210 protein-coding genes, 3 pseudogenes and 2 riboswitches (2 of these 215 only partly in view) are annotated in these 230,686 nt (G+C 36.7%); of the genes and pseudogenes, 155 read left to right on the top strand and 58 right to left on the bottom strand.

Annotated elements, in window-relative coordinates; translation table 11 throughout:
* Positions 1 to 260, top strand: the 3' portion of a protein-coding gene (locus MKX37_RS26510; protein WP_002192230.1) for a GGDEF domain-containing protein. Its footprint begins 796 nt before the window's first position; 260 of the gene's 1,056 nt are visible here — the last part of the coding sequence; its start codon lies beyond the left edge, outside the window; its stop codon occupies positions 258 to 260.
* Positions 261 to 371: 111 nt separating this feature from the next.
* Here MKX37_RS26510 and pdxK read toward each other — a convergent pair whose 3' ends face one another.
* The gene (gene pdxK / locus MKX37_RS26505; RefSeq protein WP_002016397.1) at positions 372 to 1,196 is read right to left on the bottom strand and encodes a pyridoxine/pyridoxal/pyridoxamine kinase; all 825 of its coding nucleotides are present in this window, start codon (positions 1,194 to 1,196) and stop codon (positions 372 to 374) included.
* Between the two features lie 134 nt (positions 1,197 to 1,330).
* On the opposite strand from pdxK, the gene MKX37_RS26500 reads away from it, so the two are divergent.
* From MKX37_RS26500 to MKX37_RS26490, 3 genes are all read left to right on the top strand, one after another.
* Positions 1,331 to 2,902, top strand: a complete 1,572-nt coding sequence (locus MKX37_RS26500) for a GAF domain-containing sensor histidine kinase (protein WP_002130130.1) — start codon at positions 1,331 to 1,333, stop codon at positions 2,900 to 2,902.
* A gap of 20 nt (positions 2,903 to 2,922) precedes the next feature.
* Positions 2,923 to 3,570, top strand: a complete 648-nt coding sequence (locus tag MKX37_RS26495; RefSeq protein WP_002016393.1) for a response regulator — start codon at positions 2,923 to 2,925, stop codon at positions 3,568 to 3,570.
* Between the two features lie 190 nt (positions 3,571 to 3,760).
* Positions 3,761 to 4,387 carry an FMN-dependent NADH-azoreductase gene (locus MKX37_RS26490; protein ID WP_078421772.1) on the top strand — a complete coding sequence of 209 codons (627 nt, stop codon included), beginning with the start codon at positions 3,761 to 3,763 and terminating at the stop codon, positions 4,385 to 4,387.
* 66 nt (positions 4,388 to 4,453) lie between these two features.
* Here MKX37_RS26490 and MKX37_RS26485 read toward each other — a convergent pair whose 3' ends face one another.
* Positions 4,454 to 5,683 (bottom strand): chloride channel protein, encoded by a 1,230-nt coding sequence (locus tag MKX37_RS26485; protein ID WP_078421774.1) that lies wholly within the window; start codon positions 5,681 to 5,683, stop codon positions 4,454 to 4,456.
* Positions 5,684 to 6,002: 319 nt separating this feature from the next.
* Positions 6,003 to 6,107: riboswitch (SAM riboswitch) on the top strand.
* Between the two features lie 234 nt (positions 6,108 to 6,341).
* Between MKX37_RS26485 and MKX37_RS26480 the strand changes: the two genes are divergently transcribed.
* The 3 genes from MKX37_RS26480 to MKX37_RS26470 all read left to right on the top strand — a co-directional run bounded on the left by MKX37_RS26480 (position 6,342) and on the right by MKX37_RS26470 (position 9,966).
* A complete protein-coding gene (locus MKX37_RS26480; RefSeq protein WP_002068601.1) occupies positions 6,342 to 7,640 on the top strand; it encodes a bifunctional O-acetylhomoserine aminocarboxypropyltransferase/cysteine synthase in 1,299 nt (432 codons plus the stop codon).
* A complete protein-coding gene (gene metA / locus MKX37_RS26475; RefSeq protein ID WP_078421775.1) occupies positions 7,624 to 8,529 on the top strand; it encodes a homoserine O-acetyltransferase MetA in 906 nt (301 codons plus the stop codon). Before MKX37_RS26480 ends, metA begins: the two co-directional genes overlap by 17 nt.
* Positions 8,530 to 8,670: 141 nt before the next feature.
* Positions 8,671 to 9,966, top strand: coding sequence for a homoserine dehydrogenase (locus MKX37_RS26470; protein ID WP_002130122.1), 1,296 nt, complete (start codon positions 8,671 to 8,673; stop codon positions 9,964 to 9,966).
* Between the two features lie 29 nt (positions 9,967 to 9,995).
* Here the strand turns inward: MKX37_RS26470 and MKX37_RS26465 are convergent, their stop codons facing one another.
* Complete coding sequence (locus MKX37_RS26465) at positions 9,996 to 10,622, bottom strand: YczE/YyaS/YitT family protein (protein ID WP_002130121.1); 627 nt, start codon at positions 10,620 to 10,622, stop codon at positions 9,996 to 9,998.
* Positions 10,623 to 10,720: 98 nt separating this feature from the next.
* Here MKX37_RS26465 and MKX37_RS26460 point away from each other — a divergent pair, with 98 nt between their 5' ends.
* From MKX37_RS26460 to MKX37_RS26440, 5 genes are read left to right on the top strand one after another with little or no spacing between them, the layout of a single operon-like run.
* On the top strand, positions 10,721 to 11,698 hold the full coding sequence (locus tag MKX37_RS26460) for a LacI family DNA-binding transcriptional regulator (RefSeq protein WP_002167305.1): 978 nt from the start codon (positions 10,721 to 10,723) through the stop codon (positions 11,696 to 11,698).
* 10 nt (positions 11,699 to 11,708) lie between these two features.
* Positions 11,709 to 12,590: an SGNH/GDSL hydrolase family protein gene (locus MKX37_RS26455; RefSeq protein WP_002167306.1), complete on the top strand. Its 882-nt coding sequence runs from the start codon at positions 11,709 to 11,711 to the stop codon at positions 12,588 to 12,590.
* The gene (locus tag MKX37_RS26450) at positions 12,587 to 13,504 is read left to right on the top strand and encodes an ABC transporter ATP-binding protein (RefSeq protein WP_078421777.1); all 918 of its coding nucleotides are present in this window, start codon (positions 12,587 to 12,589) and stop codon (positions 13,502 to 13,504) included. Before MKX37_RS26455 ends, MKX37_RS26450 begins: the two co-directional genes overlap by 4 nt.
* Entirely contained in the window at positions 13,497 to 14,489 is a 993-nt protein-coding gene (locus MKX37_RS26445; protein ID WP_002089839.1) for an ABC transporter permease, read from the top strand. Before MKX37_RS26450 ends, MKX37_RS26445 begins: the two co-directional genes overlap by 8 nt.
* 19 nt (positions 14,490 to 14,508) lie before the next feature.
* Positions 14,509 to 15,186, top strand: coding sequence for a uracil-DNA glycosylase (locus tag MKX37_RS26440; protein WP_002130117.1), 678 nt, complete (start codon positions 14,509 to 14,511; stop codon positions 15,184 to 15,186).
* A 38-nt stretch (positions 15,187 to 15,224) separates the two neighbouring features.
* Here MKX37_RS26440 and MKX37_RS26435 read toward each other — a convergent pair whose 3' ends face one another.
* From MKX37_RS26435 to MKX37_RS26425, 3 genes are all read right to left on the bottom strand, one after another.
* Positions 15,225 to 15,518 (bottom strand): DUF3817 domain-containing protein, encoded by a 294-nt coding sequence (locus MKX37_RS26435; RefSeq protein ID WP_000953390.1) that lies wholly within the window; start codon positions 15,516 to 15,518, stop codon positions 15,225 to 15,227.
* Between the two features lie 209 nt (positions 15,519 to 15,727).
* Positions 15,728 to 16,549 (bottom strand): Cof-type HAD-IIB family hydrolase, encoded by an 822-nt coding sequence (locus tag MKX37_RS26430; RefSeq protein ID WP_033731127.1) that lies wholly within the window; start codon positions 16,547 to 16,549, stop codon positions 15,728 to 15,730.
* Positions 16,550 to 16,754: 205 nt separating this feature from the next.
* Positions 16,755 to 18,038 (bottom strand): purine/pyrimidine permease, encoded by a 1,284-nt coding sequence (locus MKX37_RS26425; protein WP_002167308.1) that lies wholly within the window; start codon positions 18,036 to 18,038, stop codon positions 16,755 to 16,757.
* Positions 18,039 to 18,209: 171 nt separating this feature from the next.
* On the opposite strand from MKX37_RS26425, the gene MKX37_RS27510 reads away from it, so the two are divergent.
* The 4 genes and pseudogenes from MKX37_RS27510 to MKX37_RS26410 all read left to right on the top strand — a co-directional run bounded on the left by MKX37_RS27510 (position 18,210) and on the right by MKX37_RS26410 (position 19,299).
* Complete coding sequence (locus tag MKX37_RS27510) at positions 18,210 to 18,311, top strand: ion channel (RefSeq protein WP_002130114.1); 102 nt, start codon at positions 18,210 to 18,212, stop codon at positions 18,309 to 18,311.
* Positions 18,280 to 18,573: pseudogene (locus MKX37_RS26420) on the top strand (cation:proton antiporter regulatory subunit); the annotation flags it as partial. The gene MKX37_RS27510 and the pseudogene MKX37_RS26420, both read left to right, overlap by 32 nt.
* 6 nt (positions 18,574 to 18,579) lie before the next feature.
* Entirely contained in the window at positions 18,580 to 18,867 is a 288-nt protein-coding gene (locus MKX37_RS26415) for a YwdI family protein (RefSeq protein WP_001198367.1), read from the top strand.
* 63 nt (positions 18,868 to 18,930) lie between these two features.
* Complete coding sequence (locus MKX37_RS26410; RefSeq protein WP_002130112.1) at positions 18,931 to 19,299, top strand: DUF423 domain-containing protein; 369 nt, start codon at positions 18,931 to 18,933, stop codon at positions 19,297 to 19,299.
* 31 nt (positions 19,300 to 19,330) lie between these two features.
* Here the strand turns inward: MKX37_RS26410 and gerQ are convergent, their stop codons facing one another.
* The 4 genes from gerQ to hemQ form a co-directional block, all read right to left on the bottom strand.
* Positions 19,331 to 19,768 carry a spore coat protein GerQ gene (gene gerQ / locus MKX37_RS26405; RefSeq protein ID WP_002068595.1) on the bottom strand — a complete coding sequence of 146 codons (438 nt, stop codon included), beginning with the start codon at positions 19,766 to 19,768 and terminating at the stop codon, positions 19,331 to 19,333.
* 27 nt (positions 19,769 to 19,795) lie between these two features.
* Positions 19,796 to 20,218 (bottom strand): cell wall hydrolase CwlJ, encoded by a 423-nt coding sequence (cwlJ, locus tag MKX37_RS26400; RefSeq protein WP_002068596.1) that lies wholly within the window; start codon positions 20,216 to 20,218, stop codon positions 19,796 to 19,798.
* 174 nt (positions 20,219 to 20,392) lie between these two features.
* The gene (locus MKX37_RS26395) at positions 20,393 to 21,670 is read right to left on the bottom strand and encodes a serine hydrolase (protein WP_078421779.1); all 1,278 of its coding nucleotides are present in this window, start codon (positions 21,668 to 21,670) and stop codon (positions 20,393 to 20,395) included.
* A 195-nt stretch (positions 21,671 to 21,865) separates the two neighbouring features.
* Positions 21,866 to 22,609, bottom strand: coding sequence for a hydrogen peroxide-dependent heme synthase (hemQ, locus tag MKX37_RS26390; protein WP_001287592.1), 744 nt, complete (start codon positions 22,607 to 22,609; stop codon positions 21,866 to 21,868).
* A gap of 278 nt (positions 22,610 to 22,887) precedes the next feature.
* On the opposite strand from hemQ, the gene pta reads away from it, so the two are divergent.
* Complete coding sequence (gene pta, locus MKX37_RS26385) at positions 22,888 to 23,859, top strand: phosphate acetyltransferase (protein WP_000067219.1); 972 nt, start codon at positions 22,888 to 22,890, stop codon at positions 23,857 to 23,859.
* Between the two features lie 72 nt (positions 23,860 to 23,931).
* Here the strand turns inward: pta and MKX37_RS26380 are convergent, their stop codons facing one another.
* The gene (locus tag MKX37_RS26380) at positions 23,932 to 24,774 is read right to left on the bottom strand and encodes a lipoate--protein ligase family protein (protein WP_078421781.1); all 843 of its coding nucleotides are present in this window, start codon (positions 24,772 to 24,774) and stop codon (positions 23,932 to 23,934) included.
* 127 nt (positions 24,775 to 24,901) lie between these two features.
* Positions 24,902 to 25,597, bottom strand: coding sequence for an RsfA family transcriptional regulator (locus MKX37_RS26375; protein ID WP_002016365.1), 696 nt, complete (start codon positions 25,595 to 25,597; stop codon positions 24,902 to 24,904).
* A gap of 289 nt (positions 25,598 to 25,886) precedes the next feature.
* Here MKX37_RS26375 and MKX37_RS26370 point away from each other — a divergent pair, with 289 nt between their 5' ends.
* From MKX37_RS26370 to MKX37_RS26345, 6 genes are all read left to right on the top strand, one after another.
* Entirely contained in the window at positions 25,887 to 26,111 is a 225-nt protein-coding gene (locus tag MKX37_RS26370; RefSeq protein WP_000526075.1) for a DUF1450 domain-containing protein, read from the top strand.
* 237 nt (positions 26,112 to 26,348) lie between these two features.
* On the top strand, positions 26,349 to 27,404 hold the full coding sequence (locus tag MKX37_RS26365) for a FecCD family ABC transporter permease (RefSeq protein WP_000388282.1): 1,056 nt from the start codon (positions 26,349 to 26,351) through the stop codon (positions 27,402 to 27,404).
* Complete coding sequence (locus MKX37_RS26360) at positions 27,401 to 28,417, top strand: FecCD family ABC transporter permease (RefSeq protein ID WP_050000805.1); 1,017 nt, start codon at positions 27,401 to 27,403, stop codon at positions 28,415 to 28,417. The genes MKX37_RS26365 and MKX37_RS26360 overlap by 4 nt, the downstream gene beginning before the upstream one ends.
* Positions 28,418 to 28,432: 15 nt before the next feature.
* The gene (locus MKX37_RS26355; RefSeq protein WP_000212073.1) at positions 28,433 to 29,245 is read left to right on the top strand and encodes an ABC transporter ATP-binding protein; all 813 of its coding nucleotides are present in this window, start codon (positions 28,433 to 28,435) and stop codon (positions 29,243 to 29,245) included.
* 201 nt (positions 29,246 to 29,446) lie between these two features.
* Positions 29,447 to 30,385, top strand: a complete 939-nt coding sequence (locus MKX37_RS26350) for an ABC transporter substrate-binding protein (RefSeq protein ID WP_002138981.1) — start codon at positions 29,447 to 29,449, stop codon at positions 30,383 to 30,385.
* Between the two features lie 145 nt (positions 30,386 to 30,530).
* On the top strand, positions 30,531 to 31,835 hold the full coding sequence (locus MKX37_RS26345) for an HD domain-containing protein (protein WP_002130105.1): 1,305 nt from the start codon (positions 30,531 to 30,533) through the stop codon (positions 31,833 to 31,835).
* A gap of 39 nt (positions 31,836 to 31,874) precedes the next feature.
* Here the strand turns inward: MKX37_RS26345 and MKX37_RS26340 are convergent, their stop codons facing one another.
* Positions 31,875 to 32,060 (bottom strand): 2-hydroxymuconate tautomerase, encoded by a 186-nt coding sequence (locus MKX37_RS26340; protein ID WP_001147171.1) that lies wholly within the window; start codon positions 32,058 to 32,060, stop codon positions 31,875 to 31,877.
* Positions 32,061 to 32,172: 112 nt separating this feature from the next.
* Here MKX37_RS26340 and MKX37_RS26335 point away from each other — a divergent pair, with 112 nt between their 5' ends.
* The gene (locus MKX37_RS26335) at positions 32,173 to 32,847 is read left to right on the top strand and encodes a site-2 protease family protein (protein WP_002016358.1); all 675 of its coding nucleotides are present in this window, start codon (positions 32,173 to 32,175) and stop codon (positions 32,845 to 32,847) included.
* A gap of 25 nt (positions 32,848 to 32,872) precedes the next feature.
* Complete coding sequence (locus MKX37_RS26330) at positions 32,873 to 33,382, top strand: YwhD family protein (protein ID WP_002016357.1); 510 nt, start codon at positions 32,873 to 32,875, stop codon at positions 33,380 to 33,382.
* A 32-nt stretch (positions 33,383 to 33,414) separates the two neighbouring features.
* Here MKX37_RS26330 and MKX37_RS26325 read toward each other — a convergent pair whose 3' ends face one another.
* On the bottom strand, positions 33,415 to 35,466 hold the full coding sequence (locus MKX37_RS26325) for a transglycosylase domain-containing protein (RefSeq protein ID WP_002167313.1): 2,052 nt from the start codon (positions 35,464 to 35,466) through the stop codon (positions 33,415 to 33,417).
* A 99-nt stretch (positions 35,467 to 35,565) separates the two neighbouring features.
* Positions 35,566 to 36,291 carry a glycerophosphodiester phosphodiesterase gene (locus MKX37_RS26320; protein WP_002068526.1) on the bottom strand — a complete coding sequence of 242 codons (726 nt, stop codon included), beginning with the start codon at positions 36,289 to 36,291 and terminating at the stop codon, positions 35,566 to 35,568.
* Positions 36,292 to 36,441: 150 nt separating this feature from the next.
* Here MKX37_RS26320 and MKX37_RS26315 point away from each other — a divergent pair, with 150 nt between their 5' ends.
* The 4 genes from MKX37_RS26315 to speB all read left to right on the top strand — a co-directional run bounded on the left by MKX37_RS26315 (position 36,442) and on the right by speB (position 40,123).
* Complete coding sequence (locus MKX37_RS26315; protein WP_078421782.1) at positions 36,442 to 36,849, top strand: MerR family transcriptional regulator; 408 nt, start codon at positions 36,442 to 36,444, stop codon at positions 36,847 to 36,849.
* A gap of 5 nt (positions 36,850 to 36,854) precedes the next feature.
* A complete protein-coding gene (locus tag MKX37_RS26310) occupies positions 36,855 to 38,018 on the top strand; it encodes an MFS transporter (protein WP_002016352.1) in 1,164 nt (387 codons plus the stop codon).
* Between the two features lie 186 nt (positions 38,019 to 38,204).
* A complete protein-coding gene (gene speE, locus MKX37_RS26305) occupies positions 38,205 to 39,032 on the top strand; it encodes a polyamine aminopropyltransferase (RefSeq protein WP_000424693.1) in 828 nt (275 codons plus the stop codon).
* Between the two features lie 218 nt (positions 39,033 to 39,250).
* Positions 39,251 to 40,123: an agmatinase gene (gene speB / locus MKX37_RS26300; RefSeq protein ID WP_002016350.1), complete on the top strand. Its 873-nt coding sequence runs from the start codon at positions 39,251 to 39,253 to the stop codon at positions 40,121 to 40,123.
* A 440-nt stretch (positions 40,124 to 40,563) separates the two neighbouring features.
* Here speB and MKX37_RS26295 read toward each other — a convergent pair whose 3' ends face one another.
* The gene (locus MKX37_RS26295) at positions 40,564 to 41,601 is read right to left on the bottom strand and encodes a PTS sugar transporter subunit IIC (protein WP_002130098.1); all 1,038 of its coding nucleotides are present in this window, start codon (positions 41,599 to 41,601) and stop codon (positions 40,564 to 40,566) included.
* A gap of 234 nt (positions 41,602 to 41,835) precedes the next feature.
* On the opposite strand from MKX37_RS26295, the gene MKX37_RS26290 reads away from it, so the two are divergent.
* Positions 41,836 to 42,198, top strand: coding sequence for a YxeA family protein (locus tag MKX37_RS26290; RefSeq protein WP_002130097.1), 363 nt, complete (start codon positions 41,836 to 41,838; stop codon positions 42,196 to 42,198).
* A 25-nt stretch (positions 42,199 to 42,223) separates the two neighbouring features.
* Here MKX37_RS26290 and MKX37_RS26285 read toward each other — a convergent pair whose 3' ends face one another.
* Positions 42,224 to 43,264: a S66 family peptidase gene (locus MKX37_RS26285; protein ID WP_078178089.1), complete on the bottom strand. Its 1,041-nt coding sequence runs from the start codon at positions 43,262 to 43,264 to the stop codon at positions 42,224 to 42,226.
* Positions 43,265 to 43,412: 148 nt separating this feature from the next.
* Here MKX37_RS26285 and MKX37_RS26280 point away from each other — a divergent pair, with 148 nt between their 5' ends.
* The 3 genes from MKX37_RS26280 (at position 43,413) to MKX37_RS26270 (ending at position 54,997) form a co-directional block, all read left to right on the top strand.
* A complete protein-coding gene (locus tag MKX37_RS26280; protein WP_002089794.1) occupies positions 43,413 to 43,850 on the top strand; it encodes a DUF1934 domain-containing protein in 438 nt (145 codons plus the stop codon).
* Positions 43,850 to 45,520: an arginine--tRNA ligase gene (argS, locus tag MKX37_RS26275; RefSeq protein WP_002016342.1), complete on the top strand. Its 1,671-nt coding sequence runs from the start codon at positions 43,850 to 43,852 to the stop codon at positions 45,518 to 45,520. The genes MKX37_RS26280 and argS overlap by 1 nt, the downstream gene beginning before the upstream one ends.
* Positions 45,521 to 47,095: 1,575 nt before the next feature.
* Entirely contained in the window at positions 47,096 to 54,997 is a 7,902-nt protein-coding gene (locus tag MKX37_RS26270; RefSeq protein ID WP_341089440.1) for a Cna B-type domain-containing protein, read from the top strand.
* Positions 54,998 to 55,520: 523 nt separating this feature from the next.
* Here MKX37_RS26270 and MKX37_RS26265 read toward each other — a convergent pair.
* Positions 55,521 to 56,918 carry a M28 family metallopeptidase gene (locus MKX37_RS26265; RefSeq protein ID WP_078178202.1) on the bottom strand — a complete coding sequence of 466 codons (1,398 nt, stop codon included), beginning with the start codon at positions 56,916 to 56,918 and terminating at the stop codon, positions 55,521 to 55,523.
* A 527-nt stretch (positions 56,919 to 57,445) separates the two neighbouring features.
* On the bottom strand, positions 57,446 to 58,240 hold the full coding sequence (map, locus tag MKX37_RS26260; RefSeq protein ID WP_016121123.1) for a type I methionyl aminopeptidase: 795 nt from the start codon (positions 58,238 to 58,240) through the stop codon (positions 57,446 to 57,448).
* A gap of 157 nt (positions 58,241 to 58,397) precedes the next feature.
* Here map and MKX37_RS26255 point away from each other — a divergent pair, with 157 nt between their 5' ends.
* The 4 genes from MKX37_RS26255 to MKX37_RS26240 are packed head-to-tail and all read left to right on the top strand — an operon-like array spanning position 58,398 to position 61,761.
* The gene (locus MKX37_RS26255) at positions 58,398 to 59,300 is read left to right on the top strand and encodes an ABC transporter ATP-binding protein (protein WP_002130089.1); all 903 of its coding nucleotides are present in this window, start codon (positions 58,398 to 58,400) and stop codon (positions 59,298 to 59,300) included.
* Positions 59,297 to 60,031: an ABC transporter permease gene (locus MKX37_RS26250; protein ID WP_001202437.1), complete on the top strand. Its 735-nt coding sequence runs from the start codon at positions 59,297 to 59,299 to the stop codon at positions 60,029 to 60,031. The genes MKX37_RS26255 and MKX37_RS26250 overlap by 4 nt, the downstream gene beginning before the upstream one ends.
* The gene (locus MKX37_RS26245; RefSeq protein WP_063225624.1) at positions 60,032 to 61,162 is read left to right on the top strand and encodes a sensor histidine kinase; all 1,131 of its coding nucleotides are present in this window, start codon (positions 60,032 to 60,034) and stop codon (positions 61,160 to 61,162) included.
* Complete coding sequence (locus tag MKX37_RS26240) at positions 61,159 to 61,761, top strand: response regulator transcription factor (RefSeq protein ID WP_002130086.1); 603 nt, start codon at positions 61,159 to 61,161, stop codon at positions 61,759 to 61,761. The genes MKX37_RS26245 and MKX37_RS26240 overlap by 4 nt, the downstream gene beginning before the upstream one ends.
* Before the next feature lie 39 nt (positions 61,762 to 61,800).
* On the opposite strand, the gene MKX37_RS26235 is transcribed toward MKX37_RS26240, so the two are convergent.
* Positions 61,801 to 63,561 (bottom strand): M4 family metallopeptidase, encoded by a 1,761-nt coding sequence (locus tag MKX37_RS26235; protein ID WP_078178199.1) that lies wholly within the window; start codon positions 63,559 to 63,561, stop codon positions 61,801 to 61,803.
* Positions 63,562 to 63,732: 171 nt separating this feature from the next.
* On the opposite strand from MKX37_RS26235, the gene MKX37_RS26230 reads away from it, so the two are divergent.
* Both MKX37_RS26230 and papR read left to right on the top strand, forming a co-directional pair.
* Entirely contained in the window at positions 63,733 to 64,596 is an 864-nt protein-coding gene (locus MKX37_RS26230) for a helix-turn-helix domain-containing protein (RefSeq protein WP_002130082.1), read from the top strand.
* A gap of 147 nt (positions 64,597 to 64,743) precedes the next feature.
* Positions 64,744 to 64,890: a quorum-sensing peptide PapR gene (gene papR, locus MKX37_RS26225; RefSeq protein ID WP_000734740.1), complete on the top strand. Its 147-nt coding sequence runs from the start codon at positions 64,744 to 64,746 to the stop codon at positions 64,888 to 64,890.
* Between the two features lie 17 nt (positions 64,891 to 64,907).
* Here papR and MKX37_RS26220 read toward each other — a convergent pair whose 3' ends face one another.
* From MKX37_RS26220 to cls, 3 genes are all read right to left on the bottom strand, one after another.
* Positions 64,908 to 67,586, bottom strand: a complete 2,679-nt coding sequence (locus tag MKX37_RS26220) for a DUF4084 domain-containing protein (RefSeq protein ID WP_016121121.1) — start codon at positions 67,584 to 67,586, stop codon at positions 64,908 to 64,910.
* Positions 67,587 to 67,712: 126 nt separating this feature from the next.
* Positions 67,713 to 68,666, bottom strand: coding sequence for a UV DNA damage repair endonuclease UvsE (uvsE, locus tag MKX37_RS26215; protein ID WP_078421787.1), 954 nt, complete (start codon positions 68,664 to 68,666; stop codon positions 67,713 to 67,715).
* A 33-nt stretch (positions 68,667 to 68,699) separates the two neighbouring features.
* Complete coding sequence (cls, locus tag MKX37_RS26210) at positions 68,700 to 69,893, bottom strand: cardiolipin synthase (RefSeq protein WP_078421789.1); 1,194 nt, start codon at positions 69,891 to 69,893, stop codon at positions 68,700 to 68,702.
* Positions 69,894 to 70,285: 392 nt separating this feature from the next.
* Between cls and MKX37_RS26205 the strand changes: the two genes are divergently transcribed.
* From MKX37_RS26205 to pyrG, 8 genes are all read left to right on the top strand, one after another.
* On the top strand, positions 70,286 to 72,397 hold the full coding sequence (locus tag MKX37_RS26205) for a heterodisulfide reductase-related iron-sulfur binding cluster (RefSeq protein WP_002130078.1): 2,112 nt from the start codon (positions 70,286 to 70,288) through the stop codon (positions 72,395 to 72,397).
* Between the two features lie 9 nt (positions 72,398 to 72,406).
* Entirely contained in the window at positions 72,407 to 73,690 is a 1,284-nt protein-coding gene (locus MKX37_RS26200; RefSeq protein ID WP_078421791.1) for an acetyl-CoA C-acetyltransferase, read from the top strand.
* A gap of 49 nt (positions 73,691 to 73,739) precedes the next feature.
* On the top strand, positions 73,740 to 74,591 hold the full coding sequence (locus MKX37_RS26195) for a 3-hydroxybutyryl-CoA dehydrogenase (RefSeq protein WP_002016322.1): 852 nt from the start codon (positions 73,740 to 73,742) through the stop codon (positions 74,589 to 74,591).
* Between the two features lie 72 nt (positions 74,592 to 74,663).
* Positions 74,664 to 75,794, top strand: coding sequence for an acyl-CoA dehydrogenase (locus MKX37_RS26190; RefSeq protein ID WP_078421792.1), 1,131 nt, complete (start codon positions 74,664 to 74,666; stop codon positions 75,792 to 75,794).
* Between the two features lie 22 nt (positions 75,795 to 75,816).
* Positions 75,817 to 76,956: an acyl-CoA dehydrogenase AcdA gene (gene acdA, locus MKX37_RS26185; protein WP_002016320.1), complete on the top strand. Its 1,140-nt coding sequence runs from the start codon at positions 75,817 to 75,819 to the stop codon at positions 76,954 to 76,956.
* A 64-nt stretch (positions 76,957 to 77,020) separates the two neighbouring features.
* Positions 77,021 to 77,650: a TetR/AcrR family transcriptional regulator gene (locus MKX37_RS26180; RefSeq protein ID WP_002034889.1), complete on the top strand. Its 630-nt coding sequence runs from the start codon at positions 77,021 to 77,023 to the stop codon at positions 77,648 to 77,650.
* Positions 77,651 to 77,815: 165 nt separating this feature from the next.
* Positions 77,816 to 78,346, top strand: coding sequence for a DNA-directed RNA polymerase subunit delta (rpoE, locus tag MKX37_RS26175; protein ID WP_002016316.1), 531 nt, complete (start codon positions 77,816 to 77,818; stop codon positions 78,344 to 78,346).
* Between the two features lie 257 nt (positions 78,347 to 78,603).
* Positions 78,604 to 80,211 carry a CTP synthase gene (gene pyrG, locus MKX37_RS26170; RefSeq protein WP_002016314.1) on the top strand — a complete coding sequence of 536 codons (1,608 nt, stop codon included), beginning with the start codon at positions 78,604 to 78,606 and terminating at the stop codon, positions 80,209 to 80,211.
* A gap of 32 nt (positions 80,212 to 80,243) precedes the next feature.
* Here pyrG and MKX37_RS26165 read toward each other — a convergent pair whose 3' ends face one another.
* Entirely contained in the window at positions 80,244 to 80,768 is a 525-nt protein-coding gene (locus MKX37_RS26165) for a DUF2529 domain-containing protein (protein ID WP_002143880.1), read from the bottom strand.
* 202 nt (positions 80,769 to 80,970) lie between these two features.
* Here MKX37_RS26165 and spo0F point away from each other — a divergent pair, with 202 nt between their 5' ends.
* The 15 genes from spo0F (at position 80,971) to MKX37_RS26090 (ending at position 94,772) form a co-directional block, all read left to right on the top strand.
* Positions 80,971 to 81,339, top strand: a complete 369-nt coding sequence (gene spo0F, locus MKX37_RS26160; RefSeq protein ID WP_000398592.1) for a sporulation initiation phosphotransferase Spo0F — start codon at positions 80,971 to 80,973, stop codon at positions 81,337 to 81,339.
* Between the two features lie 211 nt (positions 81,340 to 81,550).
* Positions 81,551 to 82,408: a class II fructose-bisphosphate aldolase gene (locus MKX37_RS26155; RefSeq protein ID WP_002016312.1), complete on the top strand. Its 858-nt coding sequence runs from the start codon at positions 81,551 to 81,553 to the stop codon at positions 82,406 to 82,408.
* A 347-nt stretch (positions 82,409 to 82,755) separates the two neighbouring features.
* Complete coding sequence (gene murA / locus MKX37_RS26150) at positions 82,756 to 84,045, top strand: UDP-N-acetylglucosamine 1-carboxyvinyltransferase (RefSeq protein ID WP_002034893.1); 1,290 nt, start codon at positions 82,756 to 82,758, stop codon at positions 84,043 to 84,045.
* A 183-nt stretch (positions 84,046 to 84,228) separates the two neighbouring features.
* On the top strand, positions 84,229 to 85,194 hold the full coding sequence (gene glpX / locus MKX37_RS26145; protein ID WP_002016310.1) for a class II fructose-bisphosphatase: 966 nt from the start codon (positions 84,229 to 84,231) through the stop codon (positions 85,192 to 85,194).
* 382 nt (positions 85,195 to 85,576) lie between these two features.
* Positions 85,577 to 86,848 carry a transcription termination factor Rho gene (gene rho / locus MKX37_RS26140; RefSeq protein WP_002016308.1) on the top strand — a complete coding sequence of 424 codons (1,272 nt, stop codon included), beginning with the start codon at positions 85,577 to 85,579 and terminating at the stop codon, positions 86,846 to 86,848.
* 689 nt (positions 86,849 to 87,537) lie between these two features.
* Entirely contained in the window at positions 87,538 to 87,783 is a 246-nt protein-coding gene (locus MKX37_RS26135; RefSeq protein ID WP_000643447.1) for a type B 50S ribosomal protein L31, read from the top strand.
* 110 nt (positions 87,784 to 87,893) lie between these two features.
* The gene (locus tag MKX37_RS26130; protein WP_002016305.1) at positions 87,894 to 88,478 is read left to right on the top strand and encodes a thymidine kinase; all 585 of its coding nucleotides are present in this window, start codon (positions 87,894 to 87,896) and stop codon (positions 88,476 to 88,478) included.
* 476 nt (positions 88,479 to 88,954) lie between these two features.
* Positions 88,955 to 90,022: a peptide chain release factor 1 gene (prfA, locus tag MKX37_RS26125; protein WP_002113060.1), complete on the top strand. Its 1,068-nt coding sequence runs from the start codon at positions 88,955 to 88,957 to the stop codon at positions 90,020 to 90,022.
* Positions 90,022 to 90,873 (top strand): peptide chain release factor N(5)-glutamine methyltransferase, encoded by an 852-nt coding sequence (gene prmC, locus MKX37_RS26120; protein WP_078421793.1) that lies wholly within the window; start codon positions 90,022 to 90,024, stop codon positions 90,871 to 90,873. Before prfA ends, prmC begins: the two co-directional genes overlap by 1 nt.
* 244 nt (positions 90,874 to 91,117) lie before the next feature.
* Positions 91,118 to 91,978 (top strand): stage II sporulation protein R, encoded by an 861-nt coding sequence (spoIIR, locus tag MKX37_RS26115; RefSeq protein WP_002130069.1) that lies wholly within the window; start codon positions 91,118 to 91,120, stop codon positions 91,976 to 91,978.
* Between the two features lie 49 nt (positions 91,979 to 92,027).
* Positions 92,028 to 92,486 carry a mechanosensitive ion channel protein gene (locus MKX37_RS26110; RefSeq protein ID WP_002016300.1) on the top strand — a complete coding sequence of 153 codons (459 nt, stop codon included), beginning with the start codon at positions 92,028 to 92,030 and terminating at the stop codon, positions 92,484 to 92,486.
* Positions 92,487 to 92,594: 108 nt separating this feature from the next.
* Positions 92,595 to 93,635, top strand: coding sequence for an L-threonylcarbamoyladenylate synthase (locus MKX37_RS26105; protein ID WP_078421794.1), 1,041 nt, complete (start codon positions 92,595 to 92,597; stop codon positions 93,633 to 93,635).
* Positions 93,636 to 93,712: 77 nt separating this feature from the next.
* Positions 93,713 to 94,261 (top strand): manganese efflux pump MntP, encoded by a 549-nt coding sequence (locus MKX37_RS26100; RefSeq protein WP_033731119.1) that lies wholly within the window; start codon positions 93,713 to 93,715, stop codon positions 94,259 to 94,261.
* A 19-nt stretch (positions 94,262 to 94,280) separates the two neighbouring features.
* Positions 94,281 to 94,412: a hypothetical protein gene (locus MKX37_RS26095; protein ID WP_002139014.1), complete on the top strand. Its 132-nt coding sequence runs from the start codon at positions 94,281 to 94,283 to the stop codon at positions 94,410 to 94,412.
* Positions 94,413 to 94,493: 81 nt separating this feature from the next.
* The gene (locus tag MKX37_RS26090; protein ID WP_002130068.1) at positions 94,494 to 94,772 is read left to right on the top strand and encodes a DUF3935 domain-containing protein; all 279 of its coding nucleotides are present in this window, start codon (positions 94,494 to 94,496) and stop codon (positions 94,770 to 94,772) included.
* 572 nt (positions 94,773 to 95,344) lie between these two features.
* Here the strand turns inward: MKX37_RS26090 and MKX37_RS26085 are convergent.
* On the bottom strand, positions 95,345 to 95,956 hold the full coding sequence (locus MKX37_RS26085; protein ID WP_002034901.1) for a flavin reductase family protein: 612 nt from the start codon (positions 95,954 to 95,956) through the stop codon (positions 95,345 to 95,347).
* Positions 95,957 to 96,123: 167 nt separating this feature from the next.
* On the bottom strand, positions 96,124 to 96,510 hold the full coding sequence (locus MKX37_RS26080) for a DoxX family protein (RefSeq protein WP_078421795.1): 387 nt from the start codon (positions 96,508 to 96,510) through the stop codon (positions 96,124 to 96,126).
* 387 nt (positions 96,511 to 96,897) lie between these two features.
* Here MKX37_RS26080 and MKX37_RS26075 point away from each other — a divergent pair, with 387 nt between their 5' ends.
* The 19 genes from MKX37_RS26075 (at position 96,898) to MKX37_RS25985 (ending at position 111,581) form a co-directional block, all read left to right on the top strand.
* The gene (locus MKX37_RS26075; RefSeq protein ID WP_002016294.1) at positions 96,898 to 97,395 is read left to right on the top strand and encodes a PTS sugar transporter subunit IIA; all 498 of its coding nucleotides are present in this window, start codon (positions 96,898 to 96,900) and stop codon (positions 97,393 to 97,395) included.
* Positions 97,396 to 97,706: 311 nt separating this feature from the next.
* Positions 97,707 to 98,147 carry a low molecular weight protein arginine phosphatase gene (locus MKX37_RS26070; protein ID WP_002130066.1) on the top strand — a complete coding sequence of 147 codons (441 nt, stop codon included), beginning with the start codon at positions 97,707 to 97,709 and terminating at the stop codon, positions 98,145 to 98,147.
* Between the two features lie 96 nt (positions 98,148 to 98,243).
* Positions 98,244 to 98,687, top strand: coding sequence for a ribose 5-phosphate isomerase B (gene rpiB / locus MKX37_RS26065; protein ID WP_000869917.1), 444 nt, complete (start codon positions 98,244 to 98,246; stop codon positions 98,685 to 98,687).
* Between the two features lie 66 nt (positions 98,688 to 98,753).
* Entirely contained in the window at positions 98,754 to 99,326 is a 573-nt protein-coding gene (locus tag MKX37_RS26060) for a TIGR01440 family protein (protein ID WP_002130064.1), read from the top strand.
* Positions 99,327 to 99,579: 253 nt separating this feature from the next.
* Positions 99,580 to 100,821: a serine hydroxymethyltransferase gene (gene glyA, locus MKX37_RS26055; protein WP_002016291.1), complete on the top strand. Its 1,242-nt coding sequence runs from the start codon at positions 99,580 to 99,582 to the stop codon at positions 100,819 to 100,821.
* 272 nt (positions 100,822 to 101,093) lie between these two features.
* Positions 101,094 to 101,723: a uracil phosphoribosyltransferase gene (gene upp, locus MKX37_RS26050; RefSeq protein ID WP_002034907.1), complete on the top strand. Its 630-nt coding sequence runs from the start codon at positions 101,094 to 101,096 to the stop codon at positions 101,721 to 101,723.
* Between the two features lie 376 nt (positions 101,724 to 102,099).
* Entirely contained in the window at positions 102,100 to 102,213 is a 114-nt protein-coding gene (locus tag MKX37_RS26045) for a DUF4024 domain-containing protein (RefSeq protein ID WP_000232963.1), read from the top strand.
* A 26-nt stretch (positions 102,214 to 102,239) separates the two neighbouring features.
* Entirely contained in the window at positions 102,240 to 102,464 is a 225-nt protein-coding gene (locus MKX37_RS26040; protein WP_002089742.1) for an AtpZ/AtpI family protein, read from the top strand.
* Positions 102,464 to 102,856: an ATP synthase subunit I gene (locus tag MKX37_RS26035; RefSeq protein ID WP_002016288.1), complete on the top strand. Its 393-nt coding sequence runs from the start codon at positions 102,464 to 102,466 to the stop codon at positions 102,854 to 102,856. The genes MKX37_RS26040 and MKX37_RS26035 overlap by 1 nt, the downstream gene beginning before the upstream one ends.
* Positions 102,857 to 102,863: 7 nt before the next feature.
* Positions 102,864 to 103,583: a F0F1 ATP synthase subunit A gene (atpB, locus tag MKX37_RS26030; protein ID WP_000399874.1), complete on the top strand. Its 720-nt coding sequence runs from the start codon at positions 102,864 to 102,866 to the stop codon at positions 103,581 to 103,583.
* A gap of 56 nt (positions 103,584 to 103,639) precedes the next feature.
* The gene (gene atpE / locus MKX37_RS26025) at positions 103,640 to 103,858 is read left to right on the top strand and encodes a F0F1 ATP synthase subunit C (protein ID WP_000052064.1); all 219 of its coding nucleotides are present in this window, start codon (positions 103,640 to 103,642) and stop codon (positions 103,856 to 103,858) included.
* Between the two features lie 129 nt (positions 103,859 to 103,987).
* The gene (atpF, locus tag MKX37_RS26020; protein ID WP_002016287.1) at positions 103,988 to 104,494 is read left to right on the top strand and encodes a F0F1 ATP synthase subunit B; all 507 of its coding nucleotides are present in this window, start codon (positions 103,988 to 103,990) and stop codon (positions 104,492 to 104,494) included.
* Positions 104,491 to 105,033: a F0F1 ATP synthase subunit delta gene (atpH, locus tag MKX37_RS26015; RefSeq protein WP_002130060.1), complete on the top strand. Its 543-nt coding sequence runs from the start codon at positions 104,491 to 104,493 to the stop codon at positions 105,031 to 105,033. Before atpF ends, atpH begins: the two co-directional genes overlap by 4 nt.
* Before the next feature lie 11 nt (positions 105,034 to 105,044).
* The gene (atpA, locus tag MKX37_RS26010; RefSeq protein WP_002016284.1) at positions 105,045 to 106,553 is read left to right on the top strand and encodes a F0F1 ATP synthase subunit alpha; all 1,509 of its coding nucleotides are present in this window, start codon (positions 105,045 to 105,047) and stop codon (positions 106,551 to 106,553) included.
* 289 nt (positions 106,554 to 106,842) lie between these two features.
* Positions 106,843 to 107,703: a F0F1 ATP synthase subunit gamma gene (gene atpG, locus MKX37_RS26005; RefSeq protein WP_002016283.1), complete on the top strand. Its 861-nt coding sequence runs from the start codon at positions 106,843 to 106,845 to the stop codon at positions 107,701 to 107,703.
* A 245-nt stretch (positions 107,704 to 107,948) separates the two neighbouring features.
* Positions 107,949 to 109,358 carry a F0F1 ATP synthase subunit beta gene (atpD, locus tag MKX37_RS26000; protein WP_002016281.1) on the top strand — a complete coding sequence of 470 codons (1,410 nt, stop codon included), beginning with the start codon at positions 107,949 to 107,951 and terminating at the stop codon, positions 109,356 to 109,358.
* A gap of 20 nt (positions 109,359 to 109,378) precedes the next feature.
* On the top strand, positions 109,379 to 109,780 hold the full coding sequence (gene atpC, locus MKX37_RS25995) for a F0F1 ATP synthase subunit epsilon (RefSeq protein WP_002016279.1): 402 nt from the start codon (positions 109,379 to 109,381) through the stop codon (positions 109,778 to 109,780).
* 317 nt (positions 109,781 to 110,097) lie between these two features.
* Positions 110,098 to 110,883: a DUF975 family protein gene (locus MKX37_RS25990; protein ID WP_033731118.1), complete on the top strand. Its 786-nt coding sequence runs from the start codon at positions 110,098 to 110,100 to the stop codon at positions 110,881 to 110,883.
* Between the two features lie 44 nt (positions 110,884 to 110,927).
* A complete protein-coding gene (locus tag MKX37_RS25985) occupies positions 110,928 to 111,581 on the top strand; it encodes a DUF975 family protein (RefSeq protein WP_078421796.1) in 654 nt (217 codons plus the stop codon).
* Between the two features lie 17 nt (positions 111,582 to 111,598).
* On the opposite strand, the gene MKX37_RS25980 is transcribed toward MKX37_RS25985, so the two are convergent.
* A complete protein-coding gene (locus MKX37_RS25980) occupies positions 111,599 to 114,328 on the bottom strand; it encodes an EAL domain-containing protein (RefSeq protein ID WP_078421797.1) in 2,730 nt (909 codons plus the stop codon).
* 306 nt (positions 114,329 to 114,634) lie between these two features.
* Between MKX37_RS25980 and nuoA the strand changes: the two genes are divergently transcribed.
* The 16 genes and pseudogenes from nuoA to MKX37_RS25900 form a co-directional block, all read left to right on the top strand.
* On the top strand, positions 114,635 to 115,003 hold the full coding sequence (nuoA, locus tag MKX37_RS25975) for an NADH-quinone oxidoreductase subunit NuoA (protein WP_000179270.1): 369 nt from the start codon (positions 114,635 to 114,637) through the stop codon (positions 115,001 to 115,003).
* Complete coding sequence (gene nuoB, locus MKX37_RS25970; RefSeq protein ID WP_002089729.1) at positions 114,994 to 115,512, top strand: NADH-quinone oxidoreductase subunit NuoB; 519 nt, start codon at positions 114,994 to 114,996, stop codon at positions 115,510 to 115,512. The genes nuoA and nuoB overlap by 10 nt, the downstream gene beginning before the upstream one ends.
* Positions 115,509 to 116,972, top strand: coding sequence for an NADH-quinone oxidoreductase subunit C (locus tag MKX37_RS25965; RefSeq protein ID WP_341089425.1), 1,464 nt, complete (start codon positions 115,509 to 115,511; stop codon positions 116,970 to 116,972). Before nuoB ends, MKX37_RS25965 begins: the two co-directional genes overlap by 4 nt.
* 3 nt (positions 116,973 to 116,975) lie before the next feature.
* Entirely contained in the window at positions 116,976 to 118,076 is a 1,101-nt protein-coding gene (nuoD, locus tag MKX37_RS25960; RefSeq protein ID WP_033731107.1) for an NADH-quinone oxidoreductase subunit NuoD, read from the top strand.
* Positions 118,076 to 119,077, top strand: coding sequence for an NADH-quinone oxidoreductase subunit NuoH (gene nuoH, locus MKX37_RS25955; RefSeq protein WP_002068471.1), 1,002 nt, complete (start codon positions 118,076 to 118,078; stop codon positions 119,075 to 119,077). Before nuoD ends, nuoH begins: the two co-directional genes overlap by 1 nt.
* A gap of 25 nt (positions 119,078 to 119,102) precedes the next feature.
* Entirely contained in the window at positions 119,103 to 119,522 is a 420-nt protein-coding gene (nuoI, locus tag MKX37_RS25950) for an NADH-quinone oxidoreductase subunit NuoI (protein ID WP_002016193.1), read from the top strand.
* Positions 119,519 to 120,043, top strand: a complete 525-nt coding sequence (locus tag MKX37_RS25945) for an NADH-quinone oxidoreductase subunit J (protein WP_001012819.1) — start codon at positions 119,519 to 119,521, stop codon at positions 120,041 to 120,043. The genes nuoI and MKX37_RS25945 overlap by 4 nt, the downstream gene beginning before the upstream one ends.
* The gene (nuoK, locus tag MKX37_RS25940) at positions 120,036 to 120,350 is read left to right on the top strand and encodes an NADH-quinone oxidoreductase subunit NuoK (protein WP_000100081.1); all 315 of its coding nucleotides are present in this window, start codon (positions 120,036 to 120,038) and stop codon (positions 120,348 to 120,350) included. The genes MKX37_RS25945 and nuoK overlap by 8 nt, the downstream gene beginning before the upstream one ends.
* A gap of 29 nt (positions 120,351 to 120,379) precedes the next feature.
* Positions 120,380 to 122,242 (top strand): NADH-quinone oxidoreductase subunit L, encoded by a 1,863-nt coding sequence (nuoL, locus tag MKX37_RS25935; protein ID WP_002130047.1) that lies wholly within the window; start codon positions 120,380 to 120,382, stop codon positions 122,240 to 122,242.
* Positions 122,239 to 123,741 carry an NADH-quinone oxidoreductase subunit M gene (locus MKX37_RS25930; RefSeq protein ID WP_078421798.1) on the top strand — a complete coding sequence of 501 codons (1,503 nt, stop codon included), beginning with the start codon at positions 122,239 to 122,241 and terminating at the stop codon, positions 123,739 to 123,741. The genes nuoL and MKX37_RS25930 overlap by 4 nt, the downstream gene beginning before the upstream one ends.
* Positions 123,742 to 123,748: 7 nt before the next feature.
* Positions 123,749 to 125,263, top strand: a complete 1,515-nt coding sequence (gene nuoN / locus MKX37_RS25925) for an NADH-quinone oxidoreductase subunit NuoN (protein WP_078421835.1) — start codon at positions 123,749 to 123,751, stop codon at positions 125,261 to 125,263.
* A 215-nt stretch (positions 125,264 to 125,478) separates the two neighbouring features.
* Positions 125,479 to 125,715 carry a DUF1146 family protein gene (locus tag MKX37_RS25920; protein WP_002016201.1) on the top strand — a complete coding sequence of 79 codons (237 nt, stop codon included), beginning with the start codon at positions 125,479 to 125,481 and terminating at the stop codon, positions 125,713 to 125,715.
* Positions 125,716 to 125,766: 51 nt separating this feature from the next.
* Entirely contained in the window at positions 125,767 to 126,471 is a 705-nt protein-coding gene (locus MKX37_RS25915; RefSeq protein ID WP_002139032.1) for a YwmB family TATA-box binding protein, read from the top strand.
* 39 nt (positions 126,472 to 126,510) lie between these two features.
* Positions 126,511 to 127,815: a UDP-N-acetylglucosamine 1-carboxyvinyltransferase gene (gene murA / locus MKX37_RS25910; RefSeq protein WP_002068497.1), complete on the top strand. Its 1,305-nt coding sequence runs from the start codon at positions 126,511 to 126,513 to the stop codon at positions 127,813 to 127,815.
* A gap of 254 nt (positions 127,816 to 128,069) precedes the next feature.
* Positions 128,070 to 129,089 carry a stage II sporulation protein D gene (spoIID, locus tag MKX37_RS25905; protein ID WP_078421799.1) on the top strand — a complete coding sequence of 340 codons (1,020 nt, stop codon included), beginning with the start codon at positions 128,070 to 128,072 and terminating at the stop codon, positions 129,087 to 129,089.
* Between the two features lie 138 nt (positions 129,090 to 129,227).
* Positions 129,228 to 129,781, top strand: a pseudogene (locus MKX37_RS25900) (AMP-binding enzyme); the annotation flags it as partial.
* Positions 129,782 to 129,840: 59 nt separating this feature from the next.
* On the opposite strand, the gene MKX37_RS25895 reads toward MKX37_RS25900, so the two are convergent.
* On the bottom strand, positions 129,841 to 130,305 hold the full coding sequence (locus tag MKX37_RS25895) for an IS3 family transposase (protein WP_139367908.1): 465 nt from the start codon (positions 130,303 to 130,305) through the stop codon (positions 129,841 to 129,843).
* Positions 130,188 to 130,466, bottom strand: a complete 279-nt coding sequence (locus tag MKX37_RS27505; protein WP_176126840.1) for an IS3 family transposase — start codon at positions 130,464 to 130,466, stop codon at positions 130,188 to 130,190. Before MKX37_RS27505 ends, MKX37_RS25895 begins: the two co-directional genes overlap by 118 nt.
* Before the next feature lie 103 nt (positions 130,467 to 130,569).
* On the opposite strand from MKX37_RS27505, the gene MKX37_RS25890 reads away from it, so the two are divergent.
* The 20 genes and pseudogenes from MKX37_RS25890 (at position 130,570) to MKX37_RS25795 (ending at position 155,634) form a co-directional block, all read left to right on the top strand.
* Positions 130,570 to 131,370, top strand: a complete 801-nt coding sequence (locus MKX37_RS25890) for an SGNH/GDSL hydrolase family protein (RefSeq protein ID WP_063219440.1) — start codon at positions 130,570 to 130,572, stop codon at positions 131,368 to 131,370.
* A gap of 85 nt (positions 131,371 to 131,455) precedes the next feature.
* Positions 131,456 to 131,596 (top strand): annotated as a pseudogene (locus MKX37_RS25885) (phage holin family protein); the annotation flags it as partial.
* 273 nt (positions 131,597 to 131,869) lie between these two features.
* Positions 131,870 to 132,877, top strand: a complete 1,008-nt coding sequence (locus MKX37_RS25880) for a LytTR family transcriptional regulator DNA-binding domain-containing protein (RefSeq protein ID WP_078421800.1) — start codon at positions 131,870 to 131,872, stop codon at positions 132,875 to 132,877.
* A gap of 175 nt (positions 132,878 to 133,052) precedes the next feature.
* Entirely contained in the window at positions 133,053 to 133,895 is an 843-nt protein-coding gene (locus MKX37_RS25875) for an ABC transporter ATP-binding protein (RefSeq protein WP_078421801.1), read from the top strand.
* A complete protein-coding gene (locus tag MKX37_RS25870) occupies positions 133,895 to 134,599 on the top strand; it encodes an ABC transporter permease (protein ID WP_078421802.1) in 705 nt (234 codons plus the stop codon). Before MKX37_RS25875 ends, MKX37_RS25870 begins: the two co-directional genes overlap by 1 nt.
* A gap of 161 nt (positions 134,600 to 134,760) precedes the next feature.
* A complete protein-coding gene (locus MKX37_RS25865) occupies positions 134,761 to 135,756 on the top strand; it encodes a M23 family metallopeptidase (protein ID WP_061673792.1) in 996 nt (331 codons plus the stop codon).
* Positions 135,757 to 135,897: 141 nt separating this feature from the next.
* A complete protein-coding gene (locus MKX37_RS25860) occupies positions 135,898 to 136,032 on the top strand; it encodes a hypothetical protein (RefSeq protein WP_002016211.1) in 135 nt (44 codons plus the stop codon).
* Between the two features lie 161 nt (positions 136,033 to 136,193).
* The gene (locus tag MKX37_RS25855; RefSeq protein ID WP_078421803.1) at positions 136,194 to 137,042 is read left to right on the top strand and encodes a polysaccharide deacetylase family protein; all 849 of its coding nucleotides are present in this window, start codon (positions 136,194 to 136,196) and stop codon (positions 137,040 to 137,042) included.
* 359 nt (positions 137,043 to 137,401) lie between these two features.
* Positions 137,402 to 137,674: a sporulation transcriptional regulator SpoIIID gene (gene spoIIID, locus MKX37_RS25850; protein WP_002089714.1), complete on the top strand. Its 273-nt coding sequence runs from the start codon at positions 137,402 to 137,404 to the stop codon at positions 137,672 to 137,674.
* Between the two features lie 161 nt (positions 137,675 to 137,835).
* Complete coding sequence (locus tag MKX37_RS25845) at positions 137,836 to 138,837, top strand: rod shape-determining protein (RefSeq protein WP_002089713.1); 1,002 nt, start codon at positions 137,836 to 137,838, stop codon at positions 138,835 to 138,837.
* Positions 138,838 to 139,179: 342 nt separating this feature from the next.
* Entirely contained in the window at positions 139,180 to 140,439 is a 1,260-nt protein-coding gene (locus tag MKX37_RS25840) for a glycosyltransferase family 4 protein (RefSeq protein WP_063219434.1), read from the top strand.
* The gene (locus MKX37_RS25835) at positions 140,390 to 141,688 is read left to right on the top strand and encodes a glycosyltransferase (RefSeq protein ID WP_078421804.1); all 1,299 of its coding nucleotides are present in this window, start codon (positions 140,390 to 140,392) and stop codon (positions 141,686 to 141,688) included. Before MKX37_RS25840 ends, MKX37_RS25835 begins: the two co-directional genes overlap by 50 nt.
* Positions 141,689 to 141,753: 65 nt before the next feature.
* On the top strand, positions 141,754 to 144,477 hold the full coding sequence (locus MKX37_RS25830) for a bifunctional glycosyltransferase/CDP-glycerol:glycerophosphate glycerophosphotransferase (protein WP_078421805.1): 2,724 nt from the start codon (positions 141,754 to 141,756) through the stop codon (positions 144,475 to 144,477).
* Between the two features lie 4 nt (positions 144,478 to 144,481).
* A complete protein-coding gene (locus tag MKX37_RS25825; RefSeq protein WP_078421806.1) occupies positions 144,482 to 145,669 on the top strand; it encodes a glycosyltransferase family 2 protein in 1,188 nt (395 codons plus the stop codon).
* Positions 145,632 to 147,788, top strand: a complete 2,157-nt coding sequence (locus MKX37_RS25820; protein ID WP_254865748.1) for a CDP-glycerol glycerophosphotransferase family protein — start codon at positions 145,632 to 145,634, stop codon at positions 147,786 to 147,788. The genes MKX37_RS25825 and MKX37_RS25820 overlap by 38 nt, the downstream gene beginning before the upstream one ends.
* 115 nt (positions 147,789 to 147,903) lie before the next feature.
* Entirely contained in the window at positions 147,904 to 149,553 is a 1,650-nt protein-coding gene (locus tag MKX37_RS25815; RefSeq protein WP_078421807.1) for a DUF6270 domain-containing protein, read from the top strand.
* A 39-nt stretch (positions 149,554 to 149,592) separates the two neighbouring features.
* Positions 149,593 to 150,876 (top strand): nucleotide sugar dehydrogenase, encoded by a 1,284-nt coding sequence (locus MKX37_RS25810; protein ID WP_078421808.1) that lies wholly within the window; start codon positions 149,593 to 149,595, stop codon positions 150,874 to 150,876.
* Positions 150,873 to 151,679, top strand: a complete 807-nt coding sequence (locus MKX37_RS25805; RefSeq protein ID WP_060749209.1) for an ABC transporter permease — start codon at positions 150,873 to 150,875, stop codon at positions 151,677 to 151,679. Before MKX37_RS25810 ends, MKX37_RS25805 begins: the two co-directional genes overlap by 4 nt.
* A 15-nt stretch (positions 151,680 to 151,694) precedes the next feature.
* Positions 151,695 to 153,350, top strand: coding sequence for a teichoic acids export ABC transporter ATP-binding subunit TagH (tagH, locus tag MKX37_RS25800; RefSeq protein ID WP_078421809.1), 1,656 nt, complete (start codon positions 151,695 to 151,697; stop codon positions 153,348 to 153,350).
* A 226-nt stretch (positions 153,351 to 153,576) separates the two neighbouring features.
* Positions 153,577 to 155,634, top strand: a complete 2,058-nt coding sequence (locus MKX37_RS25795; protein ID WP_078421810.1) for a DUF6270 domain-containing protein — start codon at positions 153,577 to 153,579, stop codon at positions 155,632 to 155,634.
* A gap of 125 nt (positions 155,635 to 155,759) precedes the next feature.
* Here the strand turns inward: MKX37_RS25795 and MKX37_RS25790 are convergent, their stop codons facing one another.
* Positions 155,760 to 155,885, bottom strand: coding sequence for a hypothetical protein (locus MKX37_RS25790; protein ID WP_262449349.1), 126 nt, complete (start codon positions 155,883 to 155,885; stop codon positions 155,760 to 155,762).
* A gap of 558 nt (positions 155,886 to 156,443) precedes the next feature.
* Here MKX37_RS25790 and galU point away from each other — a divergent pair.
* The gene (gene galU / locus MKX37_RS25785) at positions 156,444 to 157,325 is read left to right on the top strand and encodes a UTP--glucose-1-phosphate uridylyltransferase GalU (RefSeq protein ID WP_078421811.1); all 882 of its coding nucleotides are present in this window, start codon (positions 156,444 to 156,446) and stop codon (positions 157,323 to 157,325) included.
* 55 nt (positions 157,326 to 157,380) lie between these two features.
* Here galU and MKX37_RS25780 read toward each other — a convergent pair whose 3' ends face one another.
* Positions 157,381 to 157,824 (bottom strand): CoxG family protein, encoded by a 444-nt coding sequence (locus tag MKX37_RS25780; RefSeq protein WP_078421813.1) that lies wholly within the window; start codon positions 157,822 to 157,824, stop codon positions 157,381 to 157,383.
* Between the two features lie 508 nt (positions 157,825 to 158,332).
* Between MKX37_RS25780 and fabZ the strand changes: the two genes are divergently transcribed.
* The 12 genes from fabZ to MKX37_RS25720 all read left to right on the top strand — a co-directional run bounded on the left by fabZ (position 158,333) and on the right by MKX37_RS25720 (position 170,217).
* Positions 158,333 to 158,767 (top strand): 3-hydroxyacyl-ACP dehydratase FabZ, encoded by a 435-nt coding sequence (gene fabZ / locus MKX37_RS25775; protein WP_000884318.1) that lies wholly within the window; start codon positions 158,333 to 158,335, stop codon positions 158,765 to 158,767.
* A 170-nt stretch (positions 158,768 to 158,937) separates the two neighbouring features.
* Positions 158,938 to 159,849 (top strand): polyisoprenyl-teichoic acid--peptidoglycan teichoic acid transferase TagU, encoded by a 912-nt coding sequence (tagU, locus tag MKX37_RS25770; RefSeq protein ID WP_002089694.1) that lies wholly within the window; start codon positions 158,938 to 158,940, stop codon positions 159,847 to 159,849.
* Positions 159,850 to 160,082: 233 nt separating this feature from the next.
* The gene (locus MKX37_RS25765; RefSeq protein ID WP_002167361.1) at positions 160,083 to 160,754 is read left to right on the top strand and encodes a response regulator transcription factor; all 672 of its coding nucleotides are present in this window, start codon (positions 160,083 to 160,085) and stop codon (positions 160,752 to 160,754) included.
* Between the two features lie 11 nt (positions 160,755 to 160,765).
* A complete protein-coding gene (locus tag MKX37_RS25760) occupies positions 160,766 to 162,196 on the top strand; it encodes a HAMP domain-containing sensor histidine kinase (protein ID WP_033731113.1) in 1,431 nt (476 codons plus the stop codon).
* Between the two features lie 66 nt (positions 162,197 to 162,262).
* A complete protein-coding gene (locus MKX37_RS25755) occupies positions 162,263 to 163,045 on the top strand; it encodes a DUF3919 family protein (RefSeq protein ID WP_012262015.1) in 783 nt (260 codons plus the stop codon).
* Entirely contained in the window at positions 163,042 to 164,076 is a 1,035-nt protein-coding gene (locus MKX37_RS25750) for an ABC transporter substrate-binding protein (protein ID WP_002130009.1), read from the top strand. Before MKX37_RS25755 ends, MKX37_RS25750 begins: the two co-directional genes overlap by 4 nt.
* A 19-nt stretch (positions 164,077 to 164,095) precedes the next feature.
* Positions 164,096 to 165,430 (top strand): MFS transporter, encoded by a 1,335-nt coding sequence (locus MKX37_RS25745; protein ID WP_078421814.1) that lies wholly within the window; start codon positions 164,096 to 164,098, stop codon positions 165,428 to 165,430.
* Between the two features lie 249 nt (positions 165,431 to 165,679).
* Positions 165,680 to 166,864, top strand: a complete 1,185-nt coding sequence (locus tag MKX37_RS25740) for an efflux RND transporter periplasmic adaptor subunit (RefSeq protein ID WP_078421816.1) — start codon at positions 165,680 to 165,682, stop codon at positions 166,862 to 166,864.
* The gene (locus tag MKX37_RS25735; protein ID WP_002130002.1) at positions 166,861 to 167,541 is read left to right on the top strand and encodes an ABC transporter ATP-binding protein; all 681 of its coding nucleotides are present in this window, start codon (positions 166,861 to 166,863) and stop codon (positions 167,539 to 167,541) included. Before MKX37_RS25740 ends, MKX37_RS25735 begins: the two co-directional genes overlap by 4 nt.
* Entirely contained in the window at positions 167,538 to 168,737 is a 1,200-nt protein-coding gene (locus MKX37_RS25730) for an ABC transporter permease (protein ID WP_033731086.1), read from the top strand. Before MKX37_RS25735 ends, MKX37_RS25730 begins: the two co-directional genes overlap by 4 nt.
* A 127-nt stretch (positions 168,738 to 168,864) precedes the next feature.
* Complete coding sequence (locus MKX37_RS25725; RefSeq protein ID WP_033731085.1) at positions 168,865 to 169,533, top strand: Yip1 family protein; 669 nt, start codon at positions 168,865 to 168,867, stop codon at positions 169,531 to 169,533.
* Between the two features lie 213 nt (positions 169,534 to 169,746).
* Positions 169,747 to 170,217, top strand: coding sequence for a sigma-70 family RNA polymerase sigma factor (locus tag MKX37_RS25720; RefSeq protein WP_078421817.1), 471 nt, complete (start codon positions 169,747 to 169,749; stop codon positions 170,215 to 170,217).
* 53 nt (positions 170,218 to 170,270) lie between these two features.
* Here MKX37_RS25720 and MKX37_RS25715 read toward each other — a convergent pair whose 3' ends face one another.
* Positions 170,271 to 170,777, bottom strand: a complete 507-nt coding sequence (locus MKX37_RS25715) for a competence protein ComK (RefSeq protein WP_078421818.1) — start codon at positions 170,775 to 170,777, stop codon at positions 170,271 to 170,273.
* Between the two features lie 194 nt (positions 170,778 to 170,971).
* On the opposite strand from MKX37_RS25715, the gene MKX37_RS25710 reads away from it, so the two are divergent.
* Entirely contained in the window at positions 170,972 to 171,370 is a 399-nt protein-coding gene (locus tag MKX37_RS25710) for a DUF4359 domain-containing protein (RefSeq protein ID WP_002034805.1), read from the top strand.
* Positions 171,371 to 171,390: 20 nt separating this feature from the next.
* Here the strand turns inward: MKX37_RS25710 and MKX37_RS25705 are convergent, their stop codons facing one another.
* Positions 171,391 to 171,606: a DUF2922 domain-containing protein gene (locus tag MKX37_RS25705; protein ID WP_002034804.1), complete on the bottom strand. Its 216-nt coding sequence runs from the start codon at positions 171,604 to 171,606 to the stop codon at positions 171,391 to 171,393.
* 21 nt (positions 171,607 to 171,627) lie between these two features.
* The gene (locus MKX37_RS25700) at positions 171,628 to 171,852 is read right to left on the bottom strand and encodes a DUF1659 domain-containing protein (RefSeq protein WP_002016256.1); all 225 of its coding nucleotides are present in this window, start codon (positions 171,850 to 171,852) and stop codon (positions 171,628 to 171,630) included.
* 111 nt (positions 171,853 to 171,963) lie between these two features.
* Here MKX37_RS25700 and MKX37_RS25695 point away from each other — a divergent pair, with 111 nt between their 5' ends.
* Positions 171,964 to 172,449 carry a VanZ family protein gene (locus MKX37_RS25695; protein WP_078421819.1) on the top strand — a complete coding sequence of 162 codons (486 nt, stop codon included), beginning with the start codon at positions 171,964 to 171,966 and terminating at the stop codon, positions 172,447 to 172,449.
* A 99-nt stretch (positions 172,450 to 172,548) separates the two neighbouring features.
* Here MKX37_RS25695 and MKX37_RS25690 read toward each other — a convergent pair whose 3' ends face one another.
* Positions 172,549 to 175,305, bottom strand: a complete 2,757-nt coding sequence (locus MKX37_RS25690) for a DEAD/DEAH box helicase (RefSeq protein ID WP_002167367.1) — start codon at positions 175,303 to 175,305, stop codon at positions 172,549 to 172,551.
* Entirely contained in the window at positions 175,289 to 176,908 is a 1,620-nt protein-coding gene (locus MKX37_RS25685) for an SWIM zinc finger family protein (protein ID WP_002129991.1), read from the bottom strand. Before MKX37_RS25685 ends, MKX37_RS25690 begins: the two co-directional genes overlap by 17 nt.
* Positions 176,909 to 177,066: 158 nt before the next feature.
* On the opposite strand from MKX37_RS25685, the gene MKX37_RS25680 reads away from it, so the two are divergent.
* The 3 genes from MKX37_RS25680 to MKX37_RS25670 are packed head-to-tail and all read left to right on the top strand — an operon-like array spanning position 177,067 to position 180,507.
* On the top strand, positions 177,067 to 177,555 hold the full coding sequence (locus tag MKX37_RS25680) for a zinc ribbon domain-containing protein (protein WP_078421821.1): 489 nt from the start codon (positions 177,067 to 177,069) through the stop codon (positions 177,553 to 177,555).
* Between the two features lie 5 nt (positions 177,556 to 177,560).
* Positions 177,561 to 179,114 carry a zinc ribbon domain-containing protein gene (locus MKX37_RS25675; protein WP_078421822.1) on the top strand — a complete coding sequence of 518 codons (1,554 nt, stop codon included), beginning with the start codon at positions 177,561 to 177,563 and terminating at the stop codon, positions 179,112 to 179,114.
* A 13-nt stretch (positions 179,115 to 179,127) separates the two neighbouring features.
* Positions 179,128 to 180,507 (top strand): zinc ribbon domain-containing protein, encoded by a 1,380-nt coding sequence (locus tag MKX37_RS25670; RefSeq protein ID WP_078421823.1) that lies wholly within the window; start codon positions 179,128 to 179,130, stop codon positions 180,505 to 180,507.
* Between the two features lie 194 nt (positions 180,508 to 180,701).
* Here the strand turns inward: MKX37_RS25670 and MKX37_RS25665 are convergent, their stop codons facing one another.
* A complete protein-coding gene (locus MKX37_RS25665; RefSeq protein ID WP_002034795.1) occupies positions 180,702 to 181,004 on the bottom strand; it encodes a DUF3910 family protein in 303 nt (100 codons plus the stop codon).
* Positions 181,005 to 181,089: 85 nt separating this feature from the next.
* A complete protein-coding gene (locus tag MKX37_RS25660) occupies positions 181,090 to 181,968 on the bottom strand; it encodes a cell wall-binding protein EntA (protein WP_002129985.1) in 879 nt (292 codons plus the stop codon).
* Positions 181,969 to 182,645: 677 nt separating this feature from the next.
* Between MKX37_RS25660 and opuD the strand changes: the two genes are divergently transcribed.
* Complete coding sequence (gene opuD, locus MKX37_RS25655; RefSeq protein WP_002129983.1) at positions 182,646 to 184,160, top strand: glycine betaine transporter OpuD; 1,515 nt, start codon at positions 182,646 to 182,648, stop codon at positions 184,158 to 184,160.
* A gap of 306 nt (positions 184,161 to 184,466) precedes the next feature.
* Positions 184,467 to 184,601 carry a hypothetical protein gene (locus MKX37_RS25650; protein WP_002034792.1) on the top strand — a complete coding sequence of 45 codons (135 nt, stop codon included), beginning with the start codon at positions 184,467 to 184,469 and terminating at the stop codon, positions 184,599 to 184,601.
* A gap of 153 nt (positions 184,602 to 184,754) precedes the next feature.
* Here the strand turns inward: MKX37_RS25650 and MKX37_RS25645 are convergent, their stop codons facing one another.
* The 6 genes from MKX37_RS25645 to MKX37_RS25620 form a co-directional block, all read right to left on the bottom strand.
* Positions 184,755 to 186,056 carry a glycosyltransferase family 2 protein gene (locus tag MKX37_RS25645; protein ID WP_078203610.1) on the bottom strand — a complete coding sequence of 434 codons (1,302 nt, stop codon included), beginning with the start codon at positions 186,054 to 186,056 and terminating at the stop codon, positions 184,755 to 184,757.
* Positions 186,053 to 186,808, bottom strand: coding sequence for a diguanylate cyclase domain-containing protein (locus MKX37_RS25640; protein ID WP_078421824.1), 756 nt, complete (start codon positions 186,806 to 186,808; stop codon positions 186,053 to 186,055). Before MKX37_RS25640 ends, MKX37_RS25645 begins: the two co-directional genes overlap by 4 nt.
* A 261-nt stretch (positions 186,809 to 187,069) precedes the next feature.
* The gene (locus MKX37_RS25635) at positions 187,070 to 188,281 is read right to left on the bottom strand and encodes a NupC/NupG family nucleoside CNT transporter (protein WP_002016182.1); all 1,212 of its coding nucleotides are present in this window, start codon (positions 188,279 to 188,281) and stop codon (positions 187,070 to 187,072) included.
* A 362-nt stretch (positions 188,282 to 188,643) separates the two neighbouring features.
* Entirely contained in the window at positions 188,644 to 190,389 is a 1,746-nt protein-coding gene (locus MKX37_RS25630; protein ID WP_002167372.1) for a C40 family peptidase, read from the bottom strand.
* 211 nt (positions 190,390 to 190,600) lie between these two features.
* The gene (locus tag MKX37_RS25625; RefSeq protein ID WP_002016184.1) at positions 190,601 to 191,485 is read right to left on the bottom strand and encodes a D-amino-acid transaminase; all 885 of its coding nucleotides are present in this window, start codon (positions 191,483 to 191,485) and stop codon (positions 190,601 to 190,603) included.
* 575 nt (positions 191,486 to 192,060) lie between these two features.
* A complete protein-coding gene (locus tag MKX37_RS25620; RefSeq protein WP_002129972.1) occupies positions 192,061 to 193,989 on the bottom strand; it encodes an LTA synthase family protein in 1,929 nt (642 codons plus the stop codon).
* A gap of 550 nt (positions 193,990 to 194,539) precedes the next feature.
* Between MKX37_RS25620 and MKX37_RS25615 the strand changes: the two genes are divergently transcribed.
* Complete coding sequence (locus MKX37_RS25615) at positions 194,540 to 194,905, top strand: YkvA family protein (RefSeq protein WP_002016186.1); 366 nt, start codon at positions 194,540 to 194,542, stop codon at positions 194,903 to 194,905.
* Between the two features lie 50 nt (positions 194,906 to 194,955).
* Positions 194,956 to 195,447 (top strand): metal-binding protein, encoded by a 492-nt coding sequence (locus MKX37_RS25610; RefSeq protein WP_033731080.1) that lies wholly within the window; start codon positions 194,956 to 194,958, stop codon positions 195,445 to 195,447.
* Between the two features lie 177 nt (positions 195,448 to 195,624).
* On the opposite strand, the gene MKX37_RS25605 is transcribed toward MKX37_RS25610, so the two are convergent.
* The gene (locus MKX37_RS25605; RefSeq protein ID WP_002016181.1) at positions 195,625 to 195,942 is read right to left on the bottom strand and encodes a DUF4870 domain-containing protein; all 318 of its coding nucleotides are present in this window, start codon (positions 195,940 to 195,942) and stop codon (positions 195,625 to 195,627) included.
* A 287-nt stretch (positions 195,943 to 196,229) separates the two neighbouring features.
* Between MKX37_RS25605 and lldP the strand changes: the two genes are divergently transcribed.
* Positions 196,230 to 197,891, top strand: coding sequence for an L-lactate permease (gene lldP, locus MKX37_RS25600; protein WP_002016180.1), 1,662 nt, complete (start codon positions 196,230 to 196,232; stop codon positions 197,889 to 197,891).
* Positions 197,892 to 197,962: 71 nt separating this feature from the next.
* Positions 197,963 to 198,078: riboswitch (TPP riboswitch) on the top strand.
* Between the two features lie 112 nt (positions 198,079 to 198,190).
* Positions 198,191 to 199,951 carry a phosphomethylpyrimidine synthase ThiC gene (thiC, locus tag MKX37_RS25595; protein WP_002016178.1) on the top strand — a complete coding sequence of 587 codons (1,761 nt, stop codon included), beginning with the start codon at positions 198,191 to 198,193 and terminating at the stop codon, positions 199,949 to 199,951.
* Between the two features lie 251 nt (positions 199,952 to 200,202).
* Here the strand turns inward: thiC and MKX37_RS25590 are convergent, their stop codons facing one another.
* The 3 genes from MKX37_RS25590 to cydA all read right to left on the bottom strand — a co-directional run bounded on the left by MKX37_RS25590 (position 200,203) and on the right by cydA (position 204,154).
* A complete protein-coding gene (locus tag MKX37_RS25590; RefSeq protein WP_050000986.1) occupies positions 200,203 to 201,561 on the bottom strand; it encodes an arsenic transporter in 1,359 nt (452 codons plus the stop codon).
* 219 nt (positions 201,562 to 201,780) lie between these two features.
* A complete protein-coding gene (locus tag MKX37_RS25585; protein WP_002089640.1) occupies positions 201,781 to 202,806 on the bottom strand; it encodes a cytochrome d ubiquinol oxidase subunit II in 1,026 nt (341 codons plus the stop codon).
* A complete protein-coding gene (cydA, locus tag MKX37_RS25580) occupies positions 202,799 to 204,154 on the bottom strand; it encodes a cytochrome ubiquinol oxidase subunit I (protein WP_002034780.1) in 1,356 nt (451 codons plus the stop codon). The genes MKX37_RS25585 and cydA overlap by 8 nt, the downstream gene beginning before the upstream one ends.
* A 252-nt stretch (positions 204,155 to 204,406) precedes the next feature.
* Between cydA and MKX37_RS25575 the strand changes: the two genes are divergently transcribed.
* Together MKX37_RS25575 and MKX37_RS25570 are read left to right on the top strand one after the other, a co-directional pair.
* A complete protein-coding gene (locus tag MKX37_RS25575; protein ID WP_002129963.1) occupies positions 204,407 to 204,556 on the top strand; it encodes a hypothetical protein in 150 nt (49 codons plus the stop codon).
* A gap of 89 nt (positions 204,557 to 204,645) precedes the next feature.
* Positions 204,646 to 205,731, top strand: coding sequence for a hypothetical protein (locus MKX37_RS25570; RefSeq protein WP_002089636.1), 1,086 nt, complete (start codon positions 204,646 to 204,648; stop codon positions 205,729 to 205,731).
* A 67-nt stretch (positions 205,732 to 205,798) separates the two neighbouring features.
* Here MKX37_RS25570 and MKX37_RS25565 read toward each other — a convergent pair whose 3' ends face one another.
* Positions 205,799 to 206,683, bottom strand: coding sequence for a LysR family transcriptional regulator (locus MKX37_RS25565; RefSeq protein ID WP_002129960.1), 885 nt, complete (start codon positions 206,681 to 206,683; stop codon positions 205,799 to 205,801).
* Positions 206,684 to 206,818: 135 nt separating this feature from the next.
* On the opposite strand from MKX37_RS25565, the gene MKX37_RS25560 reads away from it, so the two are divergent.
* Positions 206,819 to 208,819 carry a YhgE/Pip family protein gene (locus MKX37_RS25560; RefSeq protein WP_078421825.1) on the top strand — a complete coding sequence of 667 codons (2,001 nt, stop codon included), beginning with the start codon at positions 206,819 to 206,821 and terminating at the stop codon, positions 208,817 to 208,819.
* Between the two features lie 56 nt (positions 208,820 to 208,875).
* On the opposite strand, the gene MKX37_RS25555 is transcribed toward MKX37_RS25560, so the two are convergent.
* The 3 genes from MKX37_RS25555 to MKX37_RS25545 form a co-directional block, all read right to left on the bottom strand.
* Positions 208,876 to 209,256: a VOC family protein gene (locus MKX37_RS25555; RefSeq protein ID WP_002034775.1), complete on the bottom strand. Its 381-nt coding sequence runs from the start codon at positions 209,254 to 209,256 to the stop codon at positions 208,876 to 208,878.
* A 195-nt stretch (positions 209,257 to 209,451) separates the two neighbouring features.
* Positions 209,452 to 210,609: an acyltransferase gene (locus tag MKX37_RS25550; protein ID WP_002167377.1), complete on the bottom strand. Its 1,158-nt coding sequence runs from the start codon at positions 210,607 to 210,609 to the stop codon at positions 209,452 to 209,454.
* Positions 210,610 to 210,776: 167 nt separating this feature from the next.
* Entirely contained in the window at positions 210,777 to 211,994 is a 1,218-nt protein-coding gene (locus MKX37_RS25545; RefSeq protein ID WP_002016167.1) for a dicarboxylate/amino acid:cation symporter, read from the bottom strand.
* 224 nt (positions 211,995 to 212,218) lie between these two features.
* On the opposite strand from MKX37_RS25545, the gene MKX37_RS25540 reads away from it, so the two are divergent.
* The 3 genes from MKX37_RS25540 to MKX37_RS25530 are packed head-to-tail and all read left to right on the top strand — an operon-like array spanning position 212,219 to position 214,164.
* Positions 212,219 to 212,521: a PTS sugar transporter subunit IIB gene (locus tag MKX37_RS25540; protein WP_002016166.1), complete on the top strand. Its 303-nt coding sequence runs from the start codon at positions 212,219 to 212,221 to the stop codon at positions 212,519 to 212,521.
* Positions 212,522 to 212,535: 14 nt separating this feature from the next.
* Positions 212,536 to 213,837, top strand: coding sequence for a PTS cellobiose transporter subunit IIC (celB, locus tag MKX37_RS25535; RefSeq protein WP_002016164.1), 1,302 nt, complete (start codon positions 212,536 to 212,538; stop codon positions 213,835 to 213,837).
* Positions 213,838 to 213,846: 9 nt separating this feature from the next.
* On the top strand, positions 213,847 to 214,164 hold the full coding sequence (locus MKX37_RS25530; RefSeq protein ID WP_002016162.1) for a PTS lactose/cellobiose transporter subunit IIA: 318 nt from the start codon (positions 213,847 to 213,849) through the stop codon (positions 214,162 to 214,164).
* Between the two features lie 352 nt (positions 214,165 to 214,516).
* Here MKX37_RS25530 and speD read toward each other — a convergent pair whose 3' ends face one another.
* Together speD and MKX37_RS25520 are read right to left on the bottom strand one after the other, a co-directional pair.
* Positions 214,517 to 214,888: an adenosylmethionine decarboxylase gene (gene speD, locus MKX37_RS25525; RefSeq protein ID WP_002129953.1), complete on the bottom strand. Its 372-nt coding sequence runs from the start codon at positions 214,886 to 214,888 to the stop codon at positions 214,517 to 214,519.
* A 29-nt stretch (positions 214,889 to 214,917) separates the two neighbouring features.
* A complete protein-coding gene (locus tag MKX37_RS25520; protein WP_078421827.1) occupies positions 214,918 to 216,507 on the bottom strand; it encodes a polyamine aminopropyltransferase in 1,590 nt (529 codons plus the stop codon).
* A 425-nt stretch (positions 216,508 to 216,932) separates the two neighbouring features.
* On the opposite strand from MKX37_RS25520, the gene MKX37_RS25515 reads away from it, so the two are divergent.
* The 5 genes from MKX37_RS25515 to chbG all read left to right on the top strand — a co-directional run bounded on the left by MKX37_RS25515 (position 216,933) and on the right by chbG (position 221,151).
* The gene (locus MKX37_RS25515) at positions 216,933 to 217,235 is read left to right on the top strand and encodes a PTS sugar transporter subunit IIB (RefSeq protein ID WP_001023565.1); all 303 of its coding nucleotides are present in this window, start codon (positions 216,933 to 216,935) and stop codon (positions 217,233 to 217,235) included.
* A gap of 16 nt (positions 217,236 to 217,251) precedes the next feature.
* Positions 217,252 to 218,559 (top strand): PTS cellobiose transporter subunit IIC, encoded by a 1,308-nt coding sequence (gene celB, locus MKX37_RS25510; protein ID WP_002129949.1) that lies wholly within the window; start codon positions 217,252 to 217,254, stop codon positions 218,557 to 218,559.
* A 183-nt stretch (positions 218,560 to 218,742) separates the two neighbouring features.
* Positions 218,743 to 219,066, top strand: coding sequence for a PTS lactose/cellobiose transporter subunit IIA (locus tag MKX37_RS25505; RefSeq protein WP_050000992.1), 324 nt, complete (start codon positions 218,743 to 218,745; stop codon positions 219,064 to 219,066).
* A 3-nt stretch (positions 219,067 to 219,069) separates the two neighbouring features.
* Entirely contained in the window at positions 219,070 to 220,395 is a 1,326-nt protein-coding gene (celF, locus tag MKX37_RS25500; protein WP_078206534.1) for a 6-phospho-beta-glucosidase, read from the top strand.
* A 51-nt stretch (positions 220,396 to 220,446) separates the two neighbouring features.
* Positions 220,447 to 221,151, top strand: coding sequence for a chitin disaccharide deacetylase (gene chbG / locus MKX37_RS25495; RefSeq protein ID WP_002034745.1), 705 nt, complete (start codon positions 220,447 to 220,449; stop codon positions 221,149 to 221,151).
* A 40-nt stretch (positions 221,152 to 221,191) separates the two neighbouring features.
* Here the strand turns inward: chbG and MKX37_RS25490 are convergent, their stop codons facing one another.
* Entirely contained in the window at positions 221,192 to 222,373 is a 1,182-nt protein-coding gene (locus tag MKX37_RS25490) for a chromate transporter (RefSeq protein ID WP_002034746.1), read from the bottom strand.
* Positions 222,374 to 222,562: 189 nt separating this feature from the next.
* On the opposite strand from MKX37_RS25490, the gene exsM reads away from it, so the two are divergent.
* Positions 222,563 to 222,976, top strand: a complete 414-nt coding sequence (gene exsM, locus MKX37_RS25485) for an exosporium regulatory protein ExsM (RefSeq protein WP_002166452.1) — start codon at positions 222,563 to 222,565, stop codon at positions 222,974 to 222,976.
* Positions 222,977 to 223,049: 73 nt separating this feature from the next.
* Here exsM and MKX37_RS25480 read toward each other — a convergent pair whose 3' ends face one another.
* The 3 genes from MKX37_RS25480 to MKX37_RS25470 all read right to left on the bottom strand — a co-directional run bounded on the left by MKX37_RS25480 (position 223,050) and on the right by MKX37_RS25470 (position 227,852).
* Complete coding sequence (locus MKX37_RS25480; RefSeq protein ID WP_002034748.1) at positions 223,050 to 225,728, bottom strand: PRD domain-containing protein; 2,679 nt, start codon at positions 225,726 to 225,728, stop codon at positions 223,050 to 223,052.
* 104 nt (positions 225,729 to 225,832) lie between these two features.
* Positions 225,833 to 226,570 carry a polysaccharide deacetylase family protein gene (locus MKX37_RS25475; RefSeq protein ID WP_002129943.1) on the bottom strand — a complete coding sequence of 246 codons (738 nt, stop codon included), beginning with the start codon at positions 226,568 to 226,570 and terminating at the stop codon, positions 225,833 to 225,835.
* A gap of 208 nt (positions 226,571 to 226,778) precedes the next feature.
* Positions 226,779 to 227,852 carry a glycosyltransferase family 4 protein gene (locus MKX37_RS25470; RefSeq protein WP_000378307.1) on the bottom strand — a complete coding sequence of 358 codons (1,074 nt, stop codon included), beginning with the start codon at positions 227,850 to 227,852 and terminating at the stop codon, positions 226,779 to 226,781.
* A gap of 451 nt (positions 227,853 to 228,303) precedes the next feature.
* On the opposite strand from MKX37_RS25470, the gene MKX37_RS25465 reads away from it, so the two are divergent.
* Both MKX37_RS25465 and wecB read left to right on the top strand, forming a co-directional pair.
* The gene (locus MKX37_RS25465; RefSeq protein WP_033709574.1) at positions 228,304 to 229,674 is read left to right on the top strand and encodes a UDP-glucose dehydrogenase family protein; all 1,371 of its coding nucleotides are present in this window, start codon (positions 228,304 to 228,306) and stop codon (positions 229,672 to 229,674) included.
* A gap of 75 nt (positions 229,675 to 229,749) precedes the next feature.
* Positions 229,750 to 230,686, top strand: the 5' portion of a protein-coding gene (gene wecB / locus MKX37_RS25460) for a non-hydrolyzing UDP-N-acetylglucosamine 2-epimerase (RefSeq protein ID WP_002034751.1). It continues 179 nt past the right edge of the window; the window shows 937 of its 1,116 coding nt (coding positions 1–937); its start codon is at positions 229,750 to 229,752; the stop codon falls past the right edge of the window.

Genomic DNA, 230,686 nt, shown 5'->3' with positions numbered 1-230,686 from the left:
TCTTTCGAAAGGGTGGCGAAGAGTTTGCTCTGTTGTTACCAAAAAAGAGAGTAGCATTTGGAACTCGTATAGGGGAACAAATTCGACTAGCAGTTGAAAAGCATTCATTTCAACTGCAAAATGGGGAAAAAATTAAAATTACAGTTTCTGTTGGGCTTTCAGAATATAAAAAATCACCTGAGCAATTTATTCAATCAGCGGATGATGCGTTATATTATTCAAAAAGAAATGGTAGAAACAAGGTTAGTTCAGCATCATAGGAATTCGGGGAGTACTTTAAAAGATTTCTGTAAAGTAATTAAAGCCCACAGAACAATAAAGGTTCTGTGGGTTTTAATCTATTTTTAAATTTATTAATAAAAAGCGTTATGTTAGACAAGTTCTTTCGGTGCAACGAATTTGCGGTATGCACCGTGATGTGTTGGTCCTACATATTCGTTAATCTTAAATGAATGACGAATTGCAGCTGTGATGAATTCTTTCGCAGTTTTTACTGCTTCTTTCACCGTTTTTCCTTTTGCAAGTTCTGCTGTAATTGCAGCAGAATATGTACAACCTGCACCGTGTGTATTTGTCGTATCAATCTTTTCTGATTCTAGAAGATCGAATGTTTCGCCGTCATATAACACATCAATAGCAGTTTCTGTGCCTAGTTTGCTACCACCTTTAATCAGTACGTATTTAGCGCCTAAAGCATGGATTTTTTTTGCAGCTTCTTTCATGTCCTCAAGAGAATTAATTTTCACACCACTTAATTGATATGCTTCAAATAAGTTTGGCGTTACGACTAATGCCTTTGGAACAAGAACGTCACGTAAGCAGTCATTTGTTTCAGGATGTAACGCTTCATCCGCTCCTTTACATACCATAACAGGATCAACTACTACATTTTCGAAATTGTGCTTTTCAATTGTTTCCGCAACCATTTCGATAATTTCTACTGATCCAAGCATACCCGTTTTTAAAGCATCTACGCCAACGCCTTCAATTGTCGTTTCTAATTGTGGTTTTAATGTAGAAGCTGGGATTGGGAATACGTTATGTGCCCAACCGTTATGTGGATCCATCGTTACGATTGTCGTAAGAGATGTCATTCCGTATACACCAAGTTCTTGGAATGTTTTTAAATCTGCTTGTATACCAGCACCGCCACTTGTGTCAGAACCAGCGATAGTAAGTGCCTTATTCAATGTCATTATGAAAGCCCCCTCAAGTGATATAATGAAAACTATGTTTTCACCATTATATCAATGTTACGAATAAGTACAAAGTGAAAAGTAGATGATTTATGTTAAGTACTATTTAAAATCTTGTATGTAGGAGACGAATTATGTTTCAAGAGAATCGTACAAATGAATTAGTTATATTAAAAGAGATTGCAGAAACGTTGAATACCTCAAATGATACATATCACGTACTTCAAGCTGTGCTGGAAAAGCTGTTGAATGTAACTGGTTTAACGACAGGGTGGATTTTCCTTGCGGATGAAAATGGTAGATATACAAAATTAATTGATTACCAATTACCAGAGGGATTGAAATTCGAAAATAAACGACCGATGTGTGAGGGGAATTGCTGGTGCTTACACCGCTTTGTGGAAGGAAAACTAGAGCGAGCAGTTAATATTATTGAATGTAAGAGAATTAATAATGCGATTGAATACAACTGGGGAGATACAGAAGGGATTGTACATCATGCGACAGTACCGCTAAAAGCGGGAGAAGATGAATTTGGCGTGTTAAATGTAGCTAGCCCAGGTAAAACGCATTTTTCGGAAGAAGAATTAGTACTATTACAATCAGTTGCCTTTCAAATTGGAACGGCATTAAAGCGTACAAAACTGTATGAAAATGAAAAGAGAAGAGCTCATTATTATGTAAAGTTAGAACGCTTTATTCAAGCTTTAAGGACAATTCATAAATTTAATGCATTACCAGAAGAGATTGTAATGCAAATAGGGAGCTTATTTCTATGGGAGCAAGTTGTATTCTTTATTAGAGAAGAAAATGAACTAGCTGTGAGAGCTTCTTATAAGAAAGGTGAACTACAAGATGATTTGAGGGCAGTAGCACAGGAAGCGTTGGAAAAAGAAGAATCTGTCTTGTCGAAGCGTCAGGTTGGTAATATAGAGCATCCCAATAGGACAGTTATCGCTATTCCGATACATATTCAAGATCATATATTTGGAGTATTAAGTGTAAGTTCTAATAATGGAGAATTTGATATAAATACGATAGATGTAGTACAAGCGTTAGCAAATCATATTTCATTAATGATAGAGAACTTAAGATTAAATGAAAAACGCCGCGAACTTGTACGAATGGAAGAGCGTAATCGTTTAGCTAGAGATTTACATGATTCTGTTTCACAAAAGTTGTTTTCATTAACGTTTATGACGAAAGGCGCTGAAGCTGTCTTAAAGGGTCAAAATGAAAAGGTAGATCAGTCTTTGTATGAGATGCGTGAATTAGCACAAGGTGCCTTAAAAGAAATGAGGACATTAATTTGGCAGCTCCGTCCGGCTGGATTAGAGAAAGGGTTATTACCAGCTTTAAAGCAATATGGTGAAAGTTTAGGATTGAAAATTCGGGAACAAGTTACAGGTGTACGTGATTTGCCGCGTGTAGTAGAAGAAGCGCTATGGCGAATTGGACAAGAAGCTTTAAATAACGTAAGTAAGCATGCGAATGTAAGAGAAGCGACGATTTATTTCAAAGTGACGGAGAAAAATGTATCATTAGAAATAGTCGATCAAGGAAATGGGTTTGTAGAAAAGGATATAAAAGAGAAGAAATCACTCGGTATGACTACGATGCGTGAAAGAGTAGAATTAGTTGGTGGAACAATTAAAATTGTAAGTAGTAAGAAACGAACGAGTATAAAAGTAAACGTACCATTATGATGTGAAAATGAGGGAAGTTTGTGAAAATAAAAGTATTGTTAGTTGATGATCATACAGTTGTTTTAAAAGGATTAGCATTTTTTCTAAGCACACAGGAAGATTTTGAATTAGTTGGTGAAGCAAATAATGGGAAAGAGGCGCTAGTGAAAGTAGGCGAAACGAGTCCAGATGTCGTATTAATGGATTTATATATGCCTGAGATGGATGGAATTGAGGCAACAGCTTGTATTAAAAAAGAATATCCAAACGTGAAAGTAATTGTATTGACTAGTTTTTCTGATCAAGCTCATGTATTGCCGGCACTAAAAGCTGGGGCGAGCGGTTATATTTTAAAAGATATCGAACCAGATCAGCTTGTTGAAGCTATTCGAAGCGCGTATAAAGGTAATATTCAATTACATCCAGATATAGCAAATGCCCTTCTTTCTCAAACATTACCACAGGAAGAGAAAGAAGAAGAACCTTCCGTTCAAGTGGATGTATTAACAGCGAGAGAAAATGAAGTATTGCAGTTATTGGCGAAAGGGATGAGTAATAAAGAAATTGCTTCTGTTTTAGTTATTACAGAAAAAACGGTAAAAGCTCATATGAGTAGTATTTTGAGTAAGTTACATTTATCCGATCGCACACAAGCAGCATTATATGCAGTGAAAAATGGAATTGTATAAGACAAAAGTCGTAAGACCTAGTTCGCCTTTAGAAGGTGGACTTTTTTTATGGAAAAATACGTCTATGTGAGGACGTAATTGTCTTGATATAAAGATAAAATGTATTTGTAAGCAACAATAATTATAAGGGAGTACCCTTTTTCGTAAGTGATATATAACAACATAAGAGTGAGTAGTAGGAGGAAAAACAATGGCAACAGTTTTATTTGTAAAAGCAAACAACCGCCCAGCGGAACAAGCAGTTAGTGTGAAATTATACGAGGCATTTTTAGCAAGCTATAAAGAAGCGCATCCAAATGATACAGTGGTAGAACTTGATTTATATAAAGAAGAATTACCATATGTAGGCGTAGATATGATTAATGGTACATTCAAAGCAGGTAGAGGATTTGATTTAACAGAAGAAGAAGCAAAAGTGGTAGCAGTTGCTGATAAGTATTTAAATCAATTTCTAGAAGCTGATAAAGTAGTTTTCGGTTTCCCATTATGGAACTTAACGATTCCAGCCGTATTACACACGTATATTGATTATTTAAACCGTGCTGGTAAAACGTTTAAATATACACCAGAAGGTCCAGTTGGGCTTATTGGAGATAAGAAGATTGCGTTATTAAATGCACGCGGCGGCGTATATTCTGAAGGACCAGCAGCTGAAATGGAAATGGCTGTAAAATATGTAGCGAGCATGATGGGCTTCTTCGGCGCAACAAATATGGAAACGGTAGTTATTGAAGGACATAACCAATTCCCAGATAAAGCAGAAGAGATCATTGCAGCAGGTCTTGAAGAAGCGGCTAAAGTAGCAAGTAAATTTTAATTAAAAATATAATCGTCACTCGAAAAAACAGCATTAACATTTACATGTTAATGCTGTTTTTTTATATTAATTTGTAGTTTCGTTATGTTTAGGAAGCGGAAATGCATTCCCAATCGCTGCTGCCCCGAGCATCGGTAATAATAAATTGAGCGGGAAAAACATGAGTAATAGTAATGTTATAGCTATTGGTTTTCTTAATGCATAGCTTGAAATAGCTGTCGTGACGATGGCTACAGAAGCTATTGGATCTATTGGGATAATAGAAGTTATAGCATATCCGATACTTGATCCAGCAAATATAATTGGGAAAATATGTCCGCCGCGCCAACCCGTATTTAAACAAACGGCAGTAATACATAATTTTAAAACTCCTGAAAGAAGTAGTACCCAAAAGGATAAATGGCTCCATTCAACGACTAAATCTTTTAATTGATGTTCCCCTGAAAATAACGTGTACGGGAGAAAAGTTCCTGTAACCCCTAATAAAATACCGCCTATAATTCCAAGTGATACCTTGTATTCCCTGAAGGGGTGGATTAATTTCTCTAATGTGAATTCTAATTTGAAGTAAAAGAAACCAACTATAGCACCAATGCTAGCAAGTGGTAGAAAGGCGATCCATTCATTAAGAGCAAGAGACCCTTCCCCAAAATCAACAATAAAGGATCCACGATTATCGAGTTTACTAAGCAATAAATAAACGGAAAAACCAGCAAAAGTGGTAGCTAAATATACGATTGCTTTTTTTCCTTTCGAAAATTCATTAATTTGCTTATCCTCATTTTCATTGGGAGCTAAATAACCGAATAATGGTGCATTAAAAATAACACTTAAAGTGGCACCAATTCCAACCTCTGTTAGTTCATTCATTCCCTTTAAAGCAAATTTAAAGCGATCTCCTACCCATGTACAAAGTCCACCGATAATTCCAACAAGTGCAGCTTCTGGTCCTAAACTAGCTCCAAATATTAAAACGATAATCGCAGTTAAAGTAGCTTTATGTACAAAACGGTATTCAATTCTACCTGTTTTTTTATATTCAGCCATCACTTCCGGCATAAGACGTGGATATGTACCGAAGTATTTTTGTGTTAAACCAACGAGGATACCACCGATGATTGTTACACAAATGGTGTAATAAGGGGGAGAAGAGAAAAGAGTAGGTAAGTATCCCCAAATAAAGTGAATTCCGATATTTATTGTGACTAAAAATGACCAGACCGTGACTCCTACTATAGAGCCTAAAAGAATGCCATATAGGACGAGTATATGGTGCATGTCTTTTTTATTTTTCATGTTCTACCTCCGTTATGTAAGTTTTCATGTAGAAAAGATTAAATATGCTAGTGTGAAATGAATTGAATATATATAGTATCTTTTTGAGAGGGTGGCTTATTCAATATATTGGGATCTCATGAAAATTTGAAACCAACGCGGTTAAACCACCTATTTAATTCTATATATGGATTGGGGTTTTTAAAAGGTCTTTTTCAAATGAATATGGAATATATTTCTTTTATTGTTTGTATTAAATTCCTTGCATTTAATTTAGAACATTCAGAAAAACTATTTGACATCAGGAAATTATTGCTATAAAATCAACGGTAATTGCATAGTCTTATCAAGAAAAGGTGGAGGGACAGGCCCGATGAAACCTTGGCAACAGCCGTATAACGGAATTGTGCCAAATCCTGCAGGTAATAATCCTGAGAGATAAGAAAGAGCCTTAGAGCGTGTTTTCAAACTGCTCCTTTCTTGTTTTCAGGGAAGGGGCAGTTTTTTATTTTGGATAAAGTGAAACTTTAATCAGTGGGGGTTTTGCCCCTCCCCCGCTAATTATTAGCCTTCATCAATCGGGCAGTTATCTCCCGCCTAACTTCCTCGCATTTGCCGAATTTGGAGGTGGGAGTCTTACTACCCGCAAATAGCGGGATAAAAGAAAGGAGAATGAGAGATGGGAGAGTCATGGGGGAAAGGAACGATTTGTGTGCAAGGTGGCTATACGCCAAAAAATGGTGAACCGCGTGTTTTGCCACTTTATCAAAGTACAACGTATAAATACGATACGTCAGATGATTTAGCGGCACTATTTAATTTAGAGGCAGAAGGATATATATATACGCGTATTGGAAATCCTACTCTAGCTGCATTTGAGCAGAAGTTATCAGATTTAGAAGGCGGTGTAGGGGCTGTTGCAACAGCTTCTGGGCAGGCAGCCATTATGCTTGCGGTTTTAAATATTTGCAGTAGTGGAGACCATTTGCTTTGTTCTTCAACTGTTTACGGAGGAACGTTTAATTTATTTGGAGTGAGTTTGCGAAAGCTGGGCATAGATGTTACGTTCTTTAATCCTAATTTAACGGCAGATGAAATTGCGGCACTTGCTAATGATAAGACAAAACTCGTTTATGCAGAGTCGTTAGGAAATCCAGCAATGAACGTTTTGAATTTCAAAGAACTTTCAGCAGCAGCAAAAGAATTAGAAGTACCTTTTATCGTTGATAATACATTAGCGACGCCTTATTTATGCCAGGCGTTTGAACATGGGGCAAATATCATTGTCCATTCTACAACGAAATATATTGATGGCCATGCAAGTTCTCTAGGCGGGATTGTAATAGATGGAGGGAACTTCGATTGGACAAATGGAAAATACCCTGAGCTTGTCGAACCTGACCCGAGTTATCATGGCGTAAGCTATGTTCAAAATTTTGGAGCAGCAGCGTATATTGTGAAAGCACGCGTTCAGTTATTAAGAGACTACGGAAACTGTATGAGCCCATTCAATGCATATATTAGCAACATTGGCCTGGAAACATTGCATTTACGAATGGAGCGTCATAGTGAAAATGCTCTCGAAGTTGCTAAGTGGCTTGCTAATCATGATCGCATTGAATGGGTGAATTATCCAGGATTAGATAGTAATGAAAATTACTCGTTAGCACAAAAGTATTTGAAAAAAGGTGCTAGTGGAGTTTTAACATTTGGTATTAAGGGCGGATTAGAAGCAGCAAAAGAATTTATCGCAAATGTAAAGCTTGCAACTCTTGTAACGCATGTAGCTGATGCAAGAACTTGTGTAATACATCCTGCTAGTACGACGCACAGACAATTAAGCGCAGAAAATCAGCGTTTAGCTGGCGTTACATCTGATTTAATCCGTTTATCGGTCGGTATAGAAGATGTTTCTGATATTATTGCAGATTTAGAAGCGGCGCTAGTCGGAGGCAAACAACATGCCGATCATAATTGATAAAGATTTACCAGCTCGCAAAGTATTGCAGAAGGAAAATATTTTTGTAATGACGAAGGAGCGAGCAGTAACACAAGATATACGTGCTTTGAAAATTGCTATATTAAATTTAATGCCCACAAAGCAAGAAACAGAGGCGCAATTACTTCGTTTAATTGGAAATACGCCGTTGCAATTAGATGTGCATTTACTTCATATGGAATCGCATCTGTCTCGCAATGTAGCGCAGGACCATTTAACGAGCTTCTATAAAACATTTCGTGATATTGAGGATGAAAAATTTGATGGACTCATTATTACAGGAGCACCAGTTGAAACTCTTTCTTTTGAAGAGGTAGATTATTGGGAAGAGCTTGGACGTATTATGGAGTATTCAAAAACGAATGTAACATCTACGCTTCATATTTGCTGGGGGGCACAAGCAGGTTTGTATTATCACTATGGTGTGCCGAAGTATCCTCTTGCGGAAAAAATGTTTGGTGTATTTGAACATGAGGTTTGCGAGCAACATGTGAAATTGTTACAAGGGTTTGATGAAGTGTTTTTTGCTCCGCATTCTCGTCATACAGAAGTAAGAGAGAGTGATATTGAAAAGGTGAAAGAATTAACGTTATTAGCCAATTCTGAAGAAGCAGGTGTTCATCTTGCTATTGGGCAAGAGGGAAGGCAAGTTTTCGCACTCGGACATAGTGAATACAGTTGTGATACGTTAAAGCAAGAATACGAACGGGACTGCCAAAGAGGGTTAAATATTGATGTGCCAAAAAATTATTTTAAACATAATAATCCAGATGAGAAGCCACTTGTTAGGTGGAGGAGTCATGGGAATTTATTATTCTCTAATTGGCTGAATTATTATGTGTATCAAGAAACCCCTTATATATTGTAAATAATGATTGTATAACACGTGGTAGCGTTTTATTTGTAAAGATTAACCTTTATTTTTCTTAATATTCAAAATACATTGTTTTTCAGATTTTTTGTCTATATAATGGCATCTAAACACAATTTTTGAGGGGTGGACAGTATTATGAAAGACATTCAAGTGGGGTTATTAGGTCTTGGGACAGTTGGTAGTGGTGTAGTTCGTATTATTACAGATCATCAAGAACGACTTATACACCAAGTAGGTTGTCCAGTGAAAGTAACGAAAGTATTGGTGCAAAACATTGAGAAAGAGAGAGAAGTAGACGTGCCTTCTACTCTATTAACACAAGATGTGAATGAAATTTTAGATAATCCTAATATTGATGTTGTCATTGAAGTAATGGGCGGCATTGATGATGCAAAAGCATATATTTTACAAGCTTTAAAAAGCGGGAAGCACGTTGTGACTGCAAATAAAGATTTAATGGCGTTACACGGAGCGGAACTCTTAGCGGTAGCAAAAGATAATAAGGCTGATTTATTTTACGAAGCAAGTGTAGCTGGAGGGATTCCAATTTTACGAAGCATCGTAGAAGGACTTTCCTCAGATCTTATTACGAAAGTAATGGGAATTGTAAATGGAACGACAAATTTTATTTTGACGAAAATGTCAGACGAAGGGAGAGCATATAACGACGTGTTAAAAGAAGCTCAGCAGCTTGGATTTGCAGAAGCAGATCCAACATCAGACGTAGAAGGTTTAGATGCAGCAAGAAAAATGACGATTTTGGCTACCCTCGGTTTCTCTACAAATGTAGAGCTTGGAGATGTGAAGGTAAAAGGAATTACTTCTATTACAGCAGAAGATATTGAATATAGTAAGAGCTTAGGCTATACAATTAAATTAATTGGTCTTGCAAAGCGAGATGGCGAGAAATTAGAGGTTACAGTTGAGCCAACTTTACTTCCAAATGCACACCCTCTTGCGGCAGTGCAAAATGAATATAATGCTGTCTATGTGTATGGTGAAGCGGTAGGAGAAACGATGTTTTATGGACCGGGAGCAGGAAGTTTACCGACAGCGACAGCTGTTGTTTCTGACCTAGTTGCTGTAATGCAAAATATTAGGCTTGGTGTAAACGGAAATAGTGCGGTAGTCCCGCAATATCAAAAGGTACTAAAAGAGCCAGATGAAATTGTTGTGAAAAAGTTTTTAAGACTTCATGTGAAAGACGAAATTGGTGTGTTTGCAAAAATCACATCATTGTTCTCTGAGCGCGGTGTTAGTTTTGAAAAGATTATTCAAATGCCACTTGAAGAGAAAGGGAAAGCAGAAATCGTAATCGTAACGCATCGTGCTTCTCTTGCGGATTATGAGTACATTCTACATACATTGCAATCGTATGAAGAAATAGATTGTGTGAAAGCAAATTATCGAATTGAAGGAGATGCTAAGTAGTATCTCTTCTAATAAAACGAAAAAACCTATTAAGCGGCTTGCTTAATAGGTTTTTTTCTATTTAAAATTTGCGTACCAACTTGAATAAAAGCTTGAATAATCCAACCTGTTGTAAAGGATAAGATAATTGTTCCAAAATAGATTGGCCCATCTAATAAGAAGCTTAATGTTAAAAATAAAAAAGCTAATGAAATTTCTGTTCTTCTAAATGTCCATTTCTTTTTCTCAGCAACAGTTAAAACGAAAGCCTCTTGAGGTGCTGCGCAAAGGTTAGTAGAGACGTAAAGACCAATTCCGGCTCCGACAAATAGATTTCCGCAAACAAGTGTTATATATTTTGGAAGAGAGCGGATAATGTCCATAATAGTCGTAATAGAACCAACCCAATCAACAAAAAGAGAAATAAGAATCATTGTGACAATTGTGCCGATTGTAATTTGTTTTTTGTCCCAAAAGAGTACGATCAGGGTAAAAACAAAGTTAATCATGAAAATCCAAAAACCAATACTTATCCCAAAATTTTGATATAGTGCAATAAAGAAGGAATCATAAGGGCTAAGTCCAAAGGAAGTAATTGTCGTCATCATATTAATACCGATGGCGAGAATGAGTAAACCGCCAATGAAAAATATATATTCTAGTTTGAATCGAAGCATAGTTGTATATCCTTTCAAAATGTATTTGCTAAGAAAGGATATACTGTGGAAAGCTTACCAGGTCAAGCGAGAATTTTTGAGGGGAAGGGGAGAATGAGATGACTAATATAAGAAAGATTGCTGAACTTGCTGGTGTATCTGTTTCAACTGTTTCACGTGTACTCAATAATCATCCGTATGTGAATGAACAGAAACGAAAAGAGATTTTAGCGATTATTGAAGAATTAAATTATACGCAAAATGTGAATGCGATTCATTTAGTGAAAGGAAAAACGAATGTAATTGGCGTGTTATTGCCGCACGTAAATGATCAATATTACAGTGCCATTATTGGGGGGATATCAAAGGAAACCGCAAAGAACAATTATAATATGATGCTTTGCCAGACAAATTATAGCGAGGAAAAAGAGCTTGAAATTTTACATATGTTAAAAATGAAAAAGCTTGATGGAGTAATTATATGTTCACGGACAAATAGTAAGGAAAAACTTGAAGAGTATACGAAGTTTGGTCCAATTGTGATGTGTGAAGAAATAGATTCAAAATTCATTTCGAGTGTACATATTGATTACTACAAAGTATTTTTGCGCGGGATGAAAAGCTTAATAGATGCTGGTCATACACGTATCGGATATTGCATTGGAAGAAGTAATAGTATTAATAGCCAGAGGCGAAAAAAGGCGTATGAAGATTCACTTCAACAGATTGTTGTAACACCGTTAGATGCCTGGAAGTTTAAGGGCTGTTTTACGGTGGAAGATGGGCGCAATGTAGTCAGGGAATGGGCTCGTATGTCTGTAAAACCGACGGCTTTTCTTGTATCTTGCAATCATATTGCTGCAGGAATGGTAACGGAGGCGAAAAAACAAGGAATTCGTATCCCAGAGGATATTACGATTATCGGATGTGATGATCAAGAGGTGGCAAATATATTAGGTATTACGACGATTTCGCATTCTAGTAAAAATGTTGGTGTAAAGGCATTTGAATTATTATATGAAAAGATTAATGATGAGGAAATAGATGTGAAACATGTAGAGTTATTACCAGGTTTGGTAGATAGGGAAACGACATAATAGAGAAGGTGTGAAAATCGCTTTTCGAAAATTCGTTTGGTATAATTATGGACAATCTATAGGGGCTAAAAGGGGTTTTGATATGAGATCAAAATTAGTAAAAGTAATTCTACTCATTACAATTGCGTCTTTCTGTTTATTTGCATACGGTTTTGTTTCGGGTGTAAATGATGTATTAAATCCGAAAGCTTCAAAATTAATTACGAAGACTGACGTATTGGAAAAAGAGAAAAAGAAAACAGGAACGTTACAAGTAGTTAGTTTAGGTGATTCGTTAACGCGCGGCGTTGGTGATAAAGAAGGAATTGGCTATATTGGACGAATGAAAGAGAATTTACAAAAAGATTATAAACAAAAAGTTGCACTAAGCAATTTGGCAGTTAGTGGTGCGAAAATGCCCGATTTATTAAAACAAATCGAAAGCAGCGGAGCTCAATATTCAATTAAGCAAGCAGATGTAATTGTTTTAACAATTGGAGGAAATGATTTGTTCCCAGGATGGGAATCGCTCGGAAAGATAGATTTAGAGACGTATCGTCCTGATACGGAAACGTTTCAAAATGAAGCGAAGAAAATTATAGAAGAAATTCGTAAATTAAACACAGATAGTCCTATTTTTTGGCTAGGTTTATACAATCCTTTTGAGGATGTAGAAGATTTAAGAGGTTCATCAAATATTGTTGTTGATTGGAATGCTTCTTTAGAGAAGTTAGCATTAAATGATAAAAATGTATATATTACACCGACATTTGATTTATTCCAAAATCGTGGGAAAGATTTATTATACTCCGATCATTTTCATCCGAATGAAGTAGGCTACACATATATGGCAGAGCGATTAGTCCAAAACGTCGTAAGTAAATTAAAACTAGAGCAAGGAGGGATAAAATGACGACGATACTTTCTGTACGAGACTTGAAGAAGGTAATTGGAAAGAAGACGCTTGTAGAGAACATTTCATTTGATGTAAAACAAGGAGAAGTGTTTGGCTTTTTAGGACCGAACGGAGCCGGGAAAACGACAACAATTCGAATGTTAGTCGGACTGATTAAAGCGACAGAAGGTACTATTTCTATCGGTGGTTATTCTATTAAGGAAAATTTCAGAGAAGCGATGCGTCAAATTGGAAGTATAGTTGAAAACCCAGAGCTTTATACATATTTAACGGGATGGGAAAACTTAAAGCAATTTGCGCGCATGCTTGGTGATATATCAGATGAACGTATTATTGAAATTGCAAAAATGGTTCATTTAGATGAGCGTATTCACGATAAGGTAAAAACATATTCCCTTGGTATGAAGCAGCGTCTTGGAATTGCACAGGCGCTGCTTGGAAACCCGAAATTGCTCATATTAGATGAACCGACGAATGGTTTAGATCCAGCTGGGATTAGAGAACTTAGGGAATTTATACATAAGCTTGTAAAAGAAGAAAATATGAGTGTATTTATTTCGAGTCACTTGCTAAGTGAAGTGCAACTGATATGCGACCGTGTTGCTATTATTCATAAAGGAAAAATGATAACAGTTGCACCTATTGAAGAGTTGATCAAAACAGCGAGTGATCGTGTGGAATGGGTCGTTACACCGATTTCCAAAGCGAAAGACATGTTAGACGCTGCTGAAGAGATAGAGGAAGTTAGTGTAGAAGATGAGCGTTTATTATGTCGTATGGATGTTGCGTCTATTAATGTTTGGAATAAGCATTTTGTAGAAAACGGGATAGATGTACATAGCGTCAAAGAGCTTGTATTTACGCTAGAAGATTTATTTATTGAACTCACAAGGGGTGAGCAACATGCGTGAATTTGCGAATCTAGTTTTAAATGAATCAGAAAAGATTTATCGTAAGAAACGAATTGTTGTTGTCATGCTTATTTTAGCAATCTTGATTCCACTTTTTGTGTATGCTCAGTATCGTGAAATAGAAACGACGCAAAAAAGGCTTGGTACGACCGATTGGAAAGTATCATTACAGCAACAAATTGTTGATTCACAAAACCGCTTGAACAATTCTAGATTGCCAGAAGAATGGCGGGATTGGTTAAAAGTAAGAGTGGAACAACAACAATATTATTTAGATCATAATATTAATCCGACTGCGCCAGGAGCACCGACATTTGTGAGGGCGTTTATTGAACAAGGAATAACGTTATTTATTCCATTGCTCGTTATGATTGTCGCCATTGATATTGTTTCAGGAGAACGAAGCGATGGTACGATGAAAATGCTTCTGACGAGGCCAATTCGGCGCTGGAAAATACTCCTTAGTAAATATGTGACGATGTTATTTTTCATTTCGCTCATATTGCTTCTTGTCGGTTTGTTTGCTTACGCATTATCAGGGCTTGTATTTGGATACTCTGGATGGAATTTACCTGTGTTAACAGGATTCGTCATTGATAAGGAAACGTTAAATACGAACTTTGTCCACCTTATTCCGCAGTGGCAATACATTTTAATGGCGTACGGACTAGCTTGGTTTGTTGCTATCGTTGTTGGAACTATATCATTTATGGTCTCTGTTTTAATTCGTAATACACCAGCTGGTATGGGCGTTATGTTAGCTGCGTTAATTGCAGGCGGCATTTTAAGTTCATTCGCAACGTCTTGGGAAGGTGCGAAATACATTTTTAGTGTCAACTTATCGCTAACGGATTATTTATCAGGAAAACTGCCTGCATTACAAGGATTATCAATGGGATTTTCTTTAATAAATTTAACGGTTTGGGCAGTAGTATCTCTTATCATTTCGTTTGTAGTATTTACAAGGCAGGATATGGTGAATTAATTGGATAGGAAGTGAAGGCATGGAAAACATTTTGCAGAATGATTGGGGACCATTACTGGGGCCAGAATTTGAGAAAGAATACTATCAAAATTTAGCTAACTTTTTAAAAGAAGAGTATGAGGAGCATGTGATTTATCCAAAGGTAGAAGATATTTTTAACGCTCTAGAGTATACAAGTTATGAAAATACAAAGGTCGTTATTTTAGGACAAGACCCATATCATGGACCGAATCAAGCGCATGGTTTAAGCTTTTCGGTACAACCTGATATTAAAACGCCGCCATCATTGCTAAATATGTATAAAGAACTTCGAGATGAATATGGTTATGAAATTCCGAATAACGGTTATTTAGTAAAGTGGGCGGAGCAAGGAGTTTTATTATTAAATACTGTGTTAACGGTTCGTCAAGGTGAAGCAAATTCTCATAAAGGAAAAGGATGGGAACATTTCACAGATCGCGTAATCGAGTTATTAAATGATCGTAAAAAACCAGTTATTTTCATATTATGGGGACGTCATGCACAGGCGAAGAAAAAGTTAATTACGAATACGAATCATTATATTATCGAGTCCGTACATCCAAGTCCATTATCAGCAAGACGAGGTTTCTTTGGAAGTAAGCCGTACTCTAAAGTAAATACGATTTTAGTTAATATGGGCGAAAGAGAAATTGATTGGGAAATTCCAAATTTATAAATAGAAAAGGTAGTTAACAGTTGTTAACTACCTTTTTATTATTGTTGTTCGTTCTTTAGTTTTGCATCTAGTACAAAAGTACCAAATGGGATAACTGATGAAACGAATGCCCCAAGTGCCCATAAAATTGATTTACGGTGTACGATTGTTACTTGAATTACCGCAAAGATGAATAGAATAAATAAAACGCCATGAGCCATGCCTGTAATTTTAACAGCTGTTGCAAAACCTGCAAAATATTTTAATGGCATTGCTACAAATAATAGTAATAGGAAAGAAATCCCCTCAATTAAGCCGATTGCTCTTAATCTTCCGATTGGTGTAGATAACATGAAGTAGCCTCCTTTAATGTATGCTTGTATATAGTAAATTTGTATTCTTTTTCAAAATGAAATAGTCTATTTTGTTTAATTATATACAAAAAGAAAGTTTACACTACGAGAATAGTGCAAAGTTCAAAATATAGTCACAAAAGCATTGCAATTTAAATAAAAACCTATTTGAAGTATTTGACTTCAAATAGGTTTTATGAATGAAAATATTAAACAAGCGCTTCGCTTTTTAGTACAAATTTCTCTACAACTTTAGCAACACCATCGTTCATATTTGTATCTGTCACATAGTTTGCGATTTCTTTAATATCATCGGGTGCATTGCCCATCGCAACGCCAAGACCAGCAAATTCAATCATCGCTTGATCGTTATAGCTATCGCCCATTGCGATAACTTCTTCGCGTTTAATACCAAGTTTTTGGATTAGTTGGTTTAGGCTTGTTCCTTTTGTAACACCATGTTCAGTAAATTCTAAGAAGAATGGTTTAGAACGCATAACGCTTAATTGGCCTTCTAGTTGTTTTTGTAGTTTCTTTTCTACTTCAACAAGACGTTTAGCTTCTTTGTTCATTAATACTTTTACTACAGGCTCTGTTACAGCGGCTTTAAAATCATCTACTACAACGATTGGCATACCAGTAATGTCGCCCTCAATTTCAGTATACGGATTATTTTCTTCCGTTACGATATCATCGCCAATATAAGTATGAATCCATACGTCTTCAGTTTTACTAATTTCAAATAGGTTGTGAACGATTTCAGGAGATAGCGTACTACTGAAGATTTCTTCATTTGTTTTACAATTAATAATTTTTGCGCCGTTAAAAGATAGAATGAAGCTACCGTATTCCTCTAAACGAAGTTCTTTTGCAACATTGCGCATACCAAACGTTGGGCGCCCAGAAGCAAGTACAACTTTAACTCCTTGCTCTTGTGCTGTCATTAAAGCCTCTTTCGTACGAGGTGAAATTGTATGGTCGTCGCGTAATAAAGTATCATCTAAATCTAAAACAATCATTTTATAAGTCATATAGAAAATTCCTTTCTTTGTTGAAATAGAAATAAATTTTTATGAAGATAGTGGGGAATATATAGTAAGACATCGAACTTCTTTGCATGAAACTAGGAGAAGTTCTGCATTGTTAGTATAAATTATCATGAGCGTGTTGCCCATGATAATTTATCATTATCGTAACAACTCTAAAGATAGAGTGCAATAATGGAAGTTTTCCAATTTACGATGGTTGTTTTTCGTGCGAACGAGAAAATAATATTTCCAGCAAGATAGCCATTACAGATCCAAGAACAAGACCGTTACTTAAAAATGATGCTAAAAATGGTGGTAGCGTAGAAAACGCTCCAGCTGGAACGAACATAACGCCGACTCCTGTAAAGATTGAAAGACCTGCTACTTTAAATAATTGTTCTTTATTTTGTACAGTGTCATATTCGCGGAAAGCGAGACCAATCATGCTTGCAAATACAGGATAAATCGCAGCATACCCAACTGCAACGGGGATGGCTGCAAAGAATGAAGTAATCTTTGGGAATATACTAACAAGAATGATAAAGCTTGATCCTAACATAAATGGAAGGCGCTTATAAATATTTGTCGTTGCAATAAATCCTGCGGATCCAGAAATGGCAACAGGACCAATGGCTGAAAATAGACCGCCTAGCAATTGATTTATTCCTGTTATAATGCCAGCTTGTTTGAAGCGATTCTCCGCAGCATCTTCTTCATACTTAGAAACAACCTTTTGTACAACGCGAATACTTGCTAACATATTTGTTAGAAGTAGTAGTGTGACGAAAACTACCGTAATTGCCATGTTCCATTCAATGCGAGGCATTCCGAAAACAAACAGAGATGGAAGACGAATTATATCTGTCACAGGTGTTACTGGATTAGATAATCCGAAGCACGCAAATAATATCCAGCCGCAGACGATACTGAAAAGAACGGAATATTGTCCAATAATAGGTAGCTTCATAATGAAAAAAGATAGTAAAATAACAATGAGTGAAAGAATAAATACCTTTGGCTGTACTTCTGTATGTTGTCCATCAAGGCCAAACATGCCTTTTAAGAAGGAGCCACTAAGTTGTGCGACCAAAAGGAATAAATACGTTCCAATTACTGTCGGTGTAAAGTAACGAACTAGTTTATCAATAAGTCCAAAAACACTAAGAATAATACAAATGATGCCACTTAATAGGAAAGCGTACTGAAGGACCTTAAGTGTTTCATTGCTTGATCCAAATAATACGACGCCTAAACTTGCATACAAGGAGAAAATTCCCCACCAAAGGCCTGCAGGACCTTCTTGGATAGGAAGTTTATGACCAAATATAGCTTGCAAGAGACCGGCAAAACCGAGAACAAATAATGTTCTTTGTACAAACGCGATAGCTTCAGCGCCATCAAGGCCGTAACTAGTTGCGACACTAATTGGTACAATAAGACTTCCAGCTAAAATAAATAGTGCCCATTGTAAGGCAGAAAGAAATAGCTTCATTATATCAACCTCTTTCATAGATTCCGTTTTCTAGTATATACGTATTTCATTTCCTCTGGCAAAGATTGTAGATAGAGAAAAGAGTTGAAACATAATATGAATGTACGGAAGCAATTATGGATAGCGATTATATGTATGACTTTTGTTGTAATTCTAGGAATGCTATGATTTATGACAATTGAAGAGATTAGCCTGTTTCAAGCATTTTGGATGACGATGATTACTGTATTAACGGTTGGATATTGCGAATCCGTTAACAGTGCATTATATTGATACAGTATTGTATGGAATAGAGCAATCATTTGTAATTGAAGAAATTCAAGTTGGTAAAGGTTCTAACTTAGCTAGTAAATCGTTATTAGAGAGTAATGTGAGAAATCAATTTGGTGTAACAATTTTAGCGATTTTAAGAGATGGGTATATTATCCATAATCCAACGGGGCAGGAAAAGCTGCAAGAACATGATATGATAATAGTATTTGGTTCAGTGGAGAAACTGAGGCAATTTGAGAAAGAACTACAAAGTAAGAGGTGACAAGGAATGCAAGTATCTAGCGATAAGGTTTTAAATAAAATGGCGAGTGAAATTGCAAAGGCAAAAAGTAGTGAAGGACAAAAATCAAAAGAGCATTTATTAGTTGTGCGTGCACTATGTGATTTATTATTAGATGAACAAGTTGAGCCTTCTACGTATAGAGAACCACAAGTTCAATCACAAATAATCGGATCTCAGCCTATAACAACAGTTCAACCGGTTATGCCAGTTTCTGGAGAACCTGTGTATATAAAAGAAGAAGGTGCAAATGGTAATTCTTTATTTGATTTTTAGGGATTAAATCGTTTGGATTATATGTGAAAATTGCTTATGATAAAAATAAAAAGGGGAATTAAGATGAAAATTTTCTTTTTACTAGGTTGTATTGCAGCGGGGCTATCTGTTGCATTAGGGGCTTTTGGAGCACATGGTTTAGAAAATAAAATTTCTGCAAAAATGTTAGAAGTGTGGAAGACGGGCGTTACATATCAAATGTTTCATGCAGGTGGCTTATTCGTAATTGCTCTATTAATGGACAAAATGCAATCATCACTTTTAAACACTGCAGGTTGGCTTATGGTAGCTGGGATTATTATGTTCTCAGGCAGTCTTTATGCATTAAGTACAACAGGTATTAAATTCTTTGGCCCAATTACACCCCTTGGTGGTGTAGCGTTTATTGTGGCGTGGATTTTAGTCGGAACTGCAGTTGTAAAAGGGTTATAAAAAACAAAAGCTGGCATTCGCCAGCTTTTTTTTATGGTCTTGGAGCATAAGTTGCTTGTTGACCAGGTAAATACGTAATTTCTCCTGGGAATTCTACATAATCTAAATAAATCATTAGTAGTAAAAAGCGTTTTCCAGATTTCGGCTCACTAATTACGATATGATCACGGCCAGCTGCCTCGATGATCCCTGTATAAGATTGTGTACCAAGCGAACTACCGCGTTCATAAGTCATTACAACTGTAGCTGGCTTACCCTTATTTAAACGAAGGATGTTTTCAATATACGATTGCTCTAGTGGTAACATACCTTGAGAAACTGCAAGTTGAGCCTGAGCAGCTTGTTGTTGCATCGCTTGCTGTTGTTGCTGTTGCTGCTGTTGCTGTGGGGTCATTTGTTGTGGTTGCACATAAGTTCCGGATGGTTGATAAAAACCTGTTCCATAGTATGGGTTTTGTTGCTGTGCCATTCAAAAATCCCTCCTCATTTTCATTCCTTAATATACGCCAGGACAATCTTCACCAGATGGTTGGAAGAAGCAGTGCTTTTTAAAACGTCCTGAATTTTGTTGGTTATACCAAGTTGGCGGGCAAGGACCTTCAGGCCTAAAGAACCATAAGGAAAAGTTGGCGGGCCAAAAACGTTGTCCCTGAATTGTCCGGCGGGCTAAGGCGATATCTTGTTCTCTCGCTCGTTGATAAAAATACCCTTTTTGAGTTGCTTCAAAACCACCAGGATTTTGATAAACCATCTGACGTAAATTTCGGACTTTTTTAAAGTCTAAGCAATCTCCGCGGACACGATTTACGCCGACATTTCCAACCATTAACATGCCTTGTTGTCCTTCTCCTTCAGCTTCGGCACGCATGAGTCTAGCTAATAACTTTACATCTTCTTCTGTATGCGCGATAACACCCATTATGTGTCACCTCTCTTTTTGGAATACCCTTCGGAAAGAGGTTTTTTCTAGATGAAGTGTGGAACAATTACTAGTTCATACGTATGAGAAAAAGGACGCAGATATGACAACCAAACGAAGTTTTACATCTAGAGGGGAAAATAAAAAAAGCTAGCGTGAGCTAGCTTTTCATCATTAAAATACTTTAGACCATAAATTTGAGAAGAAATCGCCAATTGAACGCATTGTTAATACGAACCAATTTGCTTTTTCTACTTCTTCAGTCGTTTTTGCAATAACTTTTATACTTTTATTTCCGTCTAAGAAACCATATTTATCAGATGGTTCTAAGACGATTGAACCTACCTTTGCATCTTTCTTAATAGGAGCAACTAAATGCTCATCTTCAGCAAGTGATTTATCTGCTTCAGTAGAAATTTTGTAAGGGGATTTGCTACCTTTTGCAGTAACTACTGTCACTTCTTTTTCTGGTGCAACTGTTACGTAGTCTTCTTTTCCTTTTATTACAGAAATTTTGTTGTTTTTATCTATTTTTAATTTCTGTTTTTCGAAGTTATTAAATCCATATTCAATTAATGCGCGAGATTCTGTGAAACGTTCGTCCATTGATTTCGTTTTAATAATAACAGATATAAGACGTAAATCACCGCGTTTTGCTGTAATGGTAAAACCATACCCAGCTGTATCGGAACTTCCTGTTTTTAAACCATCTGCTCCTTCATAAGAGAAAGCAGCACCTGGTAACATCCAGTTCCAATTTTCCATACGAATTGGTTTTGGATGATTATCTGGGAAGTTTCTAAATCTTTGTTTTGTATCCTCTAGCATTTCTGGATACTTTGTAATAATTGTTTTTGAGAGAATACCCATATCGCGAGCTGACATGGAGTTTTCTCCATTCGGATCAGTTCCTTCAGGATGTTTTCCTTTTAAATCAGCGTTATTTAACCCAGTAGCGTTTACAAATTTATATTTCTTTAACCCTAGTTTTTTCGCATGTTCATTTGCGAGATTTAAGAAGTTCTTTTCACTTCCTGCAAGTAATTCTGCTAAAGCAATACTAGATCCATTCGCAGAGAAGATAACGATAGAATGGTATAATTCTCTTACAGTATATTGACGTCCTTTTTCGAACGGCACGTTAGAGAATTCATTATTACGTGAAACTTCATAAGCGTAATCAGAAATAGTTACTTTCGTATCCCAAGTGATTTTTCCTTCTTTAATTGCTTCTAATACGGCATAAATAACAATTAATTTTGACATACTAGCGATAGCTAGTAATTCATCTGGATTTTGTTCATGCAGTATTTTTCCTGTATCCGCATCAAATAGCAGTGCAGCAGCTGCCTCTATATGTATTTTTTCTTCTGCATGGGATGTTGTTACTCCTAAGGAAGAAATTGACAATAGAGACGCTAGTAAAATAGACAAGATTTTCTTCATATACATTATCACCTTCGCATCGTTATTAGCATATAGCTCGTACCATTTTAGCATAAATTTGGATATAGAAAGGTTACAATTTTGTAAGGAAATTGAAAAGAATTTGTCGATTTTTGTTCAAATTTGCAGAGAAAAGAAGTTTTTTGTGGGTAAATATAGAGGATAATAAAAAAAGGAACGAAATTCGTTCCTTTTTCATTATTATATGTGTAAAAATTTCTCTACTTTTTCGTCTGGTAAAATGTTCCCAACGAAGAATGTACCGAATTCACCGTAACGGGCACTTACTTCATCGAAGCGCATTTCATATATAAGCTTCTTAAATTGAAGAACATCGTCAGCGAATAATGTTACGCCCCACTCGAAATCGTCGAATCCGACTGATCCTGAAATTACTTGGCGTACTTTCCCTGCGTATTGGCGACCGATTTTACTGTGACTGTACATCATTTTTTTACGTTCTTCCATAGGAAGCATGTACCAGTTGTCATCACCTTGGCGACGCTTGTCCATTGGATAGAAGCAAATATGATTTGCTTTTGGTAACTCAGGATATAAGCGAGCTAAGATTTGTGGGTTTTGGTATGGATCTTCATCAGCTGGAAGGTAGTTGCTTAGTTCAACAACAGATACGTAAGAATATGCAGGAACTAAATATTCAGCTAATGTTGTTTTATTTAATTCTGTTTCGATTTCATTTAACTCTTCCATTGTTGGACGTAAGATCATAAGCATAATATCTGCTTTTTGACCAACAACTGTATACATTGCATGACTGCCTTTTTTTGCAGTAGCTACTTCGTTCCATTTTTCAACGACATTTAAAAATTCAGACACTGCTTGTCCGCGTTCGTCACTAGATAATGTTTTCCATGCTGCCCAATCAATAGAACGTAAATCATGTAAACAATACCAGCCATCTAACGTTGTTGTTGCTTCACTCATTCTATTCACCTCAGTTAATGATATTTTACACGTTAACTATAGCATATATAGGATTAAAAACATCTACATAAAGTTTCAGCGCATAAAATTGTCACATTTAAATTTACTTGAAAATAGGAGGAGATAAGGTTTAAAGGGGCTTTATTTCTATGCTGAATTTTATGAAAATATAATCATTTTCATTTTATCTATTTTTTGGGAGCTATAAGTTTAAAATATAGAGGAAAAGCAGTATTCTTAAAGATAGAGTTTTTTAACATATGTAGGAGGGTTTATTCGTGAGCAACTTATTTACAACAGTAAAAGAAAAAGTTCAAGGAAAAGGCATTTCTATCGTACTTCCTGAAGGAACTGATGAAAGAATTTTAGGCGCTGCAGAGCGTTTAGCAAAAGAAGAGTTAGTAAAACCAATCTTAGTTGGTAATAAAGAAGAAATTAGCGCAAAAGCAGCTAGCATGAACTTAACATTAGCAGGCGTTGATATTTACGATCCAGCTACATACGAAGAGATGGATGCAATGGTAGCATCTTTCGTTGAACGCCGTAAAGGTAAAGCAACAGAAGAAGATGCTCGTAAAATTCTTAAAGACGAAAACTACTTCGGTACGATGCTTGTATACATGGGCAAAGCACAAGGTTTAGTAAGTGGTGCAGCTCACTCTACAGCTGATACAGTTCGTCCAGCACTTCAAATTATTAAAACAAAACCAGGCGTTACAAAAACTTCAGGCGTATTCATCATGGTACGTGAAGAAGAGAAGTATGTATTCGCTGATTGCGCAATTAACATTGCACCAAACAGCCAAGATTTAGCTGAAATTGGTATCGAAAGTGCGAAAACTGCTGAACTATTCGGTATTGACCCACGCGTTGCTATGTTAAGCTTCTCTACAAAAGGTTCTGCGAAATCTCCAGAAACAGAAAAAGTTGTAGAAGCAACTCGCATTGCAAAAGAAATGGCTCCTGAATTAACTTTAGATGGAGAATTCCAATTCGATGCTGCATTCGTACCATCTGTAGCTGAGAAGAAAGCTCCAGGTTCTACAATTAAAGGTGATGCTAACGTATTCGTATTCCCAAGCTTAGAAGCTGGTAATATCGGCTACAAAATCGCTCAACGCTTAGGTAACTTCGAAGCAGTAGGACCAATCTTACAAGGTTTAAATATGCCTGTAAATGATCTGTCTCGTGGATGTAACGAAGAAGAAGTGTACAAGTTAGCTTTAATTACAGCAGCTCAAGCACTTTAATTCTATAACGAATTAATATGAAAAAAGACCATCCTATTTCTTTTGAAATGAGGGTGGTCTTTTTGGTTTCTATTATTCTAAACCAAGTGCCTTATTATTACGGTCAATAATACGTTGTAAATTCGTCTCATATAAAGGAACTTCATCTACTGTTAGCTGAGATGGTGTTAACTTTGGCGCGAATTGTTGCAACGTTTTTAAAAGGCGCATCATTAAATCTTGCACTGTAATTGTTTCGCCAAGTAATTCAGATAGTGAAGCCATCGTACTCGGTACAATTTCAGGATACGTAAATCTTGTTTCTTCGCCTTGAATTGCTACGTTGTAAAAATCACGAACGAGTGCGGCACGCTCAGATCCGCTTCCTGTCGCACATAAGTAAATTTGTACAGCAACGCCTCCGCGAATACGACGCTGAGAAATACCAGCAAATTTTTGATCGCGAATGCTCAAATCGTAGCTACCAGGACAATAAGAACCAACAATTTCTTTTGCTTCGATAGTAACATCGTAATCTTTTAACATTTCCTTAATTAAATGCCACATCGTATCGTATCCAAGGTCGATATCGATACCCTTTTCTGTTTCTTGGAATAAAAGTGATACGTTTAAAACACCTTCATCAAGTACGACAGCAAGTCCACCAGAATTACGAACGATAACATTGAAGTCGTTTTCTTTTAAAAAGGAAATACCTTCTTCTAAATGTGGTAGGCGTGAATCTTGAATGCCAAGAACAATTGTATTGTGATGAACCCAAGAGCGCATTGTTGCAGCGGATAGACCATTTCCAATACTTGTGCATAACGTGTCATCCATTGCGAATGACTGAAGTGCATGGAAAGTTGGTCCTAAACTAGACTGATCTACAATACGCCACTCTGGCTGAGATAAAATCGAACGGGAATTGCTCATATAACTAACCCCTTATTTTTAAAATGACAATCTCTATTATAGCAAAAAATGTAGAAAGGGGTTTTCTCATATATAAATGGGAGTTTAGAGGTGAAAGAATAAAAAGGATGCATTGCATGCATCCTTTTTATTCTGCAATTTTTTCTAAGTTACCGTTTCGATCCATGCGGAAAGATGTTTGTGAGCGTTCCTCATCATCCATTACTGCTAATTTACGAGCACGGTTCATAATATTCATAAGTGTTTCGTAATCCTCTTGTACAGTATGAGATTGTTGTTCTAATTTTTCTAGTTTCTTTTCTAGTTCTTCATTTCGCAGGATTTGCGTTTTAATTTCTTGTTTCAATCTCGTATTCTCGTTTTCAAGAGCTGTTACTTTTATATTTGAAGATCCAACTGTTTGTAAAAAGTAAATAACATCTTGCATTGTTATTGAGCTTTTTGGAGCAGGGACAGTCGGCTTTTGATATGGAGTAGCTTCTGTATATTGAACAGCTGTTTCATACGGTACGTGTTCTTCATAATCAGTTATCGCCGCCGCTGAAGCTGGTGGTGTGTAAAGCAAACGTTTTTTTGTCTGTTCACCGCCCGCAGCACGCATTTTATCTTTACGATGTTTTTTTGCTAGTTGAAGAGCTTGTTCATAGCTATAGCGAACAACAGCATTCCAGCGGAAACCACAAGCAGCAGATGTGCGATTTAACTGATCTCCTACTTCTTCAAAAGCATTTAATTGAGTACTTCCTTCTCGAACATGGCGAAGCACCGTTTCAGCAAGTAATAAATCGTCCTCGTCTGTCCAAGCATCTTGTCTTACTTTCATAGATTCAACTCCCTTTCTTTTTATGAACTTCCTATTTTTATAATGGGCAAAAAAATGAGCTTTTATACAAAGCTTTTAAAAATATGGTAGATTTCAATGAAGAGAAGAAATGTGGCTATGAATGATGAAAGCTTTTGAAGGAGAAAATATAAAAAATAGGTGGCTTTATATAGGAATAGAGCTACGCCCGGAGACTTGCAACAAGCTTCAAAGAGCGGTAAAATACCATTTAGTGTTTATTTTTAAATGTACTTGTGAAAAGTTTAAAATAGAGGAAGTGTTATATATAATGGGAAACGAATTTCGTGTGTGTGATGATTGTCAGGCAACGAACGTTAAAACGTTGATTCCGAAGTTAAAAAAAGTAGATTCATGTGCAACGATTGAGGTTGCATGTCAGTCTTACTGTGGCCCTGGTCGTAAAAAATCATTCGCGTTTGTAAATAATCGTCCAGTTGCGGCTCCAACAGAAGACGAATTAATTGTAAAAATTGAAGCAAAATTAAATAAGTAAGAAAAAGAAGAGTGAACAGATTACTCTTCTTTTTTTATGTCCATAAGATAGCGTTTTGTATGAATTCGTATTTCAAAATAATGGTTGACAGTCTTTTGACGTGGTAGGTAGAATAGAAAGTGTCTGATTCTGATAATCATTATCACGAAAAAGGTCAATTCACCTAATTTTTTTATTATTATTTGAGAATAAATTTCATTTTATTAAATATATGTTGTTGGTTAGGATGGTTGAGGGATGGAAGCGAGCGCAAGGAGTATAGAACAGCAAGATGTGAATGTTAAAGAGATTAAGAGCAGACCGCTCGTTGCTTCTATTATTTTAATAGCAGGCACAATTTTGTTAGCTTTAAGTATGGCAGTTTCTATTTCGTTTGGTGCAGCAGATATTAGTTTAAAGACCGTTTGGCAAGCTGTATTTCAGTTTGATGGTTCCATAACGCACCATAACGTAATTCAAGAACTTCGCATGCCTAGAGCAATAGGGGGTGTAGTTGCAGGTGCTTTTTTAGCGGTATCAGGTGCAATTATGCAAGGTATGACACGAAATCCACTTGCATCTCCATCGTTAATGGGGATTACAGATGGTGCTGTATTCGGAATTGCAATTATGTATGCATTCTTCCCTAATTCACCTTATTTAATGTTTGTTATCGCATCTTTTATTGGAGCTGCGTTTGGAGCGAGCATTGTATATGGTATTGGGTCTTCTTCACCAGGTGGATTAACGCCTGTAAAATTAGCTTTAGCAGGTGCAGCAATTAGTGCTTTATTAGGGGCAATTTCATCTGGAATTGCATTGTATTTCAACCTTGCCCAAGAGGTAAGTATGTGGAATGCAGGCGGTGTTGCCGGAGTGAAATGGCAAAGTATTAATATGTTAGTACCGATTGGTCTTGTTTGTCTCATTATAGCAATTATGATGTCGAGATATATCACAATTTTAAGCTTTGGTGAAGAAATTGCGATTGGACTTGGTCAAAATACGACATTAATTAAATTTATCGGAACAGTACTTGTTCTTGTATTAACAGGTTCTGCGGTTTCTATGGCAGGATCAGTTGGATTTGTTGGACTTGTAATTCCGCATATGACTCGTTTCCTTGTAGGCTCAGATTATAGATGGGTTATTCCATGTTCTGCGGTCTTAGGTGGATTGCTAATTGAATGTGCAGATATGTTATCTCGCGTTATTAATCCACCATTTGAAACGCCAATTGGAGCAATTACAGCGCTAATTGGGGTGCCATTCTTCCTCTACTTAGCACGTAATGAAGGGAGAGGAAAGATGTGAGGACGAGCGTCTTAACAAAAAAGAACGTTACTATTTTAACGATTTTAGTAGGATTAATTGTTGCTGTATTTTTAATAAGTTTAAATACAGGAACATTTAAAATTCCTCCAATAGATGTATTAAAGTCACTAGTTGGATTGGGTGCAGAAGATCAATCTGTTATTTTATTTGAATTTCGTATGCCGCGTATGGTTATTGCTATATTAGTTGGTTCTGCATTAGCTATGTCAGGTGCAATTTTGCAAGGGCTATCACGAAACCCACTTGCTGATCCAGGTATTATAGGTATTAACGCCGGAGCGGGATTAACAGTTGTTGTATTCGTCTACTTTTTCTTTGGAAAAGTTGGAACTGGTACATTTTTATCTGTATTTATCCTTCCATTCTTCGCGTTAGTTGGTGCGATATTAGCAGCGGTTATTATTTATTTACTAGCATGGAAAGACGGTGTTTCATCAACTCGATTAATTCTTGTTGGTATCGCTGTTGCAGCCGGATTTGGTGCGGTTAGTTTAATTTTCTCTATGAAGATGACATCTAACGACTTCCGTTTTGCAACGATTTGGTTGGCAGGAAGTTTATGGGGAACAGATTGGAAGTTCGTACTAAGTGTACTCCCATGGATGATTATTTTCTTACCACTTGCCATTAGTAAAGCGCACATATTAAATGTAATGAATTTAGGCGACTCTACAGCAGTTGGCCTTGGTGTAAACGTAGAAAAGGAAAGACGTAAATTATTATTTATTGCAGTTTGTTTAGCTGGTGCATCTGTTGCGGTGGCGGGAGGCATTGGTTTTATCGGTTTAATGGCTCCGCATTTAGCGAGACGCCTCGTTGGTGGTAAACATCAAATTATGTTACCAACGGCTGCATTAATAGGAACGTTCTTGCTTTTATTTGCAGATGTAATTTCAAGAAGTGTGTTACCAACTTCAGAAATACCGGTCGGTCTTGTTATTTCTGTAATTGGTGCACCATATTTCATATATTTACTTATGAGGACAAAATAAAGGGAGGCTTTTTGTATGGCAACTTTAGCAGTTGATGCGGTATCTGTTGGGTATAATGAAGGGTTAATTATAGATGGATTAACAGTTGAAATTCCGGAAGGACAAATTACAACGATTATTGGACCAAATGGTTGTGGGAAATCCACATTATTAAAAACGGCTTCTCGTATTTTGAAAGCAAAACGAGGTACTGTTTATCTTGATGGAAAAGCAATTGAGAAACAGCCAACGAAAGAAATCGCAAAGAAAATGGCGATTTTACCACAAACTGCAGAAGTGCCAACAGGCCTTACTGTGTTTGAACTTGTTTCATATGGACGTTTTCCTCATCAAAAAGGATTTGGAACATTGAAAGAAGAGGATTATCGCTACATTCATTGGGCACTTGAAGTGACGGGGATGACAGAATTCGCAAATCGTCCAGCAGAAGCTTTATCAGGTGGTCAACGTCAACGTGTATGGATTGCGATGGCTCTTGCACAAGGAACAGATTTACTTGTGTTAGATGAACCAACAACATACTTAGATATGGCTCATCAACTTGAAGTATTAAACTTACTGAAGAAATTAAACAAAGAAGAAGGCAGAACGATTGTTATGGTTATTCACGATTTAAATCATGCTTCTCGTTTCTCTGATCATATGATTGCATTAAAAGCAGGTAAGTTAATGAAACAAGGAACGCCAGATGAAGTTATGACGAGTGAAACACTTCGTAACGTATTTGAGATTGAAGCGCAAATCGTTCCATGTCCAGTAAACTGTAAACCAATTTGTTTAACATACGATTTAGCGATGATTAATAATCAATTGCGTAAAAAAGCATAATTAATAGAATTTCCCCCTCTTAAAGAGGTGAGAGGGGGAGTTCTAATGGACGTCGAGCTTCTTACCCACGGATGGGAAGTTGAACGCCCGTTAGAACGGGTTATAAACAACAATTAATAAATATATATTAATTAAATGTTGTTTTGTTTCTTATAGTTACATGCAAATTATAAGAGAAATACAGCTAGAAGGAGTCGGAATATGAAGAATTTTAAAATGGCACTATTAGCAATGGTACTAGTTGTTACTTCTGTACTATTTGCAGCTTGTTCTAACAAAGAAGAAGAAAAGAAAGCAGATGCGAAAACTGAAGAGCGCACTGTACAACACGCAAAAGGGGAAATTAAAATCCCTGCAAATCCAAAGAAAATTGCTGACCTTAGTGGTTCAACAGAAGAATTATTAATTTTCGGTATGAAACCGATTATTACTGCAAATACAACACAAGAAAAAATTGATTCACATATTGAGAAGAAATTGAAAGATGTAAAACCGGTTGGTTCTGCGTGGGGCGATAAAATTAACATCGAAGCAGTGGCTGCTGCAAAACCAGATTTAATTATTGTAAACAATCGTCAAGAAAAGATTTATGATCAATTATCTAAAATTGCACCAACAGTTATGTTAAAAACTCCATTAGACCAATGGCGTCCAAAATTCGAAGAAGTAGGTCAAATCTTCGGTAAAGAGAAAGAAACAAAAGAATGGTTCAAAAAGTATGATGAAAAAGCAAGCAAATTACATGACAAAATCGTTGCTAAAACTGGCGATGCAACATTCATGAAAATGGCTGCATATCCAAATGCATTCCGTGTATACGGTGACTACGGTTACGGTAGCGTAATCTTTGGTGATTTAAAATTACCAGCAGTTAAAGGTACACCAACTGATAAACCGTTAGTACAAATACAAAAAGAAGCTTTAATTGATTACAACCCAGATTACTTATTCGTATTTACAACTGGTGACGGTTCTCAGCGTCTAAAAGAATTCCAAGAAGAATCAATTTGGAAAAATATGAACGCTGTTAAAAACAACCATGTATTTACAATCAGTAATGAAGATGTAAACAAAGGATACTTCCCACTAGGTAAAGAAATGATCCTAGACGAAGTTACTGAGTTCATTTTAGGAAAATAATATATAAAGAAAAATCACCTTTGTTTTGGTAAAGGTGATTTTTCTTTATATAACAGGAATTAATATAGTCTTTCATTTCTTTCTGTTTCCTATATCGTTTATAATATATAGTAAGAATGCAGTAAAGAAAGGGGGATGTCGGAAAGTGGTATATTTAAACGACAAACTCAGCGAAACAAAAGTGTTTAAAGACCCAGTACATAAATATGTACACGTGCGTGATCGCGTTATTTGGGATTTAATCGGAACGAAAGAATTTCAACGCTTGCGCCGTATTAAGCAGCTTGGTACGACATTTTTTACATTTCACGGTGCAGAGCATAGTCGCTTTACTCATTCGTTAGGTGTATATGAAATTATTCGTCGTATGATTGATGATGTGTTTGATGGCAGACCGAACTGGAATGCTGAAGATAGATTGTTATGTTTATGTGCGTCATTACTTCATGATGTCGGTCACGGCCCATTTTCTCACTCGTTTGAAAAAGTATTTTCGTTAGATCATGAGAAATTTACGCAAAAGATTATCGTTGGTGATACGGAAATTAATCGTGTGTTAAGCCGTGTGGATAAGGATTTCCCGCAAAAGGTAGCAGATGTAATTGCGAAAACATCTACTAATAAATTAGCGATTAGTATGATTTCGAGCCAAATTGATGCCGATCGTATGGATTATTTATTAAGAGATGCATATTTTACTGGTGTAAAGTATGGGAACTTTGATATGGAACGTATACTGCGTGTCATGCGCCCGTACGGTAATCAAGTTGTCATTAAAAATAGTGGTATGCATGCTGTAGAGCATTATATTATGAGCCGTTATCAAATGTATTGGCAAGTATATTTTCATCCGGTAACACGTAGTGCAGAAGTAATTTTAACGAAGATTTTACACCGAGCTAAATCACTGCATGAGAAGTATTATGCGTTTAAAAATCATCCTGTTCATTTCTATTCTTTATTTGAAGAAGAAGTGACAGTAGAGGATTATTTAAAGTTAGACGAGAACGTAATGTATTATTACTTCCAAGTATGGCAAGAGGAAGAAGATCCGATTTTAAGTGACTTATGCCGTCGTTTTATGAATCGAAATCTATTTAAATATGTGGAGTTTACAGATAAGCACGGTTTAGATAATTGGATGGAGCTAAGTAGCTTATTTAAAAAGATTGGACTCGATCCAGAGTATTACTTAGTTGTGGATTCAACATCGGATTTACCGTATGACTTTTACCGCGCAGGAGAAGAAGAAGAGCGTCTGCCAATCTTACTTCTTATGCCGAACGGGGAACTTAGAGAGCTTTCGCGTGAATCGGATATTGTTGAGGCGATTACAGGTAAGAAGCGAACGGATCAAAAGCTATTCTATCCGCATGATTTAATCTATGAAGATGGAAGAAAAGGAAAATATAAAGAGAGAATTATCGAGTTGTTAGAAGGAAAGAAATAAGAAGCAGCAAAGAGCTGCTTCTTATGAAAAAACTTGAAATTATTTGTCGCTTAAGCGTTTTCCGCCAACTGCATAATGGTTTTTAGACATTTCTTCGATGAAAACAACGATGTTTTCTTCAGGAGCACCAGTTGTTTCGCTTACTGCTGCTGTTACTTTCTCAGCAAGAGCTTTCTTTTGTTCTTCTGTGCGTCCTTCTAGCATTTTCACTGTTACGTATGGCATGTATAATCGCTCCTTTTATGTAAGTTACACTCTTATTATAGCGGATTATGAGGAAGAACAATCGGAAAAACAAATAATTTCTTTTTTTGACATATGGAAGAGGAGATGAGTTATGGATCAGTTATTTAGATACCCATTGCAACAAATTCCATTGGTAGCAATGGCGATTATTATTGCGCTATCTGTGCATGAATTTGCACATGCGTATGTTGCATATAAATTTGGAGACGATACAGCGAAAAAGCAAGGACGTTTAACATTATCACCGATGGCTCATTTAGATCCTATCGGTATGATTGCTGTACTAATTCTTGGATTCGGTTGGGCAAGACCAGTACCTGTTAATCCGTATAACTTTAAAAGACCGCGTCTTGCGGGAATATTAGTTTCTATTGCGGGACCGATAAGTAATCTTATCTTAAGTGCAATAGGTTTAATTATTTGGTATAGCTTAATAACGTTTGGTGTGTTAGATGCGATGCCACTTGCAGTAGCAGATACGCTGGATCAATTTTTCCAAATTTTTATTATGCTTAATATTGTTTTACTTGTATTTAATTTATTACCAATCCCGCCACTTGATGGGTATCGCGTTGTGGAAGATTTAGCACCAGCAAATATTCGTGCGAAAATGACACAGTATGAAAAGTATGGATCAATTGCGTTATTAATTCTTGTTATTACACCGCTTAGCAATTACACAATTCAACCTATTTTCAATGTTGTTATTCCATATGTATTAGTATTTTTACAAAATATCATTGCGCCTATTTTCAGGCTTTTTTAATCATTAAGCGAGGAGGAGTTTACATATGACAGAGAAAAAGAAAAAAATCGGTTTTAATATCGTGAAAAATGATTCAACAGATGGACATGGTGGTTTTGGCGTTGGGGCATTAAGTTTAGAAAATATTTCTCCTGTATTTGTTGATGTATTAGAGAAAACTGCGTTCGTTGATATCGGTGCGATGCATGCGCGTAGTACAGTAGAAAAAGGAATTAAGTTTTTAACAAATAAAGATGAAGTTCCAAACGGAAAACCGTTTTGGCTTGTTTGGGTAACAATTGAAAGAACACCAAACGGTGCTTATTACGCAGGTGCAACAGCCTGTGAAATGACAGTTGATCGTGAAATTCGCCGCGGATATAAATCACTTCCAGAGCATGTAAATAAAATGGATAAATCCCTAAAGCGTCACATCATGATTGATCATATGGATGAATCATCTAAAAAAGTACTTGGTACATTCTTAAAAGAGCATAATGAAGCAATTTGGAACGAATCTAGTGAAGAATTGCGCCACGCATTATTAGGCGAATAAAAATAGCTGACGGATTTCCGTCAGCTATTTTTTTACCACGGGAGATATTTTTTCCACCAACCCGTCTTTTTCTTCTCTTCACTAACCTTTTCGAACTCTTCCTTATCATCAACGTGATCCATACAATACTCTGTTGGCTCTGTACCTTTTGCGAAATACATTTTCACAGAAATGGGACAATTTTTTGTAGCAATCTTACCGTTTTCAGGATTAACATCGACTGCAACAACATCTGCTGGTTGTTTAAACTCTTGTTTAGGCTGTCCATCTAATCCTTTTTCCATTGTATCGGTCCATATTTTTTTTGCGTATCCTTGTTCTGCTACGTTTGAAATGGATTTAGGTTGATCGTATCCAATCCAAACCCCTGTTACAAGTTGTGGGGTAAATCCAATCATCCAACTATCAGTTTCTGTAGAACCAGACTTTCCAGCATATGTTCTTGATAGTTTTGATAACATCGATTGACCGGTCACAGCGGCATAACTGCTTAGTTTTTTATTAAACATACCTGCCATCATTTCTTCCATCACAAAGGCTTTGCTTTTATCTAGAACTTGTTTACTTTCTAAATGAGCGTCGTATAGCATATTTCCTTCATGATCAACGATGCGCCTTATAAAGATTGGTTTTACTTCTTTCCCGCCGTTTGCAAACATGCTATAAGCATTGACCATTTCAATTGGTTTTACAGGAGATGTGCCGAGAGCAAGAGACGGAACATCTTTTAATGCGCTAGTAATACCGAATTGCTTCGCTGTTTTTGTAAGAATGTCTTCGCCTAAAAATAGATTTGTCTTCACAGCATATACGTTATCAGAAACAGCGAGTGCTTGTGCCATTGTCACAAAGTCGTCTGCATAATAGTTTTTATAATTTTTCGGTTTATATTTGGAAACACCGTCACCTAAAGTGAATACAGTATATTCGCTTTTTAAGCGCGTAGCAGGGGTGAATCCTCGTTCTAAGGCTGCGTAATATAGGAATGGCTTAAATGTAGAGCCGGGCTGACGAGCGGCTTGTGTAGCTCTGTTAAATTGACTCGTATTATAATCAGTTCCACCAACAAGGGCAGCCACTTCACCCGTTTTTGGATTCATAGAGACGAGGGCAGTTTGGATGTTTGTTGTTTCAGGTATATGATTTTTTACAGCTTGCTCTGCTACAGATTGTAATTTAGGGTCTAGCGTTGTATAAATACGTAAGCCACCTCGCTGTAAGGCTTGCTCATCTAATCCGATATCCCGAAGAAGAGAAGCTTGTACAGCATCTTGGAAATAAGGTGCGACCTCTGCAACTTTTTTCGTATCCAATGAAGCAAAAGTAAGTGTTTCCTTTTTTGCTGAGGTAGCTTGCTGTTTTGTAATATAACCTTGTTCTACCATTTCATCTAGTATGAGAGATTGACGCCCTTTAGCACGCTCCTCTTTTAAAAAGGGAGAGTAGAAGCTAGGTCCTTTCGGAATACCTGCGAGCATACTAGCTTCTGCTAATGTTAATTCTTTTGCAGTTTTATCGAAATACAGGCGAGAAGCAGCTTCGATTCCGTAAGCACCATGCCCGTAATAAATTGTATTTAAATATCCTTCTAAAATATGATTTTTATTATAGTTCACTTCAAGGCGAACGGTATACATTGCCTCTAATAGTTTACGCTTCCACGTTTTATCATGATCTAAGTATAGGTTACGAGCATACTGTTGTGTAATAGTACTAGCACCTTGTACTTTTGCCATTGCTTTTAAATCGGCAACAATGGCACCAACAATGCGCTTTATATCAAATCCATGATGTTTGTAGAATCGTTGATCTTCAATAGATAGTGTTGCCTCTTTTACATAAGGAGAAATTTCATCAAGAGATACATTATAGCGCTTTTGTGTTTCATTACTTTGTCCTATAACAGTGTCATCATTAGCGTAAAAGACACTCGTTTGCGGCACTGCAACAGGGGGAGGCCCCATAATTTTTGCAGCTATAATGATAATAAAAAAGGAAAAAACGAAAAAAAGAACACAAGAAAACATTACGGTGAAGAAAAGACGTTTATATTTTTTAAGTTTTGGATTCATGGTTTGATCCATCTTTTTCAGCCCCTCATTAATACAAGCATTATTGTATTAGTATTGAGGGTTTTCGTTTATTTTAAACAATGAAATTTTGAAAACAAAAAGCCCCTTCAATTAAGAAAGGAGCTCAAAGGCACGTGCTGGCCAATCGGTAATGATGACATCTACACCATAGTCAATCATAGTTTGTAAATCTTTATATTCATTAATAGTGTAAGGACGAAAAACGTATCCTTGCCCCTGTGCTAATTGGACAAACTCTTTCGTTAATAATTGAAAGTTTGGATGTAATCCAGTCGCCTCGCGCCTTTTTGCTTCAGCAATAGGATCTGCAAGTGGTGTATCGTACAAAATCGCTCTTGGAATTTCTGGAGCAATTTCTGCTAATAATGAAACGGAATCGTGGTTAAATGATGAAAATACAATTTGATTGGATAGATGATATTCACGAACAAGAGCAACAACTTTTTCTTCAATATTTGGATAATGAAGAACATCTGTTTTTAATTCAATGTTAAGTTGTAAATTTGTTGTAGAGAGCCAAATAAATACTTCTCGTAATGTTGGGATTTTCGCCTCATGGAAAGAAGGATCTTTATGGCTACCAGCATCTAAAGCTTGTAATTCCTCTACAGTTTTCTCAGAAACAAGTCCCACGCCATTTGTTGTGCGGTCCACCGTTTCATCATGAATAACAACTAGTTCACCATCTTTTGATAGATGAACATCAAGTTCAATTCCGTGAGCCCCAATGCGTTCAGCCTCTTGGAAGGCAATCATCGTATTTTCTGGGTGTGTTCCTTTTACCCCGCGATGAGCGAAAATAAGTGGTTTATTCATGTGGAAATCTCCTTATCATCTCTTTTCTTTTATTATGAAACTGCTTTGAGAAAAATACAATTCATATGACAAACATTTACAAAAGTATAACAGTTGCACAAAAGTTAACGTTAACGTAAAATGTAATAATCGGTGAAGGGAGGAATACACATGTATAAAATCGATGAAGTAACAAAGCAAGTTGGTTTAACAAAGCGTACACTTCGTTATTATGAGGAAATTGGTTTAATTCATCCCCCAGAACGCAGTGAAGGGAATATTCGCCTGTATACAGACGAGGACATTGCGAGAATTAAAAGGATTGTGGAAGCGAAAGAAGTACTAGGAATTACGCTTCAACAAATGCAACATTTCTTATCGTTAAAAGAAAGAATGGAACAAAGAAGAAATAGTGAGAATCCGCGTGACCGTGAAGTGATTCAAGAAATTAAAGAGATGCTTGAAAAACAAGTGCAAACGTTAGACGAAAAAATGGAGCAAATGCAGCGTGTTAAGGCAGAGCTAGAGGATAGTTTAAGCCGTGCAGTTACATTTTTAGAGAATACAAAAGGAGAGTAATCAAAATGGAGAGCAAACAAAAATTAGGGAGATTGATTACAGTGGTGGCTACCTTCCTTGCCTTTTCAGGTATAGGAGTAGTCGACCCAATTTTACCAAGTATTGCTGAACAAATTGGTGCTTCGCATTGGCAAGTCGAGATGTTATTTACAGCATATATTTTAACGATGGCAATTATGATGTTACCAGCTGGAATATTTGCATCAAGATTTGGTGATAAACGAATGATGACGATCGGTCTTGCGATTGTAACTGTATTTGCATTTATATGTGGTATATCGCAAACGATTGCTCAATTATCTCTTTTCCGCGCGGGGTGGGGATTAGGAAATGCGATGTTCTTTGCAACGGCGATGACATTATTAATTGCATTAAGTAAAGAAGTTCATGAAGCAGTAGGATTATATGAAGCAGCTATCGGTTTAGGGATGGCAGGTGGCCCATTGTTAGGTGGTATATTAGGTGGACATTCTTGGCGTTACCCATTTTTTGCGACGAGTATTTTAATTTCTTTAGCATTTATTTTAGTTTTCTTTTTTGTAAAAGAACCGGAGCGAAAAGTGAAGCGTAAAGCAGCAGGCGTAGGAGAATTACTTAACCTGGTGAAGTATAAACCGTTTATGCAAGGTGCCATTTCCGGGATGTTATATTACTACGGATTTTTCGTCGTGTTAGCATATTCACCACTTATTATGCATTTATCTGCTATTCAATTAGGATTTGTATTTTGCGGATGGGGATTAGCATTAGCTTACGGATCAGCAATTTTAGCGCATAAGCTAGAAGGTAAATATGAACCAAAAACATTGTTAAAAGGTAGTTTACTTGTATTTGCGATTTTCTTAATTGCACTATTCTTCGTTAAAATCATGTGGTTACAAATCGTGTTAATCGTTCTATCAGGATTAGCATCAGGCTTAAATAACGCGTTATTTACAAGTTATGTAATGGATATTTCACCTTATGAAAGATCTGTTACATCAGGTGTTTATAACTTCGTTCGTTGGTTAGGGGGTGCGATTGCTCCAATTTTATCAGGAGTCATCGGTCATACAGTTTCACCACAAAGTCCGTTTTTAGTCGGTGGAATTGTCGTGTTAGTTGGTTGCGTAATGATCTTAATTCCGATTCGTAAACCGGTAGAAATAGAGACAAAAACCCTTTCTTAAGAAAGGGTTTTCTTTCCTATTACAGAGCAATCCCTTTTCACATATATGTTAGAACCCTCTGACTAAAATATATTTTCGGTATTTTTTTACTTTTAACTATACTTTTTGGATGTTTTGTTTTATTTTTGTTAGGGGACATTAATGATGTCCCTATTATAAATTTGCATTGAAAGGCGTGATTGTACGATGGAACTATGGTTCACTGAAAAACAAACAAAGCATTTTGGAATTACGGCGCGTATTAACCGCACATTACATACGGAGCAAACAGAATTCCAAAAACTTGATATGGTTGAAACGGAAGAGTTCGGAAACATGCTTATTTTAGATGGCATGGTTATGACAACAGAAAAGGACGAGTTCGTTTATCATGAAATGGTAGCGCACGTACCTTTATTTACACATCCAAACCCTGAAAACGTATTAGTAGTAGGCGGTGGCGATGGTGGTGTTATTCGTGAAGTATTAAAACACCCAAGCGTAAAGAAAGCAACTCTTGTTGAAATTGATGGAAAAGTAATTGAGTACTCTAAACAATACTTACCATCAATTGCAGGCGCATTAGATGATGAGCGTGTAGAAGTAAAAGTAGGAGACGGTTTCCTACACATCGCAGAAAGCGAAAACGAATATGACGTAATTATGGTAGATTCTACTGAGCCAGTAGGTCCAGCAGTAAACCTATTTACAAAAGGCTTCTACGCTGGAATTTCAAAAGCGTTAAAAGAAGATGGTATTTTCGTTGCCCAAACGGACAACCCTTGGTTTACACCAGAACTAATTACAACTGTGTTTAAAGACGTAAAAGAGATTTTCCCAATTACTCGTCTATACACAGCAAACATTCCGACGTATCCAAGTGGACTTTGGACGTTCACAATCGGATCTAAAAAACATGATCCATTAGAAGTAAGTGAAGAGCGTTTCCACGAAATCGAAACGAAATACTACACAAAAGAATTACACAATGCAGCATTCGCATTACCGAAATTTGTTGGCGATTTAATTAAGTAAGAGCGTTAAATTGAAATAAATAAAGTGTAAGTAACTCATTTAAGGTGTTTGTCTAGAAGGCTTGAACATGCTAGTTACTTACACTGCTACAAATGAAGTAGTCTTCTTGTGATAACAAGAAGGCCCAGGTAAATCGAGAAAGAGGAGCAATGCGCTCCAAATTTGAGAAATAGTGAAAGGTTGGGATACCTTAAGTTCCACATAAGGAGGAAAAGAATATGCGTTTTGATGAAGCTTATTCAGGTAAAGTATTTATTAAAAGTCATCCAAGTTTTGAAGAGTCAGAGGCAGTTATTTACGGGATGCCTATGGATTGGACAGTAAGTTTCCGTCCAGGATCTCGCTTTGGCCCTGCACGTATTCGTGAAGTATCAATCGGTCTTGAAGAATATAGTCCGTATTTAGATCGTGAACTAGAAGAGGTAAAATATTTTGATGCGGGTGATATCCCATTACCATTTGGGAATCCACAGCGCAGCATAGACATGATTGAAGAATATGTAACAAAACTATTAGATGCCGGTAAGTTTCCACTAGGTCTCGGCGGAGAGCACTTAGTGTCTTGGCCAATTTTTAAGGCAATGGCAAAAAAATATCCAGATTTAGCAATCATCCATATGGATGCTCATACTGACTTACGTGAGTCATATGAGGGAGAGCCTTTATCCCACTCTACACCAATTCGTAAAGTGTGCGATTTAATTGGTCCGGAAAACGTATATTCTTTCGGTATTCGTTCTGGAATGAAGGAAGAATTCGAATGGGCAAAAGAAGTAGGTATGAACTTATATAAATTTGACGTATTAGAACCGTTAAAGGAAGTATTACCGAAACTTGCAGGACGCCCAGTCTATGTCACAATCGACATCGACGTATTAGACCCAGCTCACGCTCCTGGAACAGGAACATTAGAAGCTGGAGGTATCACATCTAAAGAACTATTAGAGTCCATCGTAGCAATTGCAAATTCAAATATAAAAGTAGTCGGAGCAGACTTAGTAGAAGTAGCTCCAGTCTACGATCATAGTGATCAAACACCAATCGCAGCAAGCAAATTCGTGCGGGAAATGCTGCTCGGTTGGGTTAAATAAAAGCGTAGGCAGCTCGCTCAGAATCGCAGGTCATTGGAACGCTCGACCGAGAAGCGCTTTTGGCTTCGAACGAGAGTGTGAAATGGCCGGAGATTCTAGCTGCTGTAGCTGGATAAAATAAAAGCGCAAGCGGCTCGCTCAGAATGTGAGGGGGATGGAGCTTCAGACGTAGAGGCGTTTTTTGCCTCGAAGGAAGAAGCGAAGCCACCAATCATTCTAGCCGCTGTAGCTGGATAAAGTAAAAGTGAAGCCGACTCAAAAAGTATTTTGAGCCGGCTTCTTTTATTAATAGGTAGGTTATTATTGTCTTATTTAGTAGTTAAGTCGATATCCTTTGTCGAAACGTCGATATATGCGGAGTTGTGTTCAATATAATTTCACTTACCGTCACGCGACATAAAAAAGAGCTATTCTCAAACGATGAGAATAGCTCCCTTTCTTTACGCAACTTTCTCTTCCGAAGTAATTCCGCGAATTTCATCAGCAGAACGGATTGGATATTTGCGGAACACAATAGAACCGACGTATCCAACAATAGTGGTAACGATTCCACATAATACGGCAGCAATCGTTACTTTTATTACATCATTAAATCCGAACAGTACGAGAAGTCCTGGAATTGGTGATGCTGTCCCTGGTGCATTATTAACGAGCTGGAATAGCGACGTAATAATACCGGCAAGCGCACCGCCAACAAAGTTTGTCATATAGATAGGAATTGGATTTGCTGAGACAACATCGGCCTGTGTTAACGGCTCGATTGCCACGGCGATTGTATCTTTCTTTGAACAGATTTTTAGTCGTTTAAAGAAAATGAAGTTCATTGGGGCAGAAGCTGCTACGGCAAGACTACCAATTGCCATTGGTAAACCAGTTAATCCAAGCATTGCAGTTAGTGCCATAGAACTTAATGGAGATGTAGAAATAACTGTTATTAATCCACCAAGCATAATACCCATAATGATAGGACTTTCTGTAGTTGCAACTGAAATCATAGAACCGATTTTACCAAGTGTTGCGTTAACGAGTGGATCCATAAGCATGGCCATTCCGCGTGAAATTGGTGCAGCGATAAATAGGATTGCTAAAAACTCTACACCAGCTGGTAATTTCTTTTCGAGAAACTTCACGACGAAGGCACAAACGTATCCAGCGAAAAATCCTGGTAAAATACCGAATCCGCTAGTAGCGATACCGATTAAAACAGCGTATACGGGTGAGACACCGATTGCTAATGCGACTAAAATTGCCGCTGCGACACCGCTCATGCTACCAGAAGCTACTCCTACTGATTGTAAAAAGTCATTATGAAACATTTCTCCACCAATATAACGGTGAAATGCTTCAATAAGAAAACTTGCGATTGCTGCATTAGCTAAAGCGCCCATTGCTTTCATTCCGTAAGGCGCACGGTAACTGAAAAGTGTAAATAGACAAAGTACAACAAGTAATAGTGCTAAACCTTGCAAGATAGCCATTTGAAAATTGTCTCCTTTGATTTTTGTAATAAAAATTTGTATCATTCAATAATAATATAAAAGTTTGTTAAACGGAAAAATTTTTTATTGGGAAATCGCTGTAAGGTGAAAAACTCTTACAATAATGTAAGGAAAGTGTAAGGCATTTCGATAGAGTATAGTATGCCTTTTTTCGTATAATACAGGTATAGACATACGGCTAGTGAGAAAGCAGTGCAAACAGGAGGCGCATTTATGAAATTGGTAATTAAAGTTTTAGCTGTGTTCGCCATTATTTTAGGTGGAACAGCATATTATTTAAACACGAAAACAGAAGGTGTGCATGCTTTTGTAGACAACTTCTTTTCAAATAAAGAAATACAAGATTATTATGCTGTTATAGATAAAAGTGAGAAAAAAGACGATGAATATTTGTATACATTTAAAGGGTATACAGAAGATGGAAAGCTACAAGTTATTAAAAGAATGGTGAACCGTGAATTGCATACGGGTGCTTTTATAAAAATTTATGCAAAAGGTATGCAGGGAAAAGGATGGGCTGAAATCTCGAAAGAATCAATCCCGCAAAAAGCGTTGCAAAAAATAGAAAAACCATAAAAGGAGCGAATCGTTCGCTCCTTTTTTAGTGCGTTAAAATGGTGATAGCTGAACTTTCTTTATTAGAAATGATTTTTGCCCTTCCGCCAATTGGGAAAGTAAAGATTGGAGTTGTATGTCCGAAACTGGCATTCGCAATAATAGGGATATGAGCAAGTTCAGGCTTTGAAGCAATCATTTCTTGAATGTCCTCTATCATACATTCTGTTCCTTTTTGCATTCTTCCTATAACGATGCCTTTTACGTATTCAAAATCAGTTTGCTGCATAAGAGAATGTAAATATCGATCGAAAGTTTTAAGTGTAGCTTTTCCCGTTAAACTATCTTCTTCAAGAAATAAAACTTTATTTCTTAAGCTTGGCATATATGGTGTACCTTGTAGTAAATTCAAAGTGCTCATATTTCCGCCGATAATATCCCCTGTAGCTTCTCCTTCTTGAATCGAAACATATCCTTCATTTTTAATAAATTCTCGATTTTCTTGATCCATATACCAAGAATCATCGCTCCATGTTTCAGATGGTAGGATTTCAATAGGTTCATGAGAAGTTAAGCACTTTAAAAAGTAATCGGTCGTATAATCGAGTCCTTTCTCCATTCCAAATGAAGAGAAGTGAGGACCTGAATATGTAACTAAGCCTGTTTTAGCATAAATCGCGTTACTTAAAGCGGTAATATCAGAATAACCGCAGAAAATTTTCGGATTTTCTCGAATTAAATCATAATTGAGATGTTTCAATAAACCATTAGAGTTGTATCCGCCAAGTGTCGTCAAAATGGCTTTTACATTAGGATCTCTAAATGCTTCGTGGAGGTCTTGAACTCGTGAAGAAATAGAAGAGGAAGCGAATCGATCTATCTCATCAGCATATTTTGAGAATGTAACTTGAAAGCCTATGTCGGTTAATCTTTTTATAGCAAGGTCTCTGTTTTCATTTGAGACAATACTTAAACTACAAGATGGTGAAATAACCCTTATTTCATCATCTTTTTTTAATTTTGTTAGTAGCACCAAATTCACCCCTTGAAATGAAAGAATATTTAGATTTAAAAAATATTTTAACATATGAAATAAAGTGAAGGTGAATTATTTTTTGAAAAGGAGTTTTCCTGATTTTTCAGCAGACAGACAGAGTCTTTTTTTGATATGATAGGAAAAGTGATTTATTATAAGTAGTATTTAATATCTATAACATTTGAAGGGTGTGCAAGACGTGAAGAAACAACTTGCAGGCTTGCCGGTACACGTTCATTTCGTAACAGAAATCCGTGAAGGGGCGAGGAAGGAAACCGTTGCTTTTGAAGCAAATGGTCAATACTATGTAAAAGGTCAAGGTACATATATAACATTCCAAGAGCCGAACGAACAAGGCGAAGTGAAAACAATTATTAAAATTCAAGATGAACAAGTTCTCATTATGCGTTCAGGTGCTATTTCTATGCGTCAGACGCATGTGAAAGGTGAATGGACAACTGGTACGTATACGAGTGAACTTGGTACGTTTGCATTGCAAACGAAAACTGATAACGTTCTTTTTAAATGGTCGGATGAAAAGAAAAAAGGACAACTCTTCTTAACGTACGCATTGCTTCTAAGTGAACAAGAAGCTGGCAGATATACAATTACACTTAATTTGAAGGAGGCAAAATAATGAATTCTTTAGAACAAGTAAAAGGATTGATTAAAGAAGAAATTCAAGCTGCTGTATTAAAGGCAGAACTAGCGACAGAAGAACAAATTCCAAACGTTGTATTAGAATCTCCAAAAGATAAAACAAATGGTGACTTCTCTACAAATATGGCAATGCAACTTGCACGCGTTGCGAAAAAAGCACCTCGTATGATTGCAGAAGAATTAGTTGCAAACTTCGATAAAGCAAAAGCTTCTATTGAAAAAATTGAAATCGCTGGTCCTGGTTTCATTAACTTCTACATGGATAATAGCTACTTAACAGACTTAATCCCAACAATCGTCAACGCTGGTGAAGCATACGGTGAAACGAATACTGGTAAAGGTGAAAAAGTACAAATTGAGTTCGTATCTGCGAATCCAACAGGCGATCTTCACTTAGGACATGCACGTGGTGCGGCAGTAGGTGACACTTTATGTAACGTATTAGCAAAAGCAGGATATGATGTATCTCGTGAGTACTACATTAATGATGCTGGTAACCAAATTCATAACTTAGCTCTTTCTGTTGAAGCTCGTTACATGCAAGCTTTAGGTTTAGAGAAAGAAATGCCAGAAGACGGTTACCATGGTGCGGACATCATTGGAATTGGTAAACGCTTAGCTGAAGAGTTTGGCGATCGTTATGCAAAAGCTGATGCAGAAGAAAGCTATGAATTCTATCGTTCATACGGTTTAAAATATGAGTTAGCAAAACTTCAAAAAGATTTAGCAAGCTTCCGTGTTAACTTCGATGTGTGGTTCTCAGAAACATCATTATACAAAAACGGAAAAATTGATCAGGCTCTTGCTGTATTAAAAGAGCGTGACGAAATCTTTGAAGAAGGCGGAGCAACTTGGTTCCGTTCAATGACTTACGGTGACGACAAAAACCGTGTATTAATTAAAAATGACGGTTCTTACACATACTTAACGCCAGATATCGCTTATCACCGTGATAAATTAGAGCGTGGTTTCGATAAGCTAATCAACATTTGGGGTGCTGACCACCACGGTTACATTCCTCGTATGAAAGCTGCTATTCAAGCACTAGGTTACGATAAAGAAACACTTGAAGTAGAAATCATCCAAATGGTACAACTGTACCAAAATGGTGAAAAAATGAAAATGAGTAAGCGTACAGGTAAAGCAGTTACACTTCGTGAGCTTATGGAAGAAGTAGGCGTGGACGCAATGCGATACTTCTTCGCAATGCGTAGCGGTGATTCTCATTTAGACTTCGATATGGACTTAGCTGTATCAAAATCTAATGAAAACCCAGTATACTATGCACAATATGCACATGCTCGTGTATGCAGTATCCTTCGTCAAGGTGAAGAGTTAGGATTAGCTACAGGCGGAGACGTAAATTACAAACTTGTTACTTCTGAGAAAGAAGTAGAGTTACTGAAAAAACTTGGTGAATTCCCAGCTGTAGTTGCGGATGCAGCGCAAAAACGTCTGCCACACCGCATTACAAGCTATGCATTTGAATTAGCTGCGGCATTACACAGCTTCTACAATGCAGAAAAAGTATTAAACCAAGATAACTTAGAATTAAGTAAAGCTCGTTACGAATTAATGAAAGCAGTACGCACGACACTTCAAAATGCATTAGCAATCGTAGGAGTATCTGCACCAGAAAAAATGTAATAAAGAAAAGATGTCTATTTTTGTTTAGAATTGATATACAAGTTGATATATAAACTTCTGATCAGTCTATAGACTGATCAGAAGTCAAAGAAAGAAGAGCACCGAAAAGTCGTGTGGCTTGATAAGGGAAAGTTGAAACAGAAAAAGAGATGGCAAAGCTATCTCTTTTTCTGTGCCAATTTTCTAATCTAAATACATGTGACAAATATATGTTATGGTAATGGAGTGAAAATAGTAAAATACCAATTAACTATTGATTTTTAGGAACGATTCTAGAATAATAGACTGTTGGGGGTAAGATTATCAAAAATCCATATATGTATTATTAGTTGGTGGAATGTTACTAGAAAATGGTGTGATTGTTGTAAAAAACATTGTTACAGCTATGCCAAATACTAAAAGAACAATTCATCTAACCAAGTATTTAAACAATTAGTAATTAATCTTGAAAACTTCCAACTTAGTCAAGAAACTAGGGGTGGTATGTTTAAAATAGTACATATAGTACAATTAAAGGTTTCATGATTTGATAAAAAATAATGAAAGGATATAAATTTCTCGGTTTTGATATTATCATCATATATAAGCTCATTTTAATTCTTCGACATAGCCATGGAACCCATTAGGAAAAGGGTTTTTTCTCGACACTCATTTATATACTCCAAAAATGAAAAGGCTGAATTTCGTATTTCTATACGATTTACATGAAATCAGTTGACAATCATACTCTTTTTTAGTTACCCCCAAATTCGGTCCACTGTATTCAAATTTGGAGAATATGACTATCATCTTGCATAGGCAAACAATACTTCATCCAGAGCGTTTTTAATTATATAATGCTGGCGGTGGAACGCTTCTTGTTCTACTTGTTTCGGTGTGTAGGTCGGCTGTGTAACTAAACACAAAATGTTTTAACATATGGCCAATTTCACCTCAACTCATAATGGCAGAAAATGCATCTTCAATAACATCTTTTAGAATACGAGTATCCTAGCATGTTTCACAGTCGTAACCTTCTTCGGCTGATATGCTAAATTCGATTATAGATTGTACTTCTTGTTATTCTTTATGAGGATAAGTAAGGAAGTTGACCAAATGCATATTTACTGTGAAGTAGCTCTTCCATACTTGTCGACAATGAAATTTTCGCATTTATAGAGCAAACGTTTGCGTTGGTATGGAGAAATTTCGGAAACTCTACAGCATAATAAGACAATGACCGTCATGAGTTTTATCGTGAGTGCTTGTTGAGTGGTCTTCTTCTGACTTTGAAGTTGTTTGTTCGTTCATGGGTATTTGTAATTTGAATTCCTTTATCAAAATTTGTCCTGTATCTGTTTTTGTTAAACAGTATATACGATAAATAAAATGTCGGAGAAATTAGATGAATCTATATAAAAGTCAAACTGCAATTTTTTAAGTAGTAGAAGGATTGAAAAAGAGAAAAAGATGATAATAGCTGTCAAACAAGTTTTAGTAAAGTGGCTTAATGACATTGAATAGTAGAATCTTTGTCATAGTATGCTTGTACCAGGATCTATCTATTTTTAATTTTATAGGAGGATAACATAAAATATGTATTTAAAAAGAGTTACTTCGATTTTTTCGATTATAATGATTTTTATGTTTACTATAGGTCAAAGTCTTTTACCTATAGTAGCAAATGCACAAGAGCTAAACACAGCAGGACTTGTGGATAGTTTTCAGATTGGTAAAACAAATCTAAGTACCACAGAAAGGACTAAAGTAACTGTAAACTTCAGTGAAAAAGATGGACTTAGGCTGAAGCCTGGAGACACACTAACATTAACACTGCCTCCAGAGTTAAAAGGATTAAATAGCGAGTTTCTATTAAATGACTATGGTACTTGTAAAGTTACAGCAGGTACTGTGGTATGTACATTTAATGATAAAGTGGATACATATGAAAATATTCAAGGGTATTTAAACTTTTTCGTGGAAGCTACTAATGTAGGAACGGATCAAAAGAAAGAGATTGAAACCAATTTTGGTACAACTGTAGATAAGCAGTCTGTAACAATTACCGGTCCAAGTAGTGGTGGTGGCACAGATCCTGGAAAGCCACCGTTTTTTTATAAAACTGGTGATATGAACTCAGGTAAGGACAATGAAGTACGTTGGTTCTTGAATATAAATTTAAATAAAGAAGAGTTAAGTCGTGATATTGTTGTGACTGATAATTTACAGGAAGGTCAAACACTTAATAAGGATAGTTTCTATATAAGTGTAGATGATTATCTAGGTCGTCGATCTTTAACGCTACAAGAGTTTGAAAAGCAAGGTTACGGAACGATTACCTTTACTGGAGACAGATCATTTAAAGTTATGCTTAATAAGGATAAAGCACGTCTTGCTGCCTTTACGATTGGTTATACATCTACTATAACGGAAGCTGGGAAGAAGCAAGAGTTTTTTAAGAATGATTATACGATTGATTACCAAGTCCTAAACAAAGAACCAGTTACTGAATCGGGTACTCATCCAGTCGAAAATATGACAGCTGGTGGTGGTGCTACTGGTAACAAGGTTCCAAAAGGAAAGCTGAAAATTGTTAAACATATTGAAGGAAATAAAGAAAAAGTAATTCCGAATGTTTCGTTTAAGTTGTATAAAGAGTCTGGTGAACAAGTTGGGGGCGAATATAAAACAAATGAAAAAGGGATAGTTGAAACTCCTCAATTATCACCAGGTAAATATTATGTACAAGAGGTTTCAGCTCCAGACTATATTGATTTCGATCCTCAGAAAAAAGTAGAGTTTGAAATAAAATCAGATGATGAAAATGGAGTCGAACTGGATATTCCAAATAAAGTGAAAACTACATCTGTTTCAGGAACGAAGATGTGGAAAGGCGATAACGAGAAAGATCGTCCAAGTTCAATCAAAGTAGAATTACTACAAAATGAGAAAATAGTAGACACAAAAGAAGTAACAGCGGCAGATGGTTGGAAATACAAATTTGACAACCTAGCAGTCTATGATGCAAATGGAGTGGCGTACAAGTATGAAGTAAAAGAACAACCGATAGATGGATACACAACAGAAGTAAATGGTTATGACATTACAAATACAAAAGTGGTACAAACAACCAAAGTAGAAGGAACGAAAACATGGAAGGACGGAAATGCGGAAAATCGTCCGAATATGATTAAAGTAGACTTACTACAAAATGGCCAAGTAATCGCAACACAAGAAGTAACAGAAGCAACAGGTTGGAAATATGAATTCAAAGATTTAGCGGCATACGATGCCGAAGGTAAGGCATACAAGTATGAAGTGAAAGAACAAGCAGTAGACGGATATCAATACGAAGTAAAAGGTTATGACATTACAAATACAAAAGTAGGTCAAACAAAAGTAGAAGGAACGAAAACGTGGAAGGATAACAATTCACCGGATCGTCCGAAAACAATCAAAGTAGACTTACTACAAAACGATAAAGTAATCGCAACGCAAGAAGTAACAGAAGCAAGCGGTTGGAAGTATGAATTCAAAGATTTAGCGGCATATGATGCCGAAGGAAAAGCGTACAAGTATGAAGTGAAAGAACAAGCAGTAGATGGATATCAATCCGAAGTAAAAGGATATGACATTACGAATACAAAAGATGCAAAAACAACAGTAGCAGGAACGAAAACTTGGAATGACAACAATGCATCAGATCGACCAACAACAATCAAAGTAGACTTATTGCAAAATGGCAATGTAATTCAAACACAAGATGTAACAGAAGCAACCAGTTGGAATTATACATTTGCAGACTTAGCACGATATGATGCAAATGGTGTTCCTTATACGTACACAGTAAAAGAGCATCCAGTAGCGGGATACAAATCGGAAGTAAATGGCTACAACATTACAAACACAAAAGTAGCAAAATTGACAGTAGAAGGAACAAAGACGTGGAAAGACGGAAATGCAATAGACCGTCCGGCAATGATCAAAGTAGACTTACTACAAAACGGTAACGTAATCAAAACACAAGATGTACTAGCAGTAATGGGTTGGAAATATATATTTGCAGATTTAGAAGCATACGATGCGAATGGAGTAGCTTATCAGTATGAAGTGAAAGAACAACCGATTGCGGGATATAAATCTAGCGTAAGCAGTTATGACATCACGAATACAAAAGTAGGCGAAACGAAAGTAGAAGGAACAAAGACTTGGAACGATAACAACGCAACAGATCGTCCGACGATGATTAAAGTAGATTTACTACAAAACGGTAAAGTAGTAGACACAAAAGAAGTAACAGAAGCAACAAATTGGAAGTACACATTTGAAAACTTACAAGCATACGATGCAAACGGAGTAGCTTACGAGTATAAAGTGAAAGAACAAACAGTAGATGGATATAAATCGGAAGTCAAAGGTAATGACATCACAAATACAAAAGTAGGCGAAACGAAAGTAGAAGGAACGAAAACGTGGAAGGATGATAATGCGAAAGATCGTCCGACGATGATTAAAGTAGACTTACTACAAAATGGTAAAGTAGTAGACACAAAAGAAGTAACAGAAGTAACAAATTGGAAGTACACATTTGAAAACCTACAAGCATACGATGCAAACGGAGTAGCTTACGAGTATAAAGTGAAAGAACAAGCAGTAGACGGATATCAATCGGAAGTAAACGGTAATGACATCACGAATACAAAAGTAGGCAAAACAAAAGTAGAAGGAACGAAAACGTGGAAGGATGATAATGCGAAAGATCGTCCGACGATGATTAAAGTAGACTTACTACAAAATGGCCAAGTAATCGCAACGCAAGAAGTAACAGCGGAAAAAGGTTGGAAATATGAATTCAAAGATTTAGCGGCATATGATGCCGAAGGTAAGGCATACAAGTATGAAGTGAAAGAACAAGCAGTAGACGGATATCGAACAGAAGTCAAAGGTTATGACATCACGAATACAAAGGTTGGTCAAACAAAAGTAGAAGGAACGAAGGTATGGAAGGACGGAAACGGTGAAGGGCGTCCAGAAACAATCAAAGTAGACCTACTACAAAATGGCAAGTTAATCGATACAAAAGAAGTGAGCGCAGCAAGCGAATGGAAATATGCGTTTACAGATTTAGCGGCATATGATGCCGAAGGTAAGGCATATAAGTATGAAGTAAAAGAGCAACCAGTAGACGGATATCAATCCGAAGTAAAAGGTTATGACATTACAAATACAAAAGTGGCGCAAACAAAAGTAGAAGGAACGAAAACATGGAAAGACGATAATGCGAAAAATCGTCCGAATATGATTAAAGTAGACTTACTACAAAATGGCCAAGTAATCGCAACGCAAGAAGTAACAGCGGAAAAAGGTTGGAAGTATGAATTCAAAGATTTAGCGGCATACGATGCCGAAGGTAAGGCATATAAGTATGAAGTGAAAGAACAAGCAGTAGACGGATATCAAACAGAAGTAAAAGGTTATGACATCACGAATACTAAAGTTGGTCAAACAAAAGTAGAAGGAACGAAAACGTGGAAAGACGATAATGCGAAAGATCGTCCGACGATGATTAAAGTAGACTTACTACAACATGGCCAAGTAATCGCAACACAAGAAGTAACAGAAGCAAGCGGTTGGAAGTATGAATTCAAAGATTTAGCGGCATACGATGCCGAAGGCAAGGCATATAAGTATGAAGTAAAAGAACAAGCGGTAGATGGATATCAATCCAAAGTAAAAGGTTATGACATTACAAATACAAAAGTAGGTCAAACAAAAGTAGAAGGAACGAAAACATGGAAAGACGATAATGCGAAAGATCGTCCGAATATGATTAAAGTAGACTTACTACAAAATGGCAAGGTAATCGATACAAAAGAAGTAAGCGCAGCAAGCGAATGGAAATATGCGTTTACAGATTTAGCGGCATATGATGCCGAAGGTAAGGCATATAAGTATGAAGTAAAAGAGCAACCAGTAGACGGATATCAATCCGAAGTAAAAGGTTATGACATTACAAATACAAAAGTGGCGCAAACAAAAGTAGAAGGAACGAAAACATGGAAAGACGATAATGCGAAAAATCGTCCGAATATGATTAAAGTAGACTTACTACAAAATGGCCAAGTAATCGCAACGCAAGAAGTAACAGCGGAAAAAGATTGGAAGTATGAATTCAAAGATTTAGCGGCATACGATGCCGAAGGCAAGGCATATAAGTATGAAGTGAAAGAACAAGCAGTAGACGGATATCAAACAGAAGTACATGGTTATGACATCACGAATACTAAAGTTGGTCAAACAAAAGTAGAAGGAACGAAAACGTGGAAAGACGATAATGCGAAAGATCGTCCAAATATGATTAAAGTAGACTTACTACAAAATGGCCAAGTAATCGCAACACAAGAAGTAACAGAAGCAAGCGGTTGGAAATATGAATTCAAAGATTTAGCGGCATATGATGCCGAAGGTAAGGCATACAAGTATGAAGTGAAAGAACAAGCAGTAGACGGATATCAAACAGAAGTAAAAGGTTATGACATCACGAATACAAAGGTTGGTCAAACAAAAGTAGAAGGAACGAAGGTGTGGAAGGATGGAAACGGTGAAGGGCGTCCAGAAACAATCAAAGTCGACCTACTACAGAATGGCAAGGTAATCGATACAAAAGAAGTAAGCGCAGCAAGCGAATGGAAATATGCGTTTACAGATTTAGCGGCATACGATGCCGAAGGCAAGGCATATAAGTATGAAGTGAAAGAACAAGCAGTAGACGGATATCAAACAGAAGTAAAAGGTTATGACATCACGAATACAAAGGTTGGCAAAACAAAAGTAGAAGGAACGAAAACATGGAAAGACGATAATGCGAAAGATCGTCCGGAAATGATTAAAGTAGACCTACTACAAAATGGTACAGTGATTGCGACGCAAGAAGTAAGTAAAGCAACAGGCTGGAAATACGAATACAAAGATTTAGCGGCATATGATGCCGAAGGTAAGGCATACAAGTATGAAGTGAAAGAACAACCAATCGACGGATACAAATCCGAAGTAAAAGGTTATGACATCACGAATACAAAGATTGGTCAAACAAAAGTAGAAGGAACGAAGGTATGGAAGGACGGAAACGGTGAAGGGCGTCCAGAAACAATCAAAGTCGACCTACTACAAAATGGCAAGGTAATCGATACAAAAGAAGTAAGCGCAGCAAGCGAATGGAAATATGCGTTTACAGATTTAGTGGCATACGATGCCGAAGGTAAGGCATATAAGTATGAAGTAAAAGAACAACCAGTAGACGGATATCAATCCGCAGTCAAAGGATATGACATTACGAATACAAAAGTAAGCAAGACGAAAGTAGAAGGAACGAAAACATGGAAAGACGATAATGCGAAAGATCGTCCAACAATGATTAAAGTAGATTTACTACAAAATGGTAAAGTAGTAGACACAAAAGAAGTAAGCAAAGCAACAAATTGGAAGTACACATTTGAAAACCTACAAGCATACGATGCAAACGGAGTAGCATACAAGTATGAAGTAAAAGAACAAGCAGTAGACGGATATCAAACAGGAGTACATGGTTATGACATCACGAATACTAAAGTTGGTCAAACAAAAGTAGAAGGAACGAAAACGTGGAAAGACGATAATGCGAAAGATCGTCCGACGATGATTAAAGTAGACTTACTACAAAATGGCCAAGTAATCGCAACACAAGAAGTAACAGAAGTGACAGGCTGGAAATATGAATTCAAAGATTTAGCGGCATACGATGCTGAAGGTAAGGCATATAAGTATGAAGTGAAAGAACAAGCAGTAGATGGATATCAAACAGAAGTACATGGTTATGACATCACGAATACAAAAGTAGGCGAAACGAAAGTAGAAGGAACAAAGACTTGGAACGATAACAACGCAATAGATCGTCCGAAAGCAATTAAAGTAGACTTACTACAAAATGGTAAAGTAGTAAACACAAAAGAAGTAACAGCAGCAACAAATTGGAAGTACACATTTGAAAACCTACAAGCATACGATACAAACGGTGTAGCTTACGAGTATAAAGTGAAAGAACAACCGGTAGACGGATACAAATCTAAGGTAAACGGTAATGACATCACAAATACAAAAGTAGGCCAAACAGAAGTAGAAGGAACGAAGACATGGAAAGACGATAATGCGAAAGATCGTCCTTCAATGATCAAAGTAGACTTACTACAAAATGGCCAAGTAATCGCAACACAAGAAGTGAGCGCAGCAAGCGAATGGAAATATGCGTTTAAAGATTTAGCAGCATATGATGAGAATGGTGTAGCTTACAAGTATGAAGTGAAAGAACAAGCAGTAGACGGATATCAATCAAAAGTCAAAGGTAATGACATCACAAATACAAAAGTAGGCCAAACAAAAGTAGAAGGAACGAAGACATGGAAAGACGATAATGCGAAAGATCGTCCTTCAATGATTAAAGTAGACTTACTACAAAATGGCCAAGTAATCGCAACACAAGAAGTGAGCGCAGCAAGCGAATGGAAATATGTGTTTACAGATTTAGCGGCATATGATGCTGAAGGAAAAGCATATAAGTATGAAGTGAAAGAGCAACCAGTAGATGGATATCAATCCGAAGTCAAAGGATATGACATCACGAATACAAAAGTAAGCCAAACAAAAGTAGAAGGAACAAAAATGTGGAAAGACGATAATGCGAAAGATCGTCCGAAAGCAATTAAAGTAGACTTACTACAAAGCGGTAAAGTGATTGCGACGCAAGAAGTAAGCAAAGCAACAGGCTGGAAATATGAATTTAAAGATTTAGCAGCATATGATGCAGACGGAAAAGCATACAAGTATGAAGTGAAAGAACAAGCAGTAGACGGATATCAAACAGAAGTACATGGTTATGACATCACGAATACAAAGGTTGGTCAAACAAAAGTAGAAGGAACGAAAACGTGGAAAGACGATAATGCGAAAGAACGTCCTTCAATGATTAAAGTAGACTTACTACAAAGTGGCCAAGTAATCGCAACACAAGAAGTGAGTACAGAAAGTGATTGGAAATATGAATTTAAAGATTTAGCAGCATATGATGCTGAAGGTAAGGCGTACAAGTATGAAGTGAAAGAACAACCAGTAGCGGGATACAAATCCGAAGTAAATGGTTATGACATCACGAATACAAAAATCAAGGACGAACCAGGTGTAGATCCAAAAGATCCAAGCACAGATCCAAAAGATCCAAGCACAGATCCAAAAGATCCAAGCACAGATCCAAAAGATCCAAGCACAGATCCAAAAGATCCAAGCACAGATCCAAACACAAATACAGACAAAAATAGCGATTCAAAAGTTCCACCTAATAAAGAAAATGATAAGCCAACATTACTTCCTAACACAGGAGGAACATCAGCAGAAATGATTTCAATTCTTGGAGGTATGGTATTGTTCCTTTTAGGTGGAATTCTATTCGCTCGTCAGCGAATAGAATAATAAAAAAGCTTTAGATTATTGATTACATCGTAATCTGAGTAGCAGATAAATTAAAAAATTACTATTGATATTGCTCCCTTTAGGTAAGTATTCAAAAACACTTCACGATAAAGTGAAGGGAAGAATGCAACCTGAAGGGTTTTTTTTATAGAAAAAAGAGAACAGTTTCAAGTTGGACTCAATCAGCGGCCCAATAATATGGTCAGCTTTCATAGAGATAAGCGGCTCTAAAGCGATAATAAAACTGCAAGAATAATTTTTTCATAATGGAAGAGCCTCTTTATTAGATGTACTCACTATTATTACAATTTTTATTCTACATGGTAGTACCATGTAATGGATATTTTATTATGATTATATTGCAATTTTTATTATACATGATAAGTTGTGTAATAAATATGTTATTATGCATATATTTGAATTTTTTATTCTATATGGTAATGCCATGTAATAAATATGCCTTTTTACATATTTATTTTTCCTTAATAAAAAGCTACCGATTAATCGGTAGTTTGAAATAGTGTTAAGCGGCTTTTTGTCCTGTTTTCACGGTAGGTTGAAGGCTATTATAGACACCTGTACCAATGACCTCTAATGCCATTTTCATACGTTCTGGTGAAATGTTCTCAAATACGTTATCTTGAGGCGTGTGATATACCTTTTCGATATGATAGATTAATGGATTCCAACTATCGACGCCCATCCAAATAAATAGTGCAGAAGGGATACCCACTTCAGCAAATGGTACGTGATCACTAGAGCCAAATTTTCCTTGAAGAACGAGGTTATTATTTAATTGTTTACCTGCTTGTAAGGCAGCATCTGTTACAAGGTTTGTAGAACCATCAGGAGTCATAGCATATAAATTTTTTGCTTTATCATAATTTGTTGCAACCATGTCTGCGTTAAAGACACCTAAAATTCGATCACGTTCCTTTTGGGACAGACTATTAACATAATAATCAGAGCCAAGTAAGCCAGTTTCCTCAGAACCAAAAGCAATAAAACGAATTTCTTTATCAGTTTCTACATTTTGAAAAGCACGAGCCAGTTCTAATACTAATCCTGTACCAGAAGCATTATCATTTGCCCCAGGTGCTCCAACGACACTATCGTAGTGTGAACTTACAACGACGGCCTTTTCATTACCTGTACTATTTTTTGGTTTCTTTTTAGCGATGACATTTAAGGATGTTAAATTAGATTCATGTCTCGCTTTTAGGGAAAGAATTGTTGTCTCTTTTTTAGCGATTTCTTCTTTAAATGCATTTCCTTGAGCATAAGCAAGACCGAAGACAGGGATAGCCTGTTTTTTAGTTAAGCGAGGATTGAAAGTTTGTCCATAGTTTCCGCGTCCGCCAATTAAGCTGTATAAAAGAACACCTTTTGCCCCTTTACTAACAGCATTTTCAACCTGTTTATTATAATCTGCTACTGTTGCACCTCTTTCGAATAAAACAATTTTTCCGTTTACCTCATTTGGAATATCGTCTAATTTTGTACCACCTTGAACAAAGATAAGTGGAGCTGTAACAGCTTCTGTAGAAATTAGTGCATTTGGAGCAGCACCAGCTTGCCAATTACGCTTTGTCCCTAATGGTGATTCGATAAATCCAACGTATTGATCCGGCACTTGAAAGGGCTGATACTCTACTTCATATCCCATTGATTTAAGCTTCATACCAACATAGCGAGAAGCCCATTCTTCTGATTTTGTACCACCTGGACGGGGACCGATTGTTTCGGATAAGAAACGGATATGCTCGATGGCGCGGTTTGCATCAACTTGTTTTGTAATAGGTGGAGTCTGTGTAATTCCTGACGTGGAATCAGCTTTTGCTTGTCCGATTGGAGCTAAGCTAACGGCGAGTGATACAGCAAGCAAGGAGCTTACTATTTTTTGTTTCAGTGATTTTCTCATTTTTTCCTCTCCCATTCTTCTATTCTCTCTGACTGACAAAAGAAGACGGTTAACGACTTTATTTTACCTTTATATGTATGAATTTTCAATAAATGTATGTTGAGAAATAAAAAACGCTATATGCATATTTGCATATTTTTAGCGGAGATATGTATGCTATCATTTTAAATGAAGGATCGCTTTCTGTTTGGAAGGCTCCTACATTGCATGAATCTAGTGTACCCAAACTTTAGATTATGTAGGGAAAAGAGATCCGTTATAGGATTTCTTTTCTTTTGTTTGAATCATGTGATGATAACTATGTTTCCGCATTTCATAATTATCATCAGTGATATATGTAAGGCATCCATATGAAAATACGAGGCTGTTCAAGAGTTTTCCGTACTTTTGGACAGCCTCACCCCGTTAAAAAGGTGATACTTTGATGTATCACCTTTTTATTTTTATAAGCTTTCTGTTTATGGGGATGTTACATAATCAAAAACAGCCGCTTTAGTAGAAGGAATCTACAAAACGGCTATTTTTGATTATAGTTGAGTTAAAATAATTGGCTCGCCACGAGTGACGACAACTGTATGTTCACATTGTGCAACAAGGCTTTTATCTGGTGTAACGAATGTCCAACCATCATCACCGCGCTCAATGATATGATCAGCTTTCATAGAGATGAATGGTTCTACAGCGATAACAAGACCGTCTTTTAGAAGCGCATTATCCATTGGATCATAGTAGCTTAAGATGTGGTTTGGAGCTTCGTGTAAGCTAAGACCAATACCGTGACCAGTTAAGTTTTGAATAACGTTATATCCACTTTTATGTGCAAAGTTAGAAACAGCACGACCAATTTGATTTTGTTTTGAGCCAGCTTTTACTTTTTTCATTGCTTCCCAAAATGAGTCTACTGCTGCTTGGCAAAGTTTTTCTTTTTCTTCATCGTCACCAAGAACAAATGAGATACCTGTATCTGCATAATATCCGTCAAGTGCTGCCGATACGTCTACGTTTACTAAATCGCCTTCTTTTAATACGCGATCGCTTGGAATACCGTGAGCAACTTCTTCGTTTACACTAATGCAAGTTACACCTGGGAATTTATATTCTTTTTCAGGCGCTGAAATAGCACCGTTCTCGTCTAATACTTTTTTACCAATTAAATCAAGCTCTTTCGTTGTCATACCTGGCTTCGCTTGTTTTTTCATTTCTTCGCGTGCAAGTGCAACGATGCGGCCGATTTTTCGTAAACCTTCTAAATCTTGTTCATTACGAATAATCATGAAAACCACTGTCCTTCCTCGAATATATGTCTTATCCGATTGTATCATGTTTGTTTTTGTACTGCTACTCGCATGCGGTATGCAGGCTGATTCCTCTCATAAAGAATACATGACAATTGTCATATGGATGTCATGACGCATCATACTGTTTCCTAACTTTTCCAACGCATACAATGTAAATATAAGAAACGGCGGGGGTGGAGAGATGGAAAAGATTATTGAAGTAAATGGTGTTTCTAAAACATTTAAACATAAAAAAGCAGTAAATAACGTTTCATTTCATGTAAATAAAGGGCAAATAGTAGCATTACTCGGCCCAAATGGTGCGGGGAAAACAACGACAATTTCAATGATGCTCGGATTAAAAGATCCGACAGAAGGGAATGTTTCGATATTTGGAAAGAGCCCGAAGCATAGAGATGTTCGTAATAGCCTCGGTGCGATGTTGCAAGAAGTAAGCGTTATTGACAGCATCACAGTAGAAGAGGCAATTGAGTTATTCCGTAGTTATTATACGAATCCAGTAGCGAAAGAAACATTACTTCAGCTATCGAATTTAGAATCAGAGCGAAAGCAAAGATGTGAAAAGTTATCAGGTGGTCAAAAGAGAAGGTTGAATTTTGCACTCGCACTTGCGGGAAATCCAGATTTATTATTTTTAGATGAACCAACTGTAGGGATGGACATTACGTCTCGAAAAGTGTTTTGGGAAACGATTCGAAAGTTAGCAAGTGAAGGGAAAACGATTATTTTAACGACGCACTATTTAGAAGAAGCAGATGCGTTAGCGGACCGTATTTTATTATTCGCAAACGGAAAAATTATCGCAGATGGTACGCCGGATGAAATGAAAGCGACGATTTCTCGAAAAACAATCTCGTTTTATTCGAAAGAGAAAATTCCTAAGAGTTTACTAAAGGAATTACCGCATGTAACAGAAGTACAGTCAAATGAAGGGCGCTTCACTTTAACGACGGAAGATACAGATGCCACTTTACAAGCAATTTATCAGAGGAATCTACCTGTAACAGACGTTTCAGTTGAACGTGGAAGCCTCGATGAAGCATTTGAACAGTTTGTTGCAAATCAGAAGGAGGGAATCGCATGAGAGCATTATGGATGCAATGTAAAATAGAGGTTTTACGTACGTTCCGCAATAAATTATTCATCTTTTTCTCATTATTAATGCCAGTTATGTTTTATTACATCTTTACAAATGTTATTCAAGTCCCGCAAAACGGAGATGCATGGAAAGCACATTATTTAATTTCAATGGCGACTTTCAGTATTGTAGGGACTGCCCTTTTTAGTTTCGGTGTGAGACTTTCTCAGGAAAAAGGGCAAGGATGGACACATTTGTTAAAAATTACACCGCTTCCAGAGGGCGCATATTTAGCAGCTAAAATTATTGCTCAAACAGTAGTGAATGCTTTTTCAATCTTAGTTATTTTTATGGCAGGAATATTAATTAATAATGTTGAGTTGACGATAGGCCAATGGATTGGTGCAGGATTATGGCTATTACTAGGCGTGACACCATTTTTAGCCCTTGGAACAGTAATAGGTTCAATTAAGAAGGCGGATGCAGCAGCTGGTTTAGCCAATATTTTAAATATGAGTCTAGCTGTAATTGGCGGGTTATGGATGCCAATTGAAGTGTTCCCGAAAATATTAAGATCTATCGGTGAATGGACACCAACATACCACTTTGGAAGCGGTGCATGGGACATTGTAGCTGGAAAATCGATTGGGTGGGAAAATATCGCGGTACTAGGAGGTTATTTCCTTATATTTGTTGTAGTATCAATATATATAAGAAAAAGACAGGAAGCGGTATAAATGATAGAGAAGAAGAGGTTTGAAGTTTTTCCGAAACAGATGGGTTTCTTCCCATATATGTGGCTCGTGTATTTATTATTTCCAATCTATAATTTAACGCAAGTATCAGGATGGAAGCTTGTAATAGGGATCGGTATGTTGATAGTCTTCACCGTCACATACCGTCAACTTTATTTTGTTAACAAAACGTTCATTTTGTGGGCGTGTATTCAAATGGTGCTCACATTCTCATTTGCTTTATTTTATAATCCCTTCATGATATTGTTCGGATATTTTACGGCGAGTGCGATGGGATTTGCGCCAAGTAAGAAGGCATTTCGTGTGTTGTTATGTTTATTAGTTGTAATGCTTGGAGCTTTTATATTTGTAAATGTTAATCAACTAACAATCCCGAGTTTAGTGAATATCGTTCCGATGTTTATTTTAATGCTTCTTACGCCATTTGGAATGCGTAATTTTAATCAGAAAAAGATGTTAAGGAATCAACTAAACGAAGCAAACGAACAAATTAAAGACTTAGTAAAACGTGAGGAACGGCAGCGAATCGCAAGAGATCTTCATGATACGTTAGGGCATACGTTATCCCTTATTACTTTAAAAAGTCAGCTTGTGGAGAAACTGATTGTGAAGAATCCAGAACGCGCAAGTATAGAGGCGAAGGAGATTACACAAACATCTCGTACAGCTTTAAAACAACTGCGCGAGTTAATTTCGGATATGCGTATGATTACAGTGGAAGAAGAACTTGAGCAAATAAAAGCGATTTTGCAAGCAGCCAATATTGAATTGGAAGTAAAGCAAGAGGCTAATTCTAGTTCGCTATCGCCAATTGAGCAAAATATTTTAGGTATGTGTTTACGTGAAGCTGTTACGAATGTCGTGAAACATAGTAAGGCAAAGGCATGTACAGTTTCTATATTAGAATCACAAGGTGAATTGATTTTAAAAGTAGAAGATAATGGCGTCGGTTTAGAGGAGCGAAATCATGATGGAAACGGCATTCGTGGTATGAAGGAACGAATTGCCTTAATTGACGGTCTAGTGGAACTAGATACGGTTAATCCAGGGACACTGTTAACAGTGAAAGTTCCAATTGTAATTAGAACAGGAAAAGATGAGGTGAGGGCATGATTCGAATTATTATTGCAGAAGATCAACGAATGCTTCGTGGTGCATTAGGAGCCCTGCTTGATCTAGAAGATGATATTGAAGTGGTTGGGCAAGCGGCGAATGGTGAAGAGGCGTTAAAATTAATTGAATCGCTAAAGCCCGATATAAGTATTATGGATATTGAAATGCCAATCCAAAGTGGTTTAGATGTTGCTGAAATTTTAAAGAAAGAAAAATCATCTTGTAAAGTAATGATTTTAACAACATTTGCGCGTCCTGGTTATTTTGAAAGGGCAATGAAAGCTGGTGTGCACGGATATTTATTAAAAGATAGTCCAAGTGAGGATTTAGCTTCGGCAATTCGTAACGTAATGAAAGGGAAACGAGAGATTTCTCAAGAGTTAATGTTTGGCTTATGGCAAGAGCAAAATCCATTATCGGATCGCGAAAAAGAAGTGCTGTTACTTGCGAAAGAAGGAAAGACTGCAAATGAAATTGCGAAGGCACTTTATCTTTCACCTGGCACAGTTCGTAATTACATTTCTGAAGTATTAACGAAGCTCGATGCAAAAAATAGAATTGAGGCAATTACAATTGCGGAAGAAAAGGGATGGATGTGAAAAAGAAGTTTACCTATAATCGGTAAACTTCTTTTTTGCTTATTTTCCTTGTTGTACTTCTACTACTTTACTAATTTTTGCTAGAGCCCTATATCCATGTGCTTGGAAAGCCTTTTCGAATTCTGTTGCTGTCATATTACCATATAAGTCTTTTGCAGCTTGTACAATGTGAGATTGAAGTGATTCAAAATCTTCTGCTGAAGTTGCGTAGTTTTGCAATGCACGCATAACAACTTTACTTACTTTTTCATTTCCTTGTCTTTGAACAGATATACCGTTATACGTTTTACCTTCAGCTAATTGATATAATACATGGCTGATAATTCCAGAATTCACGTGAGATTCTTGATCATTTCCATCATTATAGAAATCTTTTAAGTTTGTGTATAGTTTGTTGCCGCCGTCACCAATTTCCCCTGGGATGTCACGAATTGTTAGACCACCTAACGTATCACCCATAATCCAATTTCCTTTATCTTTCTTTACGTAATATTCTATTTGTGTACCCCAAAAATCTGCTAGACCTTCATTTAGCGCAGATGTTTCAGCACTTGGATATCGCACAATTTTATTTTTCGTCGTACCACTAAATACAGCATGTCCAAATTCATGAGCTGTTACGTCAAGAGCAGAGGTTAATTTTCCATTTAGCCCGTCACCAAAGACCATTTGATTCCAACCTGGATGCCAAAATGCATTTACATAGTTTTCTTTTACACCATCACTAACTTCAGTAGAATCAAATCCGTGGACGCTAGCAACAACTTTTGAGTCTTTATTATCGTAACTTTTCAGATTATGTTCTTTCTTAAAATAGTCGTAAATATCACTCATATTTTTCATAACACCAGCTGCTTCTTTATCTAAGAAGTTAGAGTTATCGCTTGAAATAAGTGTCCCTGGATAACCAGCTTGGCTATCGCCACCAAGGGAATCAGCGTAGTTTGCGTTGTAAATATAAATACCATTTCCGCGGGATAAATCAGCTAAATAAAATTTTCCATCAGAGCCTTTCGCAATATTAAATAATACATTTTCTTGTAGCGCATTTTTCCCAGTTCCTTGTTCTTTCGCTGGTGATAGTTTAGGTGCTGTTACTTGATTAATAGTTTTATTCTCTTTATTTTTAATAAACTTTTCTTGGAAAAGTACTTCACCAGTTTGTAAGTCCATGATTGCATTTCCGTTTATAACTTGTTCATTGTTTTCATAAGTAAATGTAAGGACCGTTGCGTATGTATAGTAGCCATCTTTTTTCTTATAAACTACCGTTTCGCTAGAAAATTCTGTTTCTGTCGCATCACTTGGAATTTGAAGTATATTGCGTAATTTAGATTTTACTTCATTTTTCGACAAAAAATTTGTTATAGTAAGATTAAGTTGTTGGTCTAAATTTTGGGCAACTTTACCACTAACAGTTGTAATTACTCCATTTTTATCTACTTTTACAATGAGATCTTGACCATATACTTTATAATTTTTGTATGTTTGTGCAAGGCGTAATTCGGTTTGATTTTCTTTTGTTTCTTTATTTGTAGGTTGAAAATCGACATTCTTTTCAGTAGTAACTTGCTCTTGTTGAGCTTTAGCCCCATTTACCTCACCTTTTAAATACTTTTTAGCAATATTCTCTTTTGTATCGTTTTGAGGTTGTGTTAATTTTCCGATTGTTAAACCAGGCTGAGCAATTTCAACTTTCACTTCATTTTTATCTAATTCTTGAGCGTGAATAGCTTCTGTTGATAAAGGACAAAGAAGACCGAATGTAACGAAAGCACTAGCAAGTTTTCTATAATTCATCTATAACACTCCTAATCTTGTATTGTGTATGTGAGATGAATTGTATGAGGAATTTGCCGAATTTTATATATATTATGCATTATTTCATATCAAAAATTGTCGAATTCACATTATTGTAGTGGTATGACAACTTAAAAAAATTAGATTGTTATAATGGGATGGTGAGTAAGTATGCACGCAGAAAAATTAGGAAGTGAAATAAAGAAAATTAGGGTAATGAGAGGATTAACACAGAAACAACTCTCCGATAATGTATGTCATCAATCGGAAGTGAGCCGAATTGAATCGGGCGCGGTATACCCAAGTATGGATATACTGCAAGGTATAGCAGCAAAATTACAAGTTCCCATTATTCATTTTTATGAGGTACTCATTTATTCCGATATTGAGAGGAAAAAGCTATTTAAAGATAGAATTCAAATGTTGAGTAAGAAGAAACAATATGCTGAAATTTATAGCATTGTTTCAAATGAATTAAAAAAAGAAAAGTTTCATCCAGAATTTAATCAGTTTCTTCTTTGGTACTATTACTTATCTGCATATGTTTTACAGAAAATTAATTTTGAATATTGCATTTTAGAGTTAAAAAAAATTGTACATCAATCATACGGAGGGATAGATGTATTTCAAAATTTATATATTGAAAATTCTATTGCAAGTATTTGTGCAGAAAATAATCAATTAGATAGGGCAATAACTTCATTTCGAGCTATTTTAGAACGGTTAGAATCGCTACATAATAATGAGGCATTCACAGTTAAGGTTCGATACAATTATGCAAAAGCTTTATATTTGAGTGATCAGTTTGAAGAGGCATTGTATCAAGTAAATGAAGCGATTGAAGCTTCTCGGTATATGGGAAGTATGGAATTAATCGGTCAATTGTATTATCAAAAGGGCGAGTGTCTTGAGAAATTAGAGTATTCATCAGATGATATTAAAGAAGTGTATAAAAAAGCGTCTTTCTTCTTTGATTTATTAGATTTACATTCTTACAAAGAGACGTTATTAAAAAAAAAGAAGTATTTAAATTAAAATGATTTGGAATATGTATAGTGGTATATTTCGTAAGTTACATCCACAAAAAGTAATTAAATATCCAAAAAATGGGTATGCATAATTGCATAAGTTGTGGATAAATTTTCATGATATATTAAAAGAAAACGATGTGGGTGATGGAATATGAAAAAACTACTTATTGGTAGTCTATTAACGTTAGCAATGGCATGGGGTATTTCATTAACAGATACAGCTTTAGAGAAAAGCCAAGTAATTTCTCATAATGATCAAGAGGTACAATTAGCTTCAGATTTACCATTTGAACATTAAAAAAACAACCGTCTTACTTAGACGGTTGTTTTTTTGTGGAGTAACCTCCAAACGTCTTTACTAGAAACAGGTTTGCTAAAGAGGAATCCTTGAATGTGGTCACAGTTTTGCTCGTGTAAAAACTTCCATTGTTCTTCTGTTTCTACACCTTCCGCAATAACCTCTAAATTTAATTCTTTTGATAGCGTAATAATGGAAGCGATAATGGCTTCTTCTAAAGGGCTATTTGTAATTCCACAAATAAATTCTCGAGCAATTTTTAATGTATTGATTGGATATTTCGTTAAATAAGCTAAAGAACTATAACCAGTTCCAAAATCATCAATTGAAATTTGAATACCGAGATTTTGAAGTTCTTCTAGTTTAGCAATTACAGAATGATTTTGATTAATCGCGATACTTTCCGTAATCTCAATATCTAGTGCTTCCGGTTTTAGTTCGGTTTCTTCCAAGACTTTTGAAATAGTTGGGATTAAATCTGAACGGTTAAATTGAACAACAGATAAATTCACACCAACCTTTAAGTGAGAAAACCCTTGGTTATGCCACTTCTTTGCTTCTAAGCAGGCTGTACGTAAGATCCAATTACCAAGTTCAATAATAAATCCTGTCTCCTCTGCTAGAGGGATGAATTGGGCAGGTGATACAATTCCGAGTTTTGGGTGTTTCCAACGAATTAACGCCTCGAAACCGATAATTTGTTTTGTTTTTGTGTTTACTTGTGGCTGGTATTCAAGGAAAAATTCATTTTGTTGTAGTGCTTTTGAAAGCTCACCTTCTAGGAAGTGTATTTCATTTTGCGCAATACTCATTTCTTTTGAGAAGAAAACGAATCTGTTTTTTCCATTTGCTTTTGCTCGATACATAGCCATATCTGCATTTTTCATTAATTCGGTTACATCGGTTCCATAGTCAGGGTACATTGCAATTCCGATACTCGGTGTAACAGAAAGTTCTTCATCTTTAATAAAGTAAGGCTTATTTAAGATAGTTAAAATTTGTTCAGCTATAAAAGAAGCACTTTTTTCAGAGTACATATCTGGTAATAGAATCGTAAATTCATCTCCGCCTTGGCGGGCAACGATATCTTTTGAACGTAAACATCCACGTAATCTTTTTGCTACTTCAATTAATAATAAATCCCCGACATCATGGCCGAGTCGATCGTTAATTTTTTTAAATCGATCTAGGTCGAGGAACATAACCGCAACGTCATTAGTGTTGTTTTGAGCTAGATTTAAAATCGTTTTTAAATCTTTTTCGAATTTCCGTCGATTCGGTAGTCCTGTAAGTGCATCATGGAAAGCCATATGCTCTACTTGCTTTTGTTTTTCATATAAAGTTGTAATATCACGTGCTATACCAAACATCCCAACAACTTCTTTATTTATAAAAATAGGGATGAATGTAATGTGAAGGTGATAATAATAGCCTTCTTTTTCTTTTGTACGAATTTCTAGAGTTTGTGGTCTACCTTCTTTTGTAATTTGTAAAGATTTCTTCAATAATTCATGATCTTGTGGATCAATGAAGTGTTGAAGAGAATAGCTTGTTACTTCACAATAATAGGCTGTAAATAAACTTTCACAAGCCTTATTAGATTGTTGAAAAATCCCGTTCATATTTAAAGAAAAAACAGCATCAGGATGATCTTCGAATAAAGATTTATAACGTTGTTCACTTTTTGATAGTGCAGATGCGCCTTCTTCAACTTTACCTTCTAGTTGTGTAGTCAACTGTTCGTACGTATCGATTAATACTTGATTATCTTTCCACATGTAAAGTTGTCGTAGGAATAATAAGATAAGTGATAATACGAGACCGATTAACATGAACTTATCATCCCAAGGTTGAATGACAATAAAGGAAAAAGTAATGATTATACTAAAATAAGGTAATATAAAGCGTACATAATCGAATCGATAATATTTAGTCTTAGTTTCATGTTGCATTGGTTTATCTAAAATGTATAGTATGGACGATAAACCGATTAATAAAATTGAAGCAGTATGTATTAAATAAGAGACTTCAGAAGAAGTTTCCATTCCTGATCTTAACTGGAACAGGTGTATATATCCGTAAACAAGTATGATAGTGAAGCCGACAATTAATGAGATTCTACTAGAAGAATACTGTTCTCTTCTATATAAGCTAATAACGGCGTAAATTACTAATGATTGTGCAATGAAATATCCAATTAAAACCCATGTATCTGTTGTTAACATACGAAAGCTTGAAATGTCTAAAATAAAGGTTAAGGTAAAGTAAATATTCATAATGACAATAAAGATGCTATCGAATGAAAATTGAGCAAGGCCTCTAATAGAGTAATGTTTTATAAACTTTATAGCAAAGCCAGAAAAGAGCAAAATATATTGTATGATGAAGAAAGGCAATGCCTTATATGAGAATATGACTTGATCATATATAGAAAGTGAATGAAGAAATAAAGTTATCTCCATAGCTAATCCACATATACAAGTGCATAGTACTAGAACCCAAAATAGTTTGTCACCGTGCTTCATCTTCTTAATTGCTTTATATAAGCAATAGCAAGAAAAGAGTGCAGCAAAACAAAATAAGAAGAGAATTCCAATTTCTTTTATATTCAAGTCCTTAGGGATAAGGAATATCCAAAGAGAAAATATAATAATATACATCATGACAAATTGTACATATTTTTTTTGATTGATCATATAATGGCTCCGTTTCAATAAAGTTGAATCACAGGGGGAAAATGCTAATTTAAATAATAGCATATAAAACAGGAGCTTTTTTACTATAAGAAATACTTTTTGAAAAAAATAGCGCAACGTTACAATTTACCATTGTATTGTTGCGCCTTTTATTCTTTTCACTCCCCTTATAGAAGAGATTTCATCTATTAACTGAAGAAGTGCTAAATCCTTTTGTTTACTTTCAATCATAATATCGAAATCATGGTCAATTTTTTTTGTAATGTGTAAAAAGGGTTTAATAAACTCTAAATCAATATAATTTGCGTGAGCCCTAAATTCTTTTACGGATTTAGGAGAAGAAATATGAACTTTAGGAAGGACATTTGTATGTGACCAAGTTTTAAATATCATAGGAAGTAATTCTTCTAGCGGTTCATTACAAAGGTTCGCTATGTGGTGATGATAATCGAACACGAAAGGGATTTGCTCTTTTTGACAAATAGCCAAAGTTTCAGAAGTTGTATATGTTTTATCGTCATTTTCAAGAGTCATTTGTCTTTTTACATGGTATGGAAGTTTTTGTATGTTTTCATGAAAACGTTCGATTGCCTTTTCCTTATTTCCATACGCGCCACCTACATGGATATTAATGTAGGAAGAATCTGCAATTCCCATAGCATTTAACACGTTATAATGATAGGTCATATCTGTAATTGCATTAGTTGTAATATGTGGTTTGTCGCTTGTAAATAGTGTGAATTGGTTTGGGTGAAAACTTACGCGTAAATTGTGTTCTTGAATTAATGCTCCTATTTTACGCCATAGTGGAGCAAATATTTGAATGTAATCAAATTCAACTTCAGGATGTGTTGCAAGCGGGACGATAGAAGATGATAAACGATATAATGGAATTTCGTGTGCAATATTGTAATGAAGGATGCGTATTGTGTGTTCTAGATTTTGCAGTGTAACATTATATAATTTATCTTCACGCTCTTGTTTTTTTAGCTTTTTCCAGCTTGTAAATGTCATTGTTTTGGCAGGCGAACAGTCCCATAATACCGTAGCATGTGAGACATATCCAAATCGAATTATCATATGTGATGCACCTCCTTGGCCCTTGAAATTTCTCTATAAAAAGAACGCGAGTATCGTTCCTATCCATTCCTTTCCTCTATCGATAATGGAGAGGGGATTGACATCTTCAAAGGAAAGTAATAAGGAGCGTTCCAAATCTTCCTCGAATTTACGTTTTACTTCTTGTATGAAATGTTTATCGTATAAAAGGCAATTGATTTCATGGTTAATATATATACTTCTCATATCGAAATTAGCAGTTCCGATATCACAAGTATGATCGTCTACTATAATAATTTTTGCGTGGAAAAATCCTTGCTGAAAAGCGTAAATATCACAACCAGCTTGTATTAACTTTCGGCAATATGGGAATTTTGCTTCTCGAACGAGGGCGTGATCAGCTTTTTGTGGAACGAGAATAGTTATTTGAACCCCACGTTTTCGCGCTTTTAATAATGCATTCATAATTTTTTTTCCAGGAATAAAATATGGTGTACCGATAAAGAGTTCTTTTTTCGCGCTTTCGATTAAATGTAAAAATGTATTTTGTAAATAGGCACCATCAGTAGGGATGAAACGATGTAGAATGGTCCCTGGTTGTTGCATAGGAAAATAAAGAGATGAATCTAATAAATTTTGGTCTGTATCGTCGAGCCAATCATGTAAAAATTGTTTTTGTAAATCTTGTATCCCTTCTCCTGTAAGACGTAAATGATAATCTCGCCATAACCCTAACCTTTGATTATGCCCTAAATATTCTTCGCCAATGTTAAATCCACCAATATAACCAATTTTCCCGTCAATAACTGTAATTTTTCTATGGTTTCTTTGATTTGCAGAAAAGAAAGGAAAAGGAAATTTCACTTTATGACAAAATGAAAAAGAGACACCATGCTTTTGTAGCGAGTAAATCGCTTCTTTTGATAAATAATGACTTCCAAATCGGTCGAGTAAAAGTCTTACTTCAATTCCTTCTTGTGCTTTATCGATAAGTAACTTTAAAAACGTACGACTTATATCATCGTTTTTTACAATAAAAAATAAAACGTGCACATGGTGTTTAGCTTGTTTTATATCAGTAAAGAGAGCATCGTATAGATCATTTCCGTATGTATAAAGGCGAAAATCACTTTGACGTAAAGGGAAAGAACGAGAACGTACACGCTTTAAATGAACAATTCTCCCATATGAAAGGTCGATTGTAATCCAGAGAGCGCTGCCTAATAACAAGAGAGATAAGAAACACATAAGTAAATTCCCTCCTTCACGGTCTTTTCACCATCAATTTTTTACAAATCAAAATTTCACTGTATCCCGCTATTTGCGGGCAGTAAGACTCCCACCTCGAAATTGGGTTAAAGCAAAGAAGTTGGTTTGGATTCGGACCGCCCGTAAAATCCCGATTGGTGAGGACTAATAATCAGTAGGGAATAAACAGCTCCCTACTGATTAAAGTTTCACTTTATAGTTTCACCGAAATAAACAGCTTTATTAAAAAATGTGTTGTTGTATAACAAAAAACTGTTGACTGAATGCTCACTCATTATATAATGGGAATAGGGGATATAATTCAGAAAATTATATATTTTCGAAGATTCTAAAAAAAGAAAGAGAGCTTACAAAGAGAGGGGTAGCATAAAATGAATAGCTTACTAATCATTAATTGGCTGGCTGCCATTGCTGTTATTGCTTATGCGGGGTATTTGTTTGTATATCTTATACGAACAAGGATGGCCTACATACAATTAGGAAAAAAGATTGAATTTGACCGTCGTTTTAAAGAGCGTTGGGATCTTCTTAAGGTCAATGTTTTCGGTCAGAAAAAGCTGCTGAAAGATAAAAAGAGCGGCATCATTCACGTTATGTTCTTTTACGGATTTATTCTTGTCCAATTTGGAGCAATTGACTTCGTTTGGAAAGGACTTGCACCAGGATCGCATCTTCCACTTGGACCACTATACCCTGCATTTACATTCTTCCAGGAAATTGTCACACTCGTTATTTTAATTGCAGTCTTTTGGGCTTTTCATAGACGCTATATTGAAAAGCTTGTTCGTTTGAAACGTAATTTTAAATCAGGCCTTGTTCTTATCTTTATTGGTGGCTTAATGATTTCTGTGCTACTTGGTAATGGGATGGGAATTATATGGCACGGCGAGGAGCTTTCATGGAGTGAACCTATCGCTTCTGCAATCGCTTACGTTTTCTCGGGATTAAATGAAACCGTAGCCATTTCAGTGTTCTATTTCTCTTGGTGGGTGCATTTACTAATTTTGTTAACGTTTTTAGTTTATGTTCCACAATCAAAACATGCGCATTTAATTGCTGGACCAGTTAACGTGTTTTTTGGTCGTCTTTCAAATCCGGGAAAACTTGAAAAAATTGATTTTGAAGATGAAACACAAGAAACATTCGGTGTTGGTAAAATTGAAGACTTTAGACAAAATCAACTTATCGACTTATATTCCTGCGTCGAATGTGGTCGTTGTACAAATATGTGTCCGGCAACAGGAACAGGGAAAATGTTATCACCGATGGATTTAATTTTAAAACTTCGTGATCATTTAACTGATAAAGGAGCAGCGGTAACATCAAAAGCACCGTGGGTTCCAGTTGTTGCTTTTAATAATACACAAGGAAATCAGTTAGCGATGATGGCAGCTGGAAAAGGACAACAAGAATCAGCGGCTACAGCGCTAGCGTACGACCCAAGTTTAATCGGAGACGTTATTACAGAAGAAGAGATTTGGGCATGTACAACGTGTCGTAACTGTGAGGACCAGTGCCCAGTTATGAATGAGCATGTTGACAAAATTATTGATTTACGCCGCTATCTCGTTTTAACAGAAGGAAAAATGGACGCGGAAGCGCAGCGTGCAATGACAAACATTGAGCGTCAAGGTAATCCGTGGGGACTGAACCGTAAAGAGCGTGAAACATGGCGCCAAGGTGACGATGAAGTAACAGTTCCAACTGTAAAGGAGAAATCAAAAGCTGGCGAAGAGTTTGAATACTTATTCTGGGTTGGATCAATGGGTTCGTATGACAATCGCAGTCAGAAGATTGCGATATCATTTGCGAAGCTAATGAATGAAGCAGGCATTTCATTCGCAATTCTTGGTAATAAGGAAAAGAACTCTGGTGATACACCGCGCCGCCTTGGAAATGAATTTGTATTCCAGGAAATGGCGACTAAAAATATTGAAGAATTTGAAAAAGCAGGAGTGAAGAAAATCGTTACGATTGACCCTCATGCTTATAACACTTTTAAAAATGAGTACCCGGACTTTGGCTTACAAGCAGAAGTCTATCATCATACAGAATTACTAGCCCAGTGGGTGAAGGAAGGTCGTTTAAAACCTGTCCATTCTATTGAAGAGACAGTTACGTACCATGATTCCTGTTACTTAGGAAGATACAACGAAGTATACGAAGCGCCGCGCGATATTCTAAAAGCAATTCCAGGTGTAAACCTTGTAGAAATGGCGCGTAACCGTGAAACGGGAATGTGCTGTGGTGCGGGTGGCGGCCTAATGTGGATGGAAGAAACGACAGGTTCTCGTATTAACGTTGCTCGTACAGAACAAGCGCTAGCTGTACAGCCGTCAATTATCGGTACAGGATGCCCGTATTGCTTAACGATGATTAGTGACGGCACGAAAGCGAAAGAAGTTGAAGAAACAGTTCAAACTTTGGACGTAACAGAGATTTTAGAACGCTCAGTTATCGGACAGAAGAAAGAAGCAATGTAGTTTGTAGGAATGCATTTAAATTTAGAAAGAGGTGCAATAATTGCACCTCTTCTAGGCGCAAGGATACCGAGCGAGCGCTCGGTGCTAAAAAAAGAAATGGGGGAAAGAAACATGAGTAAAACAGTTATTTTAAGTGCTGCAAGAACACCGGTTGGAAAATTTGGAGGAACTTTAAAAGACGTGAAAGCAACAGAGCTTGGAGGAATCGCAATTAAGGCAGCGCTTGAAAGGGCGAATGTTTCCGCTAGTGATGTTGAAGAAGTTATATTTGGAACGGTTATCCAAGGAGGGCAAGGACAAATTCCATCACGCCAAGCAGCAAGAGCGGCCGGCATTCCTTGGGAAGTGCAGACAGAAACAATAAATAAAGTTTGTGCATCAGGGCTTCGCGCAGTTACGTTAGCAGATCAAATTATTCGTACTGGTGATCAATCACTGATTGTAGCTGGTGGAATGGAATCGATGAGTAACAGCCCTTACATTTTACGAGGGGCAAGATGGGGATACAGAATGGGTAACAACGAAGTTATTGATTTAAACGTTGCAGACGGTTTAACATGCGCATTTTCAGGTATACACATGGGTGTTTATGGCGGAGAAGTTGCGAAGGAAGATGGAATCTCTCGCGAAGCACAAGATGAATGGGCATATCGTAGCCATCAACGTGCGGTTTCGGCACATAAAGAAGGGCGTTTTGAAGAGGAGATTGTACCAGTAACAATTCAGCAAAGAAAAGGCGATCCTATCGTCGTGGCTAAGGATGAGGCACCACGCGCGGATACAACGATTGAAAAATTAGCGAAATTAAAGCCTGTATTTGATAAGACGTCAGCGGTGACAGCAGGTAATGCTCCGGGACTAAATGATGGCGGTGCTGCACTTGTATTAATGAGCGAGGACAGAGCGAAGCAAGAAGGAAGAAAACCATTAGCGACAATTTTGGCGCATACGGCGATTGCGGTAGAATCGAAGGATTTCCCAAGAACGCCAGGTTATGCAATTAATGAATTGCTGAAAAAGACAGGTAAGACAATTGAAGACATAGATCTATTTGAAATCAATGAGGCATTTGCGGCTGTAGCAATTGCAAGTACAGAAATCGCAGGGATCGATCCGGAAAAATTGAATGTAAATGGCGGTGCTGTAGCAATGGGGCATCCAATTGGAGCGAGCGGAGCACGTATTATCGTTACACTTATCCATGCACTGAAGCAGCGCGGCGGCGGAATTGGAATTGCTTCTATTTGTAGCGGTGGCGGTCAAGGTGATGCAGTGATGATTGAAGTTCACTAATTAAGATTAGAAGATATATAGTTTATTAACAATTAAGGGGGAAGAAAAAATGAGTGTACAAAAGATTGTTGTAATTGGTGCAGGGCAAATGGGTTCAGGTATCGCACAAGTATGTGCAATGGCAGGCTATGATGTGAAAGTGCAAGATTTAAAGCAAGAGCAATTAGATAGAGGGCTAGCTGTTATTTCAAAAAATTTAGCCCGCCAAGTAGAAAAAGGCCGTATGAAGGAAGAAGAGAAAGATGCGACTTTAAATCGTCTTACATGGACTCTCGATTTAAATAGTGTCAAAGAAGCTGATCTTATTATTGAAGCAGCTGTTGAAAAAATGGATATTAAAAAGAAAATTTTTGCGAATTTAGATGAAATCGCTCCAGAACACGCAATTTTAGCGACGAATACGTCATCGTTACCAATTACGGAAATTGCAGCGGTAACGAAACGTCCTGAGAAAGTAATCGGCATGCACTTTATGAATCCAGTTCCAGTTATGAAACTCGTTGAAATTATTCGTGGTTTAGCTACAGATGATGCAGTGTACGAAACGATTGAGGATATTACGAAAAAAATCGGGAAAGTGCCAGTTGAAGTAAATGATTTCCCAGGGTTTGTATCGAACCGTATTTTATTACCGATGATTAACGAAGCGATTTATACGTTATACGAAGGAGTAGCGACGAAAGAAGCGATTGATGAAGTAATGAAACTCGGTATGAATCATCCGATGGGACCTCTTACGTTAGCTGACTTTATCGGTTTAGATACATGTTTATACATTATGGAAGTGTTGCATGAAGGATTAGGAGATAGTAAATATCGCCCATGTCCATTATTACGTAAGTATGTGAATGCAGGATGGTTAGGACGTAAAACGGGTCGTGGTTTCTACGTTTACGAATAAAGGCCTCCCTTTATTGAAGTAGTGGTCTTACCAGATTGTTAAAAAGATATATAGCAAACGGAGGCGAAGTACATGAATTTTCACTTTACTGAAGAGCAACAAATGATGAGGAAAATGGTTCGAGATTTTGCACAGAAGGAAATAGCTCCCTTTGTTCCTAGTATGGAACAAGGGGTGTTCCCGAAAGAGATTTTGCAAAAGATGGGTGAGCTTGGACTAATGGGGATTCCAGCGCCTGCAAAATATGGCGGGGCAGAAATGGATTTTATTTCTTACATTCTAGCAATTGAGGAAATTTCAAAGGTAAGTGCAACGGTTGGTGTAATTTTAGCTGTACATACGTCAGTTGGAATGAATCCGATTTTATACTTCGGAACAGAAGAACAGAAGCAGAAATATGTTTCTAAATTGGCGACTGGTGAATATTTAGGCGCATTTGCTCTAACAGAACCGAATGCAGGATCAGATGCAGGTAGTTTGAAATCAAGAGCTGTAAAGAAAGACGATCACTACATCATTAATGGATCGAAAGTCTTTATTACAAATGGTGGTGAAGCAAGTACATATATCGTCTTCGCGTCTACAAATCCAGATGCGGGGAAAAGCGGGATTTCAGCATTTATAGTAGAGAAAGATACACCAGGCTTAATCATTGGAAAAGATGAGCATAAGATGGGTCTTCTTGGTTCTCGTACAGTGCAACTTACGTTTGAAGATATGAAAGTGCCGGCCGAGAATTTACTTGGTGAAGAAGGACAAGGATTTAAGGTGGCAATGGCGAATTTAGATGTTGGGCGAATTGGGATCGGAGCGCAGGCATTAGGAATCGCGGAAGCGGCGCTTGCATGTGCGATTGATTATGCGAAAGAGCGCGAGCAATTCGGCAAGCCAATTGCGGTGCAGCAAGGAATCGGATTCAAACTTGCAGATATGGCGACTAGCGTAGAAGCAGCGCGATTACTTGTATACAGAGCGGCATCGCTAAGAGCACAAGGGTTACCATGCGGTAAAGAAGCTTCTATTGCGAAATTATTTGCTTCTAAGACGGCTGTTGAAGTTGCGATTGAAGCGGTGCAAGTATTTGGCGGTTACGGTTATACGAAAGATTATCCAGTAGAAAGATTTTTCCGTGATGCGAAGATCACGCAAATATATGAAGGAACGAGCGAAATACAAAAGCTTGTAATTAGTCGAGCTTTATAAAAAGGCAGAGGGGGAGACGGGAATGCATTTTAAATTATCAGAAGAACATGAAATGATAAGAAAAATGGTTCGGGATTTTGCAAGGAATGAAGTAGCACCGACAGCAGCAGAGCGTGATGAGGAAGAGCGATTTGATCGCGCTTTATTCGATCAAATGGCAGAGCTTGGTTTAACCGGTATTCCGTGGCCTGAAGAATACGGCGGAATTGGAAGCGATTACTTGGCGTATGTAATTGCCGTTGAAGAATTATCCCGCGTTTGTGCTTCTACAGGTGTAACGTTGTCTGCACATACTTCACTTGCTGGATGGCCAATTTTTAAATTTGGAACGGAAGAGCAAAAACAAAAGTTTTTGCGCCCAATGGCTGAAGGGAAGAAAATTGGTGCATATGGCTTAACAGAACCAAGCTCTGGATCAGATGCTGGTGGAATGAGGACGACTGCAAAACGAGATGGAGACCATTACATTTTAAATGGTTCGAAAATTTTTATTACAAATGGCGGTATTGCTGATATTTATGTTGTTTTTGCATTAACAGATCCTGATTCGAAGCAGCGCGGCACGAGTGCATTTATTGTGGAGAGTGATACGCTAGGATTTTCGGTTGGGAAGAAGGAAAGCAAGCTAGGAATTCGTTCTTCGCCAACAACTGAAATTATATTTGAAGACTGCCGTATTCCTGTAGAGAATTTACTAGGGGAAGAGGGCCAAGGATTTAAAGTTGCGATGCAGACATTAGATGGTGGCCGTAATGGTATTGCGGCACAAGCAGTCGGTATTGCACAATCCGCTTTAGATGCTTCTGTAGAATATGCAAGAGAACGTCATCAGTTTGGGAAGCCAATTGCGGCGCAACAAGGAATTGGCTTTAAACTTGCAGATATGGCAACGGATGTAGAGGCAGCGCGTCTTTTAACATATCAAGCGGCTTGGCTTGAATCTGAAGGGCTTCCGTATGGGAAAGAGTCAGCGATGTCAAAAGTATTTGCAGGTGATACAGCGATGAAGGTAACGACTGAAGCGGTACAAGTATTTGGTGGTTATGGTTATACGAAAGATTATCCAGTAGAGCGTTATATGCGCGATGCAAAGATTACACAAATATATGAGGGAACACAAGAGATTCAAAGGCTTGTAATTTCTCGTATGTTAACGAAGTAGGAACAAAAGCGTAGGTATTTTCCTACGCTTTTTACTTCCAAAAATAATAGAGAGAGGTGAAGGGATGGTTAAACATAATGTACATGCGTCAGTGAAAGATGAAAAATTAGTTGCGTTAAGACGTGAACAAATGATTAAAGGTGCGGTGCAGCTGTTTAAGCAAAAAGGATTCCCGCGTACAACAACGAGAGAAATTGCGAAAGCGGCTGGATTTAGTATCGGAACACTTTATGAGTATATTCGCACAAAAGATGATGTATTATATTTAGTTTGTGATAGTATTTATGAGCATGTAAAAGAGCGGTTAGAGGAAGTAGTGTGTACAGAGAAGGGAAGTATAGAAAGCTTAAAGATAGCGATAATGAATTATTTTAAAGTGATGGATGAATTGCAAGAAGAAGTATTAATTATGTATCAAGAGGTACGTTTTTTACCGAAAGAATCACTCCCATATGTATTAGAAAAAGAGTTTCAAATGGTCGGGATGTTTGAGGATATTTTAGAGCAGTGTACGGAAAATGGGACATTTACACTAAATAAAAAGGAAATACAGCTTCTTGCACATAATATTTTCATACAAGGACAAATGTGGGGATTTAGACGTTGGGCCCTGCAAAAACTGTATACTCTCGAAGAATATACAGAAATGCAAATTAGGTATGTACTGCAAGGAGCACATATGTCTCCGAAATAAAGAATGGACAAATTATAATTTTATTGCCCGTAAATAGCGGGATAAAAGTTTCCCGTTTTTTTTGTAGCATATTTGTGCGACTTTTGTTTATAATGAATAGTATGGATTTTTTTAAGCAGACCGTTATATATAAGCTTATATTTGAAGAAAGGAAGTGCCGCATAAGTGGGTTTTAAGCAATATTCACCAGAAGAGCTAAAAGAATGTTCAATGATTGAAGTTGTACATAGTGTTTTAGGGAATAAAAGACAAGCAACGACATTCAACGAGTTGGTTCAAGAAATCGCTCAAGTGCTGGGACTATCTCAAGGGCAAGTTAATACGAAACTCGCACAATTTTATACAGATTTAAACATCGATGGACGTTTCATTAATTTAGGAGAAAATCGTTGGGGGCTACGTAGCTGGTACCCATATGAGCAAATTGATGAAGAAATTCTGCCTCAGCCAAAACCGAAGAAGAAACGCAAAGTTGAAGAAGACGGTTTTGACGACTACATTGAAGAAGATGATGTAGAAGAAGAAGAAGCAGAAGAAGTAGAAGAAGATGTAGTAGATTTGGACAAAGTTCTTGAAGACGAAGACGCAGACGATGAAGATGATGATCTTGATGATTTAGAAGAAGATAATGAAGACTTCGCAGAAGAAGAACTTGAGTATGATGAAACTGAAGAAGAAGAAGAGGAAGAGCGGTAGTTCTTGACTTTTCATTATCGTCCATGTAGAATCATTTTTGGGCTCTTTAAAAAAAGACGATAATACTTTTAAAGTGTAAATATAAAAGAAAATTGCTCCCTACTTATTACTTTATGTGATGAGGGGAGCAATTTTCTTTTTTGTTTTTTGTTTAGAAAATAAAAAGAGCCTAACAATAAGATAGATACAGTGTTATCTACATACGTTGCGCTTTGCAACGGTGATTATATAACAACGAAGTAGAAGGGAGTATTTTCATGACTAAGTATATTTTTGTAACAGGCGGTGTAGTATCGTCTTTAGGTAAAGGTATTACAGCAGCATCTCTTGGAAGACTTTTAAAGAATCGTGGTTTAAACGTAACTATTCAAAAGTTTGATCCATACATTAACGTAGACCCAGGGACTATGAGCCCCTACCAACACGGTGAGGTATTCGTAACAGATGATGGTGCAGAAACGGACTTAGACCTAGGTCACTATGAGCGTTTTATCGACATCAACTTAAACAAATACAGCAACGTAACAACAGGTAAAATTTACTCTTCAGTTCTTCAAAAAGAGCGTCGTGGTGAATATTTAGGAGGAACAGTTCAAGTTATTCCTCACATTACTAACGAAATTAAAGAACGTGTATATCGTTCTGGTCGCGAAACAAATGCCGACGTTGTTATTACAGAAATCGGTGGAACTGTTGGTGATATCGAGTCTTTACCATTCTTAGAAGCAATTCGTCAAATTAAGAGCGACATCGGTCGTGACAATGTAATGTACATTCACTGTACGTTAATCCCGTACTTAAAAGCAGCGGGTGAAATGAAAACAAAACCAACGCAACATAGCGTTAAAGAGCTTCGCAGCTTAGGTATTCAACCAAATATTATCGTTGTTCGTACAGAACTACCTGTTTCTCAGGACATGAAAGACAAGCTTGCATTATTCTGTGACATCGATACAAAAGCAGTTATCGAAGCACGCGATGCAGATACTTTATATGCGGTTCCATTATCTCTTCAAGAACAAAACATGGACCAAATCGTTTGTGATCACTTGAAGTTAGACAATCCAGCTGCAGATATGACAGATTGGACTGCGCTAGTTAATAAAGTACGTAACCTTTCTAAGAAAACAAAAATCGCTCTTGTTGGTAAATACGTAGAGCTTCAAGATGCATACATTTCTGTTGTAGAAGCGCTTCGTCATGCAGGTTATTCATTCGACACAGATGTAGAAGTGAAATGGGTAAATGCTGAGCACGTAACAGCAGAGAACGTAAAAGAATTAGTTGGCGACACAGATGGTATCCTTGTACCAGGTGGCTTCGGCGATCGTGGTGTAGAAGGTAAAATCGTTGCAATTCAATATGCTCGTGAAAACAAAGTTCCATTCTTAGGAATTTGCCTAGGTATGCAACTTGCATCAATCGAATTTGCACGTAACGTATTAGGATTAGAAGGAGCTAACTCTTCTGAAATTAATCCTGACACACCTTATGCAATTATCGATTTATTACCAGAACAAAAAGATGTAGAAGATTTAGGTGGTACACTTCGTCTTGGTCTATACCCATGTAAGCTTGCTGAAGAAACAAATGCTTACAATGCTTACAATGAGCCGGTTGTATATGAGCGTCATCGTCATCGTTATGAGTTCAACAATCAATTCCGTCCAGATATGGAAAAAGCAGGATTTGTATTCTCTGGTACAAGCCCAGACGGTCGTCTAGTGGAAATTATTGAATTACAAGATCACCCTTGGTTCGTGGCAGCACAGTTCCATCCAGAACTTGTATCTCGTCCAAACCGTCCACAACCATTGTTCCATGACTTCGTAAGTGCTTCTATTACGAATAAAGAGAGCAAGTAATAAAAAAAAGCGCCTGAAATAGGGCGCTTTTTTTAATATTCGTTTAACATTTCATCAATTGTAAATTTCAATCCGTGATAAGCAAATAAAGCTATAATTAAACTTGGGAACCCATAGCGGTTACCTTCATCATCTGGAATAAGACCTTTTAACAGCTTTGTATCAATATGTACATCTGTATATTGTTCCAGTGATTCAACACCTTCTTGAATAGCCGAGATTCCAACGATAGATTGGCCTTCTTCATGAAGTTTTTTCGCGGTTTTTATAATTTCTTCATCTGTCGAAAAACGACTAATAAGAAGTACGCGGTCCGCAGAAGTCACTGCCGCCGGTTCACCGTTTTCTATTAAACGTTTTGCTTGTTTCATTGGTTCGGCGCCAAATAATGCTTCTGAAACAATACCTTCCATTTCGTTTGTACCATGCAAGTAAATGAAGCCGTCGCCAACTAACGCCTGGGCAAGTAGACGAGCGCTATCTTCTATATTCATTTCCTCTTTTTGAGAAATTCGGGAGAAATATCCACTTAATTGAGTCGAGAAAATTTTTAACATGTTGTTGCTCCTTTCTTTCGTGTTAGCTGGTTCTCATTATAGCTTATTTTTTTTGGAAAGGGGAAATAGTAGGGTGGCATAACAAAATAGGAAACGGTAAAATAAGAAAGAATAGGAAGGGATTTGGCAAAGAGTAGCGAAAATAAACCGATAAGATATAAGAAGCTTTAAATCTTGTACTTACACAGAAAGGTTGGGAGTTATGGAAGGGAAAATTTTAATCGTTGATGATCAATATGGCATTCGTGTTTTATTGCATGAAGTGTTCCAAAAAGAAGGTTATCAGACGTTCCAAGCAGCGAATGGATTTCAAGCTTTAGATATCGTGAAAAAAGATAATCCGGATTTAGTAGTGTTAGATATGAAAATCCCAGGTATGGATGGTATAGAGATTTTAAAACATGTAAAAGAAATTGATGAGAGTATTAAAGTGATTTTAATGACTGCTTATGGAGAATTGGATATGATTCAAGAAGCGAAAGATTTAGGAGCTTTAATGCACTTTGCTAAACCGTTTGATATTGATGAGATTCGTCAAGCAGTGAGAGATCAGCTTGCTGTAGAGGCGTAAAAAATGAATTTTTTATAAAAAATATGGAAAAAAGCGTTTACATGGACTATTGAGCAGGTGAATACAGTTGAGTTTTTGAGTACAAGTTGTTATCCTATTGAGTGTAGAAAGAAGTCCGGTATGTAAATATACATATTTTACCTTATTCTGGTCATACTACCAGCGATAAGAATTTATCGGATACAAAAAACGTTTTTTAGGAGGATTCACCATGCCTTTAGTTTCTATGAAAGAAATGCTAAACACAGCACTAGAAGGAAAATACGCAGTTGGTCAATTCAACATGAACAACTTAGAGTGGACTCAAGCTATCTTAGCTGCTGCGGAAGAAGAAAAATCTCCTGTAATCTTAGGTGTATCTGAGGGTGCAGCTCGTCATATGACTGGTTTCAAAACAGTTGTAGCTATGGTTAAAGCTTTAATCGAAGAAATGAACATTTCTGTTCCTGTAGCGATTCACCTTGACCATGGTTCAAGCTTCGAAAAATGTAAAGAAGCAATTGATGCAGGTTTCACATCTGTAATGATCGACGCTTCTCACCACCCATTCGATGAAAACGTTGAAACTACTAAAAAAGTGGTAGAATACGCACACGCTCGTAACGTATCTGTTGAAGCTGAGCTTGGAACAGTTGGCGGACAAGAAGACGACATCATCGCTGAAGGCGTAATTTACGCTGATCCAGCAGAGTGTAAGCACCTTGTTGAAGCAACAGGTATCGATTGCCTAGCTCCAGCTTTAGGTTCTGTACACGGTCCTTACAAAGGTGAGCCTAACTTAGGATTCGCTGAAATGGAACAAGTTCGTGACTTCACTGGCGTACCTTTAGTATTACACGGTGGTACTGGTATCCCAACTGCTGATATCGTAAAAGCTATTTCTCTAGGTACTTCAAAAATTAACGTAAACACTGAGAACCAAATTGAGTTTACAAAAGCTGTTCGTGAAGCATTAAACAAAGACCAAGAAGTTTACGATCCTCGTAAATATATTGGACCTGGCCGCGACGCTATCAAAGCAACTGTTGCTGGTAAAATGCGTGAGTTCGGTTCTAACGGTAAAGCGTAAGAATAAAATTCCGTTTTGGAAACCGTCTAGTCTTTTAGACGGTTTCCTTTCGTTGTATAATGAAAGCGCGAACAAGTCTAAAGATTTTATAAAGTGAATTTTTGGTTTGCAAATATAGAAAATAATGTGCATAGTCCTATTAATAAATGTGGTAAGTATCTGAATTGAGTAATTTGATTCGATGAATAGTTAATCTTCATCTATTTGTACAGCAGGGGAGCTACAGGTGATGGTTTTCTACTTATTGAGTTTCAGGATGGAAAGAGTGATTGAGATTCTTAAGGGGGAATCTTCTACTTCTTATAAAGAAGTAGAAGATAAATACATTCACAAGAAGGGAGCTCAATATGGAAAAGTTGCTAATTGAAGGCGGAAGAGCTTTAAATGGAACGATTCGTGTGAGTGGTGCAAAGAACAGTGCTGTTGCACTAATTCCAGCGACAATTTTAGCAGATACTCCAGTAACTATTGGCGGTGTTCCTAATATTTCGGACGTGAAAATGTTAGGAGACTTACTAGAGGAAATTGGAGGGAAAGTAACTTATGGGCAGGAAGAAGAGATGGTAGTCGATCCTTCTAACATGGTTGCGATGCCTTTACCAAATGGAAAAGTGAAAAAATTGCGCGCCTCTTATTATTTAATGGGTGCAATGCTTGGCCGTTTTAAAAAAGCTGTTATTGGGCTTCCAGGTGGATGTCATTTAGGGCCACGACCGATTGATCAGCATATTAAAGGGTTTGAAGCGTTAGGGGCATATGTTACAAATGAACAAGGTGCCATTTATTTAAGAGCAGACGAACTACGTGGGGCACGTATTTATTTAGATGTTGTTAGTGTAGGAGCTACGATTAATATTATGCTAGCGGCTGTACGAGCGAAAGGTAGAACTGTTATTGAAAATGCAGCGAAAGAACCAGAGATTATTGATGTAGCTACATTGTTAACGAGTATGGGAGCACGTATTAAAGGTGCTGGTACAGACGTAATCCGAATTGATGGTGTGGATTCACTGCACGGTTGTCACCACACTATTATTCCAGACCGTATTGAAGCTGGTACGTATATGATTTTAGGGGCTGCGTCAGGAGGAGAAGTAACAGTTGATAATGTTATTCCTCAGCATTTAGAATCCGTTACTGCGAAGCTAAGAGAAGCTGGTGTTCAAATTGAAACGAACGATGACCAAATTACAGTGAACGGCAATAGAAGGTTAAAAGTAGTTGATGTAAAAACGCTTGTATATCCAGGGTTTCCAACGGATTTACAACAGCCGTTTACAACGCTTTTAACAAAAGCGCATGGAACAGGAGTTGTAACTGATACAATTTACAGTGCACGTTTCAAGCATATTGATGAATTGCGCCGTATGAACGCGCAAATTAAAGTAGAAGGCCGTTCAGCAATTGTGACTGGACCGGTTTTATTGCAAGGTGCGAAGGTGAAAGCGAGTGACCTACGAGCTGGTGCGTCCCTTGTTATTGCGGGTTTAATGGCAGATGGCATTACAGAAGTAACGGGACTTGATCATATTGATCGAGGTTACGAAAATATAGTAGACAAGCTTAAAGGGCTTGGTGCAAACATTTGGCGAGAACAAATGACAAAGCAAGAAATTGAAGAAATGAAGAATGCATAAAGTGAAACTTTAATCAGTATGGGGTATCCCAAGCCGATTATTAACCCTCACCAATCGGGATAAGGTGGTGATACTTCCGTTAATGGGGAGCGAAGAATCACTACTAACGGAAGTACACTTTATAGAAAAACAAGGTTCACAAAATACGGCAGAAATATAAAGACTTAAAGGAGAGGGATTATAGTGGAAAGAAGTTTATCTATGGAGTTAGTACGTGTAACAGAGGCTGCAGCATTATCATCAGCGCGTTGGATGGGGCGCGGAAAAAAAGATGAGGCAGATGGTGCAGCAACATCAGCTATGCGTGATGTATTTGATACAATTCCGATGAAAGGTACAGTTGTAATTGGCGAAGGTGAAATGGATGAAGCGCCAATGCTATATATCGGAGAAAAATTGGGTACAGGATATGGACCACGCGTAGACGTTGCAGTTGATCCTTTAGAAGGGACAAATATCGTAGCGGCTGGCGGCTGGAATGCGCTTGCTGTTATTGCAATTGCAGATCACGGCAATTTGTTACATGCTCCTGACATGTACATGGATAAAATAGCGGTTGGTCCAGAAGCAGTTGGTGCAGTTGATATTGACGCACCTATTATCGACAACTTACGTGCAGTTGCGAAAGCGAAAAATAAAGATATCGAAGATGTTGTAGCGACAGTTTTAAACCGTCCACGTCATCAAGCAATTATCGAAGAAATTCGTAAAGCTGGTGCTCGTATTAAATTAATTAACGATGGAGATGTAGCTGGAGCAATCAATACAGCATTTGACCGTACTGGTGTAGATATTCTATTCGGTTCTGGTGGAGCACCTGAAGGTGTATTAGCTGCGGTCGCATTAAAATGCTTAGGTGGAGAAATTCACGGGAAGCTCTTACCTCAAAACGAAGCTGAACTAGCTCGTTGTAAAAGAATGGGTATTGAAGATATCAATCGTATCCTTCGTATGGAAGACTTAGTAAAAGGTGACGATGCAATCTTTGCAGCAACAGGTGTAACAGACGGAGAACTATTACGAGGCGTTCAATTTAAAGGTAGCGTCGGAACAACACAATCCCTTGTTATGCGTGCAAAATCAGGCACAGTACGCTTCGTAGACGGCCGCCATAGCTTAAATAAAAAACCGAATTTGGTTATTAAATAAAAAGCGTAAGCGGCTCGTTTAGAATCGCAGGACACTTCAAACTCCTGACGAAGAGGCGCTTTTTGCCTCGCAGGAAGAAGCGAAACCACCGACCATTCTAGCCGCTGGAACTGGATTAAATAAAAGCAGAAATGCCTTATCTATTCTGCCTTAAAATCAGGTGAGTAGAAAAAAGAAAGAAATATGAAAAGGCGAAGACAAATTTTCTTGTCTTCGCTTCTTGTATTTGTGTTTCAACGTATTGATTAAAACTAGATAAAAGGGTTACAATAGTGAATATTATCCTACTTGAACTTATTGCCTTTCATTATTATTTATTTGCCTTCCGTATTTTTCCCTTTACCCATGTGAAAAGAGAATAAAGTTAAAGTGTGGTGTCTGAATGAATTTGTCAATTGCAGCATTAGAAAACATGAAATTAAAAGAGTTATACGAGCTTGCGAAGGAATTTAAGATTTCGTATTACAGCAAGTTAACGAAAAAAGAGCTAATCTTCTCTATCTTAAAAGCTCGAGCAGAAAAAGAAGGTTTCTTTTTCATGGAAGGCGTATTAGAAATTATTCAATCAGAAGGATTTGGATTCTTACGTCCTATCAATTATTCTCCAAGCTCAGAAGATATTTATATCTCGGCTTCGCAAATTCGTCGTTTCGATTTACGTAATGGAGATAAGGTTTCTGGTAAAGTACGACCTCCGAAAGAAAATGAGCGCTATTTTGGATTGCTACAAGTTGAAGCTGTAAATGGAGATGATCCAGACTCAGCAAAAGAGCGTGTACATTTCCCTGCATTAACACCGTTATACCCAGATCGCCAAATGAAATTGGAGACGGAAACGAAAAAGTTACCGACACGCATCATGGATTTAATCGCACCAGTTGGATTTGGACAACGTGGTTTAATTGTTGCGCCTCCAAAGGCTGGTAAAACAAGTCTGTTAAAAGAAATTGCACACAGTGTCACAACAAATCATCCGGAAGCAGAATTAATTGTACTTTTAATTGATGAGCGTCCAGAGGAAGTAACAGATATTGAACGTTCTGTTAAAGGTGATGTTGTAAGTTCTACTTTTGATGAAGTGCCAGAGAATCATATTAAAGTAGCGGAGCTTGTATTAGAGCGTGCAATGCGTCTTGTAGAACATAAAAGGGACGTTGTCATTTTAATGGATAGTATTACCCGTTTAGCGCGTGCTTACAACCTTGTTATTCCGCCAAGTGGTAGAACCTTATCGGGTGGTATTGATCCTGCTGCTTTTCATAGACCGAAGCGTTTCTTTGGGGCTGCGCGTAATATCGAAGAGGGCGGTAGCCTAACGATTTTAGCAACAGCGCTTGTTGATACAGGGTCTCGTATGGATGATGTAATTTACGAGGAGTTTAAAGGAACTGGAAATATGGAACTTCACTTAGATCGCTCATTAGCTGAGCGCCGTATCTTCCCAGCGATTGATATTCGTCGCTCTGGTACGCGTAAAGAAGACCTATTAATTCCGAAAGAACATTTAGACAAGCTGTGGGGTATTCGTAAAACAATGCGTGATACACCAGACTTTGTTGAAGGCTTCTTACGTAAACTTCGTCAAACAAAGACAAATGAAGAATTTTTACAAAACATTGTTGCAGACTCAAAAAGGTATGTAACCACTAAGTAAAGGGAAAAGATGGGGACTCGCTTATTTCGTAGTAAGCGAGTTTTTTATGTTTTTAAGGGAATATTAGAGAGAGTAATATATGGAAAAATTTGTTTTTTGAGATGGGAATCATATTTGGATTGAGAGCTTGAAGTGTCCTGCGATTCTAAACGAGCCGCTTGCGCTTTTAATTGATATCCAGTTCCGGCGGCTAGCTCTTCGTGTCTAAGAACCTCCGCTACTCAAGGTAAAAAGCACCTTTTGTGCGAGAGAACCTTAGCCAGTCAGAGCTGAGCGAGCCGCCTCCACTTTTAGGTGCTATCCAGCTCCAGCGGCTAGAATCTCCGGCCATTTCGCTCTCTCGGTCGAAGCAAAAAGCGCTTCTTGGTCGAGAGCTTGAAGTGACCTGGATTCTGAACGAGCCGCTTGTGCTTTTAATTGATATCCAGTTCCGGCGGCTAGCTCTTCGTGTCTAAGAACCTCACGCACTCAAGGTAAAAAGCACCTTTTGTGCGAGAGAACCTTAGCCAGTCAGAGCTGAGCGAGCCGCCTCCACTTTTAATTTTAAAAAGACAAAAACAGGTAGTTGCAAAATGGAGTTAGCCTTGTTATAATTTCATCATATGTGTTTCATCAATATAGTTGTGTAAGCAGCTGAAGATGAAAAACTCTGTTTCGAAAATGATTCAGGGCGGAAGGAGATGAAAAGAATGAAAGCAGGAATCCATCCAAATTACAATAAAGTTGTATTTATGGACACGAACACTGGCTTCAAATTCTTAAGCGGGTCTACAAAAGGCTCTAGCGAAACTGTTGAGTGGGAAGATGGTAACACTTATCCATTACTAAAAATTGAGATCAGTTCTGATTCTCACCCATTCTACACTGGACGTCAGAAGTTTGCTACTGCAGACGGACGTGTTGACCGCTTCAATAAGAAATACGGCATCAAGTAATAAAGAACATAAAACAGGCAAGTGTATGTATTCGCTTGTCTGTTTTTTTTGCGAAAATATTAAACCTTTACCCTACTTTGGATTAGGAAAGTAGATGAAAGGAGAGCTCAATGTACTTAATGAATCAAAATGGTTGGATTGAAGTGATTTGCGGGAGTATGTTTTCTGGGAAATCAGAAGAGCTCATCCGCCGTATACGCCGTACACAATTTGCGAAACAACATGCGATTGTATTTAAACCATGTATTGATAATCGTTATAGTGAAGAAGATGTTGTATCACATAATGGATTAAAGGTTAAAGCAGTTCCTGTTTCAGCTTCAAAAGATATATTTAACCATGTAACAGAAGAAATGGATGTTATTGCAATCGATGAGGTACAATTTTTTGATGGGGACATTGTGGAAGTGGTGCAAGTATTGGCAAATCGTGGCTATCGTGTCATTGTAGCTGGATTAGACCAAGATTTCCGTGGTCTACCATTTGGACAAGTTCCTCAGCTGATGGCGATTGCTGAACATGTAACTAAATTGCAGGCAGTTTGTTCTGAATGTGGATCTCCTGCAAGTCGTACGCAACGTTTAATCGATGGAGAACCAGCGGCATTTGATGATCCAATTATTTTAGTTGGGGCTTCAGAATCGTATGAACCACGTTGTCGTCATTGTCATGCAGTACCTACAAAACAAAGATAAGTGAAACTCGCTATGTAGAGCGGGTTTTTTTCGAAAATAGATGAAGATTGGTGGCAAGCTCTTCGTGTCTAAGAACCGCCGCTACTCAAGGTGAAAAGCACCTTTTGTGCGAGAGAACCTTAGCCAGTCAGAGCTGAGCGAGCCGCTTGCGCTTTTAAATATTATCTAGCTCCAGCGGCTAGAATGGTCGGTGGTTTCGCTTCTTCCTGCGAGGCAAAGAGCGCCTCTCTGTCAGAAGCTCCAACCTCCTCCCATTCTGAGCGAGCCGCTTGCGCTTTAAATATTATCTAGCTTCAGCGGCTAGAATCTCCGGCCATTTCACTCTCTCGCTCGAAGCAAAAAGCGCTTCAAGGTCGAGAGTTCCAATGTCCTGCGATCCTGAGCAAGCCGCTTACGCTTTTAAATATAATTTGCGTTTTTTTGATTAAGTACCATATACTATTTGTATTAGATACTAGGATGTAGAGGTGAATGGTGTGTTAGATCGTTTGCAAGCTGTAGAAGATCGTTATGAGAAGTTGAATGAGTTGTTAAGTGACCCAGAGGTTATTAGCGATACAAATAAGCTTCGTGAGTATTCAAAAGAGCAATCTGATATTCAGGACACGGTAGAGGTGTACCGTGAGTATAAAGATGTTCGTGAGCAATTACGAGATGCAAAAGCAATGTTAGAAGATAAGTTAGACGCTGATATGCGTGATATGGTAAAAGAAGAGGTTTCTGAATTAGAAGGACAAGAGAAAACATTATCAGAACGTCTGAAAATTTTACTTGTTCCAAAAGACCCTAATGATGATAAAAACGTTATCGTTGAGGTTCGTGGCGCTGCTGGTGGTGACGAGGCAGCTTTATTTGCTGGTGATTTATATCGTATGTATAGCCGTTATGCTGAGGTGCAAGGTTGGAAAACTGAAATTATCGAAGCGAGCTATACAGAGTTAGGCGGATATAAAGAGATTATCTTTATGATTAACGGTAAAGGTGCTTTCGCGAAGCTGAAATTCGAGAATGGTGCTCACCGTGTACAACGTGTTCCTGAAACGGAATCTGGCGGACGTATTCATACATCTACAGCAACTGTAGCTGTACTACCAGAGGCAGAAGAAGTAGAAATTAATATTCATGAAAAAGATGTTCGTGTTGATACGTTTGCTTCTAGTGGTCCTGGTGGACAAAGCGTTAATACAACGATGTCAGCGGTACGTTTAACGCATTTACCGACTGGTGTAGTTGTATCTTGTCAGGATGAGAAATCACAAATTAAGAATAAAGAAAAAGCGATGAAAGTATTACGCGCACGTGTTTATGATAAATTTAGACAAGAAGCGCAAGCTGAGTATGATCAAAACCGTAAACAAGCTGTTGGTACGGGAGATCGTTCAGAGCGTATTCGTACGTATAACTTCCCGCAAAACCGTGTTACAGACCATCGAATCGGTTTAACGATTCAAAAGCTAGATCAAATCCTACAAGGTAAGTTAGATGATTTCATCAATGCCTTAGTGATGGAAGATCAGGCGCAAAAGATGGAGGCAGCTGAGTAATGCGTGTCTATGAAGCCCTGAAATGGGCTTCTTCTTTTTTACAGGAAAATGGACGAGATGAAAATGCGGGAGAAATTGTCCTTTGTCATGTATTAAAGACGAACAGAACCGGAATGCTCATGAATATGCGTGAAGAAATAACTGTGGAACAAGAGGAAAGTTTTGCAGAATTTATCCACAAGCATGTAGAAGGTATTCCGATCCAATATATGCTCGGTTATGAAATGTTTTATGGCCGATCATTCTTTGTAAATGAAGAGGTATTGATACCAAGACCGGAAACAGAGGAACTTATAGTTGGAGTACTAGAGAGAATTGAGCGCCATTTCGGTAATGAGGAGCTTCACATAGCGGATATTGGAACAGGTAGTGGAGCGATTTCTATTACGCTCGCTTTAGAAAATAAAAATCTTCATGTGTATACAGTAGATATCGCACAGGAGTCGATTGAAGTTGCAAAAGAAAATGCAAAAACTTTAGGGGCGGATGTAACATTCTATCACGGCGATTTACTGTCTCCGTTTTATGAAACAGGTCAGAAGTTAGATGTTGTTGTTTCCAATCCTCCGTACATACCAGAGGAAGATTGGCGTGGTCTTTCTACTGTTGTGAAGGAGCATGAGCCGAAGCGTGCGCTTGTTGGTGGGGAAGATGGACTAGATTTCTATCGTCGTTTTATGGAGGAATTGCCGAATGTATTACAGAACAAGGCGATTGTGGCGTTTGAAATTGGTGTAGGGCAAGGTGAAGATGTGAAAGCATTATTACAGCAAACTTTCCCGCGCGCTCAAGTTGAAGTTGTATTTGATATTAATGGAAAAGATCGCATGGTATTTGCAGAGATGGAGTAAGGCATAAGCCTTACTCTATTTTTTGTATGAAAAATTCGCAACTACTCAGCCATACATTTTATTTAGAATTTTGGTAAGGGGAATTATTTCAGCGAAAATACGCACCTTATTACCTATACATAGCCAGTTCCTCTCGCCAATTAAAAAAATGCTTTTCTATCGGTTTTTTATATAGATTTTGAATTTAATAGTTTAGAAAGATGAAAGTCTGTCCACACTGTTTCTAGAGGGGACGGTGGAGGAAATGAAAAAACAAGTTATTGCTTACTTTCTTTTATTATTAATTGGTGCACAGTTACTTGTGCAGTTTGGATATATGAAAGCTGATGCAAAAGGGCCTACTGTTATTCCGAAAGAGGCCGTTCGATTACGTATTTTAGCTAATAGTGATTCCGATAAAGATCAGGCGTTAAAGCGTAAAGTACGCGATGAAGTAAAAGCGCAAATTGATGGATGGGTAGCGGATTTAACGTCATTTGAAGAAGCTCGAAAAGTAATTCAAAATCATATTCCTGAAATTGAAAAGACAGTGGCAAATACACTGAAAAGAGAAGGAAGTAAAGAGGCGTTTCAAGTGAAATTCGGTAAGAATGTGAAGTTTCCTACAAAGGTATATGGGAATTTTATTTATCCGGCAGGAGAATATGAAGCGGTACTTATTACAATTGGAAAAGGTGAAGGTGCAAACTGGTGGTGTGTATTATTTCCACCGATGTGTTTCTTAGATTTTTCAAGTGGTACAGCTGTAAGGAAAGAAGAACATGTTGTGAAAGCTGAATCTCCTGAAGAGGAGCAAGTGAGACAATTAGATGAGGAAGTAGTGGATGTACCGGAGAAGAAAGAGGATAAGGTGAAAGAAAAGAAAGTAGTAAAGCCGGAAAAAGCTGAAAAAGTAACAGCACAGGAAAAGAAAGTAGTAAAACACGAAACACAAGTAGAAGAACAGCCTGTAAAAAAAGTAGAAACAAAAACTGTGGAAAAAGTGGAGAAACCTGTGGAGCAAAAACAAGAAAAGCAAAATGAGTATGTAACAGTAGAAGAGGAAGAGAAACCAGAGGTTAAATTATTTATCGTCGAAGCTTTTACATCTTTATTCTCTAAATAGTGCTATTAATAAATCCTTCCTCATATATATCAATGAGGAGGGATTTATTATGAAGAACGTGTATTTTGCTACGAAAGCAGATGTAGAAAGATTACATTCTTTTTTCGGACAAGCTAATAAAAAAGATGATAAAATAAATGAGTTGTACGCACAATTTATGATCTTGGAAGAGGCGGGAGAAATACGAGCGGTAATTGGATATGAACAAAGTGGAGAAAATGCACTTATCCGTTCTTGTTTATTCACACCCAATGTGGATAAACAGACTTTCTTATATTTTTTCGAGATGTTTTTGCAGTATATGAAAGAAAAAGATATTCGACAATTGTACTTACTCACAAATCATCCACAATCTGTGACCATCTTTCAGTTTTTTAACTTTGTCATTATAGAGAAAGAGGAAGTGCCAGAGGAAATTCGACAGTTAGAACACTTTTGTAAAAATATAAAAGAGCTAAATGCAATAATACTAAATTGTCAGCTATTCACAAAGTTATCCACGGATTAACAAGGTTTATCCACATTTTGTGGATAAACCTTGTTTGTCTTTTGGATAAATCTCATAGTAAACTAAAAATAGACAAGTATTTCATGGTAGAAAAGGACGTGGGAAAAAATGCATACAAATATGTGGGTTGTGGATAATGTTGTGGAAAGAAAAAAATATTATCCACAATTAAAAGAAGCAGCGAGATTATTAAGAGAAAATGAAGCGGTGGCCTTCCCAACGGAAACGGTATATGGGTTAGGAGCAAACGCAATGGATGATGAAGCGATAGCGAAAATTTTTGAAGCGAAAGGGAGACCGAGCGATAATCCACTGATTGTCCACATAGGAACAAAATCTCAGTTAGATGGTATCGTAAGAGAAATTCCGCCGGTTGCAGAAAAGTTAATGGAGCATTTTTGGCCAGGACCATTAACAATCATTTTACCGAGAAAAAAAGGGATTTCAGAGAGGGTTACAGCAGGACTTAATACAGTCGGAGTGAGGATGCCGGATCATCCAGTAGCGCTCGCCCTTATTGAAGAGGCAAACGTGCCTGTTGCGGCACCGAGTGCGAATCGTTCAGGACGCCCAAGTCCAACGTTAGCTTCTCATGTGTATGAAGATTTAAATGGGAAAATTGCTGGTATTGTTGATGGCGGGGCAACAGGAGTAGGCGTTGAATCAACTGTAATTGATTGTACGAGCGAGGTTCCGACGATTTTACGTCCAGGTGGGATTACGAAGGAGCAATTAGAGGCCGTGATAGGAAATGTTTCTTTAGATCCAGCTTTAAAGGATGAGAAAGAAAAACCAAAATCACCTGGAATGAAATATACACATTATGCACCGAAAGCGCCACTTAGTATTGTTGAAGGGTCCCGTGAGTTTATTCAACGTATTGTGGATGAGAAACAGAAAGAAGGATTTAAAGTAGGTGTATTAACGACAGAAGAGTATCAGCATGTGTATAGTGCAGATGTTGTATTGTCTTGTGGTGTACGAAGCGATTTAGCCAGCGTTGCGACTAAGTTATATGATGTGCTTAGAACGTTTGATGCAAGTGAAGTAGATGTTATTTTTAGTGAATCATTCCCGAATGAAGGCATAGGAAATGCAATTATGAATCGTTTAACAAAAGCTGCGGGACATCAGATTATTATTGAATGATAATGTACCTTTAGCAAACAGAATATTTCTCCTCGGATAAGCATATTGTGAAGTAGCACGTCCGAGGGGGGATATGAATGACACTTGAACAATTAATACCTTTAATAATTATGGCATTTGCCCTGGGGATGGATGCATTTTCAGTGAGCCTCGGTATGGGGATGGTAACATTAAAGTTAAGACAAATCCTTTATATAGGTATGACGATTGGGATATTTCATATTATTATGCCATTTATCGGAATGGTACTAGGACGTTTTCTATCAGAGAGGTATGGGGATGTCGCAAATTTTGCAGGAGCTATTTTATTAATTGGGCTAGGGTTCTATATCGTATATTCGTCTATTTTAGAAGGGGAAGAGACTAAAACTGCTCCAATTGGAATTAGTTTATTTGTATTTGCATTTGGTGTCAGTATAGATAGTTTTTCAGTAGGTCTTAGTCTTGGAATTTACGGAGCAGAGACAATTATTACGATATTATTGTTCGGACTAATAAGTATGCTACTGGCTTGGATGGGTTTATTGCTTGGTAGCCATGCCAAAAATATACTTGGCACATACGGTGAAATAGTAGGTGGTATTATTCTTGTTGGGTTTGGATTGTATCTCCTTTTTCCTATATAATTTTATGTAGGAGGGAATTATGAACAAGCTATTGGAATGGTATGTTAAGCTTTTAACCTTCTTTCCTCGATGGCTAAGAAGACTTATAATATTGGGTGTTATTTTGCAAATTTCGATGTTAGGTTGGATTAAGTTAATTCGTGAATGGTGAGATAGTTCCTTTCTGTGCATAGTTTCGTTTGTACTATATTGATCACACTAAAAAATTACAAATATAGAAAGGATGAGATGAATGACGAGATTAAAGCAAGTTTTTGGTATTATTATTAGTTTTTTTGTTTTTTGGTTCAGTATGCTCGGTGTACAAATGTTTGCTGAGTTTTTAGATATTGAGTCATTGAAGTTTGTTGCAGGAAAATCGGAGGCGGCGCGTACTTTTTATTCTCCGTATCCGTTTTTAATTGTTTTCCTTATTACGTTACTTTCCTTATATTTCTTTGTAATAAAGCTTAGTAGATCTAAAAAAGAGAAATTCCCGGCATTAGAGGAGAAGAACGAAGAATTACGATAAAAAATTCCCCGCTTTCAGCGGGGGTTATGTTTAGGTGATGGAAGTGAACGGGCCCCTGCGCTTTTAGGGGATATATCCAGTTCCAGTGGCCAGCTTCACCTCCTAGGCCCTTGAGTCTAAGAACCTTCCCCACGAGAAGATAAAAAGCATCTTCTGTGAGGAAGAACCTTAGCCACCGGGCCTGGGCAGTCGGTTCCGCTTTTAAATGTATCCAGCTCCAGCGGCTAGAATGGTCGGTGGCTTCGCGCCTTCCTGCGAGGCAAAAAGCGCCTCTACGTCAGGAGCTCCATCCCCCTCTCATTCTGAACGAGCCGCTTCCGCCTTTAAATATATCCAGCTCCAGCGGCTAGAATGGTCGGTGGCTTCGCGTCTTCCTGCGAGGCAAAAAGCGCCTCTACGTCAGAAGCTCCATCCCCCTCTCATTCTGAGCGAGCCGCTTCCGCCTTTAGGGTGTGATATCCAGTTCCGGCGACTAGCTCTTCGCATCTAAGAACCTTCCGCCCGAAAGGCAAAAAGCGCCTTTAGGACGAAAGAACCTTAGCTGGTCAGAGCTGAACGAGTCGCCTCCACTTTTAGATAGGCCTCACTAATTCAAATTGTTCTCCTAGTTTTGCGTAGTTGTGTCCTGCTAGGCGGCTTATTGGTTTTAGTTCTTCGGCGTGAATTCGACCGTTTTCGTATAAGTGTTCAGCGACGTGAAAGCGAACGACGCGGCCGATTAGTAGGTCACAAGCTGGCGAGTCTTCGGTTCCGCCGAGTGGGATAGCGCGTTCTAATATGCACTCCATTCGAATGTTTGCTTCTTTAACCCCTGGTACTGAAATGACATCACTGTCAATCGGTGTTAGTTTTGCTAATTCGATTTCACTTTCATTAGGAGGTAGGTTCGCTGCTGTTTCGTTGATCGCTTCTACGTAAGATTCATCAGAAATATGTACGACAAATTCCCCTTTTTCTATTGCGTTTCTGGAAGTGTCTTTCGGTTTTCCTTCTTTGCGTTGTACTGAAACTGAGATAAGTGGTGGATTGGCAGCGACGATATTGAAATAACTATATGGCGCACCGTTCAATACGCCATCTTTAGTTACAGAAGTAACGAATGCAACAGGACGTGGAATGATACTTCCTGTTAGTAATTTGTAATTATCTTTTTCGGTTTGTTCGTTTGGATTAATGGATAACATGTTGTAATCCCCTTTCTAAATATGAATACTTATTGTTCCTTTACAAGATATCAATGGGAATCTCCTGCTGAAAATAATATTTTTTTGATGATGTAAAAAAAAGAGATTACCTCGATTGTACTGAAGTAATCTCTTTTTTGGTAAATATCTTGAAATAGAGATAAATATTAAAGTAAAACGTAAGCGCCAGGTCCAATTAAAGCTACACCGATAGCGACAGCGATTAACATTAAATTATATTCGAATCCGTTTTGTGTTACCCAGTAACCATTTTTTCCGTGAACTGTGAAAAGTGCTACTAACATTGTTCCTACGATAAATAAAGAACCAACTACAGTGAAAATACCTGCTGCGAATAAGAAACCACCTAATAGTTCAGTTGCGCCAGCCATAAATGCCATAAATACACCAGGACGTAAGCCGATTGACTCCATCCAGCCGCCAGTTCCCTTTAAGCCGTAACCGCCGAACCAACCAAATAATTTTTGAGCACCATGACCCATGAATGTAATTCCTATAATAAGACGAATAATAAGAAGACCGATATCCATCATTTTAAAAAACCTCCTAAAAGTTATTAACTTATCTTATGTAAGTAATAATAAAATAGTTACTTACTTTAGTCAAGTAGATTTCAACAAAAATTTGAAAGGAATTTTACAAATTAACAACAAAAAATAAAATGTAGTAAAGACCTCTAGACAAGTAAGTGAAAAAAAGAGAAAATATAAGTAGAAGTTAACTTCTCATTGTTATTCAGACAATCAGAATTGACTGGAATTTTGTGAAGCGCTACAATAAGAGTCTAGTAGTAATGACATGATTTATTTCGAAAGAGTTTTTACAGTATAACATTCGAAGTATGAAGTCTTACGTGTATTTCGATCTTGAATAGAGATTGCCCTATAAACTTTTAGGTAAATTATAAGGAGGACTATCCTATGTTTAAAAAATTATTCGGTTTTGGTTCAAAAACAAATGAAGAAACAATCGTAGCTCCATTAACTGGAGCAGTGAAAAATATTGAAGAAGTACCAGATCCAGTATTCGCTGGTCGTATGATGGGTGACGGTGTTGCGATCGATCCTACTGAAGGTGTAGTTGTATCTCCAGTTGATGGTGAAATCGTACAATTATTCCACACGAAACATGCTATTGGAATTAAAGCGAAAAACGGTACAGAAATTTTAATCCACGTTGGATTAGAAACTGTAAAAATGGAAGGTGAAGGTTTCGAAGCTCACGTTTCTGAAGGACAAGCTGTAAAAGCTGGAGATAAATTAATCTCATTCGACTTAGAATTAATTCGTGAAAAAGCGAAAAGCACAATTACTCCAATCGTTATTACAAACACAGATGCAGCTGAGTCTATTAAGACAACTGTAGGTGTAACAGCTACAAAAGGTTCAACAGAAGTAATGAAAGTTACAATGAAATAATTATTTGATAGAAGGAATCCGTTTCATATGAAATGGATTCCTTCTTTTGTTTCGTAGTGTGTTCATTATGTATGGTAAAATACTTTGGGCACTTGGAAATAGGGTTTCATATATGTGGATAAGGCGCATTTTTCTTAGAAAAAATATAAGAGAAATGCGCCTTTCGTATATTCACATTCCTTTTGTTCTATTCTAATGTACGCTATGATAAAGTGAAACTTTAATGAGTGGAGGGTGTTCATCCCCCGCTGATTATTAGCCTTCACCAATCGGGATAAATGTAGGAAACAGAAAAAAAGGGGTGGGTTTAGATGAAACGGGTGTTATTTGTTTGCACTGGAAATACATGCCGTAGTCCGATGGCTGAGGCTTTGCTTCGTCATTATGGAGAAGGTAAATTTGAAGTGCAATCTGCTGGTGTTTTCGCCTATCCTGGAAGCGATGTGTCGATACATGCAAAGGAAGCTTTAGCTGAAAAAGGAATTGTAATCGATCATGCCGCGCAGCAGGTAAATGATACTTTGGTTGATTGGGCGGATATTGTAGTAACAATGACGGAAAACCATAAGCAAATTGTACTTGGGTATTATCCGAGCGTGGAAAAGAAATTGGATACATTATATGGATTAACTGAGGGTGTAAGTAAGGATATTTCAGATCCATTTGGCGGATCGCTTTCTATTTATAAAGAAACGTTAGAAGAGATGGAAAAACTTGTACAAACTTTACTGAAAAAACATTCAGAAGGTTGATGTTTCGTGTATAATACGATATTGGAGATCACTTTGTTCCATTAAGGTAGCGAGTGTGAAATGAAGATAATTGATTGAAACTTCGGAGGGGTAAAAATGAAAGTAGTAGTAGCATCTGATCACGGCGGTATGAATATCCGTAAAGAACTTGTAAGTTTATTAGAAGAGTTAAATATTGAATATATTGATTTAGGTTGTGAATGTGAAGCTGGTTCTGTTGATTACCCTGATTTTGCGTTTCCAGCAGCAGAAATGGTCGCGAATGGTGAAGTGGATCGTGGTATTTTAGTTTGCGGGACAGGCATTGGTATGTCAATCGCAGCAAACAAAGTAAATGGTATTCGTTGTGCATTAGTTCATGATACTTTCAGTGCGAAAGCGACGAGAGAGCATAATGACACTAACATGTTAGCGATGGGCGAGCGTGTAATTGGAGCTGGTCTAGCGCGTGATATCGCGAAAATTTGGCTAACAACTGACTATGAAGGTGGCCGTCACGAAAACCGAGTAGGAAAAATTAAAACGTACGAAACAAAGTAATAGATTCTAACTATAAGTAGTATGAAATATAATTTGGTGAACCAACCTGTGAAAGGAAGAGGCGTAATGACAGAAATCGTAAAGGTAAGAGAACAGCTACAAATGTCGCTTTCTGATTTCCAAGAACAAGCCACGCTGCAAAGTGGTCAAATTTTTGTAGTGGGGTGTAGCACGAGCGAAGTGCTAGGTGAAAGAATTGGAACATCAGGAACGATGGAAGTGGCAGAGGCGATTTTTTCTGAGTTAAAACAATTTCAAGAGAGAACAGGTATTGAATTGGCGTTTCAATGTTGTGAGCATTTAAATCGTGCTTTAGTAGTTGAGAGAGATGTAGCGATGAAATATCAATTTGAAATTGTAACAGTTACGCCTGTTAGATCAGCAGGTGGTGCATTAGCGACGTATGCGTATCACAATTTTAAAGATCCGGTAGTAATTGAGTTTATTAAAGCAGATGCAGGAATGGATATCGGCGATACATTTATCGGTATGCATTTAAAGCATGTAGCTGTACCGGTTCGTACAAGTGTGAAGGAAATAGGAAGTGCGCATGTAACGATGGCGAAAACACGTGGGAAACTAATAGGTGGAGCACGTGCCGTTTATGCGGCAAATGAAGAAGCTATTCCTTGCCGTTAAACATGAAAAATTATAAAGTCTTATAACAGCTGTATATCGAAAGGTAAAAGGTATGTGGTCTGACTTTATAATAGAAGAAAGAAAAGACCAATTTTGGTCTTTTTTTTTCTTTTATGATATAGAAAGTCATGTTAGAATGTAGTTGAAAACATGAAGGTTCGAAAGAATTACAACCTGAATTTTCGTTTTTTCTGAATAAATGAGAAAAAACTATTGGGAATTGATGTAATTCGTTCAGAAAAGGGGGATTTTGGTGAATCATTTAAAACGTCAAGATGAAAAGGTATTTGCTGCAATTGAGGCAGAACTAGGAAGACAGCGTTCAAAGATCGAGTTAATTGCTTCGGAAAACTTCGTAAGTGAAGCAGTAATGGAGGCGCAAGGTTCTGTTTTAACGAATAAGTATGCTGAAGGATATCCTGGAAAACGTTACTATGGTGGTTGTGAACACGTAGACGTAGTAGAAGATATCGCACGTGATCGCGCGAAAGAAATTTTTGGCGCAGAGCATGTAAATGTTCAACCACATTCTGGTGCACAAGCGAACATGGCAGTATACTTTACGATTTTAGAGCAAGGCGATACAGTACTTGGTATGAATTTATCTCATGGTGGTCACTTAACACACGGAAGCCCTGTTAACTTCAGTGGAGTACAATATAATTTCGTAGAATATGGCGTGGATGCTGAATCTCACCGTATTAATTATGATGATGTATTAGCAAAAGCGAAAGAACATAAACCAAAATTAATCGTTGCAGGTGCAAGTGCATATCCTCGTGTTATCGATTTCAAACGATTCCGTGAGATTGCAGATGAAGTGGGTGCATACTTTATGGTTGATATGGCACATATCGCTGGTTTAGTAGCTGCTGGTTTACATCCAAACCCAGTACCACATGCACATTTCGTTACAACGACAACACATAAAACATTACGTGGTCCACGTGGCGGTATGATTTTATGTGAAGAGCAATTTGCAAAACAAATTGATAAATCAATCTTCCCTGGTATTCAAGGTGGCCCACTTATGCACGTAATTGCTGCAAAAGCTGTTGCATTTGGTGAGACACTACAAGATGAGTTTAAAACATATGCACAACATATCATTAATAATGCGAACCGCTTAGCTGAAGGTCTTCAAAAAGAAGGACTTACACTTGTTTCTGGTGGAACAGACAATCATTTAATCTTGATTGATGTTCGTAACTTAGAAATTACAGGTAAAGTAGCAGAGCACGTATTAGATGAAGTTGGTATTACAGTGAACAAAAATACAATTCCATTTGAAACAGCAAGCCCATTTGTAACAAGCGGCGTACGTATCGGTACAGCAGCTGTAACATCTCGTGGTTTCGGTTTAGAAGAAATGGATGAAATTGCGGCACTTATTGCTTATACATTAAAAAATCATGAGAATGAAGTTGCATTAGAAGAAGCAAGTAAGCGTGTAGAAGCGTTAACGAGCAAATTCCCAATGTATACAGATCTATAATAGATTGAAAAAGACTGCTGAAACGTAATTGTTTTGGCAGTCTTTTTTGTGGACATATATTATTTTTAAAGTATGTATACAAATGATGAATAAATTTTGGCGATATAATGAAGGATACAGCTCCCATAATTGGTAAAGATACTAGATAGATTCATCGCAAAATCATGATTTTGCCAAATTTGCCCTTGAATATTAGTAGCGTTTTCTTTACAATCGTAAATAGTGTAAAGAAGCGTGTAAACGCATGAATATCATCTAAAGGAGAGATTCACATGGGAAAACTGTATGTATTTGATCACCCGTTAATTCAACATAAGATTACATATATTCGCGATAAGAATACAGGTACGAAAGATTTTCGTGAATTAGTGGACGAAGTAGCAAGCTTAATGGCTTTCGAGATTACTCGTGACCTTCCACTTGAAGACATTGAAATTGAAACGCCTGTAAGCAAAGCGACAACAAAAGTGATCGCTGGTAAAAAACTTGGTTTAATTCCGATTTTACGTGCAGGTTTAGGAATGGTTGATGGAATTCTGAAATTAATTCCAGCAGCAAAAGTAGGACACGTTGGTTTATACCGTGACCCTGAAACATTGCAACCGGTAGAATACTATGTGAAACTTCCAACGGATGTAGAAGAGCGTGACTTTATCGTACTAGATCCGATGCTAGCAACAGGTGGTTCTGCGGCTGAAGCAATTAATTCTCTGAAAAAGCGCGGTGCAAAGCAAATTAAATTAATGTGTATCGTAGCTGCTCCAGAAGGAGTAAAAGTAGTGCAGGAAGAGCATCCTGATGTTGATATTTATGTAGCGGCATTAGATGAGAAGTTAAATGACCATGGTTATGTAGTTCCAGGTCTTGGTGATGCTGGTGACCGTTTATTCGGAACAAAGTAAGACAACAGACGAGAGGGGGATTCCCCGCTCGTTTTTTTTTTCGCCCTCAGCGCACGGGGGAGGGGGAGATAAATATACAGGGTATATACAACATAAGTTATATACACATCACATATAATATAGAAGTCTTACGTCTCGGGGACACTATATTATGGAAGAAAAGCGCTATATCTTAAAAATATAATAGTGACAAACTTGTGAACATTTTCTTCTATTATAAAGAGAAAACTGTTAGAAATTGCATATCTCTAACCAGTATTTAGAAGGGGAACGTTTTCATTTTTGGGAGGAAATGCCTAATACTCAAATTTTTTGATTTTTTACGATTTCTCGTTGACACTGTTAATACCCTATTGTATGCTAACAACGGGGATAGATGGTAGGGCTTTCAGTGACAAAAATGCATCTATTCCGTGACGAAAATGTAAACTTTTTATTTTGTATAGAATTTATGCAGAAAAATGAGTTATTATTAACACATCGTGAATGAGGGTTACATATTGGAGGGATGAATCCTTGCAAAAAAACGATCGCAGCCATATAAAAGCGTATGCTTTAATGTCAGGAATACTTGCTCAGTTAGTTGGTTCTATTCTTATCGGAATCTTTGGTGGGCAATGGATTGATAATAAGGTTGGAACGTTTCCGTTGTTTCTTATTATAGGGTTATTACTCGGGTTAGGAACAGGGGTATACGCAATGATTCGACTCATTCAACATTACTATTCGGGAGAGCAATGATGATAGACGTACATGGACTTGTCCAACGACAAAAGAAATATATGTACTACTTGCTTGCGCTTCTAGTGCTAGGATGGGGAATTACCTCTTACAAGGATGTATTTCTTGGGCTGATTATCGGAACGATTTTCAGTTTTCTTAGTTTGCGCATCATTGCACGTAGAACAGACAAGCTATTAGATCGCGTAACAAATGGAGAAAACGTGAAGTTTAAGGCGACAGCGGTAAGTACATATTCAAGATTCGCCACGATTGGGTTATTAATTTTATTTGCAGCCAAATATCAAGAGTTAATTGCGATGTGGGGCTTAGGTGTAGGATTGCTGACAGGATACCTTGTCATGATCATAGATTTTCTTTATTTAGAGTATACGAGCAGGGAAGAGAGGTGAATTACTAGTGGAACACGGTAAATTAGTTGAATTTCTAGGTTTAACGTTCGATTTGTCATCAGTTATGATGGTTACTGTAGCAGCAGTTATTGTTTTCTTAATCGCTGTTATCGGAACTCGCAGCTTAGCGCTTCGCCCAACCGGGATGCAAAATTTCATGGAATGGGTGTTTGACTTCGTGAAAGGGATTATCAATAGTACGATGGATTGGAAAACAGGTGGACGTTTCTTAACGCTTGGCGTTACGCTTATCATGTTTATCATCGTATCGAACTTCCTTGGTTTACCATTCATGTATTCAACAGTTGAGGCTGGCGAACATATTGCATGGTGGAGATCACCAACGTCTGATCCAGCAGTTGCATTAACATTAGCCGTGATGGTAGTTACCCTCACCCATTATTATGGAATTAAGATGAAGGGTACGAAAGAATATGTTAAAGGTTATTTCCAACCTATGAAATTCTTATTCCCATTAAAGGTTATTGAGGAGTTTGCTAACACATTAACGTTAGGTCTTCGTTTATTTGGTAACATTTACGCAGGTGAAATCTTATTAGGATTACTTGCTAAGTTAGGCGGGGCATCATTCTTAGGAGCATTAGGTGCACTTGTACCGATGTTAGCATGGATGGGATTCAGCGTATTCGTTGGTTCAATCCAGTCATTTATTTTCGTAATGTTAACGATGGTTTATATGGCTCATAAAGTAAGCCATGACCATTAATATAATTTAAGTAAGAAAAAATTTATTTTTTTATAATACAAAGGAGGACAAATTAAATGAGTTTAGGTGTAATCGCAGCTGCAATTGCAATTGGTTTATCAGCATTAGGTGCAGGTATTGGTAACGGTCTTATCGTATCACGTACAATCGAAGGTGTTGCTCGTCAACCAGAATTAAAAGGCGCACTTCAAACAATTATGTTCATCGGGGTTGCATTAGTTGAGGCACTTCCAATTATCGGTGTAGTTATTGCTTTCATCGTAATGAACAAATAAGGGAGACTCCCCTTACATAGATGGCGAAGAGTGTTTTTCCGAACTTTCTTCGCCATTGCTTTATGAACGAAACGTATGTCTTTTTTTTTCATATGATCAATTTAGATATTTTGAAGGGAGTGAATCCTTGTGCCAACTTTATTATTAGGGGCTTCCATTCCATTTGGAACGATTGCTTATACATTGTTCATTTTCTTACTTCTATTAGTAATGCTACGCAAATTCGCGTGGGGTCCTTTAATGGGAATTATGAAAGAACGTGAAGAGCATGTTACTAATGAAATCGACGCTGCAGAAAGAAGTAATGCTGAAGCGAAGAAATTAGTAGAAGAACAACGTGAAATGTTAAAACAATCGCGTGTTGAAGCACAAGAGTTAATCGAAAGAGCGAAGAAACAAGCTGTAGATCAAAAGGATGTTATTGTTGCTGCTGCGAAAGAAGAAGCAGAATCAATTAAAACATCTGCTGTACAAGAAATTCAACGCGAAAAAGAGCAAGCGATTGCTGCTTTACAAGAACAAGTTGCTTCTTTATCTGTTCATATTGCTTCTAAAGTAATTGAAAAAGAATTAAAAGAAGAAGATCAAGTGAAGTTAATTCGCGATTATATTAAAGAAGTAGGAGAAGCGCGATGAGCAATGGGATTGTAGCAAAACGTTATGCTGTCGCTCTTTTCAAAATTGCAAAAGAAAAACACGTATTAGAAATGTTTGAAGAGGAATTACGCCTTGTACAAAACGTTTTTACAAAGAACGGAGAACTACATAGCTTTTTAACGCAACCGAACATTTCAAAAGAGCAGAAGAAAACGTTTCTTGCAAACGTATTCGCATCTGTTTCTGAATCTATTTTAAATACGTTATATATTTTAATTGATAACAAGCGTATTGATATCCTACCTGAAATTGCAAATGAATATGTTGTTCTTGCTAATGAAGAACGTAACGTAGCGGATGCAACTGTATATTCTATTCGTCTTCTATCGGAAGAAGAAAAACTTAACATTGCAGAAGCATTTGCAAAAAAAACAGGAAAAGATGCAATTCGCGTGAAAAATGTTGTGGATGAAGATTTACTAGGCGGCATTAAAGTACGTATTGGAAATCGCATTTACGACGGAAGCTTACAAGGAAAATTAGCACGTATTCAGCGTGAATTAATGAAGAATAGATAGGGGTGAAGCACATGAGCATCAGAGCTGAAGAAATTAGCGCACTGATAAAGCAACAAATCGAGAACTATCAGTCTGAAATCGAAGTTAGTGATGTTGGTACAGTTATCCAAGTTGGTGACGGTATTGCGCGTGCTCATGGTCTTGATAACGTTATGGCTGGTGAACTTGTAGAGTTCTCTAATGGCGTTATGGGACTAGCACAAAACTTAGAGGAAAACAACGTAGGTATCATTATTTTAGGACCTTACACAGAAATCCGTGAAGGTGACGAAGTTCGTCGTACTGGTCGCATCATGCAAGTACCAGTAGGAAAAGAACTAATCGGTCGTGTTGTAAACCCATTAGGTCAACCAGTTGATGGTTTAGGCCCAATCAATACAACAAACACTCGTCCAATCGAAAGTCCAGCACCAGGTGTAATGGATCGTAAATCTGTTCATGAGCCACTTCAAACAGGTATTAAAGCGATCGATGCTCTTGTACCAATTGGCCGTGGTCAACGTGAGTTAATCATCGGTGACCGCCAAACAGGTAAAACAGCAGTTGCACTTGATACGATCATTAACCAAAAAGATGAAGATATGATTTGTATCTATGTAGCTATCGGACAAAAAGAATCAACAGTACGTAACGTAGTAGAAACACTACGTAAGCACGGTGCATTAGATTACACAATCGTTGTAACTGCATCAGCTTCTCAACCAGCTCCATTATTATACCTAGCTCCTTACGCTGGTGTAACAATGGGTGAAGAGTTCATGTACAATGGTAAACACGTATTAGTAGTATATGATGACTTATCAAAACAAGCAGCGGCTTACCGTGAGCTTTCATTACTATTACGTCGTCCTCCAGGTCGTGAAGCATATCCAGGGGATGTATTCTACTTACATTCTCGCTTATTAGAGCGTGCAGCAAAATTAAGTGATGCAAGAGGCGGCGGTTCTTTAACTGCACTACCTTTCATCGAAACACAAGCAGGGGACGTATCAGCTTACATCCCAACAAACGTAATTTCTATTACGGATGGACAAATCTTCTTACAATCTGACCTATTCTTCTCTGGCGTACGTCCAGCAATCGATGCGGGTACTTCTGTATCTCGTGTAGGTGGATCAGCTCAGATTAAAGCGATGAGTAAAGTATCAGGTACACTTCGTCTTGACCTTGCATCTTATCGTGAGTTAGAAGCGTTCGCTCAGTTCGGTTCTGACCTTGATAAAGCAACACAAGCGAAATTAAACCGTGGTGCTCGTACAGTTGAGGTATTAAAACAAGGATTACACAAACCGTTACGTGTAGAGAAACAAGTTATCATTCTTTACGCTTTAACACGTGGATTCCTAGATGATATCCCAGTAGTAGATATCACTCGTTTCGAAGAAGAATTCCATGCTTGGTTAGATTCAAATGCAACTGACTTATTAAGCGAAATTCGCACAACTAAGAAACTTGCGGATGACGACAAATTTGCAGCAGCAATTAACGGATTTAAAAAAGTATTCGTAGCTTCTGAATAATAAATAAAAGCGGAAGCGGCTCGTTCTGAATGTGAGGGGGATGGAGCTTCTGACGAAGAGGCGGTCTTTGCCTCGTAGGAAGAAGTGAAGTCACCGAGCATTCAAGCCGCTGGAGCTAGATAATATAAAGGCATCTCAAACTTTGAGATTGCTGACGGTTATGTAAAGGAAAAGAGTAGGTGCACCTATTCTTTTCCTTCAATCATGAGCAAGAATATCTTGCAACGTAGATTAGGAAGAGGATTCTTACTAATCGTGCCAACTTCCGGAAAAAAGGTGGTGAAAACCTGTGGCATCTTTACGCGATATAAAAGCGAAGATTAACTCGACAAAGAAAACGAGTCAAATTACGAAAGCGATGGAGATGGTATCTGCATCTAAGTTAAACCGTGCAGAACAAAATGCTAAATCTTTCGTTCCGTATATGGAAAAGATTCAAGAAGTAGTAGCGAGCATTGCGCAAGGAAGTAAAGGGATTAATCATCCAATGCTAAATGCGCGTCCTGTAAAGCGTACAGGGTACATCGTTATTACATCTGATCGCGGACTAGCAGGTGGTTATAACAGTAACGTATTACGTACAGTAAGTAACGTAATTCGTGAACGTCATAATATGGATTCAAACCAATATTCAATTATTGTGCTTGGACGACTAGGACGTGATTATTTAAAACGTCGCGGCTTTAACATTATTGATGAAGTAGTTGGATTATCTGACCACCCATCATTTACTGATATTAAAGATATTGCTTCTCGAGCAATTGCGATGTTCGCAGATGGTGCTTATGATGAGCTGTATATTTACTACAATCATTATGTAAGTAAAATTTCACAAGAAGTAACGGAAAATAAAATTTTACCGCTTACGGATGTGGCGTCTGATAAACCGACGACAGCTTATGAATTCGAACCTTCTGAAGAAGAAATTTTAAAAGTATTATTGCCACAATACGCAGAAAGCTTAGTGTACGGTGCATTACTAGACGGTAAAGCAAGTGAGCACGCGGCGCGTATGACAGCAATGAAGAGTGCTACAGACAACGCAATGGAAGTTATCGATTCACTTACACTTTCATTCAACCGTGCGCGTCAAGCAGCGATTACGCAAGAAATTACGGAAATCGTTGGTGGAGTAGCAGCGTTAGAATAGTATTAAAAAGCGTAGGTGGCTTGCTCAGAAGGGGAGGGCATTGAAACTCCTGACAAAGAGGCGTTCTTTGCCTCGTAGGAAGGGGCGAAATGACCGACCCTTCTAGCCACCGGAACTAGATTCAATAAAAAGCGGAAGCGGTTCGTCCAGAACAGGAGAGTCGCGTAAGCTATAAACTAATAAAAATTAAAAGCCGACTTCTCTTAGAAAGCTGGCTAATTAAAAGAAAGCTAGGAGGGAACCCGATGAATAAAGGGCGCGTTACGCAAATCATGGGTCCGGTTGTAGACGTTAAGTTTGATGGCGGAAAGCTACCAGAAATCTACAACGCCCTTACGGTAAAACAAAGCAACGAAAACGGAGCAAGCATTAACTTAACATTTGAAGTTGCACTTCATTTAGGTGATGACACAGTTCGTACAGTTGCAATGTCTTCCACAGATGGACTTGTTCGTGGCACAGAAGTAGAAGATACTGGTAAAGCAATCTCTGTACCAGTTGGTGATGTAACACTTGGTCGTGTATTTAACGTATTAGGTGATGCAATTGACTTAGATGGTGATGTTCCTGCGGATGTACGTCGTGATCCAATTCACCGTCAAGCGCCTGCGTTCGAAGAGTTATCTACTAAAGTAGAAATTCTTGAAACTGGTATTAAAGTAGTAGACTTACTTGCTCCTTACATTAAGGGTGGTAAGATCGGTCTATTCGGTGGTGCCGGTGTAGGTAAAACAGTATTAATTCAGGAATTAATTAACAACATCGCACAAGAGCACGGTGGTATCTCTGTATTCGCTGGTGTAGGTGAGCGTACTCGTGAAGGTAACGACTTATACCACGAAATGAGCGATTCTGGCGTAATTAAGAAAACTGCGATGGTATTCGGACAAATGAACGAGCCACCTGGAGCACGTCAACGTGTTGCATTAACAGGTTTAACAATGGCTGAACATTTCCGTGATGAGCAAGGACAAGACGTACTATTGTTCATCGATAACATCTTCCGTTTCACGCAAGCGGGTTCTGAAGTATCTGCCCTTCTTGGTCGTATGCCATCTGCGGTAGGTTACCAGCCAACACTTGCAACAGAAATGGGTCAATTACAAGAGCGTATTACATCTACAAATAAAGGATCTATCACGTCTATCCAAGCGGTATACGTACCAGCCGATGACTATACGGATCCAGCACCAGCTACAACGTTCGCTCACTTAGATGCAACAACAAACTTAGAGCGTCGTTTAACACAAATGGGTATTTACCCAGCCGTAGATCCATTAGCATCTACATCTCGTGCGCTTTCTCCAGAAATCGTAGGAGAAGAGCATTATGGAGTAGCTCGTCAAGTACAGCAAACTTTACAGCGTTATAAAGAGCTTCAAGATATCATCGCTATCTTAGGTATGGATGAGTTATCTGAAGAAGATAAGTTAGTTGTACATCGTGCTCGTCGTATTCAATTCTTCTTATCACAAAACTTCCACGTAGCTGAACAGTTTACAGGTCAAAAAGGTTCTTACGTACCTGTAAAAAATACAGTTAGTGGTTTCAAAGAAATTCTAGAAGGAAAATATGATGACCTTCCAGAAGATGCGTTCCGTCTTGTTGGTAGCATTGAAGAAGTTATTGAAAACGCGAAGAAAATGATGGCGTAAGGCCTTAGGAGGGACGAATTATGAAGACATTTCCAGTCAGTATTGTAACTCCTGATGGACCGGTTTACGAAAAAGAAGTAGAAATGGTAAGCGTAAAAGCAGAGAGTGGGGAAATGGGGATCTTACCAGGTCACATTCCAACTGTTGCACCTTTAAAAATTAGTGCGGTCCGTCTGAAAAATGGTGGGCACACTGATTATGTAGCAGTAAGCGGTGGCTTTATCGAAGTTCGTCCAGATAAAGTAACTGTGTTATCATCATCTGCTGAAGAAGCAAACCATATCGATATCCATCGTGCAAATGAATCGAAACGTCGCGCTGAGCAACGTATGCAAGATAAACAAGCGCATGTTGACTTTAGACGTGCAGAAATGGCTTTGCAGCGTGCTGTGAACCGTTTAAACGTTTCAGATATGAAGTAAAAAAATCCGTAAGGGCTCTTGCCTTTACGGATTTTTTGTTATGGATATAAATAAAAAGGGGAAAAAAATGCCTCTCTTTAGGTAGGAGAGAGCATTTAGCCGTCAGAGCCTTTTTTTGCCCGATGCCAAGTGAAAATCAAGAAATAAAAAGAACTGCAGGTTCGTTTTTTGTTATGCATAGATGTGTTTTATTTAAATGTCGAAACTGAAACTCAATTTAATAGATAGAATAAACTTACAAAATTGGTATAATTATATTGTTATTTGTATAAGTAGAAAATATATAACAATTTATATTTCATAAAGGAGATGAACAAATGATCGGTGAAATGAAACGAGAAGCATTGTACTCTTTAAAGGGAAAATGGGGACTAGGTGTTGGATCAACGATTTTACATATTATTTTAAGTTATGTTGTTTCAATGGCTGCAATGCTTATACTTTTAATTCCAGGAATTATTATATTTTTCTTAGTTGTTGGTTTAGCGGGTTCAATTGAAGAGGAAGCGATATCAGTCGGGGCAGGTATTACATTTGGAATTTTTTATTGCATAATAATCATTTTGAGTAATGCATCTTATGGTATTACATCATACGGTTATACGAATGTATTGCTACAAATTAGTAAACGAGAAGATGCTAGAGTAGATTATTTATTTGAAGGATTTCGTGGCTTTAAAAGAATGATGAAAACAATGTGGGCTATGCTTGCGATTTTGTTATATACAGGTACGTGGATTCCGATGTTGTTACTAGGTGTATTCGCGTTTTTTGGTGAGGAAGGGAATGTATCGTTAACAATTGCTTTCTTTGTACTATTAGCTATTTCGATTGTTGTAATGATTGTGATGTATTTTTCTTATGCGATGACGTATTATGTTATGGTTGAAAATCCAGATTATAGCGTTTCACAGGCGATGAAAGAAAGTAAGAACTTTATGAAGGGGCATAAACTAGATTTATTTCTTTTATGGCTTAGCTTCATAGGATGGGCTATTTTAGCAATTCTTACTCTTGGAATAGGATTTCTTTGGCTTAGTCCATATGTAGGTACAACGACAGCACATTTTTATCGCTATATTGCAAAAGGTGAATTGCAGTAGGAACATGCTATACTAATAGAATTATTACGTATTGGAGGCTAATTATGATTAGTGATTTAAAAGGAGAAGCACTAGATTCACTAGAAGGAAAATGGGGCTTAGCTGTTGGGGCAACATTACTTATTTCGATTCTTATTTCAGCTTTTAGTTTTAGTGTTGATTTCATTTTCTCTCAGGTTTGGGATTGGAAAGAAGTAGATAACTCACTTTCAGTAGATGTTATTACAATATTGATGGTAGGTCCATTAACGCTAGGTGGTTATTGTTTAGCACTATATATAATTCGTGAAAAAGAAGCGCGTATTGGGCATATATTCAGATGGTTTACGGAAGGAAATAAGTTTATAAAGTCATTTTTATTATATATAGTAGTAAACATTTATATTTTCTTATGGTGCTTACTATTTATTATTCCGGGCATTATTAAATCATTTTCTTATGCGATGACGTATTTTATTATAAATGATCATCCTGAGTATTCAATAAATCAAGCTATTACAGAAAGTCGTCGTATGATGGCTGGACATAAGATGGAGTATTTCATTTTATGTTTAAGTTTTATTGGTTGGTTTATATTAAGTTGTATTACATTAGGGATTGGATTTTTATGGTTGATTCCATATTTTTATACAACGACAGCAGCTTTTTACGAAGAGATTGCAGAAGAATATTACGAAAAAAGAATTCCGACACTTTAAAAAACACCCAGTGTGAACTATTGGTTCATACTGGGTGTTTTTTGTAGGAATTTTATAAACTGTTTACTTGTTAGAGGTTTACTGAAATAGTAACCTTGCATGTATTTACAGTTGTTTTTTTGCAGAAACTTAAGCTGTTTTTCTGTTTCAATTCCTTCAGCAACGACAGAGAGATTTAAAGTATTTGCAAGGGAAAGGATAGTGGAAACGATGGCTCTTTCTTCAGGCCGATGATCGGCTAGTTGTGTAAATTCTTTTGGTACTTTTAATGTATCGATAGGGAAAATTGATAAATAAGCAAGAGAAGAGTAGCCGGTACCGAAGTCATCAATGGACGTTTGAATACCATATTCTTTTAATTGCTTTAGTCTCGATAATGTTTCTTTTTCATCAATCATCGCAATTCGTTCTGTTAGTTCAAGTGTTACATCTTTCGGGTCAATTTTAACGTCCTTTAGTATTTGTGAAATATTTTCGATTAATTGATTTTGTTGAAATTCTTTCGCTGATAAATTGACACTCATTTTTAAGTTTGTGTATCCAAAACTTTGCCATATTTTTAGTTGACGACAAGACTCTCGTAGCACCCAATGCCCAAGTGGGATGACCTGCGGAGTCTCTTCCACAATTGGAATGAACTCACATGGTGAAATGTCACCTAATAGTGGATGTTTCCAACGGATTAAAGCTTCGGCACCGATGATTTTATTCGTTGTAATGTCAACTTGTGGTTGATAGACGAGAAAGAATTCTTTATTTACTAAAGCAAGTGGTAAATCTTTTTCAATTCGAGCTTTTCGCTCCATTTTTTTATATAACTCTTTCGTATAAAGTGAGCTACCATTCTTTCCTTTATTTTTGGTTTCGTACATGGCCATATCAGCATGTTGTAAAATAGATAACGGATCTTCGCCTGCTTCTGGGTATATTGCAATCCCGATACTTGGCGAGATTTGTAAATGTTGATTTTCAATTTCGAATGGCTCATTCATAGATAGTACAATCATATCAGCTATTTTTTGTACATCTCTATCTTCTTTATAATCTTCTATAAGAATTGTGAATTCATCCCCAGCTAACCGAGCAAGTTTCATATTTGACGTCGATATTCGTTCTAGTCTTTTTGCTACAGCAATTAAAAGAAGATCTCCTACCCGGTGACCGAGAGTATCGTTAATAACTTTAAAACGGTCTAAATCGAGAAACATAACAGCAAAAGGTCTTTTTGATATTTTTGCTCGTGCAATTGCCTTTTCTAAGTGTTGATGAAATGAACGGCGATTCGCAAGTTCCGTTAAAGTATCGTGATATGCTAGGAAATTAATTTGCTCTTGTTGCTGCTTGCTTTCTGTAATATCTTTAATCATTAAATAGGCCCCAGAAATATGTTCCTTTAAAAAGATGGGAACAGCTGTAACATGTAAGTAGTAAATATCTCTATTTTTATGATATGCCCGTATTTCTAAAGAAATAGATTTCCCTTTTTTCACGTGATGAAAGGCATTAATGATTTCTTCCAAATCTTGTTCATACATAAGTGAATAGTATGGTTGGTTTAATAATTCATTCGTTTGATAACCGAGTAAAGTAGTTCCAGCGTTGTTCACATTGAGAAAATTACCGTACAAATCTAATGTGAAAATTGGATCTGGATGATGCTCATATAAAGATTTAAACATTTGTTGGTTATGATATAACTCATTTTTTTGTTCTACTAAATCTTCTGTACGTAGTTCGATTTGTTTCTCGAGTTCTAAACTGAATTGCATTTGTGCTAGCAATAATATTTTATTTTGTCTTCGAACTAACGTATGGCGTATGAGAACGAAGGCGAAAGTTACCATAAGTCCAATTACTACGATAGGTGCAAAAACATTTTCGACCAATATAAAAACAATAAGCATCACGACAGAAATATACGGTAATGATAATCGGATTGATTCACCAAATTGAGGCGTTAGTAATATTTGTTCTTGTTTTTCGGGCTCTTTTGTGTGAAGTATACAAGCGATTGCTACCAATAATAAGGTTACTTGATATAATGGAGCAACTGTGAACATAGAGTGCTCAGGCTGGAAGTATTTTATATAAGCATAAATAGAATCCGTAGTAGCATACAAAATTAAAGCACTGCCAAGAAGAGCACCAACTTGCTTTGGTAGTAAGGATAATGGTCTGAATAAAAGGTTGATTCCTATTAAAAGAAAGAGTAGATCAGCCATTGGATACGTGAGTTGAACAAACATGTCGATATATGATGTTGTAAAAATATGAATGGTTCTTTCAATAAGTAAATAGTAGCTTAAAGTAAATTGAGCAGTAACAATAATACAAATATCACATATCGTAAAAAGTTGTTCCAATAAATCTCGGCCATAAATAATTTCATATAGAAAGGCAAATGCAAAGCTAACTAAAAATAATAAGTAAAAAAAGTCTGATGGATCAACGAATGTATAGTAGTCATGCAGAATTAAGCGTTGATAAGCAACTATTATATCGCCGATGAAATAAGAGAAGGATCCGATAGTTAATGTTATCCAAAACAAACGAGATAACCCTTGTTTTATATTTGAAAAATAAAATATATAACTGCAAATTGTAATATCAATTAATATGGTACTTATTCCAGTTAATATTTGAAATGGGAGTGCGTACTCATATAAAACGGACATTGATACGTAATGAATAGCTATATACAATAATGAAATGCTTATAAGAATACTTACATGTGTTTGTTTTTTCATTTATATCACCCACTGTATATACATAAGAACCACCTTTTTGTAGTTTATGTTTTTTATGATTGCTTGAAAACATATAGAATTTCTATATTTATTTTACACATTTATAATGAGTTGTAAAAATAGATTTGCTCAGCAAGTATTAATTGTTGTTTCTGTTCCCAATATATCGACATAGGAATTTGAAGTTTGCTATAATGAATTAAATAGTTGCATTATTTAGAAAAATTTAAAAATAATAAATAATGCAAGTAAGACATATTGTTTACTATGTGAACTTGTTCTTAATTCAGGGGGGAGGATTTCACAATGGCAAGTGTATATGAAAATAGTTATATGATCGTTTTGATTTTCTTGCTATTAGGTATATTGCTGCCGGTAGTGGCTCTTACATTAGGGAAAATGCTGCGTCCAAACAAACCGAGTGCAGCGAAAGCGACGACGTATGAGAGTGGAATTGAGCCTTTTCATGATGCAAATATTCGGTTTCATGCTCGTTATTACATTTTCGCTTTATTGTTCGTCATCTTTGATGTAGAAACTTTATTTTTATACCCATGGGCTGTTGCATATGACAAGCTTGGTTTATTTGCACTGATTGAAATGCTCATTTTTGTTGTGATGTTGCTAGTTGGATTAGCGTATGCTTGGAAAAAGAAGGTGTTACAATGGTTATAAATTTTGAGGAATTACACCCACAGGAGCGAGCGGAATTAGAAAGGAATATCTTTTTTTCTACATTGGAACAGTTGAAGGGATGGGCGCGGAGCAACTCTTTATGGCCGATGACATTTGGACTGGCATGCTGTGCGATTGAAATGATGGGAGTAGGCTCATCACATTACGATTTAGATCGATTTGGGTCATTTTTTCGGACTTCACCAAGACAATCGGACGTCATGATTGTGTCAGGAACGGTAACGAAGAAAATGGCACCTATTGTTCGGCGCCTATATGATCAAATGCCTGAACCGAAGTGGGTAATTGCGATGGGATCTTGTGCAACGGCCGGTGGTCCGTATGTGAATTCGTATGCTGTTGTGAAAGGTGTAGATCAAATTGTACCAGTTGATGTGTATATTCCTGGATGCCCTCCAAATCCTGCTGCTTTAATTTATGGAATTAATAAATTAAAAGAAAAAATTCGTTACGAGGCGAGGACCGGGAAGCAGGTGACGAATAAATGAGTGATCCAAATAAAGACTTAGAAAGTATGAAAAGAGAAGCAGCCCGTCATGCGAAAGAGGAAGCGCGAAAACGTCTTGCTGCGAAACATGGGGCGGAAATGTCTAAACTTGAAGGAGAACATCGAGAAAAAGAGAAAGCGCTACCAAAAGATAAGGAGATTAATGTAGAAGAAGCGAAGGTGGAGGCCGCAGCAGCTGCAAAAGCAAAAGCAGCGGCATTAGCGAAGCAAAAGCGAGAAGGATCAGAAGAAGTAACGGATGAAGAAAAAGCCAAAGCGAAGGCGAAAGCCGCAGCAGCTGCAAAAGCAAAAGCAGCGGCATTAGCGAAGCAGAAGCGAGAAGGATCAGAAGAAGTAACGGACGAGGAAAAAGTTAAAGAAAAGGCGAAAGCTGCAGCAGCTGCAAAAGCAAAAGCAGCGGCATTAGCGAAGCAAAAGCGAGAAGGATCAGAAGAAGTAACGGACGAAGAAAAAGCCAAAGCGAAGGCAATGGCCGCAGCAGCCGCAAAAGCAAAAGCAGCGGTATTAGCGAAGCAAAAGCGGGAAGGATCAGAAGAAGTAACGGACGAAGAAAAAGCTAAAGCGAAGGCGAAAGCCGCAGTAGCCGCAAAAGCAAAAGCAGCGGTATTAGCGAAGCAAAAGCGAGAAGGATCAGAAGAAGTAACGGACGAAGAAAAAGCCAAAGCGAAGGTGAAAGCCGCAGCAGCTGCCAAAGCAAAAGCAGCGGCATTAGCGAAGCAAAAGCGAGAAGGATCAGAAGAAGTAACGGACGAAGAAAAAGCCAAAGCGAAGGCAAAGGCTGTAGCAGCTGCAAAAGCAAAAGTAGCAGCGTTAGCGAAGCAGAAAGCCTCACAAGGTGAGGGGGATTCTGGAGATGAGAAAGCAAAGGCAATTGCAGCCGCGAAAGCGAAAGCCGCTGCTGCGGCAAGGGCAAAGGGATCTGTAAATAAGATAGAAGACGGACTGCAGCAGGAAGAACCATCAGTTAACCAACCATATTTAAATCGCTATGTGGAGATTGTTAAGGAGAGGATAGGAGAACATGCATTAGTAGATTCCTATATTAATAAGCTTTCAAAAGATGTTCCAACGCTTGTGGCTGAGCCTTCGAAATATTATGAAGTGATGGAATTAATGCGATTCCATGAGGGGCTTGCTTTTGATTATATGTCAGAGCTACATGCGACAGATTTTGTGACACATATGGAAGTATACGTTCATTTATTTTCATATGGAAAGAAACAGTCAGTAGCAGTGAAGGTAAAGCTGGATAGGGAAGCGCCGCAAGTACAATCGGTGACGCCGCTTTGGAAAGGGGCAGATTGGCCGGAGCGTGAAACGTATGATTTGCTCGGTATTGTATTTGAAGGTCATCCTAATTTATCCCGCATTTTAATGCCGGATGATTGGGTGGGGTATCCGCTTAGGAAGGATTATGAACCGTATGATGTGGAGGTGTAGCTTGTGATCCGTACGGAAGAGATGCTCTTAAATGTAGGGCCGCAGCATCCGAGTACACATGGTGTGTTTCGGCTTGTGATTAAGATTGACGGAGAAATTATTAAAGAGGCTACACCGGTTATCGGATATTTGCATCGCGGAACAGAAAAGATAGCTGAGAGCTTGCAATATACACAAATTATCCCGTATACAGATCGAATGGACTATTTATCAGCAATGACGAATAATTACGTCCTTTGCCACGCTGTAGAGACGATGATGGATCTTGAGATTCCAGAGCGTGCTGAATATTTACGGGTGCTTGCGATGGAGCTTGGGAGAGTTGCGAGCCATCTCGTCTGGTGGGGAACGAACCTGCTTGATATAGGAGCGGTTAGTCCATTTTTATATGCCTTTCGTGAACGAGAGATGATTATAAATTTATTAAGTGAATTGTGCGGTGCAAGGCTTACTTTCAACTATATGAGAGTCGGCGGCGTGAAGTGGGATGCACCAGACGGCTGGATTGAAAAGGTGAAAGAGTTTGTTCCGTATATGAGAGAGCAGTTGGAAGGGTATCACGACCTTGTTAGCGGAAATGAAATTTTCTTAAATCGTGTGAAAGGCGTTGGCGTATATAGCGCGGAAGAGGCGATCTCGTATTCTTTAAGTGGCGCAAATTTGCGGTGCACGGGAGTCCACTGGGATCTTCGCAAAGATGAGCCGTATTCTATTTATGATCGTTTTGACTTTGATATTCCTGTTGGGATCTCGGGAGATGCTTGGGATCGCTACGTTTGCCGGATGGAGGAAATTGAGGAGTCATTGAAAATTATTGAGCAAGCAGCCGAGCAGTTCCCGAAAGACGGCGCTGTGCTGGCGAAAGTGCCGAAAATTATTAAAGCACCTAAGGGAGAAGCGTTCGTCCGTATAGAGTCACCGCGGGGAGAGATTGGCTGTTATATTGCTAGTGATGGAAAGAAAGAGCCGTACCGCTTGAAATTTCGTAGACCGTCTTTTTATAATTTGCAAATCTTACCGAAGTTATTGAAAGGTGAAAACATCGCCAATTTAATTACGATTTTAGGTGGGGTTGATATTGTACTTGGGGAGGTTGACGGCTAATGATTGAGACGCTCTTACAATCACCTTCAAGCTGGACGAATTTCTTCATTTTTTTCGGATTAGCGGTGCTTCTATTATTTGCAGTCCTTGGCTTCGTTACATACGGTATTTTGGCAGAACGGAAAGTGATGGGATTTATGCAAGGGCGGATTGGACCAAACCAAGTTGGGGGCCGGTTCGGTTTACTTCAAACGGTAGCTGATGTTTTGAAATTATTATTAAAAGAAGATAGTATTCCGAAAGCTGCAGATAAACCGTTGTTTATATTAGCACCTGTTATTGCATTCGCACCAGCATTTATGGTGCTTGCGGTTATCCCGTTTACTGATAAATTTCAGTTCGCGGATATTGGTGTAGGATTGCTGTATTACATTGCTGTTTCTGGGATTACGACGATCGGCGTCGTAACTGGGGGATGGGCATCAAATAATAAATATTCCCTTTTAGGAGGGATGCGTGCGGCAGCGCAAATGATTTCTTATGAGATTCCACTTGTGATGAGTGTAATTGGCGTCGTTTTGTTAGCTGGTAGTCTTAACTTGAATGAAATTGTAGCGGCGCAGGAAAAGGTATGGTACATTTTCGCACAGCCAATCGGTTTCGTCATTTTCTTAATCGCGGCAGTTGCAGAGTTAAATAGGACACCGTTTGATTTACCCGAAGCGGAGTCAGAGCTTGTTTCAGGATACCATACGGAATACTCAGGTTTTCGATGGGCGTTTTTCATGCTTTCAGAGTATGTGTATTTCTTCGGGATGTCATCTTTAATTACAGTACTCTTTTTAGGAGGCTGGAATCCAGTTATGTTCCTTGGGTTTATTCCAGGAGCCGTATGGTTTGCTTTGAAATTCAGCAGTGTGGTCTTTCTATTGATTTGGTTCCGCGTTACGTTCCCGCGCATAAGAGGTGACCAGTTAATGGAGTTTGGTTGGAAAGTATTATTACCAATCGCACTTGCAAATATTTTCTTAACGGCATTGATTAAGGAGCTATTCTTCTAATCTATAAAGGGGGTGCCAGTAAGAGATGAAAGGACTATTTAAAGGGTTAAAATATACGCTTAGTAATTTGAGTAAGAAAAAGGTGACGTATGATTATCCAAATCAACCGTTGCCATTACCAGACCGATTTCGAGGTATTCAAAAGTTTTATCCAGAGAAATGTATTGTTTGTAATCAGTGTTCCAACATTTGTCCGACAGATTGCATTCAATTAACAGGAAAAAAACATCCTGATCCTACGAAAAAAGGGAAAATTATCGACACGTATGATATTAATTTTGAAATTTGTATTCTTTGCGATTTATGTACAGAAGTTTGTCCGACAGAGGCGATTGTAATGACAAATAACTTTGAACTTGCAGAGTATTCACGTGATGATTTATTTAAAAATCTGCAGTGGCTTGACGAGAACGACGAGAACATCAGGAAGGAGAATAAAGCATGAACGGCGAGTTTGTAGCTTTCTTTATATTATCCTTGTCTGCGATTATCGGCGGCGTTCTTATGCTGAATTTAACGAAAGTAATGCATATGATGCTGGCCCTTGTACTTACGTTCCTTAGCATTGCGGGTTTGTACTTTCTCTTATCAGCCGAATTTATCGGAGTGGCACAAATTTTACTTTACTCTGGTGCAATCACTATTATTATGATTTTTGGCATTATGTTAACGAAACATAACGCGGAAAATGAATCGCGCCTTACTCTTCGAAAATGGATTATCTTCTTTGCGGTTGTAGCATTTGGAGCAGTTATGTATTTCGCTGTTAATAGTATCGATTTTTCAAATCAAAGCACACAAGGAAGTTTACCTCTCCATGAAAATAACACACTTCAAATCGGTACACTTCTCTATTCAAAATATATTATTCCATTCGAATTAACCTCAGTTATTTTACTTGTAGCACTTGTAGGAGCGATTATCCTTGCGAAGAAGGATGAGGGAGAGGAGGATTCCCATGAGTAGCGTTCCGGCTTCTGCGTATTTAACACTTGCGATTATTTTGTTTTGCATCGGCTTATTTGGAGCTTTAACAAAGCGAAATACAGTAATTGTACTAGTTTGTATCGAATTGATGTTAAACGCCGCCAATTTAAATCTAGTAGCGTTTAGTAAATTAGGCTTGTTTCCGAATTTAACAGGACAAATTTTTTCGCTGTTTACGATGTCTGTAGCGGCAGCGGAGGCAGCGGTAGGTCTTGCAATTTTGATTGCTTTGTACCGTAATCGCCCGACAGTTCATGTAGATGAGATGGATACGCTCAAAGGATAGCATTGTGACCGAAAAGGGGGAAGGAAACAATGATCGATTATGCATGGCTCATACCGCTTTTCCCGCTTGTTTCGTTTTTGTTACTTATTGTGTTCGGGAAGAAAATTAGAGAGGGAAGTAGTGTACTAGGTATTTTCTTTACCTTTCTCTCCTTTATATCCGCGGTAGTGGTACTAATAGAACGATTTTCATCCGAGGCAGTGAAGCATAAGTGGGTATGGCTTAGGGTAGGAGATATAGACATATCATTTGGTTTTGAAGTTACCGCATTAGGGGCTTTAATGTTGTTTATCGTTACACTTGTGAGTTTTCTTGTACATGTGTACTCAAAAGGTTATATGAAAGGTGACACCAGATTACCAACCTTTTATGCATATTTAGGGCTCTTTACCTTTGCGATGCTTGGGCTAGTTATATCGACGAATTTATTACAGCTTTATATATTTTGGGAGTTAGTCGGCCTTGGTTCGTTTTTACTTATCGGTTTTTATTTCTTTAAAGAAGAAGCGAAGGCTGCTGCGAAAAAGGCTTTTATTATGACACGCATTGGGGATGTTGGGCTATTTATTGGGATGATATTAATTTTTTGGCACGCAGGTAGTTTTGAATATGACGCGATTTTTAAAGCGATTCATACGGGCGACCTCTCTCCTTCTATGATTACAATAACGGCGATATTAATTTTTATCGGTGCGATGGGGAAATCGGGTCAGTTCCCGCTTCATACATGGTTGCCAGATGCAATGGAAGGACCGACGCCTGTTTCGGCGCTTATTCACGCGGCAACGATGGTTGCAGCCGGCGTATATTTAGTAGCGACGATGTTCCCGCTATTTTCAGCAAGTGCGGTAGCGATGCAAACTGTGGCAATCGTTGGGGCTTTCACCGCAATCTTTGCGGCCTCTATCGGTCTAGTGCAAACAGATATTAAGAGGGTTCTTGCTTATTCTACAGTTAGTCAGCTCGGGTATATGATGCTTGCGCTAGGCTCGGCTGGTTATGTAGCTGGTATCTTTCACTTAACGACACACGCCTTTTTTAAAGCATTATTGTTCCTGGCAGCAGGAAGTGTAATTCATGCAGTCCATACGCAAAACATTAATAAAATGGGCGGTTTACAGAAAAAGATGAAAGTAACCGGTGCACTATTTTTAATAGGCACACTTGCAATTAGTGGTGTTCCTCTTCTTTCCGGATTTTTTAGTAAAGATGAAATTTTAGCGGCGGCTTGGATGAATGGCAATTACTTTCTATTCGTTTTAGCAGTAATTGCGGCATTTCTAACAGCATTTTATATGTTCCGTCTATATTTTCTTGTCTTTACGGGGGAAACGAAGACGAAGGAAGAGGTGCATGAATCACCTCGCACCATGACGTATCCGATGATTGTCCTTGGTGTTCTTGCGGTAGTGGCAGGTTATATAAATACACCGTGGTTCGGGACGTTTCTTGGGGATTGGCTTACGAAAGATATAGGATTCCAGGTGAAGGAAGTGCATGGACCTGTTTGGATTATGGTTGTTGCGACGCTCGTTTCATTTGCGGGAATTGCCCTCGCATATTTCATATATGGCAAGAAATCTATCTCTAGAGATTGGGCCGGCGGAGAAGGGACGTCTTTTTATAACCTTTTGAAAGAAAAATATTATGTGGATGAACTATACAATGCGGCAGTACTTCCTATTACGAAAGGAATCGCTCATGTGCTTCGCTTATTTGAGGTATACGTTGTAGAAGGAATCGCAGTTTTAATTGCTGGACTCGTTAAAGGTATGAGTGGACTAGGATCGCGGCTTCAAAACGGGAATGTACAAGTGTATGGAACTGTAACAGCAGTTTCGCTCGCAGTGCTCCTAATTATTTTGTTATATACGGGAGGGGATTTACGGTGAATGGATTGCTATTAACGTTCTTCATTTTTTCCCCGCTTTTAGGAATTCTCTTGCTTTTATTAACGCCGAAACGAGAATCGCGTACAGTGCAGGCGCTTGGTTTATTCGGAACGGCGCTTCCATTTGGAATTGCTATCGTCCTTGCTTGTACATACGCTTCAGGAAAGAGCCTATCGATATTTGATGAAAAGGTGAAATGGATTCAATTTGGGGATTTCACAGCAGTGGACAAAAGGTGGTTTTCAATTTATTACGAGCTCGGTATTGATGGTTTATCGCTTGTAATGATGGTGCTCACAGCCCTTCTAGCGATGCTTGCAGCAATTGCGGCATTTTCTATTAAAAGAAATTTGAAAGCATTCTACATGCTGTTACTCATGTTAGAAATAGGTATGCTCGGTGTCTTCGCTGCTCAAAATTTAATGTTGTTCTTCATGTTCTTTGAGATTACGTTGCCACCAATGTTTTTATTAATTGGCAAGTGGGGGAAATTGTCGAGTGAAAAGGCTGCATATAGTTATTTAATATATAACGGTATTGGATCAGCTATTTTACTTATCGTTTTCTCGGTTTTATTTGCGAAAACAGGTACAACAAATATTGCGGAGATTAAAGAAATATTAACGAGTGTAGGTGCTGGGAGAGGAATGGCCGTCTCAAGTAGCGTACAGTTCGGCTTGTTTCTTGCCATAATGATTGCTTTTGCGATTAAACTCCCTGTTTTCCCTTTGCATCGCTGGATGGTCAATGTACACATAGAAGCGCATCCTGCTGTAGTTATGCTTCACGCGGGGGTTTTGCTGAAGATTGGCGCGTACGGTATTGTTCGCTTCGGGAAAGGATTATTCCCAGAATATTTTCGTGATTTTGCAACGCTAATTGCGATTTTAGGGGTAATTAATTTATTGTATGGGGCCTTTCTAGCACTCATCCAAACGGACTTTAGAAAGGTACTTGCTTACTCTAGTATTTCGCATATGGGCATTGTATTAATGGGGCTTGCGGCGTTAAATGCACCAGGTACACAAGGGGCATTGTTCCAAGTTGTGTCTCACGGTTTAATTGCGGCCTTACTCTTTTTCTTGCTTGGCATTATTGAAGAGCGTTTCGGGACTTCGGATATTACAGCACTTGGTGGACTTGCAAAAAGTGTTCCGGTGCTTAGCGGTTTCTTCCTAGCGGGCGGTATGGCATCGCTTGGAATGCCAGGGATGTCCGGATTTATTAGCGAATTCCTTGCCTTTCTCGGTTTATTCCAAGGGAAACCTGTTATCGCCGCCGTCGGTGTAATTGGAATTATTTTAACCGCTGTATACGTATTAAGAGCGACACTTCAAGTGATATTTGGTAAGAAAGAATGGGAAGCGAAATTTGATATACACGGATGGGAGTACGTTCCTGTTATAGTGCTTATCGTTTGTATTATTGCAATTGGGGTAATGCCGGAACTACTAGGGGATCCACTTCAAACTACATTGAAAACATTGGGGGTGAAGTAGGATGGATATGAACACGTTACTTAGTTTATCATGGCATCTTATGGTACCAGAATTCATTATTCTCGGGGCAGCCATCCTTCTTTCCATATGTGATTTGTTTTTTAAGCTGAACCATAGGTACGTAGCGATTGGTGCAATTGCCGCTGCCTTGTTAGCGATAGTGTCATTAATGACGCTATATAGCGAACCGGCAGGAGATATTTTAAATGGATCGTTTGTACTAGATGGATTTTCAAAAGGATTTAAAACGTTGTTATTAGGCGGAGCAGCTCTCGTTTTATGTATGGCAATAAGCGATGACAAGAAGGAGCCTATTCAAGATAAAGGAGAATACTATTATTTGTTTTTAATGGCGCTTCTTGGAGCGATGTTCATGGCTTCTAGCGTTGATTTCATCACATTGTTCGTTGGTTTAGAGTTGCTTTCGCTTTCTTCCTATATTTTAGTAGGAATCCGAAAAAGAAACCGCGTATCGAATGAGGCTGCAATGAAATATGTCATTAACGGAGGAATTGGAACAGCAATTACACTCTTTGGAATGAGTTATTTATACGGTATTACAGGGTCGACCAACATAGTGGAAATGCAAAAGGTATTTACGCAAGGATTGGCTGGGGGCATTCAGTTATTGTTAGCTCTCGCATTTCTACTACTGCTCGTTGGACTCTCATTTAAAATTGCAACAGTGCCATTTCATATGTGGGCACCAGATGTGTATGAGGGAGCGGCTACACCTGTCACTGCTTTTCTCGGAACGATTTCTAAAATTGCTGGTTTTCTACTCATTACGCGTTTGTTTCTTATGGTGTTTGCAGGTGTGGCAATCCAAGGAGACGCACAATCTTTGTACGGGCGTATGAGTATATACATTGCGGTACTAGCTAGTATTACGATGATTGTTGGGAACGTAGTAGCATTAAAGCAATACAACGTAAAACGTCTATTTGCCTATTCAGGTATCGCGCATGCTGGGTATTTGCTAGTCCCTCTTGTAGCGCTATCACAGTTTACGATGGATAGTATGTGGTTTTATATGCTTGCATATATGCTTATGAATATAGGGGCATTTGCAATCATCCACGGATTAATCTTACAAAACGATAAGGAAAATATGACTATTTTTACAGGGTTATACAAGCGATCCCCATTTACAGCTATAGTGATGACGATCTTTATTTTATCATTAGCTGGAATACCGGGGACAGCAGGTTTCATCGGAAAAATTAACATCTTTTTAGGGGCACTTCATGTTGAGCCTGCTCATTACGTATTAGCTTCTATTATGATGGGGACAACAGTTATTTCATTCGTATATTACTTCCGGATATTACAGCAAATGTTTTTCCGCACAGAAGGGGCAGAAGAAAAGCTTCGGTTACCGTTAAATATAAAGATTGTCATGAGTCTTTGCGCAATTTCAATTGTAATACTAGGGATTATGCCGATGATTGGTTACAATTTCTTCTATGAATATTTTCCATTAATGAAAGATTTCTTCTTCTTAGGGAACGTGGTACAATAGTAAAAATAAAAGGTGTAGAGTCCGTACTCTACGCTTTTTATTTTGGAGTAACAGCAAATGAAAACACCTATAGGTATATGTTTTTTAACAGAAAATTACGATATAAAATGTAAGATGCTTATTTGCGTTTGAAAAAGTGTGGCTCCTACTTATTTATGGTATCGTTTTTTACATTTTGCGTAAGTAGTAGCCAAGTAAAAAAAGGGGTCGATTTTTTGGCACATCTTTTAGGGCAACAAGCACTGATTGCCATTGTTTCGCATTTATTGTTTATTACCATTACGTGGTGGGCCTTACAAGGTATTCACATTGAGCGCTTAATGAAGTCTGGAAAAGTGATGCAGACGAGAGTATTACTTATCCTAATTACAATTGCAATTGGGACATCTGTAAGTAACTTTTTCCTTGATTATTTAGGCTATTCAAAGAGTTTAACGTATTTAGTAAAGTAAGTGTATAGAACCTCATATCTCCGTTAACAATGGGGATAGGAGGGGATGAAATTGAAGTTTAAAGCCATTCTTATCGTTATCGTAAGTGTTGTTTTATTTTTGGTTGGATATAAAGAGATGAAACCTATAAGCGATGAACAGAAAATGGAGAGCATGATTGCAGCTTTAGAGAAGAACGATGCAAAAGTAGAGCGGTGGTCATGGTTAGCGCGAGAAACGAAAACAATTTCTAATATACATACGTTTCAAAAACTGTTAAACGATGTGAAGGAAGAGGCAAACATCGAAAGTTGGGAATTAGAACAATCTCCAGATGGATATAAAGCTACATCCTATAAAAAATCTTCTTCACATGAAGAACGAATAGTAGTAACTTGGAGTAAGGAAAATACTAAAGAAAACACTTTTATTATTTTTGAAGTGAGCGGGGCGAAATGGGACCCGAAGTACGTTCAGAACATGGATAAAATTTTTAGTGAAAAACCTATAATTTACACTTGTGTTCAAGGTGTACTGAATGATAAGATTGAAGGTGTTTTGCAAAATAAAACCAATCAGGTTTTGAAAGATCTTTCAGCAAGAGCGATCGAACAGATAGAAGAAAGAGCATTTGTATCAGTCTCCGCATATAATAAAAAGTGGAATGACGCTCTTTCAACAAATAGAGAGAAAATAAATGTGCAAATAGCAATACGTTCTACAAACAACAAAGATACAATTGTGGTTGGCACACCGATCATAACTTCTGAGTATTGAGTGAATAGATACTGAAAAAAGGACACGGAGGGGAATAATTTGGAAAAGATCATCGTCCGTGGCGGAAAGCGGTTAAGCGGCACAGTGCGTGTTGAGGGCGCAAAAAATGCTGTATTACCTATAATCGCTGCAGCCCTATTAGCGAGTGACGGAAAGAATGTACTATCTGAAGTACCAGTATTATCTGATGTATACACAATTAACGAGGTATTACGTCATTTAAATGCTGAAGTCGTATTTGAAAATAACCAAGTAACAATCGATTCTTCTAAAGAATTAAACATTGAAGCACCATTTGAGTATGTACGTAAGATGCGTGCATCTGTTCAAGTAATGGGACCATTATTAGCACGTAACGGTCGTGCTCGTATTGCACTTCCTGGTGGATGTGCAATTGGTTCACGTCCAATTGACCAACATTTAAAAGGCTTCGAAGCAATGGGAGCGAAAGTAAAAGTTGGTAACGGATTTGTTGAGGCACACGTAGAGGGCGAACTAAAAGGAGCTAAAATTTATTTAGACTTCCCAAGCGTAGGCGCGACAGAAAATATTATGTCTGCAGCTACATTAGCAAAAGGGACAACAGTCCTTGAAAACGCAGCGAAAGAGCCAGAAATCGTTGACTTAGCTAACTTCTTAAATGCAATGGGAGCGAAAGTACGCGGAGCTGGAACTGGAACGATTCGTATTGAAGGCGTTGAAAAATTATATGGTGCAAACCACCCTATTATTCCTGACCGTATTGAAGCAGGAACATTCATGGTTGCAGCGGCAATTACAGGTGGAGACATCTTAATTGAAAATGCTGTGCCTGAACATTTACGCTCAATTACAGCGAAAATGGAAGAAATGGGTGTTAAAATTATTGAGGAAAATGAAGGTGTACGTGTTATCGGCCCAGATAAGTTAAAAGCGGTTGATATTAAAACTATGCCTCATCCAGGTTTCCCAACAGACATGCAATCACAAATGATGGCATTATTACTACATGCTGATGGAACAAGTATGATTACAGAAACGGTATTCGAAAACCGCTTTATGCACGTTGAAGAATTCCGTCGTATGAATGCTGATATTAAAATCGAAGGTCGTTCTGTAATTATGAACGGTCCAAGTAGCTTGCAAGGAGCTGAAGTTGGCGCAACTGATTTACGTGCTGCAGCAGCATTAATCTTAGCTGGTTTAGTATCAGAAGGTTATACTCGTGTAACAGAGTTAAAACATCTTGACCGCGGTTATGTAGACTTCCATAAGAAATTAGCTGCATTAGGTGCAACTATTGAACGTGTAAACGAAAAAGTAGAAGAAGTGAAAGAACAAGAAGTTTCTGATCTTCACGCTTAATTGAAGTAGTCTCTATGTCTTTTGACATAGGGGCTATTTTTTTTTGGGTTATTACTGTTATAGTCAATAAATTCCATACTTATGCACGTCTCAGTGAAAATATTTAGAAAATTTTTGTTTTATTCCACTATTTGCGGTCAGTAAAACCCCACTGATTATAGTTTCACTTTATATCGATACCCCCAAGTATGTTCTAAAAGATCCCGTATTTCCATAAGAATGAAAGGAATCCAACTTTATATTGGGGGAATAGGATGAAATTTTCAAAGCCACTTTTCATTACAGTAGCGCTCTTAATAGCGCTCGTTATCATTGTACCTGCTGCTCTTGTTATTCCGTTTGCGAAAGCAAAAGTAGGGGAAGAAGCAGCTTCTAAAACTCCTCCAGCGATAGAAAGTATACCAGCTCCAGGGAAAGTGGATACAGCGGTTCAAGTTGCTGTATATCGTGATCAGCAGAAGAAGGTAGAAACATTACCTATGGAGGAGTATGTGGCCGGTGTAGTAGCTTCTGAGATGAATGCCAGCTTTGAAATAGAGGCGCTAAAGGCGCAGGCATTAGCAGCAAGAACATTTGTAGTGCAGCGTATGCTAAGCGGTGGTAAGAAAAACAATGCGGACGTGACAGATACAGTGAAAGATCAAGTATACAAAAGCAAAGAGGAATTGAAGAAACAATGGGGTAATAACTACGAAAATAATTTAAAGAAAATTGAGGAAGCCGTTTCGAAAACCGCAGGACAAGTTTTAACGTATGATGGAAAACCAATTTCAGCATCCTTCTTCTCAACGAGTAACGGACGAACAGAAAATGCAGCTGATTATTGGGGAAATGAATATCCGTACTTGAAAAGCGTAGATAGTCCGTGGGATCAAGCCTCTCCAAAATTTACGAGTGAGCAAAAATTCACAGTAGCTGATTTTCAAAAACGTCTCGGTGTGAAAGTACTAGCAAACGGAAAGGTTGGTAATATTAAAGACCTTACGGAAGGAAAGCGAGTAAAGGATGTAGAGTTCCAAGGGAAAACATTAACAGGAAAACAAGTTCGTGAAAAGTTAGATTTACGCTCCTCAGACTTTACGTGGAAACAAGAAGGGGATAACATCACCGTTACGACGAAAGGATTCGGTCACGGCGTCGGTATGAGCCAGTACGGTGCGAATGGTATGGCAGCGGAAGGTAAGAAATATACAGAGATAGTCGCTCATTACTATAAAGGCATTGAAATAAAGACGATGAATGAGTATGAAGGGAAATTGATGGTGAAGAAGTAGGGTGAAAAAGAGGCCGTCCCAAATGGTAGTTGGGACGGTTTTCTTTTGTTGGTAGGTAGGTTATTTTTGTCGTATTTTGTAGTTAAGTCGATGTTCCTTGTCGAAACGTCGATATAATGAGAGTTGTGTGCGATATAACTCAATTTGCGCTCTCACCAAGGATATTTATTCCCTGGGCTAGAAATGAAAGTGATTGGACAAGACGGTGAAATTAAATGGGAGAACTTTGCCTAAGAGGCCCATGGATCGCTGGTAGCTATTATAAAGATGAGCGTACAGAGGAATCGATGAAAGATGGTTGGCTCCATACAGGAGATATCGTTACAGTTGATTCGGAAGGGTTTATTAAAATTGCTGATCGCACGAAAGACTTAATTAAAAGCGGCGGCGAGTGGATCTCTTCAGTAGATTTAGAAAATGCTTTAATGTCACACGATAACGTATTAGAAGCATCTGTCGTGGCAGTTCCGCATGAAAAATGGCAAGAACGTCCTGTTGCTTGTGTCGTATTAAAAGAAGGACAAGCAGTAGAAAGAGAAGAGCTGTATGCTTTATTAGAAGCAGAATTTCCGAAATGGTGGATGCCAGACGATATTTTATTTGTAAACGAAATTCCGAAAACATCTGTAGGGAAATTTTTAAAGAGAGCACTGCGTGATCAGCTTAAGACGTATATGGTAGAGCAGAAATAGAGAAGAAGGCTATCCTGATTGCAGTGACTCTACCAAGTAGACAGTATTTAAAAATGCAATTAAGCAACCTGAGTTCTATATTTATATGGACTCAGGTTATTTAATTTCTTTTGAAATCTTTGATGATTATAAAAATTTATATATTTGTGCATGGCAAGTTTGATCGCATTCGCTTTACGGAAGGAGTATAAATGGAAACACTCTGCCTTAAAGTGACTGAAGAAGTTTTCCCTACAAGCATTATCCCAACAGTTGCCTCTTCGAGACATACTTGCCTTCATCCGATATTTTTTAAGTAATTGATTATATTGACGAGATGTATACTGGGACCCTTGATCACTATGTAAGAGGATTCCCTTCACATTTCGTTTTTTCTTTGCCTTTTTAAGTGTATCTAACACAAGCTTTAAGTCGTTTCTACGACTGGTTTCATAGGCAACAATCTCATTATTATATAAATCCTTAATAGCGATAAGTACAAGCGCTGCCCATTGAAAATCAGGTAGGTAATATCCGTTACCCATTTCTCATTCGGTCTTGAAGCATGAAAGTCTCTATTTAGATGATTATCTGAAATCACATAAGGCCTCTTTTTCCTAATTATGGATTTGATACCTAATTCACTCATCAATCTTTGGATATCCTTATGATTTAAATGAAGGTTATAGGTGGCTTTCAGCCACACTTGTATTATTAATCAGTCTGAATAATAAAAGGTTTTAACAAGTAAATCCTTTTATATGATAAATTTAACGTATCACAATTACTTCTAGGAGGGATATATCAAGATGAATTTTAAAAAAGTGGCAACTATATCCATTGCACTAAATGCCACATTGTTTCTTTTAGGTGGTTATTTTGTCTATTTAAATGGAGGTAGTTCTTTTATTAAAGATAAAATGTCATTCTTTACAAGTGATGATAGAGAAGTAGAGACACCATCAGAGCCAAAAGTAAAGGGTACCGAAGTATCATCATCTACAGATGGTAATAATGATAAAAAAAGATCGTTTACTCCATTACATAAAGTACGAGAATCGGTATTTAATAGTGCTGTCTCTGTAGAAACGGGAGTAGTATTTTTAGGGGATAGTCTAACAGATTATAACGAGTGGGGAGAAGCTTTCCCACATGTTAAGACGTATAATCGTGGGATTAGTGGAGATACCACGATTGATGTGATAGATCGTTTAAATCAAGTGATTGCTTTAAAACCATCTAAAGTGTTTCTTATGGTTGGCATAAATGATTTGAGAGCTAAAACACCAAAAGAAGAAGTCGTAAAAAACTACAATAATATTGTTAAACAATTAAAGACAAAGTTACCAGAAACAAAAATATTTATTGAGAGTATACTTCCTATACATGTATCTAAGCCTTCTAATTTAAACAACGAGGATGTCAATTGGATAAACAGAGAACTTGAAAAAATAGCTAAAGAGAATGAATATACATTTATTAACTTACACCCTCTATTTACGGATAAAGATGGCCAGTTAAAGAAAGAGTGGACAGTTGATGGGGTGCATATAAATGGCGAAGGATATAAAGTATGGGAAAATGAAATTAAAAATCATGTTTACCGATAAGTGATTTTTGAAAAAAATACGGCTTTTATTCTAAAGAGGGACGAACAAATGTCTCTCTTTTTATTTTGCATAAAGGAGTGAAAAGATGGATCGTGTTGATATATTAACAAAAACATTTATAGCTACCTTCAGTGGCTTCTGCGGATACTTTTTGGAGGGATGGGATACAACATTGAAAGTTTTAGTAATCATGGCAGCAATTGACTATTTAACAGGCGTATTCGCAACAGTTTTATAGCTCATGCCTTCTTTTAAGCATAAATCTATAGCTTTTTCTTAAATTCTACATCGTAAGTGACCCTAATTTTGCCCATAGAAAAATCCCCTCCATAGTAAACAGGTTAATGTGCTTTCTTTTTCCTGTCTACTATGAGGGGATCATATCCTCTAACGCGGATGGCCTTCTTTGTTGACTATACTTATAATAGTGTATTAAATATCATAATTTTCCATTAATTGTTTGTTATAATTAAAATAAAAAATATTTGGGGGAGACAGAATGGCGTTATTGGAGTTGAAACAGCTAGGGAAGACGAACCAGTTGCCAGCAATTGAACTGGAAGTTGAGAAAGGACAATGTGTTGTTTTGCAATGTAATAATCATACAGCTAAAGTGTTGCACCGTATTATTATCGGAGAAGAAGAGGCTTCTTCGGGCAGTGTGCTATTTGAAGAGGAGCCGATTGGGAAGAAAGTGTATTCACGCATCGGTTTTTGTTTTTTGAAAGATGAAGCATATGACCGTTTGAAGGTGAAGGAGTACTTCAAGTTCTTATTAGGGCTGTATGAATCAAATATGAGTGTAGAAGAAGTGGTCCAATACGTCGGACTTCTAGATAAGTTAAACGTTAAAATAGAAAAATTGTCATTTTCAGAGAAACGCCGTCTTCATATGGGGCGTGTTATGATTCATAATCCAGATTTAGTTATTTTGGAAGAGCCAGAGCAAAATATAGATACAGAGAGTACGATTATAATTCGAAAAGCAATTATGAAAATGAGAGAACAAGGAAAGGCGATCTTTATTACGTCCTCCTTCTTATCAGATGCGCTCTCGCTAACAGAAGATGTATATATATTAAACCAAGACGGTGTGAAAAAGGTGGAAATTGAGCAAGAAGAAGCTGAAGAGATCGATCGAGAAAAAGTAGTTCAAATAATTCCGCAAATGAAGTTAGAAAGAATACCAGCGAAAGTGAATGATAAAATCATTTTACTTGATCCGATGGAGATTCATTTCATTGAAACGCAAAATGGAGTGACACATATTCATGTTAGGGAAGGCGATTTCGTATGCGCATTAACATTAAGTGAGCTAGAAATGAGATTAGCAGGATTCGGGTTCTTCAGATGTCATCGCTCGTACCTCGTTAATTTACAAAGAGTACGAGAAGTCATTACGTGGACACGTAATAGTTTTAGTTTAATTTTGGATGACGAAAGAAAAAGTTCAATCCCGCTTTCAAAAGGACGAATGGATGAATTAAAAGGTGTAATTGGACTATAAAAATGCTCCAATAAGCTCAAAATAGGATTCATTCACCGATAAAAATACTCCTTTTACTGGTATTTTACTGCGCCTACCCTTTGTTTTTCATATGATTGAGTCAAGAAAAGCGAAACAAACGAAAAGCGCTAAAGCGACTTTCATCTATAAAAAGAAAAACAAAGGGGATGACGAAATGACATTGGCAATTGAAATGAAAGATGTAATGAAAAGTTTCGATGGAAAAACGGCCCTTCGAAATGTAAATATTGAGGTGAAGCAAGGAGAAATCTTTGGATTCCTCGGACCGAGTGGATCTGGAAAAACGACAACCGTAAAAATATTAACATCTCAATTGCTTCATAGCATTGGAACGGTACGAGTGTTGGGGAAAGACATTACAGGACCAAGCAGCATCGATTACAAACGAATCGGTATTTTAACAGACAATAGCGGCTTATACGAAAGACTTAGCATTTATGATAACTTACTATTATTTTGTGACTTATACGATTGTAAAAAAGAACGAATCGATGAAGTACTAGCACAAGTGAACTTATTGGATGATAAAAAAACACAAGTAAAAAAATTGTCAAAAGGAATGAAGCAGCGTGTCACACTAGCGAGAGCGATCCTTCACAAACCAGATATCCTCTTCTTAGATGAACCAACATCTGCACTTGATCCAGTAAACGTACAAAACATTCATAAAATCTTAAAAGACTTAAATAAAGAAGGAACAACGATTTTCTTAACAACGCACAACATGGATGAAGCAGAGACGCTTTGTAACCGTATTGCCTTTCTATGCGGCGGAGAAATTGTAGCGCTTGATACACCAGAAAACTTGCGATTAAAATACGCGAAAGATCAAATACAAGTTGTGTTAAAAGATAAACAAAAAGAAACAGTGAAAAAAGACGAATTAGGTGCAAAACGTATTTCAGAATGGATGCACAAAGGAGAATTACTATCCATTCATTCACACGAACCAACTTTAGGTGATATCTTTATTGAAGTTACTGGGAGGGGATTATAATGACATTTTCAATGAGACGTGTATCAGCTATTTTTAGAAAAGAAGTACAAGATTTTAAGACGAATTCACAAGTGTTGTTAATGGCATTTTTACCAATTATATTTTCATTTTTATTTAGCAGATTTGGAGCGGGAAAGGAAATGTTAGGCACTACTACTATAACGGCCTTCCTATTTGTCGCAGGCTTTGTTCAATCTATGGTAATCGCAGAAGAAAAAGAAAAACATACACTACGTGTGTTAATGTTATCCCCAGCATCATCTGTTGAAGTTCTTCTTGGAAAGAGTTTATTAACAGCTGGTCTGACGATGGTCATTTGTATTGCAAATTTATTCATTTTAGATCAGTTAAATATCAATCTTCCATTGGTAGGATTGATATTCCTATGTGGAACTATTTTATTTATCGTGCTTGGAACAATGATCGGATTACTTGCATCTTCTGTACCACAAACATCATTAATTGGAATGCCTATTTTAATGACGATGTATTTAGCTGTACAATTTGAGTCACTAGTTGAAAATAAAATAATTAAGACGATGATTGAATATCTTCCAACATCTCATATTGTAAAAGCAATTAACAGCTTAGTAGGTGGGGCAGGATTTAGTAGTATTGGTGGGCATGTATTAAATATTGCAGTTTGGCTTATCATTTCGCTTCTTGCATGTTTGATCGTATATAAAAAGAAACAAATGGACTAAAAACTGAGCTGAAACGCTCAGTTTTTTCCTTTTTCTATCATTTCCTCGGAAATTTTGCAATTCCTATACATATTTTTACAGATTTTGTCGAAAAGTAATTAGTTATAGGTTGTATAGGATGAGTGAATATTGTTCAAAATGATTGCTGAGGTGATGATGGAATGCGAGGAAGAAATAGTAAAAAGTCGCAAAAAGTAGTACATTTATTTCAAAAAAGATGGGTGTTTCCGGCACTATACATTGCTTGTGCAGCGGTAATCTTAATGGTTGCGCTATGGTTCCAGGGAGCTAATCCAAAGAAAGCTCCGAACCAAGATCAAGCAACACCGTATACACAAACGGAAGATCCGGCAGTACCAGTAACAAAATCTTCAGAAGTAGTGAAAATGCCAACTGCAGCAAATGCAGAAGTAGTAGTACAGAAGAAATTCTATGAAGATGCAGCATCAGAGGCGGAACAAGAAAAAGCACTTGTCTTTTATAACAACACATATTCCCCGAATAAAGGAATTGACATTGCTGCGAAAAACGGAAAAGAATTTGATGTTACAGCTGCTTTAAGTGGTACAGTAACGAAAGCTGAAAAAGATTCACTTCTTGGTTATGTTGTAACAGTAGATAGTGGAAATGGTGTAGCAGCATCTTATCAAAGCTTAGGCAGTGTGAAAGTAGAAAAAGGTGCAAGAGTCGCGCAAGGTGAAGTGTTAGGAAAATCAGGTCTAAATGCAATGAATAAAGATGCAGGTTCTTACGTTCACTTTGAAGTACGTAAAGACAATGTGGCTGTGAACCCTGAGCGTTATTTAAATAAATCAGTAGCAGAAATTAAAGCTGATGCAGGTGCTGCAAAGGCGACGAATGCTTCTGGTAAAAAAGCTGATGACAAATCTCAAAAAGAAGAAAAGTCAACAAGCACGAAACCAGAAAGTAAAACAGAAGATAAGTCTCAAAAAGAAGAGAAATCGACAAGCGGTTCGACTAGTGATAAAGAGACGAACGGTAAACAAGATGAGAAATCTCAAAAAGAAGAGAAATCAACAAGCGGTTCGACTAGTGATAAAGAGACGAACGGCAAACAAGATGACAAATCTCAAAAAGAAGAAAAATCAACGAATGGTTCTACAGAATCATCTAACGGTTCTTCTTCACAAGAATAATAAAGTGAAAAAATCAGTTCTCATTAGGAGAGCTGATTTTTTTATTTTTATATAAAAATAATCAATTTCGAGAAAAAAGTTGCAATAACAAGGAAAAATGACGAGATTCTCGAATATATATTACAAAAGGGAGGGGATACTGTGTCATTTTTATCTGTTCTGTCGATTGCTATCATTTTATTGTTTGTTTTATTCGCTTTATATTATTATATTGCCGGTAAGAAAGAAGTCCCCCACCATCAGTTGTTAGAAGAAGAATATGAAAGAGAAGAGTGACACTCTAAGAAAGAGTGTCTTTTCTTTTTGTATACCTATTGGAATTTTTAGAGCTAGGACGTATAATACTAGTTGTGATTTTTTTACATAAGAAAACAATATTAGAATACAGTATGAATCTAAAATACTGTATTTTTTGTTGTGGTTGAGGGGGAAGTTTAATGAAAGCCAGAGAAAGCAAGAATTCTAAAAAATTGTTTATTTTAATAGCGGTAGCAGTGGCGCTAGTCGCTGGGATTGGATTTTTCGTTTTTAATAAAATGAATGCTGCAAGTAAGCAAGAGAAAGTGCCTGTGTTATTATATCATCATCTACTGAAGGGTAATGAAAAAGAAAATAGTGAAGTTTTTAAAAATAAAGGAACGACTTTAGCAGTGGAGCAATTTGAAAAACAAATAAAATATTTAGCGGATAATAATTATAGAGCAATTACTGCGAAAGAATTAGAGGGATTTATAAAAAACAAAAAAAATCTTCCGGAAAAGAGTGTGTTAATTACTTTTGATGATGCGTCAAAATCAAATTACACTTATGCATATCCTATCTTAAAAAAATATAAAATGCATGCAATCTCCTTTGTTGTTACATCCAAAATTAGCGATCAAGAAGAGAAATTTGATCCTAATAAAATTCAAGCTTTAAGTAAAGCAGAAATGGCTAAAATGGGAGATGTTTTTGAATTTGGTAGTCATACTGATTCTCTACATAAATTAGAAAAAGGAGAAGCTGCGGTATTTAATAAAAATGATGTGGAGATTAAAAATGATATTTTAAAGAGTAAGAGTGTTTTGAAGACTGATTATTTTTCTTATCCATTTGGGAAATACAATGATACGATTGTTAAAGTGTTGAAAGATTCTAAATTCCAGGTGGCATTTGTAAACTCTCCTGGTTATGCTACTAAAGAAAGTAATATATTAAAGGTTAATCGTTTTGCTATTAAGTCAGATTTAGATATAAAAGCATTCTCTGAAATAGTAAAAGGAAATTATGATAAACAAGATAAATAACCGAAATAAGAGTATGTGGTATTTAATTGAAATTAAGTACCACATACTCTTATTTTTTTGAATCTCGAGTTGTTTTATGCTGAGGTTGGGATTGATTATTGGAATGTGCATGAATAAAATACTAAATTTGGAGCCTCTTCTCTTTAAAAATATTGAACATGTAGCATATATCAGTAGTGTGGGCAATACAATGGTATAAACCAATGCAAAGAGAGTGTTTGAGGTGAGAAATCGTGAATCATTTCATTATAAATCCAAGAATGTTTAACGCTTACAAACAGCACTCACATTTACTTCATAGTCGTATGCAGCGAGTCTCATTTCACACTTCTCACATCCAATTTAGGGAGGCGAGTGGTGTGCACGATTACATCAAAGAGAGAACTATCAAGATTGGCAAGTATATCGTGGAGACAAGAAAGACAGTGCGTGTAATCGCAAAGGAGTTTGGGGTATCAAAGAGTACAGTCCATAAAGATTTAACAGAACGTTTGCCAGAAATTAATCCAGAGCTGGCAAATGAAGTGAAAGAAATTCTTGATTATCATAAGTCTATTCGTCATTTAAGAGGTGGAGAAGCAACAAAGCAAAAGTACCGAAAAGAAGATACAGAAAACCCTGTGCGCCAATAAATCTAAAATAGCAAACATTCCTTGTGAATTCGGTAATATTTTTCAGAAGAATTCTTTTTGCGAATATTACGTTTCTGTTAAATTTATGATAAAATCAGAAATTAGGTGTAAAAGAATTCGGGTGTAACCTGATTTTGAATATCGAGGAGGAAATGACGGGAATGTTTGCGCGAGATATCGGAATTGACCTAGGTACGGCTAACGTATTAATTCATGTTAAAGGTAAGGGTATTGTATTAAATGAGCCATCTGTTGTGGCAATTGATCGTAATAGTGGAAAAGTATTAGCAGTAGGTGAAGAAGCAAGAAGTATGGTGGGACGTACACCTGGTAATATTGTAGCAATTCGTCCACTTAAAGATGGTGTAATCGCAGATTTCGAAATTACAGAAGCAATGTTAAAGTATTTCATTAACAAATTGGACGTGAAGAGCTTCTTTTCAAAACCTCGTATTTTAATTTGCTGTCCAACAAATATCACATCTGTAGAACAAAAAGCAATTCGTGAGGCTGCTGAACGTTCAGGTGGTAAAACAGTATTTTTAGAAGAAGAACCAAAAGTAGCCGCAGTTGGTGCTGGTATGGAAATCTTCCAGCCAAGCGGAAACATGGTTGTTGATATTGGTGGAGGTACAACAGATATTGCCGTACTTTCTATGGGTGATATTGTTACCTCTTCCTCTATCAAAATGGCTGGCGATAAGTTTGATATGGAAATCTTAAACTACGTTAAACGTAAGTATAAGCTATTAATTGGAGAACGTACTTCAGAAAATATTAAAATTAAAGTTGGTACAGTATTCCCAGGTGCACGTAGTGAAGAGCTTGAAATTCGCGGACGTGACATGGTAACAGGTTTACCACGTACAATTACAGTATGCTCTGAAGAGATTACAGAAGCACTAAAAGAAGACGCAGCTATCATTGTACAAGCTGCAAAAGGCGTACTAGAGCGCACACCACCAGAACTATCTGCGGACATTATCGACCGCGGTGTTATTCTAACAGGCGGTGGAGCTTTATTACACGGTATCGACATGCTTCTAGCAGAAGAATTAAAGGTACCAGTATTAATCGCTGAAAACCCAATGCAATGTGTTGCTATTGGCACAGGTATTATGTTAGAGAATATCGATAAATTACCACGTCGTGCTTTGAGATAGATATAGAATTAATATTATTTGAAATACTGTAAACCTTGAACAGTTGGTTTTGTTATTTACTGTTCAGGGTTTATTTATATTTGGTCAATTAATATTAATTATTTAGATGAAAACGCCTCTTTATTTTTAAATTAATATATTCCGATGTAATTATTACAGATATGAAAAGCTAAATTGTTAGTCAGAAAGGTTCAATTTTGTCAGATTTAGTGATATCCTTATATTTGTAAATTTAAAGTGAACTTTGTAAATTTAAAGTGAATTTTGTTAAAAAATAGAGAATAATTAGGGTAAATAGAATGGGATAGTATCTGATATGGGAGGAAGAAGGGACATAGAAAAATGAAAAAGGTGTTAGTGATAGCACAAAATTTTTATCCGGAAATCGGAAGCGCGGCGAATCGAATTAAGAATATTTACTCGGAATTAAATGAAAAAGGATATGATGTTACAATTTTGACTACTGATCCAAGATATCCAAATGAAAATTTATATAAGAAAAAAGAATTTTGGGACGAAGAATCGGTAAATAGTGACGACATTATAAGAGTGAAACCAAGGGTGAAAAAATATACAAATAATATGTTAAGAAGGTTATTTTTGTATTTAGAAATCACAGTACTCTTTATTATGACTATATTACGTATGGATAAAAAGTATGATTATGTATTTGTTTCAACTCCGCCTATTTTTATCGGTATAGCAGGGATTTTTGCAAAGAAAAAACTAAAGGCTGAACTATTGTTAGATGTTCGAGATTTATGGCCGGAATCATTATTGGGTGTTGGAGTTTTTGCGAATCGATTTGTTTTATCGATAGCATATGCTTTAGAAAAGCTGTTATATCGTGCAGCCGATCAGATCATTGTAAATAGCGCAGGCTTTATTCCGTATCTTGAGTTGAAAGGTGTTAAACGCGAAAGAATTTCATTTATGCCAAATTCTTTAACTGAGGAAGAATTACATATGGTAGAAAATAAGCGGATTATAACTTCCTCGACTATTGAAACAGTGGAAGTGATTTATACAGGGAATATCGGGTTAGCTCAAGACGTTCTGAAGTTGATTGATGTAGCAGAATTTCTAAAAGGAAAAGAAAATATAAAATTTAAAATAATTGGCTATGGATTTAAAAGTTATCGAGTAGCTGAAGTTATTAAAGAAAAAAAACTTTCTAATATAGAAATTATTAAAGCAAAAAGTCGTAAGAAGACTCTACAGGAAGTGGCGAAAGCACATATTGCATATGTTAGTTTAGTAGATGAAAAAGTGTTTCAAACGGTTTTGCCAGGAAAGATTATTGACTACATGTGTATGAAAAAGCCTATTGTTGGTGATGTGTCTGGATATGCGGAAAAGGTTATTAATGAAGCTCAATGTGGTTTGATTTCACATGATCGAACAGTTAAAGAATTAGGAGAGCATATTTTAAGATTAGCTGAGAATGAGATATTACGAAAAAAAATAGGGGATAACGGACATAAGTTCGCCTTCCAATATTTGAGATGGAAAAATAACATCAAAGTATTAACGAGTTTAATGGAGGAAAAAGATGCAACAGAAGAAAGTGTGTATGTTCGTATGGAACCACTTCACAAATGATGCCCGTGTGTTAAGGGAATGTACGGCTTTAGCTGAAGAGGGTTATGAAGTGGACTTGATATGTATTCACGATTGGAAACAACCGGATTTACCTAAGTGGGAGACGCGAAAAGAAGGGTTTACAGTAACACGTGTAAATAATCGCCTATCTCTTTTACAAAAAGGTTTGGGTGCAGCAAAACGAGTAAAACAGTTAATTACGAAAAATATAGTTACAATGTTTTTATTTGGAGTAATTGCGTCACTGTGTTTCTGGAAATTTCCAATTATAACATGTTTGATATTATTATTTGGTGCAGTATTTTCCGTGGGGAAGCTACGGACATTAATTGTACGATCTTACATATTGGCTCAAATGGTCAAGGTAGGTATGAAAAAAGAATATGATTTCTATCATTCTAATGATTTAAATACACTACCACAAGGATGGCTTTGTGCGAAAATATTTAGAAAAAGGAAATTGGTTTATGATTCACATGAGGTACAGACTAGTCGTACAGGATACAATAGTAAAATTTATGGGATTATGGAGAAATTTTTTCTTAAATATACAGATGTGATGATTATGGAAAATCATACACGTGCAAAATATGCGGAAGATTTATATGGCTTTTATCCTAAGGTCATTCATAACTATCCTTTTGTAACGCAACCAGAGGACAGTAATTCAATTAATCTGCATGAGGTGTTAGAGATTCCAAAGGAAGAACCCATCTTGTTATATCAAGGCGGAATTCAAATAGGAAGAGGATTAGAAAAGCTAGTACAAGCAGTTCCGATGTTTAAAAAAGGTACGCTTGTGTTTATTGGTGATGGGCGTATTAAACCTGAGTTACAAAAGATGGTGCTGGAGTCAGGTTTGGAAAATAAGGTGAAGTTTATTCCGAAGGTGCCTGTAAATGAATTATTGCATTATACGAAAAATGCTTATTTAGGTTTTCAGGTTTTAAATAACGTTTGTTTTAATCATTATTCAGCTTCATCTAACAAACTATTTGAATATATGATGAGCGGGGTGCCCGTTGTTGCTTGTAGTTTTCCTGAGATACAACGCGTGGTAGAAAATGAACATGTTGGGGTTTGTATAGATTCTCACAATCCTGCTTCCATTGCTGAAGGAGTAAATTACATATTAGAACATCCAGAAGAAAGAGAAAAAATGAAAGAAAATTGTTTCATCGCCCGTAATAATTATAATTGGGAAAATGAAAAAGAAATCTTTATAAACATATATAAGAGCTTGGAATAGCATAAGGGAAAAGGCGTTCTGTTTTTACGTTACCATATGAACTAAAAGATGGGAATGAGAGTTTCTTGAAGAAAGCGAAGCTAAGTGTAGTAATTACGAATTATAATAAGGAAAAATATTTAGCCCAGTGTTTACAATCTGTTATCGAGCAGACATTAAAGGGGATCGAAATTATTGTTGTTGATGATGGTTCAACAGATAATAGTATGACAGTATTGAGGCAGTGTGAAAAGCAATATAATAATTTGAAAGTTTATAAGCAACAGAATGCTGGTGTGAGTGCTGCACGTAATACAGGATTGCAAAAAGCAAATGGGGAATATGTTACATTTTTAGATGCAGATGATTATGTACATTTAGCTGGATACGAGGAAATGTATGAGGTTGCCAGCGAAAATAATGCAGATATGGTTATTGCCAATATTATTTGTTTTAATGAATATAAAAATTGGCCACTTTCATACATGAAAAAATTATTTGATAAGAAACTGCCGTTAATTAGGAATGTTGCGACAAACTTAGAATTACATTTCACTCCATCCACAAGCAATAAGATATTTAAAAGAGAAATGTGTATCATCAATGGTATTCATTTTGATGAAGATCTTTGGGTAGGAGAGGACTTGTTATTTACACAAAAATGTTTGCTGGTTGCAGAAACAGTAATCGTACGCGATATACCGCTGCTTTATTATAGAATAGTAGATAATGGTGGTAATAACCTATCTAAAAAAACAACGATTACGTTCTTTAATCAGTTAGTTATATTACAAATGAAATTAACGGTCCTGTATAGAGAGAAAGAAAGAGTTCCGTTAATTCATACTATCGAGGCAAGACAATGGAAGTTCTTTGTGGATTCCATTGTTTTAAAGGGAAAAAATTTTTCAAGTGAAAAGCTTTTAGAAGTCATTCAATTAGGAAATAAGTTTCTATCAAACCTAGTTAGTTTAAAGCATGTAGAGAATTTTAATGTGCGTGATAAATTAATAACTGAAATGATAAAAGAAAATGATTGTATAAGTTTAGAAAAATTATTAAGTATTATTCAGGATGAATTGATTTCAAAAGAACATATATACGATAATGAAAAATATTATTATTTTTATTATCAATTTTTCCCTCGATATAAAGAATTATTGCAAGTTAATAATTTAACCGTAGTTCATAAAATTGAAGGAATAAAACTTCGTAAAGAGGTTCTTACAATTAGTGGATATGCATTTGTTGAAAATATATCGACCAAAAAAATAAAAAAAGAATTGGTATTTTATAAAGAAGGAACTACTAAAACAATCCAACTAAAAAACTCCTTACGTACCGATATATCATACTTATTTTCTAACAACACAATTGACTATAATGATGCGGGATTTGGAACAATAGAAGTCAATGTAAGAGATTTGTTAGAAGAGGGAGAATGGAGAATATCAATACGCCTCAGCATAGGGAATACTGTTGTTGAAGAACCGCTAAGGGTTCTGTTAGCACAGTTACGCAATAATACAAAGTATCAAAATGTAAATTCATTGGATATTAAAGTGCTATATAAAAATAGTGAAGCTACAATTCAGATTCGTAAGTCTAACTATATGAAGAGAATGATGAGTACATATAGTGAAATTAAGAGAGCAATCCGTTATGATGTAGGTTTATTTAAACGGAAAAATTATGAAACGTTACTTGCAATTATATCCTATAAATTATTTGGAGCATATTTTCGTAGAAAGAGGATATGGTTAATTGGTGAAAGACAAGATACAGCGCAAGATAATTCTTATCACTTATTTACGTATATTCGAAAGAAACATCCTGATGTTCCAGTTTTTTATATTATTAATAAGGAAAGTAATGACTATAAAAACATCAAAGGATTAGGTAATATAATCCAATTCGGAAGTTTTAAACATACATTCTATTTGTTAATCTGTAATAAAACGATTAATAGTTATTCAGAAACAGCAAATATGTATACGGATGATTATAAGCATATTTTAAAGTACTATCCAGAATGGCAGCAAAACAAGAAGATTTTTATTCAACATGGTGTTATAGGGGTTAGTCGTGTAAATCATGTGTTAAATAAAAATCGAATGGGCTATTCTCTATTTGCTGTGTCCTCACAGTTTGAAAAGGATCATATCGTCAAAGAATTTGGATATGAGGAAGACGAAGTAATTGTAACGGGGCTTGCACGTTGGGATGCCTTGAAAGATGAGAGTAAAGGGAATGAAATTTTACTCATGCCAACTTGGAGAAGTTGGATTAAAACGAAAGACCAGCTAATGCAATCTAAGTACTGGCAGACATATATGTCATTTTTACAAAGTAAAGAACTTCATCAGATATTAGAAGAACAAGATATGACATTAACTTTCTTTCCGCATTACCAGACTCAAAAATTTGGTGCAGAAACGCCTGTATTTCATGAACGAATCAAGGTCATGAAACAAGATGAAGAAACAGTGCAAAGCCTATTAAAGCGACATTCTTTACTAATTACAGATTATTCTACAGTTTCATTTGATTTTGCTTATATGAATAAACCTGTTGTTTTTTTTCAGTTTGATTATGATGAATTTTATTCTAAACATTATAACGAAGGTCCGATTGATCATAAGATTGGGCTATTTGGAGAAAGGGTAGAAAGGGCAGAGGAGCTTCATCCTTTATTAATTAAGTTTGTGGATTTGTCGAAAAACCCCAATTTGGATAGGGCAGATAAGTATATTGTTAAGTTGAAGGCATCGCATTGTCAAGCGTTATTTACAAGGATAAAAGGGGTGTAAGGACTTGAAAAAACCATTAATTTCGGTAATATTGCCGATATATAACGTAGAAATGTATATTGCAGAGTGTTTAGATTCTTTAGTTGATCAAGCAATTGGTGTAGAGAATTTAGAAGTTATTATGGTGAATGATTGTTCCACGGATGGTACTGGAAAGATTTTAGATCAATATGCTTTGAAGTATGATAATTTCAAAGTTATACATCTAGAAAAAAACTGTGGTGCACCTGGAAAACCAAGAAATATTGGTATTGATCTTGCGAGAGGTAAATATTTAATATTTATGGATCCAGATGATTATGTACCATCAGACGCATATGAAACCTTATTTAATATAGCGGAAGAATATAAATCAGATTTTGTTATGGGAAAAATGGAAAGTTTTAATGATAGTGATGGTTCAACATTTCAACATTCAACATTTAAACATTACCTTTTACAAAAACCATATTTTAATACTAATACAGAAATTTCCCCGTTCTTTTTACAGGTGAAAACAGCTATTACTTTAAAGTTAGTGAGAACTTCATTCGTTAGACAGAATAAGATTTCTTTCATTGAAGGAATGCGAAATGGAGAAGACAAGTTTTATGATATACAGTTATTTGCAAAAGCAAAGAAATTTAGTTATATTCCTAAAAATGTTTATCGATATAGAGCACGTGATGACGATAATAATTTATCTTTAACACAACAAGACATCATGACATCAGTTACTAATGATGTACATTCTGCAGAAGTAATTAAAACTAAGTTAAATAAAAAAGAATACAGCTATTTTCAAGTAAATGCTTTGAGATCTATTTTGTGGAAAGTTTGCGATCCGGACTTCAATAAATTACCGATTCAACAAAAAAAAGAACTTATAAATTTAATTAAAGGCGTAGTGGATGACTACGATGTAGAAATAACAAGAAAATACTTAGTATGGGAAGAATCTTTGTTGAGTTTAATTACTAAAGGTCATATAGAGACAGCGTTAGAATATAATAGCATGTTAATTTCAAGAAGATGGTGGTTGAAACAAGGGAATGAGTTACAGCAAAGATATAGAAAGCAGAGTTTTATTCGCAATAGTTTTTCTTGGAAGATTACTAAATATCTTAGAAATAAGAATTTCAAAGTGAAAGATGTTATAAAAAGGAGATTTATGAATGAAGCTAAGCGTAGTGACACAATTACAAACTCATGATGAAACGGTAATTAAACAAGCATTCGACTTATTGCAGAAACAGACCATTAATGTTAAGAATTTCGAATTGGTTATTTTTTGTAATAATGAAAGCACTACCCAAGAAATGGTTGAATATATAGAAACCCTAAAGGGAAATTATAAAATGAATATCCTGCTCAAAGAAGATATTGAGATTAATGAGTTAAAAGGGGAATACGTTACTTTCTTTGATTTTTATGATAAGTTTAGGCCTAATGTATATGGATTGCTATATGATGCTGCCAAAAAGAAGGATTTAGATTTTATAGCAGCTTGTTTAGAAAAAAAATCCCAAGATAATTTGATCAATAAAGAAAATATACTGCATAGTAATTTTAATACGATTACTACATTAAAGTTAATAAAAAAGGAAGTTTTATTAAAGCATGGAATAAGTTTTATTTCAAAGATAAGTTCAGCTAATATTAGATATTTAGATTTTAATTTATATTTATCAAATCTTCGTTATGAGTTTGCGAATGAAATAAAATATAAAAATAAAACACCATTTAATGAAGAGTATGTAATAAATTCTATACACGATGTAGACTATATTGTAGATGTTTTAATAAGTAACTATGGACAAGATTTTAATAAGGATATAAAGGTTATACTCTTTAAGAAAATTTTGAGTTTAATAGATAAAAATACCTTTTTAAATCAAATAGAAAAAAGATATCAAAATAAATTATTGGATACATTGAAGAAAATTCTGTATATTTCAGACGAAGCTATTTATGAAGGTAATGAAGGATATAGCACCTTTTTAGATCTTGTAAACTTAAATTTATATGAAGAAGCAATTCAGTATATGCAAATTTTTAGAAGTCGACGATATTGGTATAATCAATCTCAAAAATTTGAGAATTACTTTGAAAAAAATCCGCATGATTTAGAAGAGTCCTTATCATGGAGAATTACGAAGCCGATTAGAGGAATCAAAGATAAGTTTGACTATATTAAGGGATCTTTATATAAATTCTTTATTCTCTTATTAAGCTTATTTGTACGCTTAAAAGTTGGTGGGAAACAAATTTGGTTAGTTGGAGAACGTGAAGATCAAGCTGAAGATAATGGATATTTCTTCTTCAAGTATTGTCGAGAAAACTATCCATCGCAAAAAGTATATTATGTGATTAATCAGGATTCACCCCACTTAAATAAAGTGGAGAAATACGGTAATGTCATATATCATTCATCTCTTAAGCATAAAGTTTATATGCTAGCCGCGAGTACTTATATTAGTGCATGGGTGTTTGAAGAGTGCTCATATCCCAGACAAAAACAAGAGTTTATTAGATGGTTTGGTAAAAGTGTTTCTAAAAAAAGTAATATTTGTTTGCAGCATGGTGTGATTATTCACAATATTGCTCCGTATTTAAGTAAAGAAAGATATAAGCAAGATTTAATTATTTCGAGCTCAGAATATGAAAAGAAAATTATTATGAAAACATTAGGATATCCTGAAGAGGATGTGGCGGTAACTGGACTCGCTAGATTTGATAACCTTTACAAAAGGAAGACAAAGAAACAAATTTTAATTATGCCAACATGGCGTAGACATTTATCAAATGTGAATAAAGTTCAATTTCTACAATCAGATTATTATAAAGCATATAAAGATTTAATTACGAATCAAGAATTTTTAGATCTAATAGAAAAGAAAAATATACCAGTAAAGTTTTATGTTCATAGTCAAATGCAAAAGTTTATGGATGAATTTGTTATAGAGCATCCACAAATAGAATTTCTAGTGAAAAGTAATGCGATTGTATCAGAGTTATTAAAAGAAAGTGCATTGCTAATTACTGATTATTCGTCTGTATCATCAGATTTCTTATATATGGAGAAGCCGGTTATAATGTATCAGTTTGATCCGCATAATAATCACCATGCTCCTTGTGAAGAAATAAAATATAATGAATTAGGCTTTGTTGTTTCTTCTGAAAATGAATTAATTGATCACATGAAAAAAATTATAGATAATAATTTGAAAATCAATAAGAGATATCTAGCAAACTCAAAAAGGATTTTCAAACATAAAGATACCCATAATGCTCAAAGGATTTACAATATAATAAAAGAAAAAACTTCTTAAATAATATGGAGGAACGTGTGTGGGAATCATTGATTCCATATACATTTCTAGAGGGAAGTCAGGAATTGATTTTAAGATAAGCAAATAAATAAAATTTTTTTAGAAAGAGGTATATATGTATAAAGTAAGCAGCTTGAATTTTGACAATAAAAGCGTGGCTATTAAAGTTGTATCTCAAGGAAATGTGGATAAAAATGATGACGTTCGATTGAGTTGTTTTATTCTTAATGAAAAACAATCGCTTATACATGAACATATAGAGAAAATGGCTGTAAGAGAAGAGATGTTTGAGAGTAATATAGAATTTAATACTATTTTACATTTAAATTTATTACTGCAGCAGAGTTATGTAATAAATCTGTTTATAAAAGTAGACGAAAAGTATTATCCTATTCAAATGGATATCTTAGAATTTGGACAACCTAAATATAAAATACCTGTTACAGATACTTTGTATCTAAAACCAAAAAGTAATAAGACATTTTCGTTTATGACCTATCAAATACAAAAAGGCATTAAATTATCAGGTTTTGAAATGAATGAGGATAAGTTAAATATCTCAATTCCTATATTCAAGAAGGAACTAAAAGAACCTGGTAAATATCGGGTTGTGTTTAAAAGAAGAAATGAAGATGAGTATGATGAGCAATTAAAGTGTGAAGTTCAGATCAAAGGGGACACATTGAATTTTCAGAGTACAGTTAAAGAAGTATTTCATAATTTTAGTTTAGATAATGAAACAATTATAGATGTTGTTATAGGGATAGAAGATAATAATGTATATGAAGAGTTTTACTTGGAGGTACCTAATCAAAATTATAGTTATACTAAGGTTAAATTCAATAGTTCTGTTAAACCGTACTTAAATAATAAAGGGTACTTGAGTATTTATACACAAAAAAATGGTGAAGAATTAGATACTAAGAAAGAGTTTGTAACAAATAAAGATTCAAAAGCGGTTACTGTAGCGGTTTTAGGATCTTGTGTAACGAGAGATAATTTTAATAGTAAATTTAATTATGATTATAAACGTTATTATGAATGTATTTTATTGCAAAATCAAACTTCAATTATTAGCTTGCTAGAAAAACCAACAACATTTCCAGTAAATAAAGTTACTGAGCTAAATCAGTGGGATTCTAATGATATGAGGACTGACTTTGAAAAAAGCTTTTTAAATAAATTAGAAGAGCAAAAACCAGATTATCTTATTGTCGACTTTTTTGGTGATGCATTCTTTGGGTGCATGAAGTTTGCTGATACTTATGTTACAAATAATTATTGGAAATTAGGAAAAACGCAATTTTTTAAAGAAATAAAAGATCCACAGTATTTGAATATTATACGAAATACTGAAGAATATCTTGTACTATGGAAAAAAGCAGTTCAGAAGCTGTTTGAAATATTAAAAGAGAAAGTACCTAATTGTAAAATTGTTGTCCACAAGGCGAGATTTGTAGATTCTTATTATGACGAAAATAATCAATTAAAAAGAATGAATCCAAGTATAGATGTGGAGTTGATAAATAAATACTGGAGTATTCTAGATCAGTATGTATTAGAGCAATTTGATGTTCAATATATTGATTTAAATCATAAGAAATATACTGCGTATGAAGGGCATCCGTGGGGGCTGTTCGGTGTTCATTATGATCCTAAATACTATAATGATTTTTTAAATCACTTACATGAAATTGTATTAATAAATTGTCTGGAGAAAATCAAACCAGTGTATAAGAATATTTTTGAAGCTTTAAAGCAATAAATATATTGTTCAATGAAGTACATGGAGATGATATAATCTATGAAAATTTGTGTAATGGGCTTAGGGTATATAGGGCTTCCTACCTCTGCTATGTTTGCAAAGCATGGTGCGGAGGTAGTTGGAGTAGACCTAAGACCAGAAGTAATAAGTAAGTTAAATAGTGGGAAAGCCCACATTCAAGAGCCAGGTTTAGATGAAATTGTAAAAGAAATGGTGGATAAAGGATCACTTCGTGCCTCTTTAACTCCAGAAATGGCAGATGTTTTTATTATTGCTGTACCAACACCTAATAATGAAGATCAATATAAATCTTGTGATTTAACTTATGTTTTAAATGCTATAAAACAAGTACTTCCATATATGAAACCGGGTAATGTAATTATTATTGAGTCTACAATTGCCCCAAGGAGTATGGACAATTATGTGAAACCATTGGTGGAAGAAGCCGGTTTCTCAGCTGGAGAAGATATCTATTTAGTCCATTGTCCAGAAAGAGTACTTCCAGGAAGCATTTTAAAAGAACTAATCTATAATAATCGCATTATAGGAGGAGTGACACCCAATTGTGCTAAAGAAGGTGCAAATGTATATAAGATATTTGTGCAAGGGGAGATAATTACAACAGACGCACGGACAGCTGAAATGTCTAAATTAATGGAGAATACATTCCGGGATGTAAATATTGCACTTTCCAATGAGTTAGCAAAAGTTTGTAACTCATTGGAAATTAATGTACTAGATGTAATTAAGATGGCTAACAAACATCCACGTGTAAATTTACATCAGACAGGTCCAGGTGTAGGTGGTCATTGTTTAGCAGTGGATCCATATTTTATCGTAGCTCAAGAGCCAGAGTTAACGAATATAATTCAAACATCACGTAATACGAATAACTCAATGCCATCTTATGTAGTGGATAGTATTAAAAAGATATTAAAAGACAATATACATTCAAAAATTGCTGTCTTTGGGGTAGCATATAAGGGTAATGTTGATGACATGAGAGAAAGTCCAGCACTTGAGGTTATTGATTTATTAAGGGATACAGGTTTTGATGTTGCGATTTATGATCCATACATTAATAATGAATTTTTTGATGTTTTCACTATAGAAGAAGCTGTAATAGATGCAGACCTTCTCCTCATTTTAACGGATCATAGAGAATTTACAGAGTTAGATTATGATTATTTAGCAAATATGATGAAAAATCCAGTTTTGTTTGATACACGTAATTGTATACGAGAAGGTGAATGTAGTAATATGAAGATTATCAATTTTGGTAATTTATATAGAGCAGTACGGAGAAATGTGAGTGCTATATGAAAGTGATAAGGAATATTGTTCAAGAACAACTGGATAATGTATATTTAATGGCAAGACTTTCTGTGTATGAGTTAAAACAAGCATATGCAGGTAGTGCATTAGGAGTTTTTTGGGTTTTTCTAAATCCTTTAACACAAATTTTTGTTTATTGGTTAGTATTTGGTTTAGGAATTCGTGGAGGGAGGCCCGTAGAAGGTGTTCCCTTCTTTGTTTGGATGATATGTGGAATTATTCCTTGGTTCTTTATTAATGGTTCTATTTTACAAGGATCTAATTCTATTTATGCAAAGCTGAACACAGTTTCGAAAATGAATTTCCCGCTTAGTGTTATTCCAACTTATATAATACTATCTCAATTGTACACACATGCTATTTTACTTGTGGTTTTATTATTGATTGTTGCAGTGACAAAAGGATTAAGTTTTCTTGGAATAGTAGGAGTTTTATACTGTATGTTTTCGGCATTCTTCTTTTTAGTGTCTTTAGCATTTATTACATCAACTTTATCAACTATTTTGAGAGATATTCATTTATTTATACAGTCGGCTACGCGTATGTTATTTTACTTAACACCTGTTTTGTGGAAACCAAGTGAAAATATGGCATGGATATTTATGTTTTTAATGAAAACAAATCCATTCTATTATATAGTTGAAGGTTACCGCTCTTCACTATTGCATGGTGATATTAGTTTCATATGGTCGATGTATACGTTATATTTTTGGATAATGGCTATTATATTGTTTGTAATCGGATCTGTTTTACATATAAGGTTCCGTAAACAATTTGTTGACTACTTATAAAAGGTGAATGATTCAATGAATTATAAAGTGAAGTTCAAAAGAGTTACAAAAAGGTTTAAGATGTACAATAAATCTTCTGATAAGTTAAAGGATTTATTTATTAAGAGAGAAGATGGTGATTATCACTATGCTTTAAATAAAGTTTCCTTTGAAGTTCCAGAAGGAGAAATTGTTGGAATAGTGGGCTTAAATGGTTCGGGGAAGAGCACGCTATCTAATTTAATTGCCGGTGTTACAATTCCAAATGAAGGTAAAATAGAAGTTGAAGGTTCTGCTGCGCTCATTGCAATTGCATCAGGATTAAATAACCAGTTAACAGGAATTGAAAATATTGAATTAAAAGGTTTAATGATGGGACTTACGAAAGAGAAAATTCGAGAAATTACACCAAAGGTCATTGAATTTGCTGATATTGGAAAATTTATGGGTCAACCTGTAAAAACATATTCAAGTGGAATGAAGTCCAGGATTGGATTTGCAATTTCAGTTCATATTGACCCGGACATTTTGGTAATTGACGAAGCTCTCTCTGTTGGGGATCAAACTTTTACAAAAAAATGTTTAGATAAAATGAATGAATTTAAAGAACAAGGAAAAACGATATTCTTTATTAGTCACTCCTTGTCTCAGGTGCAAAGTTTCTGCACAAAGGCACTGTGGTTACATTATGGACAAATGAAAGAGTATGGAGATGTAAATGAAGTAGTAGGTAATTATAGTGATTTTTTAAAGCGATATAATCAAATGAATACAGAAGAAAAAAAACAGTTACGTCAAGAGCAAACCTTACAATTTCAACATGGTCTATTGCAAGGGAAATCAAAAGAAACAACGCAAGGAGATTGCTATCAAGCAAGAAAGAAACGTCGTAAATTCAAAAAGAAAAGTGGTATATTAGTTGGAGTATGTTTTACTATCAGTATAGGTATAATCGCTACTGGGGTATATTGTAAAGATCTATTTTCACAGATAAAGGTGAGTGAGAATAAAGAAAAAATGGTTCAAAGCAAAAGTACTGGTGAAGATGAAAAAGTTAAGGAACAATCTGCTAAGGATAAAAAGTATATAGTAAATAGTAATAATATTAGTATTCGAAAAGAACCAAGCGAAAGTAGTGAACGATTAGTACTAGCTAATTTTGGAGAGATATTTACTGTTCCTAATCTTACAAAGGATAGCGGGACTAACGATAATTGGATACAAATATTACTTCCTAATGGTGAAACAGGTTGGGTGAGTGCAGAATATGCTACGCCATTTACTTCAAGTTATGTCGCAATGGATGATACAAAATTAGATGAGGTGACATCATTGTTAAACCGTGTATATGGAATGGCTTTAAAAACCGTCCCAACATACTTTGGAAAGACAGTAAATGAGCTCAAAGCTGTATATCCTCGTACGTTAATCTCATCATCAACTAAGCTAGGTAAAACAAACTATAAAGACGGAAATGTGAAGTTTGTTATCGCTCAAGATAAAGTAGTAGAAGTTGTATACGAAGATATTTCAATGTCTTTTGCTAAGTTACGTGAATTACTTGGTAAGGAAATTATAAATAACGATTCCGAAAAAAATTACTTCTTTGAGACAAAAAGTTATTACATTGCAGCACGCTCTGATCAAACACATAAAGAAATTCAATTATTATCAATTATGGTAAAAAAATAGTGCAGATAGTTTAGAGATTTACCTTTTTAGTCGGGTAAATCTCTTTTATTTAAGATATCAGTATAACCAGTTTTAGATATGAATCTCTTAGTAAATGAAGAAATAACAAGTTATTTATATAAACAATAAAGAGAACGATTAGTAAATAATAGTGTTCACTAAAAAAATCTGGTTAACTATAGTTACAGGGCATATTAATAGCAAATGATGAAGAGAGGGTTTGTACATGGATGTTAAAGTAGATGAAATAGTATATAGGCCTAAACAAGGGAAAATAACAATTATCGGGACCTCTACTATAGAGCAGGGGAAATTTATTCTACGAAAAAAAAGAAATCATCGTGATTTTGAATTTCCTTTAGAATTTGAATTGGAAGCAGATTTTAAAGAAGAAAATTTTCAAATTGATATTGATTTACAACTTATTATAGATAAACAAGGGCTAAATGATGAGGCAACATGGCTAATATGGATGGTTTCTGGAGAAAATGAATGTTTAGTTAAGGTGAATAATAATATTGAAAATAAATTTGAATATTATTATAGTAAAAAAGGTGTTTTTAAACTAGTTCCATACATACCAAAAGATAAAATTTTAGCGTTTTATGTGAGAGGATTGCAACTTAATCCAGTTTTAAAAAATATGGATTACTTAAATGGAAATCTTTCAGCAAACATCTTTTTATCTGGGAAGGATAGTAAGTATTTAAATAAAGAGAAAATAAAGATTGCCTTTAAAAGAAGAAATCAAGTGGGTATGCCTTTCCATGATGTCAGTATAAATATGAATGTCTTACCGATAATAGAGAATACCATATATGTGGAAGTGAATATTTCAGAAAGAGTTCCGCTCATTAATAAAGATAAGGAAATATGTTGGGATGTTTTGTTAGGTGTATATAATGAAGAAGAAACTGAAGGCTATACTTTCCCTTTACAAGTCGAAAGTTCATTAAAAAAGCAAGTCTTTAGATATACGCAACTTAAAGAGAATAATTTCTTCTACACTAGACCTTATATTACCGGTGATAATCGATTAGCAATTTACCAATCAGATATGGTTAATAGAGTTCAACTAGAAGAAGTAGTGGATAATAATGAATTCATAAACTTTGTCTTAGGATTGGAATTTGTTAGTAAAAGGGAATTATCAGAAGCTAACCTAGTCATCAAGAGAAGAGAACAAGTTGGCAGTGGTTTTGAATATTATGCAGAAACGCTGTATAAATTAGAAAATAAGAACGGAAATTTTACTGTTCAAATTAACAAAAAGGACATATTAAATAAACATATTCTAAGGGATAAAGAAGTCTGGGATTGCTTTGTAAGGTTTAAAACAGATAAGAATAATGAAAGTGATTTGCAGCTTGATGTTTCAAAAGAACTTAAAAATGAGTTTTCATATTTTGATATAAAGTCTATAGATAAAGATATGAAGGCCAAGTTGTTTATAAATGGTTTATCTAAGCTTTCTTTATACATTGCGGAGGATAAGAATACAAATAAAGATGCTGTTAAGATGGCTGTATTGGGAACATGCTTTAGTAGAAATGCATTCAATTCAAGTTCATATTTTAATCCTAATTACAAAAAAATATATAATTGTGTTTATACACAATTTCATTCTTCTATAATTAGTCTTGTTTCAAATCCAGTTCCATTAAATGTTGAAGAATTAACAGGTGTTAGAGAGAACGATAAAAACTTTGTTGCAGTTGATTTTGATAAAAGTTTTTTTGATAAATTAAAAGAATCACAGGCTGATTATTTGCTCTTGGATCTTTATTCGGATGCATCTAAGGCTATATTGAAATTCCATGATGACAGGTATGTTAGTTGTAGTTATATACTGGAAGACAGTAGTTATATCAATCAAGTAGAAAATGTAGAAGTTATAGGTCATTCAAATCAGGAAAGATATTTCGATATTTGGAAAGATGCAGTTGAAAGGTTTATTAAAAAATTAACAGAGATATTACCAGAGGACAGGATTATCTTAAATAAAGGAAGATTTACTCCTACATATTTTGATAGAAATAGAGAGATTAAGTCATTTTCAGATCCGCAATTGATCCGTAGAAATAATTATTTTTGGGATAAACTTGATAATTATTTTATGTATCGTATGCCAGGTGCAAAAGTTATAGATCTAACTGATACAAGTTATATCGGGGATGCGACATATCCGTTTGGTACATCCTTCTCTCATTATGAATCGGGATATTACAAGGAATTTTTGAATCGCCTAAACAACTTGGTTATTCCGGAACAATTAAATAAATAGTATTAGTCAAGTTCAGTGCTAGGTTATCATTCGATCACTCTATTTGAAAAATTTGTAATTAAAAGCCGTTGAAAAGATTATTCCAACGGCTTTTGTGTATTAAAATATATGAGAAGTGAGATGAATCAATGATAGTTTCCTGCTAAATTGTTAGCAATTGCTTCTGTTAATCGTTTCGTCATTTTTGGAACAAAAGCTTCCATTGCCCCATTGAAAGCAAAAGCTCCTTTACCATGTGCTTTTAATTCCAATTCGCTTGTTATTCTTGTTTTGGATGAATCAACGGCTTCAGCACGAAAGAATCCGTTGCCCACCAATTTTTTGTTGGAGAAGCAATTGTAAAAATTATTTTATCATGCTCTTGCCATTCTGTAATTTTAACATTTAAGTTAATATATCTTTTTACTACTCCTAAATCACCGTGTAAACGCCAGGTCGAGTGGTGGTCATCAATAATTTTATGTGTAACGTAACCTGTAATTAGTGGTGCCCAATTATCTATATCGCTAATTATTATTAGTAAGGTACAAATTTCTCTTCTCTTACGAACTACGGTGATATTTTAAAAGTGATTGAGAAAAATTTTAAAAAAATTTAACACAAGATTAAGTGTTTGATATGCAAAAGAATTATAAAGAAGCCGCTTGTTAATAAAGTAAGAGATTTTTTCTGAGTAATCGTTAGAAAAAGAAGGATATATCCATTTTATTTACAAATTAGTCAGAAGTTTATTAATAATTCGTTAAGAAGATAAATTTGTTGAAAGTTGTATAATTAGAGAGAAATATTATGAGGTAGGGTGATTATTTTTGAAGAGAGTAAAAAAAGCTATTATCCCAGCAGCAGGATTAGGAACTCGTTTTCTACCAGCAACTAAAGCAATGCCAAAGGAAATGTTACCAATTGTTGATAAACCAACAATACAATACATTGTGGAAGAAGCAATTGAATCAGGAATTGAAGACATTATTATTGTAACTGGAAAAGGAAAGCGCGCTATCGAAGATCACTTTGATCATTCTTTTGAGTTGGAACAGAACTTACTAGAAAAAGGAAAGCATGAAATTCTCGAGAAGGTACAAGAGTCTTCAAAAATTAACATTCACTATATTCGTCAAAAAGAACCGAAAGGCTTAGGTCATGCTGTATGGTGTGCTCGTAAATTTATTGGTAATGAGCCATTTGCTGTATTGCTTGGGGATGATATTGTACAAGCTGAAACACCATGTTTACGTCAATTAATGGATCAATATGAGGTATCACAATCATCAGTAATTGGTGTTCAAACGGTTCCGGAAACTGAAACTCATCGTTATGGTATTATTGACCCGCTAGTACAAAAAGACCGTAGTTATCAAGTAAGTAAATTTGTAGAAAAGCCAGCTAAAGGAACAGCACCATCCAATTTAGCAATTATGGGACGCTATGTATTAACACCTGAGATCTTCACGTTCCTAGAAGACCAACAAACAGGAGCAGGTGGCGAAATTCAGTTGACGGATGCTATTCAGCGTTTAAATGAGATACAAAGAGTGTTTGCTTATGACTTCGAAGGAAAGCGCTATGACGTTGGAGAGAAGCTTGGATTTATTCAGACAACGATTGAAATGGCTTTACAACATGATGAGTTAAAGAATGAATTATTAGGTTATATGGAAAATTTATTAAAAAAAGAAATGGTTCATAATTAACTTTCATATGAAACATCCCGGGGATTTATTTGCAAATAAATTCCCGGGATGTTTTTTATAATTGTTTCATTAATTCATCCGCCATTTTTTTAGAAAGTTGCTTTGTCATTTTAGGAACAAATGGTTTTATGGCTCCGTTAAAAATAAAGGCCCCTTTACCAGTTGTTTGTATTTCCAACTGACTTGTTACCTTTGTAGTAGAGGGAGAGGTTGATTCAGCATGAAAAAAGCCGCTGCCAATCAATTTCTTGGTTGGCGAAGTCATTGTAAAGCTAATTTTATCTGGCATTTGCCATTCACTAATTTCGACGTTTAGACTAACGTCTCGTTTAATAAATCCCAAATCGCCGTGCAAACGCCAAGTTGAATGTTTATCATCAATAATCTTATGTTTAACATAGCCTGTAACTAGTGGAGCCCAATTGTTTATATTACTAACAAAGCTCCAAATTTGATCTGGGGAAGCCTTTAATTCTATAGTATGTATACCTTTTGCCATTTGTCAGTTCCTTTCTAAAAATAAAGGTATTTGAAGTTGAATAATTAGGTCAAAACATTGTATTCATTTTATCATAATATAAAGATGATATTTCTATTACAAGATATTTTTATTTTCATTTTGAAATTTTTTATTAAAATTCATATTTCTAAATATCACATTTAAGAGAATGTAAGGAAAATAGAGAAATCCTAAGTAAAATTAGGGAATTAATACGAAAAAGGTCGAAAATTAGGTTTTTATTTCTGATTTTTGTCATATATAATAAATCATGAATACGACATTAAGGCTTAATATATTTGATATAATTTGCCTTTCCCTAACTTGGGTATACACTCTTTTCAACCTCCGTGTCAGTAATAATATATATTGAAAAGAGTGTATACATTTTTTTATTTGGAGGAAGAATTTTGAAGATGTTTTTTCTAATGACAAATAAGGGCTAAAATGGGATAATGATAGTATAACTTCTGGTGGTATGACCAATTTTGTTTAAGGAGAGAAGTGTATGCTAGATATTCAACAAATTAAAGAAATTATTCCTCACCGCTATCCATTTCTACTTGTGGATAAAGTTTTAGAAGTAGAAGAAGGAAAGCGTGCTATTGGAATAAAAAATGTGACAGCTAATGAAGAATTTTTCAACGGACATTTTCCTGACTATCCTGTAATGCCAGGCGTTTTAATTGTAGAAGCTTTAGCGCAAGTTGGTGCTGTGGCGATGTTAAAAAAAGAAGAAAATCGTGGACGTTTGGCATTTTTTGCTGGTATTGATAACTGCCGTTTCAAACGACAGGTTCGGCCAGGGGATCAGCTTCGTTTAGAAGTCGAAATGACACGTGTACGAGGAGCAATTGGAAAAGGGAAAGCAATTGCCACTGTAGACGGTGAAATCGCGTGTGAGACGGAAATTACGTTTGCGCTTGGTGACAAGAAAGAATAAATATATTAAGATATATGGTAGACAAATAACGATATACAATTGTTATTTGTCTATTTTTTGTGGATTGATATATAATTTAGTTTTATTAAATTGTTTTGTGCTCTGTATAATAGGGTTTATATGTATTGTAAGTTAGGTTGACGATAGGTTTAAGAAGGAAGGTTTAAATAATGAAAAAGAAAATTTTATTTTGGGTACTCGGTATTATTGGAGTACTAATTATAGGCGGAGGAGTTTATGCTTATAATGTATATTCTTCTGTATCTAAGACATTAGAGGAAGTTCATAAACCTCTAAAGCGTGATCAAAACAACAATAAAGTTGGCGAAAAAATTAGTAACGCTGAACCGGTTTCAATTTTATTATTAGGAGCAGATGAGCGCGGTGAGGATAAGGGGCGTTCGGATTCTTTAATGGTTATCACGTTAAATCCTAAAAATAATTCAATGAAAACAGTAAGTATCCCTCGTGATACATACACAGAAATTGTTGGAAAAGGGAAAAGTGATAAAATTAACCATGCGTATGCATTTGGCGGCGTAGATATGTCTGTAGCGACAGTAGAAAAATTCTTGAATGTTCCTATTAATTATTATATTGAAGTGAACATGGAAGGATTTAAAGATATCGTTGATGCAGTTGGTGGGGTAGATGTAAATAATGATTTAGAATTTACGCAGGATGGACATCATTTTGCGAAAGGGAATATTCATTTAACTGGTAATGAGGCTTTAGCATATACACGTATGCGTAAACAAGACCCGCGTGGTGATTTTGGTCGTCAGATGCGCCAGCGTCAAGTAATGCAGGGTGTTATTAAGAAAGGAGCTAGTTTCTCTTCTTTAACAAGCTATGGAGATGTGTTAACAGCAATTCAAAAGAATGTGAAAACAAACTTAACGCAAGATCAAATGTTTGATATGCAAAAGAATTATAAAAACTGCTTGAATAATAGTGAGGACATTCAAATCCCAGGTGACGGTCACAAAGCCGCTGATGGCATTTGGTACTACTATGTTCCAGATGCAGCAAAACAAGATTTAACGAATAAGTTAAAAGCACATCTTGAATTAAATCGGTAATTTTAAATATCCCTTACTATTTGTAAAGGTAGTGAGGGATATTTAGTAATAGCATATTTCTATATCGAGCACGCATGGAATTGGCATCAAAAACAACCGAATGGATATGTTAAATAAATATAAAAAAAGAGAGGGTATCGTCGACAAAATATGTTCGACAATACCCTCTCTTTTTTTGTCTTATTTTTGCTATACTAAACTGTACTATAATACAGGGTGGAAGGAGGAGAATGATGAAAATACTTGTAGTAGATGATGAATCGAGTATTCGTAATTTGATTCGGATGCAGTTAGAGATGGAAGGGTATGAAGTATTGACGGCGGCTGATGGGAGAGAAGCTTTAGAGAGATGGAATGAGCAGCCGGATGTACTTATTTTAGATGTGATGCTTCCTGATACGGATGGGTATGAGTTGTTACGCTTATTCAGAGAGAAGGAGCGTGATATTCCGGTGCTTATGCTGACAGCGAAGAGTCAGATGAATGATAAGTTACTTGGTCTTCAGCTTGGAGCTGATGATTATGTGACGAAGCCTTTTAATTATGCGGAACTTATTCTTCGGGTGAAGAATATGGCGCGGCGCGTGAAGAAGAAGGAGATTCCTTTAAATCATGAGGTGATTGGGGCTGGTGATTTACTTATTTGTCCAAAGGAACGAAAGCTTCATGTGAGTGGGCAGGAGATTCAGTTAACGTACCGAGAGTTTAATTTATGTCAGTTGTTTGTTTCGAATCCGCAGCGTGTATTCATGAGAGATGAGCTATTAGAGAAGGTATGGGGGTTTGAGTATATCGGAAATACGAGAGCGGTTGATATTATGGTGCAAAGGCTTCGAAAGAAACTCGGCGCGAGCGGGGAGTATATTAAGACAATTTATGGTGTGGGGTATAAGCTTGATTGCTAAAAGGTGATGATATGTCTTTAAAACGAAATATGGTGTTTGGAATAGTTGGGTTGTTGATTCCAATTCTTGTTCTTTTGTATGCGGTTGTTTATATTGCACTGGAGAAGAATGTGTATCATAATGCGGCAGATTCCTTAGAAAAGTTAAGTGTGGAAGCGCAAATTTATACGATGAATTATTTAGAGAAAGAAGCAGAAGTAGAGACGCTAGGGCCTAATTCGCTTTTAATTGCTTCGTATTTAGCGAAGCGAATGGATGTCCGGGTGCAGATGATTGGGAAGAATGGAGATGTTGTTGCAGATACACAAAAAGGAGCGTTACTTCATCGGAATATTGACATCGAGAGTTCTTTGAAGGGAAAGAAATCGTATGTTTTCGAGGAGGGAGACCCAGCTCCAATTCTTTTGTTTTCAAGTCCGGTTTATTATGGAAACGATGTCATTGGAAGTATTCGTTTTATAAATGAGTTAACGGATGAGAAGGAAGTTTTAACAAATGTGAGTTGGACGTTTTTAATGACTTCTCTTTGTTTAGTAGCTGCTGGTATTTTCTTTGCGATTCGTTTGGCGAAGTCTCTTCATAAACCAATTGATCAGTTAAGGCAAATGGCATATCGGCTTGCGAATGGAGATTATGAAAGTAAGATTGAGCTGAATGAGTATGTGGAAATTGCGCAGCTTTCAGCGTCCTTTAATGCGATGGCTGATGGGATTGAGCTGCATATTAAGCAGCTGAAGGAAGAGAAAGAGAAACAGAAAGATTTCTTGGACCGCATTACGCATGAGCTGAAAACACCGCTAACAGCGATTATCGGTTATGTGGATTTAATTCCGAAGTTGCAGTCGAAGGAGGATGTGCAGGAGAGCCTCCGTTATGTGTCTGTAGAAAGTGAGCGTCTATTATCACTTGTAGAGGAATTACTTAAGTCTTCAAAGTACGGGAAGAGTACGTTTGAAGTGTCACCTACAGTCGTGAATATTAAAGAATTGGCAGAAGAAGCGGTTTCGATTGTGAAACTTAGGTTGCAGCAGTTTGAAATTGAAGTTATGAATGAGTTAACAGAAGTACACGTCGTTGCGGATTTTGATAAGACGAAGCAAATTTTCTTGAATGTGCTTGATAATGCGATTAAATATAGTGATGCTACGCAAGTTCGTATGAATGTAATTATAAATGAGCAGGAAGCGAAAGTTTTTGTTCATGATGATGGTATTGGTATGGATGAAGGTGTGCTTGCAGAATGGAATGAGTCTCCGGAAGGTAAGGTGCTTCCTTCAAGTTACGGGAATGGCTATGGCTTATACATTTGTCAGGAGATTATGAAGAGGCAAGGCGGAAGTATGCGAATTGAGAGTAGTGAAGAAATGGGAACTACAATATGCATTACATTTTTACTCCCGAGACGGATGGAAGACATAAAAAACTTGAAAGCGGTTAAATGATACATTTATGAAACAATTATGCGGTATTTTCGAAACAACGTTTTTTTATCTTGGAGGTAGGCAGAAATGAAAAGGCTATCATTTCAAATTCTTATGTTTGTCTTTTGTATGATCGTTTCTCTTATTTTGTTTTATGTTATTGAGAAGCAAATATATAATCGAATCACAATTGTGGATGACAAACAAGCCGTTTTACAAAGAGTGAATGAATCCCTTCCTACTGAAGTGAAAGTAAGGCATGAGAAGTGGGGAGAAATTGTTGTAACGGATGAAGTTCGTTTGCATACGATTGTTTCATTCTTTGACCGAATTCGAATAGAACCGAGAGAAGCGAGGAATCAAGAACAAGTATTTACTGGAGAAGTAACGTACTTGAATGGACATAAACGTACTTTTGCAGTAGGTGACTTGTTCCAGTACGAGGCTAATATATACGGAAAGAATGGTACGGATCCGATGATCTCAGCATTTCAAACGTATTTGTTAAGTCTGTATTATACACCAGAGCGCATTAGTAATTTCTTTGCGGAGGCAAAGGAAGTTGTAGTGAGGCAAGGGGATGTAATACGTACTATAGATCTTACGCAAATATTTGATTCTATTCGATACGCAAAGCAAATTACAGATTACGGAGAAATTCAGAAATTATTACAATCACAGAATGAGCCGATTGCTTATATTACTGCCTATAAAACAGGCAAACGTGTAAAGAATGAGCGGGAGGATATTCTAACTATTTCTGTGTATCCATCGTACTTTGTTGTGCAATATCTCGGTGATAATAACGGGAATGTCATGTATATGAAGGGCTCCCTAGCAGAATTCCTTGTAAAGGAGAGTGTGTCATGAGAAAGATAGCCTTTTTCTTCTTTTTGCTAGTAATCGGAGGAGCGATGTCTAGTTGCTCTCGAGATACAACCTCTATTAAATATAATAAAAGTGGTCTCCCTATTTTGGATGATCGTCATCTCGTTGCGTATGTAGCAGCCCGCGAGGAAGTTGGTGAAGCTTTGCTTTCGTCATTTTGTAAACAACGCGGGTGTACATATGAATTTATTCGTCTATCGACAGAAGAACTTCTTCGGAGAGTAGAAGAGGAAGCCGGAAATCCGAAGGCGGATATTATTATTGGCGGTACAGTAGATGCGCATCAAATGATGAAGCAAAAGAACCTTTCTATTCCTGTTACGACCCAGCATGCGAATCGTATTTCAAAGACTGTTAAAGATAAAGATGGTTATTGGTACGGTTATGAAGTGGAGAAACTGGCAATCGCGATTAATAAAGAGCGGTGGAATGAAGAAATAGCGCCGCTCGGTCTTCCATATCCATCAAGGTGGCAAGATTTATTAGATCCGGTATATACGGGTAAGATTGCAATGCCTGATCCAAACGTTTCCGGCACAGCATATACTTTGTTTCAATCACTTATTGATACTTTAGGTGAAAGAGAAGCGAAAGAGTATGTTAAGAATCTTGCAAGGCAAGTTGGTGAAGTAACGGTGAATGGTTATATGCCTGCAGAACTGGTTGCGAGCGGTGAATATATGATAGGCATCAATTTTGCGGGAGATCAGAGAATGCTTCAAAAACAAGGCTTTCCTATTTTAAGTAACGAACCTGAGCAAACAGGGTTGTCCGTTAATGCGATTTCGAAACTAAAGCGTGCGCCGAGTGGTATTATTGCGGATTTATTTATTGATTATTGTTTATCGGAAGAAGCGGGGCATATTTTAGAAAAAGTTTCGTTTGGCGTACCAACGATGTTTGCGAAGAATGAGAAAGAAATAGAAGGACAGCCGGTTAGAAGGGCAAACCAAAAAATATCAAATAGCGGAATAATCGAGATATGGAATAGACAGCGTCTCTCTCAGCAGTGAGAAAAGGAGACGAAAGAATATGTTTAAATGGCTTAAGCCAGCACCTGCAATTGAGAGGTTACCAGCGGATATGATCGCTAAAGTATATACATTACTGCGTATTCGTGTGCTAATGGGAATTTCAGTTGGGTATGCTGCTTATTATTTAGTTCGTAGTAACTTTACGTTATCAAGCACGTATTTAGTGCAAGAATATGGTTTTAGTACAGCTCAAATTGGACTACTAGGTTCAGTAATGGCGATTGTTTATGGATTTAGTAAGTTCTTTATGGGGAATTTATCAGATAAAGCTTTCGCCCAGCGTTTTATCGCAGTCGGATTGTTCTTATCAGGGCTTGTAAATATTTGCTTCGGCTTTGCATCTTCATTTGGGATGATCGTTACATTACTTGTCCTAAATGGTATTGTACAAGGAATGGGAGCACCACCTTGTAGTATCGTTATGACGAAATGGTTCTCGAAGAAAGAACGTGGTACGAAAACAGGTATTTGGAATATTTCACATAACGTTGGTGGAATGCTAGTGCCACCACTTGTTGGAATTGGTGTAGGTATTTTTGGTGAAAATCATTGGCAAGGCGGCGTGTTTATTTTCCCAGCGATTATCGCAATGGTAATTTCAGTTCTTGTTTGGATTAATGCGAAGGATACACCAGAATCTGAAGGTCTTCCTCCAATTGATGAGTATCGTAATGACTATGAAAATCTTGAAAAAGCAGATAATGCTAATAAGATGTCACCAAAAGAAATTTTAATGAAATATGTAGTGACAAATAAGTTCGTTTGGTATTTATGTATTGCAAATGCATTTGTTTACTTAATTCGTTTCGGTGTTATTAACTGGGTTCCGCTTTATTTAACAACAGTTAAAGGTTTTTCAAAAAATGAAGCACATGCTGCATACGCGATTTTTGAAGGTATGGCAATTCCAAGTTCATTAATCGTTGGTCTTTTAAGTGATAAATTATTTAAAGGAAAACGTATGCCATTATGTATTATGAGTATGGCTGGTGTTGTTGTTGGTACGGTTGTATATTGGCAAGCATCTAGCGTACTTGTTGTAAGTATTGCAGTTTCTATTATCGGTTGTTTAATTTACGTACCACAGTTTTTAATCGGTTTAAGTGCGATGGAATTAGTACCGAAATTTGCAGTAGGTACAACAGTTGGTATGTGTGGTCTGTTCGGTTATGTAGGCGGAAGTCTTGTAGCAAACGCAGCAATTGGTGTTATTGTTGATCGTTCTGGCTGGGATGGCTGCTTCATCTTACTATTAGCAGGCGGTATTTTATCAACAGTATTCTTATTTATCGTTCAACGTGGACATGAGAGAAAAGGTTCTAAAGTGGCGTAATAGTTTATTCAGAAAAGCGATCCAATCATTATTTTGGATCGCTTTTTTTTATATAAGGAAACCTTTCCTTAAAACTATCTTAAAAGATAGAATGTCATATTTCTAATCATTGGTATTTTTGTTACAATATAAATGATTGTGTAAAACTTTGTAAAATGAGTGTAACAATGTAAGTGGGGATTCAATTTTCCGAAAGTTTTATACAATTAAATATCTATTAAACTATTAAGGTATAAAAGGAGAGAGAATATGTTACCTAATACGGTTCGTACTCCAAACAAGAAGAAGAAATGGATTATTATCGGAGTTATTGCACTAATTGTTATTGTTGCAGCAGTTAATATTTTTGTTATGCAAGGTAAGAAGAAAGGTACGGCTAATACAGATGCTGTAAGTTTTGAGAAAGTGACAGAGCGTAAGCTTAATAATACGAAGTTAATTTCTGGTCAGGTGAAGCCAGGGAATATTGAAAGTTTTTATGCGGATCCGACTAAAGGAAAAGTGAAAGATATTGCGGTGAAAGAAGGACAAGAGGTAGAAAAGGGAACGAAATTATTCTCTTATGATAATGAAGAAATTAATCTTCAAATGAAGCAAGCTGATCTTGATCAGAAGATGGCTGATATGCGTTACGATCAAGGGAAAAAGAAGATTGATTCATTGAAGAAAGAAATTAAGAAGGTAAAAGATAGTGGGGCTGGGAAAGAAGTAACAGACCCGATGGAAGAGCAAGTAAGCGAATTAGAAATGGCACAAAAAACAACTGACCTTGAGAAAGAAAAAGGAAAGTTACAAAAAGAAGAGTTAAGTAAAAAACAGAATGAACTTACGATTTATAGTAATTTTACTGGTGTTGTACAAAAGTTAGATAAAGATGCAGCGCAAAGTTCATCTCAGGCATTAGGTGGTCAAGGGAAAGCATTTTTACAAGTTGCTTCTAAAGACCCGTTCCAGGTTCAAGGGACTTTAACAGAGCTTCAAAAGTCACAAATTCAAAAAGATCAAACGTTCACTGTAACTGCGAAAGCAAATAATAAGAAGAAGTGGACAGGTAAGATTACGGAAGTAAGTGAATTCCCAACGAGTGCAGAGATGGCTCAAGCTGCTGGTGAGGGAACTCAAAATATGTCTCAATATACATATAAAGCAAGTCTTGATAGCCAAGATGGTTTATCTCCAGGTTATCACGTTTCTCTGCAAGTAAATTTAGAGAATAAGACGATGATTGCTGTTCCAAGTAAGAGCATTGTAGAAAAAGGCGAAGATGCATTTGTTTATATTGAAGAGAAAGGAAAGCTTCGTAAACAAAATGTGAAAAAAGGTTCTACTGATGGAGACTGGACAGAGATTGTTGAAGGCGCAACAGTGGGGCAAAAGGTGGTTAAAAATCCTTCCGACGACGTGTATGACGGAATGGAAGTGAAAGAGAAATGATTACGTTAAATAATATTGCTAAAACATATTATCAAGGAAAATTGGCAGTGCCGATTTTACATGGTATTAGTTTAACAATTCAAAGCGGTGAGTTCGTTTCTATTATGGGACCGTCTGGTTCTGGTAAATCAACGCTTATGAATATTATCGGTTGTTTAGATCGTCCAACAGAAGGTGAATATATGTTGAATGATGTGAATATCTTAACAGCAGACGAGTCAAAACTAGCTTTAATTCGTAATGAATATATCGGTTTTGTGTTCCAGCATTTTAATTTACTGCCGCGTCTTTCCGCAGTGGAAAACGTTGAACTTCCGCTCATCTATGGTGGGGTGAAGAAAGCAGAGCGTCGTCAAAGAGCTCTTGAAGCGCTGGGGAAAGTTGGATTATCAGATAGAGTACACCATTTGCCTAGTGAATTATCGGGTGGACAGAAGCAGCGTGTCGCTATTGCGAGATCGATTGCAAATAATCCAACGTTTATTATGGCCGATGAGCCGACAGGTGCACTTGATACGAAGTCTGGTGCACAAGTTATGGATATTTTCACGAAGCTAAATGCAGAAGGTACGACGATTGTTATGGTTACGCATGAAGAAGAGGTAGCAGCGTATTCTTCCCGTCGCATTGTACTGCGAGATGGGAAAGTTACAGAAGATAGAAGGTGTGCAGTATGAGTTTACTAGATAGTATGAAAATTGCCTTATCGTCTATTTTAGCTCATAAACTACGCTCAGCTTTGACGATGCTAGGGATTATTATCGGTGTAGGCTCTATTATTACCGTCGTTGCGATTGGGCAAGGCGGGGAAGCTGCACTGAAATCCCAATTTGTTGGATCAGGTAATCAAACGGTACCGATTCATTATAGTGCCGATATGAATGATCCTTTTGGTATGGCGATGGTAGAAGCACCGAAGATAACTGAAGAAGATATTTTTGAAATTAAAAAAATTCCAGATATCGCACATGTTGTAACAACAAATTCAAGTATGGAACCAATTGATATTGAAGATAAAATAGAAATGGTGAGTATTACTGGATTAGACAGTGAGTATTTTTCAGTAAATAAAGTAAAGTTGTTAAAGGGACGTTCTTTACAAGAATCAGATGTGGATCAAGGTAATAATGTTGTCATGATTAGTAAACAAATGGAAGATAAGGTGTTTAAGGATGCTAATCCAGTCGGTAAAATTATTGAAATGAAGGGGCAACCGATGCAAATTATCGGTGTCTACAAATCAGATAACGAATTTATGGGAATGGGACCATCAGAAGCACTAGTTCCAATTTCATTATGGCCGACACTGTATGGAAAAGATGAAATTCAAAATATTTCTGTTCAAGCAAAAAATGTAGATAATTTAGAAAAAGCAGGTAAAAAAGCTGCAGATGTCTTAAATAGTCGTAAACCGAGTGATGCAACTGGTAAATACGAGGTTATGAATTTAAAAGAACTTCAAGAAGGTATTTCAAAAATGACTAATATTATGACGATGATCATCGGCGGTATCGCTGGTATTTCATTAGTCGTTGGTGGTATCGGTGTAATGAACATCATGCTCGTATCTGTAACAGAGCGTACACGTGAAATTGGGGTGCGTAAGGCACTTGGAGCAACACGTAGTAAAATTTTATTACAGTTTTTAATTGAAGCAGTTATGTTAACACTTCTAGGTGGTTTAATCGGAATTGGTCTTGGATATGGCGGGGCATATATTGTTTCCACATTTGCGAAATGGCCACCACTCGTTTCTTGGGAAGTTGTCGTTGGCGGCGTACTATTCTCTATGACACTTGGTATTATTTTCGGATTAATTCCAGCAAACAAAGCTGCGAAATTAGATCCAATTGAAGCACTTCGTTATGAGTAAATTATTAGTGTAGTAGAGAAGGGGTTCTCTACTACACATTGCCGTTCTAGTGGGCGGTTCGTAGCCTCAAAATGAGGATGTGAACCGCCCGTTAGAACGGGTTATATAAATAGAAGGAGGCGTTATAATGGAAGCGAATTTGAATACGCAAAAGGTTGAAGGAGAGAAGCCATCATTATTTGGAATGATTACTTCTCCTGGTTTACAGTTTGAGAGAATGAAGACGAGTAATGCGGTATGGGGTGCATTTTGGATACTTGTTTTATTAGGTGGACTTGTTGCAGGCCTTGCTGCTTATGTGTACTCCCTAACCCCTGAGGCGATTAAGATGAATAAGGATTTGGGTGTTAGCGTTACACCTATAATTTCGTTTGGTACGGGTGCAGTATTTGGTGCTATTGGTATGGCGATTAGTTTCTTTATTAGTGCAGTAGTGTATAAAATATTTATGATGTTAATGAGCAATGATACTTCTTATAAGAAATTATTAACAATCAGTGTGTACTCAAGCATTATTTCATTACTTGGTTTATTAATAAACACAGTTTTAGCACTTGTTTTAGGCGGATCAGGACAAGAAATGTATACTGGTTTAGGACCGATTTTCGCTTCAAGTGGTGGTGTTGCAAAAGGTATTGCAAATAATATTGAAGTGTTCACAATTTGGGGATTTGTTATTACATGGTTAGGTCTTCAAATTACGGCTGGTTTAAGTAAAAAGAAAGCAACAATTCTTATGGTTGTCTTCTTTATCTTAACTATTGGATTTGGTGCGGTAAAAGGTATGTTCCAATAATAAAATAAAAAAGGTGACTCTTTCTAGAGTCACCTTTTTTATTTTTACCCCTATTGCAAATACCCCAAGTAGAATTTCAAATACTGCCTAGTGTAATTTCAAATTCCGGCAGTAGTATTTGAAATTACCCACAATGAAATTTCCGTTCTCATTTTATATTGTAGAGGTACCGCGGAATACTAAAGAGGTATACCTTTTAGAAACGGGCACTGTGTGAAGCCAGCGACTTTTGCAGATACGGTTGTTTTGTATGAAGGTATGATTGTAAATCAAATAAAGAGGTTAAATATTTACCAAGATTATGAAGAGTATTATCAATGTGGTTTAATTGGTCTTTGGCATGCCTATGAAAGGTATGAGGAGGAGAAAGGGAGTTTTCCTGCTTATGCGGTTGTAACGGTACGTGGTTATATATTGGAGAGGTTGAAGAAAGAATGCGTAGTGCAAGAGAGGTATGTATGCACCGATGAGTATGAGGAACGATTTGAGTATGAAGATGCAGGAATGAGAGCGAAGGACTTTATGAGTGTGTTAGATGATAGAGAGAAGCACATCATTTCAGAGCGGTTCTTTGTAGGGAAAAATATGGGGGAGATAGCCGATGAAATGGGGATGACGTACTATCAAGTGAGATGGGTGTATCGACAAGCGCTTGAGAAAATGCGAGATAGTGTAAGGGGATAAGAATAATAAGTAGAATGGAAGGCAAGGAAATATTGCGTTCCATTCTATTTATTTTAAGGCAGTAAATGTGGCAAGAGTTTTTTTGAGTGTAGTGAATCTTTCATGTTCATTCGGGATAATACATGTCCAGCTTTCAAAAATTGTTGCTGTAACTTATGAGAACCTATTTGTATTGTTATGGTAGTTCCGTTAAAAAAATGAATGTTAGCTTTGTTAGTTTTTTTGGAAAACTCTATCTCATCTATATGGTTATAGAACAACCAAATGCAGCTTGGAGAAGAAGGAGATTCTGTTGGGAAAACGCAAATATATTCTTTGTGATTAATTGGAATTGGAACATTTTGTTTGAGCTTAAAGTTTATTTGGACTGCATGACGTCTACCTTGATAAGTAGAATGAACATGTGTTAGACAAGATTTCTTTATGAGTTGGATAGCTGTTTGGCAAGAGTACAGAGGGTTTCCGCTACTGTCGATAATTTTTGTCCGGTAATAAGGGTGTTTGCAAGGTTCGAGCATCATTGTAGAACTAGAAATAAAAATATCATTCTCATTATCCATGATTCTAAAATCCTCCCTTATAAAAATTATTATTCCGAATATAATTATATACGAATTATGTAAAATTATTATTAATCTTTTGTTTCGTATTGTAAATTTTTACGGTTCGTTTACAATCAATAGATGATAGTCTTTCTAATTTGCATCGCTTGTACATATATATGAAAATAGAAAAGAGTAGGCGGTGATATAGCATGAAGAAAAAGTATATTATTATGGCTCTAGCTGTTGTTCTCTTAGTTTATTTAGCAAACAGTAATCCGGGTAAGGGAGAATATACGGATTGGGCAGCAAAACAATTTATGAAGCGTAATGATGTGAGTAAGAAGCTAGAAGAGGTTGAGAAAGAAAACAAAGAGGGTATACTTGGCGACTTAGCATCGGCGGGAAAGAAATTAGCAAATAAGTATGTTGAACCACAAGTTGGATTATTAATTGAGCATTATACAAAGCGAAATGATTATATTTTCTTCTCAACATATACGACAGAGTTTGATTTAGGCGGAGAGAATTATAAGTATGTTTGTGTTGGTTTTTCAAACATCTTTATTCCAATTGAAATGCCGAAGAAAAAAGACGAATCTGCAAAATAATGCAGATTCGTCTTTTTGATTTACGGAGTGATTTGAACTTCAGATACGTTTTTTTCTATGAGGCGAGCCCCTTTTTTACGAGTATTTTCACTAATGGACGAAAATACAGATGAAGAAAGAATGGTATCCATTACTTGATTTACGACTAGTTCATTTACTGGTGTGATGGGATTTTCGATAGAAAAGGCAACTGTTTTTCCATCTTCTTTCACGAAAATTAACTCTAGTACTTGCATGTTTTATTCCCTCCTTTTTAATTATAGATTAGAAAGATCTGACGTGCTTACAAGTTGTACAGCGTGAAGTGATGATTGTTGTAGTGAAGCAAGAGCACGTGCTACTTCATGTACTTTTCCTAAATCTGCATTTGTTTTCACACGTTTGAATTGTTTGTTCTTAAAAACTGTTTTACCGTTTTTGTCTAATCCTCCGTTTAATACAAGGCGTAAAGTTAAATCCATTACGATTGTTTCAACTGCCATGTTTATCACCCCCTTTCACTTTATAAATAGGGTGTAAATGTCATGTTTTGGCGTGAAATTTTTTCTTTTTTTTGGTACTCTTAAAAGACTAAGAGAGGGGTTTTCGGGAGAATGAATCGTAAATGGTTATTTTGGATTCCTGTATTACTATGGATGGGGATTATTTTCTATTCTTCAGCACAGCCATATAAAAAACAGGATATGCGCTCGGATATTGAGCAATATATAAATGTTGAGTTTGTGAAAGAGCATTTTTCATGGGTATCTATCGATTATGGGGGAGGTACACCTGTTAGTATCGCAAATAAAGGTGTAGGTGGATTTGTTGAGTTTTTCCTTCGTAAAGGTGCTCATTTTATGGTGTTCTTTATGCTCGGTTCATTGACGTATTATGCTTTTTATCGATCGGGTTATTCGAGAAAAAGGTGCTTTGCATACGCCTTCCTTTTCGTTGCGGGGTATGCAACATTTGATGAAATTCATCAATGGTTTACAGGAGACCGTACACCGATGTGGCAAGATTCATTGCTTGATACGTGCGGCGGGTTAACAGGAATTATAATAAGCAATTGGTTTTGGCATAGAAAAAGGAGCTAATCTCAGTTAGAGATTTGCTCCTTTTTCATTTATCCCGCTATTTGTGGGAATAGAAACATCCATCTTATCCCGCATTAACTGCCCGTAAAAGCCTTCACTTTATACGCCAAGTAATTCTTTTAGTTCGTCGGTTGATAGTTCGGTCATCCAACTATCGCTTGTAATGACAGCGTTGTTTAATGATTGTTTTCGTTCTAACATTTCATCAATCTTCTCTTCAAGTGTTCCCGTTGTAATAAGCTTATGAACGTGAACGAAGCGTTTTTGACCGATGCGATAAGCACGGTCTGTTGCTTGGTTTTCTACAGCTGGGTTCCACCAACGGTCATAGTGAATGACATGGTTGGCAGCGGTTAAGTTTAATCCTGTTCCGCCGGCCTTTAACGATAAGATGAAGATGTCATACGTTCCGTTTTGGAACTGCTCAATCATCTTGTCACGCTCTTTCTTCGGTACGCTCCCGTTTAAGAAGAGGACGCGCTGACCGAATGTTTCTTCTAACATACTTTTTAGCATGTTCCCCATGCCAATGTACTGAGTGAAGATTAAGCAACTTTCATTTTGGTCTTTTATATTTTCGATGAGCTCCATTACCGTTTTTGTTTTCATAGAGCGCTCGACGATATTTTGTGGTTCTTCTTCTTTCAAATAAAGGGCTGGGTGATTACAAATTTGTTTTAGCTTGTTCAGCATAAGTAATATAAATCCGCGTCTTTCAATTCCGCTTAATCCTTCTACATTTTGTAATGTGTCTTGAACAAGTTGTTCATATAAGGAAGCTTGTTCGCCAGTTAGTGGACAATAAGCTTTCTGTTCTTGTTTATCTGGTAAGTTTAATGCGACCGTTTGATCTTTCTTCGTACGACGCAGTAAAAACGGCGAGATAAACCGCTGAACTTGCTGGATTTTTCCTTCATCGCGGTCCTTTTCAATCGGTGTGACGAAGCGGCGCTGGAATTGTCCTAAGCTTCCGAGATACCCGTGATTGATAAAGTCGAAAATAGACCAAAGCTCAGCAAGTCGGTTTTCCATCGGTGTACCGGTTAAAGCAATTTTGTGATTTGCTTGTAGGTTTCTTACTGCTTTCGACTGTTTCGTATGTGGGTTTTTTATATTTTGTGCTTCGTCTAAAATAACAGCGTCCCAGCATAACGTACTAAGTTCTTCTTCATCAAGCTGAGCTAATGCATAAGAAGTTAATATAACATCTGCTGATTGAAGAAAATCTTTAAATGACTCATCCTTAGATCGGTTACTTCCATAGTGTAACTGAACACGTAAGCTTGGTGCGAAACGCTCAAATTCTTTTTGCCAATTTCCAAGGACTGATGTTGGTGCCACAATTAATGCAGGACCTGTTTGGAGATTGTTTTCTTTAGCGTATAGTAAGTAAGTTATCGTTTGAATACTTTTTCCGAGTCCCATATCATCGGCTAATAATGCTCCAAATCCAAGCTTTCGTAAGTATAGCAACCACTCAACACCGTGTTGTTGATACGGGCGGAGTGTTGCTTGTAGCGAAGATGGTACATCTACGTTTGGAATATCTCCAATGTGCAGAAGTTTTTGGAAAAGCTCTTCGTAATATCCATCTAGTTCGATTTCAATATCGGTAAACGGACTATCGTCTTCTACAATTTCTGTTTCTGCCGTATTAGATAAATGTTGCTGCAACACATCTTTCATTTCAAGTCCATATTTATCGGCACGGTGCATTAGTTTTTTTACTTCTTCAATAAAGGCAGGATCAAGTCTCATCCATTGACCATTTAAATTGAAAAGACGTTTGTTTTGTTCAACGAGTTCGAAAAATTCGCTTTCTGATAAATCAATTCCGTCCGTTGAAATGCGCCAGTCGAAATTAACGAGCGTATTCATGCCGAAGAAAGACTGTGTTTGTGCTGTACTTTGCTTCAGCTGTACACGCAACCTCGGTTTTGTTGCTTTTAAATTTTGCCACCATGATGGTAGTAAAATTGTAATACCTGCTGCCAGTAATTCATTACTTGCTTCGGTTAAGAAGTTCCAAGCTTCCGTTTCAAAGAGTTCTTCTCGGAACTTGTCGTCCTCTTTTAGCCACGGTACGAGCTTACTGAATCCTTCTTGTGTTTCAAGGATACGTTCTTCGTAATCGTGCCATCGTTTTGGTAAGGAATCGATACTTTCATATACATATATGCGATGTGCACCACGTTTTGGTGTAACGATTGTTTCAAGCTTCCACATTTCAAGTTCTTCTTGCGGTTCTTGTAGTCTTAAGCCGACTGTAAATGGAAGATCATCTTCAATGTAACCAATTTTTCGAAGCCAATCCTCTTCATGTAGTGCTGCTTCCAATTGCCTTTTCGTAAAGTCGTAATGTTCGTATAGTCTCTTTGCATCTTCCCATCCGTCATTTGAGCGAGCATCTTGCAAAATACTTTCGTTCACAGCGGCAGAGAAAAGAGATGCTAACATGTCATCTTCAATTGAGGTATTCTGAACTTTCCAAGATGGCTGCTGAGACCAATGCTTCATGTCAGGTGCGAAGCTGCCGCTGACGAAAGCGTCCCATAATTCACTTGCGTCCTTTGTAAGTGCCGTAATAGGACCGTTCATTTGCATATTTGCAAATGAATTCATCGGTTTATTTGCGATGTATTCAAATGCCTGTGCATTCGTTAACATAACGCCTTGTTTTCCCTCATACGTTGCTTCTTTTAAAAACGTTCCGTAGAAAGAAGTAGAGTGCCATGCGAATGCATTTTTTTTCCAAGTTGCTACGGATAAGAGCGTACCGCTATCATCTTCTCCCCAAAGGAACCAACCTTGACTAACGTGCTGGAGCCTAATTGTTACTTCAGTTTGTATGATCATCGATTAATTTTCCTCTCCGTAATTCCTCTTGTAGTGCACGCAGACGTGAATGTAAGTTAGCGATATGAATAATGAAAGCATCCCATTCATCAGTTCGTTTCAGTCGTTTATAAAGCATACGTAATTTCTTTAAGTAACGAACGGCACGTTTATATGATTTGCGATTTCGCTCTTCAATTGCTTCCATTGCGGCATGGTGATAAAGAGGAAGTGCTGCTTCGGGCGCTTCTTTTTCAATATCTTTCAATGGTTCTTTCAAAAGTTCGATTACTTCGAATCCATATAAGAGCTGAAGTTCCGTCCATGCATGGTATTGTTTCTTCGCAAGTACATATTGTTCATAATTTGTGAAACTATACGGTAATAGTTCTTGTAAAATCATTTCTAATCCCGCTTGTTCATTCGTATGTGTTGCATATGTCTCATACATCATCACAAATAATCGAACGATATCTTGTATGAAGACGGTATTTTCTTGTTCCGTTATCGTTTCTTTTACTTGTTTATAAGTAAAGGAAAGCCAATCTTTCCCGCGGTCCCACTCCATCGCACTTAATAACTCTTCTAACCAATAGAAGTAAAGGCTCACAACAGAAGAAGGCTGTTTTTCCAGTAATTCCATTGCCGATACATCTTCACCGTTTAAAAAGAGCAGGTGAGAAGATGCTAATGCTTTGGAAAGTGGATTGATTTTAGTATCGATTCGTTTTTTTTCTTCTTGTAGCTGCTCCTCTGTTCTTAACAGTTCACCCCATACGTGACGATAAATGAAGAATCGCTCTTGTGTATAGGCATCGGTAGAGAAGAATGATTCATGTATGAGCCGCGCTGTTTCTTCTAAAATCGGTTTGGATTCTTCTGGAATCGCCTCTGTTTTTAGGTCCCTAACGGTAGATTCAACTTTATCAACGAATAGGCGAACGACGTTAACTGGTTGGTGATAAGAATATAGTTTGTTTGCTTCAAATTCTTGAATTTCTTCTAATAATTTTTGAAAGCAATAAAGTGCCGCGTGCAACTTAAATAATTCATGAATAGCAACGATGCGCGGAGCTTTCCGTTCTAATTTTGTATAGAAGTCTGTAAAAAGACTCATAAGAAAATACATTTGTTTATAAGTGAGCCGCGCTTGTTCTTTTTTAAATGATTCATATTCATTTTCAAAGTATGTTTGCCAACTTTTATAATCCATTTCTTCAAAAGCTGATGATTGCAATACTTGTCGTGCAGTTCGAATAGGAGGAAGAGAAGGTTTTGTATTATTTTTGAATAAAGTTAATACATCTCCTACTTGCCCAAAACTAGAAGCTGCAGATAGTAACACAGCAAGCATATGCTGACATTGCGTTGGCGCGAAGCAATCGCAATAGCTTTCAGTGACATTACGAATCGGAATGTGAACACTATATACACTGCCTTCAGCATTTACAGTTCCGGATAGCGTATAGCCATCAAAGTCAACGTTATAGACAACACCACTACGATATAGTTGCCGAGCTGTAGCGACATGCTCTTGATCAGCAACTTGCTGTGGATCAAGCCCTTGAACGAACTCATTCGCAATCATCATAATTTCATCTTTCGTAATTGAGTCTTGCAGCATAATATTCCTCCGTACACAGATTTCTTTCCTTTACCATTATAAACAAAAAATGCTCAAAACAGAAAAAATGAAATTCTAATTACACAATTAGAAAATCATGGTAATATATATAATGTTAATTTTGTATATTACTATGTAATTAAAAGGAGAGAATTTGTTTGTCAGATTTACAATCGAAGTTTGGTAATGGCATGAATAAGTTGCAAGAGGGAATTGAGCAAGGCAAGATGAAGTTGCAAGTAGCACAGGAAATGGCGCAATTAAAGAAGATTACACAAGAGAAGTTACAAGAAAAAACTGAAATTTTACTTGAACTTGGTCAAACGGTATATATGCAACTTCGTGATGATGAAGTTCGAGTAGATTTGTTGAAAGCTATTGTAGCACCAGTGCAAGAGCTTGATGTTGCTATTTATAACACGCGCAGACAAATTTCTAATTTACAGAGACAAGAACAAAAAGGACAGTGTAGTTGCGGTGGTCCATTATCATTAAATGATAAATTTTGCGGGCAGTGCGGTAAAGAAAATGAGTTACTCCTTCAATCAAAAAATATTGAAAAAGAAGCATGTTCTTCATGTGGTGAACAAATTGCAACGGAAGCTACATTCTGTCCAGCATGTGGTATGAAGCAAAATAAGGAGTGAGGAACATGTATTGTAAAATTTGCGGTTTAGAACAGCCTGAGGCAGTAAACTATTGTACACATGACGGCTCAAGTACGGATAGTATAGATAGCCATGTTATGTTAGTCCCGCAATCTTCGAAGTATTGCCGAACATGTGGACAGGAAAGTAAAGAATATGCTACATATTGTGAGAAATGCGGTGATTCTTTATTAGGATTCGCCCAAAAAGAATCGAACATGAAATTACCAAATGCAGGAGCGCAATTACATGTAAATGCATCAGGAAGTATGCTAAAAAAAGGATTATTCGGTGGTGCTTTTGCAATTGTATGTATGTTCATTGCAGGCTTCATTGGCAGTTTAATAATAGATTCTGCTATAAATGATGTAGTGGAGACAGCGGTTAGAAATACGGATGGTATGTTGAATATGAATACCATTAATCAATCATTTATTGGTATAGCACCATTAATTTTAATGTGTCATTTAATAGGTATTGAAATTAGCGGGAGCGGGGCATACACGATGTCATTCCTTCTTCATATCCCATTATTCATCTTGGTAACTATTCCGGCACTTATATTAGGTGGAAGTGGATTTTTTGTTGAAAGAAAAAAACCTTCAATTAGTTGGCGAGAGAAGTTCATGACATCATGTGTAATTGGCATGATATACGGTATTTTCTTATGTATTGTAAGCTTTATGGCAAGTTCTTCTACATCTATTTCTTATTTCTATCAAACGATGACTATTGATGTTGTATATTCTCATGTTGTTAGTTTATTGTTTGGTATTATATTTGGCCTATTATTCAGCTTTATTGGTATGAGTATTGAAGCAGGACCACATCGTATGCTTTCTTCTACTAGTCAGTTTGTCCCGTATGTAACGTCTATTTATTATAGTATAGTGACTGTTTTGAAAGGACTACTTATTACATTTGGTATTATACTTATTACGATTTTATTTAGTAGTTCAAAATCAATGGGTCCAATTGATTTTCCAGAGAAGGCGTATAAAGTATTACTTTCTTTAGAAGCAACACCTTTCATGTGGAATATGGCCCACCTTTCTTCAACTGAAATTGAGTGGGGGAATATGGAGAGAGAAATGCATAGATATTCAGTCGAAAAAGGGCCGCTGCATGTATCGTATATGTCAGGCATATCAATACAGGGTACGTCTTTAAAAGACCTGGAAATCGCTAATGGTGCTAGTGCTGATCGTATAAAAGATATTGATGATTTTAATTCATATTTACATTGGTGGGGATTATTAATTCTTCTACCATGTATTCTACTAGTTAGGGCTGGAATGAAATTGGCTCAATATCGTATGCGAAATATGTACGTAACTATAGCAGTGTTTAGCGCTGTTTATACAGTGATGATGCTTTGTGTAAATGGATTAGCAAAAATTCATATTACAGCCTCGGGAAGTAAGGTAATTATGAAGGAGTTCGCTGGAATTTCTGGACCGATATTATCTATTCAAAGTAACACGCTATATTTAATAGTAGGTAGTTTTCTTATTTCTTACGTATTAACATTCGCGGGTATGAAATTAGTAAAAAAATAAGGGGGAGAAATACTTGAAGTTTTGTGGAACATGCAATAAACAAGTTGCGGATCATTTGAACTTTTGTCCTGATTGCGGAAGTAAAGTAGAAGAAATTGCTGATCAAACAGCTTCTTCTCACTCAGAAATGCGGAGAGAAACAAAGTCAGTGAAAAGTAAGAAGAACATGTTTTTACTTATAGGTTTTGTCATTGTTTTTGCTATTTTGTTTGGCGCATATAAATTCGGTGCTAGCAAGTTTTCGAAGGAAAAGCAAGTAAATGCAATGATTGAAGCATTCCAAAATAAAGATGTGAATGCAATCGATGAGATTTTGAAAGTAGACGATCCAACCTTAAAGGTTAAGACAGAAGATATTAAGGCGTATATCCGTTATTTAAAAGAGAATCCTTCTTATAATAAAGAACTGTTATCATATTTGCAAAGAGAGACAGTAGATCAAAAGTTAGCAAGTGATAAAGCATCTTTTAAAGATGGGAAAATTATAGAAGACGGGAAAGAATGGTTCTTGTATCCGAAGTATAAGTTCAGCATGAAGTCGTATTACATGAATGTTAGCACAACTGCAAAGAATGCTGAAATATATGTGAATGATAAAAAAGAAACAGAGCTTTCTAGTGACAAAACTTCGAAAGAATTAGGTCCATACTTCCCGGGTGCTTATGTTGTAAAGGCAAAGGCGAAGACGGAACTTGCTGAATTAGAGACAGAAAAAGAAGTGGATTTAGCAGATGAAAAGAATGGGACAGTAGAAGTGAATTTATCACTTGAAGGAAATTATGTAACCATTTCGTCTGATGAAAACGATGCAACGGTATTTGTTAATGGCAAGAAACGCGGAAAGTTAAATTACGGAAGTTATAAACTTGGTCCTGTACCGACGGATGAAACGGTAGAAGTACATTTGGAGAAAAACGCTGAATTTGGTGTGATGAAATCTGAAAGTATTAAAGTTGGAGATCAAAGTACATATTACTTAAAGTTCCCAAAAGAAGCTTCTAGTTCAGCGGTTGGAGATTTTGTACAAAATCATATTTATAATAACGTACGTGCAATTGCATTAAACGATTTTAGTTTAATTGAAAATGATTATGATAAGAGCGGGAAATCGTATAAGGAAGACCGTGATTACTTACAATATCTACACAAAAAAGGAATTACAGAAGATTTATTGACAATGAATATTCGCAATGTAGAACGTCAAAGTGCGACGAAATATAAAGTAACGACATATGAAGAATATCATATTCGTTACGGTGACGGCTCTGTAAAATTCAAGAGCTTTAATAATGACCATATCGTTACTGTTAACGGAAATGGAAAGATATTGTACCATTCTCTTGGAGCGAATAATACGCTGAAATCAGAGGAAGTATCTGGTCCGACTCATTAATATAAGAAAGAGGCTGTTCAATTTTGAACAGCCTCTTTCTTTAGGGAGCTTGCCGTTATTGTCAATCTTTGACGGTAAATCGATATTCCATGTTGAACCGTTGATATAATTTTCTCTACTCGTGTTCATGAAGGGAAAGTAAAAAGGATATCACCTAGTTGGGAAATTCTACTAGGTGATATCCTTTTTTGCAATTAGAAGCGGGCTTCCTTTAATATCGCTTGTACATATGGATCATTTAATATTTGCTTTATGAGCGGTAGCATTTCTTGCTCGAATGGAATATCAATAGGGAATGGTTTTTGAGAGCCTGGTTTTATTCCGTATTGTACGAGTTTGTAATGTGTATTTTCTTCAGACTTGAGCACAATTAATTTATAGCGATTGTCATCGTTTGTTAGTGAGAAGTCAATTGCGATTGCATCATATGTTACATCATCTTTATATATGTACGGCTTTGGTGTACCGACCCAGTCTACCTTAGCTTGTAAATTCATGGACGTCACCTCCTTATATGTATTATATAAAAAATAAAAGCCAGCTCTCAATAAAGAGAACCGGCTGTAATTTAGCAGTCATTGGTTATTTTAAAATTTTCACTTTAACAGTTTTGCGTCCCCATTTTTGAGCAGCGCTATCTGATCCAAGTAGGATGTCGATACGGTTACCTTTAATTGCACCGCCAGTATCTCCAGCGATAGCTTCTCCGTAACCTTCTACCCATACTTTAGATCCTAATGGGATTACTTTCGGGTCAACAGCGATCATTTTCATGTTTGGGTTCGCTGTTAAGTCATGACCCATTGCAGTTAATACACGGCCGCCGTATGTGCCACCGTTTTCACTTGGGTGAGCTGTATATGCCGTAGCTACAACTGTTAACTCACGACCACCAGAAGGTGTGCTAGTCTCAGCAGCTTTCACAGCAGGCTTAGCAGCTGGTTTTGCTTGTGCTGCAGGTGCTTGAGCTTTAGCTGGTGCTACAGTTTTAGCAGGAGCAGGTTGTTCTTGTTTCTCGATAACAGGTGCTGTACCTGTTAAGAAAGGAACGTGAACATAAGCTGTTTTCCCGTTATATTCAAATTGTAACCACTCATTTTGTACTTGGTTCGTTGTTTCGATCATATCGTCTTTCTTAAGCGTTCCAAGAATTTCTGAGTTTGTGTTCGCTTCAGCACGTACATTTAATACGTTAGCTGTTACATAGTAAGAGTTCTTTGTAAACTCTGCACTTACGAATGCGTCTTTACCATCTAATTTGATTTGTGACCATCCGTTTTCTGTATTTAGAACATCTAATTTATGACCATTCTGTAATTTACCGACAACTTTTGATTCAGTAGTAGGGTTTTCTCGTACGTTTAGTACGTCTGTTTTTACAACAGTTTCTGCATTAGCAGATGCGGTGAAAATCCCAAGACCAAAAACTGCTGCTGTTGCTATTCCAATTAATTTTTTCATGATAGCCTCCATTGCGTTTGTTTTCGTGTCCTCATTATAGCAACAGATTTTTTCGGATTTTGGGAAAACACACAATTACAAACCATTCGTAATAAGTCGTTAACACTTTGTAATATAGCTAGAATGAGAGGAAAGCGTTTTTCATTCCATATAATTAGTAGGTTTCTAGTTATATTCAAAATATTTAATACAACATATTTTTTTCGGTGTAAATAAAAATATTACAGGGGTATTACATAATGATTACTATACAGTTACATTCCTTGAGTATTTTACCGTTTTATGGGTAATATAGTTATATAAACATAAACATCTCGTTTGTGAAGTTATAAACACGCGCTATATACTAGCAAAAAACCGCATAATTGTTACAAGAAGAAAGGGTTGTAAAGAATAAATCTGCCCTTTTTTAAAACTGTAACACATCCTTTTTTGGGAAAATCTCTTCCCATCCGCATTTTTCTCACACAATTTGACAGTAGTATTCCAATCTTGTAGCTCTTGCAGAGTGGAAAGGTTGTACGGAAGGTAAGGCTGTCCATAAGAACTCTAATTGGTGAAGGCAAACTTGAGAGAGCCGAAAGAAAATCACCACAAAAAACTATGGTTTTCTATCCGATTTAACATATCGGAATTTATGATTTTCACAAGAAATGAAACATACGAAGGGGGATTTGATGAGGAAACTGACGAAAACATTTATTGTCTCATTAACATTATGTATTGCATTTACACTTTGGGGGATTATTCCCGAATCTATTATTGGAAAAGGTAGCTTAGGAAATGTAACGACTGTAATTCAAGCTGCGTTAGTTAGTAAGTTTGGATGGTTCTATATTATTTCCGTTTCTATTTTCTTAGGAATTGCTATTTTCTTAATTGTTTCTAAGTACGGTTCGATTCGTTTAGGTAAAGATGATGATGAACCTGATTATAGTTATATGACATGGTTTGCTATGTTATTTAGTGCCGGTATGGGAATCGGTTTGGTTTTCTGGGGTGTCGCAGAACCGATGAACCATTTATACACACCTCCGTTTGGAGAGAGTGCGACTGAAGAGAGTGCACGCCTTGCACTTCGTTTCTCATTTTTCCATTGGGGATTACATCCGTGGGGATTATATGCACTTGTAGCATTATGTATTGCGTATTTTACATTTAGAAAAGGAAGAGCAAGTACAATTAGTGCGGCGGTCGGTCCGCTATTTAAAGGCGGTGAACATGGCCGTATTGCCCATATGTTTGATGTTCTAGCTGTATTTGCGACAGTATTTGGTGTGGCGACATCATTAGGACTTGGGGCAAAGCAAATTGCGGGTGGTGTTAGTTATTTAACATCTATTCCAAACTCATTACCGACACAGCTAGTAATCATCGGAATTGTAACTGTTCTTTATATGCTATCTGCGCAAACGGGACTCGATAAAGGAATTAAATATTTAAGTAATGCGAATATTATTTTAGCGTTTGCACTTATGATAATTGTATTATTTGCAGGTCCAACAAACTTTATTATGAATTATTTCACTTCAACAATCGGTTCATACATTCAAGAATTGCCAAGTATGAGTTTCCGTTTAAGTCCATTAAATGAAGGCGGAAATCAATGGATTCAGTCATGGACAATTTTCTACTGGGCATGGTGGATTGCATGGTCACCATTCGTAGGTACGTTTATTGCTCGTGTGTCACGCGGGCGTACAATTCGTGAATTTGTTGTTGGTGTGTTACTCGTACCAACAGTAATTGGTGCGCTTTGGTTCTCTGTTTTCGGAGGAACAGGTATTCACATGGAGCTATTTGATGGTGCAAATATATATGGACAAATTAAAGAAATGGGCACAGAAGTAGGATTGTTTGCTATGTTAGACCAAATGGGTAGTATAGGACCGGCTTTATGTGTGTTAGCTATTTTACTTATTTCAACATTCTTTATTACATCGGCAGACTCTGCTACGTTTGTTCTAGCGATGTTAACGACACATGGTAGCTTAAACCCACCAAATCGTATTAAAATGGTTTGGGGTATTGTTCTAGCGGCGTTAGCTTCGATCTTATTGTATGTCGGAGGATTAGAGGCGCTGCAAACTGCGTCGATTATTGCGGCCTTCCCGTTCGTATTTGTTATTTTCTTTATGATTGCAGCACTATTTAAAGAGTTGCAAAAAGAAGGACGTATGAAACAACATTAATAATAGAAGAAAAAAATTCTGTATATATAAATAGTATTAGGACTGTCGAATGTCGGCAGTCCTTTTTCACTGTTCTATACTATTGTAGGAAAAGCATTACTTTGTTACGGAATACTATAGATATCGGTAATTTAAAAAGAAAAATCGATATAGTTCGACAATATCTGATATTTTACACGTTATATTCATATTTTTGACAAAAATATGTCGGAAATGTGTTGTCACTTTTATGTATATGTGCTATATTATTTCCTGTAAGCGATTTCAAATAGTTTTAAAGCGCATTCAAGGGGGACAACTAGAATAATGAAACGTTACGAAAGAAAGTGGAAGCATATTTGTTTGAAACGTGTGGCACATCGAAATGTCCAAGAAAGCACGGAACCAAAGACTGAAACTCGTAAAGAGCATAAAGAGAAGCAATTGGTTCTACAAAAATAGCAATCACTTTTTCGTATATAAATGAAGGTCGATCGTTCGTTGGGGGATGGACGTGAAATAACTTTCAGCTAAGGGGTATTGTCTGATATATAGTATTACGGTAAAAAATAAGCACAGAGCATACGGCGCTCTGTGCTTATTTTTTAATGAAATCTATTTTTCTTTTTTAAATCTTACTGTTTTATCCCAACCAATTACTTGTTTCTTGCTCTTTGCACGTAAGTAAAGAATGAGACTGCGAATAAACAAATACGTAAAGAGCTGTGCGTACGTAAAGTACATAATGACGCTTATGAAAATATTGGTCGGTGTAAAGGTTCGTTCGACGCTCTGAGCACTAAATAATTGAGAAACATATGTAATATATGCGACATACCACATAAATAGTAATGGAATGCTATATTGAATTTGGAATATGCCGAGCAGTCCAATTATAAACCAAACGTTTGAAATGATTAGGAATAGCCAAAATACGACATACACTAAAACTTGTTGTAAGGAATGGACGAGAAGTTTCCCTTTAAAAAAGCTTAATGAAGAAAACATTTTTTCTAAAATGTATAAGTTTCCTTGAAGCCAACGTGTCCGCTGTTTTATAAGAATTTTTAAATGTTCAGGTTCTTGTTCCCATGTAATCGATTCCGGGACGATTGGTAAGAGATAGCCCTTTTGGGTAATTCTTAATGTTAATTCAGCATCCTCTGCAATTGCATAAGGATCATAGCCGCCAAGTTCTTCTAATGCGGAACGACGAAGAAGCATGTTTGTTCCGGTTAGTGAACCTGTTTGGAATAATAGCCAGCGTCCAGATTGCATAAGGAGCTGGAAAATCTGAAATTCTAATGAAATCATTCGTGTAAGCCAGTTTCTTTTCTCATTTACTGTACGAACGTGTCCAACTGCTCCAACGGCATCCTTTGTTGTTTCAGCATGTTCTACGAGCATTCGCAGTGCATGTGGTTCAGGTTGATTATCTGCATCGTAAACACAGAAATATTCACCATCCGAAATGCTAAGGCCGTAGTTTAATACACGCGATTTTCCTTTGGGTTCGCCAGGTGGTACACGAATGTGATGAATATGAGCATAAGCTTTGTCGAAATCATCGCCAATTTCAGGTGTTTCATCTTGAGAGTTATCGTTTAATAAATAAACGTTTAGTTTGCCTGGGTATTCAATCTTTGCCATTGCTTCTAATGTATCTTTAATAACGACGCCTTCATTATGGGCAGGTATTAAAATATCTACACTTGGATAATGTTCTAGCGTACGATCTTTTCGTTTACTATTTCGATGAATTAAGCCCGCAATTGTTAAGAAAGAGTAATAAACGAGTAAAGCAGAGAATAGAAAGGCGGTAAAAATCAATACATATTTAATTGAAAATGTGATGCTGATCCAGAAAACAAGTACACAAAACAAAATAAATAAAAGAAGCATAACGAGTGTCATCATAATGTGATATGTCCCTTTGCATTGATTTGTTCTCGTTTTATTTTAATATCTTGAATTGCTTCAGCAGCAAGCCATTGTGCCATTTTTGGATGTAGACGGTTCATTACAATGTCAGCACCGGCTTCATTTGTATTTTGTAATAAAATAACTAATGTGTTGCTGTCATATTCAGCAGCAAGGTCAAAGTCAGCTCTGACTGTATCAACTAATAATGAAGCTACACGATCCATGACACTTTCCTTCGTATATTTACTAAAGGAAGTGAAATCAAAGAAAATGATAATGCCTGTTTCATTACGACGATTCATCGCAGTTGTTAATAAAGCTTGTCGTCTTTCGAATTCTTGTCTTGTTAATAATTTTGATTCTCCAATGTATTGCTCAAGCACTCTTACCCGTTCAGTTAACTCTTTATTTTTAAGGATAACCTTTTTTAATAGATGGGTTGAAATATAAACAATGAAGAAGTTAGCTGCCATCAGGAAGTGGGTAATAATATATTCCCATTGATCTGATGTACTCCATAAGTGAAGCCACGCTTGATAAAATAAATAGAATACTGAAATGATTGTTCCCAGTATGAAGAAAATAAATGCTGTTTTATCAGGTAAAAATAGGAATAGTACATTTATGATGACATATATAATTGTAAAAATGAGCGCGTGCTCATATTTCGTCACATGTACAGTAGTAAAATAAAATAAAATTTGTAAAATCCACATAGAGAGGACTTTATAGGACTTATCTTTCACGAAACGTTCCTCCTTAAAGCTAATTCGTGCTGGATATTTGTAGTATGCACAATTATTAAGAAATGACCATGTAGCTGGAAGTTTTTTGGGGCGAGATACATCAAGTAGTATCCCTCTTTTATAAGAAAAAATAAACAGACATACTAATTATTGTAACATATCATCTATACATCTAGACATGAAGGATTTAATATATATGAAAATTATATTTAAAGTATATAAAAAAACCTCCTCTTTAAAAAGAGGAGGTTTTATATAAAATTATAGGAACATCATACCTGCAACTGCTGCGTTTAAGAAGTTCGCTAGTGTACCAGCGATAACTGCTTTAATCCCTAATTGTGCAATTTGTTTACGGCGAGTAGGAGCTAACGTTCCTGTTACACCTAATTGAATTGCGATAGAAGAGAAGTTTGCAAAACCACAGATTGCAAATGTTAAAATCATATTTGTTTTTGCAGAGAACTCTGCCATGTGTGGTCCTAAGTTTGCGTATGCAACGAATTCGTTGATTGCAAGTTTTTGACCGATAAAGCTTGCTGCTTGGATAGCTTCACCTGGAGAAACCCCGATTAAGATTGCAAATGGTGATAATAAGTAACCGAAGATTAAATCAAGGCTAAGTTTAATATCGAACCAAGAACCAACCCATCCTAATAAGCCATTTAATAAAGCGATTAATGCAATGAAGGCCATTAGCATTGCAGCTACGTTGATAACAAGTTGTATACCTTCAGATGCACCGCGTGCAGCTGCATCGATAACGTTTGCGTCTTCACGCTCTGTTGAAAGTTGAACATTATTATCTACTTTTTCTGTTTCTGGCATAATTAGTTTTGCAATTAATAAACTTGATGGAGCTGCCATAATTGCTGCTGCTAATAAATGTTCTAATGGAATTCCCATTGCTGCATATCCGACAAGAACTGATCCGGCAACAGCTGTCATACCACTTACCATAATAGTGAAGAATTCACTGTTAGTTAAACGTGCTAAGTATGGTTTAATTAAAATTGGTGCTTCTGTTTGTCCTAAAAATACAGTTGTTACTGCATTTAAGCTTTCTGCCTTAGAAGTTCCAAGAAGTTTACTTAATGCACCACCAACGATACTAACAAATTTCTGCATAATACCTAAGTAATATAAGATTGCAACTAATGAACTAATAAATACAATTGGAAGTAGTGCTTGAATAACGAAAACAAATCCCCAAGGGCCTTTTGCGTTGACTAAATCCCCAGCAACGAACCTAATTCCCTCGTAAGAAAAATTAATTAATCCTTGAACGCCGTCAGCAGCAACTTTTAAGCCTGCTTTTCCAGCATCCCATCGCAATACGATAAATGAAAATGTCATTTGTAATGCTAGCGCGATTAAAATTGTGCGCCAATTAATAGCTTTGCGGTTAGAAGATAGTAAGAAAGCAATTGCTAATACTCCAATCACGCCGCCAATTCCCCATAAAACATTCATGCAGTGTATGCTCCTTCCTCATAGTAAAAAAGTGTATAAACCAGTTGTCTATACTTTTGCGAATATAACATCTTAAGTAACTTATCATAATGGACATCGGAGGTCAAACGTCTAACGAAAAGTTTAAATAAAAAGAAAATTCTTTGAAAAAACACATATAAAATGAATAGACATGAAATAGGTTATGTTTTTTGTTGAAATATATTCATTATGATAACGTTTTGGGCAATTTCAATAGAATATAGTGTATGAAATAGGAGAATGAACGCATAATTTTTTCGTAGAGAGAATGAAAGGGGATTACTATGTTGAGTCTTTTAAAAAGAGCCTTCTAGTAAACTAGAAGGCTCTGAAACTATAACTTAAGGTGCTTTCGTATACCCTAAGAAATGGCTTTTCCAATAAGAGTTGTTTAATGAAGCGATTGCTACACCTTTATCTCCGGATTGGATGAATGATCCCCCGCCAAGGTAGATACCCATGTGAGAAGGACCTGCTTTATAAGTATCTTTGAAATAAATTAAGTCTCCAGGTTGTGGACTTGAAGTTTGTGGTAAGCTGCTCCAATATCCAGCAACACTTTGGCGGCTAATGTTATGACCAAATTTCTTAAATACGTGGTAGATGTAACCACTGCAGTCAACACCATTAGCAGAAGTACCGCCCCAAACGTATGGTACGCCTTGCATAGATTTCGCGTATGCAAGTAGAGAAGAACTGTCACCGCTATTATTAGTATTATTATTGTTGTTATTATTTTGATTGTTATTTTGGTTGTCGTTAGGCTTATTATCTACTGCGCCACCAACTGGTGTTTTAGATAGGAAACGTGTTCCGATGTAACCAGTTTGACCGTTGTAGTTAATTTTGCTCCATCCAGAGTTTTCAGAGATTACTTGAACCTTCTGTCCTTGTGGGAGTGCGCCTATGATTCTATAATTTGTACCTTCGCCGCTACGTACATTTAGTGCAGAAGCATTAATGTAGTAGTCGCCAATTGCACCTTGATCAGGTTGTTTTGGCTGTTCAGGCTGTTTCGGTTGTTCAGGAGTAGCTGTGCCACCTTTAACGAATTTTACAAATTCGCTACTAACATAGCCTGTTTTTCCTTGGTAGTTTACTTTAAACCAGCCGTTTTCAGATCCAACTACGTTTAATGTTGTACCATTTAACACGCCGCCAATTACACTATGGTAAGCTGCAGGGCCTGTACGAACACGTAGAGATGTTGCGTTAACAACGTAAGTACCACCAGTTTGAACAGTTCCATTATTATTTTGCTCTTGGTTGTTACCTTGAGTGACGTTTTCGTTAGAACCGCCTTTTGTTACGTAGTCCTTGCTTAAGTAAGCAGTTTGTCCCGCGTAATTGATTTTGAACCAATCTTGAACTTCGCCTACAACTTGTACTACTTGTCCTTGTTTAACAGAACCTACAGTTGGATGAGAAGTGCTAGGACCTGTACGAACGCGAAGGGAAGATACATTTACTGTATAGTTTCCACTTGCTGGTTGAACAGTTGCTTCATTGTTACTATTGTTGTTATTGCTTGTAGAGCCAGTATTTGAAGAAGCGCCTGATACAAATTGGCTACTAACATAACCAGTTTGTCCGTTATGGTTGATTTTCACCCAACCATTTTCTTCTCCAATTACGTTTAAAGTTTGTCCTTCATATACACGTCCTGAAACAGAACTAGAAGTGTTAGGAGCTGTACGTACACGTAATACATCAGCAGTAACTTTATTGTTTCCACCTGTGCTTACATTGTTATTCGTTGCTCCGTTTTTTGATACAAACTCGCCACTAACAAAACCAGTTTGTCCATTAACGTTAATTTTGAACCAACCATTTTCTTCTCCAATTACGTTTAATGATTGACCATTATAAACGCGAGAGATGACGTCGTGAGAAGTACTTGATCCTGCACGAACGTGTAGTACGCTAGCATTCACCGTATATGATGAATTGTTTGATGCGGAAGCTTGGACAGTTTGTGTAGCAGCTTTTTGTGTATTTTGTTCAGGGGCAGCTTGAACGCTATCAAGTGTAGGGGCTGCTCCTCCTGCTACAGACACTGCCGCAAGACCGGCAAGGTATTTTTTCATAATTTGTCGATTCCTTTCTGTCTGTAATGTAGTGAAGAAATATTTACCAACTGTTAAAAATTCTAAAGAGCATGTCGATTACTGTCAAGACTTATGTGGTAATCTGAATATGACAAAAAGGTTACAAAAAAAAAATCAAGGTATAAATCTGCACCTTGATTTCCATTTAAATACATATATTTGATGTGGAAAATGAGAAGATTATTCGTATTTAGGAAGATGTGCTGTTGGATTTTAAAAGGCTTTGAGAAAATGACCTTTGTAGTAATTTGGTGATAGGGCCAACTTGACCATCTTGAATCGCAGTTCCATCGAGATGGGTCATCGGTAAAATTTCAATAGTCGTTCCCGTAAAGAAGCATTCATCTGCTTGATAAACATCGCGAACGCTGAAAAGCTCTTCCTTTACAGGAAGTTGAAGAGTGTTAGCTAAAGAAAGGACGTACTGACGAATAATGCCGTTTAAAATAAGGTGATTGGCTGGATGCGTATACAGTGTTCCGTTTTTTATAAGAAAGAAGTTAGAGTGGCTACCTTCAGTTACAATACCATTTCGTACGAGAAGTGCTTCTTTACAACCTTTGCGTTCAGCTTTCGTATAAGCTAATACATTTGGTAATAAATTTAACGATTTAATATCACAGCGGAGCCAGCGTGTATCAGGTTCTGATATAGCACGTACACCGTATTCAATCCATAAAGATGGTCTTTCTTTTTTTGAAATATAAGCATAGATTGTCGGAGATATGTCATATGAAAATGCATGTGCTCGAGCTTGTACACCACGAGATACTTGTAAGTAAATTGTTCCGTCTTCGTGGAAATTATTGTTTTCAATTAATTTGTAGAGTAAGATGATGAGTTCGGCTTTTGAGAAAGGAAGTGATAATTCTATTTCTTCAAGGGATCGATATAATCTTGTTAAATGTGGGTCTAATAAGTGAAAGTTTCCGTTATAAAGGCGAATAACTTCATAGACGCCATCACCAAATTGTAAACCTCTTTCTTCAAGTTCTATGTACGCGCGATGTTTTGTTGTATCAATAACTGCATCATTCCATAGTACAAATCTTTCGTATGCCAATTTTCGTCCCATCCTTTCGTTAGTACATGAATAAAAATCACTATAGTAATTTTTATGTAAGCAATTCTATACATATGACGTATATGTATTTTGTAAATCACAGAGAAGTAGTGGTGATTTATCCTGCATTAACTGCCCGTAAACGCCCGATTGGTGAGGGCTAATAATCAGTGGGGGATGAACAAAACACCCACTGATTAAAGTTTCACTTTATAGCATTTTGTATATACAAATTCGGAAATGAGAAATAAGAATCCTGCTTTTTGAAAAAAAAAAGCAACATTCGTATGGAATGCTGCACAAGGAGGGTAGCTATCATTCATAGGGACATCGTCTTTAAAGGTTTCATTTATGCAAACAAAACACTTGGAAAGACAATTATAAGAAAATTGAAAACAAATGATGCACACATTTCTCTAAGGGATCTTATTGAAGATGAGAGATAAGAAATATGTGGAACCTTGTTTACATATTTTATTATAAAGATGTTTCGTTAATGTGGTGTAAATATTAGGTGAAGGTTATGTAATTTTAAAGTTAATGAATAGGAGAGGAAGGATAGCAGAAAATAAAAAAAGAGGCTGAGATTACTCAGCGCTCTTCTTTTCTTCTTTAATAGCTGTCTTTACTTCACCAGTTTTGATCTTGTTACTTTCAGAGAAGCGAAGTAAGTCACCTTCAATGATTTTGTCAGACATGTTTAGCTCGTTTTGTGCACGATCAATAAGTGGTTGAGCTTCTTCTTTCGGTAACTGCAGAACTTCACCAGTGTGGCGATCGTAGAATGTACTGTTCGTGTACATGTACTTATCTGTAACGAAGCTACCGTCACGAAGAACAACGAATCCTTTATTTTCTGGTGAGAATACATCATGACCGAATTGAATTTGATTCGTAGAATCTACACCAAGTAAGTTTAGAATTGTTGGCTTAATGTCAATTTCACCAGTTGGTTTTGAAATTGTTTTACCTTCTTTTTGACCTGGAACGTGAATAAACATCGGTGTTTTTTGTAAGTTCATATGGTCAAATGTAGTGATTTCTTCTTTTCCTAAGAACTGTGCCATTGCACGGTTATGGTTTTCAGAAATACCATAGTGATCACCGTAGAATACGATAACTGAGTTGTCGTAAATACCCTCTGCTTTTAGACGCTCAATAAAGTGTTTCATTGCTTCGTCTAAATAGCGAGCAGTTACCATGTAACGGTCAAATACGCCATCACCAGAATTGTATTCATCGATTAATTTCGTACTGTCATCATAAGTGAATGGGTAATGGTTTGTTAAAGTAAGGAAGCGAGTATAGAACGGTTGCTTCACTTGTTTTAACATATCGATAGATTGATCGAAGTATTCGATATCTTTTAATCCCCAATTTAATTTTGTTTCTGGCGTAATTTTGTAGTCAAGCTCGTTGTAGTAACGATCATAACCAAGTGCCGGATACATAATGTTACGGTTCCAGAACGTTGCGTTATTCGCGTGGAATACTGATGTGTGATATCCTTGCTGACGCAAAATTTCTGGAGTTGCTGTATATTCGTTATTACCGTGTGTGAAGAATACAGCACCACGGTCTAGTGGATACATTGAAGTATCTACTAAGAATTCAGCATCAGACGTTTTACCTTGCCCAGTTTGATGGAAGAAGTTATCGAAGTAATAACTTTCTTTCGCAAATTGGTTTAGGAATGGTGTAACTTCTTGTCCGTTAACTTGCGCACCAATTAAGAATGTTTGTAATGATTCAAGAGAGACAACAATTACGTTTTTCCCTTTTGCAGTACCAAACATATTCGGATCTGGTTTACTTTGTGTTGTTTTCACGTAGTTTTCTGTTTCTTGTAATTTACTACCATCAGCAAACGCTTTTTGTGAACTTGATTTTGCTTGTAAGCCAAGATCGTATGCTTGGTGTACATATAATCCTAAGTTTTTAACAAGCATAACGCGGTCGAATGAACGTGTTAATAGTTCTGGACGCTCAGCTTCTGCAAATCCTAGGTTTACGCAGAAAATAGCAACCGTTGACACGAAGTATAGAGAACGCATCGGACGCGCTACACGTTCTGTCGGTGCAAAATCTTTCTTCTTCTTCAATAGAACGAAGAATACGATGATATCCGCAAATGCAAGGATGATTTTGTAGTTAAATAATTCTTTCACACTAGAACCTAAACTTCCGAAATTAGACGTTTGTCCTAGTACTGGTAAAGTAACGAAGTCATTGTAGAATCCGTAGAACATTACGTTACCAACAAGAATGAACGTTAAGATAAAGTTAATTCCTAGTGCTATATAGTTACGTTTTTTCCCTTTTGCAAATAATGCAAGACCCACAAACAGTAATGATGCTGCTAATGGACTAATGAATAAAATGAATTCTTGCATGAAAGATTCAAGTTTTAAATCGAAGCTAGTGCGTGTAATGATGTAGGATTTTAGCCATACGGCCAAAGCTACGAATAAAGTAAAACGCACATTTTGAAATTGTGATTTCATGGTTTCTTTCATTCATTTCCACCCTTTCTCTATCAGGCTTGGTCGATTTTGGAGCGAAAAATGTTAAAATAAAAAATACATAGTTTTCTTGGCCATAATTAGAGTTTCTATATTCACCCATATACGACTTTAACTATGCATACCCTTTTTGGTTTCTTGTGCTGCTCATAAGCATAACGTCATTTCTGTATTATACAACAAAATTCATTTCTGAGAAACACTATAACATTTTACATTTTTTGTATGTGATTTGTCACTACCAGAGAAAACTTTAACATTCGTTTATATGCCCGTCAACTAGAAAATATAACAAAAATAGAAAAGAATGTTAAGCGGAATTGAAAGTTTTTTGGTTGAGAAATATGGAATAGAAATCTTTAAGTGGTTGTCTAGAAAACTATTATATGAAGGAAAATATGAAAAAATTAACGAACACTTGTTCTTTTCGGTTTTGTTTGTTACAATGAAATTTCATTGATAGATTATGTGTAATTTTGATGAACTTTTACTGATAACATAACATATTGTAGCTTATTTCTTTTGAAAATAGGGAGGCTTTTGAATGAAACAAAAATTTTCAGTTGAAGCGTTTTGGAAGAAAATAAAACATGTTGCGAAGCAGGCAGGGCAGTCGGTAATCTATGCGAGTTTATTGTTGTTTTACGTGTTGCAAAGACCGGATGTTCCAAAACGAGTGAAAATTATTGTAATCGGAGCACTTGCTTATTTCATTGCACCGATTGATGCCATTCCAGATTTCATTGCTGGAGTCGGTTATACGGATGATTTAGGTGCGTTAATGGCCGCACTATTACAAGCATCGATATACGTAAATGAAGATGTGAAAGATAAGGCACGAGTGAAGTTGGCAGAATGGTTTGGTTCGGATATAGACACATCATTTATCGATCAAAAATTAGATCAATAGGTGAGAACTGTCATAGGATGACAGGGCGAACGTAAGCGAGGAAGTGCATTATGCCATCAGGAAGAACGCATACGAAAATAAACTTAATATCCCTTCCGGTTGTTTTGTTTATGCTCTTTTCGTATGGATTAACAAGTTTTGATTTTTTATTAACTTTTGCAATTGGCTTTTTAGTAGGTACTTCATTTCTAACACCGGATTTAGATACGTACAGTAATGCGTATAATAAATGGGGATTCCTCCGCATTTTTTGGTATCCATATAGGAGCGTAATGCCCCATCGTTCCTTCTTCACACATACGATTATAATTGGTGATATTATTCGTATTGCATACATGTTAATCGTGTTTTCTCCGTTTTTATTCCTATTAAATATAATCGCATTCAGTGGAAATTTAATAGAAATTGCGAAGGAACACGAGGTTGAAATTGTAACGTTTGTAATGGGGATTGTTGTGGCGAGTACGCTCCACATTATAGCGGATAAAGCGAATACGCGCCGAAAGAAAATGATGAGAAAAAAGAAGAAACGCAAAAGATAAAAAAACCGTCCCAAAAGGTATTTTGGGACGGTTTTTTTGTTATTAATAGGTAGGTTATTCTTGTCGTATTTTGTAGTTAAGTCGATATTCCTTGTCGAATCGCCGATAAAATTTCATTTACGATCATGCGACATCAATTTTTGGACAGTTCCTTTTTAATCAAACGTTTGTTTAAAACTAAGCTTTCAGTACCTTAATACCTTTCACGATATTCCAAATAAAGTAGTATAAGCTAATGATCCCGCAAATACATAAGACGATGATTGCTCCAATTCCAAGTGTTACGTCTGGTTGATCAGATCCGATGCCCATAATTCCTAAAATAACTAATCCAATAAATGTTGCGATACTTGGAATAATGTGTGTCCATAGAGCACGTTTTGCATGTGGTTTCGTTTCAGAATCGCCCACAATCCACACGATAATAGGGAATAAGATAGGCGCAAATAATACACTAAAGTATGATAAAGCTGCTAATATTTTGTTTCCGTTCATATATATCACCTCATAAGTAATGTTCGTTGTTATACCTTTAGTATGCAGTAGATTTGGCGAGCTTCCTATCGATTAACATTACAAGAACGTGACGTTTTTGTAAGATTTTCCGTTTTAAATGATGAAATTTTCAAAAAAATCTTTTTAAATGAAAATTGTTGTGATAAAATTATTGAAAACGTTTTCTTGAACGTTTTATATTTTTTAGACTTAAAGGTATGATGACCTGATAGTCTATTGATAAGGTTATTTTTATTTAAAAGGGGATTCTTTAGGGGGAGAGAACAATGAACACATGGACACAAGTTTACGATCCGTTCGGTAACATTTGGATTTCGGCAGCAGTTGCACTTATTCCAATCATCTTTTTTTTCTTAGCATTAGCAGTTTTCCGCATGAAGGGGTATGTGGCAGGATTTATTACAGTTGTATTAACGATTTTGGTGGCGCTATTTGCGTATAAAATGCCATTCACAATGGCAATGGCAGCGACCGGATACGGTTTCTTATACGGGTTATGGCCGATTGCGTGGATTATCATTATGTCAGTATTTTTATATAAAATTTCTGTGAAAACAGGTCAATTTGATGTCATTCGTGCATCTGTATTATCCATTACGAATGACCATCGTTTACTCGTTATTTTAATTGGATTTTCATTTGGAGCATTTTTGGAAGGGGCAGCAGGATTTGGTGCACCAGTAGCGATTACGGCAGCGCTTCTGGCAGGCCTTGGGCTAAATCCTTTATATGCAGCAGGTCTTTGTTTAATCGCAAATACTGCACCAGTAGCGTTCGGAGCGATGGGGATTCCGATTACAGTTGCTGGACAAGTGACAGGCATTGATCCGCATAAAATTGGACAAATGGCTGGGCATCAATTACCGTTCTTATCTTTATTTGTTCCGTTCTTTATCGTATTTTTAATGGATGGCTTTAAAGGAGTAAAACAAACGTGGCCTGCTTTATTTGTAGCGGGTAGTTCATTTGCAATTACACAGTTTATTACAGCGACGTTTTTAGGACCAGAACTTCCGGATATTACGTCAGCGCTTGTAAGTTTAGTAAGTTTATCGCTATTCTTAAAAGTTTGGCAGCCGAAAGAAATTTATCAAACTAAGCAAGCGAATAGTGAAGTAGCAGCAACGACGACGGCGACATCTATGCCGAAACTAACGGTAGGAAAAGTAGTAAAAGCGTGGTCTCCGTTCATTATTTTGACTGTGATGGTAGTCATCTGGAGCCAAAGTTTCTTTAAAGCGTTATTCGCTCCGGGCGGCGCTTTAGAAAGTCTCGTATTTAAATTTGAAGTTCCAAGCTTGCACAATTTAGTAATGAAAGCAGAGCCTATTGTAAATAAACCAACACCTTATGAAGCAATCTTGAAATTAGATATTTTATCAGCGACTGGAACAGCAATTTTAATTGCTTGTATCATTTCTATCTTTATTTTGAAAATGAGTGCAAAAGATGCAGTAGCAACATTTAAAGAAACGTTAAATGAACTAAAAATGCCAATTCTATCTATTGGATTCGTATTAGGATTCGCATTTATTGCAAACTATTCTGGTCTATCTTCTACATTAGCGTTAGCACTTGCAGGAACTGGCGGATTATTCCCGTTCTTCTCACCATTCTTAGGATGGATTGGCGTATTCTTAACAGGATCAGATACGTCAGCGAACGCACTGTTCTCGAATTTACAAGCAATTACAGCGCAGCAAGTCGGTGTATCTGAAGTGCTTCTTGTTGCAGCAAATACAACGGGCGGTGTAACAGGTAAAATGATTTCTCCGCAATCAATTGCGATTGCTTGTGCGGCAGTTGGACTTGCTGGGAAAGAGTCAGATTTGTTCCGCTTTACATTGAAGCATAGTTTATTCTTCGTTACTATTGTTGGGATTATGACGTATGTGCAGGCTTATTATTTAACTTGGATGATTCCGTAAGCAACAAAAGAAATAAACTTTTCATTTTTCAGATTATAGTGTATGATGGGAAAGTATTGAAAATTAAATCAGTGATAAACTAGGGGTGCCTAACGTATGCGTAGGCTGAGAGAGAAGCGTGTGAACTTCTTAACCCTTTGGACCTGATCTGGCTCGTACCAGCGTAGGGAAGTTAACGGCTTTACATAATTATGTCTTTATGAGCCAGGTCCTTATTCTTTTATGGACCTGGCTCTTTTTATTTTGGCATGCGCTGGCCATATCTCGTCCTTGTCACGAACAGGGGGGCAACAAAAGTTATGAAACAGTCTGTTTCAGCTGAGCAAATTGAATTGAAATCGAGTTTACCAGGAAGTAAGAAAGTGTATGTGGATGGAACACGTGAAGGTATGAAAGTACCAATGCGCGAGATTGAACAAAGCGATACGAACGGTGTTCAAAATCCGCCAATCCGTGTGTATGATACGAGTGGACCTTATACAGATCCAGAGTATAAAGTGGAGCTGGAAAAAGGGATTCCAACGCCGCGCCACTCTTGGACCTTGGGGCGTGGTGATGTGGAAGCTTATGAAGGACGCGAAATTAAACCTGAGGATGACGGTGTGAAAGTAGCTTCAAAACATACACCTGTTTTCCCGCAAATGGATCGTAAGCCGCTTAGAGCGAAGCAAGGTGCAAATGTTTCGCAAATGCATTATGCGCGTAATGGCATTATTACGTCTGAGATGGAATATGTTGCGATTCGTGAAGGGGTAGAGCCTGAATTTGTTCGTAAGGAGATTGCAGAAGGTCGTGCGATTTTGCCGGCGAACATTAACCATCCTGAAGCGGAACCGATGATAATTGGACGTAATTTTCACGTGAAGGTAAATGCAAATATCGGAAACTCTGCTGTATCGTCTTCTATTGCAGAAGAAGTAGAGAAGATGACGTGGGCGACTCGCTGGGGTGCAGATACGATTATGGATTTATCTACAGGTAAAAACATTCATACAACACGTGAGTGGATTATTCGTAATGCTCCGGTACCAGTTGGAACTGTGCCAATTTATCAAGCGCTTGAAAAAGTAAACGGAATTGCAGAGGATTTAACGTGGGAGGTGTATCGTGATACGTTAATTGAGCAGGCGGAGCAAGGCGTTGATTACTTCACGATTCACGCTGGTGTATTACTTCGTTACATTCCAATTACTGCAAAGCGTATGACAGGTATTGTTTCGCGCGGTGGTTCAATTATGGCGCAGTGGTGTTTATTCCATCATAAAGAAAACTTCCTATATACTCACTTTGAAGAGATTTGTGAAATTATGAAGCAGTACGATGTTTCATTCTCTCTTGGAGATGGATTACGTCCAGGTTCTATTGCAGATGCAAATGACGAAGCGCAGTTTTCTGAGCTTGAAACACTTGGTGAATTAACAAAAATCGCTTGGAAACATGATGTGCAAGTTATGATTGAAGGACCTGGGCATGTACCGATGCATTTAATTAAAGAAAATATGGAGAAAGAACTTGATATTTGTCAGGGTGCGCCGTTCTATACACTTGGGCCGTTAACGACAGATATTGCACCAGGTTATGATCATATTACTTCAGCGATTGGTGCTGCGATGATCGGCTGGTTTGGAACGGCGATGCTTTGTTATGTAACCCCGAAAGAACATTTAGGTTTACCGAACAAAGATGATGTTCGCGAAGGGGTTATTACGTACAAAATCGCTGCGCATGCAGCCGATCTTGCGAAAGGGCATAAAACGGCTCATCAGCGTGATGATGCACTTTCAAAAGCACGATTTGAATTCCGTTGGCGCGACCAATTTAATTTATCTTTAGATCCTGAACGCGCGATGGAGTACCATGATGAAACGTTGCCAGCAGAAGGGGCGAAAACAGCGCATTTCTGTTCAATGTGTGGCCCAAAGTTTTGTAGTATGAGAATTTCACATGATATTCGTGAATATGCGAAAGAAAATGACTTAGAAACGACAGAAGCAATTGAAAAAGGAATGAAAGAGAAAGCGGTAGAATTCAAAGAAACTGGTAGTCACTTATATCAATAACACGTTACACCTCTTTACTTGATTGATCACACTGTACCTAACTTAAATATAGAAGAAGCCCCCTTTGCTAAGACGGTAGCAAAGGGGGCTTCTGTCGTCTATCCCGCTATTTGTGGGCAGTAAAACTCCCACCTCAAAATTCGGCTGGAGCAAGGAAGTTAGGTGGGAGATAAACTGCCCGTAAACGCCCGATTGGTGCGGGCTAATAATCAGTGGGGGATGAACACCTACCCACTGATTAAAGTTTCACTTTATAAGGTGAAGAATAATTGTACCCAGTAGTATAAGAGGAATAATGTGACGACTGTTGTGAGTGGGATTACGATGAGAGATACGCTTAAATAATCTTTCCATTTCACTTTAATTTTGTTTTGTCTTAAGATATACATCCAAATGAGGGAAGCTAGTGTACCGATTGGTAATAATAGTGAACCGATGTCACTACCGATGATATTTGCGAGATAGATAGTTTTTAATGTGACTGGATCTAGTCCCATTTCTGTTAATGTGATTGTACCAATCATAAGTGCAGGGTGGTTATTGAAGACGTTAGAGAGGAGGGAAACGAGTCCGCCCATTGCAAAGCTGGCATAGAGTAGATGCTGACTTACAACTGGTTCGAGCCAACTTACAAGTGCCGCTGTTAACCCTGCGTTATGAAGCCCGTAAATAATTACGTACATAGAGAAGGCGAAAATTAAAATGTGCCACGGTGTCTTTTTCAAAATATCGACTGGGTTTGTTCGTAAGTAGTACCATCTCCAGATGAGAAGAACGAGTGAACCGAGTACGGCAACAATTTCGATTGGAATCGATAAGAAGGATGCAACGAATAGAAGACAGCGCATAAGGAAGACGAAGCCTAATACTTTTAACATGAATTTCGTACGTTTTTGTTTCGTATTAACAGAATTTTGTCCTTTTAACGGATGGAAGTTTTTCGTGAAGAAAATTTCTTCAATATCATATGAAGAAACAGGCAATCTTTCTGGAATTTTTTTCTTTAAAACTGTATACATGAGCCATGACATAAACAGTAGTCCTAGTGTTGCAGGTACAAACATCATAGCAGTATGCATATAAAGAGTCATGTGGACGATATTTAAGGCAATTAAGTTTACAATATTACTTACACCAATTGGTGCACTAGATGCAGTGGCGATTAAAGCACCGCTTAATAAATAAGGGATTTGTTGATGAGGTTTTAATTGAAGGTTTTTCAGAAGTAAAATTAAAATCGGTGTTGTAATTAAAATACTACCGTCATTATTAAATAAAAGAGTCATAAGAAAACATAGTAATTGAATGTACCAGTATAGGCGTCGTCCGGAACCTTTCGCTAAATTTGCGAGCTTCGCTGCGGACCAGTGGAAGAAGCCGAAGCTTTCTAATATAACCGCCATAACGATGGTCGCTAGTATCGTTATAGAGGCACCGCCGATTTTACTTATAATGTCCATGACGTCTGGTTTTGATACAAGTCCAGTAATGAGGATAATGCTAGCGCCGACTGCTGCCGGCCACGCCTCATTTAAACCGCGAGGTCGCCAAAAGATAACAATCATCGTTAAGAAGAATACAATAATAGTAATCCATATTTCAATGCTCATATTTAACCTACCTTTCTATTTTCCCTTGAACAAATGTAGCTTGTCTCAAGTTTATATAGCATTATATTCAAAAGAAAATAAGAAGAACTAGGCATCTACCTTAATCTAGTGAATATGTGTATTTAGAGCAATAAGGCAAGTATAAGGGGTAGTGTAATAACTATTAGGAGAGGAGTCTAATAAATTAGGGGCATTCTATGTGTGAATGCCCCTAATTTACTATTTTTCCTTTAAAAATGTTCGATCTTTTAAGAATAAATTCCAGAAGAAAATAAATCCTGGTAGTAAAATTGCAATCCCGATTGCGTAAAGAATAAGAAGTGCATAGAATGTTTCGACCGTCGTAAAGCTTGTAAATACAGTTACGTCCGGGTAAATGATATAAGGTAAATGGGCGACGCCGTAAGCGTAGCTTGCAAATGCATATTGAGCGACGACAGCTAAAACTGCAATGCGAGGAAAGCCTAGTGTGCCATATTTCTTATTTGTCCACCAAAGTGAAGAGTATCCGATAACAAATAAAATGATAGAGACTGTAAACCATGGGAATTGCTTTATTAGTCCTTGCATAAGCCAGTGTGTTTCAGGGTCCATTACAACGAGAGCGATAATAGCAGTCACGAGCGTTGCAGGACCAAGTATGATGGCATTTCTTCTATAAATTCGGTACGTATCTTCAGAACCTTGTTCCCTAGCAAAATCAGCAAGAAAGAGAGATGATAGAAATAGTTCCGAAGTTAGTCCGAAGAGCATATAACAATAAATAACGGGACTAGAAAGAAGTTTTCCGTAAAGGAGCACTTCTTTTCCTTCAGACATCGTAATATAGGCACCTTCTGTAACTGGCAGAACGGTAATTAATAGAGCTGGGATTAAGAGCCCGGTAATACCTGAAATAATCCGAAGAAGGTGTTGGTATTTTGGCAGGGAGTAAGCAAATACCATAAATGTACTACGAATCGCAACGAGTACTAAAATTAACATAACTGGTACAAACATAACGGTTGCAAGGGTAAAGGCCGCTTTTGGGAAGAAACCGAGAAAAGCAACGACGACAAAGACAAGAAACGTATTTGTTACTTCCCAAGTAGGTGATAAGTACCGATTAGCAAGCTTGGCAGCAAGCGTCGGGTGTTTAGCGTATACCATGCCCCAAAAACCAGCTCCAAAATCAATAGACCCTAGTATGCTATATACGAAAATAAGAGCCCATAAGATGATGATTGCAATGCTTTCCTCATGCACGAGAATCGCCTCCTTCGTGATGTAAATCATTCTTTAACGGATGTTTCTTAAAGAATGTCCGTAGTACAAAGACTGTTAAAATACCGAGTCCGATATATAAAATGATGAATAAAACAAATAAAGGACCGACGAAATCAGCGCGCGTAGAAGCATCTACCGTGCGTTGCATGCCATAAATTGTCCATGGCTGACGACCACTACAACTAAAAATCCATCCGAATTCAATACCGAGCAACATAACGGGTCCACAGGCGGCAGCTCCCCAAAGAAGCCACTTCGGTAACTCTACTCCTTTTTTTCGGTAAACAAAGTACCAATATAAGAGGGCAATAGCTGCAACTGCAAAGGTAAAGGCAGCGGTGCCGACCATTAAATTGAACAGTGTATGTGTGTAAAATGGTGGCCATGTTTCTTGCGGGAATTCCTTTAGACCTTTTACAACGGTGTTAGGGTCTAGTCCCACTAATAAGCTAAGCATGTTCGGAATTTCAAGGGCATAGTTTAGTTCAAGTGTGTTAGGGTCCACAACCCCGCCAATCGATAAAGGCGCGTGTGATGTCGTTTCAAACAAAGCTTCAGCAGATGCTAGTTTTTCAGGTGAATGTTTATGTAAGGCAATAGCAGATTCGTGTCCTGAAAGCCACATCGTAGCACCTGTGATAAATGTAACGACAAGCCCTAACAGTAATCCTTTTTTATGGTAAGCAATTTCACGAGCGCTTAAATTTTTCTTTAATAATTTAAATCCAGCGATAGAAGCGATAACAGCTGCTCCAGTTGTATAGGCCGTAATAACGACGTGGAATGCACTTGTGCCAAAGCTTGGATTAAAGAAAGCTTTCCACGGATCAACGTTAAAAACTGAGCCATCTGGATTCATTGAAAAGCCCGCAGGTGTATTCATCCATGTGTTTGCCGATGTAATAAGCACGGCAGATGCAGTGGCGCCAATCATAACGAAAAATAGCGAGATTAATCTCATAACTGGAGGTAGTTTATCAGCCGCATATACGTAAATAGACATGAATAAAGCCTCTAAAAAGAAGGCGAAAATCTCAATTTGAAACGGAACGGAAATAACTTGCCCAACAATTTTGGCGAAGCCAGGCCAAAGAAGTGAAATTTGTACACCAACAATTGTTCCAGTTGGAATTGCTACACCGAGAAGGATAGCAAAAGCCTTTGTCCATCTTTTTGCCATAATGGCATAGTCGGAATCTTTCTTCCAGTGATAGAGTATTTCACTTATAAAAATCATTAAAGAAAGCCCGACTCCAAGCGTTGCAAAGATAATGTGGAATGCTAATGAAGAACCAAAAAATGCCCTTGCTAATGTTACGGTATCCATATGTATACTCCCCTTCTTTTTGCCATTATTTTCTGATTGAATTGGAAAATTTATTCAAAAAACTACCAAAAATATATATGTATTTAAAAAATGAGTACGGTAATATAATATTTAAATATTCTAAAGAGAAAGACATTGATATTTGGTAATATTTTATTTGTTTTTTAGGGCTGAATCTTTTATAATCTTTTATGCGAACGTAAGTTCTATTTCCGGGATGAAGAAGTTTATGTGAAATGGAGAGGGTGTTTTATGTATCCTGAAGTCATTAAAAAGATGGCATTTTCAAGAGAGCATAGAGATTTATTATTAAAGTTGTATAATAAAGAAATTACGCGTCGTGAATATGATCGACTTGTGGAATCGCTATATAGGCCTGCTAAAGAGGCTTGCGAAGGATAAGGTGGGAGAGACAATCTAAAGGATTGTCTTTTTTATATTTGCGTATGTTCTGGTAAAATTAGGGTTAGCCTTAAAAGGAGGTGAAAAGCTTGCGAAAACGTTTATATATAGGGATTGGGGTTATTCTCTTAATCGCTTTAGGTGGAGTTGTATTTTGGTCAGCTTTACAAGGAAATCGTACCGAGCATTTTATTTTACGACATATGGTGAATGAAAATGGAACACTTGCAACGTATCGCTTAGAGGATACAAAGGCAGGTAAGGGTGAAGCGAAGGGCCGTGAAGCTTTATCAGAATCTGCAGGGTTATGGCTACAATATACACTTGATAAAGATGATCAAGCTTTATTTGATGAACAAGTGAAGGTTATTCAAAATAACTTTGTACACAAGGATCGCATCGTTATATGGAAAATCTCTGAAAAGGGAGAAATGCAGTCAGCTACTAATGCACTTATCGATGATCTTCGTATTATAGAACAATTATATCGTGCTTATGAAATGTACAAGGAAGATCGCTATAAAAACCTTGCAGATCAATTGAGTGATTCTGTACTTCGTTATAATAAAAAAGGTAATTATTACGTTGATTATTACGATGCAGATACAGGGAAACAAAATAACTTTGCAACAACATCTTACATAAATCCGCATGCATTCTCTTATATGAAAAAGTATGGAAAAATTTCTGCACAGCAGTATCAGGAAGTTGTTCAGTTTTTAGCGGATTATCCAAGGCAGGGCTGGGCATTCCCGAAAGAGTATAAAGATGATGGGACATTTACGTACGATAAAGAAGTGAATCTTATTGATCAATCATACGTCGCTTATCATCGTAGTTTAGGCGGTCTTTCATCAGATGCTTATTTGGAATTTATAAAGAAGAAATTTCGCGAAGACGAAAAGTTATATGGTCGTTATAACTTAGAAACTGGAAAACAAGCTGTGAACTATGAATCACCAGCATCTTACGGATTAACAATTTTGTACGTACTACAAACAGGTGATACAAAGTTTGCGAAGGAATTGTATGAGCGGATGACTACATTCCGAAATGATAATGTATTTAGTAGATATTATGGTGGATATGTAACAGGTGAGAATAATAATACACATATTTTCGATAACGTATTGCCGCTTTTAGCGGAAATGGAATTGGATAAGAGTAAAAAATAGAAGGTGCCACCCTATGGGGATGGTACCTTTTATTTGTGTCTTTATTTGTTTGTAAAGCGATATAATTTTACGCCCTAATATTGGAGAAGTAATCAATCACGAATTCACGAAATTGCTGGGCGGTGTTTGATAAATAGCGCTTCTTCGACCAACTTAAGCCGATAGTTCGTTCGCAATTAGGTTCAATAATACGTAACTTATTTGATGCTAAAGTAGAGTTTTTTAATAAAGTTAAACTTGGGACAAAGGCGATGCCAAGACCTTGCTTAATGAGATCGCTAATCACGGTTGGTTCATCTACTTCAAAAGCGATATGTGGAGTGAAACCAGCTTTTTTACAAAATTCATCTGTTAAGTGCCGAAATCCGTAACCAGTGTTCATACTAATAAACGATTCGTCTTTTACTTCATGCAAATAGATACTTTCGCGGTTTGATAACCGATGTCCTGAAGGAACAGCTAAGAAAATTTCTTCTGTGATAAGTGGTTCCCAAACCATTTCCTCGCCTTCAATTGGTACAGAGGAGATACAAAAATCAATTTCCATATTATCTAGTTGCCGCTTCATAGAAGGAGTAGATGCGAGAAATTGTTGGAATCGAACGTTAGGATGTTCTAGTAAAAAAGAACCGAGTAGCTCGGGTAATATTCTTGGAATAGAAACTGCAAGTGTAATAGAGCCTTGTTGTAATTCAGCTAAATCTTTAATTTCGCGTTCCCCTTCACTTAATTCATGAAAAATGCGTTCTACTCGTTTTAAAAATACTTTGCCGAAAGAGTTTAATGTAATCTGTCGACCTTGGCGATCAAATAAGGGGACGCCTAAGTCCTTTTCTAGTCTAGCGATTGTTTTACTGAGTGAAGGCTGCGCGATATGCAATTCTTCAGCTGCTTTTGTCATATGTTCTAGTCGTGCGACTGTCTGAAAGTATTTTAATTGAAGAAGTTCCACTTCGAATCTCCTTTCTATAGACCAAAAGGAATGAATTGATAATTAAAGATGTATTATACAGTATGGAAAGTGACGTGTATAGTAAATCTGTTAAACCATTCGAAGGGTGTTAAATTAGGAGAAGGAGTATGTTTCATGAAGGGAATTCAACTTATATTTAAAGATTGGAAGGCGATGTGGAACCATAAACATGGACGTATCGCTTTAATTTTTTTATTAATCGTTCCTTTAATTTATTCAGGATTCTTCTTAGCTGGATATTGGGATCCGTACGGAAAATTAGATAAATTACCTGTTGCAGTTGTTAATTTAGATAAGGGTGCTGTGATGGATGAAAAAACAATCCAGGCTGGAGACGATTTTGTTAAAAATTTAAAAGAGAATAAGGAATTGGCGTTTCATTTCGTATCAGAAAAAGATGCTGATGAAGGGCTAAAAGAAGATAAGTATTATATGGTGGTTACGATTCCGGAGGAGTTCTCTAAAAAGGTAAGTACACTAATGGATGAGAAACCAGAGCCGGCACAATTGCAGTATAAAGTAAATCCAGGTAAAAACTTTGTAGCAGCTCAAATTGGAACGACAGCTGTTGAAAATATGAAAACAAAAATCTCAAATAGTATTACGAAATCTTATACAGAAGGTGTCTTTTCAAAGTTTCAAGATTTGGCACAAGGGTTGAGTGATGCAAGTAATGGCGCTGAGAAGTTACATGAAGGAACGACGGATGCAAAAAATGGGGCGAATCAGCTTACAGATGGTATTCATCGTTTAAATGATGGAACAGTGAAGTTAAAAGAAGGAAGTGATAAGCTTGCCTCTAGTCAATCGGCCTTAACTGGGGGAGCAAATGAGCTTAGTCAGGGAGCGACATCACTTCATAATGGTATGGAGCTGCTAGCACAGGGTGAGAAGTCTTTACAATCAGGAGTTAGTGAATTAAGTGCTGGTACAAATGAATGGGTGAACGGAAGTGAGAAACTTGCTGAAGGGCAAGTGAAAGCGGACAATGCAGCAAATAGTGTAAAACAACAATTAGAAGAGTACGTGAAAAGTCATCCAGAAGTGCAGCAAGATCCTGCTTTTCAAAAGATCATTGCTACTTCTAACGGATTAGCTAAAGCAACAAACACTTTAAACAATAGCCAACAACAATTGACACAAGGTGCGCGGAAGCTTACTGATGGTCAGCATAAGATTGAGGAAGGCATGAATACATTCGGAGTTAAGTTAAACGAAGCTACCGCTGGAACGAAAAAGATAGCAGATGGTACTTCGAATTTAGCTGATGGATTTACGAAGTGGGGAAATGGATTTACATCATTACAAGAAGGTGTAAATCACCTTGCGAGTGGCGGAACAGAGCTGAATCATGGTGCTGATAAGTTAACGAACGGACTTGTTAAACTTGACGATGGTGCGAAAGAACTTTCTACGAAATTGGAAGAGGGCGCAGAGAAGATAGCGGATGTTCGCAATGATGATGCACGCAATACGATGTTCTCAGAGCCGGTTCAATTAGTGAAGTCGACAGTTTCTGATGTGCCTAACTACGGTTCAGGTATTGCACCATACTTTTTATCACTGGCATTTTATGTTGGCGGAATTATGGCATCGAATATTTTACCTCTTGGCCGTAGACAAAATATGAAGGTAAGCGGAACAGTACATTTTATTAATAAACTAGGATTAGTATATTTAATTGGACTCATTCAAGCACTACTTGTAGATGTGGTAGTGTTAGGAGTTATGAAATTAGAAGTTGCAAGTGTATCACTCTTTGTTTTATCAAGTATTGTTATTTCCTTTACGTTCATGACATTTATTCTTATGTTAGTAACGGTATTCGGCATTGTTGGGAAGTTCGCAGCGGTAACGCTTCTCGTTCTTCAATTAGCGACGAGCGGAGGTACTTTCCCAGGAGAATTAAATATAGCTGTTCTTAGCAAAATTGGACAATTTCTCCCAATGTCTCATTCTCTTAGAGGGTTACAAGATGTGATTTCTTTGGGCGATTGGTCGCAATTACAAATGCAAATTTTAATATTGTTATGCTATCTCGTTGTTGCTGGCGGAATCACATGGGTTACGAGTCATATACAGCATAAGGAAACGAATGCAGAGCAAGTTTCTTAATAAAAGAAGCTATCCGAATAAAAGGTTTTATTATGACCTTTTCGGATAGCTTTTTCTTATTTCTTTTCCATAACTGCAAAGTAGTTATTTTCATTATCAGCAAAGTTGAATGCTCTACCAGTAGGTAAATCTACAACTTGTCCAACTGTAACACTTTTCTCAGAAAGATCTTTATACAGTTGATCTAAGTTATTAGAGAAGAACATAAGTGAAGGGGTATTTAAGTTTAATTCAGGTTGCATCTTCGCAATTAACGCCTTATCGTGAAGGACGATGCTTGTTCCAGCTTCTTTTGCCGGCGCAATTTCAATCCAGCGAAATCCTTGACCGTTATTTTCTTCTGCAACAATTTGGAATCCTACTGTTTCTGTCCAAAATTGTACTGATTCATCTTGGTTATTTACATATAACATAATTTGTCCAATTTGATTAATCATAGGTGTGTCCTACTTTCTTTTCTTGTATGGAATTCTATCCCGCATTAACGGGCAGTAAGACCCCTACCTCAAAATTCAGCAAAAGAAATGAAGTTAGGTGGGGATCGGGCTGCCCGTAAATGCCCGATTGGTGAGGGCTGATGATCAGTGGGGGATGAAGAACCCCTCCACTAATTAAAGTTTCACTTTATTATATCAAAGATATGGTTTGAATACCTTTTCGTGATTTTTCCGAATGGCAATCTTCGCCCATCTCATATTTGTCGTAGGGGAAGGCCCTGTAACCCACGTGTGAAATGGTAGTATGCTACCAATGACCATTGCTGAAATAGAGATTGTGGTCGTTAATATAAATAGTAATAGGCTATATAATATTGTGTTTTCTTGCAATGCGAATAAGGAAAGAAATTTTGTACATAGTTGCAAGAAGAAAAAATGAGCTAAATAAGCGCCATACGTGTAATTCCCGATAAAACGTAAAGCTTTATATAAGAAACCACGTCGCTGTACAATTGTAATAGATAACACGTACAGTATCATAATTTCACAAACAATATATAAAAACATGGACGGTTTTAAATAAGTAGAAACCGTTAAATGAATAGAATTGGCGCCGTAAAAACTAAATAACTCATAATTGATGAATAAAAATAAGATGAAAAATAGTATTGTGATAAGCGGAATATGTTTCATGACAAATATACGCCAAGTTTTTAATGATACAGCAGCTATTCCTCCCATGACGAAATAGAATGAGTAGAAGAAGAAGGAACGATCTGTATAATGTAAAATGGTTGAACTAGTCAGTTTCTCTCCATTAAAAATGTAGTGAGAAGAGTACCACATTAAGAAGAAATATAGACAAGCGAAAATGGTCATATATTTATATATGTCTTTTTTATTTTCTGTTCGTTTTTGAAACCAATAAAATAGTGTGCATAGTAACGGGAATAATAAGTGAATTTGGAACATCATAATAACGTACCAAAGATGAGGTGCAGCTGTTCCGAGTAATAAACTTTTTATTCCGCCTTGTAGTGTAATGACATCGTTTGTTGTTAATAGGTAAAGAATAGACCAGAAGAAATAAGGAATGAGTAAATGTGCGGCTTTTTCATAAATATATTCTCTGTAAACGAGTTGCTTCGTATATAGCCGAATTAAATGGAAGCCGACGATAAATATGAATGCAGGTGCTGAAAATTTTGCAAGATTAAATAGCATGCCCATAATGAGGGATTGCTCGAGTAAGACATTTCCTTGATTCATTGTATATAATAAGGAACTTTGCAAAACGACAGCAAGAAATGCAATGCTTTGCAAAACTTTGAATTCTGGTGCGCTTTGAGTCATTGTATCCATCTCCTTTTCCATACATGATTATAGTACGGAGAATGGATAATGGATGTGGAATATTTGTGAAGATTATAACAAAATTGTGGCGGGATGGGATTATATCGATGTTTCGACAAATAACAACAAAAAAGAGGATGCTCCACCGAGCATCCTCTTTCTATATATTAAGCAAATTTATTTTTGATCCAGTTTTTACCTTCTACAAGGCGAGCTGTCATTACGGCACAAGCGTTATCTCCTGTTACGTTTAACACTGTTGCAGGAGGATCGATGATTGTACTAATTGCTGCGATAATTGGCAATGCTTCTGGTGGGAATCCGTATAGAGAAACGATTAACATTTCACCAATCATACCTCCGCCCGGAATAGCACCCATTACTGTTCCTACTAATAGAGAAACAACAAGTGCAATTGCTAATGTTTTCGGTCCTTCGAATTCCATGTTGAAAATACCGAATAAGAAAGCAATTTTTAATACCCCGCCTAAAACAGATCCGTCTTTATGAAGTGTAGATCCAAGAAGGACAACTGTTTCACGAACGTCAGAAGAAATACCCATTTTCTTCGTTGCTTCTAAGTTCGCTGGAATACTTGCGGCACTACTACAAGTTGCAAGTGATGTAACTGTAGGAGAGACCATGTTCTTCCAAAATACTTGTACACCTTGTTTGCGACCTGCAAGGTACGCATAGAATGTAAAGAATACAAAGAAGTAAATAAGAGAAGCTGGATAGTATACCATTGCTGCTCGGAAGTAAGTTCCAAGAAGTTGTGGTCCGAATTCACCAACTAATGCTGCGAAGTAGGCAGCTAGTCCGATTGGAGCGTAGTACATAATGAAAGATACGACTTTCATTGAAATTTCTGCACCAGCTTGTAGGAATGTAGCGAATGGTTTCCCTTTTTCACCAACTGCTGAAGTTGCAACCCCCATTAAGATAGAGAAGAAAATAAGAGCTAGCATGTTCTCGCGAGATAGTAACTTTGAAAAGTCTGATACTGTTATGATACCAACAATTTGATCAGCAACACTAACTGCTTTTTCAGCTTTATCAGGCTGCGTTAGTTCTAATACAACACCTTGTGCTGGCGGGAATACTTTCACGATAATAATCATAAAAATAGCAGCTAAAATACTTGTAAATAAGAAAGTTCCAGCCATACTAGACATAATTTTACCGAAACGTTTTAATCCATCCATATTAGCAATAGATGACGCGATGCTAAAGAACACTAACGGTACAACAATCGTAAACATTAAGTTTAAGAAAATGTCACCAAGCGGCTTTAAAGCAACTGCATCGGCACCCATGAAATAACCAATGAAACCACCAATTAGGATAGAAGATAATAAAATAAGCGGAAAGCGATATGCCTTCATAAATATATCCTCCTATCGATTATAAAAAATCATACTGAATCATTATAGCGAGTTAGAGACTTCTTTACTAGGAAAATACGGATAGATGGAATAGCGTGAAAACCGAGAAATTTTTGTTTTTAAGCTCGGCATACAGTTAGAAATCTAGACATATATATTTGTAACCTAGTGGTGGCAAGGGCTACACCATAACTTAGGTTTGGAAAAAGGGGGAGGGGAGCGAGATGAATATTTTACTTTGCTGTGCAGCGGGAATGTCTTCCAGTTTGATTGTTACAAAAATGGAGAAAGCAGCAGAGGCAAGAGGGATACAGGTAAAGATTTGGGCAGTATCAGGTTCAGAAGTGCGAAATCATATTGATACTGCAGATGTACTTTTACTTGGACCGCAAGTACGTTATTTATTACCGAAAATGAAAGAATTATGTAAGGACAAGGGAATACCTGTTGATGTCATTCAATCTGTCCATTACGGGCTTTGTAATGGAGAAGCTATCTTGCAAGCAGCTTTGTTAATGAAACCATGAGGAGTGTGGGATAGATGATAGGGTTTTTAGAGAAATATGTGATGCCAGTGGCAGGGAAGGTTGCAGAACAGAGACATTTGCAAGCGATTCGTGATGGAATTGTTTTAACGATGCCTTTCTTGATTATTGGATCATTTTTCCTCATTATTAGTGCATTACCAATACCAGGATATAATGATTTTATGGCAGGTTTATTTGGTGAGAATTGGCAGAGGGCTTTAGGGTATCCAGTTAGTGCAACTTTTAATATAATGGCTTTAATAGCTGTTTTTGGAATCGCTTACAGACTTGGAGAATATTATAAAGTGGACGCTTTAGCATCCGGAGCATTGTCGCTTGTGACGTTTTTACTTGCAACTCCATTTCAAGTTGCATATATTATACCAAGCACGAAGGAAAGTGTGATTGTAGATGGAGCAATCCCAGCGGCGCTAATGGGAAGCCAAGGTTTATTTGTAGCGATGATTATTGCAATTATATCTACTGAACTTTATCGGTTTATTGTACAAAAAAAGATGATTATAAAGATGCCGGAGACAGTTCCACCAGCTGTGACACGTTCATTTGCGGCACTTGTTCCAGGTTTTATTGTTGTAACGGTTATTTGGATTTTGCGCTTAATTATAGAAAATACTTCTTTTGGCAGTATCCATAATATTGTGGGGCAAATTTTACAGGAACCACTTAGTGTACTTGGTGCTAGTCTTTGGGGCGCAATAATAGCAGTTATTCTCGTTCATGTTCTTTGGTCGTGTGGAATTCATGGTGCTACTATTGTTGGTGGTGTAATGAGCCCCGTTTGGTTGTCGTTAATGGATCAAAACCGAGTTGCTTTCCAAGCAGGGCAAGATGTACCGAATACGATTACTGCACAGTTCTTTGATTTATGGATTTATATGGGCGGTTCTGGTGCAACACTCGCTTTAGTTGTAGGAATGTTACTATTTGCGCGAAGTCAGCAATTAAAAAGTTTAGGGCGATTATCGATTGCACCAGGTATTTTTAATATTAATGAAATGGTGACTTTCGGTATGCCGATAGTAATGAACCCGCTTTTACTTATTCCATTTATACTTGTACCAGTTGTGTTAACGGTTGTTTCTTACTTTGCAATGGAATGGGGATGGGTCGCACGTCCGAGCGGAGCGGCTGTACCTTGGACGACACCTATTCTTTTTAGTGGATATTTAGGATCAGGCGGGAAAATTTCAGGTGTTGTTTTACAACTTGTTAACTTTGCACTTGCATTCTTTATTTACTTACCGTTCTTAAAAATATGGGATAAACAAAAAGTAGCGGAAGAAAAGGGGGAGTAAAGAACTAAAATGGATACGATAGAGACGAAAGCTTTTCACTTAATTTTGCATGGTGGTAATGCGAGAAGCTGCTCAATGGAAGCAATTGATTGCGCAAAGCGCGGTGAATTTCAGGAAGCAGAAGCGAAACTACAAGAAGCTTTAAATGAATTGCAAGAGGCGCATCGTTTACAAACAGAGCTCATACAGAAAGAGGCTGCCGGGGAAAAAACCGAAGTTACCCTTTTGATGGTGCATGCACAAGATCATTTAATGAACGCAATTACAGTGAAGGAATTGGCGAGTGAGTTTGTAGAATTATATAGGAAGATGTCGGTGGATGAATGAACCTTGCTTATGCGAGGTTTTTTTATGTTTTGCAAAGATACTGTTATGACGAAAAGAAGACCACTTACGCATGATTTTATTTATTATTTCCAAGTTTATGTAAAAATGAAAGTGTAAAGGGAGCTTCATTATATGGTTTATGATGACTTTATATCGGAAACGAAAAATAGCAAAATTAAATCGTCAATTAAGATAAAGTGAAACTTTAATCAGTGGGAGTTTTACTGCCCGGCGAATAGCGGGGTGAATAGACTATGTATGTGTGCTTACCATCAGTGGAGTGTTATAAGTTCCACTGATGGTATTTTTATATTAACAAACCTCCTTATTTGTGGATAAATATGGATGAGAATTAATCGATAGTAATAAATTCTCCTACACCACGAATTAATTTTTTTATATGCATACGTTCTGGTTTTAATACGCTTAGTATAGAATCAATGGCTTTTTGAGGATCGACAGATGTGCCGCAAGTATAACAATCAATTGCTGCAAATTTCTTTTCAGGATAAGTGTGAATAGAGAGATGGCTTTCTGATAATAAAATTAATACCGTAACTCCATATGGGTGGAATTCCTTTTTACTTACATTTAAAACGTGGGCACCAGAGCGATTCGCAGCGGAAACTAAATGATGTTCTAAAAAATGAATATCATTTAATAGAGAAAAGTCCACGCCCCATAAATCTACTATTATATGCCGACCAAATGTAGAATAGTCCATCTACTTGTACCCCCTTTGTTAAAATATCATCAAAATTGCATTTCTTGTTGATAGCAATGATGTAGGGTAAGGTCAGATTCTAAATTTAAAACGGCATTGTTACGGTGATCTAAATGTTCTTCTTTAAATTGAAATAAAGGAGCAAGAAGAGACGGTAATGTGCGAGGAGTTGGTACTACGTATAGTTGTTCAATTTGATTGAGTACATGTGAAGAGTTAGCAGCAATATGAAATCCCCAGTCAGTTCCGAAAGAAGGAACAATTATATGATAGTTTTTTACAGTTAATCCGGCATTTTCAATTGTATTACCGATACTCCAATATACAAGAGGTGCATCAGCAGGTGAATTAGATTGGCAAACAAATGCGCCATCCTCTGTTAGGAACGTAGCTATAAGGGCAAAGAGTTCACTTGTATATAAAGTGCTTAATACTTCTGTCGCTGGATCCGGAAAATCAATAATAATTACATCATATAAAGAGGAAGGAGATTTTAGGAATTCTTTTGCGTCACATACATGTACATTTGCACGATCATCAAAAAATGCGCGTTTGTTTAAAGCAACTAATTCTGGAACATTGCGAGCCATCTTAATCATTTCTTCATCTAAGTCGACGAGGTCTACATGAAGAACCGTTTCATATTTTAAAACCTCTCTTAAAGCAAGACCATCGCCACCGCCTAATATGAGAACACGCTTTGGATCTATTACCTTTGACATAATCGGATGAACTAGTGCTTCATGATAGATTTGCTCATCAACGGAACTAAATTGTAGTTGTTTATCCAAATATAAACGAATATCGCTTACTTGGAGTAAGTTAATGTTTTGATAATTACTTTTTTTTTCAAATAAACTTGTATGTTCGCCAGCTTGTATTTCTTTTAGCGAAATTTCATCCCATACATCTAAGCTGTGCGAATCTGTGGGTACTATTATTACATTTTCCGATTGTACTTGTTTATCGTCTTCGTCCTGTTTATCTGGTTTGTCCTGTTTATCTGGTTTGTCTTGCTTATCGTGTTTGTCCTGTTTATCTGGTTTGTCTTGCTTATCGTGTTTATCTTGCTTGTCGTGTTTATCTTGCTTGTCTTGTTTATCTTGCTTGTCTTGTTTATCTGGTTTACCTGGTTTGTCTTGTTTATCTTGTTTATCTTGTTTATCTTGTTTATCTTGTTTATCTTGTTTATCTTGTTTATCTTGTTTATCTTGTTTATCTTGTTTATCTTGTTTATCTTGTTTATCTTGCTTGTCTTGCTTGTCTGGTTTACCTGGTTTACCTGGTTTACCTGATTTGTCTTGTTTATCTTGCTTATCTTGCTTATCTTGCTTATCTTGCTTATCTTGCTTATCTTGCTTATCTTGCTTATCTTGTTTATCTTGTTTATCTTGCTTGTTTTGCTTATCTTGCTTGTCTTGCTTGTCTTGCTTATCTTGTTTGTCTTGTTTATCTTGCTTGTCTTGTTTATCTTGCTCGTCTGGCGTATCTTCAGTGTCCTGTTTGTCTAGTTTATACGTGTTTGAATCTAATTCAGAACCTTCTTCATGTTTATACCATTTATTTTGAACCTGTATTCTATAAATCTTCATTCTATTCTTTTTTCTATGCTTTGGCATTGGAATCCCCTTTCAAAATACTTTATTTTATTCTATTCTATGTAATTTAATAGAGTTTGACTGGACAATAACTAGACGAGTGTCTTGAATAGGTATTTGTTTTGATTTGATTTGAAATATTATATTTTTTGGTGCTATATTTTCACACTTTTAAAAAAATTAGTGTTTTTTTGTTTTAAACACAACTAGACAACTAAACACTAATCTATTTTCATACAGTTATGTGTTAAAAGTGAGGTGTTTTATAACACACTGTGTGTTTTTTGAGTGACACACTAATTGAAAGCGTTAACACACAAAGAAAATAGTCGGAAAAGTGCTGATTTTAGTGGTTTTTGAAAGTTGGCACGGTAATTGCATTGATAAATAGCGTAAAGAAAAATAAAAAACATAAATTTTTTATACCACACAAGGGGGATTTATAAATGAATATTTTATTATGTTGTTCAGCAGGGATGTCTACAAGTTTACTAGTTACAAAAATGGAAGCGGCTGCAAAAGCTCGTGGTCTAGAAGGTAAGATTTGGGCTGTATCTGGGGATGCAGTAAAAAACAATATCGATCAAGCAGACGTACTATTATTAGGACCGCAAGTTCGTTACATGCTTTCTACAATGAAAACGCTTGCCGATGAGAAAAACGTTGGAGTCGATGTTATTAACCCAATGCATTACGGCATGATGAATGGAGAAGCAGTTTTAGATCACGCATTAACACTAAAAAAATAATTAGGGGGGAAGCGAAATGCAAAAGTTTATTGCATTTATGGAGAAATATTTAGTTCCAGTCGCAGGAAGAATCGGATCGCAGCGTCATTTAGTTGCAATCCGTGATGGTTTTATCGCAGTTATGCCTCTTATTTTAGTTGGATCGTTTGCAGTACTTATAAATAATCTACCGGTTGATGCATTCCAAAAACTTATGAAGGGTGCATTTGGGGATGTTTGGAAAGATATCGGCGGTGGTATGTGGACAGGGTCCTTTGCAATATTAGCCCTCATAGCCGCAGTTGGGATAAGTTATAATTTAGCGAAATCTTACGGTGTAGACGCGTTGTCAGCAGCAATTATTACATTCGGTGCATTAATTATTATATCTCCGACAACGCCAAAAGAAGGCGGTATTGATTTAGCTTGGACAGGATCACAAGGTTTATTCGTTTCTATCATTGTAGCTCTTCTTGTAACCGAGGTATTCAGGTTCTTTGTTCAAAGGGATATTACAATTAAGATGCCAGATGGTGTTCCACCAGCAGTAATGAAATCCTTTGCAGCATTAGTACCAGCATTTGTTATTTTAATCGCAACAGCAAGTATTCAATTAGCTGTGAAATTAGCGGGAACAAGTATTCATAAAATCGTATTTGAAACAATTCAATTACCATTACAAGGTTTAGCAGGTACATTACCAAGTGCAATTATTGTTGCTCTACTTATTCACGTATTATGGTTCTTCGGATTACATGGCCCTAATATTATTGGTGGTATTATCGACCCAATCTATTTACCAGCACTAGAAAAGAACATTAAATTATTTAACGATGGTATGTCTGCATATGATGTACCGCACATTTTCACAAAGCCATTCTTTGATGTATACGTATACATCGGTGGATCAGGTGCAACATTAGCATTTTTAGTAGCAGTAATGCTTGTTGCAAAGAGTGCGCAACTTCGTGGTGTAGGTCGCGTATCTATCGGTCCTGGTTTCTTCAATATTAACGAACCAGTTATTTTCGGTACACCAATTGTATTAAACCCAGCGTTAATCATTCCATTCGTACTTACACCAGTTGTATTAGTTATTACTTCTTATACAGCAATTTCCTTAGGATGGGTGCCAAAAACAGTTGCTTTAGTTCCATGGACAATGCCACCAATCTTTAGTGGTTATCTTGTAGCAGGTGGAAGTATTGCTGGTGCTGCATTGCAGCTAGTAAACTTTGCAATCGCGGTAGTTATTTACTATCCATTCGTATTAATGTGTGACCGTACGTATGTACAAGCTGCGAAAGCTGAAACAAAAGGAAACGACAATTCAGTATCACTTTAAAAAGTGTTGTTCTGACGAGTTTTTATAGCTCGTCAGAACAACTAACTTTTATATCATGTTCAGAAAGATGAGACCCATCTACAAGAACACCAAACTATCATTAATAAAATAATAATTTAATAGAAATGTTCAAACTGAAGGGGTATTTAAATCGGTTGAACCATAATAGAGAGGGCGGTAATTATGATGACTACAGCAGAACAAATTCCATTCCAATTGATTTTAAATAGTGGTAATGCACGAAGCTTTGCAATGGAGGCACTTCAATTTGCCAAACAGGGGAAAATGGCAGAAGCTGATGAAGCGATGGTAAAGGCGAAAGAAGCGATTAATGAAGCGCATCATTTCCAAACAGAGCTCATACAATCAGAAGCAAGAGGGGAAAAAACAGAGATTAGTGTTCTTTTAATTCATGCGCAAGATCATTTAATGAATTCTATTACGGTAAAAGAATTAGCGACAGAATTTATTGACCTTTATAAAAAGCTAGAAGCGAAAGGGGAATAAAGCATGACTGGAATTAAAATTGCTACAATCGGCGGTGGCTCTAGTTATACACCAGAGTTAATTGAAGGATTTATTAAACGTTATGACGAGCTTCCTGTTCGTGAAATTTGGTTAGTAGATATTGAGGCAGGAAAAGAGAAGTTAGAAATCGTTGGTGACTTAGCGAAACGTATGGTGAAAAAATCAGGTTTACCAATTGATATTCATTTAACACTTGATCGCCGTGAGGCATTAAAAGGTGCTGACTTCGTAACAACGCAGCTTCGCGTTGGTTTGTTAGAAGCACGTGCAAAAGATGAAGCAATTCCATTAAAATATGATGTAATTGGTCAGGAAACGAATGGTCCTGGTGGTTTGTTCAAAGCGCTGAGAACGATTCCTGTTATTTTAGATATTTGTAAGGACATGGAGGAACTTTGTCCGAATGCATGGTTAATTAACTTTGCGAATCCGGCTGGTATGGTAACAGAAGCTGTACTTCGCTACACGAACATTCAACGAGTAGTTGGTCTATGTAACGTTCCAATCGGAATTCGTATGGGTCTTGCAAGATTACTTGAAGTAGATGCAAGCCGGGTACACGTTGATTTCGCTGGTTTAAATCATATGGTATACGGATTAGATGTATACTTGGATGGCGTAAGCGTAATGGATCGTGTATTAGAACTTGTAACAGATCCAGAAAAGCAAATTACGATGGAAAACATTGCTGCGCTTAACTGGGAGCCAGACTTTATTCGCGGTCTTCGTGCAATTCCGTGTCCATATCATCGTTACTACTATAAAACACGTGAAATGTTGGAAGAAGAGAAAACAGCTTCGATTGAAAAAGGTACACGTGCAGAAGTAGTAAAACAATTAGAAGATGATTTATTCGAGCTATATAAAGACCCGAATTTAGATATTAAGCCACCACAATTAGAAAAGCGCGGCGGAGCTTATTATAGTGACGCAGCATGTAGCTTAATTACGTCTATTTACAATAATAAAGGTGATATCCAGCCTGTTAATACACGAAACAACGGAACAATTGCAAGCTTGCCACATGATTCGGCTGTTGAAGTGAACTGTATTATTACGAAAGAAGGTCCAAAACCAATTGCGGTCGGAGATCTTCCAGTACCAGTTCGTGGTTTAGTACAGCAAATTAAATCATTTGAGCGCACAACAATTGAAGCTGCTGTTACAGGGGATTATCATAAGGCGCTGCTTGCTATGACAATTAACCCACTTGTACCATCAGATAAAGTTGCAAAACAAATTTTAGATGAAATGTTGGAAGCACATAAAGAACATCTTCCACAATTCTTTAAGAAGATAGAGAAATAAGAAGCGGCGCTGTTTAGCCCGCTTTTTTTAATTCTAGTAGGAGGTATTGCGATGATTAAACTAATTGTAAATGCAGATGATTTCGGTCTTACGGAAGGTACAAATTACGGAATTATTGATGGACATAAAAACGGGATTGTAAATTCAACGACGATGATGATGAATATGCCAGGGACAGAGCATGCCGTACGCTTAGCGAAAGAGTATAAAACGTTAGGGATAGGAGTTCATCTCGTATTAACGGCAGGAGAACCGCTTCTTAAAGACGTTCCATCACTTGTAAGTAGCGATGGATTGTTTCACAAACAAAGTGTTGTATGGGAAGGAAATATAAATCCAGAAGAGGTAGAAAAAGAATGGACTGCTCAAATTGAGAAGTTTTTATCTTACGGATTAACACCAACTCATTTAGATAGTCATCATCACGTGCATGGATTACCGCTTTTACACGACGTTCTTGAGAGATTAGCAAGTAAATATAATGTTCCAATTCGTCGTTGTGAAGAAGAGCGAGCGGTGCGCCCATTTTCAGATGTGTTTTACAGTGACTTTTACGCTGACGGTGTTACGGAAGATTACTTTGTGAAGTTAAAGGAAAGAGTGAAGGACGAGCAAACGGTAGAAATTATGGTGCATCCAGCTTATATTGACCCAGAGCTTGTGAAACGTTCTTCTTACGTAATGGATCGCGTGAAAGAGTTGCGTATTTTAACGGAGAGTGAGCTGCCTGAGGGAATGGAGCTTGTGAAGTTTTAATAGGAAAACGACGGCTAAATGGGGCCGTCGTTTTTTGTGCTTACAAAATGGATAGAACATATCCACCGAAGGCCCCGATTATAACGATAATCCAAGGTGGTGTTTTCCAAAAAGCGAGTAAGCAAAATAGAAGAGAAGCAAAAACGAAATCTACAGAATTCATAATTGTACTCGTCCAAATTGGATCATAAAAAGCTGCAAGTAAAACGCCGACAACGGCTGCGTTTACTCCAAATAGTGCACCTTGTATGTAAGATACTCTCCTTACACTGTCCCAAAATGGTAAAACGCCAACAACGAGCAGGAAGGCAGGAAGAAAGATAGCGATCGTTGCAACAACTGCTCCGGCGGTTCCATTTAGCGCTGCTCCTATATAAGAAGCGAATGTAAATAGTGGCCCTGGCACTGCTTGTGTTAATCCGTATCCAGCAAGAAATTGTTCTTTTGTCATCATCCCGTTTTGTACAAACTCACTTTCAAGAAGAGGAAGTACGACATGCCCTCCGCCAAATACAAGTGCACCAGAGCGATAGAAGCTGTCAAATAAAGAGATGAAATAAGAGTATGGTCGTAACATCGGTAACAGTATTAATAGTCCGAAGAATAAGACGAGACAAGATATGGCTACCATTTTTGAAATAGGTACGTTTATTTTATGAGCTTGGCTAACTGGCCGGTCACGATATAAAAACCAACCGATGAAACCAGATACTATAATGAGAATTACTTGTGTCCAGCTACTTGGCCATAATAGGGCGATTGCGGCAGTTGCAATTGCGATTGTTGCACGGTTTCGGTCTGGTGTTAACTTTTGAGCCATTCCCCATATTGCATGAGCGACAATTGCGACCGCTACAAGTTTCAGTCCGTGAATCCAGCCAGTACTTCCAAGCTCGAATTGGTTAAGAAATGAAGCGAAGAAAACTAAAACGAGCACAGATGGGAGAGTGAATCCGATCCATGAAATAATGGCTCCTAATAATCCGCCGCGCAATAAGCCAACTCCCATACCGACTTGGCTGCTAGCAGGGCCAGGAAGGAATTGACATAGCGCTACTAAGTCTCCGTAACTTCGTTCATCCATCCATTTTCTTTTTTGCACGTATTCATGATGAAAATAACCAAGATGGGCGACGGGACCACCAAATGAAGTAAGTCCTAATTTAAATGATACGAGAAAAATCTCTATTAATGATTGGAAAGAGTAGTTATTATTTTTCAAAATTTCCTCCTAGACTGTTTTTCTAAGTGCATTATACAAGAGGGAGTAAAGCAAAAGAAACGATTTTAATGTAAAGATTGTGTGAATCTTTTCTTCGTAATTAAAATTTGAAAAAGTCATAAATGATTATGTCTAAACCATAAAGTAGTAGAAGTAGTGCTGGGAAATTTATATGAGGAGAATGCCCGTATGACAACACATTTCTTTGCTAGGTTAACAGGGAAGAGGGAAGTACCTCCTGTAAATACAGAAGCTTACGGTGTAACAGAGCTCATTTTTAGTGAAGATTTAAAGAAGTTGCAATATCGGGTCATATTAAAAAATATAAAAAAAATCACGTCATGCCAAATTCATTTAGGAAAAGCGAATCAAATTGGTCCAGTTATTTTAAGTTTGTTTGGTCCGTTAGAGCAAGGAATTAGTGTGAATGAAGGAGTCGTTACTGGTGTAGCTAGAGTAGAGGATTTTGAAGGGCCTTTACAGGGGAGAGCATTTGACAGCTTGTTTCAAGAAATAATGCAGGCAAATGTATATGTAAATGTTAATACGAAATCTAATAAAAAGGGAGAAATAAGGGGGAGAATAAGGGAAGTAAAGAAGTAAGCGAAAAGGCTGTCCAAAAAACATTTTGGAACAGCCTTTTCTAATTATATAGAGTGCTACAATATCGCCTAGTTTAATTTTTTACAGGCTGATTTTTAATGAAGAAGTCCATTATATAAAATACTTCGTCATCTGGGATTTGTATTTCAAATGTATTTTCAATAGGTTGCAATGCTTTTTTCACTTTCATATACATCCAGTACTCATCTTGTCTTCGTTTCTCTTTATCAGGATGAGGGAGGAGACTTTCACCTTTTTGAAGACGGTCAACCATGCAGCTCATATGCAAAATCACACCCATTAAACTGTCGGGAGTTAGCTGTAAAGAAATCAATTCTTGAATTGTATTTAATGCATAACGAATTGTTTTAATAAGTAATGCTCCATCGTTACGCTGCATTTGTTGTTCAAGAATATCAGCCATTTTTGCATATGTTTCTTCATACGTAATCAATTCTTGAATTGGTTGAATAGCTGTGTAGTTCACAATGTCTTGGAAATGATATGTTAAGCAAGGTATTTGCATATCGAAATTCGTGACGATACAAATGATATTACGCTCTTTTTTTATGTTCTCGATCATTTTCGTTAAATCTTTTTCATGAACGATGCTAATCGGAATAATTTCAATTAAGTCTTTATCAAAGCGTAAATAGTTCTCTAACATTTTTTGAATTGCTAAAGCACTTCCTTCGCCGGTTAAACAAGCTGTTAAAATCACGGATTTCATTGGCGATAGTGGCTTTTTCTTTTCTTCCTGTACGTTTAAATAGAACGGCGTTAAGTTCTTAACTGTTTCGTATAGTGCATCTAATGAATAGCCAAGCTGAGCTTTTCGAGCTGCTTCTAGTGCGTGTGGTGTACTCGTCATGGAAAGAACACGTACAGGGATTTTGAATTCAGTTTCTAATATATCACCAATATAAGCGAGAGATCCCATATCAACAAGTAAAAGAAGCCCGTTTACATTTTGAAGTGTTTTCATATACACTTTAACACGCTCTAAGAAGTCTTTTGGTGATTCATGCAAGGGCATATCGATACCAGTTACTTCATCAATACCGAGAAGTTCGTTTGCAACGTTTGCCATTTCTGTTGCGATGCCATTACCGTGTGCTAATATTAATACTTTTACTTCTGTTTGTGAGGCAGGAATTGGATCAACAACGAAGAACATTGTTAAAAAGCCAGCTTCATCAATAGGTATTGTTATTTGTAATTCTTCTTCTAATAGCTGAATACATTGCATAGCTACGGAAAAAGCTTCTTTATATTTCGTACGAATTTGATTTAATTGTGGGTGGTGAATTTGTTTCCCGCCCTGTAAACGTTGTAGAGTTGTCTGTACATGTAAACTTAAAGCGAGAAATACTTTTTCATCGAAAGTTTTAGATAAATATTTTTCAGCTAGTTCCGCAATTTTTTCACATACGGAAACGATATTACGATCCACAATTTTAAAAACATTTTCATGACTTGTTTTTTTAGATATTTGGTTAAAGTATTGGACGAAAAAGCTTTGAATATCATTTTCTATTAGTAATTCTAATTCTTCCTCTTCAATGCCGCGTGCTTGAAGTTCTTCATATTTATAATCAATATAATCGTAAATAGAAGAGCGACTTCCTTCGGGTTTTATTGTATGTTTACTCCAACCTTCATCACCTGTAAATACAAATGTTTCATTTGGTATTTGATATAGATGACGGCTCTTTCTTTCAATAAATAATCCTTCTTTCATATACCAAGGTAAATCTGTACTTGAAACACAGACAGAATCACGTTTTTTTGTTACGAAATCAGAATAAGCTTTCGCACAGGCAATTTGTACGTCCGTTTTCAATTGGCCGATGTTATTTGGACAATTGTAAAAGACGAAAGCACGCATTGTATTTGGACTAACATGAATCTCTTTCCTTAGACGAATTGCTTCATTTGTGAAAAATAGCTGTAGTAAAGCAAACCGTTCTTTATGTGTTCGCTCACGAAGTGGTGGAAGCGTAACGGTCATCGGAATACGTCTTGTAAATGTTTTTAATAAAAATGAATTTGGTTCTTCGGTTGTTGCAGTAATAATCAACACTCGTGCCTTACGTTCATTTTCCGTTTCTCCAAGGCGGCGGTATACTCCGCGATCAATAAATGTGAAGAGCATCTCTTGTCCTTCTGGAGGAAGGCGATGTACTTCATCTAAGAAGAGGATTCCTTCATGTGCTTTTTCAATTAACCCTTTTTGATCACTGGCACCTGTGTAAGCTCCTTTTTTTATCCCAAATAACTGTCCAAGTAGTAGTTGTGGATTGTTTGCATAATCAGCACAGTTAAAGACGATAAAAGGTGCATCTTTTGGAAGTTGTTCCACTTCAATTGCGTATTCGTGCATTAAAGAAGCGAACATCGATTTTCCGACACCTGTTTCTCCAAGTAGTAAAGTATGCATACCGTTTGGAGGATAGAGAATAGAAGCTTTTGCTTTTTCAATTGCAATTTTTAGGCTTGTATTTTCAATAGCAAATGTATCTAATGAAGTGCCCTTTGTTGAATGCGTTTCCAATGAAGTGTTCGTTTCTATATAAAAACGGACAGGGCGTGTACTCGTTTTTAATAAACGATTATCTTTCACAAGCTTGTTTAAATCGCTACTAACATTTGCACGGTCTAGCTGTAGAAGTGTAGCGAGTTCTGATGCTGTTATACCTTCTGTATAATTCCCTTTTTGTATTGCGTTAAAAATGAGATCTATTCGTTTCATTTCTATTCACCTCGAAACTTCATCACTATTTAAAATTCTACACAAAAATGAGAAGTGTGGGAAGAGAAAAATAAAACAGCTTTAGTACATAGGCACTAAAGCTGTTACAATCTTGTGTCTTTCCAAAAATTCACTTCGAGATGGGAAGATGGATTGTAGGGAAGTAGTTTATATCCTTGTGAGTGTAAATAATCAATTACTTTTGGGAGTATTTGCACTGTGACACTAGAATCATGCATTAAAATAACCTCTACTTGTTCATCGCTTTGATTTCGTACCCTTTCTAGTATTGCGGAAGGATTATCATAGCTTTTCCAGTCATATGTATCAATTGTCCAATCCCACATTTTATACTGGGCAGATACGAGTGCATCACGGTAATTCTTTTTTAAGTAAGGCATGCTACCGTATGGGACCCGAACGAGATGTGTATTTAAATGTGTAACTTGCTGGACAATGTTTTGGGTTTGCTCCATTTCTGCAATTAAAACAGATGGATCGCCAGTATAAAGACGTTTTACATCATGCGACATACTATGGAGACCGATATAATGTCCATCTTTAATCAATCGCTCCATCGTTTTTTTATAATGTGGCACCTTTCCGCCAATAACGAAGAAAGTTGCTTTTCCGTTCTTCTCTTTTAAAATATTTAAAATTTGTGGTGTGTATTTATTTGGTCCGTCATCAAATGTTAAGTACGCAATTTTTGTTGTAGGAGAGGTAGTTTGAATACTTTGGTAATCTTTTACTTGAATGTCTGTAGTTGCTTTTGTATTCGATGATGCGTACATAGTAATAGTTAAAAATAAAATTATACATTGAAGTAATCGCTTGATCATAACATTCACCCTCAGTTTGACAATCAAGATGTAAAAATGAAAATTTGATACTTTTTTCGTTATACGTATATCTTTCTCCAATAGAGGCACTCTCAAACAATCTATATTTTGGAAATGGGGAATAAGGATTAAAAAATAAAAAATAGCATCCTCTTATGAAAAGAGGATGCTATTTGAATATTTCATAATAGTAAAGGCTATACTACAATTAGTCTTCGCGTTTTTTCACTTTTTTATAGAAGGAAATAATTGGTTTGTAACGTTCGTGTACAAGACCGATTACTTCAGCAATTATTTCTGTAAAGAAGATTAAAATGAAAAGAAGAATAATGGATAACCATAATGTTGCACTACTGAAAATAATTGCATTTACACTAAAGAAAATACCCAATGCGTAAATAATTAGTACCGTTTTACGATGAGAGAATCCCATTGCAAGCAAACGGTGATGTAAATGCGATTTATCAGGTGCTGAAATAGGCTTTTTATTTACGATACGGCGGATAATTGCAAATGTCGTATCGAATATAGGTACACCTAAAATGATGATTGGAACGATAAAACTGAATAACGTTACGCTTTTGTATAATCCAAGTAACGATATAACAGAAATACAGTATCCTAAAAATAGTGCTCCTGTATCTCCCATGAAAATTTTTGCTGGATGGAAGTTGTAGAATAAAAATCCAATTGTACTTGCTAATGTAATCAGTGCTAGAGGTAATATAATAGCTGCTCCAGTACCCCATGGGCTAGTGAAGGCCATATATGCTAGCGTTGCAAGTACGATAGATGAAATCCCTGCGGATAATCCATCTAATCCATCAATTAAGTTGATGGCATTTGTAATACCTACAATCCAAAATACAGTAATTGGATAAGCAAGCCATCCGAGTTCAGTATCTCCAAGAATTGGAATATATAATACTTGCACTAATAATCCACTTTTTACAATCATGATGGCAACTAATAGTTGTCCACCGAATTTTACCTTCGCAGATAGTTCGTACATATCATCTAAAATCCCGATGATAACAATGATGATAGCACCTAAAGTTATCGATAACATTCTTTGTTCGTACAATCCACCGACAACAAATCCTACGGCTACACCGATGAAAATTGCTAACCCGCCAAGACGAGGCATAATTTTTTGGTGTACTTTACGCGCATTTGGCTTGTCTGTTGCTCCTATTTTGAAAGCTAATTTAATAACTAAAGGAGTAACGACGAGTACAGTGATGAAAGATGCCAAAATGGCATAAATCACTTGTGAGTCCATTAATACCCCACCCTTTATAGTTTAACGTAATTTTTCTAATTGTATTTATCTGAAAATTATGATGTTTATTTACAGGCTCATAACATATGGTATCACAAAAAGATTAGAATTCAATCTTTTTTTCTTTCGGCTGTAAAGGGGAGTGAATAGAATATATGACAATTGGATATGGAATGTTGTGTCCTTAGAGAAGGTTGATCTCATATTGTGGCTTGTAATGTGACATTGTACTTCCCTCTCATATAGCGATGACTTTTGTTTCAGTATTATAAGTGTTGCACGTAAAATTGAGTAAGTTCCGTGTTAAAATGTGGGAATTTACATTTTGTATATATTGCATCATTTAACTTTACAAAATCTTAAAAAATAATAAAAAAACAATTCATATAATAAAGAAGTGAAAGAGTTTTCTCATTTTTAGTGTGAGAGGGGGAAGCACAGGGAGAATTCTGTGTATTCGTATATTTTCTTATGTATATTCCTGTGCGAAAGGAAAATGAAAATTACGATAATAGGTACCGGATATGTTGGATTGATTACGGGAGTAGGATTGGCGAGATTGGGACATTCAGTCACATGTTTCGATATAAATAGTGAAAAAATTGAACGGATTAAACAAGGCGAGTTACCTATTTATGAATGTGGATTAAGTGAATTAATAAATGAAGCATACGAGAATAATCATTTAACTTTTACAGCAAGTAAATCAACGGCATTTAATGATGTAGAGTTTATATTTATTGCAGTTGGAACGCCATCTTTATTAGATGGAACAGCAGATTTAACGTATATTCGTAGCGCTTGTGATGATATTGGAATATATGTGAATAACGATATTATTGTTGTTACGAAAAGTACGGTTCCTGTAGGGACAAATGATGTAATGAGAGAATGGATTGAGGATAAACTACAAGGTAGACATGAATTATATATTGTATCGAATCCAGAGTTTTTAAGAGAAGGTTCTGGTATTTATGATTTTTTTCATGGTGATCGTATCGTAATTGGAGCATGTAGTGAAGAAGCTGCAAGGAAAGTAGAGAATTTGTACAGTAAATTAAGCTTACAAACGTATATTACAGATATTCGAAGTGCTGAGATGATTAAATATGCATCTAATGCTTTTTTAGCTACGAAGATTAGTTTTATTAATGAAATTTCTAATATATGTGAGCAAGTGGGTGCAGATATAGTAGATGTAGCTACAGGGATGGGGATGGATAAGAGAATTGGTGCATCTTTTTTAAATGCAGGCATCGGATATGGAGGATCTTGTTTTCCAAAAGATACGAAAGCACTTGTGCAAATTGCAGGGAATGTTTCTCATGATTTTCGCTTGTTGAAAGCAGTCATTGAAGTGAATAATAAACAACAGTTGTTGTTAGTTGAAAAAGCGAAGAAAATTATAGATATGAAGAAGAAGCGAATTGCGGTTCTTGGTGCAGCATTCAAACCGAATACTGACGATATTAGGGAAGCGCCATCTCTTATTATAATAGAGGAATTAATTAATATAGGTGCGGATGTGGTTTTATATGACCCGCAAGCTATTCAAAATGTAAGAAGTTTATTTGGAAATACGATACGATACACTGAGTGTATAGATGAATCGATTAGAGAGGCGCATGCAGTTTTTATCGTAACAGAATGGGAATCAATTCGAAATTATCCGCTAGAAAAGTATGCACAGCTTATGAGGGAACCTATTCTATTTGATGGGAGAAATTGTTATACTAATGGGGATGCCGAGAAGCATGGATTAGATTATTACTCAGTTGGGCGAAAAGGCGCCTGTAATAGTAATGTTTCTCAGGTGCGTTAAAAAGTGTATTTTCACATGCATATTTTTATATGCGATAATAGAAGTTTTAACTAGTGAAAGAAAAGAGGCAATGAAATGACTGAACGTTTAAAAGTAATGACAATTTTCGGGACACGACCAGAAGCAATTAAAATGGCACCTCTTGTATTAGAGTTGCAAAAGCACCCAGAAAAGATTGAATCAATTGTGACTGTAACAGCACAACACCGTCAAATGTTAGATCAAGTATTAAATATCTTTGGAATTACGCCAGATTTCGATTTGAATATCATGAAAGATCGTCAAACGTTAATCGATATTACAACACGTGGTTTAGAAGGTTTAGATAAAGTAATGAAAGAAGCGAAGCCTGATATCGTACTTGTGCATGGTGATACAACGACGACATTTATTGCAAGCTTAGCTGCTTTTTATAATCAAATTCCAGTAGGACATGTTGAAGCAGGACTTCGTACATGGGATAAGTATTCTCCATATCCAGAAGAGATGAATCGCCAACTAACAGGTGTAATGGCGGATCTTCATTTCTCACCTACTACAAAATCAGCAACGAACTTACAAAAAGAAAATAAAGATGAGTCACGCATTTTCGTAACAGGAAATACAGCGATCGATGCACTGAAGACAACTGTAAAAGAAACTTATAGCCATTCGGTGTTAGAGAAACTTGGAAATGATCGTCTTGTACTTATGACAGCACACCGTCGTGAAAATTTAGGAGAACCAATGCGCAATATGTTCCGTGCAATTAAGCGTCTTGTTGATAAGCACGAAGATGTACAAGTTGTATACCCTGTTCATATGAATCCTGTTGTTCGCGAAATAGCGAATGATATTTTAGGCGAGCATAGCCGTATTCATTTAATTGAGCCGTTAGATGTAATTGATTTCCATAACGTTGCAGCTCGTTCATACTTAATGTTAACTGATTCTGGTGGTGTACAAGAGGAAGCACCATCACTAGGTGTGCCAGTCCTTGTCCTTCGTGATACGACGGAACGCCCAGAAGGTA

It is taken from the genome of Bacillus sp. FSL R5-0709 (assembly GCF_038004785.1).
Classification (GTDB): Bacteria; Bacillota; Bacilli; order Bacillales; family Bacillaceae_G; genus Bacillus_A; species Bacillus_A mycoides.
The sequence above is the reverse complement of the archived record's forward strand: the minus strand, read 5'-3'. Positions and strand labels throughout refer to the sequence as shown.

Bases quoted from the DNA above. Each gene is read 5' to 3' on its own strand.
- MKX37_RS25540 (WP_002016166.1), top strand. From the start codon at position 212,219: ATGAATATTTTACTTTGCTGTGCAGCGGGAATGTCTTCCAGTTTGATT.
- MKX37_RS25805 (WP_060749209.1), top strand. From the start codon at position 150,873: ATGAAAGTGATAAGGAATATTGTTCAAGAACAACTGGATAATGTATAT.
- MKX37_RS25890 (WP_063219440.1), top strand. From the start codon at position 130,570: ATGAATTTTAAAAAAGTGGCAACTATATCCATTGCACTAAATGCCACA.
- MKX37_RS26500 (WP_002130130.1), top strand. From the start codon at position 1,331: ATGTTTCAAGAGAATCGTACAAATGAATTAGTTATATTAAAAGAGATT.
- MKX37_RS26410 (WP_002130112.1), top strand. From the start codon at position 18,931: ATGAAAATTTTCTTTTTACTAGGTTGTATTGCAGCGGGGCTATCTGTT.
- tagU (WP_002089694.1), top strand. From the start codon at position 158,938: ATGAAAAAGAAAATTTTATTTTGGGTACTCGGTATTATTGGAGTACTA.
- MKX37_RS26095 (WP_002139014.1), top strand. From the start codon at position 94,281: ATGAACAAGCTATTGGAATGGTATGTTAAGCTTTTAACCTTCTTTCCT.
- MKX37_RS25875 (WP_078421801.1), top strand. From the start codon at position 133,053: ATGACATTGGCAATTGAAATGAAAGATGTAATGAAAAGTTTCGATGGA.
- MKX37_RS26220 (WP_016121121.1), bottom strand. From the start codon at position 67,586: ATGATCAATCAAAAAAAATATGTACAATTTGTCATGATGTATATTATT.
- MKX37_RS25835 (WP_078421804.1), top strand. From the start codon at position 140,390: ATGCAACAGAAGAAAGTGTGTATGTTCGTATGGAACCACTTCACAAAT.
- MKX37_RS25965 (WP_341089425.1), top strand. From the start codon at position 115,509: ATGAGTGATCCAAATAAAGACTTAGAAAGTATGAAAAGAGAAGCAGCC.
- MKX37_RS26395 (WP_078421779.1), bottom strand. From the start codon at position 21,670: ATGTATATGAAGAAAATCTTGTCTATTTTACTAGCGTCTCTATTGTCA.
- MKX37_RS26480 (WP_002068601.1), top strand. From the start codon at position 6,342: ATGGGAGAGTCATGGGGGAAAGGAACGATTTGTGTGCAAGGTGGCTAT.
- MKX37_RS25870 (WP_078421802.1), top strand. From the start codon at position 133,895: ATGACATTTTCAATGAGACGTGTATCAGCTATTTTTAGAAAAGAAGTA.
- MKX37_RS25625 (WP_002016184.1), bottom strand. From the start codon at position 191,485: ATGGGACGAAAATTGGCATACGAAAGATTTGTACTATGGAATGATGCA.
- MKX37_RS26110 (WP_002016300.1), top strand. From the start codon at position 92,028: ATGAAGAACGTGTATTTTGCTACGAAAGCAGATGTAGAAAGATTACAT.
- cwlJ (WP_002068596.1), bottom strand. From the start codon at position 20,218: ATGGGTGTTATCGCGCATACAGAAGAAGATGTAAAGTTATTAGCTAGA.
- MKX37_RS25590 (WP_050000986.1), bottom strand. From the start codon at position 201,561: ATGAGCATTGAAATATGGATTACTATTATTGTATTCTTCTTAACGATG.
- MKX37_RS26460 (WP_002167305.1), top strand. From the start codon at position 10,721: ATGACTAATATAAGAAAGATTGCTGAACTTGCTGGTGTATCTGTTTCA.
- MKX37_RS26135 (WP_000643447.1), top strand. From the start codon at position 87,538: ATGAAAGCAGGAATCCATCCAAATTACAATAAAGTTGTATTTATGGAC.
- MKX37_RS26335 (WP_002016358.1), top strand. From the start codon at position 32,173: ATGGATCAGTTATTTAGATACCCATTGCAACAAATTCCATTGGTAGCA.
- atpC (WP_002016279.1), top strand. From the start codon at position 109,379: ATGAAGACATTTCCAGTCAGTATTGTAACTCCTGATGGACCGGTTTAC.
- nuoH (WP_002068471.1), top strand. From the start codon at position 118,076: ATGATTGAGACGCTCTTACAATCACCTTCAAGCTGGACGAATTTCTTC.
- MKX37_RS27510 (WP_002130114.1), top strand. From the start codon at position 18,210: ATGACAATTGAAGAGATTAGCCTGTTTCAAGCATTTTGGATGACGATG.
- fabZ (WP_000884318.1), top strand. From the start codon at position 158,333: ATGCTAGATATTCAACAAATTAAAGAAATTATTCCTCACCGCTATCCA.
- MKX37_RS26085 (WP_002034901.1), bottom strand. From the start codon at position 95,956: ATGTTATCCATTAATCCAAACGAACAAACCGAAAAAGATAATTACAAA.
- MKX37_RS25820 (WP_254865748.1), top strand. From the start codon at position 145,632: ATGAAGCTAAGCGTAGTGACACAATTACAAACTCATGATGAAACGGTA.
- MKX37_RS26380 (WP_078421781.1), bottom strand. From the start codon at position 24,774: ATGAGCAATTCCCGTTCGATTTTATCTCAGCCAGAGTGGCGTATTGTA.
- spoIID (WP_078421799.1), top strand. From the start codon at position 128,070: ATGAAATTTTCAAAGCCACTTTTCATTACAGTAGCGCTCTTAATAGCG.
- MKX37_RS25575 (WP_002129963.1), top strand. From the start codon at position 204,407: ATGTATCCTGAAGTCATTAAAAAGATGGCATTTTCAAGAGAGCATAGA.
- MKX37_RS26330 (WP_002016357.1), top strand. From the start codon at position 32,873: ATGACAGAGAAAAAGAAAAAAATCGGTTTTAATATCGTGAAAAATGAT.
- MKX37_RS26445 (WP_002089839.1), top strand. From the start codon at position 13,497: ATGCGTGAATTTGCGAATCTAGTTTTAAATGAATCAGAAAAGATTTAT.
- MKX37_RS26320 (WP_002068526.1), bottom strand. From the start codon at position 36,291: ATGAATAAACCACTTATTTTCGCTCATCGCGGGGTAAAAGGAACACAC.
- MKX37_RS25665 (WP_002034795.1), bottom strand. From the start codon at position 181,004: ATGAATTTACAAGCTAAGGTAGACTGGGTCGGTACACCAAAGCCGTAC.
- MKX37_RS25845 (WP_002089713.1), top strand. From the start codon at position 137,836: ATGTTTGCGCGAGATATCGGAATTGACCTAGGTACGGCTAACGTATTA.
- spo0F (WP_000398592.1), top strand. From the start codon at position 80,971: ATGGAAGGGAAAATTTTAATCGTTGATGATCAATATGGCATTCGTGTT.
- MKX37_RS26045 (WP_000232963.1), top strand. From the start codon at position 102,100: ATGGTAGGGCTTTCAGTGACAAAAATGCATCTATTCCGTGACGAAAAT.
- MKX37_RS26415 (WP_001198367.1), top strand. From the start codon at position 18,580: ATGCAAGTATCTAGCGATAAGGTTTTAAATAAAATGGCGAGTGAAATT.
- MKX37_RS26235 (WP_078178199.1), bottom strand. From the start codon at position 63,561: ATGAATTATAGAAAACTTGCTAGTGCTTTCGTTACATTCGGTCTTCTT.
- MKX37_RS26435 (WP_000953390.1), bottom strand. From the start codon at position 15,518: ATGTTATCTACACCAATCGGAAGATTAAGAGCAATCGGCTTAATTGAG.
- MKX37_RS26080 (WP_078421795.1), bottom strand. From the start codon at position 96,510: ATGATGGATATCGGTCTTCTTATTATTCGTCTTATTATAGGAATTACA.
- MKX37_RS25675 (WP_078421822.1), top strand. From the start codon at position 177,561: ATGTATTGTAAAATTTGCGGTTTAGAACAGCCTGAGGCAGTAAACTAT.
- rho (WP_002016308.1), top strand. From the start codon at position 85,577: ATGAATTTGTCAATTGCAGCATTAGAAAACATGAAATTAAAAGAGTTA.
- MKX37_RS26200 (WP_078421791.1), top strand. From the start codon at position 72,407: ATGCATTTAAATTTAGAAAGAGGTGCAATAATTGCACCTCTTCTAGGC.
- cls (WP_078421789.1), bottom strand. From the start codon at position 69,893: ATGTGTTTCTTATCTCTCTTGTTATTAGGCAGCGCTCTCTGGATTACA.
- MKX37_RS25475 (WP_002129943.1), bottom strand. From the start codon at position 226,570: ATGATCAAGCGATTACTTCAATGTATAATTTTATTTTTAACTATTACT.
- acdA (WP_002016320.1), top strand. From the start codon at position 75,817: ATGCATTTTAAATTATCAGAAGAACATGAAATGATAAGAAAAATGGTT.
- MKX37_RS25555 (WP_002034775.1), bottom strand. From the start codon at position 209,256: ATGATTAATCAAATTGGACAAATTATGTTATATGTAAATAACCAAGAT.
- MKX37_RS26155 (WP_002016312.1), top strand. From the start codon at position 81,551: ATGCCTTTAGTTTCTATGAAAGAAATGCTAAACACAGCACTAGAAGGA.
- speB (WP_002016350.1), top strand. From the start codon at position 39,251: ATGCGTTTTGATGAAGCTTATTCAGGTAAAGTATTTATTAAAAGTCAT.
- MKX37_RS25710 (WP_002034805.1), top strand. From the start codon at position 170,972: ATGAAGAAAAAGTATATTATTATGGCTCTAGCTGTTGTTCTCTTAGTT.
- MKX37_RS26340 (WP_001147171.1), bottom strand. From the start codon at position 32,060: ATGCCATACGTAACAGTGAAAATGCTAGAAGGACGCACAGAAGAACAA.
- MKX37_RS26290 (WP_002130097.1), top strand. From the start codon at position 41,836: ATGAAATTGGTAATTAAAGTTTTAGCTGTGTTCGCCATTATTTTAGGT.
- MKX37_RS26350 (WP_002138981.1), top strand. From the start codon at position 29,447: ATGAAGAATTTTAAAATGGCACTATTAGCAATGGTACTAGTTGTTACT.
- MKX37_RS25865 (WP_061673792.1), top strand. From the start codon at position 134,761: ATGCGAGGAAGAAATAGTAAAAAGTCGCAAAAAGTAGTACATTTATTT.
- exsM (WP_002166452.1), top strand. From the start codon at position 222,563: ATGACAACACATTTCTTTGCTAGGTTAACAGGGAAGAGGGAAGTACCT.
- MKX37_RS25650 (WP_002034792.1), top strand. From the start codon at position 184,467: ATGAAACGTTACGAAAGAAAGTGGAAGCATATTTGTTTGAAACGTGTG.
- MKX37_RS25705 (WP_002034804.1), bottom strand. From the start codon at position 171,606: ATGCAAGTACTAGAGTTAATTTTCGTGAAAGAAGATGGAAAAACAGTT.
- MKX37_RS26060 (WP_002130064.1), top strand. From the start codon at position 98,754: ATGACAGAAATCGTAAAGGTAAGAGAACAGCTACAAATGTCGCTTTCT.
- MKX37_RS26250 (WP_001202437.1), top strand. From the start codon at position 59,297: ATGAGAGCATTATGGATGCAATGTAAAATAGAGGTTTTACGTACGTTC.
- celB (WP_002016164.1), top strand. From the start codon at position 212,536: ATGATAGGGTTTTTAGAGAAATATGTGATGCCAGTGGCAGGGAAGGTT.
- MKX37_RS26090 (WP_002130068.1), top strand. From the start codon at position 94,494: ATGACGAGATTAAAGCAAGTTTTTGGTATTATTATTAGTTTTTTTGTT.
- MKX37_RS25515 (WP_001023565.1), top strand. From the start codon at position 216,933: ATGAATATTTTATTATGTTGTTCAGCAGGGATGTCTACAAGTTTACTA.
- spoIIR (WP_002130069.1), top strand. From the start codon at position 91,118: ATGAAAAAACAAGTTATTGCTTACTTTCTTTTATTATTAATTGGTGCA.
- celB (WP_002129949.1), top strand. From the start codon at position 217,252: ATGCAAAAGTTTATTGCATTTATGGAGAAATATTTAGTTCCAGTCGCA.
- MKX37_RS26370 (WP_000526075.1), top strand. From the start codon at position 25,887: ATGGGAAACGAATTTCGTGTGTGTGATGATTGTCAGGCAACGAACGTT.
- pdxK (WP_002016397.1), bottom strand. From the start codon at position 1,196: ATGACATTGAATAAGGCACTTACTATCGCTGGTTCTGACACAAGTGGC.
- thiC (WP_002016178.1), top strand. From the start codon at position 198,191: ATGAAACAGTCTGTTTCAGCTGAGCAAATTGAATTGAAATCGAGTTTA.
- rpiB (WP_000869917.1), top strand. From the start codon at position 98,244: ATGAAAGTAGTAGTAGCATCTGATCACGGCGGTATGAATATCCGTAAA.
- MKX37_RS25840 (WP_063219434.1), top strand. From the start codon at position 139,180: ATGAAAAAGGTGTTAGTGATAGCACAAAATTTTTATCCGGAAATCGGA.
- MKX37_RS26315 (WP_078421782.1), top strand. From the start codon at position 36,442: ATGTATAAAATCGATGAAGTAACAAAGCAAGTTGGTTTAACAAAGCGT.
- MKX37_RS25610 (WP_033731080.1), top strand. From the start codon at position 194,956: ATGCCATCAGGAAGAACGCATACGAAAATAAACTTAATATCCCTTCCG.
- map (WP_016121123.1), bottom strand. From the start codon at position 58,240: ATGATACAATCGGATAAGACATATATTCGAGGAAGGACAGTGGTTTTC.
- MKX37_RS25715 (WP_078421818.1), bottom strand. From the start codon at position 170,777: ATGGATAATGAGAATGATATTTTTATTTCTAGTTCTACAATGATGCTC.
- MKX37_RS26430 (WP_033731127.1), bottom strand. From the start codon at position 16,549: ATGACTTATAAAATGATTGTTTTAGATTTAGATGATACTTTATTACGC.
- pyrG (WP_002016314.1), top strand. From the start codon at position 78,604: ATGACTAAGTATATTTTTGTAACAGGCGGTGTAGTATCGTCTTTAGGT.
- MKX37_RS25810 (WP_078421808.1), top strand. From the start codon at position 149,593: ATGAAAATTTGTGTAATGGGCTTAGGGTATATAGGGCTTCCTACCTCT.
- MKX37_RS26295 (WP_002130098.1), bottom strand. From the start codon at position 41,601: ATGGCTATCTTGCAAGGTTTAGCACTATTACTTGTTGTACTTTGTCTA.
- MKX37_RS25985 (WP_078421796.1), top strand. From the start codon at position 110,928: ATGATTAGTGATTTAAAAGGAGAAGCACTAGATTCACTAGAAGGAAAA.
- MKX37_RS26310 (WP_002016352.1), top strand. From the start codon at position 36,855: ATGGAGAGCAAACAAAAATTAGGGAGATTGATTACAGTGGTGGCTACC.
- uvsE (WP_078421787.1), bottom strand. From the start codon at position 68,666: ATGATAATTCGATTTGGATATGTCTCACATGCTACGGTATTATGGGAC.
- nuoK (WP_000100081.1), top strand. From the start codon at position 120,036: ATGAGTAGCGTTCCGGCTTCTGCGTATTTAACACTTGCGATTATTTTG.
- papR (WP_000734740.1), top strand. From the start codon at position 64,744: ATGAAAAAACTACTTATTGGTAGTCTATTAACGTTAGCAATGGCATGG.
- MKX37_RS25645 (WP_078203610.1), bottom strand. From the start codon at position 186,056: ATGATGACACTCGTTATGCTTCTTTTATTTATTTTGTTTTGTGTACTT.
- nuoN (WP_078421835.1), top strand. From the start codon at position 123,749: ATGAACACGTTACTTAGTTTATCATGGCATCTTATGGTACCAGAATTC.
- gerQ (WP_002068595.1), bottom strand. From the start codon at position 19,768: ATGGCACAGCAACAAAACCCATACTATGGAACAGGTTTTTATCAACCA.
- MKX37_RS26035 (WP_002016288.1), top strand. From the start codon at position 102,464: ATGATAGACGTACATGGACTTGTCCAACGACAAAAGAAATATATGTAC.
- MKX37_RS26190 (WP_078421792.1), top strand. From the start codon at position 74,664: ATGAATTTTCACTTTACTGAAGAGCAACAAATGATGAGGAAAATGGTT.
- MKX37_RS26440 (WP_002130117.1), top strand. From the start codon at position 14,509: ATGGAAAACATTTTGCAGAATGATTGGGGACCATTACTGGGGCCAGAA.
- MKX37_RS26105 (WP_078421794.1), top strand. From the start codon at position 92,595: ATGCATACAAATATGTGGGTTGTGGATAATGTTGTGGAAAGAAAAAAA.
- atpE (WP_000052064.1), top strand. From the start codon at position 103,640: ATGAGTTTAGGTGTAATCGCAGCTGCAATTGCAATTGGTTTATCAGCA.
- speD (WP_002129953.1), bottom strand. From the start codon at position 214,888: ATGGACTATTCTACATTTGGTCGGCATATAATAGTAGATTTATGGGGC.
- celF (WP_078206534.1), top strand. From the start codon at position 219,070: ATGACTGGAATTAAAATTGCTACAATCGGCGGTGGCTCTAGTTATACA.
- MKX37_RS25505 (WP_050000992.1), top strand. From the start codon at position 218,743: ATGATGACTACAGCAGAACAAATTCCATTCCAATTGATTTTAAATAGT.
- MKX37_RS26365 (WP_000388282.1), top strand. From the start codon at position 26,349: ATGGAAGCGAGCGCAAGGAGTATAGAACAGCAAGATGTGAATGTTAAA.
- tagH (WP_078421809.1), top strand. From the start codon at position 151,695: ATGAATTATAAAGTGAAGTTCAAAAGAGTTACAAAAAGGTTTAAGATG.
- MKX37_RS25765 (WP_002167361.1), top strand. From the start codon at position 160,083: ATGAAAATACTTGTAGTAGATGATGAATCGAGTATTCGTAATTTGATT.
- prmC (WP_078421793.1), top strand. From the start codon at position 90,022: ATGCGTGTCTATGAAGCCCTGAAATGGGCTTCTTCTTTTTTACAGGAA.
- MKX37_RS25615 (WP_002016186.1), top strand. From the start codon at position 194,540: ATGAAACAAAAATTTTCAGTTGAAGCGTTTTGGAAGAAAATAAAACAT.
- MKX37_RS25725 (WP_033731085.1), top strand. From the start codon at position 168,865: ATGGAAGCGAATTTGAATACGCAAAAGGTTGAAGGAGAGAAGCCATCA.
- MKX37_RS25690 (WP_002167367.1), bottom strand. From the start codon at position 175,305: ATGATCATACAAACTGAAGTAACAATTAGGCTCCAGCACGTTAGTCAA.
- MKX37_RS25735 (WP_002130002.1), top strand. From the start codon at position 166,861: ATGATTACGTTAAATAATATTGCTAAAACATATTATCAAGGAAAATTG.
- nuoL (WP_002130047.1), top strand. From the start codon at position 120,380: ATGATCGATTATGCATGGCTCATACCGCTTTTCCCGCTTGTTTCGTTT.
- MKX37_RS25630 (WP_002167372.1), bottom strand. From the start codon at position 190,389: ATGAAAAAATACCTTGCCGGTCTTGCGGCAGTGTCTGTAGCAGGAGGA.
- MKX37_RS25700 (WP_002016256.1), bottom strand. From the start codon at position 171,852: ATGGCAGTTGAAACAATCGTAATGGATTTAACTTTACGCCTTGTATTA.
- MKX37_RS25855 (WP_078421803.1), top strand. From the start codon at position 136,194: ATGAAAGCCAGAGAAAGCAAGAATTCTAAAAAATTGTTTATTTTAATA.
- MKX37_RS26205 (WP_002130078.1), top strand. From the start codon at position 70,286: ATGAATAGCTTACTAATCATTAATTGGCTGGCTGCCATTGCTGTTATT.
- MKX37_RS25480 (WP_002034748.1), bottom strand. From the start codon at position 225,728: ATGAAACGAATAGATCTCATTTTTAACGCAATACAAAAAGGGAATTAT.
- MKX37_RS26285 (WP_078178089.1), bottom strand. From the start codon at position 43,264: ATGTTAAAATATTTTTTAAATCTAAATATTCTTTCATTTCAAGGGGTG.
- MKX37_RS26465 (WP_002130121.1), bottom strand. From the start codon at position 10,622: ATGCTTCGATTCAAACTAGAATATATATTTTTCATTGGCGGTTTACTC.
- MKX37_RS25880 (WP_078421800.1), top strand. From the start codon at position 131,870: ATGGCGTTATTGGAGTTGAAACAGCTAGGGAAGACGAACCAGTTGCCA.
- atpA (WP_002016284.1), top strand. From the start codon at position 105,045: ATGAGCATCAGAGCTGAAGAAATTAGCGCACTGATAAAGCAACAAATC.
- MKX37_RS25695 (WP_078421819.1), top strand. From the start codon at position 171,964: ATGAATCGTAAATGGTTATTTTGGATTCCTGTATTACTATGGATGGGG.
- MKX37_RS26490 (WP_078421772.1), top strand. From the start codon at position 3,761: ATGGCAACAGTTTTATTTGTAAAAGCAAACAACCGCCCAGCGGAACAA.
- MKX37_RS25980 (WP_078421797.1), bottom strand. From the start codon at position 114,328: ATGAAAAAACAAACACATGTAAGTATTCTTATAAGCATTTCATTATTG.
- MKX37_RS26075 (WP_002016294.1), top strand. From the start codon at position 96,898: ATGTTTAAAAAATTATTCGGTTTTGGTTCAAAAACAAATGAAGAAACA.
- hemQ (WP_001287592.1), bottom strand. From the start codon at position 22,609: ATGAGTGAAGCAACAACAACGTTAGATGGCTGGTATTGTTTACATGAT.
- opuD (WP_002129983.1), top strand. From the start codon at position 182,646: ATGAGGAAACTGACGAAAACATTTATTGTCTCATTAACATTATGTATT.
- MKX37_RS26255 (WP_002130089.1), top strand. From the start codon at position 58,398: ATGGAAAAGATTATTGAAGTAAATGGTGTTTCTAAAACATTTAAACAT.
- chbG (WP_002034745.1), top strand. From the start codon at position 220,447: ATGATTAAACTAATTGTAAATGCAGATGATTTCGGTCTTACGGAAGGT.
- MKX37_RS26165 (WP_002143880.1), bottom strand. From the start codon at position 80,768: ATGTTAAAAATTTTCTCGACTCAATTAAGTGGATATTTCTCCCGAATT.
- MKX37_RS26270 (WP_341089440.1), top strand. From the start codon at position 47,096: ATGTATTTAAAAAGAGTTACTTCGATTTTTTCGATTATAATGATTTTT.
- MKX37_RS25945 (WP_001012819.1), top strand. From the start codon at position 119,519: ATGAACGGCGAGTTTGTAGCTTTCTTTATATTATCCTTGTCTGCGATT.
- nuoB (WP_002089729.1), top strand. From the start codon at position 114,994: ATGGTTATAAATTTTGAGGAATTACACCCACAGGAGCGAGCGGAATTA.
- MKX37_RS25795 (WP_078421810.1), top strand. From the start codon at position 153,577: ATGGATGTTAAAGTAGATGAAATAGTATATAGGCCTAAACAAGGGAAA.
- MKX37_RS26070 (WP_002130066.1), top strand. From the start codon at position 97,707: ATGAAACGGGTGTTATTTGTTTGCACTGGAAATACATGCCGTAGTCCG.
- MKX37_RS25620 (WP_002129972.1), bottom strand. From the start codon at position 193,989: ATGAAAGAAACCATGAAATCACAATTTCAAAATGTGCGTTTTACTTTA.
- speE (WP_000424693.1), top strand. From the start codon at position 38,205: ATGGAACTATGGTTCACTGAAAAACAAACAAAGCATTTTGGAATTACG.
- MKX37_RS25815 (WP_078421807.1), top strand. From the start codon at position 147,904: ATGTATAAAGTAAGCAGCTTGAATTTTGACAATAAAAGCGTGGCTATT.
- nuoA (WP_000179270.1), top strand. From the start codon at position 114,635: ATGGCAAGTGTATATGAAAATAGTTATATGATCGTTTTGATTTTCTTG.
- MKX37_RS26425 (WP_002167308.1), bottom strand. From the start codon at position 18,038: ATGAAGCTATTTCTTTCTGCCTTACAATGGGCACTATTTATTTTAGCT.
- MKX37_RS26230 (WP_002130082.1), top strand. From the start codon at position 63,733: ATGCACGCAGAAAAATTAGGAAGTGAAATAAAGAAAATTAGGGTAATG.
- lldP (WP_002016180.1), top strand. From the start codon at position 196,230: ATGAACACATGGACACAAGTTTACGATCCGTTCGGTAACATTTGGATT.
- MKX37_RS25780 (WP_078421813.1), bottom strand. From the start codon at position 157,824: ATGGCAAAAGGTATACATACTATAGAATTAAAGGCTTCCCCAGATCAA.
- MKX37_RS25550 (WP_002167377.1), bottom strand. From the start codon at position 210,609: ATGACTCAAAGCGCACCAGAATTCAAAGTTTTGCAAAGCATTGCATTT.
- nuoI (WP_002016193.1), top strand. From the start codon at position 119,103: ATGAAAGGACTATTTAAAGGGTTAAAATATACGCTTAGTAATTTGAGT.
- MKX37_RS26325 (WP_002167313.1), bottom strand. From the start codon at position 35,466: ATGGATCAAACCATGAATCCAAAACTTAAAAAATATAAACGTCTTTTC.
- MKX37_RS25750 (WP_002130009.1), top strand. From the start codon at position 163,042: ATGAGAAAGATAGCCTTTTTCTTCTTTTTGCTAGTAATCGGAGGAGCG.
- MKX37_RS26470 (WP_002130122.1), top strand. From the start codon at position 8,671: ATGAAAGACATTCAAGTGGGGTTATTAGGTCTTGGGACAGTTGGTAGT.
- murA (WP_002034893.1), top strand. From the start codon at position 82,756: ATGGAAAAGTTGCTAATTGAAGGCGGAAGAGCTTTAAATGGAACGATT.
- MKX37_RS25990 (WP_033731118.1), top strand. From the start codon at position 110,098: ATGATCGGTGAAATGAAACGAGAAGCATTGTACTCTTTAAAGGGAAAA.
- MKX37_RS25560 (WP_078421825.1), top strand. From the start codon at position 206,819: ATGAAGGGAATTCAACTTATATTTAAAGATTGGAAGGCGATGTGGAAC.
- MKX37_RS25660 (WP_002129985.1), bottom strand. From the start codon at position 181,968: ATGAAAAAATTAATTGGAATAGCAACAGCAGCAGTTTTTGGTCTTGGG.
- MKX37_RS26265 (WP_078178202.1), bottom strand. From the start codon at position 56,918: ATGAGAAAATCACTGAAACAAAAAATAGTAAGCTCCTTGCTTGCTGTA.
- MKX37_RS25545 (WP_002016167.1), bottom strand. From the start codon at position 211,994: ATGAAGGCATATCGCTTTCCGCTTATTTTATTATCTTCTATCCTAATT.
- MKX37_RS26355 (WP_000212073.1), top strand. From the start codon at position 28,433: ATGGCAACTTTAGCAGTTGATGCGGTATCTGTTGGGTATAATGAAGGG.
- MKX37_RS25530 (WP_002016162.1), top strand. From the start codon at position 213,847: ATGGATACGATAGAGACGAAAGCTTTTCACTTAATTTTGCATGGTGGT.
- upp (WP_002034907.1), top strand. From the start codon at position 101,094: ATGGGAAAACTGTATGTATTTGATCACCCGTTAATTCAACATAAGATT.
- metA (WP_078421775.1), top strand. From the start codon at position 7,624: ATGCCGATCATAATTGATAAAGATTTACCAGCTCGCAAAGTATTGCAG.
- MKX37_RS25895 (WP_139367908.1), bottom strand. From the start codon at position 130,305: ATGGGTAACGGATATTACCTACCTGATTTTCAATGGGCAGCGCTTGTA.
- MKX37_RS25520 (WP_078421827.1), bottom strand. From the start codon at position 216,507: ATGCCAAAGCATAGAAAAAAGAATAGAATGAAGATTTATAGAATACAG.
- MKX37_RS26130 (WP_002016305.1), top strand. From the start codon at position 87,894: ATGTACTTAATGAATCAAAATGGTTGGATTGAAGTGATTTGCGGGAGT.
- MKX37_RS26245 (WP_063225624.1), top strand. From the start codon at position 60,032: ATGATAGAGAAGAAGAGGTTTGAAGTTTTTCCGAAACAGATGGGTTTC.
- MKX37_RS25755 (WP_012262015.1), top strand. From the start codon at position 162,263: ATGAAAAGGCTATCATTTCAAATTCTTATGTTTGTCTTTTGTATGATC.
- MKX37_RS26240 (WP_002130086.1), top strand. From the start codon at position 61,159: ATGATTCGAATTATTATTGCAGAAGATCAACGAATGCTTCGTGGTGCA.
- MKX37_RS25740 (WP_078421816.1), top strand. From the start codon at position 165,680: ATGTTACCTAATACGGTTCGTACTCCAAACAAGAAGAAGAAATGGATT.
- MKX37_RS25745 (WP_078421814.1), top strand. From the start codon at position 164,096: ATGTTTAAATGGCTTAAGCCAGCACCTGCAATTGAGAGGTTACCAGCG.
- MKX37_RS26100 (WP_033731119.1), top strand. From the start codon at position 93,713: ATGACACTTGAACAATTAATACCTTTAATAATTATGGCATTTGCCCTG.
- MKX37_RS26450 (WP_078421777.1), top strand. From the start codon at position 12,587: ATGACGACGATACTTTCTGTACGAGACTTGAAGAAGGTAATTGGAAAG.
- MKX37_RS25685 (WP_002129991.1), bottom strand. From the start codon at position 176,908: ATGCTGCAAGACTCAATTACGAAAGATGAAATTATGATGATTGCGAAT.
- MKX37_RS25635 (WP_002016182.1), bottom strand. From the start codon at position 188,281: ATGAATGTTTTATGGGGAATTGGCGGCGTGATTGGAGTATTAGCAATT.
- atpD (WP_002016281.1), top strand. From the start codon at position 107,949: ATGAATAAAGGGCGCGTTACGCAAATCATGGGTCCGGTTGTAGACGTT.
- argS (WP_002016342.1), top strand. From the start codon at position 43,850: ATGAATTCTTTAGAACAAGTAAAAGGATTGATTAAAGAAGAAATTCAA.
- MKX37_RS25470 (WP_000378307.1), bottom strand. From the start codon at position 227,852: ATGGACTCACAAGTGATTTATGCCATTTTGGCATCTTTCATCACTGTA.
- MKX37_RS26195 (WP_002016322.1), top strand. From the start codon at position 73,740: ATGAGTGTACAAAAGATTGTTGTAATTGGTGCAGGGCAAATGGGTTCA.
- MKX37_RS25730 (WP_033731086.1), top strand. From the start codon at position 167,538: ATGAGTTTACTAGATAGTATGAAAATTGCCTTATCGTCTATTTTAGCT.
- MKX37_RS26485 (WP_078421774.1), bottom strand. From the start codon at position 5,683: ATGAAAAATAAAAAAGACATGCACCATATACTCGTCCTATATGGCATT.
- MKX37_RS25760 (WP_033731113.1), top strand. From the start codon at position 160,766: ATGTCTTTAAAACGAAATATGGTGTTTGGAATAGTTGGGTTGTTGATT.
- atpH (WP_002130060.1), top strand. From the start codon at position 104,491: ATGAGCAATGGGATTGTAGCAAAACGTTATGCTGTCGCTCTTTTCAAA.
- MKX37_RS26180 (WP_002034889.1), top strand. From the start codon at position 77,021: ATGGTTAAACATAATGTACATGCGTCAGTGAAAGATGAAAAATTAGTT.
- cydA (WP_002034780.1), bottom strand. From the start codon at position 204,154: ATGGATACCGTAACATTAGCAAGGGCATTTTTTGGTTCTTCATTAGCA.
- MKX37_RS25605 (WP_002016181.1), bottom strand. From the start codon at position 195,942: ATGAACGGAAACAAAATATTAGCAGCTTTATCATACTTTAGTGTATTA.
- MKX37_RS26375 (WP_002016365.1), bottom strand. From the start codon at position 25,597: ATGAAAGTAAGACAAGATGCTTGGACAGACGAGGACGATTTATTACTT.